Annotated in this window: 214 protein-coding genes, 2 tRNA genes, 2 rRNA genes, 5 pseudogenes, 7 riboswitches and 1 other annotated feature (1 of these 231 cut by a window edge); of the genes and pseudogenes, 71 read left to right on the top strand and 152 right to left on the bottom strand. The window is 38.7% G+C overall.

The features are described 5' to 3' along the window. The 5 genes from argS to ACTWPF_RS16195 all read right to left on the bottom strand — a co-directional run. Positions 1-1,593: the 5' portion of an arginine--tRNA ligase gene (argS, locus tag ACTWPF_RS16215; RefSeq protein ID WP_443149811.1), read on the bottom strand. 99 nt of this gene lie to the left of the window's left edge; the window shows 1,593 of its 1,692 coding nt (coding positions 1-1,593); its start codon is at positions 1,591-1,593; the stop codon falls past the left edge of the window. A 40-nt stretch (positions 1,594-1,633) separates the two neighbouring features. Next, positions 1,634-1,845 (bottom strand) — a binding site (T-box leader). A gap of 45 nt (positions 1,846-1,890) precedes the next feature. Further along, a complete protein-coding gene (locus ACTWPF_RS16210; RefSeq protein WP_443149810.1) occupies positions 1,891-2,352 on the bottom strand; it encodes a GNAT family N-acetyltransferase in 462 nt (153 codons plus the stop codon). A 96-nt stretch (positions 2,353-2,448) separates the two neighbouring features. Next, complete coding sequence (locus ACTWPF_RS16205; RefSeq protein WP_443149809.1) at positions 2,449-3,570, bottom strand: ABC transporter permease; 1,122 nt, start codon at positions 3,568-3,570, stop codon at positions 2,449-2,451. After that, entirely contained in the window at positions 3,567-4,451 is an 885-nt protein-coding gene (locus ACTWPF_RS16200) for an ABC transporter ATP-binding protein (RefSeq protein WP_443149808.1), read from the bottom strand. The genes ACTWPF_RS16205 and ACTWPF_RS16200 overlap by 4 nt, the downstream gene beginning before the upstream one ends. A 14-nt stretch (positions 4,452-4,465) precedes the next feature. Then, positions 4,466-5,722, bottom strand: a complete 1,257-nt coding sequence (locus tag ACTWPF_RS16195) for an ABC transporter permease subunit (protein ID WP_443149807.1) — start codon at positions 5,720-5,722, stop codon at positions 4,466-4,468. A 579-nt stretch (positions 5,723-6,301) separates the two neighbouring features. On the opposite strand from ACTWPF_RS16195, the gene ACTWPF_RS16190 reads away from it, so the two are divergent. Together ACTWPF_RS16190 and ACTWPF_RS16185 are read left to right on the top strand one after the other, a co-directional pair. Further along, entirely contained in the window at positions 6,302-6,502 is a 201-nt protein-coding gene (locus tag ACTWPF_RS16190) for a hypothetical protein (protein WP_443149806.1), read from the top strand. An 89-nt stretch (positions 6,503-6,591) separates the two neighbouring features. Next, positions 6,592-7,113: a hypothetical protein gene (locus tag ACTWPF_RS16185; protein ID WP_443149805.1), complete on the top strand. Its 522-nt coding sequence runs from the start codon at positions 6,592-6,594 to the stop codon at positions 7,111-7,113. A gap of 5 nt (positions 7,114-7,118) precedes the next feature. On the opposite strand, the gene ACTWPF_RS16180 is transcribed toward ACTWPF_RS16185, so the two are convergent. The 4 genes from ACTWPF_RS16180 to mmgD all read right to left on the bottom strand — a co-directional run bounded on the left by ACTWPF_RS16180 (position 7,119) and on the right by mmgD (position 12,518). Then, entirely contained in the window at positions 7,119-8,621 is a 1,503-nt protein-coding gene (locus ACTWPF_RS16180) for an alkaline phosphatase family protein (protein WP_443149804.1), read from the bottom strand. Positions 8,622-9,038: 417 nt separating this feature from the next. After that, entirely contained in the window at positions 9,039-9,941 is a 903-nt protein-coding gene (prpB, locus tag ACTWPF_RS16175) for a methylisocitrate lyase (RefSeq protein WP_443149803.1), read from the bottom strand. A 12-nt stretch (positions 9,942-9,953) separates the two neighbouring features. Beyond that, the gene (locus tag ACTWPF_RS16170; RefSeq protein WP_443149802.1) at positions 9,954-11,390 is read right to left on the bottom strand and encodes a 2-methylcitrate dehydratase; all 1,437 of its coding nucleotides are present in this window, start codon (positions 11,388-11,390) and stop codon (positions 9,954-9,956) included. A gap of 21 nt (positions 11,391-11,411) precedes the next feature. Beyond that, on the bottom strand, positions 11,412-12,518 hold the full coding sequence (gene mmgD / locus ACTWPF_RS16165) for a citrate synthase (RefSeq protein ID WP_443149801.1): 1,107 nt from the start codon (positions 12,516-12,518) through the stop codon (positions 11,412-11,414). Positions 12,519-12,676: 158 nt separating this feature from the next. On the opposite strand from mmgD, the gene ACTWPF_RS16160 reads away from it, so the two are divergent. The 3 genes from ACTWPF_RS16160 to ACTWPF_RS16150 all read left to right on the top strand — a co-directional run bounded on the left by ACTWPF_RS16160 (position 12,677) and on the right by ACTWPF_RS16150 (position 14,759). After that, positions 12,677-13,546, top strand: a complete 870-nt coding sequence (locus ACTWPF_RS16160; RefSeq protein WP_443149800.1) for a LysR family transcriptional regulator — start codon at positions 12,677-12,679, stop codon at positions 13,544-13,546. A gap of 117 nt (positions 13,547-13,663) precedes the next feature. Further along, positions 13,664-13,843: a YjzC family protein gene (locus ACTWPF_RS16155; protein ID WP_036577368.1), complete on the top strand. Its 180-nt coding sequence runs from the start codon at positions 13,664-13,666 to the stop codon at positions 13,841-13,843. 166 nt (positions 13,844-14,009) lie between these two features. Then, positions 14,010-14,759 (top strand): SDR family NAD(P)-dependent oxidoreductase, encoded by a 750-nt coding sequence (locus tag ACTWPF_RS16150; protein ID WP_443149799.1) that lies wholly within the window; start codon positions 14,010-14,012, stop codon positions 14,757-14,759. A gap of 282 nt (positions 14,760-15,041) precedes the next feature. On the opposite strand, the gene ACTWPF_RS16145 is transcribed toward ACTWPF_RS16150, so the two are convergent. The 8 genes and pseudogenes from ACTWPF_RS16145 to ACTWPF_RS16110 all read right to left on the bottom strand — a co-directional run bounded on the left by ACTWPF_RS16145 (position 15,042) and on the right by ACTWPF_RS16110 (position 24,789). Further along, the gene (locus ACTWPF_RS16145; protein ID WP_443149798.1) at positions 15,042-17,615 is read right to left on the bottom strand and encodes a heavy metal translocating P-type ATPase; all 2,574 of its coding nucleotides are present in this window, start codon (positions 17,613-17,615) and stop codon (positions 15,042-15,044) included. 14 nt (positions 17,616-17,629) lie between these two features. Continuing rightward, positions 17,630-17,950, bottom strand: coding sequence for an ArsR/SmtB family transcription factor (locus ACTWPF_RS16140; RefSeq protein ID WP_036577367.1), 321 nt, complete (start codon positions 17,948-17,950; stop codon positions 17,630-17,632). Between the two features lie 140 nt (positions 17,951-18,090). Further along, positions 18,091-18,972, bottom strand: a complete 882-nt coding sequence (locus ACTWPF_RS16135) for an aminoglycoside 6-adenylyltransferase (protein ID WP_443149797.1) — start codon at positions 18,970-18,972, stop codon at positions 18,091-18,093. Between the two features lie 52 nt (positions 18,973-19,024). Next, a complete protein-coding gene (locus tag ACTWPF_RS16130) occupies positions 19,025-19,894 on the bottom strand; it encodes a GNAT family N-acetyltransferase (RefSeq protein WP_443149796.1) in 870 nt (289 codons plus the stop codon). Positions 19,895-20,110: 216 nt separating this feature from the next. Next, positions 20,111-20,332, bottom strand: a complete 222-nt coding sequence (locus tag ACTWPF_RS16125) for a hypothetical protein (protein ID WP_443149795.1) — start codon at positions 20,330-20,332, stop codon at positions 20,111-20,113. An 18-nt stretch (positions 20,333-20,350) separates the two neighbouring features. After that, positions 20,351-20,666 (bottom strand): annotated as a pseudogene (locus tag ACTWPF_RS16120) (NUDIX hydrolase). 369 nt (positions 20,667-21,035) lie between these two features. After that, positions 21,036-22,841 carry a YhgE/Pip domain-containing protein gene (locus ACTWPF_RS16115; protein WP_443149794.1) on the bottom strand — a complete coding sequence of 602 codons (1,806 nt, stop codon included), beginning with the start codon at positions 22,839-22,841 and terminating at the stop codon, positions 21,036-21,038. 4 nt (positions 22,842-22,845) lie between these two features. After that, positions 22,846-24,789 carry an efflux RND transporter permease subunit gene (locus ACTWPF_RS16110; RefSeq protein WP_443149793.1) on the bottom strand — a complete coding sequence of 648 codons (1,944 nt, stop codon included), beginning with the start codon at positions 24,787-24,789 and terminating at the stop codon, positions 22,846-22,848. A gap of 267 nt (positions 24,790-25,056) precedes the next feature. Here ACTWPF_RS16110 and ACTWPF_RS16105 point away from each other — a divergent pair, with 267 nt between their 5' ends. From ACTWPF_RS16105 to ACTWPF_RS16060, 10 genes are all read left to right on the top strand, one after another. Then, positions 25,057-25,626 carry a TetR/AcrR family transcriptional regulator gene (locus ACTWPF_RS16105; RefSeq protein ID WP_443149792.1) on the top strand — a complete coding sequence of 190 codons (570 nt, stop codon included), beginning with the start codon at positions 25,057-25,059 and terminating at the stop codon, positions 25,624-25,626. 810 nt (positions 25,627-26,436) lie between these two features. Next, positions 26,437-27,651 (top strand): ROK family transcriptional regulator, encoded by a 1,215-nt coding sequence (locus tag ACTWPF_RS16100; protein ID WP_443149791.1) that lies wholly within the window; start codon positions 26,437-26,439, stop codon positions 27,649-27,651. 135 nt (positions 27,652-27,786) lie between these two features. Continuing rightward, positions 27,787-29,043 carry an ABC transporter substrate-binding protein gene (locus tag ACTWPF_RS16095; RefSeq protein WP_106895884.1) on the top strand — a complete coding sequence of 419 codons (1,257 nt, stop codon included), beginning with the start codon at positions 27,787-27,789 and terminating at the stop codon, positions 29,041-29,043. A gap of 113 nt (positions 29,044-29,156) precedes the next feature. Next, entirely contained in the window at positions 29,157-30,086 is a 930-nt protein-coding gene (locus ACTWPF_RS16090) for a carbohydrate ABC transporter permease (RefSeq protein ID WP_106895883.1), read from the top strand. 14 nt (positions 30,087-30,100) lie between these two features. After that, a complete protein-coding gene (locus ACTWPF_RS16085; protein WP_106895882.1) occupies positions 30,101-30,913 on the top strand; it encodes a carbohydrate ABC transporter permease in 813 nt (270 codons plus the stop codon). A gap of 128 nt (positions 30,914-31,041) precedes the next feature. Further along, positions 31,042-31,320 (top strand): ROK family protein, encoded by a 279-nt coding sequence (locus ACTWPF_RS16080; protein ID WP_443149790.1) that lies wholly within the window; start codon positions 31,042-31,044, stop codon positions 31,318-31,320. A gap of 452 nt (positions 31,321-31,772) precedes the next feature. Continuing rightward, positions 31,773-32,783 carry a Gfo/Idh/MocA family protein gene (locus ACTWPF_RS16075; protein ID WP_443149789.1) on the top strand — a complete coding sequence of 337 codons (1,011 nt, stop codon included), beginning with the start codon at positions 31,773-31,775 and terminating at the stop codon, positions 32,781-32,783. Further along, on the top strand, positions 32,780-33,751 hold the full coding sequence (locus ACTWPF_RS16070; protein WP_443149788.1) for a Gfo/Idh/MocA family protein: 972 nt from the start codon (positions 32,780-32,782) through the stop codon (positions 33,749-33,751). The genes ACTWPF_RS16075 and ACTWPF_RS16070 overlap by 4 nt, the downstream gene beginning before the upstream one ends. A gap of 95 nt (positions 33,752-33,846) precedes the next feature. Then, complete coding sequence (locus ACTWPF_RS16065; RefSeq protein WP_443149787.1) at positions 33,847-34,704, top strand: sugar phosphate isomerase/epimerase family protein; 858 nt, start codon at positions 33,847-33,849, stop codon at positions 34,702-34,704. Positions 34,705-34,875: 171 nt separating this feature from the next. Then, the gene (locus ACTWPF_RS16060; RefSeq protein WP_443149786.1) at positions 34,876-35,664 is read left to right on the top strand and encodes a Gfo/Idh/MocA family protein; all 789 of its coding nucleotides are present in this window, start codon (positions 34,876-34,878) and stop codon (positions 35,662-35,664) included. A 159-nt stretch (positions 35,665-35,823) separates the two neighbouring features. Here ACTWPF_RS16060 and ACTWPF_RS16055 read toward each other — a convergent pair whose 3' ends face one another. From ACTWPF_RS16055 to ACTWPF_RS15970, 18 genes are all read right to left on the bottom strand, one after another. Next, positions 35,824-36,024, bottom strand: a complete 201-nt coding sequence (locus ACTWPF_RS16055) for a cold-shock protein (RefSeq protein ID WP_106895877.1) — start codon at positions 36,022-36,024, stop codon at positions 35,824-35,826. A gap of 450 nt (positions 36,025-36,474) precedes the next feature. Then, a complete protein-coding gene (gene nhaC, locus ACTWPF_RS16050) occupies positions 36,475-37,860 on the bottom strand; it encodes a Na+/H+ antiporter NhaC (RefSeq protein WP_443149785.1) in 1,386 nt (461 codons plus the stop codon). 255 nt (positions 37,861-38,115) lie between these two features. Beyond that, positions 38,116-38,288: riboswitch (Lysine riboswitch) on the bottom strand. Positions 38,289-38,419: 131 nt separating this feature from the next. After that, positions 38,420-38,728 (bottom strand): hypothetical protein, encoded by a 309-nt coding sequence (locus tag ACTWPF_RS16045; protein ID WP_036577356.1) that lies wholly within the window; start codon positions 38,726-38,728, stop codon positions 38,420-38,422. Between the two features lie 63 nt (positions 38,729-38,791). After that, positions 38,792-39,160, bottom strand: a complete 369-nt coding sequence (locus ACTWPF_RS16040; RefSeq protein WP_106895876.1) for an iron chaperone — start codon at positions 39,158-39,160, stop codon at positions 38,792-38,794. 587 nt (positions 39,161-39,747) lie between these two features. Continuing rightward, the gene (locus ACTWPF_RS16035; RefSeq protein ID WP_161465396.1) at positions 39,748-40,497 is read right to left on the bottom strand and encodes a glucose 1-dehydrogenase; all 750 of its coding nucleotides are present in this window, start codon (positions 40,495-40,497) and stop codon (positions 39,748-39,750) included. A gap of 44 nt (positions 40,498-40,541) precedes the next feature. Beyond that, the gene (locus ACTWPF_RS16030) at positions 40,542-41,111 is read right to left on the bottom strand and encodes a DUF4256 domain-containing protein (RefSeq protein WP_443149784.1); all 570 of its coding nucleotides are present in this window, start codon (positions 41,109-41,111) and stop codon (positions 40,542-40,544) included. A gap of 13 nt (positions 41,112-41,124) precedes the next feature. After that, on the bottom strand, positions 41,125-41,619 hold the full coding sequence (locus ACTWPF_RS16025; protein WP_443149783.1) for a phosphoribosylanthranilate isomerase: 495 nt from the start codon (positions 41,617-41,619) through the stop codon (positions 41,125-41,127). A 132-nt stretch (positions 41,620-41,751) separates the two neighbouring features. Further along, a complete protein-coding gene (locus ACTWPF_RS16020; RefSeq protein ID WP_443149782.1) occupies positions 41,752-42,567 on the bottom strand; it encodes a nucleotidyltransferase domain-containing protein in 816 nt (271 codons plus the stop codon). Between the two features lie 119 nt (positions 42,568-42,686). Beyond that, entirely contained in the window at positions 42,687-43,433 is a 747-nt protein-coding gene (locus ACTWPF_RS16015) for a hypothetical protein (RefSeq protein ID WP_443149781.1), read from the bottom strand. After that, positions 43,433-44,110 (bottom strand): hypothetical protein, encoded by a 678-nt coding sequence (locus tag ACTWPF_RS16010; protein WP_443149780.1) that lies wholly within the window; start codon positions 44,108-44,110, stop codon positions 43,433-43,435. The genes ACTWPF_RS16015 and ACTWPF_RS16010 overlap by 1 nt, the downstream gene beginning before the upstream one ends. A 100-nt stretch (positions 44,111-44,210) precedes the next feature. Then, complete coding sequence (locus tag ACTWPF_RS16005) at positions 44,211-44,666, bottom strand: DinB family protein (RefSeq protein WP_443149882.1); 456 nt, start codon at positions 44,664-44,666, stop codon at positions 44,211-44,213. A gap of 287 nt (positions 44,667-44,953) precedes the next feature. Then, positions 44,954-45,922 (bottom strand): hypothetical protein, encoded by a 969-nt coding sequence (locus tag ACTWPF_RS16000; protein ID WP_443149779.1) that lies wholly within the window; start codon positions 45,920-45,922, stop codon positions 44,954-44,956. After that, a complete protein-coding gene (locus tag ACTWPF_RS15995; protein WP_443149778.1) occupies positions 45,889-46,413 on the bottom strand; it encodes a DinB family protein in 525 nt (174 codons plus the stop codon). Before ACTWPF_RS15995 ends, ACTWPF_RS16000 begins: the two co-directional genes overlap by 34 nt. A gap of 237 nt (positions 46,414-46,650) precedes the next feature. Then, on the bottom strand, positions 46,651-47,418 hold the full coding sequence (locus ACTWPF_RS15990; protein WP_443149881.1) for a DUF2087 domain-containing protein: 768 nt from the start codon (positions 47,416-47,418) through the stop codon (positions 46,651-46,653). 220 nt (positions 47,419-47,638) lie between these two features. Continuing rightward, on the bottom strand, positions 47,639-50,044 hold the full coding sequence (locus tag ACTWPF_RS15985; protein ID WP_443149777.1) for an ABC transporter permease: 2,406 nt from the start codon (positions 50,042-50,044) through the stop codon (positions 47,639-47,641). Next, positions 49,986-50,747: an ABC transporter ATP-binding protein gene (locus tag ACTWPF_RS15980; RefSeq protein WP_443149776.1), complete on the bottom strand. Its 762-nt coding sequence runs from the start codon at positions 50,745-50,747 to the stop codon at positions 49,986-49,988. The genes ACTWPF_RS15985 and ACTWPF_RS15980 overlap by 59 nt, the downstream gene beginning before the upstream one ends. Positions 50,748-50,879: 132 nt before the next feature. Continuing rightward, positions 50,880-52,145: a HAMP domain-containing sensor histidine kinase gene (locus ACTWPF_RS15975; protein WP_443149775.1), complete on the bottom strand. Its 1,266-nt coding sequence runs from the start codon at positions 52,143-52,145 to the stop codon at positions 50,880-50,882. Further along, positions 52,142-52,816, bottom strand: a complete 675-nt coding sequence (locus ACTWPF_RS15970) for a response regulator transcription factor (RefSeq protein WP_443149774.1) — start codon at positions 52,814-52,816, stop codon at positions 52,142-52,144. Before ACTWPF_RS15970 ends, ACTWPF_RS15975 begins: the two co-directional genes overlap by 4 nt. A 250-nt stretch (positions 52,817-53,066) precedes the next feature. On the opposite strand from ACTWPF_RS15970, the gene ACTWPF_RS15965 reads away from it, so the two are divergent. Continuing rightward, entirely contained in the window at positions 53,067-54,077 is a 1,011-nt protein-coding gene (locus ACTWPF_RS15965) for an ion channel (protein WP_443149773.1), read from the top strand. Between the two features lie 203 nt (positions 54,078-54,280). On the opposite strand, the gene ACTWPF_RS15960 is transcribed toward ACTWPF_RS15965, so the two are convergent. Continuing rightward, positions 54,281-54,799 carry a GNAT family N-acetyltransferase gene (locus ACTWPF_RS15960; protein ID WP_443149772.1) on the bottom strand — a complete coding sequence of 173 codons (519 nt, stop codon included), beginning with the start codon at positions 54,797-54,799 and terminating at the stop codon, positions 54,281-54,283. Between the two features lie 20 nt (positions 54,800-54,819). Further along, entirely contained in the window at positions 54,820-55,272 is a 453-nt protein-coding gene (locus tag ACTWPF_RS15955; protein WP_443149771.1) for a MarR family winged helix-turn-helix transcriptional regulator, read from the bottom strand. A gap of 237 nt (positions 55,273-55,509) precedes the next feature. On the opposite strand from ACTWPF_RS15955, the gene ACTWPF_RS15950 reads away from it, so the two are divergent. After that, positions 55,510-56,256 (top strand): SDR family oxidoreductase, encoded by a 747-nt coding sequence (locus tag ACTWPF_RS15950; RefSeq protein ID WP_443149770.1) that lies wholly within the window; start codon positions 55,510-55,512, stop codon positions 56,254-56,256. Between the two features lie 284 nt (positions 56,257-56,540). Next, entirely contained in the window at positions 56,541-56,951 is a 411-nt protein-coding gene (locus ACTWPF_RS15945) for a MerR family transcriptional regulator (RefSeq protein WP_443149769.1), read from the top strand. Between the two features lie 114 nt (positions 56,952-57,065). Here the strand turns inward: ACTWPF_RS15945 and ACTWPF_RS15940 are convergent, their stop codons facing one another. Both ACTWPF_RS15940 and ACTWPF_RS15935 read right to left on the bottom strand, forming a co-directional pair. Beyond that, the gene (locus tag ACTWPF_RS15940) at positions 57,066-57,644 is read right to left on the bottom strand and encodes a sugar O-acetyltransferase (RefSeq protein ID WP_443149768.1); all 579 of its coding nucleotides are present in this window, start codon (positions 57,642-57,644) and stop codon (positions 57,066-57,068) included. Between the two features lie 244 nt (positions 57,645-57,888). Continuing rightward, the gene (locus tag ACTWPF_RS15935) at positions 57,889-58,884 is read right to left on the bottom strand and encodes a tRNA dihydrouridine synthase (protein ID WP_443149767.1); all 996 of its coding nucleotides are present in this window, start codon (positions 58,882-58,884) and stop codon (positions 57,889-57,891) included. A gap of 183 nt (positions 58,885-59,067) precedes the next feature. Here ACTWPF_RS15935 and ACTWPF_RS15930 point away from each other — a divergent pair, with 183 nt between their 5' ends. The 4 genes from ACTWPF_RS15930 to ACTWPF_RS15915 all read left to right on the top strand — a co-directional run bounded on the left by ACTWPF_RS15930 (position 59,068) and on the right by ACTWPF_RS15915 (position 62,579). Beyond that, positions 59,068-59,382 (top strand): DUF4279 domain-containing protein, encoded by a 315-nt coding sequence (locus tag ACTWPF_RS15930; RefSeq protein WP_443149880.1) that lies wholly within the window; start codon positions 59,068-59,070, stop codon positions 59,380-59,382. Positions 59,383-59,632: 250 nt separating this feature from the next. Next, entirely contained in the window at positions 59,633-60,088 is a 456-nt protein-coding gene (locus ACTWPF_RS15925; RefSeq protein WP_443149766.1) for an 8-oxo-dGTP diphosphatase, read from the top strand. A 250-nt stretch (positions 60,089-60,338) separates the two neighbouring features. Next, positions 60,339-61,016 carry a carbonate dehydratase gene (locus tag ACTWPF_RS15920; RefSeq protein WP_443149765.1) on the top strand — a complete coding sequence of 226 codons (678 nt, stop codon included), beginning with the start codon at positions 60,339-60,341 and terminating at the stop codon, positions 61,014-61,016. Between the two features lie 183 nt (positions 61,017-61,199). Then, positions 61,200-62,579, top strand: coding sequence for an FAD-binding oxidoreductase (locus ACTWPF_RS15915; RefSeq protein WP_443149764.1), 1,380 nt, complete (start codon positions 61,200-61,202; stop codon positions 62,577-62,579). 54 nt (positions 62,580-62,633) lie between these two features. Here ACTWPF_RS15915 and ACTWPF_RS15910 read toward each other — a convergent pair. Further along, a pseudogene (locus ACTWPF_RS15910) lies at positions 62,634-62,816 on the bottom strand (AraC family transcriptional regulator); the annotation flags it as partial. Positions 62,817-63,729: 913 nt separating this feature from the next. Between ACTWPF_RS15910 and ACTWPF_RS15905 the strand changes: the two are divergent. After that, positions 63,730-65,184 carry an aldehyde dehydrogenase family protein gene (locus tag ACTWPF_RS15905; protein ID WP_443149763.1) on the top strand — a complete coding sequence of 485 codons (1,455 nt, stop codon included), beginning with the start codon at positions 63,730-63,732 and terminating at the stop codon, positions 65,182-65,184. Positions 65,185-65,199: 15 nt separating this feature from the next. Further along, positions 65,200-66,054, top strand: coding sequence for a methyl-accepting chemotaxis protein (locus ACTWPF_RS15900; protein ID WP_443149762.1), 855 nt, complete (start codon positions 65,200-65,202; stop codon positions 66,052-66,054). A 184-nt stretch (positions 66,055-66,238) separates the two neighbouring features. On the opposite strand, the gene ACTWPF_RS15895 is transcribed toward ACTWPF_RS15900, so the two are convergent. The 5 genes from ACTWPF_RS15895 to ACTWPF_RS15875 all read right to left on the bottom strand — a co-directional run bounded on the left by ACTWPF_RS15895 (position 66,239) and on the right by ACTWPF_RS15875 (position 70,395). Beyond that, complete coding sequence (locus ACTWPF_RS15895; protein ID WP_443149761.1) at positions 66,239-66,682, bottom strand: carboxymuconolactone decarboxylase family protein; 444 nt, start codon at positions 66,680-66,682, stop codon at positions 66,239-66,241. A gap of 156 nt (positions 66,683-66,838) precedes the next feature. Beyond that, positions 66,839-67,975, bottom strand: a complete 1,137-nt coding sequence (locus ACTWPF_RS15890; protein WP_443149760.1) for an MFS transporter — start codon at positions 67,973-67,975, stop codon at positions 66,839-66,841. Between the two features lie 108 nt (positions 67,976-68,083). Next, a complete protein-coding gene (locus ACTWPF_RS15885; RefSeq protein WP_443149759.1) occupies positions 68,084-68,638 on the bottom strand; it encodes a TetR/AcrR family transcriptional regulator in 555 nt (184 codons plus the stop codon). Positions 68,639-68,943: 305 nt separating this feature from the next. Continuing rightward, positions 68,944-69,366 carry a hypothetical protein gene (locus tag ACTWPF_RS15880; RefSeq protein ID WP_443149758.1) on the bottom strand — a complete coding sequence of 141 codons (423 nt, stop codon included), beginning with the start codon at positions 69,364-69,366 and terminating at the stop codon, positions 68,944-68,946. Positions 69,367-69,558: 192 nt separating this feature from the next. Beyond that, complete coding sequence (locus ACTWPF_RS15875; protein ID WP_443149757.1) at positions 69,559-70,395, bottom strand: HAD-IIB family hydrolase; 837 nt, start codon at positions 70,393-70,395, stop codon at positions 69,559-69,561. An 82-nt stretch (positions 70,396-70,477) separates the two neighbouring features. On the opposite strand from ACTWPF_RS15875, the gene ACTWPF_RS15870 reads away from it, so the two are divergent. The 3 genes from ACTWPF_RS15870 to ACTWPF_RS15860 all read left to right on the top strand — a co-directional run bounded on the left by ACTWPF_RS15870 (position 70,478) and on the right by ACTWPF_RS15860 (position 72,687). Beyond that, positions 70,478-71,464: a LacI family DNA-binding transcriptional regulator gene (locus ACTWPF_RS15870; RefSeq protein WP_443149756.1), complete on the top strand. Its 987-nt coding sequence runs from the start codon at positions 70,478-70,480 to the stop codon at positions 71,462-71,464. 99 nt (positions 71,465-71,563) lie between these two features. Further along, the gene (locus ACTWPF_RS15865) at positions 71,564-71,926 is read left to right on the top strand and encodes an SAR2788 family putative toxin (RefSeq protein WP_443149879.1); all 363 of its coding nucleotides are present in this window, start codon (positions 71,564-71,566) and stop codon (positions 71,924-71,926) included. A gap of 320 nt (positions 71,927-72,246) precedes the next feature. Then, a complete protein-coding gene (locus ACTWPF_RS15860) occupies positions 72,247-72,687 on the top strand; it encodes a DUF7878 domain-containing protein (RefSeq protein ID WP_443149755.1) in 441 nt (146 codons plus the stop codon). Positions 72,688-73,165: 478 nt separating this feature from the next. Here the strand turns inward: ACTWPF_RS15860 and rlmD are convergent, their stop codons facing one another. The 23 genes from rlmD to ACTWPF_RS15745 all read right to left on the bottom strand — a co-directional run bounded on the left by rlmD (position 73,166) and on the right by ACTWPF_RS15745 (position 100,729). Then, the gene (rlmD, locus tag ACTWPF_RS15855; RefSeq protein ID WP_443149754.1) at positions 73,166-74,557 is read right to left on the bottom strand and encodes a 23S rRNA (uracil(1939)-C(5))-methyltransferase RlmD; all 1,392 of its coding nucleotides are present in this window, start codon (positions 74,555-74,557) and stop codon (positions 73,166-73,168) included. Between the two features lie 358 nt (positions 74,558-74,915). Next, positions 74,916-75,815: a diacylglycerol kinase gene (locus ACTWPF_RS15850; RefSeq protein WP_443149753.1), complete on the bottom strand. Its 900-nt coding sequence runs from the start codon at positions 75,813-75,815 to the stop codon at positions 74,916-74,918. Between the two features lie 187 nt (positions 75,816-76,002). Next, positions 76,003-77,433 (bottom strand): Asp-tRNA(Asn)/Glu-tRNA(Gln) amidotransferase subunit GatB, encoded by a 1,431-nt coding sequence (gene gatB / locus ACTWPF_RS15845; protein WP_443149752.1) that lies wholly within the window; start codon positions 77,431-77,433, stop codon positions 76,003-76,005. Continuing rightward, positions 77,433-78,899 carry an Asp-tRNA(Asn)/Glu-tRNA(Gln) amidotransferase subunit GatA gene (gene gatA, locus ACTWPF_RS15840; RefSeq protein ID WP_161464238.1) on the bottom strand — a complete coding sequence of 489 codons (1,467 nt, stop codon included), beginning with the start codon at positions 78,897-78,899 and terminating at the stop codon, positions 77,433-77,435. The genes gatB and gatA overlap by 1 nt, the downstream gene beginning before the upstream one ends. Before the next feature lie 12 nt (positions 78,900-78,911). Further along, entirely contained in the window at positions 78,912-79,202 is a 291-nt protein-coding gene (gene gatC, locus ACTWPF_RS15835; RefSeq protein WP_036577287.1) for an Asp-tRNA(Asn)/Glu-tRNA(Gln) amidotransferase subunit GatC, read from the bottom strand. 463 nt (positions 79,203-79,665) lie between these two features. Then, positions 79,666-81,186, bottom strand: a complete 1,521-nt coding sequence (putP, locus tag ACTWPF_RS15830; protein ID WP_443149751.1) for a sodium/proline symporter PutP — start codon at positions 81,184-81,186, stop codon at positions 79,666-79,668. 649 nt (positions 81,187-81,835) lie between these two features. After that, positions 81,836-81,973, bottom strand: coding sequence for a hypothetical protein (locus ACTWPF_RS15825; protein ID WP_443149750.1), 138 nt, complete (start codon positions 81,971-81,973; stop codon positions 81,836-81,838). Between the two features lie 35 nt (positions 81,974-82,008). After that, positions 82,009-83,280, bottom strand: coding sequence for a helix-turn-helix domain-containing protein (locus ACTWPF_RS15820; protein ID WP_443149749.1), 1,272 nt, complete (start codon positions 83,278-83,280; stop codon positions 82,009-82,011). Between the two features lie 218 nt (positions 83,281-83,498). Further along, entirely contained in the window at positions 83,499-85,046 is a 1,548-nt protein-coding gene (gene pruA, locus ACTWPF_RS15815; RefSeq protein ID WP_106895853.1) for an L-glutamate gamma-semialdehyde dehydrogenase, read from the bottom strand. A gap of 147 nt (positions 85,047-85,193) precedes the next feature. After that, positions 85,194-86,408, bottom strand: a complete 1,215-nt coding sequence (locus ACTWPF_RS15810) for a CamS family sex pheromone protein (protein ID WP_443149748.1) — start codon at positions 86,406-86,408, stop codon at positions 85,194-85,196. A gap of 14 nt (positions 86,409-86,422) precedes the next feature. Next, positions 86,423-88,426, bottom strand: a complete 2,004-nt coding sequence (gene ligA / locus ACTWPF_RS15805) for an NAD-dependent DNA ligase LigA (RefSeq protein ID WP_443149747.1) — start codon at positions 88,424-88,426, stop codon at positions 86,423-86,425. 11 nt (positions 88,427-88,437) lie between these two features. Then, a complete protein-coding gene (gene pcrA, locus ACTWPF_RS15800) occupies positions 88,438-90,657 on the bottom strand; it encodes a DNA helicase PcrA (RefSeq protein ID WP_443149746.1) in 2,220 nt (739 codons plus the stop codon). A gap of 16 nt (positions 90,658-90,673) precedes the next feature. Then, positions 90,674-91,351 carry a heptaprenylglyceryl phosphate synthase gene (locus tag ACTWPF_RS15795; RefSeq protein ID WP_081779471.1) on the bottom strand — a complete coding sequence of 226 codons (678 nt, stop codon included), beginning with the start codon at positions 91,349-91,351 and terminating at the stop codon, positions 90,674-90,676. A 313-nt stretch (positions 91,352-91,664) separates the two neighbouring features. Next, a complete protein-coding gene (locus tag ACTWPF_RS15790; RefSeq protein WP_443149745.1) occupies positions 91,665-92,444 on the bottom strand; it encodes a TatD family hydrolase in 780 nt (259 codons plus the stop codon). Beyond that, on the bottom strand, positions 92,444-93,181 hold the full coding sequence (locus ACTWPF_RS15785; protein ID WP_443149744.1) for an ABC transporter ATP-binding protein: 738 nt from the start codon (positions 93,179-93,181) through the stop codon (positions 92,444-92,446). Before ACTWPF_RS15785 ends, ACTWPF_RS15790 begins: the two co-directional genes overlap by 1 nt. Beyond that, positions 93,178-93,945, bottom strand: coding sequence for an ABC transporter permease (locus ACTWPF_RS15780; protein WP_443149878.1), 768 nt, complete (start codon positions 93,943-93,945; stop codon positions 93,178-93,180). The genes ACTWPF_RS15785 and ACTWPF_RS15780 overlap by 4 nt, the downstream gene beginning before the upstream one ends. A gap of 44 nt (positions 93,946-93,989) precedes the next feature. Continuing rightward, positions 93,990-94,280, bottom strand: a complete 291-nt coding sequence (locus ACTWPF_RS15775; protein WP_443149743.1) for a thiamine-binding protein — start codon at positions 94,278-94,280, stop codon at positions 93,990-93,992. 24 nt (positions 94,281-94,304) lie between these two features. Then, a complete protein-coding gene (locus tag ACTWPF_RS15770; protein WP_443149742.1) occupies positions 94,305-95,300 on the bottom strand; it encodes an ABC transporter substrate-binding protein in 996 nt (331 codons plus the stop codon). 110 nt (positions 95,301-95,410) lie between these two features. Next, positions 95,411-95,520, bottom strand: a riboswitch (TPP riboswitch). Between the two features lie 89 nt (positions 95,521-95,609). Then, positions 95,610-96,947 (bottom strand): beta-N-acetylhexosaminidase, encoded by a 1,338-nt coding sequence (nagZ, locus tag ACTWPF_RS15765; protein WP_443149741.1) that lies wholly within the window; start codon positions 96,945-96,947, stop codon positions 95,610-95,612. 99 nt (positions 96,948-97,046) lie between these two features. After that, a complete protein-coding gene (locus ACTWPF_RS15760; protein ID WP_106895843.1) occupies positions 97,047-97,346 on the bottom strand; it encodes a YerC/YecD family TrpR-related protein in 300 nt (99 codons plus the stop codon). Positions 97,347-97,364: 18 nt separating this feature from the next. Then, a complete protein-coding gene (locus ACTWPF_RS15755) occupies positions 97,365-98,411 on the bottom strand; it encodes a DUF3048 domain-containing protein (RefSeq protein WP_443149740.1) in 1,047 nt (348 codons plus the stop codon). 44 nt (positions 98,412-98,455) lie between these two features. Further along, positions 98,456-100,198: an adenine deaminase C-terminal domain-containing protein gene (locus ACTWPF_RS15750; protein ID WP_443149739.1), complete on the bottom strand. Its 1,743-nt coding sequence runs from the start codon at positions 100,196-100,198 to the stop codon at positions 98,456-98,458. A gap of 69 nt (positions 100,199-100,267) precedes the next feature. After that, the gene (locus ACTWPF_RS15745; RefSeq protein WP_443149738.1) at positions 100,268-100,729 is read right to left on the bottom strand and encodes a hypothetical protein; all 462 of its coding nucleotides are present in this window, start codon (positions 100,727-100,729) and stop codon (positions 100,268-100,270) included. Between the two features lie 546 nt (positions 100,730-101,275). Here ACTWPF_RS15745 and ACTWPF_RS15740 point away from each other — a divergent pair. From ACTWPF_RS15740 to ACTWPF_RS15730, 3 genes are all read left to right on the top strand, one after another. After that, positions 101,276-101,497, top strand: a complete 222-nt coding sequence (locus ACTWPF_RS15740; RefSeq protein ID WP_443149737.1) for a hypothetical protein — start codon at positions 101,276-101,278, stop codon at positions 101,495-101,497. A 717-nt stretch (positions 101,498-102,214) separates the two neighbouring features. Next, positions 102,215-102,694, top strand: a complete 480-nt coding sequence (locus ACTWPF_RS15735) for a DUF4825 domain-containing protein (protein ID WP_443149736.1) — start codon at positions 102,215-102,217, stop codon at positions 102,692-102,694. A gap of 169 nt (positions 102,695-102,863) precedes the next feature. Continuing rightward, on the top strand, positions 102,864-103,319 hold the full coding sequence (locus ACTWPF_RS15730) for a DUF3888 domain-containing protein (RefSeq protein ID WP_443149735.1): 456 nt from the start codon (positions 102,864-102,866) through the stop codon (positions 103,317-103,319). Positions 103,320-103,368: 49 nt separating this feature from the next. Here the strand turns inward: ACTWPF_RS15730 and ACTWPF_RS15725 are convergent, their stop codons facing one another. Further along, complete coding sequence (locus tag ACTWPF_RS15725; protein ID WP_443149734.1) at positions 103,369-103,806, bottom strand: Lrp/AsnC family transcriptional regulator; 438 nt, start codon at positions 103,804-103,806, stop codon at positions 103,369-103,371. 125 nt (positions 103,807-103,931) lie between these two features. Between ACTWPF_RS15725 and ACTWPF_RS15720 the strand changes: the two genes are divergently transcribed. After that, positions 103,932-104,342 carry a carboxymuconolactone decarboxylase family protein gene (locus tag ACTWPF_RS15720; protein WP_443149733.1) on the top strand — a complete coding sequence of 137 codons (411 nt, stop codon included), beginning with the start codon at positions 103,932-103,934 and terminating at the stop codon, positions 104,340-104,342. 57 nt (positions 104,343-104,399) lie between these two features. Continuing rightward, positions 104,400-104,954 carry a cysteine hydrolase family protein gene (locus ACTWPF_RS15715; RefSeq protein ID WP_443149732.1) on the top strand — a complete coding sequence of 185 codons (555 nt, stop codon included), beginning with the start codon at positions 104,400-104,402 and terminating at the stop codon, positions 104,952-104,954. Between the two features lie 113 nt (positions 104,955-105,067). On the opposite strand, the gene ACTWPF_RS15710 is transcribed toward ACTWPF_RS15715, so the two are convergent. From ACTWPF_RS15710 to ACTWPF_RS15635, 16 genes are all read right to left on the bottom strand, one after another. Further along, the gene (locus ACTWPF_RS15710; RefSeq protein ID WP_106895829.1) at positions 105,068-105,517 is read right to left on the bottom strand and encodes a DUF1569 domain-containing protein; all 450 of its coding nucleotides are present in this window, start codon (positions 105,515-105,517) and stop codon (positions 105,068-105,070) included. Positions 105,518-105,754: 237 nt separating this feature from the next. Next, positions 105,755-106,993: a phosphoribosylamine--glycine ligase gene (purD, locus tag ACTWPF_RS15705; protein ID WP_443149731.1), complete on the bottom strand. Its 1,239-nt coding sequence runs from the start codon at positions 106,991-106,993 to the stop codon at positions 105,755-105,757. 17 nt (positions 106,994-107,010) lie between these two features. Beyond that, positions 107,011-108,543, bottom strand: a complete 1,533-nt coding sequence (gene purH, locus ACTWPF_RS15700) for a bifunctional phosphoribosylaminoimidazolecarboxamide formyltransferase/IMP cyclohydrolase (protein ID WP_443149730.1) — start codon at positions 108,541-108,543, stop codon at positions 107,011-107,013. 28 nt (positions 108,544-108,571) lie between these two features. After that, positions 108,572-109,141 carry a phosphoribosylglycinamide formyltransferase gene (purN, locus tag ACTWPF_RS15695; protein ID WP_443149729.1) on the bottom strand — a complete coding sequence of 190 codons (570 nt, stop codon included), beginning with the start codon at positions 109,139-109,141 and terminating at the stop codon, positions 108,572-108,574. Next, positions 109,138-110,154 carry a phosphoribosylformylglycinamidine cyclo-ligase gene (gene purM / locus ACTWPF_RS15690; RefSeq protein ID WP_443149728.1) on the bottom strand — a complete coding sequence of 339 codons (1,017 nt, stop codon included), beginning with the start codon at positions 110,152-110,154 and terminating at the stop codon, positions 109,138-109,140. Before purM ends, purN begins: the two co-directional genes overlap by 4 nt. 27 nt (positions 110,155-110,181) lie before the next feature. Then, complete coding sequence (gene purF, locus ACTWPF_RS15685; protein ID WP_238020236.1) at positions 110,182-111,591, bottom strand: amidophosphoribosyltransferase; 1,410 nt, start codon at positions 111,589-111,591, stop codon at positions 110,182-110,184. After that, positions 111,567-113,795 (bottom strand): phosphoribosylformylglycinamidine synthase subunit PurL, encoded by a 2,229-nt coding sequence (purL, locus tag ACTWPF_RS15680; protein WP_443149727.1) that lies wholly within the window; start codon positions 113,793-113,795, stop codon positions 111,567-111,569. The genes purF and purL overlap by 25 nt, the downstream gene beginning before the upstream one ends. Beyond that, positions 113,779-114,462 carry a phosphoribosylformylglycinamidine synthase subunit PurQ gene (purQ, locus tag ACTWPF_RS15675; protein ID WP_443149726.1) on the bottom strand — a complete coding sequence of 228 codons (684 nt, stop codon included), beginning with the start codon at positions 114,460-114,462 and terminating at the stop codon, positions 113,779-113,781. Before purQ ends, purL begins: the two co-directional genes overlap by 17 nt. Then, positions 114,459-114,710 (bottom strand): phosphoribosylformylglycinamidine synthase subunit PurS, encoded by a 252-nt coding sequence (gene purS / locus ACTWPF_RS15670; protein WP_119576948.1) that lies wholly within the window; start codon positions 114,708-114,710, stop codon positions 114,459-114,461. Before purS ends, purQ begins: the two co-directional genes overlap by 4 nt. Beyond that, positions 114,707-115,420: a phosphoribosylaminoimidazolesuccinocarboxamide synthase gene (purC, locus tag ACTWPF_RS15665; RefSeq protein WP_443149725.1), complete on the bottom strand. Its 714-nt coding sequence runs from the start codon at positions 115,418-115,420 to the stop codon at positions 114,707-114,709. Before purC ends, purS begins: the two co-directional genes overlap by 4 nt. 1 nt (position 115,421) lies before the next feature. Further along, positions 115,422-116,726 (bottom strand): adenylosuccinate lyase, encoded by a 1,305-nt coding sequence (gene purB / locus ACTWPF_RS15660; protein ID WP_443149724.1) that lies wholly within the window; start codon positions 116,724-116,726, stop codon positions 115,422-115,424. Next, positions 116,723-117,853 carry a 5-(carboxyamino)imidazole ribonucleotide synthase gene (gene purK / locus ACTWPF_RS15655; protein WP_420830825.1) on the bottom strand — a complete coding sequence of 377 codons (1,131 nt, stop codon included), beginning with the start codon at positions 117,851-117,853 and terminating at the stop codon, positions 116,723-116,725. Before purK ends, purB begins: the two co-directional genes overlap by 4 nt. Beyond that, on the bottom strand, positions 117,840-118,331 hold the full coding sequence (gene purE, locus ACTWPF_RS15650) for a 5-(carboxyamino)imidazole ribonucleotide mutase (protein WP_106895818.1): 492 nt from the start codon (positions 118,329-118,331) through the stop codon (positions 117,840-117,842). The genes purK and purE overlap by 14 nt, the downstream gene beginning before the upstream one ends. A gap of 118 nt (positions 118,332-118,449) precedes the next feature. Beyond that, a riboswitch (purine riboswitch) is annotated at positions 118,450-118,549 on the bottom strand. A 205-nt stretch (positions 118,550-118,754) separates the two neighbouring features. Continuing rightward, positions 118,755-119,654, bottom strand: a complete 900-nt coding sequence (locus tag ACTWPF_RS15645; RefSeq protein ID WP_443149723.1) for an SDR family oxidoreductase — start codon at positions 119,652-119,654, stop codon at positions 118,755-118,757. A 33-nt stretch (positions 119,655-119,687) separates the two neighbouring features. Continuing rightward, on the bottom strand, positions 119,688-120,278 hold the full coding sequence (locus ACTWPF_RS15640) for a hypothetical protein (RefSeq protein ID WP_443149722.1): 591 nt from the start codon (positions 120,276-120,278) through the stop codon (positions 119,688-119,690). A gap of 59 nt (positions 120,279-120,337) precedes the next feature. Beyond that, a complete protein-coding gene (locus ACTWPF_RS15635; protein ID WP_443149877.1) occupies positions 120,338-120,961 on the bottom strand; it encodes a DUF2179 domain-containing protein in 624 nt (207 codons plus the stop codon). A gap of 379 nt (positions 120,962-121,340) precedes the next feature. On the opposite strand from ACTWPF_RS15635, the gene ACTWPF_RS15630 reads away from it, so the two are divergent. After that, complete coding sequence (locus tag ACTWPF_RS15630; RefSeq protein WP_036577253.1) at positions 121,341-121,775, top strand: Hsp20/alpha crystallin family protein; 435 nt, start codon at positions 121,341-121,343, stop codon at positions 121,773-121,775. 80 nt (positions 121,776-121,855) lie between these two features. Here the strand turns inward: ACTWPF_RS15630 and ACTWPF_RS15625 are convergent, their stop codons facing one another. Next, the gene (locus ACTWPF_RS15625; RefSeq protein ID WP_106895815.1) at positions 121,856-122,443 is read right to left on the bottom strand and encodes an MOSC domain-containing protein; all 588 of its coding nucleotides are present in this window, start codon (positions 122,441-122,443) and stop codon (positions 121,856-121,858) included. Positions 122,444-122,538: 95 nt separating this feature from the next. Here ACTWPF_RS15625 and msrA point away from each other — a divergent pair, with 95 nt between their 5' ends. Together msrA and ACTWPF_RS15615 are read left to right on the top strand one after the other, a co-directional pair. Beyond that, positions 122,539-123,063, top strand: coding sequence for a peptide-methionine (S)-S-oxide reductase MsrA (msrA, locus tag ACTWPF_RS15620; protein ID WP_443149721.1), 525 nt, complete (start codon positions 122,539-122,541; stop codon positions 123,061-123,063). A 211-nt stretch (positions 123,064-123,274) separates the two neighbouring features. Continuing rightward, positions 123,275-124,450, top strand: a complete 1,176-nt coding sequence (locus ACTWPF_RS15615) for an MFS transporter (RefSeq protein ID WP_443149720.1) — start codon at positions 123,275-123,277, stop codon at positions 124,448-124,450. Between the two features lie 70 nt (positions 124,451-124,520). Here the strand turns inward: ACTWPF_RS15615 and ACTWPF_RS15610 are convergent, their stop codons facing one another. The 21 genes and pseudogenes from ACTWPF_RS15610 to ACTWPF_RS15510 all read right to left on the bottom strand — a co-directional run bounded on the left by ACTWPF_RS15610 (position 124,521) and on the right by ACTWPF_RS15510 (position 149,346). Next, positions 124,521-125,855 carry an NCS2 family permease gene (locus tag ACTWPF_RS15610; RefSeq protein WP_106895813.1) on the bottom strand — a complete coding sequence of 445 codons (1,335 nt, stop codon included), beginning with the start codon at positions 125,853-125,855 and terminating at the stop codon, positions 124,521-124,523. A gap of 120 nt (positions 125,856-125,975) precedes the next feature. After that, positions 125,976-126,075, bottom strand: a riboswitch (purine riboswitch). A gap of 204 nt (positions 126,076-126,279) precedes the next feature. After that, positions 126,280-127,125: a metal ABC transporter permease gene (locus tag ACTWPF_RS15605; protein ID WP_443149719.1), complete on the bottom strand. Its 846-nt coding sequence runs from the start codon at positions 127,123-127,125 to the stop codon at positions 126,280-126,282. Next, the gene (locus tag ACTWPF_RS15600; protein WP_443149718.1) at positions 127,071-127,778 is read right to left on the bottom strand and encodes a metal ABC transporter ATP-binding protein; all 708 of its coding nucleotides are present in this window, start codon (positions 127,776-127,778) and stop codon (positions 127,071-127,073) included. The genes ACTWPF_RS15605 and ACTWPF_RS15600 overlap by 55 nt, the downstream gene beginning before the upstream one ends. A gap of 214 nt (positions 127,779-127,992) precedes the next feature. After that, positions 127,993-129,585, bottom strand: coding sequence for a metal ABC transporter solute-binding protein, Zn/Mn family (locus ACTWPF_RS15595; RefSeq protein WP_443149717.1), 1,593 nt, complete (start codon positions 129,583-129,585; stop codon positions 127,993-127,995). 136 nt (positions 129,586-129,721) lie between these two features. Further along, complete coding sequence (locus ACTWPF_RS15590; protein WP_443149716.1) at positions 129,722-130,723, bottom strand: metal-binding protein ZinT; 1,002 nt, start codon at positions 130,721-130,723, stop codon at positions 129,722-129,724. A 320-nt stretch (positions 130,724-131,043) separates the two neighbouring features. Next, a complete protein-coding gene (locus ACTWPF_RS15585) occupies positions 131,044-131,871 on the bottom strand; it encodes a methyl-accepting chemotaxis protein (RefSeq protein WP_443149715.1) in 828 nt (275 codons plus the stop codon). Between the two features lie 14 nt (positions 131,872-131,885). Next, positions 131,886-132,218: pseudogene (locus ACTWPF_RS15580) on the bottom strand (methyl-accepting chemotaxis protein); the annotation flags it as partial. Positions 132,219-132,941: 723 nt separating this feature from the next. Then, positions 132,942-134,477 (bottom strand): glutamine-hydrolyzing GMP synthase, encoded by a 1,536-nt coding sequence (gene guaA / locus ACTWPF_RS15575; RefSeq protein ID WP_443149714.1) that lies wholly within the window; start codon positions 134,475-134,477, stop codon positions 132,942-132,944. A gap of 139 nt (positions 134,478-134,616) precedes the next feature. Further along, a riboswitch (purine riboswitch) is annotated at positions 134,617-134,718 on the bottom strand. A 43-nt stretch (positions 134,719-134,761) separates the two neighbouring features. Beyond that, complete coding sequence (locus ACTWPF_RS15570; protein WP_443149713.1) at positions 134,762-136,960, bottom strand: transglutaminase TgpA family protein; 2,199 nt, start codon at positions 136,958-136,960, stop codon at positions 134,762-134,764. Next, positions 136,957-138,225, bottom strand: coding sequence for a DUF58 domain-containing protein (locus ACTWPF_RS15565; protein ID WP_443149712.1), 1,269 nt, complete (start codon positions 138,223-138,225; stop codon positions 136,957-136,959). Before ACTWPF_RS15565 ends, ACTWPF_RS15570 begins: the two co-directional genes overlap by 4 nt. Next, entirely contained in the window at positions 138,225-139,184 is a 960-nt protein-coding gene (locus ACTWPF_RS15560; protein WP_202606524.1) for an AAA family ATPase, read from the bottom strand. Before ACTWPF_RS15560 ends, ACTWPF_RS15565 begins: the two co-directional genes overlap by 1 nt. Positions 139,185-139,477: 293 nt before the next feature. Next, complete coding sequence (locus ACTWPF_RS15555) at positions 139,478-139,897, bottom strand: KGG domain-containing protein (RefSeq protein ID WP_443149711.1); 420 nt, start codon at positions 139,895-139,897, stop codon at positions 139,478-139,480. Positions 139,898-140,005: 108 nt separating this feature from the next. Next, a pseudogene (locus ACTWPF_RS15550) lies at positions 140,006-140,266 on the bottom strand (KGG domain-containing protein); the annotation flags it as partial. A 127-nt stretch (positions 140,267-140,393) separates the two neighbouring features. Beyond that, complete coding sequence (locus ACTWPF_RS15545) at positions 140,394-140,549, bottom strand: hypothetical protein (RefSeq protein WP_443149710.1); 156 nt, start codon at positions 140,547-140,549, stop codon at positions 140,394-140,396. 42 nt (positions 140,550-140,591) lie between these two features. Next, complete coding sequence (locus ACTWPF_RS15540; RefSeq protein WP_443149709.1) at positions 140,592-141,848, bottom strand: hypothetical protein; 1,257 nt, start codon at positions 141,846-141,848, stop codon at positions 140,592-140,594. A 227-nt stretch (positions 141,849-142,075) separates the two neighbouring features. Further along, entirely contained in the window at positions 142,076-143,626 is a 1,551-nt protein-coding gene (locus tag ACTWPF_RS15535) for an AbgT family transporter (RefSeq protein ID WP_443149708.1), read from the bottom strand. Positions 143,627-143,794: 168 nt separating this feature from the next. After that, positions 143,795-145,291, bottom strand: coding sequence for an amidase family protein (locus ACTWPF_RS15530; protein WP_443149707.1), 1,497 nt, complete (start codon positions 145,289-145,291; stop codon positions 143,795-143,797). Between the two features lie 63 nt (positions 145,292-145,354). Then, positions 145,355-145,510, bottom strand: a complete 156-nt coding sequence (locus ACTWPF_RS15525) for a hypothetical protein (RefSeq protein WP_238022110.1) — start codon at positions 145,508-145,510, stop codon at positions 145,355-145,357. Positions 145,511-145,517: 7 nt separating this feature from the next. Then, positions 145,518-146,696 (bottom strand): Ger(x)C family spore germination protein, encoded by a 1,179-nt coding sequence (locus tag ACTWPF_RS15520; protein WP_443149706.1) that lies wholly within the window; start codon positions 146,694-146,696, stop codon positions 145,518-145,520. Further along, the gene (locus tag ACTWPF_RS15515; RefSeq protein ID WP_443149705.1) at positions 146,683-147,798 is read right to left on the bottom strand and encodes a GerAB/ArcD/ProY family transporter; all 1,116 of its coding nucleotides are present in this window, start codon (positions 147,796-147,798) and stop codon (positions 146,683-146,685) included. The genes ACTWPF_RS15520 and ACTWPF_RS15515 overlap by 14 nt, the downstream gene beginning before the upstream one ends. A 6-nt stretch (positions 147,799-147,804) precedes the next feature. After that, entirely contained in the window at positions 147,805-149,346 is a 1,542-nt protein-coding gene (locus ACTWPF_RS15510; protein ID WP_443149704.1) for a spore germination protein, read from the bottom strand. Positions 149,347-149,496: 150 nt separating this feature from the next. Between ACTWPF_RS15510 and ACTWPF_RS15505 the strand changes: the two genes are divergently transcribed. The 12 genes from ACTWPF_RS15505 to ACTWPF_RS15450 all read left to right on the top strand — a co-directional run bounded on the left by ACTWPF_RS15505 (position 149,497) and on the right by ACTWPF_RS15450 (position 162,828). After that, positions 149,497-150,507 (top strand): DUF3231 family protein, encoded by a 1,011-nt coding sequence (locus ACTWPF_RS15505; protein ID WP_443149703.1) that lies wholly within the window; start codon positions 149,497-149,499, stop codon positions 150,505-150,507. Position 150,508: 1 nt separating this feature from the next. After that, positions 150,509-151,516, top strand: coding sequence for a DUF3231 family protein (locus ACTWPF_RS15500; RefSeq protein WP_443149702.1), 1,008 nt, complete (start codon positions 150,509-150,511; stop codon positions 151,514-151,516). Positions 151,517-151,524: 8 nt separating this feature from the next. Next, the gene (locus tag ACTWPF_RS15495; RefSeq protein WP_443149701.1) at positions 151,525-152,022 is read left to right on the top strand and encodes a hypothetical protein; all 498 of its coding nucleotides are present in this window, start codon (positions 151,525-151,527) and stop codon (positions 152,020-152,022) included. A 185-nt stretch (positions 152,023-152,207) separates the two neighbouring features. Beyond that, entirely contained in the window at positions 152,208-153,194 is a 987-nt protein-coding gene (locus ACTWPF_RS15490; protein WP_443149700.1) for an ABC transporter ATP-binding protein, read from the top strand. Then, on the top strand, positions 153,191-154,189 hold the full coding sequence (locus tag ACTWPF_RS15485; RefSeq protein WP_443149699.1) for an ABC transporter ATP-binding protein: 999 nt from the start codon (positions 153,191-153,193) through the stop codon (positions 154,187-154,189). Before ACTWPF_RS15490 ends, ACTWPF_RS15485 begins: the two co-directional genes overlap by 4 nt. A 240-nt stretch (positions 154,190-154,429) precedes the next feature. Beyond that, on the top strand, positions 154,430-156,244 hold the full coding sequence (locus ACTWPF_RS15480) for a peptide-binding protein (protein ID WP_443149698.1): 1,815 nt from the start codon (positions 154,430-154,432) through the stop codon (positions 156,242-156,244). A gap of 96 nt (positions 156,245-156,340) precedes the next feature. After that, positions 156,341-157,306, top strand: a complete 966-nt coding sequence (locus ACTWPF_RS15475; RefSeq protein ID WP_106895787.1) for an ABC transporter permease — start codon at positions 156,341-156,343, stop codon at positions 157,304-157,306. Positions 157,307-157,317: 11 nt separating this feature from the next. Beyond that, positions 157,318-158,223, top strand: a complete 906-nt coding sequence (gene opp4C / locus ACTWPF_RS15470) for an oligopeptide ABC transporter permease (RefSeq protein ID WP_161464297.1) — start codon at positions 157,318-157,320, stop codon at positions 158,221-158,223. 160 nt (positions 158,224-158,383) lie between these two features. Beyond that, the gene (locus tag ACTWPF_RS15465; RefSeq protein ID WP_443149697.1) at positions 158,384-159,112 is read left to right on the top strand and encodes an ABC transporter ATP-binding protein; all 729 of its coding nucleotides are present in this window, start codon (positions 158,384-158,386) and stop codon (positions 159,110-159,112) included. Next, complete coding sequence (locus ACTWPF_RS15460) at positions 159,109-159,870, top strand: ABC transporter permease (protein ID WP_238022100.1); 762 nt, start codon at positions 159,109-159,111, stop codon at positions 159,868-159,870. Before ACTWPF_RS15465 ends, ACTWPF_RS15460 begins: the two co-directional genes overlap by 4 nt. A 156-nt stretch (positions 159,871-160,026) precedes the next feature. Then, complete coding sequence (locus ACTWPF_RS15455) at positions 160,027-161,469, top strand: collagen-like protein (protein ID WP_443149696.1); 1,443 nt, start codon at positions 160,027-160,029, stop codon at positions 161,467-161,469. Positions 161,470-161,613: 144 nt separating this feature from the next. Further along, the gene (locus ACTWPF_RS15450; RefSeq protein ID WP_443149695.1) at positions 161,614-162,828 is read left to right on the top strand and encodes an EAL-associated domain-containing protein; all 1,215 of its coding nucleotides are present in this window, start codon (positions 161,614-161,616) and stop codon (positions 162,826-162,828) included. A 60-nt stretch (positions 162,829-162,888) separates the two neighbouring features. Here ACTWPF_RS15450 and ACTWPF_RS15445 read toward each other — a convergent pair whose 3' ends face one another. The 6 genes from ACTWPF_RS15445 to ACTWPF_RS15420 all read right to left on the bottom strand — a co-directional run bounded on the left by ACTWPF_RS15445 (position 162,889) and on the right by ACTWPF_RS15420 (position 168,001). Next, the gene (locus ACTWPF_RS15445) at positions 162,889-163,953 is read right to left on the bottom strand and encodes a Ger(x)C family spore germination protein (RefSeq protein ID WP_443149694.1); all 1,065 of its coding nucleotides are present in this window, start codon (positions 163,951-163,953) and stop codon (positions 162,889-162,891) included. After that, on the bottom strand, positions 163,950-165,023 hold the full coding sequence (locus ACTWPF_RS15440; protein ID WP_443149693.1) for a GerAB/ArcD/ProY family transporter: 1,074 nt from the start codon (positions 165,021-165,023) through the stop codon (positions 163,950-163,952). The genes ACTWPF_RS15445 and ACTWPF_RS15440 overlap by 4 nt, the downstream gene beginning before the upstream one ends. Continuing rightward, positions 165,016-166,347 (bottom strand): spore germination protein, encoded by a 1,332-nt coding sequence (locus tag ACTWPF_RS15435; protein WP_161465206.1) that lies wholly within the window; start codon positions 166,345-166,347, stop codon positions 165,016-165,018. The genes ACTWPF_RS15440 and ACTWPF_RS15435 overlap by 8 nt, the downstream gene beginning before the upstream one ends. Positions 166,348-166,558: 211 nt before the next feature. Next, positions 166,559-167,224 carry a uracil-DNA glycosylase gene (locus tag ACTWPF_RS15430; RefSeq protein WP_443149692.1) on the bottom strand — a complete coding sequence of 222 codons (666 nt, stop codon included), beginning with the start codon at positions 167,222-167,224 and terminating at the stop codon, positions 166,559-166,561. Positions 167,225-167,267: 43 nt separating this feature from the next. Beyond that, entirely contained in the window at positions 167,268-167,618 is a 351-nt protein-coding gene (locus tag ACTWPF_RS15425) for a DMT family transporter (RefSeq protein WP_238022094.1), read from the bottom strand. A gap of 17 nt (positions 167,619-167,635) precedes the next feature. Next, a complete protein-coding gene (locus ACTWPF_RS15420; RefSeq protein ID WP_443149691.1) occupies positions 167,636-168,001 on the bottom strand; it encodes a DMT family transporter in 366 nt (121 codons plus the stop codon). Between the two features lie 174 nt (positions 168,002-168,175). On the opposite strand from ACTWPF_RS15420, the gene ACTWPF_RS15415 reads away from it, so the two are divergent. The 3 genes from ACTWPF_RS15415 to ACTWPF_RS15405 all read left to right on the top strand — a co-directional run bounded on the left by ACTWPF_RS15415 (position 168,176) and on the right by ACTWPF_RS15405 (position 169,820). Beyond that, positions 168,176-168,349 carry a hypothetical protein gene (locus tag ACTWPF_RS15415; RefSeq protein ID WP_036577212.1) on the top strand — a complete coding sequence of 58 codons (174 nt, stop codon included), beginning with the start codon at positions 168,176-168,178 and terminating at the stop codon, positions 168,347-168,349. A gap of 208 nt (positions 168,350-168,557) precedes the next feature. Further along, positions 168,558-169,391, top strand: coding sequence for a manganese catalase family protein (locus ACTWPF_RS15410; RefSeq protein ID WP_443149690.1), 834 nt, complete (start codon positions 168,558-168,560; stop codon positions 169,389-169,391). A 45-nt stretch (positions 169,392-169,436) separates the two neighbouring features. Next, a complete protein-coding gene (locus tag ACTWPF_RS15405) occupies positions 169,437-169,820 on the top strand; it encodes a DUF2512 family protein (protein ID WP_161465592.1) in 384 nt (127 codons plus the stop codon). 98 nt (positions 169,821-169,918) lie between these two features. Here ACTWPF_RS15405 and ACTWPF_RS15400 read toward each other — a convergent pair whose 3' ends face one another. Then, on the bottom strand, positions 169,919-170,608 hold the full coding sequence (locus ACTWPF_RS15400; RefSeq protein WP_443149689.1) for a FadR/GntR family transcriptional regulator: 690 nt from the start codon (positions 170,606-170,608) through the stop codon (positions 169,919-169,921). Positions 170,609-170,814: 206 nt separating this feature from the next. On the opposite strand from ACTWPF_RS15400, the gene ACTWPF_RS15395 reads away from it, so the two are divergent. Beyond that, positions 170,815-171,978, top strand: a complete 1,164-nt coding sequence (locus ACTWPF_RS15395) for a trans-sulfuration enzyme family protein (RefSeq protein WP_443149688.1) — start codon at positions 170,815-170,817, stop codon at positions 171,976-171,978. Between the two features lie 15 nt (positions 171,979-171,993). After that, a complete protein-coding gene (gene nhaC / locus ACTWPF_RS15390; RefSeq protein WP_443149687.1) occupies positions 171,994-173,451 on the top strand; it encodes a Na+/H+ antiporter NhaC in 1,458 nt (485 codons plus the stop codon). 109 nt (positions 173,452-173,560) lie between these two features. On the opposite strand, the gene hxlB is transcribed toward nhaC (ACTWPF_RS15390), so the two are convergent. Together hxlB and hxlA are read right to left on the bottom strand one after the other, a co-directional pair. Further along, complete coding sequence (hxlB, locus tag ACTWPF_RS15385) at positions 173,561-174,118, bottom strand: 6-phospho-3-hexuloisomerase (protein WP_443149686.1); 558 nt, start codon at positions 174,116-174,118, stop codon at positions 173,561-173,563. Positions 174,119-174,124: 6 nt separating this feature from the next. Next, complete coding sequence (gene hxlA / locus ACTWPF_RS15380) at positions 174,125-174,757, bottom strand: 3-hexulose-6-phosphate synthase (RefSeq protein WP_036577205.1); 633 nt, start codon at positions 174,755-174,757, stop codon at positions 174,125-174,127. A 195-nt stretch (positions 174,758-174,952) separates the two neighbouring features. On the opposite strand from hxlA, the gene ACTWPF_RS15375 reads away from it, so the two are divergent. Then, entirely contained in the window at positions 174,953-175,306 is a 354-nt protein-coding gene (locus ACTWPF_RS15375; RefSeq protein ID WP_036577204.1) for a winged helix-turn-helix transcriptional regulator, read from the top strand. Positions 175,307-175,370: 64 nt separating this feature from the next. Here ACTWPF_RS15375 and ACTWPF_RS15370 read toward each other — a convergent pair whose 3' ends face one another. Next, on the bottom strand, positions 175,371-176,273 hold the full coding sequence (locus ACTWPF_RS15370) for a hypothetical protein (protein ID WP_443149685.1): 903 nt from the start codon (positions 176,271-176,273) through the stop codon (positions 175,371-175,373). A gap of 219 nt (positions 176,274-176,492) precedes the next feature. On the opposite strand from ACTWPF_RS15370, the gene ACTWPF_RS15365 reads away from it, so the two are divergent. The 3 genes from ACTWPF_RS15365 (at position 176,493) to ACTWPF_RS15355 (ending at position 177,794) form a co-directional block, all read left to right on the top strand. Beyond that, positions 176,493-176,807 (top strand): ArsR/SmtB family transcription factor, encoded by a 315-nt coding sequence (locus ACTWPF_RS15365; RefSeq protein WP_058951154.1) that lies wholly within the window; start codon positions 176,493-176,495, stop codon positions 176,805-176,807. Positions 176,808-176,889: 82 nt separating this feature from the next. Further along, positions 176,890-177,318, top strand: a complete 429-nt coding sequence (locus tag ACTWPF_RS15360; protein WP_058951155.1) for a DMT family transporter — start codon at positions 176,890-176,892, stop codon at positions 177,316-177,318. 11 nt (positions 177,319-177,329) lie between these two features. Then, complete coding sequence (locus ACTWPF_RS15355) at positions 177,330-177,794, top strand: DMT family transporter (protein ID WP_443149684.1); 465 nt, start codon at positions 177,330-177,332, stop codon at positions 177,792-177,794. Positions 177,795-177,916: 122 nt separating this feature from the next. On the opposite strand, the gene ACTWPF_RS15350 is transcribed toward ACTWPF_RS15355, so the two are convergent. From ACTWPF_RS15350 to ACTWPF_RS15320, 7 genes are all read right to left on the bottom strand, one after another. Then, positions 177,917-180,976, bottom strand: a complete 3,060-nt coding sequence (locus ACTWPF_RS15350; RefSeq protein WP_443149683.1) for an efflux RND transporter permease subunit — start codon at positions 180,974-180,976, stop codon at positions 177,917-177,919. A gap of 548 nt (positions 180,977-181,524) precedes the next feature. Beyond that, positions 181,525-181,806: a hypothetical protein gene (locus tag ACTWPF_RS15345; protein ID WP_443149682.1), complete on the bottom strand. Its 282-nt coding sequence runs from the start codon at positions 181,804-181,806 to the stop codon at positions 181,525-181,527. Between the two features lie 209 nt (positions 181,807-182,015). Further along, the gene (locus ACTWPF_RS15340) at positions 182,016-183,452 is read right to left on the bottom strand and encodes an ATP-binding protein (protein WP_443149681.1); all 1,437 of its coding nucleotides are present in this window, start codon (positions 183,450-183,452) and stop codon (positions 182,016-182,018) included. Continuing rightward, positions 183,436-184,116 (bottom strand): response regulator transcription factor, encoded by a 681-nt coding sequence (locus tag ACTWPF_RS15335; RefSeq protein ID WP_443149680.1) that lies wholly within the window; start codon positions 184,114-184,116, stop codon positions 183,436-183,438. Before ACTWPF_RS15335 ends, ACTWPF_RS15340 begins: the two co-directional genes overlap by 17 nt. 171 nt (positions 184,117-184,287) lie before the next feature. Next, positions 184,288-186,360 carry a carbohydrate-binding domain-containing protein gene (locus ACTWPF_RS15330; RefSeq protein ID WP_443149679.1) on the bottom strand — a complete coding sequence of 691 codons (2,073 nt, stop codon included), beginning with the start codon at positions 186,358-186,360 and terminating at the stop codon, positions 184,288-184,290. Positions 186,361-186,375: 15 nt separating this feature from the next. After that, positions 186,376-187,071: a DUF4956 domain-containing protein gene (locus tag ACTWPF_RS15325; protein WP_443149678.1), complete on the bottom strand. Its 696-nt coding sequence runs from the start codon at positions 187,069-187,071 to the stop codon at positions 186,376-186,378. A 17-nt stretch (positions 187,072-187,088) separates the two neighbouring features. Then, positions 187,089-187,769, bottom strand: a complete 681-nt coding sequence (locus ACTWPF_RS15320) for a polyphosphate polymerase domain-containing protein (RefSeq protein WP_443149677.1) — start codon at positions 187,767-187,769, stop codon at positions 187,089-187,091. Between the two features lie 413 nt (positions 187,770-188,182). Here ACTWPF_RS15320 and ACTWPF_RS15315 point away from each other — a divergent pair, with 413 nt between their 5' ends. Beyond that, positions 188,183-189,133: a trypsin-like serine peptidase gene (locus ACTWPF_RS15315; protein ID WP_443149676.1), complete on the top strand. Its 951-nt coding sequence runs from the start codon at positions 188,183-188,185 to the stop codon at positions 189,131-189,133. Between the two features lie 27 nt (positions 189,134-189,160). Continuing rightward, complete coding sequence (locus tag ACTWPF_RS15310; protein WP_443149675.1) at positions 189,161-189,472, top strand: hypothetical protein; 312 nt, start codon at positions 189,161-189,163, stop codon at positions 189,470-189,472. 532 nt (positions 189,473-190,004) lie between these two features. Here ACTWPF_RS15310 and ACTWPF_RS15305 read toward each other — a convergent pair. The 3 genes from ACTWPF_RS15305 to ACTWPF_RS15295 all read right to left on the bottom strand — a co-directional run bounded on the left by ACTWPF_RS15305 (position 190,005) and on the right by ACTWPF_RS15295 (position 192,717). After that, positions 190,005-190,844, bottom strand: a complete 840-nt coding sequence (locus tag ACTWPF_RS15305) for a M15 family metallopeptidase (protein WP_443149674.1) — start codon at positions 190,842-190,844, stop codon at positions 190,005-190,007. Positions 190,845-190,934: 90 nt separating this feature from the next. Further along, positions 190,935-192,032, bottom strand: coding sequence for a sensor histidine kinase (locus ACTWPF_RS15300; RefSeq protein ID WP_443149673.1), 1,098 nt, complete (start codon positions 192,030-192,032; stop codon positions 190,935-190,937). After that, the gene (locus ACTWPF_RS15295) at positions 192,025-192,717 is read right to left on the bottom strand and encodes a response regulator transcription factor (protein ID WP_058951161.1); all 693 of its coding nucleotides are present in this window, start codon (positions 192,715-192,717) and stop codon (positions 192,025-192,027) included. The genes ACTWPF_RS15300 and ACTWPF_RS15295 overlap by 8 nt, the downstream gene beginning before the upstream one ends. 426 nt (positions 192,718-193,143) lie before the next feature. Between ACTWPF_RS15295 and ACTWPF_RS15290 the strand changes: the two genes are divergently transcribed. Beyond that, on the top strand, positions 193,144-193,932 hold the full coding sequence (locus tag ACTWPF_RS15290) for an Ltp family lipoprotein (RefSeq protein WP_443149672.1): 789 nt from the start codon (positions 193,144-193,146) through the stop codon (positions 193,930-193,932). Between the two features lie 234 nt (positions 193,933-194,166). Here ACTWPF_RS15290 and ACTWPF_RS15285 read toward each other — a convergent pair whose 3' ends face one another. Then, positions 194,167-195,024, bottom strand: coding sequence for a formate/nitrite transporter family protein (locus ACTWPF_RS15285; protein ID WP_443149671.1), 858 nt, complete (start codon positions 195,022-195,024; stop codon positions 194,167-194,169). 224 nt (positions 195,025-195,248) lie between these two features. Further along, positions 195,249-195,346, top strand: a riboswitch (SAM riboswitch). Between the two features lie 138 nt (positions 195,347-195,484). Here ACTWPF_RS15285 and ACTWPF_RS15280 point away from each other — a divergent pair. Together ACTWPF_RS15280 and ACTWPF_RS15275 are read left to right on the top strand one after the other, a co-directional pair. Beyond that, on the top strand, positions 195,485-196,591 hold the full coding sequence (locus ACTWPF_RS15280; protein WP_443149670.1) for a 5-methyltetrahydropteroyltriglutamate--homocysteine S-methyltransferase: 1,107 nt from the start codon (positions 195,485-195,487) through the stop codon (positions 196,589-196,591). Positions 196,592-196,734: 143 nt separating this feature from the next. Next, positions 196,735-197,853 carry a methionine biosynthesis PLP-dependent protein gene (locus ACTWPF_RS15275; protein ID WP_443149669.1) on the top strand — a complete coding sequence of 373 codons (1,119 nt, stop codon included), beginning with the start codon at positions 196,735-196,737 and terminating at the stop codon, positions 197,851-197,853. Between the two features lie 302 nt (positions 197,854-198,155). Here the strand turns inward: ACTWPF_RS15275 and ACTWPF_RS15270 are convergent, their stop codons facing one another. From ACTWPF_RS15270 to ACTWPF_RS15240, 7 genes are all read right to left on the bottom strand, one after another. Further along, positions 198,156-198,584: a hypothetical protein gene (locus ACTWPF_RS15270; RefSeq protein ID WP_238022158.1), complete on the bottom strand. Its 429-nt coding sequence runs from the start codon at positions 198,582-198,584 to the stop codon at positions 198,156-198,158. A gap of 173 nt (positions 198,585-198,757) precedes the next feature. Further along, on the bottom strand, positions 198,758-199,762 hold the full coding sequence (locus ACTWPF_RS15265) for an ABC transporter ATP-binding protein (RefSeq protein WP_443149668.1): 1,005 nt from the start codon (positions 199,760-199,762) through the stop codon (positions 198,758-198,760). Between the two features lies 1 nt (position 199,763). Next, complete coding sequence (locus ACTWPF_RS15260; protein ID WP_443149876.1) at positions 199,764-200,729, bottom strand: ABC transporter ATP-binding protein; 966 nt, start codon at positions 200,727-200,729, stop codon at positions 199,764-199,766. Positions 200,730-200,811: 82 nt separating this feature from the next. Beyond that, positions 200,812-201,666, bottom strand: a complete 855-nt coding sequence (locus tag ACTWPF_RS15255; protein ID WP_238022155.1) for an ABC transporter permease — start codon at positions 201,664-201,666, stop codon at positions 200,812-200,814. A 125-nt stretch (positions 201,667-201,791) separates the two neighbouring features. Beyond that, a complete protein-coding gene (locus ACTWPF_RS15250) occupies positions 201,792-202,736 on the bottom strand; it encodes an ABC transporter permease (protein ID WP_443149667.1) in 945 nt (314 codons plus the stop codon). 83 nt (positions 202,737-202,819) lie between these two features. Continuing rightward, positions 202,820-204,418 (bottom strand): ABC transporter substrate-binding protein, encoded by a 1,599-nt coding sequence (locus ACTWPF_RS15245; RefSeq protein WP_443149666.1) that lies wholly within the window; start codon positions 204,416-204,418, stop codon positions 202,820-202,822. A gap of 34 nt (positions 204,419-204,452) precedes the next feature. Next, positions 204,453-205,580: a M20 metallopeptidase family protein gene (locus ACTWPF_RS15240; RefSeq protein ID WP_443149875.1), complete on the bottom strand. Its 1,128-nt coding sequence runs from the start codon at positions 205,578-205,580 to the stop codon at positions 204,453-204,455. A 152-nt stretch (positions 205,581-205,732) separates the two neighbouring features. Beyond that, positions 205,733-205,840, bottom strand: a riboswitch (SAM riboswitch). 210 nt (positions 205,841-206,050) lie between these two features. On the opposite strand from ACTWPF_RS15240, the pseudogene ACTWPF_RS15235 reads away from it, so the two are divergent. Next, a pseudogene (locus ACTWPF_RS15235) lies at positions 206,051-206,301 on the top strand (PLP-dependent transferase); the annotation flags it as partial. Positions 206,302-206,766: 465 nt separating this feature from the next. Here ACTWPF_RS15235 and ACTWPF_RS15230 read toward each other — a convergent pair. Further along, positions 206,767-207,807 (bottom strand): DUF3231 family protein, encoded by a 1,041-nt coding sequence (locus ACTWPF_RS15230; protein WP_443149665.1) that lies wholly within the window; start codon positions 207,805-207,807, stop codon positions 206,767-206,769. Between the two features lie 587 nt (positions 207,808-208,394). On the opposite strand from ACTWPF_RS15230, the gene ACTWPF_RS15225 reads away from it, so the two are divergent. Together ACTWPF_RS15225 and ACTWPF_RS15220 are read left to right on the top strand one after the other, a co-directional pair. Then, entirely contained in the window at positions 208,395-208,973 is a 579-nt protein-coding gene (locus tag ACTWPF_RS15225) for an MFS transporter (protein ID WP_443149664.1), read from the top strand. 215 nt (positions 208,974-209,188) lie between these two features. Continuing rightward, positions 209,189-209,599 carry a hypothetical protein gene (locus ACTWPF_RS15220; protein ID WP_443149663.1) on the top strand — a complete coding sequence of 137 codons (411 nt, stop codon included), beginning with the start codon at positions 209,189-209,191 and terminating at the stop codon, positions 209,597-209,599. Positions 209,600-209,685: 86 nt separating this feature from the next. Here the strand turns inward: ACTWPF_RS15220 and ACTWPF_RS15215 are convergent, their stop codons facing one another. Then, positions 209,686-211,236: a BCCT family transporter gene (locus ACTWPF_RS15215; RefSeq protein WP_443149662.1), complete on the bottom strand. Its 1,551-nt coding sequence runs from the start codon at positions 211,234-211,236 to the stop codon at positions 209,686-209,688. Between the two features lie 559 nt (positions 211,237-211,795). On the opposite strand from ACTWPF_RS15215, the gene ACTWPF_RS15210 reads away from it, so the two are divergent. Next, complete coding sequence (locus ACTWPF_RS15210) at positions 211,796-212,164, top strand: thiol-disulfide oxidoreductase DCC family protein (RefSeq protein WP_443149661.1); 369 nt, start codon at positions 211,796-211,798, stop codon at positions 212,162-212,164. 273 nt (positions 212,165-212,437) lie between these two features. On the opposite strand, the gene ACTWPF_RS15205 is transcribed toward ACTWPF_RS15210, so the two are convergent. Further along, positions 212,438-213,922 carry a methyl-accepting chemotaxis protein gene (locus ACTWPF_RS15205; RefSeq protein WP_443149660.1) on the bottom strand — a complete coding sequence of 495 codons (1,485 nt, stop codon included), beginning with the start codon at positions 213,920-213,922 and terminating at the stop codon, positions 212,438-212,440. Between the two features lie 151 nt (positions 213,923-214,073). Between ACTWPF_RS15205 and ACTWPF_RS15200 the strand changes: the two genes are divergently transcribed. Both ACTWPF_RS15200 and ACTWPF_RS15195 read left to right on the top strand, forming a co-directional pair. Continuing rightward, complete coding sequence (locus tag ACTWPF_RS15200; RefSeq protein WP_443149659.1) at positions 214,074-215,099, top strand: ketopantoate reductase family protein; 1,026 nt, start codon at positions 214,074-214,076, stop codon at positions 215,097-215,099. A gap of 142 nt (positions 215,100-215,241) precedes the next feature. Beyond that, positions 215,242-216,717, top strand: coding sequence for a methyl-accepting chemotaxis protein (locus tag ACTWPF_RS15195; protein WP_443149658.1), 1,476 nt, complete (start codon positions 215,242-215,244; stop codon positions 216,715-216,717). A gap of 335 nt (positions 216,718-217,052) precedes the next feature. Here the strand turns inward: ACTWPF_RS15195 and groL are convergent, their stop codons facing one another. Then, complete coding sequence (gene groL / locus ACTWPF_RS15190; protein ID WP_443149657.1) at positions 217,053-218,690, bottom strand: chaperonin GroEL; 1,638 nt, start codon at positions 218,688-218,690, stop codon at positions 217,053-217,055. A gap of 72 nt (positions 218,691-218,762) precedes the next feature. Next, the gene (gene groES / locus ACTWPF_RS15185) at positions 218,763-219,047 is read right to left on the bottom strand and encodes a co-chaperone GroES (RefSeq protein ID WP_036577188.1); all 285 of its coding nucleotides are present in this window, start codon (positions 219,045-219,047) and stop codon (positions 218,763-218,765) included. 282 nt (positions 219,048-219,329) lie between these two features. On the opposite strand from groES, the gene ACTWPF_RS15180 reads away from it, so the two are divergent. Beyond that, positions 219,330-220,043 (top strand): lysostaphin resistance A-like protein, encoded by a 714-nt coding sequence (locus ACTWPF_RS15180; RefSeq protein WP_443149656.1) that lies wholly within the window; start codon positions 219,330-219,332, stop codon positions 220,041-220,043. A 30-nt stretch (positions 220,044-220,073) separates the two neighbouring features. Continuing rightward, positions 220,074-220,274 carry a YdiK family protein gene (locus ACTWPF_RS15175; protein ID WP_036577186.1) on the top strand — a complete coding sequence of 67 codons (201 nt, stop codon included), beginning with the start codon at positions 220,074-220,076 and terminating at the stop codon, positions 220,272-220,274. Between the two features lie 35 nt (positions 220,275-220,309). Here ACTWPF_RS15175 and ACTWPF_RS15170 read toward each other — a convergent pair whose 3' ends face one another. Continuing rightward, positions 220,310-221,305: a hypothetical protein gene (locus ACTWPF_RS15170; RefSeq protein ID WP_443149655.1), complete on the bottom strand. Its 996-nt coding sequence runs from the start codon at positions 221,303-221,305 to the stop codon at positions 220,310-220,312. Positions 221,306-221,526: 221 nt separating this feature from the next. On the opposite strand from ACTWPF_RS15170, the gene ACTWPF_RS15165 reads away from it, so the two are divergent. Continuing rightward, a complete protein-coding gene (locus ACTWPF_RS15165; RefSeq protein ID WP_443149654.1) occupies positions 221,527-221,769 on the top strand; it encodes a hypothetical protein in 243 nt (80 codons plus the stop codon). Between the two features lie 200 nt (positions 221,770-221,969). On the opposite strand, the gene ACTWPF_RS15160 is transcribed toward ACTWPF_RS15165, so the two are convergent. Further along, positions 221,970-222,626, bottom strand: coding sequence for a redox-sensing transcriptional repressor Rex (locus ACTWPF_RS15160; RefSeq protein ID WP_106895744.1), 657 nt, complete (start codon positions 222,624-222,626; stop codon positions 221,970-221,972). Between the two features lie 255 nt (positions 222,627-222,881). On the opposite strand from ACTWPF_RS15160, the gene abc-f reads away from it, so the two are divergent. Then, complete coding sequence (gene abc-f / locus ACTWPF_RS15155; protein WP_443149653.1) at positions 222,882-224,807, top strand: ribosomal protection-like ABC-F family protein; 1,926 nt, start codon at positions 222,882-222,884, stop codon at positions 224,805-224,807. 45 nt (positions 224,808-224,852) lie between these two features. Here the strand turns inward: abc-f and ACTWPF_RS15150 are convergent, their stop codons facing one another. The 10 genes from ACTWPF_RS15150 to ACTWPF_RS15105 all read right to left on the bottom strand — a co-directional run. Then, positions 224,853-226,025 (bottom strand): FtsW/RodA/SpoVE family cell cycle protein, encoded by a 1,173-nt coding sequence (locus ACTWPF_RS15150; RefSeq protein WP_036577181.1) that lies wholly within the window; start codon positions 226,023-226,025, stop codon positions 224,853-224,855. Between the two features lie 234 nt (positions 226,026-226,259). After that, positions 226,260-227,270 (bottom strand): tRNA (adenosine(37)-N6)-threonylcarbamoyltransferase complex transferase subunit TsaD, encoded by a 1,011-nt coding sequence (tsaD, locus tag ACTWPF_RS15145; protein WP_443149652.1) that lies wholly within the window; start codon positions 227,268-227,270, stop codon positions 226,260-226,262. After that, positions 227,267-227,719, bottom strand: a complete 453-nt coding sequence (gene rimI / locus ACTWPF_RS15140) for a ribosomal protein S18-alanine N-acetyltransferase (protein WP_234368485.1) — start codon at positions 227,717-227,719, stop codon at positions 227,267-227,269. The genes tsaD and rimI overlap by 4 nt, the downstream gene beginning before the upstream one ends. Next, positions 227,709-228,416 (bottom strand): tRNA (adenosine(37)-N6)-threonylcarbamoyltransferase complex dimerization subunit type 1 TsaB, encoded by a 708-nt coding sequence (gene tsaB / locus ACTWPF_RS15135; RefSeq protein WP_443149651.1) that lies wholly within the window; start codon positions 228,414-228,416, stop codon positions 227,709-227,711. The genes rimI and tsaB overlap by 11 nt, the downstream gene beginning before the upstream one ends. 49 nt (positions 228,417-228,465) lie before the next feature. Continuing rightward, positions 228,466-228,915: a tRNA (adenosine(37)-N6)-threonylcarbamoyltransferase complex ATPase subunit type 1 TsaE gene (tsaE, locus tag ACTWPF_RS15130; protein WP_443149650.1), complete on the bottom strand. Its 450-nt coding sequence runs from the start codon at positions 228,913-228,915 to the stop codon at positions 228,466-228,468. Positions 228,916-228,923: 8 nt separating this feature from the next. After that, complete coding sequence (gene thiL / locus ACTWPF_RS15125; RefSeq protein WP_443149649.1) at positions 228,924-229,889, bottom strand: thiamine-phosphate kinase; 966 nt, start codon at positions 229,887-229,889, stop codon at positions 228,924-228,926. A 187-nt stretch (positions 229,890-230,076) separates the two neighbouring features. Then, positions 230,077-230,153 (bottom strand) — tRNA-Asp (locus ACTWPF_RS15120). A gap of 36 nt (positions 230,154-230,189) precedes the next feature. Continuing rightward, positions 230,190-230,266: transfer RNA gene (locus ACTWPF_RS15115), tRNA-Met, on the bottom strand. Between the two features lie 63 nt (positions 230,267-230,329). Continuing rightward, positions 230,330-230,445 (bottom strand): 5S ribosomal RNA (gene rrf / locus ACTWPF_RS15110). A 114-nt stretch (positions 230,446-230,559) separates the two neighbouring features. Next, a 23S ribosomal RNA gene (locus ACTWPF_RS15105) occupies positions 230,560-230,686 on the bottom strand; the annotation flags it as partial.

Here is a 230,686-nt window from a genome sequence, read left to right as displayed (position 1 = left end):
ATCCTCTTGTAGAATTTTGCAGTGCGCATAGTATTTATTAAATTCTCGGCATAACGAGAGAAGGTAAGTTGCAATCTCAGAAGGGTTTGCCTGTTCATAGCTTTCTTGAACTTTGGTTGGAAAATCCATCAGCTTTTTCACTACAGACCAACTAAGGCCATCTGACAAACCGTCAATGCTTTCACTACCCTTATAACGATTCGATTTTCGTAGAATGGAACAGGCTCTTGCATGTGTATACTGCACATATGGACCGGTCGCACCTTCAAATCGCAGCATGTCCTTAAGGGAAAATTCAACAGAATGCTGGGGATCTGTTTTTAAGTCTTGAAAAATGATTGCCCCAATTCCAACATCGTGAGCGACTTTAGATTTGTTTTGCAAAGTAGGATTCTTTTCTTCGATGCTTTTCTCTGCCATCGCAATCGCTTCCCTTAATACATTCTCTAAGAGGACGACCTTTCCCTTTCTTGTTGACATCTTTTTACCGTTTTGCAAAATAAACCCGAAAGGAAGATGCTCTAGCTGACTTGCCCAATTAAATCCTAGCTTTTTTAATACCAAAAAAACTTGCTGAAAATGGAGACTTTGCTCCTGTCCAACAACATAGACTGATTTGGCAAACTGGTACTTTTTATGTCGGTAGATGGCCGCAGTCAAATCTCTTGTCGCATAGAGTGTTGCCCCATCCGACTTGCGAATTAGACAAGGAGGTAAATTATGCTCCTCCAAGGTAACAACTTCTGCACCCTGAGAAGTAGAAAGCAACCTCTCTCCCTTTAGTAACTGAATCGTTTCCTCCATTTTATCATTGTAAAAAGCTTCCCCATTGTATGAATCAAAGGTTACGTTTAAAAGCTTATAAATGCCTTTAAATTCTTCCAAGGAGACTTCTCGAAACCACTGCCATAATTCCAACGCTTTTTTATCCCCTTGTTCGAGTTTAAGAAACCAGAGACGTCCTTCCTCTTCCAGCCTTGAGTCCACTTCCGCTTCCTCATGAAAACGAACATAAAGCTTTAATAGTTCCTTAATAGGATCTTGGCGTACAACCTGCTCATTCCCCCAACGATAATAACCAGAAATGAGTTTTCCAAACTGTGTACCCCAATCCCCTAAATGATTAATACGTATTGCCTTGTAACCGCATTTTTCTAATATATTGGCATAAGCGTTTCCTATCACTGTGGAGCGTAGGTGGCCCATTGAAAAAGGCTTTGCAATATTGGGAGAAGAGAAGTCTATTGTTACCTTTTTTCCTTGCCCTATAGACAGTGACCCATATGCTTCTTTTTTCGTTTGAATCTCCACTAATACTTCCTTACTAACGTGTTTCTTATTTAAAAAACAATTTACATAGGGTCCTTCAGAGACTACTTTACTAAAATAAGAACTTTTTGTTTTAGTTGCTAATTCCGTTGCAATAGAAGCTGGATTCTTCTTGTATACCTTTGCCAGTTCAAAACACGGGAAAGCAAGATCTCCTTGTTCCTGATATTTTGGGAACTCAATTTTCTCTAAAACTTCATCCTCTGTTAATACCCCTATCGTTTCTTCTGCAATTTTCTTAGCAAATAGCTGTTTACCCTTCACCCCATCATCTCCTTTTCAATATAAAAAAATCCCGCCTCTATATAGAGACGAGATTACCCGCGGTACCACTCTTTTTGTTCAAATTGAACCAAGCTTGAAATGATTAACGTTCATCAACCGGCACACCCTACTAGCACTCGTTCAGGCTGCTTCTCAGAAGTCCGCTTCATTATCACTGTTCTGTTAGGCTCACACCAAATCCTAACTCGCTTAAGAATCTATGATAATTACTCTCTTCTTCACAGAATTCACTTATAATTTTTGTAATCATAGCTGAAATCACGCTCCATGTCAACTCTATAAATGATATTTCATGCCTTCATGAGAATCGATAAAGCCTAACTTTTTATAAAATCGAAGTGCGTCTGGCCGTTGTTTATCTGTAGTTAGCTGCACCACATGACATCCTTTTTCCTTTGCCCGTTGGATAGCCCACGTCATTAGCTGCTCCCCAATTCCGCTCCCACGTGCCCTTGAATGTACTCTAACACTCTCAATTAATGCTCTCCACCCACCTTTATAGGTTAAATACGGGATATAGGTTAGCTGGAGAACCCCGATAACTTTTTCACTTTTTACCGCGACAACTAATTCATTGTTATGATCCTGATCAATTGCCTGAAAAGCCTCCAAGTAGCATGTAGGAAGTGGCTGTTCATAACGCTCTCGCTTATTCCCAAGCTCATCATCTGCAAGCATTTGCACAATCTCACTAACATCCTCTTCCATAGCTATTCGAAAACGAATAGTAGTATTCATTCTCATCCCCACCTATTTTACTTTCATCATACGACGGCTATCTACTCTCTGCATAATACCGATTTGTAATCGAAGTCAATAAGTAAGGTTAATACATCATCCTTCTTGTTTACTAGATTTGAACATATACATGCTCCATCCAAGTAGGAGAACCGCCAGGAGAAAAACTGCTGGAAAACTTTGATACCATGGTGCCTCATTTTGTAAAAGAAGTATATTATCTGGGTAAACTTGGCGAAACGGATTGAGCCAGGCCATACTCCCAGAAGGTAAAAGCCACCATAAAGCAAATCCTCCTAACAGTGTAACGAGAACTGCAAATAGAGTAGCCAATGACTGCTTGATTAGGAGGCTAAACAGGAAGCAGAGAGTGATTACTAGAATAATAGTGGTAGAGATAAGGGCAAGCCCTTGAAGCATATACGTTTTGACAGTAAGGAATTGTATCCCCCCATTTTCCTCAAAGAGGACAGGGTAATTAAACGTTCCCTTATCTCCAAAGAAAAATCCTATTAAGAAGGTAAAGCCAAAGATCCCCACCATTGCTAGCAGATAAGTAATGATAGCACTTGCAAATTTGCTCGTTATAATTTGGTGTTTTTCTAATGGTTGAGTAAACAGTAGATTCACAGAACGATTTTCAAACTCCCCTGATAACGTGTCACCAATAATTAATAGCATGAGAATAATTGCCCCAGCATTTATAAAGAGGGTCAAAATTTGTTTTAAAAAGTTGGGTAGTGCTGTGCTATAACGGTCGTGCTGTGGCATGATATCTTCATCTACCAATTTTTGATTCATGGCCGTTCGGTAATTGATTTCCTTTATTGGAATGGTTGTTTCTCCCCCTGACTCCACATAGCTAGTCAGTTCATTATAGTATTGGTTTTCCAAGTTCAGTTGCTGTTTCCATTCGTCTGTATTGATGAGGTTTCTCACCTCATATAACTTATTTATCATCGAACTATTTATTCGCTGTAATTTTTGCTGCTCCTCATTTTCAGGATCTACTTCCAACTCCGCTACATGCAAAGCCGCATTATTGTAATTGGCCTGCAGCAATTCTTCCAGCTCTTTTTGTTCTTCTTTCACAATTTGCTCCTGAAAAACAAGGTTGCGAATAAATAAAAAGCTAATTCCTATGAAAACCAGTACGAGCAAGAAAAGGAATTTCCTACTAAAGATTATTTTTTTCAATTCAAAGGAGAGTAGCTTCATACGGAAGCTTCCCCTTCAAAAAGTTCCCTGTATCTCTTTTCTGCTCCAACCTTTTGATTTTCAATGGATAGTAGCTCAATTTGATTCTCATTCAAACAACCAATAAATTGTTGCAAGGATACGTCTGTTTCTTCAAACCGCAGTACACCCTTTTCTGCTAAACTATAAGGAATCCCTTTGGCATCCAGAACCTCTAATGCTTTATCCGCATTACTAACAGATACTTCATATTGATTAAGATGAAGGTCTGTGAGTGATTCCTTAAGCAATGCGCCGTCCTTCATAAAATAAATCGTGTTGGTGAGCCTGTCGATTTCATCTAAGTTATGGGAGGAGACGATAATCGTTGTCCCAATCTCAGCAAGCTCTAATAAAATATTACGCATGTTTATTGCACTTGTAGGATCCAGCCCATTTAATGGTTCATCCATCAGTAAAAGCTTCGGTTTATTAATAATAACCATCGCAAGTAATAGATGCTGTTTCATCCCAAGCGAATAATTTCGTACCCGTTTTTTTAAGTAGGATCCCATTCCTACACGCTCAACTACTTCTTTAATTTTACTTTGATCAATATGTTGCGCCTGACAAATAAACTTTAAATGGTCATAGCCTGTTAAATCGCCATACAAGATTCGATTATCTTGCAAATAGGACACATCATAAAATAGCGAACTATCCTTATGGTTTTTCCCTAAGAGTTCAATGCTCCCCTCATTCACTGTCAGCAGGTTTGTCATACAGTTTAATAACGTCGTTTTGCCCGAACCATTTGGACCGACTAGGGCAATAATCTGTGGCGATTCAATTTTAATATTGATTCCTTTAAGTACAAGCTGTTTTTTGTAACGTTTTTTAAGATTAGCTACATTTACAATCATGTTCTTCCCCTCTCTTATGAAAACCGCTTCTGAAAAATAGTAACCCCATAGGCCACCAGCCATAAAAGCAGACTAGAAACGGCGAGTACGATCATACCTTGGTTAAATGAAAAACTACTATTCTCTAACGTTAGCGCCAATTCATTTGTAATTACTTCTCTAACAGAAAAATAGTGGAATGGAATATAAGGAGCAATCATGGACATCACTGAATCCGCACTTAATCCTATCCCCGCAAACAATATGGCGATCGTTAAACCAATTGATACTAATGCTTTCTTCGTGATAATGGAAAACAAGAATAATATGGAATAGCAAAAGATCAACACCAAGAAAAAGAGACTAGCAGATTGAAGTAAGAATGTTACCATGTTCATAAAGCTAAAGGAATACTCCTCACCATAAATCAATACAGGGTAATCCCAATCACCGAACCGGTCAAATATTGTACCGAGTATGAATGAAAGCAGTACAGTACCCAATAGTAAAAGTAATGTTACCAAAAGCATTGTTAAAAATTTACCTATAAATAGCTTAGAACGGCGAATTGGTTGGGTACGCAATAGCTGGATTGATCCATTCTTACCTAGCCCTTCTTTTGTGACCATGTCACCAAAAAGAAAGAGAAAAAAACATGCACCTAAAATGTTAAATACGAATGTAAACACATGATGAGTGAAGTAAATGCCGGTAGAAGAATATTTCGTACTAAGTTTTTTTATTGACTCTTCAATGTCAGAAGGCTCATACACTTGATCATATAGTGTCACCCAAGACAAAAAATGTATCGGGTAAACAGGAGTAATTTCTTTATCTCTTAGCCACTTGTGATACTCCAATTTGCTTTCTTCTGTAAAAAGTGTAGGCCATGCAGCAGAGTAATACTCGTCACGGAAAATACGGTTTTCAACATGCTGTTCATATTGTTCTATTTCTTTATTTAATAATGGAGTCCATTCCCCCTTTTCAAAACGTTTTATTTCTTCTTGTTCAGCTCTTATGGTTCCTTTTAAGTCTTCAAGGCGGTCAGAAGTTTCTTTATCTTCTGCTTCCAATTCCCCTGCCTCGATGGAATCCTCAATACTATTAATCTCACTTTGCATCATAGAGATATCAGCTTCATTTTCTAAGATTAAATCATCTGTATGCATTGTATGTATGTGGACATATATATAATAACTAAGTATAAAGAGGAGGCAGCCAAATAACAGAAATCGGAAGAAATTTGACTTTGCCATTTTTTTTAATTCAAAACGGATAATTGTTAGCAATTAATCACCTGCTTATTTCATGATTTTTACCCCGGAACAACCGTCCGTAAGACTCCCACTTCAAAACATGAAGAGAGACAGTTAGTTTTTAGTGGGAGTAAACGGACGCTAACACCCCGATTCGTTCAACTAACAATCAGTGGGGGAAGAGCGAAAACCTCCACTGATTGAAGTTTCACTTTATGTATGATAATTTCTCTATTTACAATTTCGCTTTTTCTTCTTTAATCCCTTCCAAAGTATTAGAAAAATTCCAAATTTATGATATATTTGTAATGAAAGTCATAACAGGTGGGAAGATATGAGGGGCAGTATCAGTATATAGCAATCCTTTTTATAGACTGTTCAAATGAAACGGAAGAGATAGTTAAAAAAGAACCTCCCAAAACCACTCAAGAGGCAAATGCGCAACTCGGAAATCCAGCTACAATTGGGTTGGGAAATTCTTCTCGGTCCATTGATGGGACACTAGATACTTTTTGCTGGGAAGAAACTAGCACTTTTGAGCCTGAACCTCCGGACAAGTTGTTATGAGGGGTCCCTCCACTTGGGGTAAGCTCTGGAGAAAAGGTGGATATTTTGGTTTCCAGCGACCCTTCGTCATCTGAAGAAGTAGCTAATCCTGATAGCATTATCATTTCGCAAAGTAACAAAAATAGTGAGAAAACAACCGAAGTATTGGTCGAGAATGATAGTTTCCTCGCACCGAAAGACCCAGGAAATTATTATTACACGAGCACCGCAGAATGGGTTGGAAGAAATAAAGGTACCTCCGTTTAAGCCCATTCCTTGTTTGTTAAGGGAGACTAGCATTTCTTGCTGGAAGATAACCGCTAGTATCTCATAAAACTTTTTATAGGGGGAACATTATGAAATTACCATTTGCTTTCATACTTATTACCATTTCACTAATTTTCACAGGCTGTTCGAATGAGGAGGTAAAGCCTGCTAAAGAAGATACCTCTTCACCTTCTACGGGAGTGGGAAGTAAACAAGTCAGTCCTCCTTATATAGATATAAGTGCTGGTGCTAGTTCAACTGCGGCCATGCGAGATACTCATTGTTGGGAAGAAAACTGTTCGCTCACTCCTGATCCTCCAGATGAATTGTTGTTGGGTGAAACACCACTTCGCGTTAAACCTGGAGAGAAAGTTGAATTCACCTTCTCTACAAGCGAAGCCACAGCCCCTGATGAAATATACACCCCAACTGTCAGCATCGTTCAAATCGATACCAGTGGAGAAGAAGAAACAGACGTTAATGTAGAAAACAGTAGCATGACTGCACCCACTGAAGAAGGAAAATACTACTATAACATTATTACAGAATGGGATGGTGAACTGATTGGAACAGCAATATATGCATTTGCTATATTAGTACGTGAAGAATAATGTCCTCATAATTTTGGCTCTCCCTTTTCAGATTGGAATTGATCCATTACTAACTGAAAAATAAACGCTTTTAAATCTACAAATCGTGGATAAATGGGTTTGTCCGTTGAACCTGCAATAATTAACGGTACGAGCGACTCCTGTTTATGCAAGGAGCCGTGCGCTGCTCCCGCCAAATGAAATGGTGTCGACTGGGCCTTGAATTCACATCCTGGCTTGGCATTTACCACAATAAACCGACCCGATTGGGAATGAAGGGCACCGTACAACCTGGATAAAGCATCTGGAAACTTACCAAATGCAAGTCTGTCTCCATCGGTCCTTTTTAAATCAAGCACTTCAAGATCTCCTTCAATATGCCAGCTTTGACCATAAATATCTTGTGTGCTTCCACCTGGAGAAAAGGTTATACGTCCTTCTACTATTCCAGATTCTACATAAATGTGGTTTTGATCCTTCCATGCGATCACATCAATTCGCTTATCCGCTTTAAGGGGCTCTATTAATGGTGACAATGTTAGCTTCTCATCTAGCACGTAAATATAAGCCATACGTTGATTCACACTAAAAACGAGTTGATCTTTTTTGTGAACAGGCTGCTGAATTTTTGCAATCCGATAATTAAGAAGTGATTTCCGTAAATCTATTACAACTTGCTTGTAACTCATCCCAGAAGGAGCGTGGCCATTATCACCAATTACAAGCCAGATATTCTTTTTTAGCGCGTCTTCCCAGCTTGAGTATAGGTTTAATGTCTTTTGTATTTCACGGTCAATTTTTGTAATTCCTTTTATATCCATGGGTCCTCTAAAATGAATCCGAGCGTCCAAGTCCTGAAATATACAAAAGGTAAAGCCCGGAAGTTTATTCGTGCGAATTAAATGGCGCAGCTCCCGTGCCGTAAATTTGTGATTCCCTGCAGCTAGCTGTGTAGGAAAACCCCATCTCCTAATTTTCGAAAAGACACCCAAGGAAAAAACAGGCGTCGTCTGACTAATCCAAGTCCCTTTTTCAAAACGCGTTAATCTGCGCAGTAACAGAGGCGCCTTCAACTTTTTAGGCGTATTTCCCCGATAGACAAACGAATTAATAGACGCTGAGGACACCCCTTCTTTTGCAAGGTCTTCGTAAATGGTGGTTACTCCTGTACTCATATGCTCATTATTTAGTCGGTAAAGCATGTTATGTATAGATTTACGCATTCCAATTCGAAAAGTCTCTCTAACACCTGTTCCATAGTTAACAAATTGCCTTTTATTCGTATCAAACCAATTCAATCCCGGAATACGATGTTGATCAGGGTAGGTGCCAGTTAAAAGGCTACTATCAATGGTAACGGACATGGTCGGATACGAGCTGACCATCTCAGGAAAATAGGTACCATTTTCCATTAGGAACTTTAATGCTGGAGCACGTCCTGTTTGGACAGCTACCTCAAGTGGATAGGACATTAATGAATCTATGTTTAACAGTATTACTGGCTTTTCCGGCTTTTTGTATTGGGGCATTTTTCTATTCTTCCTCTCTATACAATGTTTAACTAGCCCTAGTTTAACCAGGCATGATGAAACAATCCGTATAGAGATTCACTTTGAGGTGTTTTGGTTTCACTTTGTAGTGCTCTGGTTTCACTTTGTGGTGCTCTGGTTTCACTTTGTGGTGCTCTTCTGGTTTCACTTTGCGGCTGTCTGGATCTGACGCGACTTCCTCCCTTTCTGAAGCGACTTCAACTCATTTCGACGCGACTTCAACTCTTTCCGACGCGACTCTACCTCTTTCCGACGCGACTTCCTCTCATTCTGACGCGACTTCACCTCTTTCTGACGCGGCTTCACCCAACGCTCCACTACAACAAAGCAGATTTCAACAAAACAAAACTCCCCTAGCAAGATACACTCACCTTGCTAAAGGAGTTTCAATTCCACCTATTTATCCAGCACCGTCTTGGCGATGTTCTGATCTAACTCTTCGAAATCATGATAGGAAATTGTTTCGTATAGCTCTTTTCTTGTTTGCATATCTGAGACACCTTCCTTTTGTGTCCCTTCCTCTTTTATTAATTGGAAAATCCGTTCATATGCCTTTGCCGCTACGCGTAATGAGGTAACTGGATAGATTACCATTTTAAAGCCCATATCCTGGAAGGCTTCCGCGGATATATATGGCGTCTTACCAAACTCGGTCATATTGGCTAATAATGGGACATCCACCTTCTCGGCAAAGAGGCGGAATTCTTCATCTGACTGCAAGGCCTCTGGGAATATCGCATCTGCTCCTGCCTCCACATACGCTAAGGCGCGCGCTATTGTAGCCTCCATGCCTTCATCGGCTCTGGCGTCCGTTCTAGCAACAATGACAAGAGAAGGTGCTGATTTTTTTATTGCCTGGATTTTCTGTGCCATCTCCTCTATTGTCACAAGTTGCTTTCCATTCAAATGCCCACATTTCTTTGGAAGCTGTTGGTCCTCAATTTGTACGGCAGCTACGTTTGCTTCTACCATTTCCCTTGCAGTACGTGCGACATTAAGTACCCCGCCAAATCCTGTGTCAATATCAACCAACACAGGAAGGTTCGTTGCACGAATGAGATCACGTGCCCTATCAGCCATTTCAGTTGATGTCACCATTCCTAGATCCGGCAGTCCTTTGCTTGCGGTATAAGCACCACCAGATAAATATAGGGCGGAAAATTCCGCCTTTTTGGCAACAAGTGCTGCCATGGCATCATGGGCACCTGGGATTTGCAAGATGGTTTCTTGTTGAATCAATTCCTTAAATTGCTCAGCTAGCTTCTGCTGTGGTACAGCTTCGTCTACAATCCACGCCATCGTACATTCCTCCTATTTAACAAAAAGCTCCATAAATTCATTCACGTTCATGTCAGCAAGTGTTTCGTACTTGTAGCTTACTGCTTCAATTTGCTCTAATTGTTTTCTTGAATATTGTGTCGCCAAGTTTGCTGCATATTTTTCTAATACTTTCGGTATCGCTTCTTCCCGGCGGAAACGGTGTCCAAGTGGATATTCACAAGCTACACTTTCTGTCGATGTTCCATCGGTAAAGTGAATCTGCACAGCATTCGCAATCGACCTTTTTTCTGGATCCAAATAGTCCTCGGTATAGGCTTTGTTTTCTGTCACAACCATCTTATCTCTTAGTTTATCAACCAGTGGATTTGCGGCAGCTTCATCTTCGTAATCCTCTGCCACAATATTTCCATTTAAAAGTCCGATTGCTGTAATGTATTGCAAGCAATGATCGCGATCTGCCGGGTTGTGCAAAGGTCCTTTTTTATCAATGATACGAATTGCAGATTCATGAGTAGAGATGGTAATTTGATCGATTTCGTCCCAACGACCCTTCACTTCCGGATAAAGCTGTACGGCCGACTCTGCAGCTGTCTGTGCATGGAACTCTGCAGGATAGGAAACTTTAAATAAAACATTTTCCATCACATAGCTATCAAGAGGCTGATTTATTTTTAGTTCCTGCTTATTGAACAATACATCCTGGAATCCCCAGCCTGGCGCACTAAGTGCGGTTTGATAGCCCATTTCACCTTTCATTGCCATCATCGCAAGACGTACTCCACGACTAGTCGCATCACCAGCAGCCCAGGATTTTCGAGAGCCTGTGTTTGGTGCATGGCGATACGTCCGCAAGCTTGAATTATCCAACCATGCATTCGATAATGCATTCACAATTTCGTTACGGCCACCACCAAGCATTTTTGTAACAACTGCTGTAGTAGCGATTTTCACATACAATACATGGTCAAGCCCCACACGATTCAGGCTATTTTCAAGCGCGAGTACACCTTGAATTTCATGTGCTTTAATCATCATCTCTAGTACGTCCTGAACTTTTAATGGCGCTTGGCCTTTTGCTAGTCTTTCCTGACTAACATAATCCGCGACTGCCAATATTCCACCCAGATTATCTGATGGATGGCCCCACTCAGCTGCCAGCCAGGTATCGTTATAATCAAGCCAGCGAATAATTGCGCCAATATTAAAGGCTCCTTGAACTGGATCTAACACATGAGAAGTGCCTGGTACTCTTACCCCTTTAGGCACGACAGTACCTGGAACAATTGGTCCGAGTAGCTTCGTACATTCTGGATAATTTAATGCAAGGACCCCACATCCTAGTGTATCCAATAGCACATAATGTGCCGTGTTGTATGCCTCAGTACTCGTAATATCTTTATTCAACACATAATCCGCAATTTCCTCTAGTAAAACGTCTGTTTTGTTCTGTTCACTCGTTGTTTGCAAAACACTTCTCCCCTTTTTCGATTAGTAGCTATTTCCAATATAATTCACACGCGGGCGGAACAAACGATTATGTTGATGTTGTTCGATCACGTGTGCGGATAAACCAGCAGTTCTGGCACTAAAGAAAATCGGTGTATACAAGCCGATTGGAATCCCTAACATCCAGTACACAGGAGCGGCATAGTAATCCAGATTTGGATAAAGTCCCTTTTCCTCACGCATCACCTTTTCCCCAGCCTCACACATTTCCAGTAATGTATGATCACCTTTCTTATCACATAACTCTTTTAAGGATTGTTTCATGACGAGCGCCCTTGGATCCATTTTCTTCATGTAGACCCGATGCCCAAAGCCCATTATTTTTTCTTTTTGACTAAGTTTCTTCATAAGTAATTCTTCAAAGGCTGCTGCCGACTTAACTTCGTTCAACATGTACATGACCGCTTCATTTGCTCCACCGTGCAGGTTTCCTTTCAAGGAAGCAACAGCTCCAGTTAAGGCGCCATATAGGTCAGCGTTTGTAGATGCAATAACTCTTGCCGTAAATGTTGAATTCGGCATCTCGTGCTCACTATATAAAAGAAGGGAACGATCAAATATTTCCGTTTGCCATGGCTCCGGCTTTTCCCCTGTTATCATGTAAAGGAAATTAGCGCTATAGGATAAATCCTGATCTGGCTGCACTGCCTTTTGCCCATTGATTAGCCGATAACTGTTTACAGTAATAGCAGGTAATTTCCCAAGCAGGCGGTATGCCCTTTCCTTATTTGCTTCCACCGAGCGGTTCTCTATATCGTCATCATATCCTGAAAGCGCTGACAAACCTGTCCGCAAAGCATCCATTGGATGGGTGTTTTCTGGTAAGAGATCAAGAACTTTCAATACATTTTGCGGGATATCATAATGAGTCATAAGTTTTCCTTTTAGGTCGCTTCTCACTGCTTCATCTGGCAGGCTTCCTTCTAAAAGGAGATACACCATATCGAGGTAATCATTTTTTTGCGAAAGGTCAATGAGTTCATGTCCTCTTATAATAATTTTTTCCTGTTCCGTGTCTAAAAAAGAAATCTCTGTTTCTGCAGCAACCACCCCTGCAAGACCAGGAACATACTTTTCTTTCGTATCCATATTTTTAACCTCCTAATTTAGTGTGCAGTTTCCGTAGAATTTTCATAAACTTGCTATCTTAGTATAATTTTATTATAAAATTGATTGAAAGATAAGAAAAATATATAATTTTAATAACTAGCCATAGATTTTTTCAATGGCAAGGAGGAGGCAGTGTTATGAAATTTCAGGATTGGGAAATGCTCGCGACCTTGCATGAGACAGAAAACATTACGCAGGCAGCAGAACGACTATTTCTCTCCCAGCCGACTTTAACATCCCGGCTTAAAAATATGGAGAACTATTATGGCGTGCAACTAATGAACCGAAAACAACGAGGAATAACGTTTACCCCTGAAGGTGAGCAACTGGCACACCATGCAGTTAAAATGCTTTATGAGCAACGAAAGATAGAGGAAAAATTACATAACATGAAAAACAAAGTTGCAGGGACACTTCGAGTTGGCGTTTCAAATTTTTTTGCGTTAAATAAAATGCCAAAGCTCCTTCGCTTGTTTAAACAAAGCTATCCAGACGTAGAATTCCAAGTTGTAACAGGATGGAGCAGTGAGATGCATCGTCTGATTTCCAATCATGATGTACATATTAGTTTTATTAAAGGGGACTATGCTTGGAATGAACAAAAAGATCTTCTTTATGAAGAAGAGATCTGTATTGCCTCACCGTGGGAGTTTCAAATGGAAGACCTTCCAACCTTACCGAGGATTGATTACTATACAGATGAAAAAATGCGGTCTCTTGTGGAACATTGGTGGTATAACAATTACAAGCAACAACCAAATATTAATATTCAGGTGAACCAAGTCGAGACCTGTAAGGAAATGGTCATAAACGGATTAGGCTATGCGATTTTAGCTAATTTAGTAGTGCGTCCACATTCAGAGCTTTTCATTAAACCACTATACCTGCCTGACGGGAAGCCAATTACACGAAAAACCTGGATGTATTATCATGAAGATACCCTTGAATTAAATATTGTAAAAGCCTTTGTGCAATTCATTCAAACGATTGATGTAAAAGCATTATAAACTCCCCTTTTTATAAAGCACCGGCCTTAAAGTATATGTTTAATAAGGTAAAATCCCGGTAACAGGAGAGTAGAATCATAAAGGATTCTTTTAAAAAAACTAACGGAGGTGGATAAGATGGCTACAAACGAAAAATATAAAACAGGAGAAAATGCACCTGAGAGCGGTAAGTACAAAGTTGATAGTCTAGTAAATGGCGGATCAAGCAGCAATGATACGACCATTGACATCGAAAAAGGAGAACAATTCCCTCCTTCCCCTTCAGATAATGATGCAGCGTATTGGGTAAAAGCATAAAAATGAACGCCCTCCTGGTAATAAATCAGGAGGGTGTTTTCTGCGTTTATAAAAAAAATTTAGTGTATTCCGCGTATTTTATTTTAGAGCAACTCTTTTTAATTTATATTATTGAAAGAGGTATACTAAATAACGTTGAAGGTTATAGAAAACGGAGGTTATTAACATGAGTAAAGTTGCAATTGTAACAGGTGGCGGCAGTGGACTAGGACAAGCTACAGCTGTTCGTCTAGCAGAAGAAGGAGTTAACATTGCGGTAGTTGATGTTAGTGAAAAAGGCGGGAATGAAACTGTAGAAAAGGTAAAGAATGCTGGAGCTGATGCCATTTTCATCAAGGCGGATGTCTCCAAAGCAGAAGAAGTAAAACAATATGTCGATAAAACAGTAGAAAAATACGGCCAAATAGATTATTTCTTTAATAATGCAGGAATTTCCGGAAGTGGTGAATACTTCTTAAATACAAAAATAGAAGAAATTGAACAAATCGTAGGTATTAACTTATTAGGTGCACTTTATGGCGTTCGCTATGTAGCAGATGTAATGCTGAAAAACGGCGGTGGAGCGATCGTGAATACTGCTTCTAGTGCAGGTGTAATCGGACAGGATTCTGTGGTAACATACTCTGCTACGAAGCATGGTATCGTCGGCTTAACTAAAAGCATGGTTGCAGAATACGCGAAAGACGGTCTACGTTTAAATGCTATTGCACCTGGTCCAACTGAAACACCTATGGTTAAAGCTTTCTATGAAGCGAATCCAGAAATGAAAGAGAATGCGGAAAGTGGCATCCCGCAAAAGCGTTTAGGAACACCAGAGGAAGTAGCAGAGCTTGTAACCTTCCTATTGACTTCAAAAGCAGAATATATCAATGGGGAAGTAATCCGCATTGATGGTGGTTTTACGAACACCAAATAAGATTTATCAAAAAACATGCAGGCAACCCTTTGTGGGTTGCCTGCACGTTTTAGATATTGTTACTGAAATTAAAATCAGGAATCTGCTTTTCCCGGCTTCCCCAAATAATAAAAAAACGCTGCGGACGATAAGACTGTGAGTATTGCTAGCATTAGTTCCATGGAAATCTACCTTTCGATTGATAATATTCATCCATTAAACGGAGCAAAGACAACTTACCTTTTCATTTACTTAGTCCTTCAAGTTTAACAAGCTTTGATTACCTTGCAACATGCAGCCTATTTAATCCCTAACTTTCAAAAGTCGTAGAGCATTTAATATGACAATAATAGCAGCTCCTGTATCACTCAATACGGCTAACCAAAGTGTGAGCCAGCCTGGGAAAACCAAAATAAATGCGATAAGCTTAACAATTACCGAAAACCAGATATTTTGTTTAATAATGGCTAATGCTTTTCTGCTTAGCTTAATGGTATGTGGCAATTTTTCCAGGTTATCTGCCATTAACACGATATCCGCTGTTTCCATTGCAGTATCAGTTCCTGCCCCACCCATAGCAATTCCTAAGTCAGATGTCGCAAGTGCTGGAGCATCGTTAATTCCGTCCCCTACCATTGCAACTTTATGGCCTTCACTTTGTAACTGTTTAATTGCCTTAACCTTATCTTCCGGTAATAGTTCAGCAAAATAACGCGTTACGTTCGCTTCTTTTGAGATCATTTTTGCAGTGCCTTCATTATCGCCTGTTAGCATGACGACTTGGTTTATCCCAACTTGTTTCAAGCCATCTAATGCCTTCACAGTCGTTGGGCGAATCATATCCGAAACAGCAATAACACCAAGTATTTCTTTTTGTGTACCTATGATAACAACTGTCTTTCCCTGACCCTGTATTTCGGTTAGTTCAGGTTTAATTTCACTAAGCGGGATACTCATCTCTTCAAATAATTTTAGATTTCCAGCAAAATAAATCTCTCCATTTATGGTTGCTTGGACGCCTTTACCAGCAATACTTTTATATAATTCTCCATCCTTCGCTTGAAAGCCTTTGTCTTTCGCATACCCAACAATCGTTTTCGCTATTGGGTGTGTAGAGTACTCTTCTAAGGTCAAAGCGACAGAAAGTAGCTCACCTTCTGATATGGTTAGTGACGAAATATCAGAAACTTTTGGTTTCCCCTCTGTCAATGTTCCTGTTTTATCAAACGCGATAGTCTTAATAGCGCCAGCGCTCTCTAAGAATGTCCCGCCTTTAATAAGCACACCATTTTTCGCAGCATTTCCGATTGCAGATACAATAGCTACAGGTGTGGAGATGACTAGTGCGCAAGGGCAAGCAACAACTAATAATGCAAGTCCTTTGTACGTCCATTCTCCCCATGGTCCCAACCCAAGAAGTGGAGGAATAACGATCACAGCTAGAGCCAGCAGAAACACAATAGGGGTATAAATGCTAGCAAACTTATCTATAAATGCTTGTGTTGGTGCTTTCTGCTCCTGTGCTTCTTCTACTAAATGGATGATTTTTGAGATAGTTGTATCTTCAACTAATTTCGTAACTTTCACTTCAAGTGAGCCACTTTCATTAATCGTACCTGCATAGACAGTATCACCATTCATCTTATCTACTGGAATAGATTCTCCTGTGATTGGTGCCTGGTTAACACTTGTTTCACCTCGGATAATTTCACCGTCGAGTGGGATTCTATCTCCAGGCTTGATGACAATGACCTCTCCAATTCTAACTTCATCTACTGGCTTTTTAACTAATTCTGAGCCAGCCTTAATCCAAGCCTCTGATGGCGCCAAGTCCATTAAATTACGAATGGATTTCCTTGTCTGTTCAATAGACCTATTTTGCAGTGCAGTACCGATTGCAAATAACCACACTACCGTTGCCCCTTCAAACCATTCACCTATAATTGCGGCTCCGATCGCAGCTGCTGACATCAAAACATTCATGTCCAACGAACCACTTTTTATAGCAAAATATGCGCTCTTCACTGGTTTAGCGCCACTTATCACAATTGCGATAGCATAAAGAATCGTCGATATAATTGGAGCAAGCCCACTAAAAGAACCAATAAAGCCAAATGCTATTAATAAACCAGAAAGAGTAGTCTTACCGCCATACGTGCGCCTCTGTTTCGTTGTTTCCACAGGTTGGCCTTTGTTTGAAAGCAATGTAGCACGGTAACCGAGCTTTGATACTTCTGAAACGATATCTTCAACCGAATTTTCGTGTTCGAGTTTCATTTTACCAGTCGAAAAATGGACATTTACACTTTTAACAGCAGGATGATGATTGAAGTGGTTTTCAATACTTTTAGCACAACTTCCACAGTCCATACCTTCTACATCATACGTTTTAATCTTCTTATTTTGGTTCACTGGATCTATCTTGTAACCTAGCTTTTCCACCGTATTTTCTACTTGGTCGAGGGAACCATTCCCGCTTGCTACTACTTTTAATTTCGCAGTATTATAATTTACCTTAGCTTCTTGAATGTTATCCAGGCTACGCACCCCTTTTTCAATGGTTAAAGCACAGGATGGACAATCCATTCCTTGTACGCTGTATTCCATTGCCTCACCTGTTAAAGACGATTTGGGATTATGTTCCATTGGAGAAACGGAGCTAGCGCAACAACTGGATTCCTCTTTCTTTGGTGTATGAGATTCTGGTTTATCCTTTTCATTACTACAGCAAGATGTTATTTCTTCCTGATTATTGGATGCCCCACTACTACAGCAACCGCTTGCTTCTATGGGTGCAGCTTTAGGTTGACTACTGCAGCACTCTTGTTGATCTTGAACAACTTCACTATTAGTTGGTCCACAGCATTTGTCTGCCATTTATTTTCAACTCCTTAATCTATATGACTGTCACAGCAAGCAACATCCTTTTCCACATCTTCTAGAACCACATCAATCATTGTTAATAGATCTCGAACTAGTTGGTTACGCACACGGTAATAAACGTATTTTCCATCTTGTCTCCCTACAACTAGCCCACAGCCTTTTAAACATGTTAGATGCTGGGATATATTTGATTGATTGCCATTAAGGTCTTGAACTATTTGAGAAACGGTCTTTTCATCTTCTTTTATACTCTCAAGAATTTGTACTCTTGTTTTATTAGAAAGTCCATGTAAAAACTTCATTTTTGTATCGATATCAACCTGCAACATTCCATTATCCCCCTCGTTACATTAGCTAATACTAATATGTTTGTTAGCATCATATTACCGGTTCCTAATATGTGTGTCAAATAAATACTTGTCCTTAAGACAAATAAAAAAAGAAGCATCTAGGTAAATGCTTCATCAGTCTATAATATATCCTTTGCTTCTGCTGGTAGCTTACGAACCTGCTTTAAATAAGCCGTCATATTTCGGTCATCTTCCATTGGATATGAGAAATTAAAATGTGCCGCAACTTCTTTTGCAAGGACTCTAAATAATTCGCATGTAACAAATATGGACTCCCACATATTTTCATAATCTGCATCCGAATATGTCTTTTCATACATTTTCCAATACGAATCAGGTAGATAGTTTTTAAAATATTTTCCTAACTTTCCTGGCGAAACTTGAAAATCTGTTTGTATTCCAATCCACCAGCTAACCATGTTGTCTAGTGCATCTCTCATTGTTAGCTCAAACATCTGTTTTGCGTAAGGTAGTTCATCACGCCATATACCTTTTGCAACATTTTGCGAACACCACCAAAAGTTATTTGTATAACCGTCATACATAGCTTCTGATGGCTTTTGCACATGATAATCCACATCAGTCGGCTGCGCAATTGATGGCAAGATATTATCTTTGTCTAACAAGGGGATGGTGAGCTTATCTTTTTCATACTCCTCCAGCATTTTCTCTTTTGTTAAGAGTCGTAGGTCGATTCGGTTGCCGTCTGTAAAAAGCATTAAAAATCCATAGGAGCTAACAGAGTTATTCTCCGCTTCTCTACCAAAGTCGTTCTTATCAGGTTCTTGCATCATACATAATTCACCAAAATCACGAAGCCACGTCTTATCTTTGATAAATGGGTTTGTCTCCGTCACAACATACACAATATCATAGTCTTGAAAGATATCCTTTGGGGCATTCGAATTTGTTCTAGACCCATTCATATACACTGCTCGAATTCGTGCATCATTCTTAGCTGTATGTAATATAATCTCCATCATTACTTGTTCATTCCGCAATGAGTTCCCTCCATTCTTCTAATTTAAAATTAATTCAATTTTGTGTAATTCCTCACCGTTTTAACACATAACTTATTAACCTATCTTGCTGTTTAAACCCTGTTTTAAAATAGATATGATTTGCTGGACCATTGGAATACTGTACAACCAATTTAATCTCTTTAATAGTTGGAAAGGAAAACATCTCTGTCACTGCTTCTTTTAACATCTTTGTTCCCAGCCCACTATTCCGGCACGCTTTTGCTACCCCTACATATTCTAAGGAAGCTTCTGCTATATCTGGATTCATTTCAAAATAGGCATAAGCTTGAATTTCTTTCTCCTCTTTTTTGAGCACCCTTAAACTATTTACCGCGCTTAACCTTTCCTTAATTGCATCAGCACTATAATATGTAAAAGGAAAAATTTGGTTGTGTAACTTTTTAAATGAAAGAAAGTCATTTTCTTTAAACAAGGTACTTTCCATCTGGGTTACTTTTTCAAACTCTTCCTTTTTCAATTCCAAAAGAAGGTGTTCTCCTGTTATTTCCGCTTTTATCTCATCCATAAAAATCTGCTGTTGCATATTCTCCTTATTAATAAAAAAATGGAACACGTTAAGATTAGGATTTTCCTGAAGTAGTTTTCCCCACAGCAGATGTTGTAGTTGGATAGAAGAAGTCTGGTTGAACGGGCCCCATACTTCTGCAGTGTCCCCGTCGATATCCACTCCAATTGCTGCTTCAATTTCTCCTGTATTACTCCGTGCTACTAGAAACCTTACATCCCCATTATCACCGGTGCAGTCACCCTTTAATGTGTAATAGATTTCCTTTGCCTCATCACCACAATAGCCAATGTGTGAGCTTTTTTGATTGTTCAACCTGGTTAGGAATAAGGACAACTCTTCTAAATTACTTGCTTTTTCTATAAAGCTCTTCATTGATTGCCCCCTACTCATGTAATATCTAGGAATCTCCCTAGTCCCTTAACTAGCCAAAAAATGATCCTAAAAGGTAAGATAATTAATTCCGGAACCCATATAAGGATATCCACTAAAACATCCCACTTCGTATAGTGCTGGTAATCCTTACTGGCCCTTCTCGTCTTGGCTTTCTTCCTCTTCCACCATTCTTTCAATCTAGTTCACCTCTAAAAGTTATTTATCTTTCTTCACAAAAACAACATAGGAAAGAAACACGAGATAAAAGAGCCCTAATTGTGCGCTAAAAACATATGAAAAGTATGTGACATAGTAATCTGTTGTCAGCATCACACTTTCTTGTCCTACACGCATATAACGTGTAACGATCTCTGGAACGAGGATGGTTGCAAGAATGATAGCAACCATACATAGCACAAATTTTCCTTTATTCGACAACGAAATCACCAACTTCTTTTAAAATTCAATACAAAAGGGCTGCAGCTTCTCATCTAAACAGTATTCAATCCTTTGCCTGAAATTTGCCCATTTCACCATTTCTAACGCCTGCTCAATAGGAAAAAATCCTACCTCCAAGCTCTCAGGACTTGTCGTTGGTTTTCCACCTATCGGCTTTGCCAAAAATAACGTATTACAAATCGATCTTTCTACGTTTTGGAACATCCCACAAAATCTTGTTATTTCGACTTCTAGGCCCTTTTATTAGAAGGATCTCTTGGTTTTCATTAAGTACGATTGTTGCCGCAGAAACAATATGTTTTGGTGGTTGCACTTGTATAGCCTCCTTTTGAATTGATTCAATACCAAAGCAAATTATGTATTTCGCAAAGTAGTTTGTTTGCTAGAAAATCCTTGGCCCTTACTTTAGTACAATTTTTTTAATTAACTGTTGTCTTAATATCTTACGTATTAACTAATGTTGGGTATTCATCTAAGTACAAAAGATTTACCTATAATTTTACCATTTATTCTAATAAATTGTTTCAAAAATCAATTTATTAGAAGCTATTTATATCTTTTCTAAGAACTTCAAATGCAGAAAATACGTTCATATCGATTTGGAAATAAAATAAAAACCTCCTTATTTTATTAACAAGGAGGTTTTTATCATTGATCTGAGCGCTAAAAAGCTTTTATTAATTTACCGAAAAAGGTCTAAGAATTTTTCCCAGATTCCTTTTTCTTCTTCTTTCGGTTCTTCTTTTGTTTCCGGTTCAGGAATTTCAATCCCTTCCGTTTTTAGGACAAATTGAACTACTTCCACGTTTTCATTTTTATCGGAAATAAAGGAGCTAGGTTCATAATCCGAGTTAGCAAACTCTTCCATCATTTCATCTGTTTCCTCTTCAATTTGACCAGGAAGATCACTAGTAGCTTCATGCAATTCTTTCGTACCGTCATGTAGCTCACTTACACCATCACGAGTTGCAGAAGTTCCGTTTCCCAACTCCTGAATTCCCGCATCTAACTCTTGGTAGGATGAAGTCAATTGACCTACTCCATCTGTGTAACCTACTAACCCGTTATGGAATGTCTGATACTGCGAGGATAGAGCGGAAAATCCTTCTTGCATTTGAGCAATGGAGTCTAAGCCTCCTGTAGAAGCCATGGCATTCTCAATCTCTGTTGCCATTGTTTCTAAGTTGGAAGCCATCTCTTGCGTAGCACCCGACGATTGTTCTATTGCTCCTGACACCCCGTTAAATGCTTCCTTCACGGCATTGTACGTTTGTTTGGCTGTATTTGCAGCCTGGTACGTTTCGACTAGTTTCCCAACCACTTCTTCATCTGCGTTGCTTTCTTTCAGTGCCTTTATCTGCGCTTCACTAATTTCATAGGAAGGAATAGCAGCCATTGCTTTTTCAAGTTGCTGATTAGCTTCGCTGTATCCTTTTTCCAATTCCCCTAGTGCCTGTGCAGATTCTTTTAAGCCATTTGCAACATCACGTAGGTGGGAAGGAAATTCCATAAGTGCACTTACATCTAAATTTCCTGTACTGTCTTGAACCGTTTGGTTGATAGTGGCTAATGCGTTCTTTATCTCTGCAGATCCGTTAACCAATTCACTGGAGGAAGAATTTAGTTCTTCCATCCCATTCCGGTATTCAGTGGACCCATCCCCTAATTCTTGTACACCTTGATCAAGTTCAGACACACCATTTTTCAGGTCACCAACACCTGAATGAATTTCACTTATAGCATCAGCCAAATCTTGCATTTCACCTGTGACTCCACCAAGATCAGGGCTTTCAATCGACATGGAGTATGGCGCAGCATTTATTTCGATCGGATCCATTTCAAAATTGGTAACATCTGAGGAAATAATATACGTTTCTTCCTTATCAGGCATGACAGAGAACGTAATTTGTTTATTCTGCCCCGCATTGGCCTTTGTTCCTTCTGGTGCCTGTATATTATCAAAATTCGCTGGATCTAGGGTAACCGCAATTTGTAACAAATAGTTTTCAAAGAACTCAGGATCCACCTCTTCATTTGCAGATGTAGAAATCTGTATCTCTAATGTCCCGCTCTGTCCAGCTAGATCCTGTGGCTTCACTTCCTCTCCATCCAGTATATACGTGATCGAGATGTCCCACGGCAGTGCCTTATTCTCCATATTTCCCTGGTAATAAAATTCCTTATCTTCAGCTTTAAATTCAACTGTATCTTCGCTTTTTACAATGTCAGTCAGATTGCTTAAATTACGAACAGAGGTATATTCCCCATAATCCACAATCTCTCCTGGGTCTGTCACACGAAACGTATTTACAACATACATATCTTGCAATTGGCCGCTGGCAGCCATATTTCCATATATCACTTCATCTTTTGACGTATAATCGCCCGCTTTTTCTTCCTTCACTTCATCAGCAAAAGCAGTTGTTGAGAAGGAGGAAAATACGAGCATTGTGCCCAATAGTACTGGAACAGTTTTTTTATTGCGCAATGGATCATTCCCCCTTGTAAAAGTTTGGTTTCCATGTTGTTTTTTCGATAATACGATCAAGTACAATTAGCATAGCAGGAAGTACGAGGACTACCATAATGAATGCAAGTAATGCTCCACGTCCTAATAATAATCCAATTGAGCCAACAATCTGATTGGAAGATGTCAGCCATAAAATAAATCCGACACTTGATAGAATGGATGCAGATACTCCAATAGAGAATATCTTTTCATCAATGGTTTTCCTTACAGCAGGTAACACACGCATTTCTTTGCGATTTTCTTTATAGGCTTCCGTTAACAAAATTGCATAATCAACAGTTGCTGCCAATTGCACTGTACTTATAATCAAATACCCTACGTAAACCAGTGATATATTCGTAAAGTAAGGGATAGATAAATTAATCCATACCGCAGACTGTATAGTCACCAGTAGTACGACTGGGAAGGAAAGAGAGCGGAATGTTATAAGTAGCACGATTGCGATTGCAACTACTGTTAAGACATTAACAACCGTATTATCCTCTTCCACCACATTCTTCATGTCATACAGGGTGACACTTTCTCCTAATAGATAATAGTCATCATTATAATACTGTGAAGCTTTCTTTTTTAATTGTTCAATGAAGGCAAAGGTCTCCTCCCCTTCATTATCCACAGCTGAGTTTATGATAATCCGACTGTAATTATCTGAAAAGAATTGTTCCGTAACCGATTCATCGAGATATTCAGCTGGTATCGCCGGACTAATTGCATCTACATACGATACAGTACTTTTTACTTCGGAAAAATCTTTTATTTCTTGAACCAATTCTTCTTCTTTTGCAATGTCTCCCTTTGGAACTAACAGAACCATCGGGGTATGTTTATCATACACTTGTTCTATCGCAATAGAATCACTTCCAGACCTTGTTGAATCTGGTTGTTCCCCCATTCCATACATAAAGTCGGTTTTACCCTGTCCTAAGTATGCAGGTACAATCAATAATAATAGAATGAGCAATGCTGGTATACGAAACTTAATTAAGGTTTTCCCAACATCGCGGATGCTCGGCAGCAATTGTTTGTGCTTCGTTTTATCGATCCAGTGGTAGCACATCAAAGTTAAGGCTGGCAAGAATACCATGACACTAATAAAGCTAAGTGCAATACCCTTCACCAGATTCACACCTAAATCTGCTCCAATTTCGAAATCCATAAATGTCAGTGCAATAAAACCAAAAAAGGTAGTAGAGGCACTTGCCACGATTGCTGGAAAAGATCGCTTCATAGCCATTTGCATAGCTTTGGCTGGTGTCTTTTCTGTCTTGCGATAATCTGCAAAACTATGCAGTAGAAATATAGCATAATCAAGCGATACTGCTAGCTGCAAAATTGGCGCCACCGATTGTGTTATGAAAGAGATCTCACCAAGAAAGATATTTGTACCTAAATTAATCAACACAGAAATTCCGATAGCTGTTAGGAAAAGGGCTGGTTCTGCCCAAGAATTGGTTGATAGGACCAAAATTAAAATAATAATTGGTATGAGCAATGCTGCTGCATACATGGACTCTTTCCCTGTCATCTTCTGTGAAGTTGCGGTATCTAATGCTTCCCCAGACATCGCATTGTCTTCTCCGATTAATTGATAAATGGCATCCGTTGTTTCCACTTCCTTGCCTTCCTCAATATGAAAAGAGAACAAGGCATTTCCATCCTTATAATAGGATTCAACGGTATCCGGATCGGCCATTTCAATTGGTGTTTTCACATCAAGGGCGTCATCCAGCCATGTTACTTCAGACACGCCCTCTATTCCTTTAAGTTCTTCTTTAAAAGCCAACGCTTCTTGAATACTGACATCCCGCATCATCACACGGGTATTTGCAACAGCCCCATCGAATTCCTCTTCCATGACGTCCATTGCTGTTGTAGACGGCGTATCCTTTGGTAAATAATCCACCATATTATAATTAACAGATACTGCAAATTGCGCAAATACACTAAGTATAGCTACTATAATAAATGTAATAACAATCGATTTTTTTCGTTTAATAATCTGTGATGTCCAGCCGATTGAAGCTCACCCTCTCTTGCGTCCTTTATTGAAATCCTATATATTATAATATACACTGTGTTGGATTAACAACAACCAGTATATTAATTTACGTACAATATCCGACGGAAATAGCAATAGTGTTGGATAAATATGTGAAGAAAGTGTGAATTTTTTATGACTGAAAAACTGGACAGACGAAAAAAATATACTCGAATGGTCTTAAAGGATAGTTTGATCGCACTATTGAAGTCTAAGCCTCTCTCCGCAATCACTGTAAAAGAGATATGTAGTCACGCAGATATTAATCGCTCTACCTTTTATACACATTACAAGGACCACTACGATCTGCTAAATAAAATTGAAGAAGAAATTATAGCTGATATGAATGTTTATTTAAATGAACATAACTTTGGGCAAAAAGAGAAGTCGTTACAAACTACCAAAAAGTTATTGGAATACATTGTGTCAAAGCATGATATTTGCTACACCCTTCTCATCAAAAATAAAGACACGTCATTCGAAGAACGTGTTATGGAGGTAGCACGGGGTTTCTTAATAGATAATTGGATGGACGATCATGAGATGGACTCTTCTGATTCAAACTATATCAGTACATTTATCATTAGTGGAAGTATCCATGTCATCAAGTATTGGCTTTCTCATAATATGGACAAGACCCCTCAACAAATTGCAGAAATTATTAATACAATTGCTACTAATGGTTTGGGAAATGGGAATTGTTGAGAGATGGAAGGGACTTTTCGAATTAATATAATATTCCATTTTTAAAATCTGTACAAGTTAAAGTTAGTAATGATTTTTTAATCATACTCTAGGGAATATAACCAACTTTAAAACTCCTCGAATCAATCGACCGCCCCCTTACTTTTTACAAAAGCCCATAATGTATTTATTCCTCCACATTTGCCTACTAACTCCTTGTATACTCTCAAGGAGTATTCCAATATTTGTTAGAACTTTTACTTTTTCCTTTTGAATATGTCTCGATTCCCTTTACTCAGTGTTTTATTATATCTGATCAAGTCTTTTATTCAACTAAAAAAAGAAACCGAATTACATTTAATGAAATATTAGTTAGTCGTTTCCTCATTTGGATATTCTCTATAAGTTATATTGAAAAGTTATTTTTTCTGTTTAGCGGTTATTCTCACGATTGGTATATTTATAGAGTTATCAAGTTTACTTCCATATAAAAACGATAACCTGTAGATGAAAATTTTGAGTTACTTAAGTTTTCCTGCCTTTACTTTTGTCTTTTCTCTTTCTCTTAACCTTCCAATTTTATCTAACTACTTCCTTTTTAAGAAAAATTATTGCAGAATTATATTAAGAAAGGGTTTACAAAACAGAATTATTAAACTATTATGCTTATTAAGAACTATAGAAAAAGTTAAACAAAAAAACCGAACATTATACTAGCCCTACACAACAATCCTCACTAAATAGCCTTTTTATTAGCTTTAAGAGTGTTTTTATACAAACTTAATAAAGTCACTGGAGAAAGAAAGTTCGACAATTAAAGAGAGGTACATTATGCAAAAACGAAGAACTGGAGATTTAAAGTTGATTCAGGAATTAAATCGTTCCATTATTTTAGACTCTATACGGAAGAACGGACCTATTTCCAGAAGTGAAATAGCAAAATTAATAAATATAAGTCCTACCACAGTTACTTCTGCTGTTTCTGATTTAATCAACGAAGGACTTGTTTATGAGAAAGGTGTAGGAAACTCAAGCGGTGGTAGAAAGCCTGTTTTGCTCCGTTTCAATCCAGATACTCATTCTATTATTGGGGTATCTGTTACAAACTCTTATGTCAAAATAGCTGATATGAATTTAGAAGGAAAAATTCTGAGGAAGGAAGTTCATCCGACCAACCAGCTAAAAGGTCAAAATATTATTCACTTCATTCTTAATGTTTTAGATGAATTTCTAGTAAAGAAACCAGACATTGAATTTTGCCAAGGAATTTCCGTTATTTCACCAGGTATAGTGGATGCGGATAAAGGAGTGATTTCATATAACACTAAGCTAAATTTGTACGGAGTTCCTTTAAAGGAATTAATAGAAAAAAGAACAAATCTTCCAGTATTCCTAGACAATGATGCGAACGCATTTGTTTTAGCAGAAAATTATTTTGGCTTATTTAGTAAATATAAAGATCTCCTTTATATAACGATTGGCGAAGGTGTAGGTTCCGGTATGATGGTGAATGGCTCAATATATCGAGGATTCCTTGGAAGTTCTGGAGAGTTGGGCCATACAACTATTGTCGATGGAGGGTTAAAATGCAGCTGCGGAAACAGGGGATGTTTGGAAAATTATGTGAACTGGCCAGCAATTTACTCCAAAATTGTAACCGCTTTAATGACAAGAAATCGTTACACTGTTATAAAAGAAATGGTGTCAGGAGATTTGACTAAAATTAATCCTGGAATTTTCGTGGCCGCAGTGAACCAGCAGGATGAATTAGCTATTGAAATCATGGAAGACATTTCGAATTATTTATCCATTGCTATTACTAATACCATTCACTTTTTTAATCCCGAAGTAATTATAATAAGTGGTGAAATTATCCAAGATAACCCATTATTATTGGAAAGCATTAATAAACTAGTAGCAGCTAAAGTGGTCCCCACCCTCAAGGATCTTGTTAATATCCAGAGTACATCACTTGGTGCTGAATTTGAATTGCTTGGAGCTGCCGCAGTAATACTCCATGGTAAGTTCAAGTTTCAAATGTTATAGCACAAACAACTGAAAACATTAAATGAGGAGGTGATGTAGTCAATTAATAAGGAAATTTTAATGACTTTAGAAGAAGATGTAAACACACCACAGAATCTTTTTTGAAGAAAACTATTAAATTATCTGGAGGTAATTATGAAAAAATTAATATCAAGTTTTTTTATAATAGTGCTTGTAGTTTTTCTATCAGCGTGTAGCAGTAGCAGCTCAGGTTCTGATAAAGAAGTGCTAGAAGTAGCGCTATGGGATGAAAATGTAAGTGACGCAGTCGACGCTTCTATTAAATCATTCAACGAAGAACATCCAGATGTGAAAGTAAATGTAACATATACTCCTTACGCTAACTATTGGACAAAATTAAAAACAAGTCTTGGCGGTGGAAGTGGTCCAGATGTATTTTGGATGAATGGCCCGAATTTTTACAAATACTCTACTGATGGTTTAATCAAAAATTTAGAACCATTCATAAAAGAAGAAGATAAGTTTAAGAAAGATGAATATGTTCCAGCTGTAGTAGATCTTTATTCCATGGAAGGCGAACTATATGCAGCACCTTATTTCACAGATTCTGTTGGACTTTATTACAACAAACAGCTATTTGATGATGCAGGTGTAGATTATCCTGATGACTCATGGACCTGGGAAGATATTGAAACCGCGGGTGAGAAACTGACTAACCCAGATGAAGGTATTTTCGGATATGCTGCTCATACAACGGTAAACCAGCAAGGTTATTATAACTTGATCCATCAAGCTGGCGGATACGTAATTAGTGAAGATAAAACGAAATCTGGGTTTGATTCACCTGAATCCAAAGAAGCGTTTTCTTTTATTAAAAACTTGATTGATAAAGGAATATCTCCCTCTACACAAAAACAAATAGAAACAGAATCAAAACAGCTCTTTATGTCTAACAAGCTTGCGATGCTACCAGCAATTTCTGTTAACACTCCGGAGTTATATGAATCATTAGGAGAAAACTTAGCTGTGGCTCCATTGCCAAAAGGCAAGCAAGAAGCATCTATCGTACATGGAATTGGCTGGTCAATGAACGATAAGGTGGAAAATGAAGACCTGGCCTGGGACCTGATTAAGAGTCTAACAAGTGAACAAGCAAATAAGGATATTGCAGAGTCAGGATTCTCCATTCCTGCCATGCAATCAACAGGTGAAATCTGGCTTAATTCAGTTCCCTCTTTAGACTTACAAGTGTTTCTTGATGCGCAAAAAAATGGTGTAGCCTACCCGATCTCTAAACGTACTTCTGAATGGCAGGATATTGAATCGAAAGAAATTCAAAGCGCATTTTTAGAGGGAACTTCAATTGATGATGCTTTAGATCGAGTTGCTGAAGAATCAAACAGAATTTTAGAAGAAGAGAACAGTGAATAAAAAAATCTCCCTGGACGCAATGGGATGAATGACACCTAATAGAAGTTTCAGTTTAAGAGTTTATTCTTTTTGAGGAATAAATCTACCATACTTTTACGAAAGGAGAAGTAAACTTGAGTACTGCATCCTTTTCAAAGAAAAACAATGCAATAAATAAAAAGAAAAAAATTAGCCGTGAAGCAGTTTGGGCCTACTTATTTATCGCACCGACACTATTAGGTCTTGCTGTATTTTATATCTTTCCTGCAGTCGCTTCCTTTCTGTTGTCATTTACAAGATGGGACGGATTAACTGCCCCTGCATATATCGGTTTAGAAAATCTTATCTCATTGCTTCATGATTCATCATTTATACGTTCCATAATCAATACTCTTATATTTACCGCTATATCTGTACCTTTATCAGCGGGTTTTGCAACGATAATAGCTGTAATGTTAAACCAGAAAATCAAAGGAATGGTGTTTTACAGAACGTTATATTTTTTACCTGTTGTAACTATGCCGGTTGCTGTCGGTATGGTTTGGAAATGGCTTTATAATACAGATTACGGCTTGATCAATTATTTATTAGGGATTTTCAACCTCCCTCAGCCTTCCTGGCTGTTTGACCCCAACATAGCACTGTTATCTGTAATTTTGGTATATGTTTGGATGACTGTAGGAAATAATGTCATTCTGATTCTTGCAGGCCTTCAAGGTGTTTCAAAGACATATTATGAAGCCGCTCAAATTGACGGTGCTTCAAAGGTACGGCAGTTTTTCAGCATTACCTTGCCATTGATAACACCAACTCTATTTTTTGTTTTTATCACTGGCATGATCAGCTCCCTTCAAGTGTTTGACCTTATTTTCATTATGATTGGTGACAGTAGTGCGCTATTGGAACCGTTAAGAACTGTTGTATACGCCGTTTACGAGTATGGATTTGAATATTCGCAAATGGGGAGGGCATCTGCCCAAGCTTTCCTATTGTTCCTAGCAATATTAGCGGTCACTATAGTCCAGTTTGTCTTTCAAAAAAAGTGGGTTCATTATGATGGCTAAAGGGAGTGATAAAAATGAAAATTAAGTTAGCTAACCATATATTACTGATTATTGGTGCTTTTATCATGATCATCCCATTTTTATGGATGATCATGACATCACTAAAAACATTCTCGGAAAGCATGCAAGTACCTCCAACAATCTTTCCGAACAATCTGATGTTTGAAAACTATTTCAATGTGTTTGAAAGTGTAGACTTCCTTAAATATTATGCTAATACTATATTTTTAACCTTAGGTCGAACTTTAGCTCAATTGTTTTTATGTTCCCTAGCAGCATTTGCTTTCGCGCGAATGGAATTTCCGGGAAAAAATACCCTGTTCATCTTAATTCTATCTGTTTTGATGGTCCCTATGCAGGTCATCTTGATCCCAAACTACGGAATTCTAACACATCTAGGTTGGATCGATACTTTCTTTGCATTGATCGTTCCGGGTATGTTCAGTGCATTTGGTGTTTTTTTGCTGAGACAGTTCTTTATGGGTATTCCGAAAGAGCTGGACGAGGCTGCCACAATGGATGGATGTTCTTTTTTCGGCATCTACTGGAGAGTAATCCTACCAAATGCAACCCCAGCATTGATTGCACTAGGGATCTTCACTATCCTTGCATCGTGGAACGACTTTTTATGGCCCCTTATCATGACAAGCTCAGAGGATATGCGCGTATTGTCTGTTGGAATTGCTGCATTTCAGGGCCAATACTCCACTGACTACCCATTACTTATGGCTGGTGCAGTAATGTCTACGATCCCAATGCTAATCATGTTTGTCTTACTACAGAAATATCTTGTTACTGGTATAGCTTTGCAGGGTGTCAGAAGGTAAGAATGTAAATTATACTCATATGTTACTATGAGAAAATTTAATAGTTGAGGCGAGAGATTTAGCTATTGGTCTAGACTTGGTAGGTACAAAAATCCTTGCAGCTCTGATTTCCAGAAGCGGAGAAATACTTGGTAAATTTGAATGACGAGTCTTTAGCAAAAGGACAAAGCGGAACAACTGTTAACATCCTTTTTTTCATAAATATCCTGCTCACAGAAAATAAAGTCGAGCAAGGTAGGATAAAAGGAATTGGGGGAGCAACTGCAGGGATTATTGATTCTGAAGAAAAAATCATCAATTATACAAATAATCTAGGATTAAAAAGCTTCTCCATCGGCTCTATGTTCCAAGAAAATTTTCAATTGCCAGTGAAGCTATCCAATGATGCTAATGCCACAGCAATTTGAGAATGAATATGGGGCCGGGAATAAAAAGTACAATATGATTTATATAACTGTTAGTACTGGTATAGGTTCAGGTATTGTCAGTAATTGACAATAGATAACAGGTTACTGAATAAAGAGAGTAGCAAGAAGGGGACTCACTCTCCCTTAAATTGTTTAGAGAAGCTGGAGAGTACTAGGACTGAAGTCGTCAGTCTGATCCATTTATTTAATACCGAAGTGGTATTTTTGGTGGTGGTGTCATGGACATGTCTGAGTTCATTTTACCTACCATAAAAGAAAAAGTTTTAAGATATGGGATTGAGCAATTGGTTAGTTATGTGGAAATTAAAAGATCTGCACTTAGTTCAATGCAGGAGTAATGGGCGCTTCAGGTTTATTCTTCTGGGAAGAAATTACAAGTAAACATGATCAGCAAGTTACATTGGAATAATAACTAATAAGGAGAGAATAACATGTTAACTACACTCGTTCTCGGAGCAGGAACAATGGGCAGCACTCATGCAGCTGCTTTTACAAAAATGGAAAACGTGGCTTTAGTAGGAATTGTTGATATCAATTTGGCTAAAGCTCAAGTGCTGGCAAAGAAGCTGGGCACAGAAGCATTTCAAACATATGACGAAGCAGTGAGTAGTATTAATGACATTGATGTAGTATCTGTTTGTGTACCTACACCAGTCCATAAACATTATGTCATGAAGATAGCAGATGACAATAGACATGTAATTTGTGAAAAACCTTTAGCACGGTCGCTATCAGATGCAAGAAGTATGATCAATTATTGCATAGAGAAAGGGGTAAAATTATTTGTCGGCCATGTTGTCAGGTTTTTCCCTGAATATGTAAGAGCTAAACAAATAGTTGATGAAGGAAAAATTGGAGACCCGGCAATTATCCGTACTACAAGAGGGGGAGTTTTTCCAGTTGCCTCCAATGATTGGTACTCAAATTTTATAAGTAGTGGCGGGTTGGTTTTAGATATGATTATTCATGACTTTGATTATTTAAGGTGGTGTTTTGGTGAAGTGGACCGTGTCTATGCAAAAAGCAGTAGAGCAAGAGTTTTTGAAAAAATTGAATATGCATTAGTCACATTACGCTTCAAGAGTGGGGTTATTGCCCACGTAGAAGGAACCTGGGCACACCAAGGATTTTCTACTAAATTTGAAATTGCAGGTAAGAAGGGCCTTGTTGAATATGATAGTGCCAAAACAACTCCAGTGGTAGCAAGTCAAAAAGAAACTGCATCAAATGAAGGGGTTGCTGTTCCTGAAAGTCCCATGAAAGACAGTCCGTATTTCACAGAACTTCAGCATTTTATTAATTGTATCCATACTAATGATGAACCAGTAGTATCTGCAGAGGATGCATATAAAGCAATGGAAATTTCAATAGCTGCACTGGAATCTATTGAATCAGGAAAAGCAGTTGTTCTAAATAATAAAGAAAAGGAGGTTGTTTTATGAAGGTCGGAATCATAAGTTTTGCTCACAGTCATGCATTCAGCTATGCGGAAGCACTGACTCAATTAGATGGAATAGATTTACTTGGAATTGCGGATAAAAATGAAACCCGCGGCAAAAAAGTTGCTAATCAATTTGATACAGTTCATTTTTTAGATTATGAAGATTTATTGAACCAGCCTATTGAAGCGGTAATTGTTACATCCGAAAACTGCAATCATTATGAACATGTTACTGCAGCAGCAAGAAAAGGAAAACACATCTTATGCGAGAAACCATTAGCCCATACCCTTAAAGATGCCCAAGCCATCATTGATGTATGTAAAGAAAATAATGTGCAATTACAGACAGCATTTCCTGTTAGATACAATACACCTGTCTTGAAGGGAAAGAAGATAATTGATAGCGGCCAGTTGGGAAATATCGTTGCAATCAAAGGTACTAACCGCGGCACAAATCCAGGTGGCTGGTTTGTCGACCCACAAAAGGCTGGTGGTGGAGCAGTTATCGATCATACGGTCCATATAGTTGATATCATTCGTTGGTATACTGGTGCTGAAGTAAAAGAAGTATACGCAGAAGTCGGGAACCTGATTTCGGATTATAATATTGATGACTGCGGACTGCTAACTATGGAATTCGATAATAATATGTTTGCCACCCTAGACTGTAGTTGGTCAAAAAATAAAAGTTATCCTACATGGGGAGATGTAACACTGGAGGTAGTGGGAACCAGAGGTACACTCACTGTGGATGCATTCGGACAAAAAACAAATGTATACAACAACGATGGTGTACATTGGGATTTTTGGGGTGACAATATGGACAGGGATTTGGTGGAAGATTTTATCTCAAGTGTTCGTAATGGAAGAGATCCTTCCATTACCGGAGAAGACGGTATCAAAGCCTTATCTGTAGCTATTGCTGCCTATAATTCATCTAAGAAACAGGAACCTATAAAAGTAAAATAAATAATAATGAAGCATTTGACAGTTTTCTTATTTAGACTTATTTAGATAAGAGCATTATTGTACTGAAAACATATATTTTAAGGAGAGGATAGTTTATGTTAAAAGGGATTAATCAATGGTGTTTTCCTACAGGGACTCCTCTTGAAACAGTATTTGAATACAGCCGAGAAGCAGGATTTGATTCAGTGGAGTTAAATTTGAATTCTTATGGGGATGTTGGACTAACCATGGATACAACAATTGAAGAGGCAAAAAATATCGTTGAACTTGCATCATCCTATAATTTGAAATTGAGAAGTAATTCTACCTCTTTGTTATGGAAAACACCTCTTTCCGATCCTAGGGAAGAGGTGCGGGAGCAAGGAAGGGAAGTAGTGAAGAAACAAATTAGATTAGCAAATGTGATGCAGATGGACACAATTCTTGTTGTTCCTGGTGTAGTTGATGAAAGCACTTCTTATATTGACTGTTATATACGTAGTCAAGAAGAATTGAGAAAAATTATACCTTTTGCAGAAAAAAATAGTGTGGTAATTGGAATAGAAAATGTTTGGAATAAATTTTTATTATCACCTCTCGAAATGGCACGCTACATTGATGAGCTAGAATCTGATAATGTGGGCGCATATTTCGATGTCGGAAATGTGCTACAGTTTGGATATCCTGATCAATGGATTCAAATTTTAGGTAAGCGTATTAAAAAAGTACATGTCAAAGACTTTAGCACTGCTGTTGGTAACATTACTGGATTTGTTCCGTTGTTGTCAGGAGATGTAAATTGGAAGACAGTATATAAAGCTTTGCTGGAAATTGGGTATGATGACACAATCACAGCTGAATTGGCACCTCATCACATCGACCCAGGTTCGTTGGCGGTTGATACATCAAATCATTTGGATAGAATTATAAAGTTTGGCAATAAATATATTGCTAGAGTTGGGAATGTGAAGTGATGGGAAAGATAAACGTAGGATTTGTAGGTGTAGGGGGATCGCTACCGTCCATTTAAAAAATATCGCAGCAAATAAAAACGCGAATATTGTTGCGGTTTGCGACATAATTGAAAAAATGCAAAACTTGCAGGTGAAAAATACGGAGCCGCCTATTATACAGATGAAGATATTATGCTTAAGGAGGAGAAACTGGATGCACTTTACATCTGCATCCCTCCCTTTGCACACGGTAATCTAGAAGAAAAAGCAGCACAGCTTGGCATACATTTGATGGTGGAGAAGCCAATTGGTCTTGATGTGTCCACTACCGAAAATAAGCATGAGATTATTCAGGAAGCAGGAGTTCTATGTGCAACCGGCTATTGTTTAAGATATCTAGACACTATTGTAAAGGCAAAAGAATATCTTCGGGATAAGCAGATTTCTATGGTCCGAGGTCATTATCTTACTTCCTTTGTAAATACTCCATGGTACAGAGAGATGAAAAAATCAGGAGGGCAATTAGTAGAGCAAGCCACACATATCGTCGACATCATAAGATACCTAGCCGGTGACATTATAACAGTGCATGCAGATATGAGCCTGATTACACCTTTAGGTATTCCTAATATTGATATCCCGGATGTAACCTCTGTTAACTTTTTAATGAAATCAGGTGCAGTAGGACATTTGGATGCATCCTTTATCCAGCCAGATCACCGTATAGGATTAGAATTGCTGGGCAATAATTTTCGCTTATCCTTCGACGGATCTAATTTAACCATCGTAGAGGAAGACCTTACTATAACACACCATACAAAAGTAAATTTCTATGAAGAACAAGATAAAGCTTTCATAGAAGCAGTTAGAACGAAAAATAAAAAGTATATTCTGTCAGACTATGAAAATGGACTGAACACTCTTAGAGTTACACTCGCAGCCAATGAATCCCAGAAAAAACAAAAAGTTATTAGTATTTAAAGGATAGAAGTTCATTAATCAAGTAGTAAATGGATGATCTTTTAACTATTTTAAAAGTTAAAACTCATGTTTTATTTAGCTCAACTTCTATGTACACCAGCCTAGTTTAAGCATAAAAAGCATAAAAAAAAGGACTCTAATTAAAGAGTCCTTTTATCATTATGCTTTAGTAACGTTAGTCGCTTGAGGTCCGCGTTGACCTTCTTCAATTTCAAAAGAAACAGCTTGACCTTCGTCTAAAGTTTTGAAGCCTTCTCCTTGGATAGCTGAGAAATGTACGAATACATCATCTCCACCTTCAACTTCGATGAAACCGAAGCCTTTATCTGCGTTAAACCATTTTACTGTACCTTGTTGCATGTTTGTTTCCTCCTGCGTGGTATTCCCACAATTTATTACTATTAATGCTCAATTTAGATAAAAGGTGAAGCGTGTCTTGCGATACTTTCCTCTCAGATCGAGACCGAACAAAAATAATTCTTCTTTAGAATAACAGATAAAATTTAGATTGGCAAGTCTTATTCGAAATTATTTATTGAAGAAAGAATTTAAAAGCTAGAAAACCTTAGTTTGTAGTCAATTTTAATCATCGAAGATACTCTACATTTAATGCAATTATGGCTACTTGAAATCGATGGGATTCAGCAGCAGTATATTTATCTCCATTGATTTTTGCCGTTCTAACATGTAATCTGATCTATTTTAAAAAGCTGTTAGCTAAAGGGGGAATGAGATTGTCTATGAATGAATAAACAAATCCAGAGGGTAGCCTGCTTAAGCTACCCTTTGTATTGTTGCTGTAAATTGACGTTATGCAGCATTTGCTTTATTTACTTTGGTTTTTGAAATCCCAATGCCACTAAATATATAAATAAGCGCGAAGATAATTCCAAGGTATGTCATGGGTGCATAGAGGAAGAACTCTCCTGTTGATACTTGCAGAGTATCTGCAACAAATGCACCTGTTACACCCCACGGTATGATTGGAGATAGAGCGGTTCCGGTATCCTCCATCGTTCTGGACCAATTTTTTCTTTGCAGACCAAATTTATCGTATAACGGACTAATGATAGGACCAATAACGGCGTATGTTACATAATAACTACCTGTTATGGTAAATAGAATGCCATGTAAAGTTAAACTAGAGGTCATCATTGCTTTCCCACTCTTAGCAAACTCGACAATCTTATCAAGTAAAACTTGTATTACTCCTGCTGATTTTAAGGGAGATCCGAAAATAGCAGCACTAATCAACAAAGCGACTGTGCCTAACATACTCGACATACCGCCACGTTGAAGTATCTCATCTACAATTGGCACGTTTGTGGAAGCAGTATAGCCTCCATCTAAGGCAGTGAACACTTCAAACAGCTCTCTCCCCTGAAATATTACCGCCAACAGACATCCCGCAATAATCCCTACTCCGAATACGGGAAGTGTCGGTTTTCTAAAATAAATTAACACCAATACTAAGAGAGGTGGAAGAATTAAAATCGGATTTAAAGTAAAATTATTGCTCAATGTTGATAATATGAGTTCCACACTCTCATTGTTTTCAATTTGACCATTAAATTGAAATCCTAAAATAAAATATAGGATTAGTGAAATAATATAGCCTGGAATCGTGGTCCACAGCATATGTTTAATATGGTCCACGATTGGCACGCCGGCCATAGCAGGCGCCATAATGGTTGTGTCAGATAATGGAGATAGCTTATCCCCAAAAAACGCTCCGACTACAATTGCTCCTGCCGTGTAATGTAAAGGAATACCGAGGCCAATGGAAACGCCCATAAGCGCAACACCCACTGTACCAATCGTTCCCCAAGAGGTTCCCGCCATAATGGACATAACCGAACAAATAATTGCCGTGATAATTAGGAATAAGGATGGGTCAATACTTTTCAGTCCATAAAACACAATTAATGGAATGGTTCCAGACAACATCCAAACACCAATTAGCATTCCAACAGCTAACAAAATTAATATCGCTGGAAGCATTGATTTTAATGTTTCTACAAGATCCTCTTCAATTTCACTCCATTTAATCCCCCAAATGAGAGATAAAATAATAACAAGTACCCCAGCAGAAATTAATACAATCGTGGTGGGTGCGTCAAGATATAAAATTCCGCCTAAAACTACGGAAAATGATAAGACGAGTAGTAATATGGCTTTCCAGGTTGATAGTTTCATATGTAGTTTCCCCTCGTATAGTATATTTAGGCATTCATTTTTTGCCTATCTTCTCTTCCAATAAATTCATAATTAAAATAGCGGTTGAATTTAAACGCAAGACGTTTGTCTGGTTATGCCGGGATAAATATCTTCTTCATTAAGTTTACCTCCATCCTAAATTCGTTTTCTGTCGTCAATGGAGGTTAAAAAAACACACAAAAAAACAATGATAGAAAAATAACCTATCATTGTTAACAATATGGTATCTTCCATTCGATCAGTAGTCCTCCATGCAGACGTGCATGACAGTATGCCTCTTGTTAAAAGACATCCCAGCAATAATAAGCTTGACCCTTATTACACTTCGGCGAGCATCCCTTTCATCAATCATCTCTGATGTCATACTCCAATTGATTACTGATAATGTTCGCGCCTCTACCTCACCGAGTTGGTAAGGTAACTATTAAATTTTTCAGTATAACTATACATGTCTACTTTTATAATTGCAAGAATATTGTTTTTTGTTGATTGGTTTTGTTATATATTTCTTTCACACCGAAATTCCAGTTGATTCTTTCTATAAGAAAAGATTCCTGTCTACCTCATTCATTGCTTCACTTAACCCCATCGCTAATAACAATAGAAATCCAAACCCCATCACAACACCATTCCCTAGCAATCCAACAATTAAAAAGGTAAGTCGTTTAGACTTAATCCAAGAAAAGATAGCTAATACAATTCCAATGGCTGATAAAACAATAAAAATGGTAGCGTCTATATGAATATTAGGATTCGGTCCCCTAAAGAGGAATATAATGAAGCAAATAAACACCATTAGTAGGGAAGCAATACCTAATATCATACCTGTTTTCTTCTTACTATTCATCGAAACTTCTCCTTAATTAGAAAATTATATAGAAAGATTTCCTGTTTATGGTCATCTTTCCCCTTACTTCCGCCAAAACGTGGAACACTCTGCCTTGTCCATCATATTAAAACGAATCATCTTGTCGAGTAATGTGTAATCAACAGAACTTTCCCAAGGGATGCGGACAAGCTGCTTTGTATAATCATAACCAGCCTCTACAATATCATGGGCGAAATGGTTAATTCCTACCGCCTCTGGGGCCACAGCTAAATGTTTTTTGGAAACACTAAATCCAATAATATAGGTGCCATGGTCCGTGAACATAGGCTGGTTCCAAGCTATTCTGGACTTTAGATTAGGAAAGGTTTCCTTTACCCAACTCAAAACCTCTATCATTCTCTCTTTATGTTGTGGGTCAATTTGCGCTACATATTCTTCCAACGTTTCCATCGTGTTCCCTCCTATTTTTACTGATAAAAAAATACTTATTAACCAAAGTTCCTGTCCAAGAATAGAAGGAAATAACTCCCTGCGCATAGAAATGCAGCAACTTGAGTAATCAGATAGACAGAAAGCTCAGTTGCGGTTAATTTCCTTTCTCTCTTAATCTTTTTAAAATGTCGGTAAAAATAGAAGGAGCATAAGAGTAGTACAATAGCCGATAATTGAAATACGTTTTCCAATATATTTACCAAAATATCACCTCATTGAATACCGAATTTTAAAATCACTTATTTACCCTAAATCTGACCGACAAGACCGGCAGCAAGTAGTAAAAAAATATGTAGGAGAATATTAAAGAATTAAAATATCCATTTAAAAGAGTATGCACCCAAGTATATCGTAACATTGATGCGGAGCACTTTAATAGATGAATTTTCGAAATTGTTTCATCACCCTCACGAATGATCCCATGCTGGGGAAGGAAATGATCTAGTTTTACTTCTCGCTCTTTACTCCTCCTTTCTTACATTGAACTTTAAGGAAAAGGAGAGCTCCATTAGATTATGAGCTCTCCAAGTTTGTACACTATTTAATCATTCATCATTACCATTTCCCAGCGTCATTCCGCCATCAACAATCAACTCCGCTCCCGTACAATAGGAACTCTCATCAGAAGCAAAAAAGGCGACAGCTTTGGCAATTTCAATTGGTTCCCCAATCCGCCCTAATGGGACAGTTTGATAATATGCAGGAACCTCTTCCCCATTTTTCGCCATGTCGGTATTAACCCCACCTGGGTGTATCATGTTCACCCGAATACCTTTTGGACCTAGCTCAATAGCTGCTGATTTTGACATCGCCACTACAGCCGCTTTACTTGCAGCATAAGCGGAAGAATGCGCTATAGGAGAAAAAGCAGATATCGAAACATTATTTACAATTGCACCTTTTCCTTGCTTCTCCATATAAGGAATCACCGATTGCATTCCAAGGAATACCCCAACTTGATTGACGTTAATTAACTCCAGGTACTCTTCCGCCGAGATCTCCGTAAAAGGCTTACGTTTTAAAATACCAGCATTATTTACTAATACATCAATTCTCCCAAATTCATCGACAATATCCTTAATCGCTGTTCTCCAACTACTTTCCTTGGTAACATCCAATTGCACTGGATAAGCACGTTCATTCCCTATTTCTTCTACTACTTCTATTGCACTTTCGTAATTTCGAGCACCAACGATTACCTTTCCACCTAAATCTGCTAGATGTTCTGCAATTGCTTTCCCTTGTCCCCGATTCGCTCCTGTTACGAGAATGACAAGATCTTTTAAATTAGGCATAAAAACTCTCCTGACTAGATTTTGTTTTTCCATATATATATCAATTAAATCCTTAACGAGCCACGAAACCCTCTAGAACCATAATAGGATTCCGCTCCATTATGATACAGGAAGACGTGCCCAAAGCGACGATCACAAAAAAGAGCTCCGCCAAGCTCTCTAATATCAGCCGGAGTTGCCACCCAAGTTGATGTTTTCTTGTCAAATTCCTCTAGTTCTTGTAATGCTCTATATTGTGTTTCCGTTAGCATTTCAATACCCATATCTTCAGCCATATCTATCGCGTTATTCTCTGGCTTATGTTTTTTTCTTGACTCTAAGGCTCTCCGGTCAAAGCAAACACTTCTGCGACCTTTAGGGCTTTCCTTTGAACAATCGTAAAAAACATACTCGTCCTTCTCGCCATCATAATCGACAACATCCGGCTCTCCTTCTGTTCTTTCCATTTCATTCAACGACCAAAGTTTTTCAGGATGCACTTCAAGCTTTGCTTGTACCTTTTCCCATTGCAGCTCTTCATGACGGTGCATGTTTTTTTCAAAACGTGCTTTCAATGTATTTAATAATGTTTCACGTAGTTCTTGCGATAGTTCATTCTTATTACTCTGAGTCATATTTATTCCCTCCTTATTTATCTATCACATCTTTTAAAAAATCAATCTTTCTAAGGTCTTTATTATTATTCTGTTCTGCCCGGTAACTATCCAGGGAGGAAGCCTCATAAACGGCTAAGTATTGTCTTTTAGTTAATAAATAATACTTAGTATCCCCTTCTTGATGGATCTCTAAATCCTCTAAAGGCACCCCTGCAAACTCTGGTAATGTGTCCATAATACCAAATTCAACAGACAGCTCTCCATTTGAGAATTCATGCTCATGTAAGTCAACTAAGGTGTAGCCTATTGAACTCATTACCTCAACAATCTTTTCCCAATTATGTATTGATAATTCAGGCGGTACCTCCCACCCTCTTTTGTCTCCCGGAACATGTATATCTAAGTCTTGAGCCTGCCAACTCTTACCTGTTACAAATTCTAAACCCACTGACCCCATCAACAGTGGAATAATATCCATATCATTTAGTTTTTTGGTGATGCGAATAAACTCGGCAACCTTATCCATTAAGTCCTGGTCCTCCAGTGTTTTTAACTTAATATTACCATAAGAGTATCTTAAACGTTTTTACAATTACAGAAAAGGCAAACCATATAACAGCCTACCTTTTAAAATTAAATTAGAGGCAATGAATAATTACTACTCTTTAGAATAAGAAGATTTTATTACTTCCTTTGCAAAATTATCACGGGCCCACTCTCCCTCTTTCTTGAACAACGCATATACATATTTACGATTAGTTGGTGGTTCACTTACCCAATTCAATAGTGTCTGAACAATAGGTTCCTTATCTGGGAAGTATTGGAGGAAAACTTGAGCTTGTTGTTGAAGTCTAGTAGTCCAGATTTGAGAACGAACCATTACCATCGAATAATATGTTCGGATTAGTTTTCGTGCGAAACCTTGTGAAGTTATGTTGAAGTCTTGGTTCGATGGTGCTTCTAATTTATTTAACGCCCGTTTTAAGGAATCACCAATATCCCCGTTGAAGGAGATGGGAATTTCGGCTGTAAGCTTGTAGGGCCCAAAATGATCTCCTACATCCTCCCCATAAACGCAAACACTTATTTTCTTAAGAAAGGCATTTTCAAAGTAACTTGAAGGATCCATCGTATAGTCATAATCGGCAATAGCGATGCCCACCTCACGAACCAGATCTTGATACTTCTGAGAAAGTACTTCTGTAAGTTTCTTTAACTCAACCAACTCATCAGAGTTTAACTTTTTAACAAACATAGCAATAAGATCCAAATCTGACTCTATTAGAATTGCTTCCCCCCTGGCTACACTGCCGTAAACATAGACACTGTGTAGCTTTTGAGGAAACATTCTTCTAAGACGCTCTACTGATTCTTGGATGGATGGCATATAAACGGTATCAATCTTGTCTGTACTCACATCACTTATAATAAAACCATTAGCATCTATACCGTATCCAGTTCTAAGAGTCTCCAATTAATGTTCTCCCCTTTACAGTTAAATGATAAAAGTTTTTTACTCCTTTATATAACTTTGGTTTTTAATATCTTATTCACCGGAGTGCCTTTATGATGTATGTATTTATAAAATTAGAATTACTCCACAGTTTCAATCTCGCTTTCATCCAATATCCTTAAGTAGTCTAAATACACATTTTCATTTGAAAATCCGCTCCCATTTACAGAACGCTCTGGATATGCTTCGTGATTCTGTTGATCATATGGAATCCATCCAATAGATATTAACTGTTCGGGAAAAAAACGATGAAAAAATGAACCCTCTTGTTTAGCTGCTACAAATTCTGAAAGTGAACCCATAAAGGCCGCCCATTCCTCTGGTAATTGCAATGTGCCGTATGATTTCTCTTCAAAGGAGACTTCCTTCATCATTTGTACTCCTGCTTCGTAATGTTCTATCCCTTTAATAATATGGTATCCTCTATCCTTCCGTAAATAAAACGCTGCATAGCTCAATTGATCTTCGGGATGGATATTCCATACTACCCTATAGGAAGAAGGGTGATTTCTGTCGACTTTCCAAAGCATTGGTGTTCCTTTCGTATCAATGGAGGCAATTCTCCATTTATGTCTTTTCCACACCCAATAGCTCAAACTGTAGTCATCGTTTTTGGAAATAAAAGGTACAAGCACATTGTTGTCATCAACAGAAATCGTGTCTTGGATCTCGCTTGCTGCCGCACTAGGAAAACTGTTATTCATTTCTTCAATTAGTCGTTCATTCGTTGGAAAAGAAGTGGGCTTAGAAAAATAAAACCAATATATAATTGCAAGCACTACAAGAGTTAGAATACCAATTACGATAAGCCAAAGTCTTTTTTTCATTACTTTTGCTCCACCTCCTCTATAACCGATTTTTCGGCGCTAAAATAAAGTTGTTCATTCGTTGTTGAAAGTAATATGCCTTTTCCGTCCGCTTCAATATAGATCATAGAAAGAAGACCACTGCCCCATTTAGGTGAAGTTCCAATGAGCTGATAAGGAAAACGTTCATTTATTTCATTTAAATCAATATCTATGACTGTATCCTCGTACCATTGGATACTATCAACGTCTTCTTGACCTAAGGTTGGGAGTTGATTCAATAGAGTTTCTTTATCTATTGAAGCCTCCTTCCCTGATGGGTGGATCGTTATCAGAGACGCGTCATCAAAGTTTGCTATATATGTAGTTGGATCATCTTTTGGATAAATAACTTCATGGATTGGTAATGCAAGTAGAGTAGATGCCAAGAATAGATAATTCGCAAAAAATCCTAACCAGGCATAAGGACGATAAACCTGCCACCGCCCATTCTTTCTTCTCAGAAATAAATACAATATCCATACACCGAGTGGCAGGACCGCAAACTCTATTAATGCGTTAAACATCTTCCAGTTAATAGAGAATGAGAAAAGCCCAACCACGATAACAATTAAAATCTTCCATGTCTTTGGTTTTACCATTTGCTTCTTATAAATACGATATGTAAAAAAGGCAATGACGCTCCATGCTAAAACCACCGTTATAATCGTTATTATATTAAAAGTATAATTTATATTAATTCCAGACACCTTCTAACCAATTTTATTTCGTTCTATCATTATTAAATTATATTTACCATTAAAGTTTAGAAGGTAGCGTGTTCCTTAATATCCGAATCTGGCCCCTATGATTTAATTCATCTTCAAAGGTATGAAACCATATAAAATAATTATTGGCAGACACACCGCCCCAAGGTGCCTCTTCATATAACCACTCATCTTGTTTGCTTTTAAACTCTTCCAACGTTCTACTACGAACATCTTCCAATTTTTTAATATAGAATTTTAAGAGGTTACCTTTAATCTGCTCTCTGCCTAATTTACCAAGTTCATAAGCAGCTCCCCATTCTTCCGTCTCTCGCTCATTTGGCTTTCTATTTTCAAAGAACTCAACTTGAAATCCAAATTCAACCGCAGCCATATGTAGTAATAACGCACCAATTGAATTGCCACTCTTTTGTGGCAAATAATCCAACTGTTCAACAGTTAATCCTTCAACCGCTTTTAATGTTGTATACCTTGTATAATTCATCATAGATACCAAATGACCTATTTGAGGCGAGTACCCTTGTATATCTTCAACTTTAAACGTTTTATATTTCTCAAAAATGCTAACTGCAATCACTCCTTCTTGTCCTTTTAACAACTGTATTTTTACCAACTACATTTTACCATATATTCAAAATAATCTATTAAAGTTTTTCACCTTTAGATGCAGTTGAAAATGTTATAGACAGAAATAAAAAACCGGATCCTATTTGAATCCAGCATAAAATTAGTGAGTTATTCTGAATGATCTTCTTTGTGAATAATAGTCAGCAACTATTCAAACCTAAAGTTCAACATACTTTTTCCAACAATCTCGTTTCCTTCTTTCCACAAAAATTCTATAGCATACTGTGCATTGCTATTCTCTTCCCCCACTTCAATTTCTAAAGAAGCAGTGTTCGTATCTATTTCACCCTTTTCTATTGCATTATAATTATCGGTATTTATTTGATGAAAATATATTTCAGTAGGATGGGGTTCCATTTCGCTCCATTCAATTAATAACTTATCGCCTAGTTCCACATCGCCAGAATGGATCTCCGAGTATTTATATGTGCTATCGTCACTACAATTATTCCAACATACTTCGTCATAACTATTATCAAATAACAGACCATCTGAATTGATTTTTTTAATAGTAGGCATTGCCATAAATGTAAACTTCGGAAGCTTTCCTCCAGTTACTTCAGTCTGCTGGCTTGTTTTATCAATGATAATATTCCCTATGTATTGAGCCTTGTTAGCAGAATCAATAAAGTTAATCTCTAATACATAATTCCCTTCACTTGTTGGGAAATGAAATTCTCTATTATCTTTTAAATTAATGTTCGTTTGCTTTCCATTTTTCCACAAGGAAGCTGTTATCGTTGGGTCCGTCCAAATATCTCCACCATTTTCTTCATTCTCTTTAAATTCCAAGGAGGCTTTTTGATTTGGAGAAACCCTTATTTCATTTTGCTCTAATGCAAATTCTTCGATATTATCGATTGTTTCATCTACTTCTCCGCTCGATGAACGCCAACTAACATTTGCTTCTGTTAATTGTGTTTGGAGACTTTGTAAACCAACTTGTAAATGAGCAGCTGGAACACCAACATCATAATCTTCGCCAAAGCACCCTGTCAGTAAAAATATAAACAGAATCCCTGCAAAAATTGTACGCTTCGTGTTTTTTATCTTTTCAACTGCTTTGGAAGGACGAATAACCTTCAGCCTTTGAGCACACTTAAATATTCTACCCAAGGCCCGACATCCTCTCTATACCTTTCTGACATCACTCTTATTATCTGAGATACATGTGTTAAATCATGAACCACCCATGTGGAGAGTAATTCTCTCAGTTTCACTTTTCCAAATGAGGGATGTTCTCCTGTTAACTCAAACTGGGAATCACCGGTAATTTCTGCCCTAACAAACGCAATATTTTGTCCTCGCAGACGTTTAAACTCCTCCAGCTTTTCACTGATAGAGCTCTGCGACAGATTGGTTAGATGTGCATCTCGATCAAATGGTGGGAATACTCTATTTCCCCTCTCCTCCAGAATAGTTTTTATTCTTGGGATCCAGTTGCTTTTCTCGCACTCAATTAAATGATCAACCACCTGGTTTGAATTCCATGTTCCTTCTCCTTCGTTGGATTGCAACCAATCGTCTGATAAGCCAACCAATAAGCTTTCTAATGTCTTTGGCGTTCTTTCTAAAACCTCAATTGCTTCTTTGAGATTAAAATTCATATATAGCCCTCCTTCAACCTTTCCTATAAATAAACAAGGCAGAGACGATCATCTTCGGTATTGCTTGATGTGAAATTATGCTGATTAAAAGATAGATACTCCAACACAAGCTTAGCACTTCTATTATTCTTTTCTACAGCTATGCAGGAATATCCTTTGCAATATAAAAAGAAGGCCAATCCACTGGATCAACCTTCTCAACAAACTCAATATTATTGCATTCTTATAGAATGGAATTTATCCCTTCACCCAGTACTCCGTACAATCCCTACTCCGATTCATAAACCCATACTCGATAAGGTATCTCCTTATTGTTACATAGTCACTGTATATGGATTTTAATATTTCATTTATTTCTTTTTCAGTATATACTTTATCCACTTCAAAACGAGTTATAATGTTTTGAAGTACAATGACCTTTCGTTTTTCCTTACTAGGGAATGTATCTAATTGGCCATCTAAGCCTTGTTTAAAATAGGTTGATAAAACTTTATTTTTCTCTTCCTCTGTGATTGCATAACGATCATCCACCATTTTTGCCCCCTTGTAAAAATGAATAAACTTATCATCAATCTTTTTGTCCGAGCTCTTATGCAGTAAATTCATTAGCGTAAGAAAAACTTTTGCTTGCTTTTCCTTTTCTTTCAGTTTAAATCTGTGATTACGAATGGTTGAAGGACTACCCCCACCTTGCGCTTCTACGATTTCTTTATCACTAAAGCCTTTCATAAAATAATCAAGAATTTCTTTTTGATGCTCGGATAATCCTGTGTACTTTTTATCCAAGCGTATTAAGTAATTAAATACTGAAGTATGGGCATTCTCTATGTGTCGTTTAACGGCTTTTTTGGCTTCATACAAAGTGCCATCAATTGGATAAATAACTCCATCTTCAAAACCTTTGTTACAAAGAAGACAAACATACGCATCATTCAAGTCATCGTAAACATACCCGTTAGTCAGTTCATCTACCGTCGCATTCCAAAAACGTTCTTCCGCATTAATTTGTAAACACCACCCATAAAAATCTTTTATATAATAGATATTTTAGATTATTGTTTACTTTATTTCAACATCCCATAAACGAACTTGTTAACTTGAAATTAACCATAAAAAAACTCGGAAATCGCTAAAGATTGTTTTAACGAAAACCGAGCCTGCATTTAGTTGGGCATTTCCTTTTCCAATTTTTTATTTGTTGCTTTAGACAAAGAAATTAATTCTATCATTCTGTAATTAGTTCATAAGCAGAGATCTTCTTAATTTTTAGAGCTACAATCATGGAAACGATATAGGCTAGGATTAAAATACCTAAACAAATCATTACAGTTAGCGGTAGATGAATGTAAAAGTCTAAACGTTTTACCCCTGCACTTGATAATAATAGGGAGAGCATAGGATTAGTAAAATAGTAGCCAAGGACACCTCCAATTGTAACAGCTGCAATAATTACAGGGAGAAAACTAATAGCTATCTGATGCATTAGTTGAATTGTAGAATACCCTAATGCTTTCATTACTCCAAACTCTTTCTTACGCTTTATAAGCATCGTTTTGATAACTAAATATAAAATCATTACAACGACTATAACAGTAATGATTAACACCATCATCAATATTGCAAACACAGCTGTTGTATACATACCTGTTTGACTTTCTATATTCTCATCAATATCCAATGTTTCTAGTATTTGAGCACTGGACTGCTCTTGAACATTTTTGATAAAGTCTTTGTTTGATATTCCATCAAGGTATACATATAGGGACGTACCTCTATAGTCTGAATTTAATTGCTGAATGCCTCCCATTGTGATAGCTGCTACCTGACCTAAATTCCCTATCGATTGACTGATTCCAGTTACCAAATAGTTACTTGTTTCATTCCCATACTTGACTTCAACCGTATCGCCAATACCTTTATTGATTTCATTAGAAATAACCCAGGAGATGGATATTTCATTTTCATGTTCCGGCTGTCGCCCTTCATAAACAATGTTATTTTCTAATTCATCAAAACGATCCGTAATGGATGTATATACCGTTTGATCATCAATTTTGTTTTCAATTAAATCGAATATATTTACTTTCCTAACACTATTCATGTTTTCAATGTCGCTCAAAAGCTCCCTAGTATCAGCATCTGGCTTAACAGTAACCATTACATTTGCTGGTTCTGCTCCAAATATGTTAACAAATGCAGTTTTATCTGAAGCAATATTGTAATAAAGAACTGCTGAAAAGATTGTAGCAAAAGTCAGAGCGATAACGATGAGGAGAATCATGATATTTTGTTTCGCATTCGAAATCATTGACTTAATAGCAAGTAGGAAATGAAGTCCACCTTTTGTTTTTTCCAAAGGAAAGTAATTCTTTTTAAAACTATGTGTTTGAATTCCTTCGCGTAGTGCAGTAACAGGTAGAATCCTTCGGACACGATAAGCAGATAGTAGTGTTACAGTGACAACACAGAAGATAACAAGAATGGTACTGATTAGATTTATTAAAACATCAAAGCTTTGGACCCATATTAGGCCAGAGAGGGTTGAAATAATACCTCCGATAAATGGCATGAGTATATAGGATAATGTAATTCCTGCCATGCCCGCACTAAGAGCAATAAATACAAATTGAAGATTAATCGATGAGAGTATTTGCCAACTTGTATAGCCAATTGCTTTGAGTACTCCTATATTTACCATCCCATCTTCTATGCTATTGGAAACACGAAATTTAATGACAATCAGGGATACAAGTACAATGAGGGCGGCAAAAGCTACTAATATCATTGCAATAATATTAATGGTTAACGTATTCACATATTTAACTAATTCAACATCTAATCCAAGAATATAAGAAGTGGGATCACCTTCTTGAGATTGGTGAACTTTCTGTACAAAATCATTATTAACCTTTGAAGATTGTGTTTTATCTTCAATCAGAGCAGATAACAATAAAGCTTCTGATCGAGTGCCTAGTTCGACTGTTAATTTCTGATAAGCTTTCTCTGGCAACATAAATTTCATAACATCTATGTTATTTGTACCCATTACGGTTGTTTCAAAGAATCCAGAAATTCGGTATTCATAGTCTTTGTTTTGATAGGTGATAGTAAATAAATCGCCTAGTTCATACCCTCCATTTGCAATGAAACTGTAAGGAACATAAATATCATCAGTACTTGATGTTTCTAACTGTTCAACCAACTCTAAAGGTCCAATATTGCGGCTTGCCTCTGCATTTAAAATGACAGCGCTATTTGTTAACTCACCATTCCCAAATTGAAATTTAGCAGTGTCCATATAGAGAATATCTTCTTTTTCCGTCTCTGTTACACCTGGATAATTTGCCAAGAAATCCCCATATTCCGGTTGATAACCTGCCTCATCCATTACAAAGGTGACATGCGGATCTTTTAATTCATCGATTTTATTATTAAAAAAAGGATTTAACTGCGTGATGACCATTAGTCCTATATTAAGTAGTAGGGAAGCAACCATTATAAATACAAAGAGGGAAGCTGTAGCGGATTTACTCTTTCTAATGTTTGCCATAGCTAGTTTCATAACTTTCACCTTACCACCCCATTTCTGCAAGGAAGTGCTTAAGCTTTTCATGGCGCTCATGACTCTCATTTTCCCTATATCCACCTAGCTGTAGATCGCCACAAATCGCCCCATCTTTCAAATATATTACTCGATTTCCTCGTAGGGCTGTTTTTAGATCATGTGTAACCAAGACAATACTCTGGCCACTTCTGTTTACATTTGTGAATACATCTAAAACATTATCACTAGATTTGGAGTTTAGGGCGCCGGTTGGTTCGTCTGCGAATAATACTTTTGGTCTGTTAATGGTTGCTCGAACAATTCCAACTCGTTGAGCTTCACCACCTGAAAGCTGAGAGGGAAATTTCGACCAAGCGTGTTCATCAATACCTACCTGTTGTAATAACTTTTTCGCCTTGTTAATGAGTTCTCTCTTATTTTTATTTACTAGAAGACCACTTGTCAGTACATTATCTAGTACGCTCATATTGTCCAACAAATAAATTTGTTGGAATACAAAGCCACAATTTTCCCTTCTAAATATTGCTAGTTGATCGTTACTCAATTCCATTAGGTTACTGCCAGCAAAATGGATCTCACCTAAGGTCGGTTTATCCATACCACTTACTGCATAAAGTAAAGTGGATTTTCCGGATCCTGAACTACCCATTATGATCGTGTAATCACCTTCCACTAAGTGCATATCTAGGTTTTTTAACACATGTTGTTGGATTCCACCACTAGAGAAAGTTTTACACAACTTCTCCGTTTTAATAATTGTTTTCGTCATGATTAATGACCTCTTCCTTAAATATTGTGTATTTTTCCGATCTATAGAAAAAGACTGTAAAAGGTTACAGTCTTATCATACAAGGTGAATTGTTATTAAATCTTTGTGTAACCCTTAATTGATTCTTAATTATTATGCAAGCTTCATTTTCAAAATAACGGTAAAACCATCATCATGACTGTACCCACTAATTTGACCTAACATATTCTCCATAAAGTACTTTGATATGTATAGGCCAAGTCCTGAACCATTTTTGCCTTTCACATTTCTACCCCGATAATATTTATTAAACAGGAGAGGTACTTCTTCTTCACTAACTCCTGGGCCAAAATCTTTAATGTGAAGTTCTAGATATCCCTGATAAACTTGAGATTTAACCATAATTTCTGTACCTGCATATTTATAAGAATTACTTATAACATTGTCTAGTACCTGTTGCAAACGTAGGGGGTCTATCAAGATCATACAGGGGGGAATTGGTTCATAGATAATTTGTTGATCGTAATTGACGTTTTCAATCATATCAATAAGTACTTTGCTCGGCTCTTCCGTTACCGTTAATTTTAATTGTTGAAGTTCTTCTAAAGTTGCGTGAAACATGTCGGTAACGAGCAAGTCAATTTGCTCAGCCTTTGAATAGATCGTATCTATTTGCTTTCTCGTCTTATTATCCTTTGATTGCATAAGCATTAACTCACTAATCGCTTTGATGGAAGCAACAGGGGTCTTAATATCATGACTTAGTGTGGCCACCAATTCCTTCTTACTACGATTGGATTCATACTCTCTCTGGCGGGCAGCGTAGAGCTCTTCACGCAATATATCAAAACTATCCGTAAAAGCACCAAAATAATTGTCCTTTGTCCTATTTAAAGGTATATCAAGATTGCCTCTAGCCACATTCGCTGCAAAATATTGTAGCTGCTGAAACGGTTTCAGTAATGTTTTGTTAAGGTAAACAATATAAAGAATACTGATAACCATTAATGTGCCAAACGTTAAAATGGTGTATGTGGCCAGTTCACTTTTCATTTCCGCCACTAAAGATCGTGCGTTATTATGGATAACTATCTTTCCTATAATCTCGTTATTCTGCTTCAGATCCACAATAGAATCTCTGTTTTTTATAGAATCATATAGATCAATAAAATGATCGCCCGAGGTTTCATACACTACATTTCCTACGTTATCTACAATAGTAAAAGGTTGTTTTATGTCAATGTTATGATAAATTTCCTCAGTTACTTGTCCCCAATTTTCTTCTGTTGTTTTGGCTACGTCATTTATGGCTACAAGATCGACTTCGGAAATAGTTTTATTTTGAATAACTATTACGGAAAGAGCCATACCTATACTAAAAACAATAAGTAAAATTGCAATTAAAAATCTCCCCCTCATTGCTTGCTATCCTCTAAGACATACCCTGTCCCCCATACAGTTTTTATAAATTGTGGTTCCTTAGGATTCTTTTCAATTTTCTCGCGTAAATGCCGAATATGTACATTTAGGGTCCCGTCTCCTACAAAAGAATCTCCCCAAACATTTTGAAACAATTCATCTTTTGTGACGATCCGATTTTTATTTTTCGCCAAATAAGACAGAAGTTTATATTCCATTGTCTTTAGTTGAATCGTAACGCCATTTACACGTACCCGATGCAGATTTGGATCAATTTGTATCTGTTCAACAAGTTTGCTAGAACCCCTGCCAGATCTATTAAGGACAGCCTTTACCTTTGCTAGTAAGATGCTTAGTGTATAAGGCTTTTGTATATAATCATCTCCACCTATATTTAAAGCAATTAGTACATCATCATCACTAGAACGTGCACTAATAAATAAAATAGGAATCTCCGTAGTTTGTCGCAGTTTTTTACATAAATCAAACCCGGAAGAATCCCCTAAATTTATATCAAGAAGTATTAATGAAGGGTCATTTTCATCCATAAAACGTTCACACGCTTTTGCACTCGTTACGTATGCAGATTTGACTTCAAACATATTAAAATATTCACAAGTCGTTTCAGCTAATGCAATCTCATCATCAACAATTAAACAGTCTAATTTCATCATAAGTCTCCTAAGTAAAATGTATGTTAACAGGATATTTATAGTATACATTAGATTTGTTTAGATTAGCGTGAATTATTTGTATCTATTGATACTATATTTCTTCATGTTTACTTTTAATCAAGAGGGGTAAAAAATTCACTGATTGATTTATGTAGAGAGGCCTTTCTATATGTAATTGGTTACTCTCGAAATTGCACAGCCAGTCATGCTAATTGCAGTTTGTTTTCAAATGGGAGGGATAAATTCGTTGAATACAATTTTTCTTATTATAGGAACTATTATTCTGATCGTAACCTTCATTGATATCTTTTGGACAGCACTCTGGGTGGATGGCGCAGCAGGTCCTCTTTCCAAAACGCTAACCACAATTTGCTGGAAGGGCCTGCACATAATAAGTGGAGAGAAGTCAAAGCTTTTGAGTCTATCTGGCCCGCTCATTCTGACAATGACATTACTTATGTGGGTTTTATTAATTTGGACGGGATGGACATTGTTTTTTGCAGCGGAAGAAGCATCTCTCATAGATACACAGAATAGGGGGCCTATATCCTGGTCAGATAGAATTTACTTTACTGGGTTTACACTGTTTACATTGGGAATAGGAGATTTCATTCCTAAAGAAGGTTTCTGGCAAATTGCTACATCGATTGCAACTGGGAGTGGAATGCTATTTGTTACCTTTGGGGTATCTTATGTCCTGTCTGTTGTTGGAGCCGTAACACAGAAACGCTCCTTTGCAGATAGTGTAACTGGACAAGCTGAAAATGCAGAGACTCTCGTTATACAAGGATGGAATGGAACGGACTTTCATAATATCGATTTATTCTTAAAAGAACATGCATCACAGCTAACTACACTAACCCAGCAACATAAAGCATATCCAATCCTTCACTATTTTCACAGCGAAAAGGACGAACAAGCTTCTTCCGTGGCAGTGGCTATATTCGACGAAGCCTTAACCTTATACACTTTCGGGGTGCCGAAGCAGTATCAGCCTAATAAAGTTTGGATTAAAGAAGCACGCTCAAGTGTTCAGAGCTATTTGGGTACGCTTCATGCAGCGTTTATCAATCCAGCAGACAATGTTCCACCATCCCCTGATATAAATATGCTTCGAGCCGAAAATTTACCTACAGTCACTGATGAGGAGTTTCAAAGTTGCTTAGCTCAACTTAAGAACAGAAGAAAAAAGTTACGAGGTATGGTTCAAGCAGATGCTAGGAGTTGGCCAGCGGAATGTGCGCAATTTTTCAAGTGATAAACCATCTATTAGTTTGACTGAAAAAAATAGATGGTTTATTATTCTTCCCTTTTATTAACTGGGTTTCTGAAAAGGACGTTCCCTTCAAATATTATTAGAATGTTTTACCCCTTAATTTTATAAGCGATAAACTTATATATCAGGTATAAACCAAAGTAGGATAACTTTTAAGAATTATGGGAGAGCATTTAACATAGAAATTAAATAAAAGTTTTGACCATTATAATGTCTGTTTGCTCTTCATCACCCATATAAAAAGAGTGCGATCCAGTTTGAACAAACCCCATTTTCTTATAGAAAGCAATAGCATTTTCGTTCTTTTCCCATACCCCTAACCAAATTTCCTTTTTACTACGCTCTATTGCAATTTCTATGGATTTATTTATCAGATATTTACCCAGACCATGTTTTTGATATTTGTTCTTTATATAAATTCTTTCAATTTCAAGTGAAGTATCACCCATCTCTTCAGACTGAGCATCGTTTGTATTGATTTTTAGGTAACCGACAACTTCATTATTGTAATAAACAAAGAAGAATTCTGAATAGATATTGGCCAATTCCATTTCCAACTGTTGAGGATTAAACGCTTTTTCCTGATAAGCTTTCATATTTTCAGGTGAATTTTGGGCTTCGAATGTGTTTTTAAATGTTTCAATACTTATTTCTTGGAGTATTTTTAAATCTTCAAGGTTGCATTTAGTTAATTTCACAGTCATTTAAATATGTCACTCCTTTATTAATAACTTCTCTTGTTTCCTTTTTTTACAGATTCCCAGTCTTTTTCTATATTTTTTCTCATTCTTTGAAGAAGATGGAACATGGTTTCCTCCTCGTCCTCCGAAAATCCACCTAATGCTACGTTATTCGAATAATCATTCTCTCTTTTTATATAAGGGTAAACGCTTTGTCCTTTATCCGTAGGGAAAAGTTTTTTGTTTTTTTTATTATGGTAATCAATTTTCTTTTCAATAAAACCATTAATTTCAAGTTTTTTTATAGCCCGCGCTGCTGTAGTTCGATCCACTTTTATCAGTTCCGCTAACTTCTCTTGAATGATTCCTGGATTTTCACAAATGCGGACAATATACAAATACTGCCCTTTGGTAAGATCATATTCTTTAAACTCTATATTACTTATAGAATCTAATGCCCTTGCTATCATGCCAATTTCGCGTAGAATCTCTTTCATAAAAAACTCCTTCAAGATTTTTTTGTTGCATATACAATAAAATATTTACAATTTAAATCTACCCTATTCATGTTGCATTTGCAACATAAATCAATTTAACAGCAATAGATAAAGCAGAATTTTTTTACCTAAAAACACCAAACAAGTTGATTAAAGTTTCTACTCCAAATGCTTGCCTTATAGTTAACTCTAGGATTTAAAATAAATTTGTAATTTTATAAAGGAGGGGAAAATGAAATGACAATTAAAAACAAAGTAGTTGTTATTACAGGCGCTAGTTCAGGTATTGGAGAAGCTACAGCAAAGCTGTTAGCTGATAAAGGTGCAAAAATCGTACTTGGGGCAAGACGAGAGGAACGTCTAAAAGAATTAGCTGATGAAATAAAGTCAAATGGTGGTCAGGTTGTCTATCACGTCACAGACGTTGTTAAACCTGAAGATAGTAAGCAACTTGTTCATCTAGCTAAAGATACTTTCGGTAGTGTAGATGCGATCTTCTTAAATGCGGGGATTATGCCCAATTCTTCACTTTCAGAATTGAAAACTGACGAGTGGAACAGTATGGTGGACGTTAATATTAAGGGAGTACTGAATGGCATCGCCGCAGTATTGCCCACTTTCACATCCCAAAAGTCTGGGCATATCATCACTACTTCATCAGTAGCTGGTCTTAAAGCTTACCCAGGCGGCGCGGTGTATGGTGCAACAAAGTGGGCTGTTCGTGATTTAATGGAAGTTTTGCGTATTGAATCTGCCCAAGAAGGGACCAATATTCGCACTGCAACGATTTACCCAGCAGCGATTAACACGGAATTATTGGAAACAATAACTGATACGAATATGGCAGAAGGTATGACTGCCATGTACGAGCAATATGGTATTACACCTGACCGAGTTGCAAATGTTGTGGCGTTTGCTCTTGATCAACCAGAAGATACAAACATTAACGAATTTACAATCGGCCCGACAAGTCAACCGTGGTAATATTGATTCCTTCCAAAGGTATATAAACTAAATACTATCATCTTTGGCAAAAAAACAGTAAACAAAATATATACATGCTTTAGGTATTAATTGTTTTAATAATAATCCCTCAAGTTATCACATCATTTATCAATCTAGTCTCAGACTAATTATAATTACTTTAAAAATAATTAAGCGAGCTAATTTACGTTATGGGGAAATTATAACGAATAACTACTTGATAAAATCCTCTCACCCCACTAGAGTTAACTTAATGTCTTTTTATTAAGAAAGGAAGATAAATAGTGAAGACATATTCTATCAGCGAAGTTGCAAGAGAGTTAAATCTCACAGTATATACCCTGCGTTACTACGACAAAGAGGGACTTATGCCTTTTATAAAACGAACTGAAAGTGGAACACGATTGTTTAAAGAATCAGATATCGACGCTTTAAGGATAATTGAATGTCTTAAATCCACCGGGATGCCTATTAAAGAAATTAAAGATTTCATTGATTGGTGTTCTGATGGGGATTCCACGTTGCAAAAAAGATACGATATGTTTATGGAAAGAAAGGCTAGTGTAGAAGCACAGATAGAAGAACTCAAAAAAACAATGGAACTCATCGAGCATAAATGCTGGTACTACAAAACTTCTTTAGATGCTGGAACGGAAGACATCCATAAAGACGATAAAATAGAAATTAATTACTAATAGGGACCGCCCGATTCATGCATGTGTTTATGAATCAGGTGGTCCTTAGTATCATTTATCTCCTTAATTATTAAGAAGACTCTCCTTACAAGGTTAGGTTGGAAACAACAGGCATTATTCCTGACTTGTTTCAATCTCCTTTAAAAATTTCGCAGGTACACCTCCGACAATTACATTGGGAGGCACATCCTTGTTCACAACCGCTCCAGCAGCAATAATTGCACCATCACCAATGGTCACGCCTGGCACAACTGTGACATTTGCTCCTATCCAGACATTTTTACCGATGTTGATCGGTGCTGGATGCATAGTGCTACGCTTTCTTGGATCAATGTCGTGATTAAGCGTAGCCAAAACAACATTGTGACCAATGAGAACTCCATTGCCAATTGTAATACCTCCTTGATCTTGAAAACGACATCCTGAGTTAATAAAGACATCTTTGCCCACACTAATGTTTTTCCCACAATCCGTATAAAAAGGAGGAAACATGGCAAATGTATTGTCTAACGGTTTACCAATTAACTTGGAAAAAAGTTTTTGAATTTCTTCAGGAGTATGATAATGTCCGTTCAGCTCAGCGGTTATTTTCAATGCTTGCTGTGATAAAGTGTGCATCATTTGGTGCATCTCCGATCCGCCCTCAATTGAGTCTCCCCGGTTCAAGTGTGCTAAAAAATCGTTAACATTCATTAGGATTCTCCTTTCATGAAGTAGTTGTTATTCAGTTGCAAAATGCATGTACATAAAGTTTATCAAACCATTATGTAGTCTGCCTCTCTCCCTCTTAAATATAGAGAATATTTATTATATATGGTAGAGTCAACTCTAAGTCAAATTAGCCTCATAAATAAAACAAAAAAGGCTGGTATGAACACGGTTCATGCCAGCCAATTAACTACTTCAATTAATTTTAAAACTCATGGTTCCAAGATCTTTAATTAACGCTTCCCTGTTCCACCGCTTCCTCAGCACTCTGCTCTCTGAAGCTATCTAGCAATGCTCGTACTTCATCCGTTGACTTTGTACTCATCAATTGATTTCTTAATTCACTTGCCCCTCTGAATCCTCGTACATAAATCTTAAAGAAGCGACGCAAAGGCTTCATCGGCCGTGGTTCTATTTTGGCATATTTATCATGAAGATCCAGCTGCATTCTTAAGAGATCAAGGTACTCTTCACTGCTATGCTCTTTCGGCTCTTTTTCAAAGGCAAATGGATTTGTGAAGACACCGCGTCCAATCATGACCCCGTCAACACCATATTTCTCAACAAGCTCCATACCAGTTTGACGATCTGGGATATCCCCATTAATTGTCAACAGTGTATCTGGTGCTACCTCATCACGAAGTTTTTTAATCTCGGGAATTAACTCCCAATGAGCATCTACCTTACTCATTTCTTTTCTTGTTCGCAGGTGAATGGATAGGTTCACAATGTCTTGTTCTAGGAGATGTCTCAACCAATCATGCCATTCATCTACCTGTGTGTAACCTAGTCGTGTTTTTACACTTACAGGTAATCCACCAGCTTTGGCGGCTTGGATCAGCTCTGCTGCCAATTCCGGGCGACGGATAAGGCCACTTCCCTTTCCGTTCCCAGCAACATTCGCTACTGGACAGCCCATATTGATGTCCAGACCTTTAAACCCTAGATCTGCCATCCCAATACTCATTTGGCGAAAGTATTCGGGTTTATCTCCCCAGATGTGCGCAACAATCGGCTGCTCATCCTCTGTAAAGGTCAAACGCCCACGAACACTTTGCTTTCCTTCTGGATGACAATAGCTCTCAGAATTAGTGAACTCAGTAAAAAACACATCAGGTCTACCTGCTTCACTTATTACATGACGAAAAACTACATCTGTCACATCTTCCATTGGTGCTAATATAAAAAACGGCCGTGGTAAATCACGCCAGAAATTTTCTTTCATATATATTCAAATCCTCTCATTGCAAAATAACAGGTCACTTCTTTTCACAAAACAAAAAAGCAGAAAATGTCTCTGCTCCTTCTATATTTATACCATGATTAGGTACTTTTTATCAATCTGGTTGTAATGTTTATTCTTTCTACGGAATATTATTTAAGTTAGAATATAGTATGATTATTATAAATACTTACAAGAAAAGGAGGAGTATATCTGAGTAAAAATACAATAGTCGAAGTTTATTTAGATTTCACAAAAGAAATTTATTTAGATTCTGTAAAAAATGAACCCGATTGGGACTTTTCATTACAAACTGTAACAAATACGTTAGGAATTTCTCCAACAGACACTCAGAAAGTCGGAGAATGGGCTAATTCAAAAAGACAATATGGCCATACGCAATGGAAATATAGTACAGGGAAAATTGAAACATTAGATTTCGATATGGCTTTAAATAAAGTAGTAGATACTTTTCAAGATAAAGTGGACATTATTAATTAGTTGAAAAAAGAACTAGGAATTAGGACTTCCTTTCGTGCGGTGACCCATGTATATGATGGGATGTCTCTCCTGGCTATTCCTTCCCATTAAATGTAATGAAGTTTTTGATTAGTATAGACACAGAGCCAGAAATCGATGAATATGTGTATGGATTTGTAGAAGAAAATATTGATGATTAGTTAAAGAAGTAGTTTTAAACAGAGTGAAACGCTTCTACTAATACATATTCATTTTACGAAGGAGATCAATAATGAGTAAGAGTGAAAAAGCAGTTTTCACAAATATGTGTATGGTTTATGATGATAATGGAAGAATTCTTGTACAAGATCGTTTGAACCCTAATTGGGCAGGGGTTACATTTCCTGGAGGTCACGTTAATAAGGAAGAGTCATTCTCCTATTCAGTTATTCGTGAAGTTTATGAAGAAACAGGTTTAACTATAAAATCACCAGAATTATGTGGAATCAAACAATTTCTGACCATGGAAGATGAACGTTACATTGTGTTGCTTTATAAAACAAAAGCGTTCGAAGGTGAACTACAATCCTCTCAAGAAGGTAATGTTTTTTGGGTTCAAAGGAAGGATCTATTCAATTATAAACTGGCTAAAGACTTTGAAAAAATGCTTGAAATATTTGAATCAGAAAATATCAGTGAGTTATATTATCACAAAGAAGAGGGGCTTTTAGAGTCAAAGCTGCTCTAAAATCCCCCAACACTACTCCCCATTTTTAAAACTGGTGTAGTAGTTAACGAAGGCGATCATTCATTTGATCGTCTTTTTTTATAGTTAAAACTATGTAACTCCTACTGAATAGCGGAAAATCAAACCTTATCAATTGTGTTTAATTAGAAATCACTGCCTATCTTTCCTTTTAATGATTGATAGCTCACTCGAAATGTAATCTACTTGAATAAAATAATTATATACCAACAGGTTGTAAGGAGGTGATTACTTGTCAAAGATAGAAGGAAAAAATTACTCTTCTCGTCACCATTCTAACTCGTTTAAACCATTTATTAGTCCCAGTCCTATAACGTCATTCAATCCTGTTCAACGCTTCCCTAAAATTGACAAAACAGCATTTATAAGTCAATTTTCCAGTGTTATAGGTGGTGTCACCATTAAAGACAATGTTTATGTAGCTCCCAATGTAAGTATACGAGCGGATGAAGGGACCCCTTTTTATATAGGTTCTGATACAAATATCCAGGATGGGGTCATTCTACATGGTTTATTAAATAGAATGATTTCAGTTGGAAGAAAAGAATTCTCTATATTCCTTGGAAAACAAGTGACGATTGCTCATGGAGCACTTGTTCATGGCCCATGTTTTATTGGAGACAAAGTATTTGTGGGTTTTAATGCTATTGTTTACGATGCGATCGTTGGAAAAGGATCCTTTATATCTTATAATGCAGTCGTAACAAATGGTGTTCGAATTCCTCCCAATAGATTCATCCCACCTGGAGCAAATATTGATTCTCAAGAGAAAGCAAACGCACTTCCCCGAGTACCAGAGGATAGTAGGGAATTTGCACGTGACGTTCAAAGCGTAAATCAGGAATTACCCGCATCCTATCATTTGCTATTTGGAGAAAACCGATGCTCCTGTGGTATTTCCTATGACTAGTATTCGAAACTATTAAGTACAGAAGAGGATCGTCATATTATTGGCGATTCTCTCGCTCGTTATTGGACTTGTACAGTTAATCGACCAGACACTTCTTTCCTCCCCTCTATGCCTCTACCCATACGTTTTCACAACTTTTACATACTATATTTTGATCATTTTTTTATAGAACTAAAGTTTATTATGGAGGTGTTCATTATCGCATCAAAAACAAAGTTGACTGGTCGAGTTATCTTCAGAGGTGATCCTGGTTATGAAGAAGCGCGGCTAAATTGGAATCCATACACTAACACGTATCCACTTGTTATAGTGTTCGCACAAAAACATGATGATGTGGTCCATGCAGTAAAATGGGCGCGAGAAAACGATGTCCCTATTCGGGCGCGGGGCGGGCGCCACGCATTGGAAAGAAATATGTCTGTTGTAAAAGACGGCATCATCATCGATGTCAGCGACATGACTAGAGTTCGACTAAATAGTAAGAAAGAAATAGCTTTTATTGAAACTGGTATTGATGTAGGGCCGCTTGTCGGTACCTTGGCAGATAGAGGATTCATGTCTCCATTTGGTGATAGCCCTACCGTAGGAATTGCTGGTCTTACACTAGGGGGAGGAATTGGGCCGCTTCAACGTACAATCGGTCTTGCTAGTGATAATCTCATTGGAGTAAAAATGGTAGATGCTGAGGGAAGAACAATAATAGCTGATGAAAATCATAATTCTGACCTCTTGTGGGCTTCACGTGGCGGAGGAGGAGGGAATTTCGGCATAGCTACAGAATATAAGTTCACAGTCCATCGTGCTCCTAAAAAAGCAACCGTGTTCGACATTAATTGGCCGTGGGAGCAAATTGAAGAGGTTGTGAAGGCCTGGCAAAGGTGGTCTCCTTTTGTTGATGATAGATTAGGCACTAGTTTAGAGGTTCTCACGAAATCAAGTGGAGTGCTCCATGCAACAGGACTATTTCTCGGTTCAAAAGCAGAGTTAATTGATTTGTTACAACCATTGTTATCTACTGGTACGCCATCAGAGGTGAACATTCAAACATTAGCTTGGCCTGCTGTCGTGGAAAATCGACTTCCACCTGATCAAATACCAACAGATGAGGCGAACAAATTTTCATCTACCTTTGGTTTTCAGCCATTTCCTGATGCGGCAATCAAAGCTATGCGCTATTTTCTAGAAAACGCAACCGGAGCTGATTCCAATTTCTTCTTCCTAAACTGGGGAGGAAAAGTAAGTAGAATTTCTCCGGAAGCCACAGCATTCTTTTGGCGCGACCCAAAATTCTATTTTGAATGGAGTGCCACCTGGACAGATCCTTCCGACGAGCAGAGGAACGTTGCTTTAGTAGAGAGAACTCGCCAGATGTTGAAGCCATACTCCAAAGGATCTTATGTCAACGTTCCGGATTTTAATATAAGAGACTTTGGAAGAGCTTATTATGGAACAAACTTTGATAGACTCCGGAAAGTAAAAACGAAGTATGATCCAAATAATGTATTCCGTTACCCACAAAGTATACCTCCATTTAATGAAAGATCTGGTTTCAGATTGTTCTAGATAGTGTCACGGCTATCGTTCTAAAGAATGAGTGCTGGCTTTTTAAAGTTGATGCTAGCTTTCCTTTAAATTCTTATCTTCTTCATATGCTGGAATTCCATATAGTCTTTTAAAGTGTTTGTTTAAAAGGGTTAAATCGACAAAATCACATTCAGTTACTGTTGCATAAATATCTCGACTTTTGTCTATTAATTGCTTAGCAGTTCAATCATACAATTAAAAGTATTGGTATGGCGTACAGGAACAACCGCCCTTATTAAGCTAAACAAAAAAGCCCTGTGAGACCTAGAGCCACATAGTGTTCTAGGTTTTTCTGTTCTACATTGGATCTTTATTCTTAGAAGTATATAGGTACTCGGTTAAAATAGGTGTGTATCCCCTCCGCTTTTCTACGTGGATACACACCTATAATTATTAACAGGGTCGTCCCTCCTAATGATAAAGAGATTTCACACTCTTATAAAGAAAACAAGGGCACGAACGTAGTGAGTGACCTGTGCACCTTGCACCGTAACGGAGCGGAAGACAAGTGCACCACATATAAACGACTGCTCCCAACTTGATACATTAAATAAATATTTTGATAACCTTAAAAATTCCTTTTTGATAGGTAAGAAAAACGCTAGAAGAGTAGAGGTGGGACCAAAAAGAACTTACAAATACCACCTACTATTCTCAATGTGGGAATAGTAGGTGGTATTGTGCAAATTGGTGGAAATTTGCTAGACATGTTAATAAGGTTGCAGTTAAGGAACCAGAACTAAATGAAACAATCCATGATGACTCAATACACCAACCCCAAATTGCATTCCACGGTCCAGTTAAAATAAAGTTAATCTATAGGACCCTATGTTTCTGCTTATCTCCTTCCCCTAAATTAAGTAATTTAAATAGATTATTTTTACATGTCTTTATGACTGAACAGTAATAGTATTTGAAAAGAAAATGTAATGGGATAATTATCTCAGAGGAGAATGATTCAGCTACTAAGAAAATATAGAGTATTGATTTTTAAAGAGCAATTATAATCATATAATTAATAGATTCCTAAAAAGACAGCCATTATTTCGATTCGGATAAAGTACTTAATTTTTTTAAAGTTATACCGATATAAAAGTGAGTAGTTTCTAAACACAATTAGGAGGATAACATGAATTACAAACAATTAGGAAAGCAATTTATTGGAGGACAATGGCTAGACGGAAAAAGCAGCAATCTACTAACAAACATCAATCCATATAATGATGAGGTTATTAACACTTATCAGCTTGCTAATCTTACCGATATTAGCGATGCATATGAAGCGGCATCGACAGCGAAGGAAGAATGGGATAAAGTTAATCCTTATAAGAAAAGAGACATACTAGAAAGAGCGGTTACCTACATCGAGGCTCACGAGGAAGATATCACTACAGCTATTATGGAAGAGCTTGGTGGTACACGACTAAAGGCGGCTTTTGAGATCGGTTTGGTTAAAAACATCATTAAAGAGGCGGCTACCTATCCTTTAAGAATGGAAGGAAAGATACTGCCTTCTATAGAGGACGGAAAAGAAAATCGATTGTATCGTATCCCAGCAGGAGTAGTGGGAGTAATTAGCCCGTTTAACTTTCCCTTCTTTTTATCCATGAAATCTGTTGCTCCAGCGCTAGGTGCTGGGAACGGGGTGGTTCTAAAGCCTCATGAAGATTCGCCAATCACTGGTGGAGCGTTAATCGGCAAAATCTTTGAGGAGGCAGGAATCCCCAAAGGATTATTAAATGTAGTCGTTGCCGACATTAAAGAAATTGGAGATGCTTTTGTGACGCACCCTATCCCAAGAATAATCTCCTTTACTGGATCTACCAAGGTAGGGAGCTACATCGGACAAGTGGCTGTTAAAAACTTTAAAAAACCGCTCCTTGAGTTAGGTGGAAATAGTGCCTTTATTATTATGGATGACGCTGACGTTGATTATGCTGTTGAGGCCGCTACGTTCAGTCGTTTTACACATCAAGGGCAAATCTGCATGTCTGCAAATCGAATTCTTGTTCAAAAAACAATCTATAAAGAATTCATCGAGAAATATGCTCAAAAAGTCTCAAGCCTAAAAGTAGGGGATCCAAGGGACCCCGAAACGATTATTGGTCCAGTAATTAATCACCGTCAGGCAGAAGCACTAGAGAGACTAATTAACCGAGGCATAGAACAAGGAGCTGTTCCGCTAATCCAAGGCAAAATTGCTGGAAGAATGGTGGAGCCAACTATTCTTATAGATGTAGAACCACAAATGGATGTAGCGCAAGAAGAACTCTTTGGTCCAGTGATTTCTGTGATTCCTTTTGAAACAGAAGAAGATGCCATTCGAATTGCAAACGATACTCGATTCGGGCTAAGTGGAGCCATTCATACTTCCAACCTTGAACGAGGAGTGGAAATGGCAAAAAAGGTACATACAGGTATGATCCATGTGAATGATATAACGATTAACGACGAACCTATAGTCGCCTTTGGTGGCGAAAATCAATCAGGATTAGGGCGAATGAATGGTGAATGGAGTCTAGATGAGTTTACGACCCTAAAATGGATATCAGTAAACTACGGACAACGTACTTTTCCATACTAAGGGAGGTAAAGATATATGCATGAAGTAAAGGTAGAAAATGACTTAATAAATGCTTTTGTAAAAATTGCTCCATATTTAAACCATTTAGTACATGATGATATTACAGTAGGAATCTATGATACTGAAAAACTAATTATCAATATTCCAGGAAAAACATTTTCGCTAAATGTAAATACAGGAGATCCTTTGACTGAAGGGGATATCATAACCGACGCCATACGCAAAAATGAACCAATGTCAGCGGTCATTCCAAAGGAGATCTTTGGATTCCCTCTTATTGCCCGTGCTATTCCACTTCATGACGAGAGTGGACAAGTCATTGGAGGAGTCGGACTTGGAACGAGTCTTGAAAAAGCAAACAAGTTATTTGAGATGGCTGAAAGTTTTTCTGCAATCGTAGAGCAAACCGCCTCATCAATAGAGAGTATAAATGGTTCTATTTCCCAGTTAGCTAGTCGCGTGACTGAAATGACTGATCAAATGAAGGGTGTAAGTTCCAGTGCAGAAGAAATAGACAAAATTTCTTCGGTAGTAAAAAAAATATCTGATCAAAGTAATTTACTAGGACTAAATGCGTCTATTGAAGCAGCACGTGCTGGAGAAGCAGGAAAAGGGTTTTCTGTAGTAGCTGATGAAATCCGTAAATTGGCAACAAACTCGAATGAGAATGTAAATTATATTAACGACATCACAAACAATATACAACAACTCTTATCTAAATTAGATCTTTCTTTTATAGAAATTCATTCCCTGACTGATACTCAAGCAGGGGCTTTACAGGAATTCTCAGCAACCATCCAAGAGATTAGCAAAAACTCACAGGACTTAGCACTTTTAGCTGAAGCTTCTTTAAAAGCCGATAATGATTAATAGCCATTAAGTAAAGGTTTCCATTCGCTAATATGAGATTGGAAACCTTTTTTTATTCGAGTGAGACATCTCAGAATCTGAAAATGAGAAAGTAAGAATAAACAGTAGCTTTTTCGTAAAGCATCCCCATATTGATAGGAAATGAGAAGTAAAACGAACATCATATGATGCTCATTGAGATTAATTATTTTTTAGTTGGTGTATTTCCCATAGCTATAGAAATTCTATTCAAACTATTTATTTGATTAATAATCAGAACAAGGTCAGTATATTGTTTCTCATCATATTGCTCACGTACCCGTTTATAAAGTTCTTCAGGAACCCTTTTAGTAGGGATTAAAGTAATATGCTCAGATAGTTCTAGAGCAACTCTCTCTTCAGGTGTATAAAAAGTACATTCATTCCAAGCATTTAAACAATAGAGTCGTTGTTCGGTTTCCCCCATCTTACGCGCATCAGATGTATGCGTATCTATGCAAAAGGCACAACCATTGATTTGGGAAACTCTGATTTTAATAAGTTCTCTTGTAGTACGATTAATTGAAGACTTTTTAGTGTACTTCTCCATTTCCATCACAATCTTCATACCCTCGGGCGCCACATCATAATAGGAAACTCTTTGACTCATACAGCATAACTCCTTTTACTTTAAGATTACATAATTATAACTTTATGAGAATATTTGTTCCAATATTCTGTTTGCACGGAGGAAATATCTACCCCCACGTGAAACAGTAAGAATTTTATTCACTTAATTAATATAACTTATACTACAGACACAGGATTAAGACATAATTTTTTTGTTTTTATGTCTAAATATTAAGGATACATAACCTATGATAGAAGCTCCTATAAAAAGAGCATGATACCCCATTATTCCTGCAATTATTCCGGATAAAACGGCCCCTATTGCTTGACCAAGTGCTAGTATTAAGAAAGGTACTCCTAGACCAAATGATGGATTGGACTTAAACAGGGAAATCCCCCACACAATTAAAACACCTGTCATAAAAATATACGAGCTACCAAAAAGAGTTGGCGATAAAAATCCTATTACAATGTGATCTGCAAAAGCCCCGAGTAGCAGAGACGAGGTTGAAAGTGCTATTACAGAAATCTTATATGCAGGCATTAAACCAAACTTATTTATAAATGCCCCAGCAGCTCCTCCTACTAAACCTGCAAGTCCTATAATTACCCACAGCCACTCTCCAAGATATCCAGGTACACTTTCGTTGTTTAACATGAAATCTCTTGAAAACGTCCAATAGGCCGAACAGGATATTCCTAATAATAAAGAGGCCAGGATTAAAGGTGTGGCTCTTTTCCACTCTTCTTTTATAAAACCAACTGCTCCATTTCCTACTAAAGGTTGATTTTTTGGAAGCATTTTGTAATTAGAGATCAATACAAATATAGCAATGATCATAAATATAAAATACGTTTCTCTCCAACTATCTGCCATTATAATAGCAATTAGCCCTGTAAAAGCAGTACCTATACTCGTACCAGAGTTAATCCAAGAATTAGTCTGATTCTGTAATCTTGGTTCTACATTTTGATCAATAATATTAGCGTATGGTGGCGATGAGAAACCCGTACTTAATCCTGCCAAAAATATACCTAGGCCTAGTACGCCTGCATTAGGCGAACTAGAGATAATCGCCAAACCAATAATCGATGTTAACCCAGCTGTGACCACTATAACTTTGGAGGTAACCTTATTAGAAAATACCATTGCTAATACGATTGCGATACAGTAAGCGATGTATGATAAAGACGAAATGACACCACTGGTATATTGATCCATTTTAAGTGTATTGTTAATGTATGGAAGCATTAGACCATAACTAAATCGAGACAAGCCATATGTCACGGCAATCATTGGTAACCCCACTACTATGAGTTTCTTTTCATACATATTGTTCACTCCTTTTATATATAACGATCATTATAATAAATGCCCAAAAAAATAGGGAACAAAGTAAAATATAATTTACAACACTTGTCTCCCAATAAATATTAAAGTTTATTTTTCAGAAATCCTTATACTTTTCCTCAAATTCATTGCAGCTTCTTTTACTTCCTCTAAATCCTGAATTTGGGCTATTGATGTTAATCCCTCTAATATAATAGATAACTGGACACCTAGTGATCCTGGAACACGAAATAGCTTTAAATCATTTTCAATCCTGTTTAGCAGTGTTTTTTTATGTTCTCTAGTTATCGAGGTAATTTCCTCATTTACACCTTCATACTCTTGCTTTGCTCTTAAAAACAAACAACCATTAGTGCCTTCTGCTTCTATCCAATCCAAATGAGCGTGAATTAAGGACTCTATATAAGAATGAATATCAGCACCTTTATTGGTTTTATCCGCCAATAATTCAAAGTATTGATTTTCCCTACGGACCAATATCTCTTTAATTACTTCTTCCTTTGAAGTGAAATGATAGTACATCGTCATTGGTGCAACTCCAGCTTGTGCCAATATAGATTTCACCCCAATAGCATGAAAACCATGTTGATAAAATAATTTCTCTGCCTCATTCAATATAGCTTCTCTTTTTTGTGACTTTTTCAAGTATAACCACTCCCTTTTATATTGAACGATCATTATAAATTTAACATGCGACTTCTCTTTTAGCAAGGAATGATTGATTTGCATATGGTGATTTTAATTTACTACATAAAGGAGAAGAGAATATAGTTTTCACCATTCATCCGCTATATAACCCCCTTTTGTGGATGCTTACATCTACTCAGAGTTAATAATTAAAAGGTGCTTCTCCTTATTTCAGGAGCGCACCCTTTAGTGAAAAATTTGTTGTGAGTAAAATAGGTATCTTTAACTTTAATTATTCGTTTTATAGGATATTATTAGTCAAGTTAAGGCGAAAAAGTTTCTCCATTTTTCTCTAAAGAACTGGAGGTTTTAATAAAAGTATCCGATCCATTCGATAACTCCAAAGATTCCACATCAAATTGGTGTCCTTCATAAAATTCATAGTTACCAAAATTAAGTCTAGATAAAATATCAAATTGTTCATTCTCTGTTAAGGAATTAAAATCACTTGTTAATTTACCTTCTAGATAATATGTATATTCACGCCTATCTAAAATTGCAGGAGTATCTTCAAATACCTCCACATCTTGTATATTGAAATTTCCCCCATCCAAATACTTTATTAAACCATTTTCAGTAAAATGATCGTACATAAAATCTAAATATCTCTGTTCTAGCTCTTTAAAATAATCACTTGTTTCCTTATCATCTATTATTTCTTGATTATCAGACGCTTGTTGTCCCATTTTTCGATTTTTATTCTTTTTATACCTCTCACCACAGACCCTTTATCATCATTCAGATGAAAAAATATCAATCTATCACAGAAAAACAATGACTTAGTTCGTGTTGTGGAATTTAATGCAAGTGTTAAATCTAATACCTAAGTTGCCTCCCAAAATATGATCACATAAACATAGTGTTCCTGGATTTCTCCATTAAAAAATATTCTTAAGAACTTCCAGTATCCCACTAGAATAATGAGATGTTGTTAATTTATTATGTAATCTCTTGGCTTCTTCGGTGGCGTTTCCTAATAAATAACCGTGTTTTACTGTCTTTAACATCTCTACATCATTACCACTATCACCAAAAGCGATTGTGTTAGCTAAAGAGACTTGATAATAGTTCATCATAAACCTTACTATTTCTTTTTTTCCTGTATAAAGAGGAATTAAGTCAACATCAAATGCACCTTTAGGGTCTCCTGCTTTTGGATTGCATCGGTTTATATTAATTCCTATACCATTTATTTTAGCTAAGTGCCTAATTATTTTTAAATCATATTGACTTTGTGACTTGGATTTTTCAAAATAGTAGTAGTTATACTTATAACGTTTTTGTCCAAACTGAGTTTGCTCTACAAGTCTTATTCTATATACATTGTACAGCTCCCTAATAAGTTCTTTTACTAATTCATTTGAGAAATTAGCTTCAATTAATCTATTTTCCCAAATCTTATTAATTTGCAGTTCTCCATTTTCGCTTACATGATAAATTTCAGTACCTAAGTTACTTGCTATAAAATGAGGACTATATGTAATATTTGCCCGCTCCATTTTATGAATAATGTTATTTAGATCACTTCCAGTTACCCAACCGATTTTGACACATCTTTTCTGAACGAGATTATTAAGGTACTCCTCCATTTCGTATAATTTACCCAACAATTCCTCTGTACAATCGTGAGGGAAATAAGTCTCATCAAAATCAAAAAAGATAAGATAGTTTACATCACGAGAAGTTGAAAAAGGTTTATTTATTTTATAATTCACTATTAACCCCCCCATCGTTTTACTTTGTTATACTATAATTCCTGGGATTGATCCCATGTCAATACTTTTTTAGGGGTGCAAAATGGTAACTATATATGATATTGCTCGACTAAGTGGTGTATCTAAATCAACAGTTTCTCGGGTTATTTCAAATCAGTCTTATGTATCAGCTGAAACAAAACACAAAGTATTAAAAGTTATGCAAGAGCATAATTATGTGCCAAATTCTCTTGCTAAACAATTTCGTCAAAAGAAAACAAAGTGTATCGCTATTCTTATCCCTGATCTACATCATCCTTATTTTAGTGAATTGATTAGATACATATCTGCTGAATCTTATAAAAATGGATTTAAAACTGTCGTTCACCAAACTTTTTCAGACAAAACTGTAGAGCGAGAGGTATACACACAGCTTCAGAAAAAGGAATTTGATGCCCTTATTTTAACTTCCTCTGCATTATCAGAGAAGGAAATCGTTGAATGTACCGGAGATAATTTAGTTGTTGCTTGCAATGAGAATTATGATGGAGACTATTTTGATGTCTTTTGTTTAAATGAAGAAGAGGTAACGATGGAAGCAACATCGCACCTCCTAAGTAAAGGATTTACGAAATTAGGCTTTTGTTCAGACAACATTTCTTCTCCTTTACAACAAGCAAGATTAAAGGGATTTATTTTAGCTCACAATAAAAAAGGATTAAATTATAATATAGACTTTCTCTTTAACGAGATATCAACTATAGAAGATGGAATCATATTAGGTGAGAAGCTCTTTAAGGATAATTTAGAACTAGATGGTATTCTTGCTGGAAGTGACTTCGTTGCCGCTGGATTAATAAGATCGGCTGTTAGAAATAACATTCAAATACCACAACAGTTATCAATAGTTGGTTTTGATAATCATCCAATCTCATTAGTTACTAATCCACAAATTTCTACCATTTGTAATCGTCTTCATGATATGTCTAATGACTTAGTGAATCACATAGTAAATAAGGTCAATGGAGTAAAACAAACTCCTATTAAAAAGGTATATACCGGAGAATTTATTACTAGAAATTCTAGTTAGTGTTATCAGCAAGAATGCTAATGCTCAGGTGAACTATAATAATTACATATTTAGTAATAAAACTGAAAAGATTGGGCAAGAAGTGGATCCCCACTATGAATTGAAAACCAGCGTTTTAATGAAGGTGCTGCTGTAAAAGTAGAAAATACTATTCAAAAAAATGGAGAAATTATAAATTACACAATAGACAACAATAATGTATCTATAGAAAATAATCTGGAATTAAATTTAGAAGACGAGGAACTTGTTTTTGACGTGGAAATAGACAACGGGATTAATGGAAGAAAAGAATCATTTGATGTTATTATCACAGAAATAAATGGTGAAGACTTTAAAGCTGCTTTTGTTGACCAAAATAACGGTACTTCGTATCACTATGACTCAACCGAAATGAGTGCTTCAGTAGCCCCACTTGTGGCAGTATTAATAAGTTTTGCAGGTGAATTTGGTATAAAAAACTAGTAAAAAAATACAGGAAAAAACTTATCCTAAAAACATTTAAGGGATATGCAACAAAACAAGCCGTTAAAAAATTGGTAGTTTTACAGTGAAATCCAAACATTTGACCTCTATTGGTGGAAGATGGGCAAAATTTAATACGAGTAGTCAAAGTACTGTTAAAAGATGGATGAAAGAGGCATTAAACTCCAAAGCTTCTCTTTACCCTGAATCCTGAATGATAATTACAAATTATCTTTTGTTGTAACTAAAAATCTTGGAAAGAAAATTGTAACAAAAGGGCAAACAAAAATTAAGATGGTAATAGGGGCGAACGGAAAAATATGGACAACACATCCAGTCAAATAAATATAAGTTTTAAATTAACTAGTGATATTTCTAATATCGACTATAAGAAAAAGAAAGATTATTCTAATGTCTACAACATTCAAGGAATGTTGAATATTAGGATAAATAATGAATTATTTTTTTCAGAAGAAATAGCTCTACTTGAATTCTATATTCAAGTGAAGAAATGGTTTAGAAATAAATTAGATGGAAGTTTTTATTATAATACTATTGAGGTTGAAGATGAAGATAATCCTTTAATAAAGTTTGTTGCTTCTGATAACAAGTATTTTATTTCCTCGCCATGGGGTCAAAGTCAAATAATTGCGACAGCGAAAACTGACTCTCTTATAGAGTCGATTAAATTATTTACAGAGAGTTTCGAAGGGGAATTATACAGCAAATACAAATTAAATCCTAAATGGTATATAAAATGAAAGGAATTACAGGCCTCCGATATTTCGAGGCCTTTTTTGTCTTATATCCAAAATTATTACCAGAGGCTTTACCTTTAGCAACTACCTAAAAACTTATAATCCTTACACGAAGTGTTTATTTTGACAAAATCGGCTGCGGAATCGGAAATGCTATTTTAACTGAGAGATGTTATTTTTAATTAGACAACTTCTGTGACGTTAAAATAAACTCCTTCTAAACCCCACTCCTCCAACCCACATTCCACCGTTTCCGTGATAATAGAAATTTACAACAGATCCCGCTTTTTCTCACCTTTTGATTCACGTTTTTCTCTAAGGTTTTATTATTTGATGATAATCAAGTTTTACAACTCACACCTTTTTCAGCCCAATACAAAAGGGATTCTTTCGAATCCCCCTACTTTTTCTCACGCTTTTTTCACGTTTTTATTCTTATTTTTTGGCTGATTTGTAAGTTTCTATTGTTAGTTGTAGGTTTTTATTGTTTGGTTACAACTTTCTTCTCTAACACCGTCACACACTCCACATGATTTGTCTGAGGGAACATATCAACAGGTTGAACTTCTTTTGTTTCATAACCGCCATCTTCCAAGATTCTCAAGTCCCTCGCTAACGTAGATGGGTTACATGAAACATAGACAATCCGCTTTGGTTCCATTTCAATTATGGTTTGTAGGAAGTCTACTTCACAGCCTTTACGCGGTGGGTCGACGACGATAACGTCTGGGCGTAATCCTTGTGCTTTCCACCAAGGCATAACCTTTTCCGCTTCTCCTACAACGAATTCTGCATTGGTAATGCCATTTAGCTTCGCGTTCATTTTGGCATCACTAATCGCTTCTGGCACTACTTCAACGCCGTACACTTTCTTGGCTTGCTGTGCGAGGAATAGGGAGATCGTTCCAATTCCACAATAGGCATCCACCACTGTATCGTTTGCACCAATCTGAGCATATTCTAACGCTTTTTCATAGAGCACCTTTGTTTGAGGGGGGTTAACTTGATAGAACGATTTTGCTGAAATGGCGAATTTAATTTCGCCAATTGTATCGTAAATATATTCCTCTCCCCAAATAACCTTTGTTTTTCTCCCAAGGATCACATTCGTACGTTTATTGTTGACGTTATGAACGATGGATTTAACATGAGGGAACGTTTCCGTTAGCTCACGAATTAGCTCCTCTTGATGTGGAAGTTTGTCGGTTCGAGTGATGAGTACGATCATCGTTTCATTGGTTTCTCTACCAGTTCGGACCATAATATGGCGCAGAACACCACGGTCTGCTTTTTCATCATATGCTTTGATGCCTAACCGATTTGCTATTCTTCTTACGGCATGGACAGAACGATCATTTAACTCGTCCTGAATGACACAGGTTTCCATCTCTGAAATAATGTCATGGCTTCGCTTGCGATAAAATCCAGTAATTAATTCACCATCATGCTCGCCAACTGGCATTTGTACTTTGTTACGGTAGCGCCAAGGGTCTTCCATTCCGAGGGTTGGATGAACTGGCACATGGTCAAGATGAGCAATTTTACGCATGACGCTTTTTACTTGATTTTGCTTCATTTGCAATTGAAGGTCATAGCTCATATGCTGTAGCTGACAGCCACCACATTGATAATAAACATTACACGGCGGCTCTACTCGCTGATCACTTGATTGTTTTACTTCTAATAACTTGCCGAATCCGAAGTTCTTATTTGCTTTAACAACCTTGACTGTCGCTTCTTCACCCGGTAGGCCATATGGTACAAACAAGGGATAGCCGTCCACCTTGCCTACACCATTACCTTCATGTGTAAGGTCCTCAAAGGTTAGGGTTATTGTTTCATTCTTCTTTACGGGTACTGCCTGTTTTCCCATTTCTATCTTCCTTTACGTTCATAGTATGTGGTTCTTATCTTATCATATCTTCTACCGGATTCACATTTTCAATCCAAAAGCGGAAGCGACCGTTAAGAGACGTACGGACTGGACTGAACCGTAGGAGATAAAGGAAACATGCCCTTGCAAAAGGGGTATGTCGACGTTGGCCGGCAAGGCCGGTTTTAGTCGACCTTCTTTTACCTTGGGAGATGATGTTGACTTATTGTACGGAGGTGAGGGAAGTCGCGCTAGTCTCTGGGCGCTGGAGCTGGACGTGGCTGTTTTCTGTCAAAGAATTATCTTTTTAATCCTTTAAAAAGAAGACTACCCATTAAGTAATCTTCTCTCTACATAATCACTCAGTTGTAAAATCTTCTGGCACGTAGAATTCGATGTGCTGCTGCAGATTGAGGAATTCTCCTGGAAGTAATCCACCAAACTCGCCATCAATGTTCAGCTGCATTTTTTCTTCTGTACTTACCTTAATATGCTTTGCTTTTGTATAAATGACATGCTTATCTTCTAGATGTGCTCCACGAAGTGCAAGTGTTGCAATCCGGATAAATTCTGCAAGGTTTGCTTTTTTTAATATAAGAAGGTCGAAATAACCGTCATCCATGCTAGCGACTGGTGCTAGCTTTTCAAAGCCACCGACGGAGTTTGTATTGGCTACGAGGAAGAGCATAATGTCCTCATCAATAACGGTGCCGTCATACTCAATTTTTACCCTTGTAGGCTTAAGGGATGGCAGCATTTCAATACCCTTCATATAATATGCTAGTTGGCCGAGCATCGTTTTTAGTTTGCTTGGTACTTCATATGTTAATTCTGTCAGCTTCCCGCCACCGGCAATGTTCATAAAGAAATAATCATTTACTTTTCCAATATCCAAGAACTTGGTTCTGCCGTTCACGATAATATCAGCTGCTTTTTTTATATCCCGAGGAATATTTAGGGCTCTAGCAAAGTCATTTGTCGTACCAACTGGTATGATTCCCAGCTTCGGACGATGATCTTCTTCTGCTATACCATTGATCACTTCGTTAATTGTGCCATCACCACCGGCTGCCACAACTAATTCATATCCCCGCTCAACAGCTGCCCTTGCTGCCTCAATCGCATCACCTTCACACGTTGTTGCATGTGCAGATGTTTCATAACCGGCCGTCTCCAGCTTCTCTAGGACATAAGGCAATTCTTTTTTGAAGGCCTCTCTTCCGGAAGTTGGATTGTAAATGATTCTTGCTTTCTTCATTTCTTTTCCCCCCATTGCTACATATGTGCAGGGCCATTGCTATATATAATGGTCACTATTTTTTTGTTTTTAAGTCCAACCAATATCATAGACCTTTTCTCACGATTTGAAAAGGGGTCTTGATAAAAATCTGGACTACCATCAAGAAATGTAAAATGCTTGGTGGCAGTCCAATAGTTGTTCGGATCTATTTTTTGTCTAGTTCTTCTTGCAAAATTTTATTTACCATTGGTGGGTTTGCCTGTCCTTTAGTTGCTTTCATAACCTGACCGACAAGGAATTTAACTGCTTTATCTTTCCCATTTTTGTAATCGATAATCGATTGTTCGTTATCTGCAAGCACACTGGAAATAATTTCACGTAATTGTCCTTCATCAGAAATTTGCACAAGCCCTTTATCTTTTACAACTTGCTCCGGATCCCCACCATTTTCAACTAATTCAGCAAACACTTTCTTCGCAATTTTAGATGAAATGGTGCCATCTTCGATTAAGTTAATCATTTTAGCTAATGCCTCTGGCGTTATAGCCAAATCGCCTAATTCCTTATAGTGCTTATTCATATAGGCAGATACTTCGCCCATCAACCAGTTAGACACTTGCTTCATATCTGCGCCACTGTTAACCGCTTCTTCAAAGAAGTCTGCCATTTGCTTGGAACTAGTTAAGACAGAAGCATCGTATTCTGAGAGTCCCAATTGCGCTATATAACGTGCTTTTCTCGCGTCTGGTAGCTCAGGGATTTCGTTACGGATGCGTTCTTTCCATGCCTCATCAATGTAAAGAGGTACAAGGTCTGGCTCTGGGAAGTAACGATAGTCATCAGAACCTTCTTTTACACGCATAAGAATAGTTTCTTTTGTTTTTTCGTCATAACGTCGTGTTTCCTGCAGGATTTCCCCTCCAGTAAGAAGTTCCTTCTCCTGGCGTTTCTCTTCAAACTCTAGCCCTTTTTGTACATAGCTGAAGGAGTTTAAGTTTTTCAATTCTGCTTTTGTTCCGAATTGCTCTTGCCCAATTGGACGTAATGAAATGTTGGCATCACAACGAAGGGAGCCTTCTTCCATTTTCACATCAGATACACCTGTGTATTGAATGATGCTTTTAAGTTTCTCAAGATAAGCATACGCTTCTTCAGGTGAACGCATGTCAGGTTCTGATACGATCTCGACAAGCGGTGTTCCTTGACGGTTAAAGTCCACATAGGAATAGCCATCATCGCCGTGCGTTAGTTTTCCAGCATCTTCTTCTAAATGCAAACGAGTAATTCCGATACGTTTTTTCTTGCCGTTTACTTCAATTTCAATCCAACCATTTTCGCCAATTGGCTTATCAAATTGAGAGATCTGATATGCTTTTGGATTATCTGGATAGAAGTAGTTTTTTCGGTCAAATTTCGTATCTGTGGCAATCTCACAGTTTAGCGCCATTGCAGCCTTCATCGCGAAGTTTACTGCCTGTTCGTTTAGAACCGGAAGAACACCAGGATAACCGAGGTCAATCGGGTTCACGTTCGTATTTGGATTTGTTCCAAACTCATTAGTACTTGGGCTGAAAATTTTTGAATCTGTTTTTAGTTCAACGTGCACCTCTAAGCCAATTATCGTTTCAAAGTTCATTATTTGGCACCTCCCAGCTGAGGTCGCTTCGTATGATGATCTGTTGCTTTTTCAAATGCATGGGCAGCACGGAAGACCGTGCTTTCATCGAAATGCTTCCCAATGATTTGCAGGCCAATCGGTAAGCCCTGTTCAGAGAAACCACATGGCACAGAGATACCCGGTACGCCAGCAAGGTTTACTGGGATGGTTAAGATATCATTCGCATACATTGTTAAAGGATCGTCCACTTTTTCGCCGACTTTAAATGCCGGTGTCGGGGTAGTTGGGCCAATAACAACATCGTAATCTTCAAAGATTTTATCAAAATCATTTTTAATTAACGTACGTACTTTTTGAGCCTTTTTATAATACGCATCATAATAACCAGAGCTAAGTGCAAACGTTCCAAGCATGATACGGCGTTTTACTTCATCCCCAAATCCTTCACTACGGGATTTTTTGAACATATCAATCATGTTGTCCGCATTCTCTGAACGTACACCATAACGAACTCCGTCAAAGCGAGCAAGGTTAGCAGAAGCCTCAGAAGACGAAATCAGATAATAGGTAGCTACCGCATACTTGGAATGTGGCAAGGAAACCTTTTCCCATGTAGCGCCTAAGCTTTCATATACTTTCAGTGCCTCCATGACAGAATCGCGTACTTCGGGTGTTACACCTTCACTTAGATATTCTTCTGGAACCGCAATTTTTAAGCCTTTTACGTCATTCGTAAGTGCCTCTGTATATGCTGGCACTTCAACATTCGCACTTGTAGAATCCATTGGATCATGACCAGCAATGACTTCTAGCACGCGTGCACTGTCTTCTACTGTTCGAGTGATTGGTCCAATTTGATCAAGTGATGAAGCAAATGCAACCAATCCAAAACGAGATACACGGCCATAAGTTGGTTTTAATCCAACCACACCACAGAATGCTGCAGGCTGTCGAATAGAACCACCAGTATCAGAACCAAGTGAAAATAATACTTCCCCTGCTGCTACTGACGCGGCTGATCCACCACTAGAACCACCTGGTACGTAATCCGTGTTCCAAGGGTTTCGTGTAGGGTCATAGCTGGAATTCTCATTGGATGAACCCATCGCAAACTCATCCATATTCAGTTTTCCAATTGTAATAGTCTTTTCGTTATTTAGCTTTTCAACGACCGTTGCGTTGTATAAAGGGTCGTCAAAATTGTCGAGGAATTGGCTTGCACACGTAGTGCGTAATGCCTTTGTGACGATATTGTCCTTAATTCCGCTTGGCATACCGAATAGAGCTGCAGACTTGTCCTCTGCTTTATCTAGTTCTTTCGCCTGTTTGCGGGCTGCCTCTTCATTTAATGTTAAAAAGGCATGTACTTCATTGTCTACCTCATTAATTCGTTTATACGACGTATCAACAAGCTCTTCAATGGTTATTTCCTTATTATGTAGCTTTTGTTCTAACTCTTTTATTGTGTAATCAAATAATGACATGTATTTCCCTCCCTACTCCAAGATTGATGGTACACGATAATGGCCATCTTTTTTATCAGGAGCGTTCTTCAATGCTTCTTCCTGTGTAATCCATTCCTTTGGCTCATCCTTACGCAATACATTTTTCAAGTCTAATACGTGCGTCGTTGGTTCTACCCCGTCTGTATCCAATTCATTTAATTGTTCAGCATACGTGATAATAGAGCTTAACTGTTCCGTAAACTTGTCCACTTCTTCATCTGTTACGGCAAGCCTTGCCAAATGCGCAACATGTTTTACTTGATCTTTAGAGATATCTGCCATGAACTAGCCCTCCCTCTTCCTATTTATAATGTTATTCATTATTTACATCTTCGTGTAAAACCTGTAAGTACATACCTGTCTTAATTCTAAGTATAACACTATTGATAATAGCAGAACCAACCACCCATAATCAAATATTGACATCAAAAGCGCAGAGCACCGTTAAAAAACGTAGCGGCTAGAGTGAATCAACTGAGATAAAGGAATCACGGTGAGGAACGAACCGATGATGACTTATTGTAGGGCGATTCGCGAAGCTGCCTAGTTTTTGGTGCTCGGAGCTAGATGACATCAAAAGCGCAGAGCACCTATTTAGGAACACCGACTAAAAACGACCCGTCCTGGGTCAACGTCGGCATGACCCGGATCCTCCGGGCCCACGTAGCGGCTGGAGTGAATCAACTGTTAATCAAATTTAAAAGGGCCATCTCTTCATTATAGAAAAGAGACGGCCCTTTTAAACTTATTCCTTCATTAATATAGCTGTTTTATCAAATTCCTCAACAACTTCTGGTTTGTTGGAACCAAATAGGCTGACTATGACAGTTACGATTACGTTTAGGATAAACCCTGGCACGATTTCGTATAGATCGAATAATCCTCCTGAGAGAAACTCTCCCCATACAATAACCGTTATGGCACCTACTAAAATACCAGCAAGCGCACCATTTCGCGTAATTCCCTTCCACAATAAGGATAAGAGAATAATCGGTCCAAAGGCTGCTCCAAAACCTGCCCAAGCATAACTTACAAGTTCTAGTACAGAACTTTCCGGATTCATGGCAATGAGTGCAGCAATCAGCGCGATGATTACAGTTGCAACTCTACCAATCCATACGAGTTCTTTTCCACTTGCTTTCTTGCGGAAGATAGCCTTATAAAAGTCTTCTGCCACAGCAGATGATGAAACAAGCAACTGCGAGTCAATTGTACTCATAATCGCTGATAGTATTGCCGCAAGGAGAACACCAGCCACTACAGGATGGAAAAGAATTTGTGAAAAGGCGATGAAGATTTTTTCTGGATCTGCAAGCACCTGTAACCCATTTTCCGTTGTGACGTGAATCCCCAAGTTGCTTAGTACAGATACGTCTTGGGTACTAATAAATGCAAGTCCGACAAAGCCGGTGAAGATCGAACCATATAACCCAAGAATCATCCATGTTGTTCCAATAAACTTTGCTTTTGGAACGTCTTTTGGTGAGCGTAATGCCATAAAACGAACAATAATATGTGGTTGACCAAAATATCCTAAGCCCCATGCTAGTGAGGAAATTATCGCCATTATGCCGACACCTTGAACCATATTTAGATGACTTGGATCAATTTCGCCCACAGCTTGAACTGCATCTGACCAACCACCCATTTGATTCAGTGCTACGATCGGCACTACGATTAATGCTAAGAACATGAGAATCCCTTGGAAGAAATCCGTCCATGCTACTGCTAGAAAGCCTCCAAGCAATGTATAGGAGACTACCACAATTGTCCCTATCCAAAGTGCAGAATCATAGCTAAGACCAAATGAGGCCTCAAAAAGCTTCGCACCTGCCACCATACCTGAAGATGTATAGAATGTGAAAAATAGTAGTATTACCAATGCGGAGATAACACGAAGAATATGTGACTTATCTTTAAAACGATTTTCTAAAAAGTCCGGTATTGTAATAGAGTTATTTGCTACCTCTGTATAAATGCGTAAACGTTTGGCGACAAATTGCCAGTTTAAATACGCTCCGACAGCAAGTCCGATTGCCATCCATGCCTCTGACATTCCAGATGCATAAATAGCTCCTGGTAAACCAAGTAACAACCAACCACTCATATCTGAAGCACCTGCACTTAAGGCAGCGACCCCAGGCCCAAGATTACGACCGCCCAATACATAATCAGATAGATTATTTGTCATGCGGTACATGATTAGTCCAATTACAAGCATTCCTAGTAGATATACGATAAATGTTATTAGTGTTGTTAGACCCACGTTTTACTTTCCCCTCTCTGTAAACATTGTGATAACGGATGCCAAAAGTACAACTGGCATTGGCACAAACAACCAAAACCATGTTGCACCAGTTATTGCGTATTCCATGTATTGCTCCCCTTTCGTTTCCGTACTTTATACCATCTGTTCTTCGATGAAACAAAACACAATGACTATGGTTTCATATATTTTTAATCATTTCAAGCGCACCAGTACTCAGTTACAGCTTGTCCATACACTTTCATAGAGGACCAAACATCGTATACATTCATATAATCGTTTTAATCTTTATTTACTATGGTTTGAATGAATTAATAAAGGTTTAGTTAGTTATTTAGGCTTTACCGACTGTATTCTTTAGTATGCGCGCTATTTATTGTAACCAAATTTTTTTAGTTTTTTTGTTATAAACAGGAATTCAACAGGTAAATTTCGCTAATTTTATAAGTTATTAACTTTTGAGGTGGGGTTGTAAGGGTTGGCATTTTTGCTTGGAAAATTGCATCTGCATCTGACTTCGATTGTTCCCACACAGAAATAAATGAAAAAAAAGCCCAGCATAGTTTCCACACTATCCCGGGCAAATCATCATATATATAATAGGGTATTAGTAAATACTGCTAAACGCTTAAAAACTTACTAGAACTAATTAAAATAGGTTGGTCTTTTGGATTGATAAGATACCTGGCTCTCTATCCATAGATAGATCAGATGGGCTATCTTGTGTAAAAGTAAATCCTGCAACTAAAACTGCTCCTAATGATAATGCTACCAATAGTTTTTTCATGAAATCCCCTCCTTTATAGAATAAATAAAAATTCATTAAATATTTGTAATTTGCTGGTAGGCAAAATTAACCTCTTTATAATATTTCGAAGACTCTTTGTATCTATTAATATTTTCATAATGGCCAGCTAATAATTCCGCATATATTATTAAGTTAGCATAATCTTTATGTTTATTAAGATAGGGTATGAAATTTTTTACTAGTAATTGTTCAAAATTACGATAGTCTTCACTTAGTAAGCGATCATAAATATGAATTACATAATAAAATATTTTGTAATCTTCATTATCTCTAAGTTGTTTTAGAAGGTCTAATCCATGATTTACATATTCTCTTGCATCTTCAAACCTATCTAGTAAGTATAACTCTCTAATTAAAGATGATACAGCTGCTAATCTTTCTATAATATAAACTTCTTCATCCTGTATAACTTCATTATAATGTTTAATAGCTTCTTTAGGGTTACCCTTAGAAGAGTAAAGATGTCCTAAGTTTTGGTTTGTTAGCTGTATTAATTGTTTATTATTATTTAATTTCCCTAGATGGAGGGCTAAATTAAAGTTTTTAATTGCTTTATCATACATCTTGATCCTTCTAAAAGAAATCCCTAATACATTATGACACTGAGCACAACGTATAAAGTTATATTGTTTCATATAAACGTCGAGAGCTCTTTCAGAATAGTCAATTGCTTCAAGTGTGTTTCTAAGTTTACTATGAGTTACAGAAATTACATAGTGTAAATCTGCAATTTCTTCCTCTGGTATCTCAATTTGATTTAGTTTATCTTCGGCAAGTTTATATAACCTCATACTTTGGTTAAATTCGCCGTCTTTTACTGTACAATAATTCCCTTTAAACTTATACCAATAAAACAAATGCAAGTTATCAAATGTGCCTGAGATTTGGTTTAGCTCATTAATCTTTATAAGTGCTTCATCATAATCCCCTAAAATTAAATAATACCTAATCTTGTGGATTTCGAATAGAAGTAGGCTTTCGGTAAGGTTGGTATCCATTAAATTCTGTATCTCGTTGTATGTAGCAATGATATCCTTCTTATCATTCACTTCAAAAAGCATGCTGTACCATTTCTTACATTTTTCCTGGATCGTGGCATCGAGTGAGTTATCAATTTGAATACCCAGACGCGTACAGAGCATTTGAATGATTTCAGGACTTGCCTCTGTTTTTAAGTTCTCAATTTTTGATAAATAGGATAATGATACGATACCTTTAGCCAAATCTCCCTGTGTCATCTCTTGTTTGGTTCGTTGCAGCTTGATAAAGGATCCTATTTCTATCAATTCACCCCACCCTATCCTCTACTAATATTTAATGTCTTCTGTAGTCTAATTATAACATAATTTCAGATAATTCATATTGGGAAAATATATAGGTGTTTATAGCGATTATCAACCTAAAAACTTTCCTATTTTCCTGAGAGAGGAAAATTAGCCCCCTTTCCGAGCATTTTTTTGCTAGAAAGGGGGCTAATCGAGTTCATGTGACTATTTTCTTATAATTAAAACATTTCGGATGTAGTTTTTCCTTGCATGTGGTGAATTAGGTAATCTGGCCCACCTGCTTTGGAGTCTGTACCGGACATGTTAAAGCCACCAAATGGCTGATAACCAACAATTGCTGCCGTACATCCACGGTTAAAGTAAAGGTTTCCTACATGGAAATCCTGACGGGCTTGTTCTTGATGCTCACGGTTATTTGTAATAACAGCACCTGTTAAGCCATAATCTGTATTGTTAGCAATTTCGATTGCTTCATCAAAATCTTTTGCCTTTGTTAAGCCAACTACAGGACCAAAGATTTCTTCCTGCATGATGCGTGCATCTGGTTTAAGATCTGCGAATACAGTAGGATTAACGAACCATCCCTTGCTATCATCGCCAGTTCCCCCGACAAGTAGTTCACCTTCTTTTTTACCAATTTCGATATAATCTAGAATCTTATCATATGCTCCCTGATCGATAACAGGCCCCATAAAGTGTGAGTTATCATATGGATCTCCAGCAGAAAGTTCTTTAGTTAGAGAAGCGACACGATCTTTTACCTCATCGTAGACATCCTGATGAATAACGGCGCGAGAACATGCAGAACATTTTTGACCAGAGAAGCCAAATGCAGATTGCACGATAGATTGTGCGGCAAGCTCAAGGTCTGCCTCTTTATCTACCACAATCGTATCTTTTCCACCCATTTCAATAATGGTACGTTTTAGCCATTTTTGGCCATCTTGTACTTTCGCAGCACGTTCAAAAATACGTGTACCAACATCACGTGAGCCCGTGAAGCTGACAAAACGTGTACGTGGGTGATCAACAAGATAGTCACCGACTTCACTTCCTGGACCAGGAATAAAGTTAATGACACCAGCTGGCAAGCCAGCCTCTTCTAGTACTTCCATTAATTTATAAGCGATTACTGGTGTAGCACTTGCCGGTTTTAATAATACCGTGTTTCCAGTTACCATCGCAGCAACTGTAGTACCTGCCATGATAGCGAATAGGAAGTTCCACGGTGAAATTACGACACCCACACCAAGTGGAATGTAATTATATTGGTTAAATTCTATTGGACGGCTATTAATTTTAACGCCATCTTTTAATTCTAGCATTTGACGTCCATAATATTCCATGAAGTCAATAGCTTCTGCAGTATCAGCGTCAGCTTCTTTCCATGGTTTTCCGCCTTCTTTTACTAGATGTGCAGTAAATTCATGCTTGCGACGGCGAACTATAGCCGCTGCACGGAAAAGAATATCTGCACGGAATTTAGGATCAGATTTTCTCCATGTTTCAAATGTTTTATCAGCAGTTTGCATTGCTTTTTCAGCAAGCTCTTTATTTGCTTTGGACACATATCCAATTACTTCTTCTCTGTTGGCTGGATTAACAGATACAATCTTGTCATCTGTTGTAATACGCTCTCCGCCAATTACTAGTGGATATTCTTTACCTAGATCGGCTTCCACCTTTTTTAAAGCCTCAAGCATCTGCTGTCTGTTTTCTTCTACGGTGAAATCTGTAAAAGGTTCATGTTTGTAAGGTACTACCATATTAAAACCTCCTAAAAATTATCCTATTCTCCTTATTGATTGCGTTTTCACAAAAAATCCATTAAAAAAAACATAAAAATAAGGAGCGGCGCATGTCCACCCCTTATTTTACCCGATTTATTGTCAGACTTCAACGAATCTTTTTTCTTAATGGAAAATACGAACGGTTGGTGTATCGGATCCAGCCTCACGAAAGATTGTACTTTCTACTTTATCGCTTGAGGTGATCATCAATTCGAGATCATAATAATCCTCAAACATATCCTGTACAAGTCCATACGCATATTGGCTAAACCCTATTACCTCGGCTTTTCCGTAAAACTCAATAGGAATCTCAATTGTCAACTTCTTTAATTCATCATTTATATAGAAGCCTTCTCCTATAATACCTACATAATTAGGAAAGTAATTGGCAATCTCATTACCAAAGCTGGTTACTAATTCATGATCATCAAAGTATTCTTTCTTACCTTCATCTGATGGGAATAAAACATGTTGCTCATTTATGTTATCCCAATCGCTCAATGATGTTTCTCCACCGGCTACATTCATTTTTGCTACATAATTCCCTGGAATTGGGGAGCTACGTTCCTGCTCTCTATATACTGCAATCATGATCGGAACATTTTCAAGCCCTTCCATATTGCGAATACGATTTACCACTTTCTCTGCAATGACTGTGGCCTGTTCCATCATCTCACTTTGAGAGATATCTAGATAGCTATAAGGTCCATCTTTTTTAGTCTGGAAACGGTAAACTGATTTCATTGCAAGACCAATTGAAATTCCTTCTAGCTTAACTGTGTTATCTTCATTCTTTGATAAAAAGTTATGTTCTAGAATATGGGAAAGATATTTTGGATTAGCTTCCTGCTCCTCTTGATTGAATTCATCTTCAATTGGTGGGTTTAATCCCAGTTGGAATTCACGGCGGATATTCTCCTCATTTACCGTCATTTTATTTTCCTCTAAATAGTCTATTCTATCTGCTACAGCTTCTTCTAATTGGCTTTCGGTCAATTCCCGGCCTAACCAATCATAAACTGTATCTTCATCTAAATACTGTCCTTCTTGAAAGAAGTACTTGCTCGGGTCATACACTTCTTTGGAGTGCCTCCGCAATCCTTCTTCCATTTCATCAATATCCATACGGTTTGCTACCTGGTTTACAATAACGCCCCTTGCCTTGCTAGGCTCATATGGAAGTATCATTTTATAGTTTTCATCTGAAAGCTGGTAGCTCGGTACAATCGATGTTTCTTGTTGCGTATCCTCTTCTTGCACGACTTCTTCATTGGTATCCGGTGAACATGCCGTAATAAGTAGAAGTGCGCCCAGCAGACATATGCTCCATTTCTTCATTTCATTACACTCCCCTATTTCTCAAGAGCAGTCTCTAATTCCTGCTCATCCCATATCGTGATGCCAAGCTTCTGTGCTTTGTCATACTTCGACCCAGCATCTTCACCGGCGATCAGAATATCTGTTTTTTTACTAACACTTCCTGTCACAGATCCGCCTTTTGCCTCAATCCGTTCTTTTGCTTCCGTCCGTGTGAATTTTTCCATTTTCCCAGTAAGAACGATCGTTTTTCCTGCAAATATCGAATCTTCATCTGCCTCTGGACGTTTCGGCCCGTTATACTCCATATTAATACCAAGCTCTCGAAGCTCGTCGACTAGAATAATTACCTTTTCCTCTTGGAAATATTGAACGATCGAATCAGCCATTTTATCGCCGATTTCGTCAACAGCAATCAAATCTTCATAGCTTGCTTGTTGAATATTCTTCATTGTTTCAAATTCTGTAGCAAGCGTTTTGGCTGCTTTAGAACCAACAAATCGTATCCCAAGACCAAATAATAGCTTTTCAAGTGAATTATCCTTTGATACCTCAATTGCCTGAAGCAAATTGTCAGCAGACTTCTCGCCCATTCGTTCGAGTTCAAGCAATGCTTCACGTTTTAAGCGGTAGATATCCGCGATGGTTTTTACTAAGTTTTCTTGGAAAAGCTGGATGATTACCTTTTCTCCAAGTCCATCAATGTTCATCGCATTGCGAGAAACAAAATGAATGAGCCCTTCCTTCAGTTGAGCCGGGCAATTTGGGTTAATGCAGCGCAAGGCCACTTCCTCTTCCAGTCGCACTAACTCACTTCCACATGCTGGACATTCTGTTGGCATGTGAAATTCTTCTTCATCACCTGTACGTTTTTCAGTAAGTACACGCACTACTTTGGGAATAATATCGCCAGCTTTTTTAATAACCACCGTATCTCCTATACGAATATCCTGTTCACGGATCAGGTCTTCGTTATGCAAGGAAGCTCTTTTCACAGTAGTACCAGCTACTTTTACAGCCTCCAGGATGGCAGTAGGTGTTACCACACCTGTTCGTCCTACACTCAATTCTATGTCTGTTAATCTCGTTACAGCTTCTTCTGCCGGGAATTTATATGCAATGGCCCATCGAGGGCTTTTTGCTGTATAACCAAGCTCTTCTTGCTGATCAAGATTATCAACCTTCACGACAATCCCGTCTATTTCATAACTCAAATTGGGACGTTCGTTTGTCCAGTATTCAACATACTCGAGCACTTCTTCGATGGTTTCGCATTTTCTCCATTCAGGATTTGTTTTAAATCCAAGTTTGCTTAGCGCTTCGAGTCTATCACTATGACTTGTCAGGTTACTGTTATTCCACTCCCCAACACCATACAAAAAGATATCAAGGTTACGCTTAGCAGCAATTTTGGGGTCTAATTGTCTTAGTGATCCTGCTGCCGCATTGCGTGGGTTGGCGAATGGCTCTTCCTCTTTCTCTTCCCTTGCTTCATTCAATGCTAGGAATGATTTATGGGGCATATAGGCTTCTCCACGTACTTCCAGATTTTCTTTTTCCTTTATCGTTAAAGGAATGCTCCGGATCGTTCTTAAATTGCTGGTGATATTTTCACCTATTGACCCATCTCCGCGCGTAGAGCCAAGGATGAATTTTCCATTCTCATAAGTAAGGGAAATGGCGAGCCCATCAATTTTCAGTTCACAGACAAAGCTAACAGGCTCATCTGTTCCTTGCGCTGCTCTCTTAGCAAAATCGCGCAAATCCTGTTCATTAAATGCATTTCCTAGGCTGAGCATCGGCACTTTATGTTCTACCTTTTGAAAAGCTTCCAGTGGTTCTCCGCCTACCCTTTGAGTAGGCGAATCCTGGGTAACAAATTCAGGAAATTCTTCTTCTAGTTTGCGTAATTCCTGGAGTTTTTGATCATACTCCACATCTGGAACACTCGGTTTATCTAACACATAATACTCATAACCATATTGATTTAATACTTCTCGTAATGCTTCGATTTCTTTCTGTGCTTGCTGTTGATCCATCCAAGCACCTCCTATTGTTTCGTGATTGGGGCAAATTTAGCTAGAACTCGCTTAATTCCAGTTGGTGCAGGAAAAGCAATATCCAGTTCCATTGCTTCTCCTTCACCTTGAACTTTAACGACAGTCCCAGTCCCCCATTTTTTGTGATTTGCTTTGTCTCCTGGTCCCCATGTTTCGCTTTCTGCACCCGTTGTTTTCTGCATGCGCTCTGCTTTCCGTTTTAATGGTGCAGGTTTATCTTTTGGTTGGCCGAGAGGGCTACCAAACATAGACGACTTCGCTTGTTCAATGCCTTCAATTAATTCTTCCGGTATTTCACCAATGAAACGGCTAATCGGGTTCATGTTCGTACGACCATATAAGGTACGCATTTTTGCATGTGTCAGATAAAGCTGCTGTTCAGCTCTCGTAATCCCTACATAGGCGAGTCTGCGCTCTTCTTCCATCTCATCGTTATCAAACATGGAACGACTATGTGGGAAGACATTTTCCTCCATCCCTATCAAGAAGACGACAGGGAATTCTAATCCTTTGGCCGCATGCAAGGTCATTAAGGTTATCTTTTCCTCATTATCCGGATCTTCCTCATCAACACGATCAATATCTGCAATTAGAGCAAGATCTGTAAGAAACGCGACCAATGTTTTATCTTCTGCGGTTGCTTCAAAATCTTTTGTTACTGTCATAAATTCTTCTAAGTTTTCCAGACGGCTTTGTGACTCGATGGTACGCTCGTTTTTCAGCATTTCTTCATAGCCTGTCCGTTCGAGGACTGCTTCAACCATATCTGTAGCCGTTAGAAACTCCTGTTGTTGGGAAAGCGATTGGATGAGCTGGCCAAACTGCGCTAAAGCATTGGCTGCCTTCTTTGAAACACCGGTGAAATCTACCTCTTTTACCGCTTCGTTAAAGGAGATATCATGCGTAGCAGCGTGCTCACGCAAACGGTCGATAGATGTTTTTCCAATACCCCGCTTCGGTACATTTACTACCCGCTCAAAGCTCAAATCATCATCAGGATTTGTAATAAGGCGCAAATAGGCGACCATATCTTTAATTTCTTTTCGCTCGTAGAACTTTGTTCCCCCGACCATTTGATAGGAAATATTGGATTTCATTAACGTATCCTCGACCGCACGAGACTGTGCATTAGTACGATATAAAATTGCCACATCTCCCGGAGAGAAACCTTCACGGCGGGTCAGCTCTTGAATTTTATCAGTAATAAATAGTGCTTCTTCCTGCTCTGTTGCCCCTTGGAAGTAGTGTATGTTTTTCCCGTCTGGATTTTCCGTCCAAAGATTCTTTGGTTTTCGGCCAGAGTTGTTTTCAATCACTTTATTAGCAGCAGATAAAATTGATTTAGTCGAACGGTAATTTTGCTCTAAGAAAATGGTCCGTGATGTTGGATAGTCTTTTTCAAAGGATAAAATGTTCGAAATATCTGCACCACGCCAGCGATAAATTGACTGATCGGAATCCCCCACTACACACAGGTTTTGGAAACGACTCGCAAGTTGTTTAACAAGAAAATATTGGGCATGGTTTGTATCCTGGTACTCATCGACATGAATGTATTGAAATCTGCGTTGATAATATTCCAAGACTTCAGGCACACGTTTGAATAAATGAATCGTCTGCATGATCAAGTCATCAAAATCTAGAGATTGATTCTTTTTCAATATTTTTTCATATGATTCATAAATTTGTCCGACTTGTCGATCAAAGAAATTACCGACATTCTTATTGTATTCAGCTGCAGTTATTAGTTCGTTCTTAGCTGCACTAATTTGTCCCAGCATCGCGCGAGGGTCAAATTTCTTTGGATCAATGTTCAGGTTTTTTAGAATCTGTTTGATTACAGATAGCTGGTCCCCACTGTCCAAAATACTAAAATTACGGTTATAGCCGATCCGATCGATGTCTCTGCGAAGAATACGTACACACATAGAGTGGAATGTGGATACCCACATATACTCACTTTCCGGGCCAACTAGTTTGCGGACACGATCCTTCATCTCTCTTGAAGCTTTGTTCGTAAAGGTAATCGCAAGCACATTGCGAGCTGCTACTTCTTTCTCACCAAGTAGGTAAGCAATTCGATGTGTAAGCACGCGGGTTTTACCACTCCCCGCACCTGCCATGATTAGCAAGGGACCTTCTGTATGTTTCACTGCCTCTTGCTGTTCTTTATTTAATCCTTTTAATAAGTCATCCATCGTCTGACTCATACTTCCACCGCCTAACTCAATTATCTTTTATCGCTTTTACTGTTTTTATTGCTTTTTTAATGTCTGTATATATAATATTGCCGACAATAATCACATCAGCATTCTCTTTCATATCTCGTGCCTGTTGCACCGTCTCAATTCCTCCACCGTAAAAAAGCTTTGTTTCATCAAGCTGTTGCTTCACTTTTTTCACAAGCTCGGGGTCACCATATTTGCCGCTGTACTCCATATAAAAAACCGGTAAGTGGAAGACTTTTTCCGCCATATATGCATATGCAATGACATCTTCTTCATCCGGCAAGTAACTGTTTGTATGGGTGAAAGCCTTGGCTTCCTCATTCAAAATGCAATATCCTTCAAACAAAATCTCACTATATTCCATCATGTCGACAAACTCTTTAATCGCCTGATGCTGGATATCCATCATCCACTTCTTCTCTTTTGAATTCAGAACCATAGGGATATAGTAATAATCAAATCCTGGGGTGATCGCGTCCATTGAGGATATTTCTAAAATACATGGGACAGTATATCTGCGGACACGGGCAAGCAAATCAAGTACCCCGTCCAATGTGATGTCATCTGTTCCACCAACAATCACAGCGTCCGTTCCTGATTCACAAATCATTTCTAAATGTTCATCCGAGATTTCCTTGGCAGGGTCGAGTTTAAATATATGTTTCCATTCGTTCATTGTAGTATACAAATTGTTAATCCTCCATTAACTTAATCCATTACTTTATTATACCAAAAAAACCTAGCGGAATTTAGGGATAAGGGTGAAATTTTTTAGAAGGTGTCGTGGGTGGCGATGGAGCTGGGTTTTGGATGGGTGTTGCGTCTGTTTTGGTGGGAGCTGCGTCTCTTTGCTGGATTGGTGCGTCTGTTTTGATGGGAGCTGCGCCTCTTTACGAAGGCGACACGCGACTTCACAAGAGCAGAACGCGACTTTGCGAGAGCGACACGCGACTTTATGAAAACGCCACGCGTGGCCCTCACACTTCACTCTAATCTATGAGGTTATAAAATTCTTTTGTATTCCTATATAACTGGCTATAAACTTGCCCTTCATCGATCTTTTTTAAATAGGCTATTTTTTCAACGATGCGATGCAGCATGTGAGGATGTGTAGGCCTGCCTTGAAATTCTCCTTCAAACGGCCATGGCCCGTCCGTCTCCACCATTATTTGCTCTAATGGATAAGCAGAAATCAATTGCTGGATTTCCGATTCATACATGCAATCAGGCGTTATGGAAATATAATAGCCATTTTTAATCATTCGCTCTACTGTCTGCTTATCTCCTTTAAACCAGTGAAAGTTCGCCTTTTTCACCTGATATTTTTCTAGTAGATCACAAACAACAGGTGCATCCTCATACACAGCGTGCAGCACAATAGGCTTATTAAGTTGGGCGGCTTTTCTGATAAACCGCTCCAAAAGATCAACGTACGCGCTCAGGTCTAATGCAGGATTCTCTTTTCGCATATAATACGGTAAGCCAACCTCGCCGATTGCCATGAATCTATGTTGTTCTTGATCGATTAATTCCCATAGTGCGGCCTGTTCTTCCTCCGTTGGCAGTTCTTGCTCGGGATGGTAACCTATGGCCGGCTTTACCCGCACGTCCTCTTTCCCTATCTCTAATAGCCTTTGAGCAGACTGCAAGTGGTTCGACACACAAATCAGCGCCTCCACATTCGCATCATCTAAATCTTGCAATATCCTTTGCTGCTCTTGTTTGGTATACATGTCCAAATGAATATGAGCATCGATAACAGCTCGCATTATGCTTCACTCCGCAACTCATGGTAAATTTGTTTTTTCCAATTCAAAAATTCTTCCGTCAGAACGAGCTCTTCTCGACGGGGGCGCTCGAAAGGAATTGTAAACTCCCGCTTCACTGTGGCGGGATTGCTGGATAACACTAATACTCGATCAGATAAGTAAATGGCTTCCTCTATATTGTGTGTAACAAATAAAACAGATTTACGGTTTTCTTCCCAAATGGACAGCAGCCATTTTTGCATGTCGAGTCTTGTAAATTCATCTAAGGCAGAAAATGGTTCGTCCAGACAAATGAAAGGCTGCGGACTGAGCAAGGATCTTACAAAAGCAGCGCGCTGTCGCATCCCACCTGACAACTGATGGGGGTAGGCATTCACATAATCTGCAAGACCTGCCCTCTCCAGCATGGCGCTTGCTCTTTCTTTATTAGGCTTTGCATGTAACTCTTCACCGAGAACGACATTATCGAGCACTGTACGCCATGGAAACAAAGAAGAGCTTTGTGGTGTATAACTGATTTTCCCACGCTTTCCGTTAATTTTTTCTCCACCTAAATAAAAGTCGCCTTCATCTGGTGTATATAAGCCGCCAATTAAATGAAACAGCGTACTTTTCCCACTACCAGAAGGCCCGAGCAAGGAAACAAATTCACCTTCTTTTACAGAAAAGGAAACAGACTGAAGAACTTTTTTCTCCCCAAATGACTTGGATACCTCGCTTACCTTAAGTTCACTCATGATTTCGCCTCCTGTCCGGCTCGTCCTTTAATGCAAAACCTTTCCAATGCAATAATGAAACTAAAAAATAGCAAACATAACAACATGATGAAAAATATCGCTACAAATACCCGGTCTGTTCTAAAAGAGGCCTGTGCCAATGTCATATATACTCCGATGCCCTGGTTGGCACCTAACCATTCGGAAATGACCGCTCCCATCACACTGTATGTAGCAGATATTTTTAAACCAGAAAATACAGTTGGCAACGCATGTGGCAATTCTAGCTTCGAAAAAACCTGCCGTTTTGATGCGCCTGCCATGTACATATAATGCTTCATCTCAGCATTCGTTTGGCGGAATCCATCCAAGGCCGCTACCGCAACCGGGAAGAAACAAACAAGGGTAATGATAAATAATTTTGGTAGGACGCCAAACCCAAACCATATAATTAACAATGGCGCTAGCACAATGATCGGGATATTCTGGGATAGGATAAGCAATGGATAAAACGCCTGCCGTACACGAGGCATCAAATGTAATAAGACAGCAATAAGCAATCCTATACTTGTACCAATTACAAATCCTACTATTGATAGCTTTGTGGTTGAGACAAGATGATGTGCATAATTAGACCAGCTGCTTAACCCTTCTTCCATAATGGTCAATGGTGATGGCAGTAACCAAGCAGGAATAGCAAACAAACGACTGCTAGCTTCCCACAAAATAAGTAAAAGGATAACGACCAACACAGGACGCCATCCTTGTTCCACAATTTTTTTCATAATCATCAGGGTACTGCCAGAAGCAGTACCCTCCACCTCCATTCTTAACGGTATTTTTCCGTTAACACGTCCATTGATGCTCCATCCGGCTTGTAATAAACCTTCACTTGAGAAATTATGCTCGGACATCCAAGGCTGGCCATTTTTTCATTCATTTTTTCGATGATGGAAAATAACGCTGTCAGTTCCCCTTCCATTGTGGTCTCTAGCGGATTCACCTGATACTTAACTCCTGACTGTTCAATTACATCAATAGCCGCATCAACATATGGAATACTATCTTCACCGTTTTTAGTTTTTGGGACAATTTGTATACTTACTAACGCATTTGCCATTATTCCTCACACTCCAATTCAATTCTATTTTTCTGGTAAAAATTCATTTGTATATGCACTGCTGGCATCTAGTTCTTTTTCCAATAGTCCATTCTCATACATCCAATCTCCGTAATTCTGCCAAACCTTCTCGTCCTGCTCTCCCCACTGGTTAGCATCATCTTGATATTTCGGGGAGATCCATTCCTGACTTGCTTTTACCAATTCTGGGTCTAAGTCAGGCACTGCCTCTATTAAAATATCAGCTGCTTTATCAGGGTTGTCGATTGCATACTCATACCCCTTCGTCACTGCTTTCATAAATGCTTGGATTGTTTCTGGATCGGATTCTATCAGACTTTCATTCGTGGTGATAACAGGAGTATAGTAATCTAGCTTGTCACTATAATCGGTTAAATATTGCATATTCAAATCAACATCGCGTAACTCTGCTTCCACTCCAGTCCATCCATAATAGATCCAGGCAAAATCAACATCTCTTTCGACAGCCGTGAAAAAGTCGGTATTTCCCATGTTTATAATATTGACATCCTCTACGCTGGCATCTTCCTGCTTCATTAATGAATCAATTACTGCCTTCTCTACAGGTGCACCCCAGCCACCATATGTTTTTCCGGCGTAATCAGCAGGCGACGTAATTTCTTTATCCGCAGGGGAAGCAAAACCCGATGTATTATGCTGAATAATTGCAGCAAGTGAAACAATTGGGATGTCCTGGATACGCGCTTCGGTCACAGCTTCTTGTGCTCCTATCCCAAATTCAGCCTTTCCGGATGCCACCACCTGGTCTGCCCCTGATTCACCTGGCAAGGTGATCTCTACATCCAACCCTTCTTCTTCAAAATACCCTTCTGCTTGGGCAACATATAATCCTGTGTGGTTCGTATTCGGTGTCCAATCGAGCACCATTGTCACTTTCTTTAAACTGCTGTCCTCTTGATCATTACCTGTTGCCTCTTGATTACAACCTGCAATGATCAAGTTGAACAAAACAACCATACTAAGTAAAAGCTTTTTCATTCTTCTTTCCTCCTTTTTTGTTATGACACATAATGCTGTTGTTTGGAGGAACATATTGTTTTCATGCACAAAAAATGCGCTCAGGGCTCACCCAGGCGCATATATCGTCACATTCACTTCTATATGTTCCCTACGCTGGTTTAAGCCAGATCAGGTTCCAAGGGTCTATATCTTACGGATATGATCTCAACCAGCAACACTGGTCCCCCTACATCGAAACGTACTATTCAATTAACAACATTACATTCTTACTCTGCCATAGATTGCCACAAAATACAAGTTAAGTCTAGATGGTTTTACCTTAAAATACTATTCATTTTCTTCAAGCTTACGAATTATTTTTTCTGATGACTGATTGATTTTATCCAGCTCTATATTGCTTGGAGAAGTACTGGAAAGGTTGTATTTTTCTTTTAGGTGTAAAATTCTCTTCACACTCTCATCGATTCTTTCTTCCTTAATAGCTCCACTTTCCACAGCCTTGGTTAAGCTATGAACAGCTTTCAATTTATTTTCATCACCATGGCATACTAAAACAATATCATTTCCCGCTTGAACCGCTTTTACGGTAGCATCACCTATATCATAGTTTTCTAAAATGGCCCCCATTGTCAAATCATCGGTTATGGTTACTCCGTCAAATCCCAATTCTTCTCTTAACATAGTGGTGACCACATTTTTAGATAAAGAAGCGGGATCTTCATTATCTATCTCGGGTAACAGTATATGTGCAACCATCGTCATATCAGCTTGGTGATCAATAGCTTTTTGGAATGGCACCAATTCCATTTCTCGGATGCTTTCCAAACTATTATGCACTACAGGTAAGCCCAAGTGGGAATCCACATCTGTATCCCCGTGGCCTGGAAAATGTTTGATGACAGGAATGATGCCTTTTGATTGGATACCTTTCATCTCTTCAACGCCCATCTTCGAAACAATCTCCTTGTTATCACCAAATGCTCTCTTTCCGATAATAGGGTTATCTGGGTTACTATTAACATCCATTACAGGGGCCATTGTTACATTAAACCCGAATGCGTTTACCCTTTCTCCAATCGCTTCCCCAACTTGGTATGCAAGCTCTGTATTATTAAGATCACCAATCTTCTTACTGTCTGGTAAATTTACTATTTTGGGAGGCATTCTTGATACGACCCCACCTTCTTCATCTACAGAAATAAAAAGAGGGATATCCTGAGAATCGGCGTTCAATTCCTTTAGTTCCCTGTTCAAATTTAATAATTGTTTTGAGTCGGTTATATTCCTTTCAAACAAAATGACTCCACCGATATGATTTTCTTGTATGAAATTCCTCGTTTGATCATTCACTTGGGTACCTTCAAACCCAATCATAAGCATCTGGCCAACTTTTTCTTTAATTGTCATAGAAGAAATCTTTTCTTGAACTGCTTCTTTCATATCTACAGAGGATTCTTCGGAGTCCTTTTCGTCTTCTTCTGTAGGATTATCTTGGGCACTGCTTTTGCCTTCGTCTTCATTCCCATCACCTTTATTGTCTTGCCTTTGTTGTATTTCTTGCTCCACGCTGTTGTCTGTATTCTGGGAACACCCCACCAACGCGGTGAAGAAAATCAGAGCTAAACAAACTCCTATCGCTTTCCATTTAATATTTTTTATTCCCATGATGTCCTCCCATGTATAGCGATATGTTGCCTTCTTGTTTTTATATTCTTTAGTATAAGCAAAGAGATGCCGGGCTATGACCCAGCATCTCTTTGTTTACTACTTCTCTTCATCTGTAAGTCGGCCTAAGACCATCTTGTATCCTTCGCTACCATAATTAATACATCTACGCACACGCGATATGGTTGCAGTTGAAGCATTGGTTTCCTGTTCAATCACCGTGTAGGTACGGCCTTCACTTAGCATTTTTGCCACTTGTAGCCGTTGGGAGATGGCATGGATCTCTGACATTGTCGCAATATCATCAAAAAAGCGGTAGCATTCTTCCCGGTCCTTTAGTGTAAGAATTGCATCGAACAATTGATCGAGCTGTTCTCCTCGTAGTTTATCTATTTGCACAAACAAGCCCTCCTGCTTCTAATTAGTTATGTTGACGGACTCGGTTAATCCAGGACTGGTAGGAATAACATTGATCCAAGTTTTCCCTGGGACAAAGCCCACTATTTCTCCATCCTTTACAGGAACAATTCTTCCTTCTCTATTCTCCCATTGCAATTGTTGTACTTTCCCTTTTTGCAAAAGGTATGCATTTCCGCCCGATTCCATGTCGACGGCCCTCCGTCCAGCATCATCAATCACTTCATGTGGGGTTTCCACTATAAATACATTTGCTACCTGTATAGGCTCTTCTGTGTTCAGTTCTACTGTTTGTTCACGGTCATTATAGCGCGTGTACACTTCATCGCTTGCACTATAGTCATATTCGACAATTTCCATTGGTTGATCGGAATAAACAATTTCTGCATGCTGAGCTGGATCACCAGAAATCTCCTTATCGCTTTTCACAAAAGTAAGCGGCTCAATATCAGCAGTTGTCTCATAGCCTTTACTTTTGGCAACGTCATATACAGCCCCAAGCTGCAAATAGGAATTATGTGGCGCCTTACGGAATGATTCTCGCTTGAACAAGTTTCCATCATTATCATATAGGGATCCATTTAAATGTTCAATTCCTCTGTTCATAATCATATCATTAACAAAATTTGCTGCCCCGTGATAAACATAAAGTGCGTTATAATCATTGGCCAAATTGAAATAAAATTCCCGTGCACTTCTTACAGGGCCAACAACATCCGGCATTTCACTTTGAAACATAGCAAGAAAACGAGTGATTTTCCCTTCAGCTAATATTTCAAACACAAGATCTGCTCTAGACAACCCGGTTTGCGGCCTTGCTTTGGAATGATTATTCACCATCACACCGACAATGCGGTTATTAGTGGGTTCGTCTATTGCCACTCCTGTCAAAGGAGCTACAATTTCATTGGCAACTTCAGGTTGACTTGTTTTCTCTTGCACATCGTTATCCTTCGTTTCATTGTTGTCCGCTTCCTGTTTCTCTTTATCGGAGCAACCTACAAGTAAGATGAATGCTAGTACTAGCACCCATACGATTTTCTTCATTTTCTACAACACCCTTGTTAACATAGATTTTACTCCATTATACGCTAACACATGGTCGCTGGGAATAGTACTGCTTTTTTCTTCACGTCCACAATCCCCTGCTGTGTTATCCGAATGTGAGGGAGGTGTGTTGAAGATAAGAAAAATATCGAGTAAACCGGGTCTGAAAAAGGATAACCATATTCTTTTAATATCGTTTTAAGCTGCTTTTCCTTCTCAATTAAGTCCCGCATGTTTCCATCATACATGGTGCCCGAGAGTGTGAGTGGGATCTCCAGTAAAATTTCTCCTTCATGGACGATCACAATTCCTCCGCCTAATTCCTTTAATCGATTGCCTGCTAAGATAATATCGGCTTTATTTTTTCCAATAAAGATGAAGTCACCTGTCGTAGAATAAGAACTTGCCATACCGCCAAGACGATCTGTGAAACCACGTATGGTCGTATTCACACGCCACTTCCCTTTTCGATCTAGTAGGAGAAGGAAAGCATCCTTCTTCGTTTCTGGTAACCGTTCTGTTGCAATGTCTGTATCAATCGCATACGGTTTTATAATGACATCATTCACCATATCAAGTCCGATAGGCACAGAAAACTGCAATTCATTTTCTGTAAGTTCCCAATCATAGGTTAGTTTTCCTATCCCATATTCATCCCAATTCACTACATTGGAAATCTCTTGTGGGCTATGATCTTTTACAATCCACTGTCCTTTGGCCAAAACACTTTCAGGGTGCGGATTATCCTTATTTGAAAGAATATTGATATTGGCAATTCGACCTGGTGCGATGCTTCCAAGTTGCTCCTCCAAGCTAAGGTGTTTTGCTGCATTATAGCTTGCCATCATATAGGCTTCTTCAATTGGTACGCCTTTTTCTATCGCAATCTCAATACAAACGTTCATCAAGCCATCTTCATAGAATCCTGGAGTAGCTCCATCCGTGGTCATTGTAAGATTATCATAGCTTTTTAGATTCATAGCCAACAGTTCCTCAAGCAGCTGCGGCAAATCTGGTCGAATAGAAGAATAGCGAAGCCCTACCTGATAACCAAGACGCAACCTACGAATAACATCCTCGCCCGTCATGGATTCATGATCTGCATTTACACCCAATAGCTTCATCTTTGTTAATGTTTTTTCAGAAGCTCCAGGCAAATGGCCTTCTATCGGCTTGCCTTGACGTTTTGTCTCCTGTATCCAATGCAGAAGCCGATCATCTCCTGCTAGCAAATCAGGCCATGAAGTCAGCTCTCCCCCCTGAACGACAGCTGGGTGCTTTATCCATGAAAGGATCTCCTGCGTATTAAAAAGTTGTGTGTCATCCTTCAATTCCGTTTGCGCATCAAAGCGCGCCCACCAATACATGGAGACAGGATGCTTTTGTAGTTCATTTATTAAAGAAAACGCTTTCTTTTTCTTTAATAACAATAACCATAAAATGTTATCATTTACTAGTGTTGTAGTTCCTGTTTGTGCTACATGATTCGCGAGCTGTTCAGGATTATATAATTGGAACGGGTGGGCATGTGGCTCGATATACCCTGGAACAAGATACTTCCCTGCACAATCCATTGTTTCTACTTCCTCAGTATTAGCAGGAAGCTTTTCCCCTACATAGACAATGCGATCATCAACAATCCAAATGTTTGCCGATATCCACTCTTTCGTATACGCATTTAAATAAACAGCATTCGTTAAAAGCAGGTCAGGCTTATCCAATCCATCAATCACGCTGACATGCTTTCTCAGTTCACGGTTTCTCCAGTAATAACCATTCTCTAACATAGACAACGCTCCAATACTTCTTTTTCTTTATTTTACCATACATAACACTTTAACACTGTAAAGTTACCATTAAATTGGTATGTCCATTTTGTGAATGGATTTGGTGTGGTGCGTCGGTTGGGGCTGTGGTTTCACTTTGTGGTGCTGTAGTTTCACTTTTGGGTGCTGTGGTTTCACTTTGGGTGCTGTGGTTTCACTTTGCGGTGTTTTGGTTTCACTTTGCGGTGTTTTGGTTTCACTTTTGGGTGCTGTGGTTTCACTTTGCGGTGCTGTGGTTTCACTTTGCGGTGTTTTGGTTTCACTTTGTGGTGTTATGGATTCACTTTTGGGTGCTGTGGTTTCACTTTTGGGTGCTGTGGTTTCACTTTTGGGTGCTGTGGTTTCACTTTTGGGTGCTGTGGTTTCACTTTTGGGTGTTGTGGTTTCACTAGCACTATTTAAATGGATCCATGCCATCGTCGTAATCTTATAATTATATTGAGAAAAATCTAAAAGTGGTAATACAATATGGTAAAATATAGTTAAAAACATCTAATAATATGCTCTTCATCTAACAACTTAGTAATTTGATTAATGGGTATGTGCTTAGAAACTTAAGGTGGCTATTCAAAATGGTATTTGATTTTGGAAATTCTGCTATTGTTTTACCTCCTTTCCACATTACGGTTATTGCTATCATCGTCATTTTCTTATTAGTAAGGTGGGGTAAACAATTAGAATCCAAACGTTCTAGAGTGTTTTTTTACTTTCTAATTAGCACTTACATTACTCCAATTTATTCCCAAAGTACTGAGGAGGGTATATTTGAATTATGGTTCCCCTTGGGTTTTATAGCCGTTATCCTATACTTGTTTCTTAACAAAAGAAACCACCCTTCAAAATTGAAAGCAAGTATTTTAGGATTTTGCATAGCAATTTATCAGTTAATCCTCCAATATGTCGGTTAGTTTATATTTGTTGGTTTGTATCTCTGATTTTTAAAGAGGTTAATAAATTAGGAAAATGAATCTCCTTGAAGGAATGCACCTACAATGAAGACAAACGAAGCAATCTAGTCTAACCTAGGAGATGTTATAAATGAATACTTTTATTGTTATCCTAATCATACTTTGGTTGGTAGCAATTATTTTCAGGTTTGTTAATAGAAAGCATGGTGAAGAAAAGAAAACAAATAAAAAAGGAAAAAGGGATTATAACATTTTCAGAAGACTTAAATTGCTAAGTCTCCCACAAAAGATATTTATCGTTACAATAGCATTAGTTGATTTACTAGTTATTTTATTATCCAATCAAAATTAAAAATTATTATTTTATTTTTCTTAAGCCAACAAGCTTTATTTTCCCAACATTCCTTGCATTAATTGCTATTTTTGTTTTGTTAAAAGGGTTAAAACTAGTAAAGTTCTGGGGACCTATTATCGCAGTTTTAGTATTACTTCTTTTAGTTCCATTTACTTTCATATATTTGATAGTGGATTTGAGTAATTCTTATGAAACTGTAGAGTCACCCAGAGGCGAAAACATCGTAATTATAGAGCATAGAGACGCAACCCTCGGGGACACACACCACTTTTATAATTTTTATATTAAAACTAATTTTCTTGGATTAATGAAGCAATTAAATAGTGAACAATTACAGATTATAACCAATAGGACTCAAGCCGACAATTTAGAAGTAGTAGGAGTGGATAATGCTAAATGGATTGATAGTGAATATGTTATTTTTCGCTCTCCTTATGCAGTAACTAAGCTAAAATTAAATTATTGAATACTAATTGGCACTAAAATGATTTTTCTTTCACCAACTGATTAAGAGTTCCACAGAGGTAAGTCTTTAAACGAACCTAAAATGGCTCGTATATATACAACTTGTAACTAAAAGGGCAACAGATCATCCTTAAGCTTGAAAAAAGTTTGGATTCCTTGTGAATTTGTTAGCTGGCGGGATTTATTCCTATAGTATTTTGGACCGGGAAAAAGCAATATACCGCTTGGTTCAAGAAGGGAGGTAAATAAATGAGAAAAGTAATTGCGTTTTTGTACATATCCCTATCAGTAGTGTTTTTATTGAGTGGTTGTAATTCAAATGATGCAAACGCAAATGAAAATATTCTTGAATTTAAAGATTCATTTGTTGGTGATAATAGCGCAGTAGGAAACATTGCCAATCAATTACCAGGTTCTGAGCATTTAAACGGTTTTGAACTTAAAACAAATGAAGAACCGTATGGAATTATCCTCAACTACGATTGGATAGGCTCTAAGCAAGAGTACAGAGAAACAGTAATATACAATGCTACATTTTTATTTACATTAGTACAAAACGTTGAGTGGATAACCTTTAATTCAGTTATAAGTGAATCTACTATCACGAAAGATAATCTACAAGAGTGGTATGGCAAAGAATTTAGTTATGCCCAAAACGAAGATGAACTAAGAGAAATAATACTAGAATTTTCGGAAGACGAAAATAAAGTTAAGCAGTTATTAAAATAAAATTATATAGTAGAAGTTCATTTAAACAATGAGCCCATTAGGAAATGCTTATATCTAATATTATGGTAGAATCTGCAGGGTAGTTAAATAAAGATGTCATAATTTGCTTCTTATTATAAACCTCCACAAGAGAAAACTATGCAATAACCTTAATTGTGGAGGGGAAATAATGATGAAATATATAATTCCTTTACTTATTGTTTTTACAGTTGTCTTTTCTTGGAACGCACCTGTTTCTGCCCAGCTAATGCATTTGGATCCTCCAAAAGATTCAAAGGAGCTAAAGATCCAAGATATTTTAATACTTTTGTTAGGTGAAGAAATAGAAAAAGCAGTAAACAATTATTACTCTAACTATTTAACTGAATTGCCATCGGTCTATCCTTACCAAGTTGATATTGTTAATGTAGAAAGAGTTGAGGGATTCCATAGCTTTCATTTCTTACTAACATTAGAGCTTTCACCAGTTATCGGCCCCCACATAGCAGTTGGAAAAGATAGGCTCACATTTGAAATAACCCCTCTCACTCCTGGTGATGTTAAATTAATTAAATTTGGGCACCTTGAAACATACGAGCTTCCTCCACATTGGAAAGATATAGTAAAACGAAATAAAGCACCTTAGCTCCATACGTTACTACAAATACCTCCTCCATATTTTATGTAGGGCAGGGTTATGCATTAATTTGTGTAGCTGTAGGAACTTTTGAAAAGATAAAATGTGTTACCGTCTGTGCATATGGGTTTACTTCTTCTATAAATTGTTCCGCTTCTGAAAAGGCTTCAAAGTGCATTTTTAGCATATAACACGCATTTCCGGCTATACGATAACAAAACTGTACGTTTGGAAGTTTCTGAATTAAATTTTTGAATGAATTATAATTGCCGTTTTTGATCGTTGCTTCGATAATACATTGGATAGGTAGGCCTAACTTTTCAAAGTCAATTTCTAATGTATAGCCTTTTATAATACCCAATGATTCCATCTGCCTAACCCGTTCTGTTACAGAAGGGGAAGACAAATTAACTCTTCTTCCAAGTTCACTCATAGATAAACGACTATTATTAAGTAGTTCATCTAATATCCTCCTATCAATATCATCAGTTTTCACTTTTAAACCAATCCCTCTCTCATACGTTAATTTTAAAAGTAATTATTCAATAATACATTAGTAATTTAATGTAATTTAAGCTTCACACCCTCTATAATTAATAATATAACAAAGGGGGATTTTAAATGGCAAGAATCAAAGAATCAAGTTTTGGAGAAACACCATTTCAACGACTTTTGGGACATAACATAGAAGTAATGCAAGGGTGGACTCAACTGGGAAATGTATTAGAAAAAGAAGGGTTTCTATCTGTCGAATTAAAAGAACAAGTAAGGAGAACATTAGCTCAAAGTAATGGATGTGAGTATTGTAAAGCGAAAGGTAAACCAAATTTTGATAAGTTTGATGAAAAAATTTCACTTGCGGTTGGATTTGCAGAAGTGTTTTTAAAACAAAAGGGTGATATACCAAATTCAACTTTTGAAATCATGCATGGAGACTTTACTGAGGAAGAAATAAGTGAGCTTTGTGCATTTATTTCTTTTACTTCTGCTTCACAATATTTTGGAGCAATGTTGAAATTAGATCCACAATGACCAACACAAAAGTGAAGTCAGTATTTAAAGTGAAAGGATATTTTCGGGGGGAACAGTATGGAAAAGAAAGCTTTAATCATAGTAGATGTACAAAAAGCATTTGATGATAAAAAATGGGGAGATCGAAATAATCCAAATGCCGAAGAGAACATTAGCAAGATATTGAAATTATGGAGAGAAAAAGATTGGAAGGTTATATACATACAACATATGTCTGATGATCCTACGTCGGTATTTCACCCTAACAATGAGGGATATGCTATAAAGGAAATAGTTGAGCCTGAAAGTAATGACTTAATAATAACAAAGAAAGTTAATAGTAGCTTTATTGGTACGAATTTAGAAATGTTTTTAAAAACAAACAAATTTACAACTGTTGTAATAACTGGTCTGACCACGCCACATTGTATATCTACAACCACAAGGATGAGTGGTAATTTAGGATTCAATACTTACTTAATTTCAGATGCCACAGCCTCTTTTGGAATGCAGGATCAAAATAATAATTATTATGATGCAAAATCCATACATGATATTTCATTAGCTACATTGCATGATGAATTTGCTACAATTCTTACAACAAAACAACTAATTAGTAAATTTATTAAATGAGCTTAATAAGCTAACGGGGCGTTAATCGAAGATGGATTAACGCTCTTCTTGTGGACGTTACTGCAATAACGAAGCAGTACTTTAAGACGGTGCTGCCTAATTAACTCCTACCGCTAAACACCAAATTGTTTTAAATGGTGGTCAAGATGTTTGTAGACTCCTTTTCCCCATTGTTCAGAAGTCAGATTTCCGAAAAAAGGATGTGGGTGACTTGTACAAGCGTCAGATCCATTCTTTTGAAATGTTATAATTTTTTGCTTCAGTTTGTCTCTTTCTATTTCAAAATCTTTTTTACTTGTAATTAGTATAGATGGAATAGTAGACATATTGTGGGCTAAAGGTTTGTCATTATAAAAAATGGGTTTTGCAAATCTACCCACTAATACCCCTAGCCAACCTCGTGTGGGTAAAGAATATCCCATTGCAATATCTTGGAAAGAAGAGCAATGAGCTAACATTTGAGAGACATCCATTTTTCCCCATTGTGGTTCTGAATTTATATTTAAGTTTTCGATACGCGCTAATATTTCATCTGTATATGTGATATCAAAAATATTATTCATTAGAATGCTCCTTTAGTTTTTGATCTTAATCAATTATTGCTTTTGATATTTAATATATAATTCAACGTTAACGTTATTTTCTCCTTCTTTACTTATGGTTTCTATACTTTACTAAGTTCTATAAACTACAGTCCATATAAAGTAATGATATTGCTATTTCCATTCACATATGGCCTTGCTAAATTTAAGCTGGGATACAAAAAGCTTGAGGACACATAAATGCCCTCAAGCTTTTTCCTATTTCCCTATATCCGTTCTATAAAAAAAGACCTTACCATTTTCGACTGGGTCGAGGGCTTGATACACTTTCTCACGAGCCGACTCGAAAGTATTGTCCTTTGCCCCAACTAGTAGAACACGACCACCGTCAGATACAAGGTTGCCGTTCACCTGCTTGGTTCCGGCGTGTACGGTATACGTCTCCGATTCACTTAAATCCGGAATCTCTACTCCCTTGCCATAGGAGCCAGGGTATCCTTGAGAAGCCAAAACCACTCCAACACATGCGGCGTCCTCCCACTGCAATTCAGGATCTTTGCCATCCATTACATCAAGGATCACTTGGTCTAAGTCATTTTTCAGCAGTGGTAAAACAATCTGCGTTTCCGGGTCACCGAATCGGGTATTAAATTCAATGACCTTGGGTCCGTCTTCTGTCATCATCAGCCCAGCATAAAGAATGCCTGTAAATGCCCTTCCTTCCTTCATCATGCCGTCAGCCGTTTTTTGCAGGATTTCTTTCATAGCAAAATCAAGATGATCATCGGTAACATCAGGAACTGGGGAAAATGCACCCATGCCGCCTGTATTAGGCCCTGCATCGTTATCAAAAGCACGCTTGTGATCGCGAGCCGGTACCATTGGATAAACATTATGCTCGTGAACGAAAGCCATCAGAGAAAATTCCTTCCCGGATAAAAACTCTTCAACCACGATCTTGGCTCCGGCATCCGCAAAGGCTTTCTCCACTAGGATTTCATCAACCGCAGCCAATGCTTGCTCTTTCGTTTCGGCCACGATAACCCCTTTACCAGCTGCCAATCCGTCCGCTTTAATCACGATGGGGGCGCCTTGTTTTTCAATATACTGCTTCGCCTCGTCAGCTGAAGTGAACGTTGCATAAGCAGCTGTTGGTACAGCATATTTTTTCATAAATTCTTTGGCAAAGCTTTTACTACCCTCAAGTAGGGCTGCAGCCTTTTGTGGGGCAAAAACCTGGAGGCCAGCCTCGATAAAACGGTCGGCAATCCCTTCATTAAGTGGATTTTCCGGTCCGACTATCGTTAGATCGATCTGCTCTTCTTTAGCGAACGCAACAAGCGCCTCGATGTCCATTTCATCAATTCCGATACACTCCGCCTGCTGCATTCCAACATTGCCGGGAGCAGCATAGATTGTAGAGACACGCTCACTTTCCGCAAGTTTCATAACAATGCTATGCTCGCGTCCTCCGCGGCCGATTACGAGAATATTCATTCCTTCGCATCCCTTCCTTAATGTTTGAAATGGCGCATTCCTGTATAAACCATGGCAATACCATGCTCATCACATACATCAATTGAGTCTTGATCGCGCTTTGACCCACCTGGTTGAATAATTGCCGTTACGCCTGCTACTGCGGCTGCTTCTACGGTATCAGGCATTGGGAAAAATGCATCTGATGCGAGCACTGCTCCGTTAGTCTTTTCACCCGCTTGTGTGATTGCAATTTGAGCGGAACCGATTCGATTCATCTGGCCAGCACCAACCCCAACTGTCTGGTTATCTTTTGCTAAAACAATCGCGTTTGATTTCACATGCTTAACAGCTTTCCATGCAAACAATAAATCTGTAAGCTCTTTGTCGCTCGGCTGACGTTTTGTAGGGAATGTTAATGCGTCTTTTGCCACTTCTCCAGCATCATTGTCCTGTACAAGCATTCCACCTTTTACTGTTGTCAGCTTGTGGTAGCCGCTATCCCCATCTTGCATCGGTAGATCAAGCAAGCGGATATTTTTTTTCTGTGTCAATATTTCCATTGCTTCATCCGTAAAGCCTGGTGCAATGACAATCTCAAGGAAAATTTCACTCAGCTGTTTAGCGGTCTCCGCATCCACTTCGCTATTTACTGCGACAATGCCACCAAAAATAGAAATAGGATCTGCTTCATATGCTTTTGCGAATGCAGACGACAGGTTATCTGAAACGCCAATTCCACATGGATTCATATGTTTTACTGCAACAGCAGTAGGCTCTTTGTATTCAGACAGGATTTCAAGTGCTGCATTGGCATCCTGAATATTGTTAAAGGAAAGTTCCTTGCCATGTAATTGTGTTGCAGCAGCAAGGCTCCACCCTTTGTGAAGCGGGTTTTGATAAAATGCCGCCTGCTGGTGCGGGTTTTCTCCATAACGAAGGGATTGTACCTTCTCGTATGTAACGGTATATGTTTCCGGAAAGGCTTCTTCCGTTTCTTCAGAAAAATAACGCGCGATCATAGCATCATAATTTGCTGTGTGCTGGAAAACTTTAGCTGCCAGTTTTTTGCGTTCTGCCTTCCCAAAGGAATCTGCACGCAATCCTGCAATTACTGTTTCATAGTCAGAAGGATTTACAACCACTGCAACGTCTGCAAAATTCTTAGCGGCTGCCCGTAGCATTGTCGGACCACCAATATCAATGTTCTCAATAATTTCGTCACCTGATACCCCTTCTTTTTGTAACGTTTGTTTGAAAGGATATAGGTTTACAACGACCATATCGATTGGCGCAATGTTGTTTTCTTCTAACTGATTCATATGATCGGCATCAGAACGTTTTGCCAGAAGTCCTCCATGAATAAAGGGATGTAATGTTTTCACACGCCCACCCAAAATTTCTGGAAATCCAGTTACTTCGTCCACTGCTTTCGCAGGAATGCCTGCTTCTTTTAATGCTTTTAACGTTCCTCCAGTTGATAGGATGTCGTAATCAAGGTCAACGAGCCCTTGAGAAAATGTGGTGATGTTTGTTTTATCGGAAACACTGATTAAAGCTTGCTTCTTCATTTTTTCCCCTCATTTCATTTTCGTTATGTTATGTATTTTGGTCTAAAAGCTGGCGGATGACCTTAGGGTAAAGATTATGTTCTACTTGTTGGATACGTTTCTTTAGCATCTCTTCCGTATCCTCCGGGAAAAGTTCAACGGATTCCTGGGCAATAATTGGCCCCGTGTCAATGCCTTCATCGATAAAATGGACCGTTACCCCTGTCGTATCGACTCCTGCCTGATAAGCCTGTCCGATCGCATCTTTTCCCGGAAATGCTGGGAGTAATGACGGATGGATGTTGACTATTCTTCCTTCAAAAGCTCCAAGAAGATCTGGTCCCACAATGCGCATATAGCCTGCCAGGAAAATCCACTCGACACCAGCCTTTTCTAACTCCTCAATTAGCTTTTGCTCATAGATAGCTTTCGACGCATAGGCGCTTGGTTCAAAATCAAGGACCGGTACATTAAATTGCATTGCCTTTTTTATTACTGTGGCACCAGGCTTATCACAAACGAGTAAGGCAACTTCAATTGGCAGATCATCGGCTTCCATTATCGCCTGAAAGTTGCTCCCAGTTCCTGATGCAAATACAGCGGCTTTGGTTTTCTTCATGAGCTAAAGTGCACTCCTTCATTTGGCACAACGGTTCCGATTATCGAAGCTTCTTCGCCATTTTGGAGAAGTTCTGCTATAACCCTCTGGGCATCTTCACGATTCACAACAAGCGCCATTCCTATTCCCATATTAAAGACGCCGTACATTTCCGCTTCTGCAATATTTCCATGTTTTTGCAAAAAAGGGAAAATTTCAGGTACATCCCAACTATTGGAGTCAATCTGGACGCCGAGTCCGTTTGGCAACATGCGTGGAAGATTTTCATAAAAACCGCCACCCGTTATATGGGAAATTCCTTTGACCGTATACTTTTCAACTACCTCTGTAACAGTTTTGGCGTAAATCTTTGTCGGTGTTAACAGCACCTCACCAAGTGGTTTCTGCAAATTGTAGTTTTCCTCTAAATCCAGATCAGCTACGATTTGGCGAACAAGCGAATACCCATTTGAGTGAATGCCGCTTGATGGGAGACCGATAACGACATCCCCTTCCGCAATGTCTTCACCTGTAACCAGCTTTTCCTTTTCCGCAATCCCTACCACAAACCCTGCAAGATCGTATTCCGATGGATCATACATGCCAGGCATCTCCGCAGTTTCACCACCAATTAGTGCTGCACCTGCATCCACACAACCTTGGGAGATCCCTGCGACGATTTGCTCAATCATTTCTGGGTCGTTTTTGCCACAAGCAATGTAATCTAAAAAGAAAAGCGGCTGAGCACCTTGTGCGACAATATCATTCACGCACATCGCAACAAGATCTATTCCAACAGAATCATGTATGTTTAGGTCAAAGGCAAGCTTAAGTTTCGTGCCAACACCATCTGTGCCGGAGACCATTACTGGTTCTTTAAATTGAAAAGATGTTAATTCAAACAAACCAGCGAATGAACCAATTCCCCCAAGTACTTCTGGTCTGGTTGTTTTTGCTATATGCTTTTTCATTCTTTCTACTGCCTCATATCCCTTTTCCACATCTACTCCGGCATTTTTGTATACTTCTGACATGGTTTGGCCACTCCTTTTTTGTCTTCCTTAACAGCTTGTAAACACAATCTCTTTTTGTCCATCTTCTTTCACTGGATATTTACCAGTCATGCAGGCAGTACAAATCCCTTGGTTTAATGTTTTGTCTTTCACGATTGCCTTTTCGAGACCTGCCTCAGACAAATAAGCTATACTGTCAGCACCGATCTGCTCACAAATTCCCTCAAGCGTATAATTAGCAGCGATCAATTCTTTTCGTGTCGACATATCAATCCCGTAATAGCATGGATGCTGAATCGATGGGGAAGCAATGCGCACATGAACCTCTTTTGCTCCAGCTTTCTTGAGCATTTGCACAATTCTTCGGCTTGTCGTGCCTCTCACAATCGAATCATCAATCATGACAATCCGTTTCCCTTCCACAATTCCACGGACAGGAGAAAGCTTCATCTTCACACCAAGTTCGCGTAGTTCCTGTGAGGGCTGAATAAAGGTACGGCCAACATAGCGATTTTTAATAATTCCCATTTCGTAAGGTAAGCCACTTTGTTCGGCATAGCCGATTGCTGCTGAAATGCTGGAGTCTGGTACCCCAATTACCATGTCTGCATCTGATGGTGCTTCTTTAGCGAGTTCAATACCCATCCTTTTCCGAGAGGCATGGATATTAACTAAATTCACATCACTATCTGGTCTGGAGAGATAAACATACTCCATTGCACACATCTTGCGTTGCTCGCGCATGGCAAATCGGGTGGAGCTTAATCCTTCATCACTAATAGTAATAAGCTCACCTGGTAACACTTCCCGTTCAAAGGTTGCACCTATTTGGTCAAACGCACAGGTTTCCGAAGCAACTACATAGGCCTCCCCTAACTTTCCAATGGATAATGGGCGAATCCCGCTCGGGTCAAGTGCTACAAACATTTTATCTTCCTTTAAAATAATGTAGGCATAAGCACCGACGACCTTATTAAGGGCATTTGCGATCGTTTTTTCGGAAATTTCGTTACCACTGCGTTTAATTAAATGTGCAAGTACTTCTGTATCAGAAGACGTTTGAAAAATGCTACCTTCTTCCTCTAGTTCACCGCGCAATTTATGAGCGTTCATAATGTTTCCGTTATGAGCAAGTGCCATGCTACCGGCTTGAGCGCGGAATAATAATGGTTGTACGTTTTCAATTACTTTTCCGCCTTGTGTAGAATAGCGTACATGGCCAACTGCCACTTTTCCGGATAGCTCATCGAAATCTGCATGTTTGAATACATCATTAACTAATCCCATCCCTTTGTATGGCTTTAGTTCGACACCATCACTGGATACAATACCTGCGCCTTCCTGGCCACGATGCTGCATGGAATGCAATCCATAATAAGTAAGCTCCGCTGCCTTTTCATGACCCCAAATTCCAAATACGCCACATTCCTCGTTTATGCCTTTGATTTCAGCAAGCATGGAATAGCTCCCTTCCAAAGTTGGTGTAGCTCTTCTGTTTTTTCCTCAATGACTTGCGCACCATTAATCTGAATCCGGAAAGTTGCATCCTCTGTTACGATTCCAACCTGTGTTGCATCTTCGACTGTTTTTTCGAATTGTGCTTTCTTATCTTCTTTTACCGATATAATAAAACGTGATTGAGTTTCACTGAAAAGGATGGCCGTTGCATCGCCAGAAAATGTTGCGTCCACTCCAAGTCCCGCTCCATTAAATACACTCTCAGCCAAACCTACTGATAGACCGCCTTCTGACACGTCATGTGCAGATTCTACTAAGCCAGCTTGTATTGCTTGAAGAATTTGTTGCTGCCTCTTGGCTTCTACCTCTAGGTCAATTTCTGGCGCTATTCCTTCGTATTTACCGTGCACGACATTCTGCAACTCACTGCCGCCAAATTCCGGAGCCGTTTCGCCAATAACATAAATGGCATCGCCAGCTGATTGAAAGTGGCTTGGTGTAATATGTTCTAACGACTCATGCAATCCAACCATACCAACGATAGGCGTTGGGAAAATTGACTTTCCTTGTGATTGGTTGTATAAGGAGACATTGCCACTTATGACAGGTGTACGAAGGGCCGTACATGCTTCACTCATTCCATCCACACTTTTTTCCATTTGCCAGAAGGTTTGCGGGTTCGTTGGGTTACCAAAGTTCAAACCATCGGTTAAGCCGAGTGGCCTTGCTCCAGAGCAAACAATATTACGTGCCGCTTCTGCGACGGCAATTTTTCCGCCAACTTCTGGATCCAAATAAATATAGCGTGAATTACAGTCTGTCGTGATAGCTAAAGCCTTATTCGTCCCTTTGATACGAACAACTGCTGAGTCAGACCCAGGTGTGACCACTGTATTCGTCTGGACCATGGAATCATATTGGTCATAGACCCATTCCTTGCTCGCTATCGTAGGCTGCTGCAACAGCTGTTTCAGCATGCCGGCATGGTCTTCTACAACCACCTCAGGCGTGCCACTATTCTGAAAATCCTTGTAATAATCCGCTTCCTCTGATGGCATATGGTAGACAGGTGCTTCATCAGCTAAAGCGTCTACAGGGATGTCTGCCATTACTTCTCCGTGCTGTTTAATACGGAAAACTTTTTCTTCAATTACTTGGCCTACTGCGACAGCTTGGAGACCGTATTTTTCAAACACATCAATGATTTCCTGCTCTCGGCCTTTTTTAACAACCATGAGCATTCTTTCCTGTGATTCAGAAAGCATCATCTCATACGCATTCATATGCTGCTCACGCTGAGGTACGTTGTCTAAATCCATTTCCATTCCCGTTCCTGCTTTACTCGCCATTTCACTAGCAGATGAAGTAAGCCCTGCAGCTCCCATATCCTGCATGCCAACAAGCGCATCAGAATGAATAACTTCGAGACATGCCTCAATTAATAATTTTTCCATAAATGGATCGCCAACCTGTACTGCTGGTCGATCCTTGGCAGCATCTTCACCAAGATCGTCAGAGGCAAATGTTGCCCCGTGAATTCCATCACGACCTGTAGGTGCGCCAGCATAGAGCACCGTATTGCCAATTCCAGCTGCAATCCCTTTTTGGATCTCATCATGATTGATTAATCCTACACACATGGCATTTACTAGTGGATTGCCTTCATAGCTTTCGTCAAATTGGACTTCTCCGCCTACTGTCGGAACCCCTACACAGTTTCCGTAACCGGCGATTCCATTCACTACCTCTGTAAATAGGTATTTCACACGATCTGTTGTTAAGTTTCCAAATCTAAGAGAGTTCATTATCGCAATAGGACGTGCGCCCATGGAAAATACATCACGAATAATCCCGCCGACACCTGTAGCCGCTCCTTGATATGGCTCTACTGCAGATGGGTGATTATGGCTCTCGATTTTAAATACAACAGCCTGATTGTCCCCAATATCAATAATTCCAGCACCTTCGCCAGGTCCTTGTATTACATGAGGCCCTTTAACAGGAAACTTCTTTAACAATGGCTTGGAGGTTTTATAGCTACAATGCTCAGACCACATTACCGAGAATATCCCTGTTTCGGTAAAATTAGGGCGACGCTTTAAGATATCTTTCACGAGGTCGTATTCCTTGTCACTTAAACCCATTTCTTGATACAGCTTGTCGCGTTCGATTTGCTCTGGATGTATATCATGTGTTTGCAACATAGGATTCCCTCCAATTTTTTACTACGGATTGAAATAACTTCACGCCATCGGCACTGCCTAATAATGCTTCAACAGCACGCTCAGGATGTGGCATCATGCCAAGGACATTGCCTTCCTCATTCCTAATCCCAGCGATATCTGCTACAGAGCCGTTAGGATTGTTTCGATATGTAAAAACGATTTGCTTATTTGCCTTTAACTTTTCTAACGTCTCTTCATCGCAGAAGTAATTCCCTTCCCCATGGGCAATTGGGAATCGCACAATCTCCCCTTGCTCATAAAGGGACGTGAATAGTGTCTCGTTGTTTTCGACTACTAACGGCTCCTGATGGCACATGAAGGCAAGATTTTTATTACGCTGCATAGCGCCTGGTAAAAGGCCTGCCTCCAATAGGATTTGAAATCCATTGCATACCCCAAGTACAGGCTTTCCCTTTGAGGCATGCGCTTTAATTTGTTGCATAATCTCAGAGGTTGCAGCAACGGCCCCTGAACGAAGGTAGTCTCCATATGAGAACCCGCCAGGCAAAAGAATAGCCTCATAGTCTTCGAGATTAGCAGATTGATACCAAACCAAATCTGCCTCCTCTTTGAGTACATCCTTTACAGCATGGTACATATCACGATCACAATTGGAACCAGGAAAAACAATTACCGCGAATTTCACGAGCGAACGGCCTCCTCCACCACAAAGCTGTATTCTTCGATTACCGGGTTTGCCAATAACTTGTCACACATCTCTTTGACACGCTCTTCTAAATCAGGACCTTCCTCAACTTGCAGTTCAATTGATTTACCTACCCTCGCCTGCTGAACTTCCTTGTAGCCAAGCGAATTTAGTGATTCTTGAATTGCTTTCCCTTGTGGATCTAACACACCTGATTTTAAGGTTACATTCACGATAACTTTTTTCATTGATTTGCCTCCAGTCGTTTTAAAATCTCTTCATAGACTTCCAGTAAATCCCCTGTACCTTGACGGAAAACATCTTTATCTAGTTTTTCCTCTGTTGTGATATCCCACAGCCTACACGTGTCTGGAGAAATCTCGTCAGCAAGGATGATACATCCACTTGCTAATCTACCAAACTCGAGTTTGAAATCTACCAATGTAATACCAATTGCTGCGAATAGCTTTGTTAGCTGCTTGTTAATCTCTAATGCTTTGCTTTTAATTTCTTGTAATTCAGATAGGGTGACGTCACTTAGAAACAGGGCATGTTCTTCATTAATAAGTGGGTCACCAAGGTCATCGTCTTTATAGAACAGTTCCAAGATCGGTGGATCAAACATTGTCTTTTCCTTAATCCCAAGTCTTTTTGTAATACTTCCTGTTGCTAGATTTCGTACCACTACCTCTAGCGGGATAATCTCTGTTTGCTGTACAAGTTGCTCCGTCTCATTTAGGCGTTCAATAAAATGCGTTTCTATTCCCTGATCATGTAGAAAAGGAAAGATCCGGGCAGAAATTTCATTGTTTAATCTGCCCTTCCCAGTAAAGGTAGCTTTCTTTTCCCCGTTAAATGCAGTCGCGTCATTTTTATAGGACAGCACGAGCTGCCCATTCTTTCCTTCGGCTTGATAAATCTTTTTTGCCTTTCCTTCATACAGCAAGGAGCTTTTCATTCTATTCACCTCTTGTTAAGCCAATTTTGGTAAAGATGTGATCTACATTTTTCAAGTGATACGTGTAGTCGAAGCATTCATCGATTTCTTCATTACTTAATCTACTTGTAATCTGCTCATCTTGCTCAATTAGCTGTCTAAATGGTGTCGCAGTCTCCCATGCTTGCATCGCCTTTGGTTGCACAATATCATAGGCAGCTTCTCTGGCCATACCTTTATCGATTAGGGTTAATAACACACGCTGCGAGAAAATAACGCCATACGTACGATCTATATTCCGCTTCATGTTCTCTGGGAATACTGTTAAGTTCTTTACAATCCTGGAAAAACGATTCAGCATGTAATTAAGTGCAATTGTTGCATCTGGCAAAATGACACGCTCTGCTGAGGAATGCGAGATATCACGCTCATGCCATAGTGATACATTTTCATAAGCTGTCATCATATAGCCACGGATAACGCGTGCCATTCCTGTCATATTCTCTGATCCAATTGGGTTTCGTTTATGAGGCATAGCAGATGAACCTTTTTGTCCTTTGGCAAAGAACTCCTCCACTTCACGGGTTTCCGTTTTTTGTAAGCCACGGATTTCAGTAGCGAATTTTTCAATGGACGTTGCCACAAGTGCTAGTGCCGATACATATGCGGCATGACGGTCCCTTTGCAATGTTTGGGTTGAAACAGGAGCTGGAGAAAGGCCCAGTTTTTCGCATACATATGTTTCCACAAAAGGATCAATGTTGGCGTATGTTCCAACTGCTCCAGAGAGCTTTCCAAACTCGACTCCTTTAGCAGCTGCTTCAAAACGTTCTAGGTTACGTTTCATCTCCTCATACCATAGGGCTAGCTTCAATCCGAATGTCGTAGGTTCAGCATGTACACCATGTGTGCGCCCCATCATAACGGTATGCTTGTGCTCCAATGCTTTGTTTTTCAAAATATCCACAAACGCTGTTAAATCTTTACGAAGAATTTCATTCGCTTGTTTAATTAAATAGGAAAGTGCCGTATCTACCACATCTGTAGAAGTTAGGCCATAATGGACCCATTTCCGTTCCTCGCCAAGTGTTTCCGATACAGCTCTTGTAAAGGCAACCACATCATGCCTTGTCTCCTGTTCAATTTCATAAATACGCTCCATGTCGAAAGAGGCATTTTCGCGCAGCTTCTTCACATCCTCAGCTGGAATAACACCTAGTTCACTCCATGCTTCACATGCAAGGATCTCTACTTCAAGCCATGCCTTAAATTTATTTTCCTCTGTCCAAATGGAACCCATTTCTTCTCTGGTGTAACGTTCAATCATCGTTTTGCCTCCTCAAATTGTTGTAAGGTTTCTTCTATTTCTGCGATTGTTTCTGCAATGAAGGTGACATGCCCCATTTTTCGCTTCGTTTTGGCTTCGTCTTTTCCATATAAATGAACAAAGCCAGCCCCACTTCGTGTCATCGCCTGCTGGATCTGATCCAGTTCCTCACCAAGAATATTAACCATCACTGCCGGCTGGTGCAAGCTAACCGGTGCAAGTGGCAATCCACAAATTGCTCGAATATGCTGGCCAAACTGGGATATCGTGCATGCTTCAATCGTATAATGCCCTGAGTTATGCGGGCGTGGCGCCATCTCATTTAAATAAATGGCATTTTCCTTAACAAACATCTCAACTGCAAAGGTACCAACAATCTCCATTTTTTCTGCCAATGCGGTTACTGCGTCGTACGCCTTTTTTTCGACTGTCTCATTAACCCTTGCTGGAACAGTTGTTTTATATAAAATATGGTCACGATGTTCATTTTCAGCAATCGGGAATGTCGTCATTTCTCCAGATTGAGACCTAGTAAACACAACAGAAATTTCCTTATCAAATGTTATCCATTGTTCGATAATACAATGCCCATGTTTTGTAGCAAAGTCAGCAGCTTGGTCGATATCCTCAGCTGTATTAATTTTTAGCTGTCCTTTTCCATCATAGCCACCACTGCATGTTTTTATCACGGCTGGTAAGGAAATGTTCTTTAAAGCCGCTTTACAAGTGGCACCGTCCGTTACGATGGCAAATGGTGGTACATTCAAGTCTGCTGCTCTCATCATTTGTTTTTCTTTTTCGCGGTTTTGAGTAATTTCCAGTGCCAAGGAACCCTGTGGAAGCTTCCCATGCTCTTGTAAATAAACTGCCGCTTCTAAATCTACATTTTCAAATTCATATGTAATCACATCTGCTTTTTCAGCAAGTAGCTTTACTGCATCCATATCATCATAAGCCGCTGTAATCTGTTCATCTGCCACCTGAGCAGTAGGACAATTTGGTTTGGGATCAAGGACGATAATTTGGTATCCCATATAGCGTGCCGCAATGGCCATCATTCTGCCCAGCTGTCCGCCGCCGATTATTCCAATGGTTTGGGGTGGAAGGATCTGTTTAATATTTTGCAAGTTCATCCCTCATTTCCAATACTTTATCATGCATTTTTTCTCGGTAGGTATCCAGCTTTGCAGCTACATAGTCATCAACAGTTCCAATAATTTGCGCGGCCAAAATACCTGCATTCGTCGCACCAGCTTTCCCAATCGCTACTGTTGCAGTTGGGACACCACCGGGCATTTGGACAATAGAAAGTAAGGAATCCAATCCGTTCAAGGCCTTCGATTCAACAGGGATTCCGATTACTGGAAGTGTCGTTTGCGATGCAACCATTCCTGGAAGATGAGCAGCTCCTCCAGCTCCTGCAATAATAACCTTTAACCCTTTATTCCGTGCCTCTTTTGCATAACGAAACATTTCATCAGGCGAACGATGTGCAGATATGACGTCCTTTTCGTAAGGAATCTGTAGCTCCTCCAACACGTCACATGTATGCTGTAATGTTTCCCAATCTGATATACTTCCCATAATTACGCCAACCATTGCCATATAAAAACCCTCTTTCTCTGACTTATATGAAATAAAAAAAGTCCATTCTTATCCCTCGATTTGAGAGAAGATGAATAGACTTACCCCTTTGATACATGAAAACAGATCATTACGCTTGTAACGATTCATCTCCCCTCATAGTCCAGCATTTACGGCGCCGGGTAGAGACTTCCAAACCATATCTTCAGAAATATATGAGGTTCCGTATTTAATTGTTGCATTTAGCATAACAAAATCCTACGTGATGTGTCAATATAGTTTTCGAACATTAGTTTGTTAATTTTAGTTAACGTTCGGTTTTTGGTTAAGATTGAAGCTATCAAGTAGATTGGTATTCATAGAAAAATGCATAGAAGCAACTAAGCGTAATTATTGAACGTTACGGAAATTATTATTTTAATACGATTTATTTCGCCACAATTTCTAGGAACTTACTGGTGCGCCGCCATTTACGTGGATCACCTGGCCAGTTACATAGGAAGAATCATCAGACGCTAAGTACACATACGCAGGTGCAAGCTCGAATGGCTGACCGGCACGTTTCATTGGAACATCCTTGCCAAATTTAGTTGCGATATATTCAGCAGAGAAGCTCGCTGGAATGAGTGGCGTCCAAATCGGCCCTGGTGCGACGGCGTTTACGCGGATCCCTTTCCCTACAACATTCTGGGAAAGCGAACGGGTAAAGGCTATAATTGCCCCTTTCGTCGCAGAGTAATCGATCAGTTGCTCTTGCCCCTCATATGAGGTGATGGAGGAGGTATTAACTATCGCGCTGCCACTTTCAAGAAAAGGAAGAGCTGCTTTTGTTAAATAAAAAAAGGCATAAATGTTCGTTTCAAAGGTTGCTTTCAACTGTTCCTGTGTTATATCTTCCAATCCTGGTTGAGGAAATTGGACTCCATGATTGTTCACAAGGATGTTTATCTTGCCGAAGTACCGCAGTGTCTCTTCCACAACATGCTTGCAGTGATCCTCTTCTCGCAAATCACCGACGATAAGTATACAGCTCCTGCCCAACTCCTCGATTCGTTGTTTCGTACGGTAGGCATCCCCATCTTCATAAGCATAATAATATGCAATAACAATATCTGCCCCCTCTTTGGCAAAAGCGATAGCAGTTGCTGCACCAATTCCACTGTCCCCACCTGTAATAATTGCTACCTTATTCTCTAATTTTCCAGACCCTCTGTACCCTGGGTTTTCTATAATCGGTCTAGGTGTCATCAACGATTCAATCCCAGGCTGTTGTGGTTGATGCTGTGGTGGAAATTGTGATGGCAATTCCTCAGGATTAATGCATTGGTTCGGATAATAAGTCATGTTCATCCTCCTTCAACTTTTCCATGCATGCAATCAGCCTATTCTGCGAGCTGGGCTTTTGTTCATCATGATGGTTGGGCTAAGGGAAAGTAGTGGGGGCAGGCTTCGTATCAGCAGGAGGGCGAAGTTTCTATCAACTAGTTTCGCTCTTTTATCAATCAGTTTGGCCCTTCTATCAACCAGTTCGGCTCTTCTATCAACCAGTTTGGCCCTTCTATCAATCAGTTTCGCTCTCCTATCAATCAGTTTCGCTCTCCTATCAATCAGTTCGGCTCTCCTATCAATCAGTTTGGCCCTTCTATCAATCAGTTTGGCTCTCCTATCAATCAGTTTCGCTCTCCTATCAATCAGTTCGGCTCTCCTATCAATCAGTTTGGCCCTTCTATCAATCAGTTCGGCTCTCCTATCAATCAGTTTGGCCCTACTATCAATCAGTTTGGCTCTCCTATCAACCAGTTCGGCTCTCCTATCAACCACTTCGGCTCTCCTATCAACCAGTTCGGCTCTCCTATCAACCACTTCGGCTCTCCTATCAACCACTTCGGCTCTCCTATCAACCACTTCGGCTCTCCTATCAACCACTTCGGCTCTCCTATCAACCACTTCGGCTCTCCTATCAACCACTTCGGCTCTCCTATCAACTCACTACGTTAGATCACAAAAAAAGTGAGCCTATATTAGGCTCACTCGTTGTTGTTTGGTGTATTTTTAGGTGCGGTTGGTTTGGCCTGTACTGGTGGTACGATAGGCCCGCCAGTTCTTGCTGCTTCGGCGGCTTTTTTAGGGTTGGCCAGCCGACTTTTACGTACTTGCTTCACCCAGAAACCACCATGAATTTGCTTTGGTTCATAAGCAATAATAAATGCTTTTGGATCAATTTCTTTAATGGTCTCATACAAACGTAATTCGTACTTCCTTGGTGTTAGGATTTGCATGGATAGTCGGTCGCCATCCATCCCATAGGCAAACCAGCTCGTGACACCGTATCCTTTGTCCCGTAGTTTCCTGGTAAATTCAATATCTGGGTTTGAGGAAATAACATTGACGGTGATGTAACCAAGTGCAAGTTTTTCTTCGATTTTTGATCCGACCACCACCCCGATTCCAAAACCAATTGCATAGGCAATTAAATTCTGGATTGCATCTAGGTTATCAAGTACTAGACCGAGACCAAGTACATAAATAACAATTTCAAACATGCTTACAAAAGCAGCAATATATCTTCTTCCCTTTAGCGTAAGTATCATCCTGATCGTGGATAACGAGACATATACAATATTGATCACTAAAATAATAGCGACCATCATAAGTGCACTATTTGACAATATAAAAACCTCCTAAATCTAAGTTCCTATTAGAAAAACTCGCATTCGCTGGTCCTTTAGCGAATGTGTACGTTGTTCTTATACTTGGCACCTTAAAATTTCAACTACTTCAACTTTGCTTCCTTGCTGAAATTTTAAACTTCCCTAATGTACAACGAAATTATACCTATTTCAATATCTCCCTCCTAGAATACATGATTTCTAGATGATATGAAATGATCAGGTTAGTTCAGTACCATTTTTTACCGATTCGTTCAACTAACAATCAGTGGGGCACCCCACTAGTTGAAGTTTCACTTTATCTGCACCCCATTTTCTTCTGGGCATATGATACAGAAAAAGTGTATGTGGAGGTGAAATAATGGACCCTTTTAAACAGATGGGTGATTGGAAAAAAAATATGGATCAATTTTTTGGTGATAATTTTTGGGACGAATTTGAAGGTATCATTAAACCTAACATTCCACAAATTAACCTTTATCAAACAGAGCATGAGCTTTTCTGTGTTTTAAATATTCCTGGGTTACATGATTTGGAGAAGATTGATATTTATGCTGACATGGCTACGCTAGAACTAAGAGGTGTCATTGACCTTGAGTTTGGTGGCGGTCAAGTTATAAAGGAAGAAATTCTGCAGGGTGCCTTTGAACGGCAAATTTCACTGCCTTTTCCAGTACGTTCCGATAAAATAACTGCGACCTATCGTAATGGACTTGTATATATCCGGTTACACCGACTCATTTCTGAAACAAGCAATAAACGAAGAGTAAATGTCAGGTTATTGGAGGATGAATAAGAAGACCCCTGGAGGATGAACACCCTGTTGTGGGTGTTCATTTAGTGAACATCGATAAGCATGCTATATTTTTTTGCGATTTAGACAATGTGACCAACACGTTTACTTAATATATTTTTCCAGCTGTTTCCTAAGGCTTGGCATGCCACTAAATCTGCCGCAAGCCGCAAGTCCCCCTTCTGTAAATGCATTACTTCATTACACGCAGCAATTGTCCAATTCGGATAAGGACGTTCCAACAATGTTAAATCAGAGCCAGCTTGCATATTTCCTTCTTTTAAAACTCGGAAATACCACCCTGTTTTTCCGGTTTTCAGCATTTTCATAGCCATTTCTTTATCCAGGAAGCGCGTGTCCGACTTAGGCTGGGAAACTTGAAGCACCGTGTCGCCAACAGCATAGGTATCACCGATGCAAACAGATTGTTCTCCCATTTCCAATACAGCCATATCTTCTCCCAATTCTCCAAAGTCAGAGAATGGCGGATCTAATATGTCATTCCAATAGGTGTAATGCTGGATTGGATAGCAAAAAATAGCTTTGTCTGGATTATCTGTTACTTTATTTCCATCCAACCCTGTTTTCCCAACAAATGTCTTTATCTCAGGATGTGGCGCAAACCTGTGCTTATCTCTGATAAATATTTTATGTACATAAGGTTCCTCCATTATGTCACCCGCTTTATCTATGGTATAGTATCTTTATTCTACGAGGAAATAATAATTTATTAGAGTATAACATAGACGAACTGGAGGAATGTAACGTGACTCAATACAAGAAAGCTATTTTTGCAGGTGGATGTTTTTGGTGTATGGTGAAGCCCTTCGCCCAGTGGGATGGCGTAAAGCAAGTGATCTCAGGCTATACAGGTGGCCATGTCGAGAATCCAACTTACGAACAGGTTAAAGCTGGCGACACAGGTCACTATGAAGCAGTAGAAATCACCTACAATCCTGATGTGATCTCCTACAGCGAGATACTAGAATTATATTGGCGCCAGATTGATCCTACCGATGATGGTGGACAGTTCCAGGATCGTGGAGATTCCTATCGTGCTGCCATCTTTTACAGTGATGAAGAGCAGCAAAAAGAAGCAACGCTATCCAAAGAAGAACTTGCCCAGAGCGGTCGCTTTAAAAAACCGATTGTAACCGAGATCCTACCTGTCGCAACATTTTACCCTGCTGAGGAATATCATCAGGATTTTTACAAAAAGAATGAGCAAGAATATAAGGTAGACCGCGCAAAATCCGGAAGAGATGAATTCATTGAAAAGACCTGGGATTAATCGAGCTTAGCTATTCTAGGTACAGGTATTCGAAAATCCGTAGATGGGACAAGCTTATTCCCTAAATACTCTACCGCTCTTCACATGATAATAGTATAATAGCCTTTATCTCGGTACAACCTTCCGCAAGACTAACAATCAGTGAGGGAAGAACAAAACCCCCACTGATTGAAGTTTCACTTTATATATTCATAGATTAGGAGCGGATTTTTTGTTCAGTCGCGATTCTTTAACACCTTTAAAAATGCTTTTGTTTAGTTTTCATGCTACAAATACGATTATTCTGAGTTACTTGCCCTTGTATTTAAAATATAAAGGGCTAAATGGTACTGAAATTGGTTGGGTGCTCGCAGTGGGGCCACTAGCATCTATCTTCGCGCAGCCCTTTTGGGGGTATATGAGTGATAAATACAAAACAGTCAAACGGATTATTCAGATTTGTATCGTGGGGCTGCTTGTAACTAGCGTTATCTTTTTCCAGATGAACACATTACTCGCAATTATTCTTATGGGGGCCATTTTCTATTTCTTTGTTACCCCGATTGGAGCTTTAGGAGACAGCCTAGCTCAACGTCGTGCAGAGCATTTTGGCGTTTCTTTCGGTGCAATTCGCTGGTGGGGTTCAGTTGGTTTTGCTACTTCTTCTCTGATTATTGGCGAAGTACTTACAAGAGTGGGAATAGAATACATGATCATCCCATTTCTATGCTTCGGAGTGCTTGCTTTAGTCGTGTCCTTTGGGTTGACGGATGTAAAAGTTGATTCCGATCCGGTTCAGTTAAGAGACGTTAGTGCCATTATTAAAAACAAGTCCTTTGTTATTTTCTTGTTACTTATTATGTTTCTAACGATTACACACCGTGCGAATGATAGTTATATCGGCCTTTATATTTCACAGCTTGGCGGAAGCGAAGGGCTCGTTGGGTTTGCCTGGTTTACTGGAGTTCTTACAGAGGCTCTTGTCTTTGCAACAGCGGGCATTTGGTTCCGTAAATACCATCCGCTTGTGTTTATCATTATTGCGGGTGCCATTTACAGTGTAAGATGGTTTATCTATGCTACCGTTGATAACCCAATCCATATTATTGGGCTACAATTCATGCATGGTTTAACCTTTGGTGTTTTCTATTTGGCAGCATTCAATTATGTTTCCCGATTGATTCCAAAACTACTGCAATCAACAGGACACCTTGTGTTTTTTGCCACTTTCTTTGGGGTATCAGGGATTATCGGTTCACTGGTGGGAGGATCTATTATCGATTCCCTTGGCGGTGAAACCTTATACTATGGAATGGGTATCCTTGCCACAATGGGAACAATACTCATTACACTCTATCACCTACTTCCTTTCGGTAAAGAAGCATATGTGCATCAACGTGATCAATAAGAAGACGTAAAAAAATCACATTCGCTAGTGTATAGCGAATGTGATTTTTTCTTATGCAGCTATTTCGTATCTAATTCAAGAAAATAAAGTACAGGATGAAAATGACGAACAGTAAATACATAATAGGGTGTATCTCTTTAGCGCGTCCCTTTAATAGCATGGTTATCGGATAGAAGATAAATCCAATCGCAATCCCTGTCGCAATGCTGTATGTTAACGGCATTGTCACGACCGTTAAAAAGGCAGGTACAGCAATTTCAAACTGATCCCATTCAATACTCTTTAAGGAAGATGCCATTAATACACCAACAATGATTAAAGCAGGTGCGGTTACTTCAGAAGTTACAATACTTAATAGCGGTGAAAAGAACAATGCCAAGAGGAAGAACCCAGCCGCTACTACAGCAGTAAATCCAGATCGTCCGCCAGCTCCTACCCCTGCAGTGGATTCTACATAGGATGTAGTCGTTGATGTACCAAGTGAAGCACCGACAACCGTTGCAGCTGAATCAGCAAACAATGCTTTACCAGCACGAGGCAGCTTATTGTCCTTCATCAATCCGGCCTGGGTCGCTACTGCAACAAGGGTACCCGCTGTATCAAAGAAATCAACAAATAGAAAAGTTAGAATAACTACAAGCATTTCAATGGTAAAGATCTCCCCAAAATGCGAAAAGGCTTGTCCAAAAGTCGGCGCAAGACTCGGTACTTCGCCAACTACTCCTCCTAACCCTTGTGGTGGTGAGATTAATCCAAAGATCATACCGACAATGGCAGTAATCACCATTCCATAAAAAATACCGCCTTTAAATCCTAAAGTTAAAAAAATCACGGAAATAATAACACCGAACACAGCAAGCATCACGGTTGGAGAAGTCATGTCTCCAAGTGCTAACAGCGTCGCATCATCGCCGACAATAATGTTGGCATTTTGGAAACCAACAAACGCGATAAATAATCCAATCCCTGCTCCCACAGCCATTTTTAAATTTGCTGGGATGGCATTAATGATTTTCTCTCTTATTCCTGTCAAAGTTAGTACAATAAAAATTAGTCCTGAAGCTAAAACCCCTGCAAGAGCTGTTTCCCAAGGGATTCCATATCCTAATACAACCGTGTACGCGAAAAATGCATTTAAGCCCATTCCTGGCGCTAAAACGATAGGATATCTCGCTATGATCCCCATAAACAATGTACCAACTGCAGCCGCAATTGCTGTTGCTGCAAAAATAGCACCTTGGTCCATTCTTGTTACCCCATCCGGTAACTGATCGACTCCTTCTAATGATAAAGTCGATGGATTTACAAATAAGATATAAGCCATAGCTAGGAAAGTGGTTAATCCAGCCATAAACTCTGTTCTATAATTTGTTCCTAATTCTTCAAAGCGAAAATACTTTTTCACGCCTCTTCCTCCCCTTTACATCATTCATATTTACGAATAGAAAAACGCACATGATCCGTGATCAGGCGCGTTTTCACTAGCAGAAAAGACGTATAAAAATGCGAGGTAATCTCGCAAAACAAGACGAATACTTCTCTGCGTAGTCAGATCATTTACGGCGATCTGTAGATACTTTGGGCCATATTCCCGAAATTATACGCATCTCTATTAAATTCAATTCTTATCATACTAGGTCATTTGCTCTAAGTCAATCAAAAGCGAACAATAACTTTAATTAAAAGTCCATTGTTCGCTTTCACGAGCCTTATTTTACGTATCACTCTTCATTTACAGTTTACACTCAACTAGTGTGATCGCCTCTTTTTTACATCTTCCACTCATTTGGCAAAAAACATCATTTTTTAGAACGCTAATTAGTTAATGCTTATAAAATATCGTTTCTTTTAAATAGCCTCTCTATTTTTATGTAGTATGAAATTTTTTTCACGAGTGTAGTTAAAACAAAAACGATAAGTAGGATTAATGTAATAGAAGCTCCTGGCGGTGTACCTACTTTATAAGAAACGACTAGACCACTAAACATCCCTATTAAAGCAAGCACTATTCCGATTAAGATTACCCCATTAAAACGATTACTTAAACGCATCGAGATAGCTGCAGGTAGAACAATAATTGCTGAAACCAGTAAAGCTCCCACGATAGGCATCGTCACCGCAATCGTGATCCCTGTTAAGATATTAAACAACACAGACATCGTTTTAATCGGTAAACCGGCTGTGAAGGCGGTTTCTTCATCAAATGTTAAGATATACAATGGTTTCCGAAAAATTAAATATAAGAGACCAATCATAATCGTAAGGACAAATAACATCCATACTTGCTGTTCACTAATGGTGACAATGGAGCCAAATAAAAATTGGTTCATACTTAAAGTTGCCCCGCCGTCATTTAATCCCATCAGAACTAATGCTAGCGCCATCCCGGCCGACATTAGAATTGCTATAGAAATCTCCGAATACGTGCGATAAACTACACGCAAATATTCTAGCACAATGGCAATCACCGACACCAGTATAATATTGGCCAACGTCGGATTGACACCAATTAACAAGCCTAGTGCCACACCCGCTAAGGAAACATGTGATAAGGTATCTGCCATCAAAGACTGTCTACGTAAAATTAAAAACAACCCTAACATAGGTGCAATTAATGATATTAGGAAAGAGGCTTGGAAAGCTCTTTGCATGAATCCATGGAAAAACATCTCCAAGGTGAGTCCTCCTTCCTCACTAGCTCAATATGCTTGTCAGCGTAATGTCGAATCTCTTCATGGTCGTGGGTAACCATTAAAATTCCCTTCCCATGTTCTCTACTATTGTGCTTTAGTAATTTATAAAATTCTTCACGCGAATTTGTATCCATCCCTGTTGTAGGTTCATCCAATACGAACAAATCAGGGTCTGTTGCAAACACACGCGCAAGAGAAATCTTTTGCTTTTGTCCACCAGATAACTCCCCTATTTTTCTATGACGCATCTCCCACATTCCAACTGAATCAAGGGAGCGTCGAACATGCTCCCTGTCATCTTTATCTAGTTTTTTAAACCATTTACCTCTTTGATAACGACCAGATTGGACGAGTTCCAGTACTGTACTCGGAAATCCAGCGTTAAAAGATGCAACTTGCTGGGAAACATATCCGATAACTAATTTTTCCCCAATACGGTTTATAGGTGAAATTTGGACACTTCCTTTTGATGGTTTAAGTAAGCCTAGAATATTGCGCAGTAGTGTCGTCTTTGCTGCGCCATTTTCTCCCGTTAACATCACAAAGTCTGACGCATCCACTTCAAATGAAATATTCTCTAATATTGGTTCTTCTTCATACTGAAAGGCAAGATTTTTCACTTCAATATAATGCACTAGTAAGCGACCTTTCTTTACATATTTTCTTTTTATCCCGGGGCAACCGTCCGTAAGACTCCCACTTCAAAACTGAAGTGAAGCCGTGATGTTTAAGTAGGAGTAAACGGACGCTAACACCCCGATTCGTTCAACTAACAATCAGTAGGGGAAGAACGAACCCCCCCACTGATTGAAGTTTCACTTTATCTACAATAAGATTTTAGTTTTTCAGTTATTTAATACTTAACTGTAAAGATTTTAAGTTCTGACGCATTGCTTCCACATACCCTAAATCCTCATCTTGTAATTCTTGCGACAATACTTCTAAGTCATATAATGCTGCGGTCTCTGTCCCTGTTTCAGTAGCGACAGTTTCGGCAATTGCTGAATTGGCTCCCTGTTGATAATAAATTACTGGAACATTATGTTCCTTCACTAGGTCTGCGATTTCGCCAATTCGCGATGGACTTGGCTCTACTTCTGTGGATAAGCCACCAATTGCGATTTGCTCTAAATTATACCGCTGTGCAAGGTATCCAAACGCTTGGTGTTGCACTACAAAAGCACGATTTTCAACATCCTTAAGCACATCCTGATATTCTTGATCTAATGTTTGCAGCTCTTCATTAAAAGCTTCTGCATTTTTTTCATACATTTCTTTTCCTTCTGGATCTGCTTCAATTAATGCATCACGAACGATATTAACTTGCTCTTGTGCCAATACTGGATCTAACCAAATATGTGGATCGTGAGACTCATGATCATCAATAATAATGGACACTGGCTCCGATTCCGCATACGTATTATGATCTTCATCAAAAAGGAGCGCTCGGACTTCAAAGCTTTCTCCTGTTGTTTTGTACTCAAAGTGACTCGTTCCTTGATCAGATAATGTTTCCCATTCCTCAGTGTCATTTTCACGTATATACCAATGCCAATGGTCATAGTTCACATCTTCAGGAAGCTCTGCTTCAAGTGTCACAACATCGCCTGTATGATAGTGATCCGCCAATCCAACGATTTCAACCGATTGAACACTTTCATGTTCATTACCTTGACTAGATTCTTCACCATCAGCTTGATCGTGATCATGTTCGCCTTCTTCGTCATCTCCGTGATGATGTCCATTATGATCATCAATCACAATTTCTATTGATTCTGATGCTGCATATTCATTATGGGAGTCATCGAAAAGAGCTGCTCGGAGCTCAAAACTTTCTCCTGAAGCCTCATATTCGAATTCAGCTTCCCCCTGATTTGGTACAGTTTCCCATTCCGCATCAGTATGTTCCTTTCTATACCAGTGCCAGTGATCATATTCTGCCTCCTCATCAAGTTCGGCTGTTAATTCGATCATGTCACCAGTATGATAATGGTCCGCAACACCTTGAATGGTCATATTTGCATTCGATTCTTGATTTTGCTCTCCCGCATGTGCATGATCTGAACTTTCCGTATCAACTAAATCCACACCATCAGCAGTACGTGCGATCACAAGGTTATCATTTTCTACTGTGTTTAATAAACTCTCCACCCAATGTTCCATTTCTTCGCTGCTATATACAAAGACATCTGCTTTACTAACACCTGCTACGTCTTGTGCACTTGGTTCATAATGATGGGCATCTTCTCCCGCAGAAACCATTAGTGATACATCTGCTCGATCCCCTGCTACTTGTTGCGTAAATTCATACATTGGATAAAATGAAGTTACAACAGATAACTCGCCATTCGTAGTACTTGCATTCTCATTTTGATTACATCCCAAAAGAGTGACACTCAAGATTAAACTAAATAAAATGATAACTAGCCAATTTCTCTTCATTACTCATTCTCCTAATATTGCTTTATGCGTAATCATTACGATTTATAAGCAAAAAAAATATTGTCTTCTTTAAATTCAGTTGTTTTCTAAACCTTCAATTAGAGGTTTGCTGTGGAATATCACACCAATTAAATAATTAATGTGCTAGCATTTCACGAACAATCCCATCCTTGTCTAATTCAGAAGGATAATACGTCGGCCAATTCGTAACTTCCTCTAGAAGTGCTCCACGATCATCTCCCCAATATAAATGAAAATGATGTGAATCTACTGGGAATATATCATGGTCACTAAATTGAATGTACTGCGGCATTTCATCTGACCCATCAACTAATTCAAATATAAATCGAACACCTCTATTACCTGCTTCATAGGTAAGAATTTCGTACCCATCTGATTTGTATTCACCTGAATATTCATCCCCGTTTTCGAAAAATGTAACATGGCCATCCTCAATAATGATTCGCTCCACATCGGTTTCATATCCAATGGTGTAGTACTCCTTGTATTCTTCCTCTGTCATATCTCCATCCTCTGCTTTATGTTCAAACACTTCGTCTAAATCTCCAGACAGAAGATATGGGTAAACTGATTGCCAGTCTCCTTCCCAATCAGATAATTCACGATCTTCTACTTGACTATCTTCAAAGTAACCTTTATATATTTGTTGACTTGCTTCATCATGTCCATGATGATCATCAATGACAACTTCAACTGGTTCGGATTGAACACTAGGTTCGTGGTCATCATTGTATAAAACAGCTTTAATTTCTAAACCATTCACTGTTGCTTCACCTGTAAAGGTTTCCGATTCTTGCCCTGAAATAACTTCCCATTCACCTTCGCTTTCTTTACTGAACCAGTGCCAGTGATCCAAATCCGAAGCTTCTTCCAATACTGCAGTTAGCTCAATTGTATCTCCCGTATGGTAGTGGTCAGCAACTCCTTCGATTTCAATACCTACTGGTGCTTCCATATTTTCTTCTTCCTCTTTCTCATGATCATGTTTCTCATCTGTATGTACTTCTTGTTCTTCTTCCTCTGTTGCACCCACTTCCGCATCTTCCGTACCTTGACATGCTGTTAAGTAGATACTAATAAACAATAAGATTGATAAACTAGTAAGTAATTTTTTCATTTTCCCTCTCCCATTCTCTTTTTTAAATCGTAATGATTACGTTTTGAATAGTATCACTTTCTTAACTACTCTGTCAAGAACTTAACGGATTAAATTTTATTAAAATCAGAATTTTATAATGCACCTATTCATACAACAACTAAACCTCCATATTAGTCACGCAGTTTGAAATTTCAGGGTACAGCCAACTGTGTAAACTGCACGAAAACCTAAAAAAAGATTCCAGTTATCATTTTTAATTGATAACTGGAATCTCTTTTTTCTTTACCAATAGTTTTTCAGCACTTGAGTCATTTATTTCAGTTAACCTAGAAACACGACTATTGCATAATTTCTTTTACATACTGCGTAATTTCTTCACTTTGTTTATCAAGTTTGCTAATATCCTCGGTGAATTCGGTCATCACAGTGGACTGCTCATCCGTAGAAATTGAAATCTCTTCAATGCTGTGTTTAAGGTTACTGATGCTGTCCTGTATTTCGGATAAAGATTTCCCTATTGTACCGACGGCTTCTTTCGTACCATCTGAAAGTTTACGTATCTCATCTGCTACAACACCGAAGCCAAGGCCTGCTTCCCCCGAGCGAGCAGCTTCGATAGATGCATTCAAACCTAACAGATTTGTTTCTGCGGAAATATTTTCAATCAATTGGACAACTTTACTAATTTCCTCTGAATTTGCTGTAGCAATAGTGGCTTGATTGTTAATATCTGCGCTTGTCGCTGACAACTTTTCAGCCTGTGTAGCTACATGTTCTACTTTTCCTTGCAAACTATTAATGATCCCGCGAAGCTCCAGTAATTCATTTCCTACCTCTTCCTCTTCTTCTAAGGTCGTACTAATCATTAGTGCTCCGATAATTTCACCATGTTCATCTGTTAGTGGAGAGGAAGAGCTTTGTATAGCGACACCAACATATTCTTTTGGGATATATTCATTTGTTTTTTCTCCAGCTATCGCCTTTATAAGCGCCTGATTTTCTTCTTTCATAGCAAAATCTCCGACCTTAACTCCTATGTCATAGCTTTTAGAAGGAGAAAAGTATACATAATTTTCTTTATCTGTTACTGCAATAATCGTATTTTCTCCGAGTATTTCCTTTAATAAAGGAGCAGTAATTACCATCGCTTTAAGTGTTGGATGCATGTGTTTCATTCTCCTTAATTTTGGTTTGTAATCTTTTTCATTGAGCTCACAATTCTTTTACTTTTATTATCAAGCTTTTGAATATCATCCATGAATTCGACCATAATTTTAGACTGTTCTTCTGAGGATGAAGATACCTCATTAATACTTAAGGTAAGATTTTCAATGCTAGTGCGGATCTCACTTAATGATTTGCCGATCGTTTTGACAGCTCCTTTTGTGTTGTCAGATAGCTTACGAATTTCATCAGCAACCACCCCGAATCCTTTTCCTGCTTCTCCTGAACGTGCCGCTTCAATTGCGGCATTTAAACCAAGCAAGTTTGTCTGATTGGAAATTTGTTCAATCAGTTGTACTACTTCACCTATATGTTTTGAATTATCGTTTGCTTTGGTTGCCTGTTCACTAATATCATTGCTGGTTGCAGATAATTCTTCTGCTTGTGCCGCAACGTTCTGGACTTTTCCTTGAAGACTGTCAATTACCTGGCTAATGCGTTCTATTTCTTTATCTAGACGGACTTGATGCTCTAGAGTTCGGCTTATGGATAATATTCCAACGATCTCTCCATCATCCTCTTTGATTGGAAGAATATCCGTCACAACAGGAACACCAAAAATTGCCGGATCCATCGTGGCATCACTAATTTTTTCTCCTTTTATAGCACGAGCATATTGCTCAATCTCAGGAATTGCGGGTGTTCCAACTGCTACATCAAGTTTAATCATAGTTGATGGTTCAAAGTATACAAATTTTTCTGTATCTATGATGCCCATTGCGGCGGTTGGCCCTAACGTTTCTTTAATTATCGGGGCAATGTTAACGACTGCCTGTAAACTGCTGTTCATAGTCAAACTCCTTTTTTACTTTTACATGATTTAACTTATATAATATCGGCTTTTGACAAAGAAAAGTGAAGAAAATTGTCGAATTTTGGCAGTCGATTTAGATTTTTTACACAAAAAGTAGGGGATTTAGAATTTTAACTACACAAAAAAACCCCTTTCTTCACAATTAATGTAAAGAAAGAGGTCCTTTTTTTGCAAAGACAAATCATTCTATTAAAAAGTCTACTCCCACTCAATCGTTGCAGGTGGCTTGCTCGTTACGTCATACACTACACGGTTAATGTGCTCTACATCATTGACCAGGCGTGTTGAAACTCTTTCAAGCACATCCCACGGAATTCTTGCCCAATCGGAGGTCATGCCATCGATTGAAGTCACCGCACGAATACCTATGGTGTGATCATACGTCCGGGCATCGCCCATGACGCCAACACTCATAATGTTAGGAAGTACTGTGAAATACTGCCAAATATCACGGTCTAGGCCAGCAGCGGCAATTTCTTCACGAAGGATTGCGTCAGATTCACGGACAATTTTCAGTTTATCCTCTGTTACTTCGCCTAAAACTCGAATAGCAAGTCCCGGCCCTGGGAATGGCTGGCGCCAAACAATGCGGTCAGGGATCCCCAACTGGGAACCTAATTCGCGTACTTCATCCTTAAATAGTGTATTCAACGGCTCAATTAGTTCAAATTGCATGTTTTCAGGCAATCCGCCAACATTATGATGGGACTTAATGGTTTGAGCAGTTTCTGTACCACTTTCAATAATATCTGTATAAAGGGTTCCTTGTGCAAGGAAATCCATATTTTCTAATTTCGCTGCTTCATCATCAAACACATAGATGAATTCGTTGCCGATGATTTTCCGTTTTTTCTCTGGATCATCTACACCTTTTAGCTTAGATAAGAATCTACCTTTCGCATCCACTTTAATAATATTCATATTGAAATCATCCGCGAATACTTTCATCACATCATCCGCTTCGTTTTTGCGAAGTAGACCATGGTCAACGAAAATACAAGTAAGCTGATCACCAATTGCTTTATGAATTAATGCTGCAACAACGGAAGAATCCACTCCGCCGCTCAATGCACATAAAACATTGCTGTCTCCGACTTTTTCCTGGATTTTCTCTATCTCCATTTCAATGAAGTTTTCTATCGACCAGTCTCCCTCACTCTCACATACTTCATAGACGAACTGTTTTAATAAATGATTACCGTACTCTGAGTTACGCACTTCTGGATGGTATTGTACACCATAGCGTTTCTTAGATGGTTGGCTCATCGCAGCAATAGGAGTTGACGGGCTCGTTGCATCCGTCTGGAAGTTTTCTGGTACTTCGATTACTTTATCACCATGACTCATCCAAACTGTTTGCTTCTCTGGTGTATCCTGAAAAAGAACTGGCTGATCTTTTATATCTATAAGCGCTTTTCCGTATTCACGATTTTTAGCTTTCTCGACTTTTCCTCCGTAATGCAATGCCATCAATTGCATTCCATAACAAATACCGAGGATTGGAATATCGAGATCAAAAATCCCTTGGTCACAGCGGAAGCTATTTTCATCATAGACACTGTGCGGTCCACCGGATAGGATAATTCCTTTCGGGTTCATGCGTTTAATTGCTTCTGCGGTCAGCTTATGAGAATGCAGTTCACTATAAACGCCAAGCTCCCGAATTCTTCTCGTAATTAGTTGGTTGTACTGGCTCCCAAAATCAAGAACTAGAATCATTTCATTGTTTTCCATTTGCTTTCTCCTATCTGTAGCAATATTTTAGAACTCGGTAATAGAGGCATTCATTAATAGAAAAAGCCCAGACCTCCAGCTTCCCACAGCTAAAAAAAGCTGCAAAAAGGCAGAAATCCCAGGCTTTTTGTACACGTACCTATAGAAATTCTGCCTTCATAGTCAGAGCATTTACGGTGCTCCGGTAGAAACTTTCGATCCATATTATCGAGGATATACGAAAGGCATATATTTATTCAAATTCGTTTAATACTCCCTTATTCTACTAACCTTCAACAGACAGGTCAACCTAATATTCGTTTTATTAAATCTTTCCATAATTGTGTTAAATCACGTCCTTGAACATGACTGTACTCTTTTTGGTACAGCATTTGCTCATAACGGGAGGTTAACTTTTTCATGTCGTCTGTATGATAGGCATTATCTACCTGTTGTGCATACTCTCTTAACGTCTGATCTGGTTGTTTTTGTACGCCGTGATGGTTTAATAGTTTAATTAGAAAATGATAAGCATCCTGGAATCCTTGTGGTCCATCTGTTCTATCTAATTTTGTCGCGACTAGCTTTGCTTGCCAACGAAATCTCTTTCGGTAGCCAAGGATTAACAGTACGCCAAGTACAACGGCCAGCACAGTGAAAAATATCCAATTGAATTGGAAGAAAGAATTATCGTTGTCATTCGCCGCACTTGCTGCTGTTTCGTCCTCTTCTTCTACATCCTGTTCTGGCTGTTCTTGTTCTTCTTGTTGTTCAGGAGTTTCAGGTGCAGTTTCTTGATCAAGTTCATCATTGTTATTCATTTCTGCCTGAAAGTCAGTAGGATTGGAAAAACCTTGTGTTGGTTCAAAAGGAACCCATCCGATTTCAGGGAAGTAAACCTCTACCCAAGAGTGGGCATTTGCATTTGTTACTTCGTATAGGTCTTGGTCACCGTTTCGACCAATGTTGAAATTCTTCACTTCACCACTAGTGAATCCTTTTGCCCATCTTGCTGGTATGTCCAGGGAACGCAATAAAACGACCATAGAAGTCGAGTAATTATCACAGTAACCAACCTTTGATTCAAATAGAAATTGATCTACATAATCCTCGTCTTCCTCAGGGACAGGAACGTCCGTTGTTTGATAGACATAACCATTTGTACCGAAATACTGTTCAACCGCTTTTACTTTCTCATACCTTGTATCAAAAGCATCCGTTATTTCTTCTGCTAACTCCCCTACCCTGTCAGGAAGGTCGGGGAGTTGCGTATATTTATCATCAAGGAAAGGGTCATTATTACCAGCTTCCCTTAAATCCGTTAACGAAAATGTTGGCTGTTCATAAGTAATCGTATAGTTGTCAAGGCTAACTACCTCATTATTAATTCTTGTTTGAATGGAATTACTCACCACATCATAAAAGAAATCAGCTTCTGAGAGTGTGCTTGCGCTGTAAATTCCATATGGATGAACTAACTTATTAATGGAGGTATCGCCCATGAACTCCACCTGGGCCTCCCGTGCTTCTGTTTCCACACTCGGCAGGAAGGTACGTGTTAGCTCCCAATTGAAATCATCGAGCTGATTATAATCGGGAGGTGTGGAAGTCTCCCAGCCTTTCCCTGTATAAACATCCTTGCTCTCAATATGCCAATAATGGTCATCCTCGGCAACCGCTTCGAAAACCGGTGTATAATCCTGCACAAATGATCCACCTAGTTGTGAGTCATCTTCTCCGTATCCAACCTTTTGGACCCCGCCTTCAAAATTCCCAGCATTTTCTGCTGTACTTTTAATAAAAGGCACCGGATCTGGCCATTGCGGGGAAAACTTTGGTGCAGCAAATCCAACTAATGTGGATAAAAGGACCATGGAAATCAAAGGAAGTATCCAAATAGGATTTTTCCTCATCTTTTGAAGCCGTAGTGACTCGCTGTTTAGTTCTTTCATAAGATTCGCCATCCCTAAAGCGATAAACGATAGGAAAAATATGCGAACAATAGCCATACCACCATTATAAATGGTAAACGTATCGAGTACGGTTAAATATATAAAGGTTAATAGCACAAATAAAAGGACGCGCTTCATTACAACAAACCAATAATGCAACAAGTAGCTCATCAGCCAAATTAACAGGAGAAAAAGACCGCTACGAAATAAGGGGGTAAGTGCATACCATTCACGTCCGAAAAGTGCTGTTAGGTTATGTGCGACATCCTGTAACACGAGGGTAAACCACTCTGGTGACAGGAAGCCTGGACCTGCAAACAACAAATTTAACGCAACTAGCATGCCAAGCCCTTTTAATAGAAAGGAAACCCACCATCTAATCTGGAATATAGAGATCAAGAAGCAAAATACAGCATAAAAAACAAATATGCTTAGCCCAGTTGTATCTGTAATATCACCAAGTGGATAGAGCCATTCTAAAAATAGAAAGAAACCACAAAGATACAGAAGTAAGATGTAGAAAGATGATTTTTGCTCTGTAGTATTTCTCATATATGGTTCACCTCTAGAGAATTCGTTGCTAGTGCAGACGCAGATAACACACAGAAAGAGATCCCTTCAAAACGATACCTTTCTATTGCATGCCGCTCTGTTTCTGAAATATTTCCAGTGGTTGGTACATATAAAACAACGACGCGCTTCATTCGTTGCTTCATTTTTTTAACCGTATCACCAAAATCCTCATCAATATGACTTGTAAGCAATATAACAATACTTCCGCTGCCCAGCTTAATTAGCTCTTCCTTTAATTTTAGAGGAAAAGGCTTACTTCCCCCTGGTTGAAGTCTGGTCAAGTGTTGACGAACTAACTCTTTCTTTGTTGGTTCATTGTGCACAGGAACGTGTACAGTTTCTTCTCCAATGGTAAGTAAGCCTACTTCTGTCCCTTGTTTATACAATTCATCCATAAGTGAAATCGCCAATTCCAACAGAGCTTCATAGCTGATATGGTTTTCGTCAGCGTAAAAACAGCTATCTAGTACGAGTAAAATCTCCGTACTTTTTTCCTGTTCAAACTCCTTGGTGATCATCGTATTTTTCTTAGCAGTCTGTTTCCAGTCAATCCAGGAAAATTTATCACCAGGCATGTATTCTCTAACCCCTGTTGCCACATTTGTATTTTTCAAATGTAAGGATTGGGAAGAGACAGACCCTTGACCATAACTACTAATTTGTTTTTCCATCTTCACAGGTCTTGCGTTTGGGTATGCTATTAACTGTTCTTCAACCGTAAAGATGACTTCTTTTTTTACCATTCCAAACACATCACCTGTTCGAATTCGGATATCGCGGAGCTGATGTTCCCCGCGCGGGATTTGTTTCATAGAATAGGTCAATTCAAATTCTCTTTTAAAATATGGAAACACAATCCTCTTAATCTCTCGTTTACTTAATAGCTTCTCAGGGTTCTTCATGAAATGGTACTTTTCTTTGCGGCTATCAATTCGATGAAGCGAGGCGGGAAAAACTTCCTCGCAAATGCAATAATACAGCGGAAAAGGAAAGCGACGTTTCACATGTATGGTGACGTCTACCCCATCCCCTGCTTGTATGACATGACGGGATAAGCTTCTCGACACCTTCCAGTTTCGCATCGGGTAAAGGAGCAGGCCGATATGGTAAATGCCAAATGGCAAAAAAGCATAAAACAAAAACCAGCTCACAAACCCGCCCTGAAACATTGCATATGCAAAAAGCGAAACCACTAGAAAAAGTATAAAAGCAAAATTTCCGATGAACTTAAGGTTTTCCTTCATTAAGTAAATTCCTTCCGAATCGGGATATGCACGTTTCTCACGATAGATTCCAATATTTGCTCACTTGTTGTGCCATCGTATTTAGCTTCTGATGTTAAAATAACGCGATGGGCAAGTACGTACGGGGCAAGATATTTCACATCATCAGGAATAACGTAACTTCTTCCGTGGATATAGGCATACGCCTTAGAAGCACGCATCAATGCAATCGAGCCACGTGGGCTTACACCTAGGTATATTGCTGCATTTGCCCTTGTACTTGAAACAAGGTTAAGAATATAGTGCTGTACATTTTTATCTATATAAACTTGTTTAACCTCTTCCTGAATATGAACTAACTCTTCACGAGACATGACTGCGCCTATAGAATCAATAGGATGGTCTCCGGCAGTTCGTTCCAGCATTTCTAGTTCTTCTGCGAAGGTCGGGTAACCCATTTTAAGCTTTAAAATAAAGCGGTCTAACTGGGCTTCAGGTAAAGGATAGGTTCCTTCATATTCGATAGGGTTCTGTGTTGCCATAACAAAGAAAGGCTGTTGCAGAGCAATGGTATTCCCATCAACAGTAACGTTTTTTTCTTCCATTGCTTCAAGGAGTGATGACTGTGTCTTTGGAGAGGTACGGTTTATTTCATCTGCTAAAATAATGTTGCCAAGTATTGGACCACCACGAAACTCAAATTCAAGTTCCTTTGGGTTATAAATAGAGATGCCTGTTACATCGGAAGGTAGTAGGTCTGGAGTAAACTGGATTCTACGAAAATCACAATCCAGGGATTTTGCCAAGGTACGCACTAACATCGTTTTGCCCACGCCCGGCACATCCTCTAGTAGAACATGGCCTTGTGCTAATAAGGCTACTAGACTTAACGTTGCTGCTTCCTCTTTCCCTATCATAACCCTTCTTATATTATCGAGTACATCTCCTATTCGTTGGTTATAAACATATGTTTCCTGCATCAATTATGAACCCCTCTCTGACTCATCCGTAATATGATAATGTACATAACGTAATAATCAATACGATATATACTATAACTATACTAAAAAAGACCTATGAAGAAAAGATATCTTCCGTGATAGTACATTCCTATTATATACCTTTTCATAGATTCACATACACGGGAATAGAAGTTTTCTGATGGTGTGTCATACCTACTACGGCCTCTTTTCTTCTACCTTTTTATCCTATGTATAAACACAAAAAGAGAGAGAAGCACGATGCTTCCCTCTCTTCTACTTATCTATTGACATTAAGAATTGTTGTTGTTATTGTTGCGTTGTTGATTATTGTTGTTGGCGCGAGAGTTTCCACCTTTTTGACCAATTTCTTCATAGAATTCTTGGTCATGATTTTTAGAGGTTGTCTCTCCGCCTTTTTGTCCAATATCCTGGTAGAATTCTTTATCATGATTTTTGGAAGTTGTTTCTCCGCCTTTTTCTCCGATATCTTGATAGAATTCTTTGTCATGATTTTTAGAAGTTGTTTCTCCGCCTTTTTGTCCAATATCTTGATAGAATTCTTTGTCATGATTTTGGGAAGTTGCTTTTCCGCCTTTTTCTCCGATATCTTGATAGAATTCTTTGTCATGATTTCTTGCTGTTTTGTTTCCACCTTTTTGTCCTGCTTGTTCTAGAGACATTTTTTCATTGTTGTTATTGTTCTTAGCCATTATGAACATCTCCTCTCAATTTTAGATAAAAAGTGTAATCATTTTAGCTTTTCTTCTCATGCGCTATTTTAAAGACTTGTCCAATTCTAGCTGTTAGCTATTGTTGTTATCATTCTGGCGTGCTCTTTCTTTTCCGCCCTTTGAACCAATTTCTTCATAGAATTCTTGGTCATGGTTACGAGATGTTGCTTTTCCACCTTTTTGACCAATTTCTTCATAAAATTCTTGATCGTGATTCTTAGCTGTAGTCTTTCCGCCTTTTTGTCCGATCTCTTCGTAAAATTCTTGATCGTGATTACTTGCTGTTTTATTTCCGCCTTTTTGTCCTGCTTGTTCGCGAGACAGTTTTCCATTATTGTTCTTAGCCATGATTAACATCTCCTCTCAAGTATTTTTGGCTTTTGTCTTCGCCTACAGTTGTTGTAATTCCACGTATGCTGTTAATTAAACATCTTTATTATATTTTTTTCTGTTGTGTAATTTTACCCCTGCCATATCAGGCTTTCTCAATTTTTTTCTTGATTTTTTCTAAAGCTTTCTCTGCTGCATTGTTCTTCTCTTCCTTCTCTTTATCTTCCAGTTGGAAATCCTGTCGATCACTCTGCGGGATGTTAAAATATCCTTCGTTATCCGATTTACTACGCAGGGTCATGGCCTCTACAACTCCTTCCTTAGATATTAACTGCACATTGCCCTAGTTATTTAAGACAGGATCGATATAATTCTTCCGTTTTACCCAGACAAAACCGTCTCCCTTTGTAATGACTGCCACGTCCACTGGTGGACCTACTGACTCAGTTGCTCTGGAAACTCGCCGTTTGAATGACGTTAAGTTAACCAAAGCCTCTGCCATGTCAGCTAGTTCCTCCTTAGGAAGGGAACGAACAATCCCTAATAAAGGGGTAATATAATTGGATTGTCTGTATTCATCCACAGCGTCTTCTATGGACTCATATACGTCATTACCCATCTTTTCCATTTTGCTAACTTGTTCTTTTGTTAGGGAAAGTTGCAAGTGATTTTCTAGTTGCTGATGATAGGTTGAGAGAACTTTATGCACAATTCCCATTATGGCATCCTCCATGTTTGGTTCAATTCCACCCATAAAGGAATCAACCATTTCTCTTTGTGCAAATGGAGTAATTGCAGCAGTCCCACTATCCTTACTATTTGAGTAACTAATTTTTTTCTCCAGTATTTTCTTATATTTTAATTGACCAAATACAAAGCCTTCTAATCGATAATTTAATAACTGTGGGAAAATCTCTTCTTCCCCAAATCCTGCGATAACCAGTCCAGTACTCCCTAAACTAAAGTAATCTTTTTGTATGACATCAAAAGCTAGCATGGATAGTTTTTCTTTAATGTGCTCTGGGAGGTTGTATGAGATGAATTCCTCGTTAATCTCTTGAATCACCTCATGAAATTCTTGCTTAAATAAAGCAAGTTCCATTTCTATAAAGACTTCTTCTTTTTCTTCAAATTCTTTGCGTACTTTGTCAATTTGATTGTTCAATAACCTTGTGGCATCCTTATCCGTAACCTTTTTGTCTTGCTGCCTTTCTTCTTCCAGCTCTTCTTCTACTTTTTTTATTAACCGCTTAAGCGTATCAGAGTAAGAACGATATATGATGACTTCTTCCATTTCTTTTACATTAAACCTTTCATCTTGCTTAATGAATGCGATAAAGTCTTCCATGTAGGAAGATAAGTAACGAAGCTTCTCATCTCCCACATAATCACGGTATGATTTGATAATGACATCCCATGGGACCTCCATAAAAGATGCTGCCCCATACACCATAATTCCAACAGAATGATCGCTTGAAATAGAGAACAGTTTATTAGCTGAATTATAAACCTTTTGCACACCATCTCTCCCACTCGTAATTGCACTGTCAGCCGCTAGAGACATCCCTAACTTATTCATAATTGCTACCTCTGCCGTCATGCAAGTTCCTCCTTTCACCTTCTCCTTTCCATTTATCCTCGTATGGAATAAATCAAACAAAATAGAAAAGCGAAGAGCGCCAATTTATGGAACGCCGACTAAACACAACCCGTCCTGGGTCAACGTCGGCATGACCGGATCCTCCGGGCCCAACACATAGAAAAAGCCGAACACAATATGGTGAATTTCCCCATAAGCGTTCGGCTTTTTTAAGTCATTCTATTTAATTAGTTAGGATATTCAAGTGGTCCACCTGGTCCTAGTGGGATACCAAATAACATCCAAATGATAAGCATGATTGTCCACCCGACGAGGAAGAAAATAGAGTACGGAATCATGGTAGAAATTAATGTACCGATACCCATTTTTTTATCATACTTCTGGGCGAATGCAATGATAATTGCGAAGTAAGTCATTAAAGGTGAAATAATATTTGTTGTGGAATCAGCTACACGATAAGCCATTTGAGTCAGTTCAGGAGAATAACCCAATTGCATCATGATCGGTACGAATACCGGTGCCATCATGGCCCATTTTGCTGAAGCACTCCCTATAAATAGGTTGATAAAGGCGGTAATTAAAATGAATATTAAGATGAGTGGAATTCCTGTCAGATTAACGCTGTCTAGAAATTCTGCCCCGTATACACCAAGCACAAGCCCCATATTGGATTCATTAAAATATGCGACAAATTGACCTGCTGTAAAGGCCAGTACAATAAACATCCCCATTGATGCCATTGTGTCAGACATTTGCCCTGCCACATCTTTATCATTACGAATCACTTTTGTTACTATTCCATATACAAGTCCTGGGATTAAGAAAAGGATCGCTATAATTGGAACAAGCGAGCTCATAAACGGTGACTGAACGATCTGATCCATCGTTGAACCTTCTGTCCCCCGCATTGGAGCATTTTCTGGAAGGATAAGCAATGCGGTCAGACCCAAGCCAATCACTAGGGATACCCCTGCCCAGATTAAGCCTTTTTTCTCAACCGGTTTTAATCCATCAAGGTTTTCATCTGTTTCTTCGTTACCTTCTTGCTTGTAGCTTCCAAGACGTGGTTCCACAATCTTCTCTGTTACCCATGTACCAATCAATGTAAGCACAAAAACAGAAACAGCAATAAAGGCATAGTTCATCGCGATATTCATCGTTTCAGCATAAGCAGGATCAACCATCGATGCCGCTGCAATCGTTAGCTCACCTAGCATAACATCAGTACCAGAAAGCAATAGATTTGCACTGAAACCTGCTGAAACACCAGCAAACGCAGCGGCAAGTCCAGCTAATGGATGTCTCCCTAGCGCAGCAAAGATTAAGGCACCTAGTGGCGGCAATACTACATATCCTGCATCAGAAGCCACACTGGACATAATCCCTGCGAACACAAGTCCTAGCGTAATAAAACGGTTCGGTACAGATAGTACAAAACCACGTAGCATTGCACTGATTAAGCCTGTACGTTCTGCCACTCCAATTCCGAGCATTGTAACGAGCACAACACCTAGTGGCGCAAAGCCGATGAAGTTATCTGTCATACTTGAGAAAATGTACTGAATACCTTCCGCATTAAGCAGGTTAGTTATTTCAACCATTTCACCTTTTTCTCCGGGATGTTCTACACTAATTCCCAACTGAGAAAGCGCCGCAGATAGCACTAATACTAGCAGTGCTAATATTGCGAATAATGTGACGGGATGTGGGAGTTTATTACCAAGAAACTCTATCCCGTCTAGTGACTTTTGGAATAAGCCTTTTTTTGTCTTCCCCATATATTCCTCTCCCTTTTTCCATATGAGTAATATTCTGAAAATAACACCGAGTCTTCGGTGCGCAGGTAACATTATAAAGGCTAAGTCACTAATTTGAAACCGTTAATAAAATAAAAGTAATACTAGCATTATTCACAAGATTAACACTTGAAAAAATACTATTAAATACTAGTTAAAGTATGGGTTATGCTCCATCCCTTGCCACAGTGAGGAAGCGTTTTCTAGTAAGCTTGCAAGTTGTAATAAACGGTGTTCTTCCCCTTTACCAGCCATAACTTGTACACCAAGTGGCAGTTCATTCTCTGTAAAATGAACAGGGACAGACATTGCTGGTTGACCTGTAAGATTAGCCAGCTGTGTATAAGGACTATACGTTAAGCTTGGTAGAAACATCTCATAAATGAGCTCCAACCGTTTTGCCCGCTCAGCTTGCTTCATTTTATCTCGCATTACTTCTGCATCATTTTCCGTTGCAGTTAACTCTCCTACACGAGGTGCAGCAAACGCTGTTGTTGGGGTTATATAGAAATCAAATGTTTCGTGAAAAATTGCAGCCTCTGCTGCAGCAACATCCCATGAAGCTATACTTGTGGCATACTCTGCTGCAGTCACATGCTTTCCTGCTTGATAAAGCATCCATGCCTCTAATTCCATGTCTAACTCTGTCAGCTCCCTCTGCTGTATTTTCTTCAGTTGGTCCATAACAGAAGCCATTTCACCAGCATTCATCACATAATAATTTTGCATCAGTTGAACACCATCAATATCTGGAGTCTGTTCTTCTACAATATGCCCTTCCGCCTCAAGCCACCTTACTGTTTGTAATACAGCCTGCTCTGCTTCTGTTGAAACGGGAGTGCCTACAGGTGACACTGTAGAAAAGGCGATTCGTAGCTTTTTGTCCAAAGGCTTTTCCAGTACGTCTTTGTATTTTTTAGGATACAACGGTGTTTGAAAGGCAGCTTCTGGTTGCACTGTTTGTAAAACATCAAGCATTACTGCGCTGTCTCTTACACTTCGAGTGAGAACAAAATCAATCGCCGCGCCCTGCCATTGTCTCCCTACTCCTGGTCCTACTGGCGTACGGCCTCTTGTTGGCTTGAGACCAAATAAACCTGTAAACGAAGCAGGAATCCTGATGGAGCCACCTCCGTCACTTGCACCGGCAATTGGCACAATTCCTGAAGCTACAGCCGCTGCCGCTCCGCCACTTGAGCCTCCAGGTGAATGCTCGAGATTCCAAGGATTCTTAACAGGTCCATGCACGGAAGACTCTGTAATGTTTTTCAACGCGAACTCCGGTATATTTGTATGACCAACAAATTGGAAGCCCGCATTACGAAATTCGCTTACAAAGTTAGCGTCTTCTTTCGCTACACTGTCTTTTAGAAGCCTGGAAGCAGAGGTAGATCTCTCCCCAGCTAACCGTTGCGTTTCTTTAAGTAAAACAGGGACCCCTGCGAAAGGTTGTGCCGCCGAATAGAAACGATCCGTCTCTGAAAAAGCCTTTTCCTTTCTGGAAGAAATAACGGCGTTTAAATCAGGGTTTACCTTTTCTAATTGATTAAAACTATGTTCTAATAGTTCACTTGGTTTTATTTCTTTCCGCTGAATTCTTTCAGCCATTTCCACGCCATCCATTTTCTTAAATTCGTCAATATTCAATCTCTATCTCTCCTCCAAAAACAAACTTCTTACTTCATTGTATCATTACCCCATCGAAGTCTACTATCTACCTTTTTTATCATTTGTTTTTTTCCATTCAGGATCACCAATGTCATGTAGTTTTTTGTTTATAAGATAAATGAAGAAGGGGATAACAAAAGCCAATAAAGCGTTAAAAAACACTACCCACCCAGGGATCCAGTCCAACAATGTTTTCACCTATGCTTCACTCCTCCTTCATTTTTATTCGATCCGCCGAGCCTACTCTGTCTATTTTAACTTCGGAGTTGATCTTAATATCAGCGCTTGAAAAGTAGTTCTCCCCGTTTTCCCAGTCTTCTTTTACTTCCTGCCAGAAATCATAGTGGAATTGATATAGGTTTTTACTAACTCCTAGGACGTCTGTGTTAAGCTCCTGCTGCACTTTTTTAATCGTTTTTGCAGTCAATTCTTTTACTTTTTTTTCTGTTGATGCTTCAGCCTTCTCTAAAAACTTTTCATCCAATACACTTTCCACACCAAAATATTCCGCAATATTTCCGTCAATTAAAATGGAAATTTCCACTTCTACATTATTCCGTTGCGTATTGGTAATTTTCATTTTTTGTTTTATTTTTGTAATTTCAACTGCTAATGGGCTTTCATCAACCTGTACCTCCAAGACGCCACCTTCAGTGTGGCCATTTATAAATCCTAAACCACTTGTTTCGTCCTCATTAAGTGAACCGACCATTTGGTTACTTCCCCCATCCATAACCACTACGTTTCCATATTCAGCCATAGAGCCCACCTTTCTTACGACTGGAAGTACATAACTCTGCTGGTTTAAGATTAGTTCCTGAATTTCCCCAATATGTATAGGTTTGATGGTGTTCGTATTCCTATCTACGTTTTCCATCAAATCGTCAAGATACATGGCTGGAACATCGGTGTTTTCAGGTGTCGAGTTCAATATTTCCTTTGCATCTTCGTGGGCTACCAATAGTCGAATGGATCTCCGCAACGCATGATCACGAATAAAGAAATCCATCATATTGGAGAACAAATGAGGTTGTTTAAGGATTTCTTCGGATACAACAAGGACTTTTAAATGTTGATAGAATGGTACTTGGCTATTTATTCTGGAAAATTTCCGGTTCGTTCTAAATACGCTTGTACCTTTTTCCGAAACATTCATAAACGCCTGTTGCCCCCCGCCTCCTTGCATTAATGTCCCTATACCCGACGGGATAACAACCTGATTTGTCATCATCACTTCATATTCATTTTCCTTTTCCTGATTAACCAGGTCGATGGCCGTCCCAACAATAAACCCACGTTCTTCAATGTCTACTCTATCCCAGCAACCAGTAAGAAAAATAGTAGAAGAAATGAGGCAAACAAGCACTTTTTTATTTAGCTGCATGCTCTTTTTTCCTCCCTCGTCTGAATTTGGAGATTGTGAACAGTATTAACGTAATGACTGAAGAAGAGATAATTCCAAAATAACCGATGAATGTACCTAATTTCGCAACTTCTATAGATCCTTCTGGCACCATTCCGATAATGTAAATGAGGGGGGCCATGCAAAAGAGTAATGTTTGTTTTTTTAGCTTGATGAAAGGCTGTAAGGCATAAATACTAACATCAACCGACATAGCGGTTGTATTAAAAATAGACATTATCCAAATAACAAAAAAGAAGGAATCGAACCGTTCAAAAAATCCTCCTGGTATTTCTATTTCTTTTGCCAGTTCAATTAATGGATATACCAAATTTCCCGTAACTGCGTTTCCAAACACACCTAAATTAATGAAAAAAATAAGCAGGTACAACCCAATAACCATAAGCATTCCATATACTGATGCCTTCGGTACCTTTTTTGTGTCTTTCACAAGGGTTATATAAAAGAAAAGGATGTTAAAACCAACAAATGCCAAACCACTTATCTCCGTTGCCTTTATTTGATCCCTTACGCCTGTTTCAAAAATTGGAAATAAGTTATCCATTTCAAACCAGCCAAAAGAAAACAGTGACAATATGAACGTAATAAGCACGATAATCGGGAAAAATAACATATTTAAACGGAACAAACCTGCCCTGGAACCAGACACGGCATACACGATGACAAGAAGAAAGGTGAGTGAAATAACTTCCAAAGGAGTACGATCAAATAAGTACGCTTTTGCAATCTCTGCAATGACCCTGATTACATAGGCACTCAAAAGTAAACTTTGCATAACGAGAATAAGGCTAAACAAAACGGAAACAGGCTTTGTAACAAGCTTAGAAGAATACGATAAAAATGTCTCTCCTGGATAACTGGCTGCTAGCTTAGAGGTCATCCATGCAATAAGTGTAATCATGATACCGGCTATCAAGAGAGCGATCCACCCATCAGCACCAACTGTGAGAAGAGCTATTTCACGTGGTAACGTGAGAATACCGACCCCAACCGTTACAGCGGGCAATGCAATCATAATCTCTCTCGAACTAATTGTTTCATCGCCATACTTAAAATCATTCACCCAAGTTTACCTCCTTAAATTCCCTGACGTTGTATCCTTTGGTTTAAGATTTCTAGGTCGTTCATTCATCATCGGAAGAGGTCCACGCAATACCAGGTCCTTCCAATCCTTGATAAAGCTTGGGGCGAATGGCGTCGAATAGGGGACACCCATGCTTTTTAAGTTTACGATGTGTATATTTATCATGATGTAAACAAGCACGATTCCATACAACCCTAGAACAGCTGCTGCAAACATAAATCCAAAACGGAGGAGGCGAAATGAGATTGCCACACTATATATAGGTATCGTAAACGATGCCACAGCTGTAAGAGCAACGACGATGACCATAATCGGACTTACAATCCCAGCACTAACTGCCGCTTCCCCGATAACAAGTCCACCAACGATGCCAATTGTTTGCCCAATCGTCCTTGGGAGCCTTGCCCCTGCTTCACGCAAAAGTTCCATTGTTACCCCCATAATAATGGCCTCCACAAACGCCGGAAATGGTACTCCTTCTCGTGTTGCAGCAATCGAAAATGCTAGTTGCGAGGGAATCATCCCCTGATGATAGGAAACAAGAGCAATATAGAGTGCAGGAAGAAACATCGTAATAAATGCTCCTATATAGCGAATAACTCTTAAGAATGTACCAATTAACCAGCGGTCATAATAATCCTCTGGTGACTTAAATGCATTGGCAATCGTAATCGGGGCAATTAAAGCAAATGGACTACCATCTAAAAGAATACCTACCTTTCCTTGTAGTACAGCGGACGCCACTTTATCAGGACGCTCTGTATTATCCATTTGAGGAAAGGGAGACAAATAACTATCCTCTATCCACTGCTCTATATATCCTGATTCCATTGCACTGTCCATATCAATAGAAGAGAGACGCCGGTCTACTTCTTTGACCATATCAGGGTTTACAATACCATCCACATAGCAGACAACAAGCTTTTTCTTCGACCTTCTTCCCACTTCACTTGTATCAAAACGAAGGTTCGGATCACGGATATGCCTGCGTATCAGCATCATATTTGTCTGTAGATTTTCTACGAAGCCTTCCCTTGGCCCCCTAATAAGAGATTCTGAGATGGGCTCATCAATTGATCGGGTTTCCCACTTTTCTGTTCCCATCAGAAGGGCCTCTGCTGTTCCGTCTACATAGACGACCGATTTGCCTGACAATAAGTCAATTGTTAATTTATCTAAGGAATTCGTTTGCTCGACACTGCCAATACTAATCAAGTCAAGCTTTAGCTGTTTGATCAGTTCATCTGGCGTGTCACTACCCGCTTCCTTCTCTCTATTTCGCAGCAAATTTTTAATTAAGTCATTATGTATGGCTTCCTTGTTACTTAACCCACTGATAAAAACTACTGCAGCCTTCACATTAAACCCCAGTTTTAACCTGCGTATCACCAGGTCCTCGGGACTCCCAATCATGATCTGTAGGTCTTGCAAATTCTTTTCAAGTTCTAATCCGATTTCTGCTGAAAAGTCTTCTCCTTCAGCAGACTCTTGTTTTAGCTTGCGTCTTCTAAAAAAATTCCGCCCCATAACACCACCCCCTTATCCAGCATGACCATTCCTTTTTTTTCCCGTAAAGGTAGGTTTTTATACAGAACATATTTCTCTTATTTCAAGACACGTATAAAACGATTGTTGAATGCCAAACTATACTCACCGGAATAAAGGAGGGTTATTGCAATGGATAAACATACAAAGGCTACCGCTTCAGAAATTGCAAATTTGTGGGGAACGTATATGAATGCCTCTTCCACAAAGGCAATGCTTTCTTACTTTAAAGAGAAGGCAAAGGATGCGGAGATTCGCGATTTATTGGAAAAAGTTTATGGGGTCTCAACATTTGAATTAGAAAATGCTGCCCAATTACTAACAAAGAATGCTTGTCCTATACCTAAAGGCTTCTCAGAAGAGGACGTTGATGTGGAAGCACCTCGTTTATACTCAGACACCTATATGCTTCACTACACGATCCAGCTGTTCATCCTCGCGATGACAAATACTGCTAATGGTGTTTCGCAGAGTTCCAATGCTGACATTTACCAGTTCTATACAGAATCATTAGGTAATGCTAATTCCATGCATATGCAAGCTGTTACAATTGCTCAGAAAAAAGGAGTATATGTTTCTCCTCCAACCATCCCTACACCTGAAAATGTAAACTTTGTTACAAAAGATAGCTTTTTAAATGGATGGTTTGGTGATAAGCGTCCTTTGCTTGCACTGGAAATTGCTCAGCTTTACGCAAATATGGAGAGGAATACATTAGGTGCAGCGACCATATTAGGTTTTGCTCAGGTTGCCAAATCAGATGAAGTGAAATCCTATTTATTAAAGGGGAATAACATAGCAAAAAAACATGTATCTACTTTTTCGAACCACTTAGCGAAAAGTAATATCCCAACACCGATGGGTTCGGATAGCTATGTGACCGAATCTGCTAGTATCAGCCCCTTTTCTGACAAGCTTCTGTTGTTTTATACAATAGGTATGATCTCACAGGGGATTGGTTTTTATGGATTAAGTATCGCAACGAATACAAGGCGTGATATCGCAGCACTTTACGCAAGGTTAAGTGGTGAAATTGCCCTTTATGCAGAAGAAGGTACAAAGTTAATGATTCATAACCACTGGTTGGAGGAGCCACCAAGAATGGTAGATAGAAACGATTTAATTCAGAATGGGAGAGAGTAACGTGGAAGAAAAACACACAAACAGTCGCCTTACAGCCTCAGAAGTGTCCCACTTATGGACTGCCTTTCAAAGCAATACACTTGCAATATGTGGGTTAACACATTTCCTAACACATATTGATGACCAAGACATTAAGGGAATACTGGAAGAATCAAAGTCACTCGCCGAACAAAAAAATAATGAGGTTATTGCTCTTTTTAAAGCAGAAGATTACCCTATTCCACAGGGTTTTACAAACGAAGACGTTAAACCAGATGCACCTCGGTTATTCTCCGATGCATTATATCTTGAATATGTTCTAAATATGTCCATCATGACCTTAAGCATGTACAGCATGGCCTTGTCTGTGTCGAACAGAGAAGATGTCATTCAATTTTTTTCTGGCTGCTTAGATTCAACAAAGGAAACTCATATAAAGGCGAAAGCGCTCTCTAAGATAAAAGGACTTAGTTCAAAAAATCCCACTCTTCCAACGCCTCGACAAGTGGAATTTGTTAAAAAGGATAGCTTCCTGTCGGGCTGGTTTGGCGAACGGAGGCCGTTGCTTGGCATCGAAATAAGTAACCTTCTTTTTCATTCTCAAAGAAATGCACTTGGTCATGCACTGATCACTGGATTTAGTCAGGTTTCCCCCTCCAAAGAACTAAGGCGCTTCTTTGAAAGAGGAAGGGACATTTCCGAAAAGCACCTATCTGTCTTTACTAAATTACTGCATGTAGATAATCTTCCCCAAGGGTCGCCATTATTGACGTCAGAGGTCACGACTTCTACCACCGCGCCATTCTCTGATAAGTTAATGATGTATGTGGTTTCAACACTCATTAATTCAAGTATTGGGGAATATGGTATATCTTTATCAACTAGTCCACGACATGATTTAGCCGTACAATATACCCGACTAATTGCCGAAATTTCTAAGTATGCAAATGACTCTGCTACTATTTTTATCGAAAAAGGTTGGATGGAACAGCCCCCTATTGCAGCTGACAGAAAAGAACTAGCGAAATAGGTGTGTCTATGGAGACAAATCTCAAGGAAAAAAGCAAAAAATTAGAGGCCGTTTTATGGAGTATTGCCTTACCGGGTTTCGGGCAGCTGTTAAATAAAAAGTACGTGAAAGGTCTTACCCTTGTTGGGTTGGAATTTCTCATTAATGTCATGGGGAACTTTAACCGAATTATAATCTTAAGCTTTCATTTTAAAATCGATGAGGCTATTGAACAGACAAATTATCTTTGGCTGATGTTTTATCCCTGTCTCTACTTCTTCGGTATATGGGACGCTTATAAAGATGCCGGTGGTGGTAAAAAAGCCTTTGCCTATTTACCGCTCGTGTTTTCCGCATACTTTGTAACACTTGGTCTTATATTTTCACCGGTGCTAAAAATTTCCGGCTATTTAATCGGCCCCATGTGGCTGCCAATGCTTTCTCTACCAGTTGGACTAGCTGTAGGGGGATTGATCAGATGGGTTTTATTGAAAGTTATTTACCATAATCGAACAGATTCTACCTAACAAACTCTTGAGGATAAATTAGCTCGGGAGTTTGTTTTTTATCGTAACTCTTTTGTCCCACCCTCATACTTTTCTCTCATAAAAAAAGAATATTATACAAGTTCACCTCATATTTTATACGAATCATTCTATTTTAAAAAAGCTATCATATTTTTCTTCTATTAATTGAAGAGTGGGGTGTTAACATGACACAGCAAGCCGTGCTGCAAGTGGATAATTTAAAGACATATTTTCATCTAGAAGAAGGAAAGACCGCTAAGGCAGTGGATGATATATCTTTCAAAATTTCCCCTGGGGAGACTGTCGCGTTAGTTGGTGAATCTGGAAGTGGCAAAAGCATAAGTGCTCTTTCTATTATGCAATTAATTAATAAACCAGGTCGTATTGAAGGTGGAAAAATCACGCTTAACGGAAAGGACATTACCAATTATAACGCCAAGCAGATGACAAAAATCCGTGGTAATGATATAGCGATGATCTTTCAAGAGCCAATGACGGCACTTAATCCCGTGTTTACGATTGGAAACCAAATCACGGAAATTGTTCGGAAGCATAAAAAAATGAGTCGACAAGAAGCTCACCAGCATGCAGTCCATTTATTAAAGCTAGTTGGTCTATCAAGAGCAGAAGAAATAATGAAGGAGTATCCTCACCAGCTCTCAGGTGGAATGCGCCAGCGGGTGATGATTGCGATGGCCATTTCTTGCGACCCTATGTTATTAATAGCCGATGAGCCAACCACTGCCCTCGACGTTACGATTCAGGCACAAATCCTTGATTTAATGAACGAAATGAAAGAAAGATTTCAAATGGCGCTTCTCTTAATCACCCACGATGTTGGCGTGGTTTCCCAATATGCTGATCGGGTGATGGTGATGTATGGTGGTCAGATTGTAGAGGAAGCTACTGTTGATGTATTACTAGAATCACCAAAACATCCATATACACAAGGTTTATTGGATAGCCTTCCCATGGTGGATAAAGACGTAAACCGACTTGGTACGATCAAAGGAACCGTTCCGCCAGCTTATGATTTTCCATCGGGCTGTCGCTTTTCTACACGTTGTCCACATGTAATGGAAAAATGCCATTTACAAAACCCAAGCTTGTATACAAGTGATTCGGAACACCATGTTCGTTGTCATCTTTATCCCTCGGAGGTGAAGGAATGACTGTAAAAAATGAAAGAAAAGTAGAAAAACCCGTCCTTAATATTCAGAATATTAAAAAATGCTTTCCGATTAAGGGTGGCGTTTTTAAACGAACGGTTGGCCAGTTGAAAGCAGTAGATGACATATCATTATCCATCAATCAAGGCGAAACCCTTGGTATTGTAGGGGAATCAGGATCTGGTAAATCAACCCTTGGCAGGGTTATTCTCAAGCTGCTCGATGCTACGGAAGGAACCATACTTTATAAAGATGCAAATATCACAAGCATGAAAAGAAATCAATTCCGTCCCTATCGACGCAATATGCAAATGGTCTTCCAGGATCCATTTGGCTCTCTAAATTCCAAGATGAGTGTAGCTGAATTGGTAGAAGAACCATTACTTGTTCAAACTTCTTTATCAAAGAAGGAAAGGCAAGCAAAGGCGATAGAATTTATAGAAAAAGTTGGGCTGCGTGCTGAAGATCGCTTAAAGTATCCCCATGAATTTTCCGGTGGTCAAAGACAACGAATTAGCATTGCGAGGGCACTTATTACAAATCCCGAATTTGTTGTTTGCGATGAACCAGTCTCCGCCTTGGATATATCCATTCAGGCACAAGTACTAAATCTTATGAAGGATTTACAGGAAGAGCTTGGGCTTACGTATTTGTTTATCGCCCATGACCTTAGTGTTGTGAAGCATATTAGTGACCGCGTTGCCGTGATGTACTTAGGAAAAATTGTCGAGATAGCACCAACCTCTAAACTATTTCAGGAACCTGCCCATCCTTATACACAGGCATTACTGTCTTCTATTCCAACCCTTACTAAGAAGAAAACAGATGAACACACCATAAGGTTAAAAGGAGACATACCGAGTCCAGCTAATCCCCCTTCCGGATGTGCTTTCCGGACGAGATGTCCATTTGCACATGAGCGGTGTGAAAAGGAAGTACCATCATTAACTGCTGTTGGCACAGAACACGAGGTATCCTGCCATTTACACCATGGATAACATGGTGGATTAGGTAATGTTCATCAAAGTTAGAAACAAAGTAATGCAAGATTATACATCGCACGTCTTTAGAGCAAGGAATTTGGTGAGAACCTCTTCTGATAATATCTCAAGCTATCCTCACGTGTAAAAAAGGCCATTATTTCCTTTATGTTGCCTTTTTTCATATAAAACTATCGAAAAGGAGGGTGTGGATGATTAATGGTTTAATCATTTCTTTGAATAAAGGGGGATTTTAGGATGAATAGAGCGTTTAGGAAATTATTGATTCTGCTAGTCTTTTTATGCATGATGGGTTTCTTATTAGTTGCTTGTAATGACGATGGCGATGAAGAAGGCGCAGAGACTGAGGATACAACAGAAAATACAGATGATGGTGAAGAAGATAAGGAAGAAAAAGCCGACAGTGGCCCGCAAGCAGGCGGAACATTGACTGGGGCAATGTATTCTGCACCAGCAGGTATGTTCAATCCTATTTTTTACGAAGAAGCATATGAAGCTAACATATTAAGTTTTACACATGATAGTCTTGTATCACAAAATGAGAGTCTTGAATTTATTCCAAGCTTAGCAAAAGAATGGGAAACAAACGAGGATCAAACCTCCCTGACTTTAAAGCTTGAAGAAGGTGTGAAATGGCATGACGGCGAAGATTTCACTGCTGAAGATGTTGTTTTCACATACAAATCCATGTCCGATCCTGATTATGTTTCAGCAGGCGGGATAAGAACTGCCTACGTCCTTCCACTACTTGGCTATACTGCATACAGTTCAGGTGAGACAGATACGTTTGAAGGCGTAGTAGCAGAGGATGATTATACTGTAACATTTCATTTTGAAGAGCCAAATATTAACCCACTGTATTATGCGAGCTTCCCAATTATCCCAGAGCATATTTTCAAAGATATTCCAGTAGCTGAAATGCCGGAAGCTGCGGAGTCTCGTGATGCTGGCGCGGTTATTGGTACGGGAGCATTTAAATTTACAGAAATGGTAGAACGAGAACAGTATATTCTGGAGAGACATGAAGATTATTGGCAAGGAACTCCATACTTAGAGAGCATTGTATGGAAAGTAGTCGCACAATCAGTTATGACCGGCTTACTTGAATCGGGCGAGGTAGACTTCATTGCCGATCCAAATGGCATACCGCCAGCTGACTTTGAAACCGTACAAGGTTTTGGAAATATTGAAATCATTGAACAACCGGATTTTGGGTATCAGCTCCTTGGCTTTAAGCATAATCATCGTACAGGTGAGGATGTAGAATCAGGTGCACTCGAGCCAGACAATTGGGTACCTAACGAAAAATTAGCTGATCCAAAAGTAAGGCAGGCCATTTCCTATGCCGTAAATCGTCAAGGTCTTGTAGAAGGTCTTCTATACGGACGTGGGCAGCCAATTAATTCTCCAATCGCCACACAATTCTGGGCTTATGATGATGCTGCTGCAACCAATTACACGTATGATCCTGACAAGGCTGGATCAATGTTAGATGAACTTGGCTATGTGGACGCAGATGGAGATGGGTTCAGAGAAGACCCTGATGGCAACGAATGGGTACTCAATATGGACTACCCGACAGGAAACGAACTTCGTGAAAAATCAGCACCATTAATTGAACAACAGCTTGAGGAAGCTGGAATTAATGTCAATTTGCGTCAGCCTAAAGAAATGACCGCTTATGTAGAGGAATTAACAAATGACAACACCGATTGGGATTTATATTTATTGGGCTGGAGTCTTGGAAGTGCTGATCCTGACCCATCTGGTCTATGGGCAACGAAGGCAGCTTACAACTTCTCAAGATGGAATAATTCAGAATCAGAAGAACTTATGCAAAAGGCATTAAAAGCACCAGAAGCTTTTGAACAGGATTATCGTGCAGAAGTATATTCTGAATGGCAGACAGTCTTTTCTGAAGACCTTCCTGCACTGCTATTGTACGCACAAAATAGTCTATGGGCTTACAATAAACGATTGCAAGGTGTAGAGCCATTACCATACACCATGTATCAAGATGCTCATCTATGGTGGGTTAATGACGCGAACTAACAAGTCACGCTAGTCTCTGGGCGCAAGAGCTAGACTAAAATAAAGTAGAGAGTATGCTCAGGAGCATACTCTCCTCCTTCATAGGGGGGGATTTTTATGCATAAATACATCATTAGAAGAATACTTGTTTTTATACCGATGCTTATCATGCTGTCCATCATTGTGTTTGCCCTAGCCAAAGCAGCGCCGGGTGATCCTTTTACCGGTAAGATTCTTGATCCAACTGTTGATCCTGAAGTATTTAATGAGCAGCGAGAAGCACTCGGATTAAACGACCCTATTCCTGTCCAATACTTCCGCTGGGCGACATCCATGGCAAAAGGGGATTTTGGGGAATCAATGTACTATAAAGGTCGTGATGTTCAAAGTCTTATTAGTGAAAGAATTGTCAATACCGTTTACTTAGGTTTATTTGCTCTTGTCATCACGTTAGTTGTGGCAATACCAATTGGGATCTATTCGGCAAAAAACCCCTATTCCCCTCTTGATTATAGTGCTACCACTTTTGGGTTTCTAGGGTTGGCTATTCCTAACTTTTTCTTTGGTCTAATTGCCATTTATGTATTTGCTATTAAATTGGGTTGGTTTCCAGCACAAGGAACCATCTCTAACATACACATTACAGGCTTTTCTGAGTTCCTAAACCGTATCCATCACATGGTGCTCCCAGGAATAACGCTTGGGCTTGCAGGGACCGCAACCTATATGCGATATATGCGATCAGAAGTACTTGATGTACTTGGCAGTGATTATATTCGAACAGCAAAAGCTAAAGGAATGAATGATCGTAATGTGTTGTACAAGCACACCTTACGAAATGCTATTATTCCAATCATCACGTTAATGGGGTTTGAATTTGGTGCATTACTAAGTGGTGCCATTATAACAGAACAAGTTTTCAGCTACCCTGGACTCGGAACCTTGTTTATAAACTCTATTACAAATAGAGACTATCCTGTTATTATGTCGATCACACTCCTATTAGGTGTAGCCATTCTTATTGGTAACCTGCTGGCAGATATTTTTTACAGTATTGTCGATCCTAGGATCCGCTATGATTGAGGTGATATGATGTGAAAGCAAACTCTACGGAAGACATACAAGTTTCATCCACCCAGAAATACAATCAGAGTCCCTTTACATTGGCAAGGAAACGATTTTTAAAAAACAAATTGGCCCTTGCAGGTATTGTGGTCTTAGTTATTTTTATTTTGGCAGCTTTATTTGCCCCTCTCTTAACAGAACATGACCCTACAAAAGGGGATCTTATGCTTATTGAGAAGCCACCTTCTGCAGATCATATACTCGGCACAGATGGCTCTGGTAGAGATAATTTTGCACGCCTAATTTACGGTGCTAGAATTTCACTTACAGTTGGGTTTTCTGCTATGTTATTCACCCTTATAATCGGTGTCGTTACAGGAGCAGTAGCAGGTTACTACGGTGGAAAAGTAGATAATATGATAATGCGTGCCGCTGACCTGGTATTAGCATTACCATTTCTCGTTTTAGCTCTTACTATTATTGCCATTCTTGAAAAAGTAACGGTGGGCATTTTCGTAACAGTTATTGCTATAACGGCCTGGCCGACCTTAACGAGAATTGTGCGGGGGACCTTCCTATCGTTACGTGAGCAGGAATTCATTCTTGGTGCCAGGGCAATTGGGGCGAATGACCTGCGGATTATTTTTAAGCATTTTATTCCAAATGCCATTGGGCCAATTATTGTAAATGCAACGCTTTTAATGGCGACGATGATTATAGTAGAATCAGGGTTAAGCTTTATTGGAATGGGCATCCCGCAACCTACTCCTACTTGGGGAAATATGATTTCAGAAGCACAGAACATACGTATTTTACGCGATCATCCAGAAGCTTGGATTCCACCTGGGTTAGCTATCCTTTTAACCGTGCTTGCCATTAACTTTATTGGAGATGGGCTTAGAGATGCATTCGACCCTAAAAGCAACAGGAGATAAGGGCCGGTGAAACGTTTTGTAAGAACTAATATAGGGGATATAAGAACTTCCGCTACTTTAATAGTGGAAGTTTTTTCTTTTATCCATACATGTTACGCTATGGATATTCTCATAATAGGAAAAGTGCAGCACATTTGCGCACTAAAAGGAAGTGAAAAAAATGCCATCATTAAATGCAGCAGTTCAATGGAATAATGTCACCTTTTCTGTTAGAGGAAAAACCATCATACAGAACCTTTCCGGGACTTTTTATGAAGGGAAAATCACCACGCTTGTAGGGCCATCAGGAGCTGGTAAGTCCACCTTATTCAAATTATGCAATGGCCTACATTCAGCCGATACAGGTGACATACTAATCGCGGGAAAAGAAGTTGCTTCCTATCCACCTGTTGAGTTAAGAAGAATGGTTGGTTTTGCCTTGCAAGATGCAACCATGATTGACGGAACAGTATATGAAAACCTTGCTATGCCCCTAACTTTACAGGGCAAGGATCTTTCAGAGGAAAAGGCACAAGAATTACTGCAGCTCGTAGGTCTGCCGATTACTATTTCTACCCAGAGCACAAACGACCTATCAGGTGGCCAAAGGCAAAAGCTATCGATTGCTAGAACACTCGTAAACCGCCCTTCTATATTACTTCTAGATGAAATTACTTCTTCTCTAGATAGAGTTTCCCAACAAGATATTGAAGCGTTAATTGTAAGGATTAATAAACATTATGGCACGACAATTGTGTGGATTACACACAATCTTCAACAAGCGCGAACAATCGGGGATTATACATGGGTGTTAATAGATGGACAACTCATTGAATCTGGAGAAAGCTCTCTTTTAGACGAGCCTGAAAACAATGAAGTCAGGCTTTTTGTGAAAGGAGACAATTCATGAGTTATCTATCACTGGCTATTACACTAATCTTTGTTATTATTCCTCTTGTATTATCTAAGACATTAAATTTGGGACTTGAAAAAGATACACTGATTGCTACAGTACGATCTATTATTCAGCTTCTCGCTGTAGGATATGTTCTGCAAATTGTTTTCGAGTCGGAACATCTTATCTATATCCTACTTATGATTATTCTTATGATAGCTGCAGCAACACAAAACGCTAGAAAAAAAGGCGTACAAATTAAAGGGATTACACGGAAGCTTGTCCTCACCTTTATTACAGTTGAGATACTAACACAAGGAATTCTACTAGGCCTAGGCATAACACCTGCCACTGCCCAGTACATTATTCCGATTAGTGGTATGGTTATCGGAAACTCCATGGTGCTTTCCATATTGTTTCTAAATCGTTTTATATCAGAGGTAGAGTCAAAATCAAAAGAGACCGAGCTTATTCTTTCCCTTGGTGGAACGCCGAAGCAAGCAGTCCATAAACAATTAATAACATCGATTCAGGCAAGCACCATCCCGACAATTGAGAGTCAGAAAACAATTGGACTTGTGCAGCTTCCAGGAATGATGAGCGGGCAAATTATAGCTGGAGCAGACCCAGTACAGGCAGTTTTATTTCAATTACTGATCCTTTTTCTCCTTCTAACGACAGCCGTTGTGACAAGTATTATGCTAGGATATTTATCCTATCCCACCCTTTTTAATGAGCGCATGCAATTTTTAAAACTAGAAGCTAAGAAATAAGGCTAGAAGTCTTCTGTAAAAGGGAGACTCCTATCCTTTTTTATATGCTCTTTCCCCTATTAAGTCATTTCTGTTATTCCACCCCAACCAATACTTGGCCAATCAAAATATACTATTTAGATTACTACTATGAAATAGTAGGGAGTGAGAAACAATATGCAGCACGATGATTTTAAACGCTCTTTGAAAAGAGAAAATGGGAGGAAGTCTAATGATGCTTATAAAAACAAATATTTTAGCGATTCAAACGTGAATAATAGTTCTAATAACAACCATTCTTGCAATGTATGCAATAAAGTATATGTAAATCAGTCAGATCCTTCTTCTTGTTGTAAATGTTCAAGCGGACATAATCATTACCCTGGTCCCCCTGGACCTCCAGGGCCAGCGGGGCCACCGGGGCCTTATGGACCTCCAGGACCTTATGGGCCACCCGGTCCAGCCGGGGATCCAGGGAGAACAGGGACTACGGGACCAGCGGGACCTAGAGGGCCGACCGGCGTTGTAGTGGTCAGAGGGATCACTGGCGCACCAGGGCCGACGGGTGTTACCGGACCTATCGGAGTTATTGGACCAACTGGCGTTACAGGCTCTACTGGGATTACCGGACCGACGGGTGTCACCGGCGCTGATGGCATTACTGGACCTACGGGGATTACTGGACCAACTGGCGTCACTGGCGCTACGGGCATCACAGGCGCTACGGGCATCACAGGCGCTACGGGCATCACAGGACCGACCGGTGTCACGGGTGCTACGGGCATCACAGGGCCTACTGGCGTCACAGGCGCTGATGGGATTACCGGGCCGACTGGCGTCACAGGGGCTACGGGCATTACTGGCCCGACTGGTATTACGGGACCTACTGGTGTCACGGGTGCTACGGGCATCACGGGGCCGACTGGCGTTACCGGCGCTACGGGCATCACGGGACCTACAGGCATTACCGGGCCGACCGGTGTCACAGGGGCTACTGGGATCACCGGACCAACAGGCATTACCGGGCCGACCGGTGTTACCGGCATCACGGGACCTACTGGTGTCACGGGGGCTACCGGCGTTACGGGACCTACTGGCGTTATAGGTCCAACTGGAGTAGCAGGACCAACATTAGCTGCAACTGGTTTTTCCGCTAGGAGAACGTCCGCTACTTCAGTTACCGCTTCTACACAACTTGGTGACTGGCTCGTAACTGCACCTAACTATTCCAGCGCCAACTTCAACCCTACGACTGGAAGCTATACAGTACCAGCTACTGGAAGATATTCTCTTAAGGCAACAGTCAGCTACCAAACTTTAGCAACTATTTCTGCCCAAATCGGTGCAGACGTCAATCCAGCTTTCTCGATTCGCCGGATTACTCCAGTTGCCACAGAGTTAGTTTCAGGCTTGTTCCCTGTTCTAAACGTAAATATAGCACTGTTACTAAACCTCCGTGTAATACTAGGTAATGGCACCGTTACACTAACAGGAGATGTAACACTCAATGCTGGCGATGTTATTGGACTATTCTATGAAGCAAGCGGATTAACAATTGGAATCAATATTGGTAGTTCCTCTCCATCGGGAACAGTATTTTCCGTCTACAGAATCACGTAAAATTAACCTAATCACTATAAAGCAAACCGGCATTAAAAAAATGCTGGTTTGTTTATTCATTTCTAAAACTATACCAATTGAAATTAAAGAAATCCTACTTCGCTCATGCTATAATACATATAACCAGAGATGGAGGTGATCGATTTGGACCCTTTAGATATCATGATGAATCAAGAGCAAGTTGTTCCATATTTTTCGCCGATTATTAGTGCCGAAAATCAATTAATTATTGGCTACGAGTTAAAACCCTACTACGAAGATTCTGAAAAACTCAGTCTAGATTGGTTCTTTAAGGATGATTCCATTCCGAGCGAATTTCGACTGGAATTGAACACGATTATTCAACAAAAAGCCTTAGACCTCTTTTTCCATACTGAACAATCAACGCTTTTATTTATTAATTATAATGCAAAATTATTATTAAATGATAATGGAGAAACATTACTAAATCTATTACAATCATACGCAGAACGAGGCTTAAACTTAAACAGGCTCGTTCTAGAGCTATCTGCAGACTATGTGATCAAACACATTGACTCTTACAAACACCTACTAGCCTATATCCAAACACTTGGTATACGTCTGGCAATTGATGATGCAGGGAACCAAAATGGAAACTTGGAACGATTAGCAATGATTAAACCAAATATCTTAAAAGTAGATACCTCTTTTCTAGAAAATGATGCATTACCACACCTTTATCAAGACGTGCACCATTTACTCTCTATGTTCTCAAGAAAAATTGGTGCTACGCTGCTGTTTAAAGGCATAGAAACATTCCAACAATTAAATTATGCTTGGCGAAATGGTGGGCGTTACTACCAAGGGATTTACTTCGCAAAAGAGCTGCCTGAATTTGTAGCGACAGATTGTTGTAAGGAGAAAATAAAAAAAGATTTTCACCATTTCATCACATTTGAACAGAAAAAGATGAAAGCTCAGCTTGATTTGACCGAATCAATAAACAATCAACTAAGTAAAAGCCTGAAAAAATTAAACACAGAAGACCATTATGATAAGACAATACTCACCATTGCTAATGACTGTGATCCTATTACATTCCGTGTTTACATATGTAATCAAGCTGGATACCAACTTTCCTCCAACGCAGAGAAAAATAGTGATGGCGAGTGGAAACTACATTATGAAGGAAGGCAAAAGAACTGGAGCTGGCGCCCTTACTTTTTTGAAAACATTGTCCGCATGAACATAGAGAAAAAAGGCATACTCTCCGATCTATATACAGATATTGAACGAGATGAACGTATAAGAACATACTCTTTCCCTATGTCAGAGGATGTATTTATTTTTATTGATATCCCATATGACTTTTTATATGAACAAGAAGGTCTTCTATAATTTATTAATTTCTGCTAAATCGAGTCCAAGCCAAATTTTCATTTGGCTTGTGGGACTCCATTATTTAGAAGGTATTTTCAAATTTCCGGCATTCTGAATATCTACCTCCACATTAAGGTCCAGTTTTAAAGCTAAATAATAGTTTGATCGCCAATTCTTCAGTTTGTCTCGCGGGATCTCCTTTCTAAAGTATTGACCCATCCCAAAAATATCAGCTTTATTCTTTTGAGACTTTTCTAATAACCCTTCTAGACGACCCATGAGAAGTTTATCCAACTCTTTCTTTATTTTTTCTGCTGATGGATTGTTTTTCGTTTCGAGTATCATTACTTTAAACGAAATATTTGTAGTGAGGTAAGGTTTGTCGTTTTCAAACTTATTCTTGGTCATTAATTGATTACCAAGGATCATCACACTGGCATCATCCAACACTTCTATTTTCCCATTCGTACTGTGTCCACTAAAGGCGTTATATAGCAAAGTCTCATCAGAACTAATTCTACCTACCATTTTCCCGTTTTTTATAACAGCGGAACCCGTATGATTTAAAAAAGTAGTGTCTCCCATTCCTACCAATGGTATGGCAACATCTCTTGTGTAGGAATGAATACTTCTATAAACTTGCCAAATTCTTGTAAGTGCAATCTGTGGTTCCCAGCCTGCGTTTTTTTCAAAGTAATCCAATAATATTGAGCCCTCTGGTGCTTTATAATGCGATATCTTCGAAAACAAATCGTCTAAATTACTTTCACTAACAGCCATTAGGGCCTTTGAAGAAATATCCCTAGACCGCATAAAACCAGTAATAAGGTCAGATAGTCCTTTCTCTGCAAGTTCTTTATCTACAATAATTACCTTGATATGCAATAAATCAATGCTACTTTCCATATTCACACTAATTTTATTTACAATTTGGTTAATAGTGTGCCCTTCCTCTATAATAACTTGTGACCCCATTTCGTCACTTTCAGGCCTAGGCACTTGCAGGTAAGCTTTATATTGGTCACCTTCTCCTGTAATGCCTAGGACCACTGGCATTAAACGGTGATTAATATCCTTATTGTCCCAGCAACCACTTAATAATATGAGTAAGCAGCAAATAAAAGTTACTTTTCTGATTATCATGGCGTTGTTTCTCCCTTTGTTCGTCTTAATCCCAGTATAAGAACGGAGATGGGCACACCAAATACAACATAAAATCGTAGAGGTGTATTCCAACCAAAGATCTTTTCAATTTCTTTCCAATCTGAAATAAACAACGCACAACTAAAGATAAAAATTGCCAATAGAATCACAAGCAGTCCTTGGTTTCGTAAAGGTAAAAAAGCATGCATAATTCTAGCAGTTTTCCATAATACAAGCGCCATAAATAATGTAATGAAAATGACCAAACCTAAGAGAAAGAATAAAGTTACTCGGTTAAGCATAAGCCATGATAAATTGATTGCATCTACCGTCATTACGTAGGGAAATAAAAAGTTAGAAGAGGTAGCTTGTCCGAAAGTCATAATAGGAACGTATACAGAAATTAAAAAGAGTGGAAGAATAGCTATCACGCTAAGTAAGACCATTTTAGGACGATAAGGTAAAACAGGGTGCACGAATCCAAGGAATAAAAAGGAACCACCAATAGCGAAAAAGCTCTTATAATAGACGGATTTATTAAAGAAGGAGAAATCATCATTCCATATGGGGTAGATATAGCGCCAATCTACATTCTGAAAAGAAACAACAATGGTGAACAGAATGAGAGGTAGAACTAGTATTGCCAATATTAAACCAGTCTGAAAGATAGCTTTTAACCCTTTATACGCAAGATACGTTGCACTAAATAACAGTAACCCCATAATTGCCCACAGAGGTGTCTTCGATAAGAAAATAATCATAATAATCTCGGAATAAGCTCGAACTGTAATAATATTTATCATCAAAAAGTACACACCTACCGGAAGGAGAAATAGAAATGTCATGGTGACCCCTGAAGCGGTATAGATAGATACAAGATCTTTGTGAGGAAAGAATTGAAGGCCCTTTAAATAAATGATAACAATTAAGATATGCACGAAAAGACCTATACAAATAGGAATCCAGTGTGCTGTTGTTGTACTTTCTATTATATTTGCCGGGTACAAAAAGAAAATTAATCCCATATGCGTAAGAATATAAAAAACGGTTATTTGAATACTTTTATCCAATTTTTGCTCCCTCCTTCTTCAAGTTGTTTGATAGATAAGAGATCCCGAAAACCTGGATGCTTGCAAGGTGAGCACCAATAAGAAAGATGCCAGCAAGAACTCCCAGTACTCCATAGATTGCAGCTAAAATTAAGATAATATATTTGAATAGCCTGATAGAGGCAGCATTTTGAAAACCAATGATGGTGGAATTAGCAATAGTCGCAGCAGCCAAAAAAATGATTAGAATATTACTTACTAATTTTGCTTCCACGACTGCCTGACCTATAATAATTCCGCCTACCATTGTTATTGTGGGACCAATACTTTTAGGAAGCCTAATACTTCCTTCGATAATAAATTCCATAATAATAAGCATAAACAACATTTCCACAAAAGCCGGGTAAGGAATACCCTCCCGGCTTTGTGCAATAGAGAGGGCTAACTCTATTCGAAGAACTTCTGGATTTACTGCTACCAGGGCTACATACAACCCAGGTACGATTAGCGACACAATAATAGCGACGATCCGAAGCAACCTTATGGCAAGCATCAGTGGATAGGTAAAATTTCGATCATTTTCAAGAATAAATAGATCCCAAATAACACCCGGTAAAACTAAGGCAAATGGGAAATTATCCAAGAATAACGCAACCTTACCTTTGAGTAAGGACTGCGCTGCTTCTTCTGGCAATTCCGTTATTTTAAAGGGGGCAACCACACTATGGGAACGCATCCCCAGCACCTTGATTAAATCCTGAATATTATTGATTTCTTTATCCTGGGAAGTTTCTATTTTATCCATTATGGCGCGTATCAATTTTTGACTTGCTTTTCCTTTACAATAAAGGAGAGACAACTTCCTATTAATATCCCTACCCATCGTATAATTTTTCACAAGAAGATTTGCTGTAGGTAATTGCTTTCTTAAAATCCCGATACTTGTATCTAGTTCTTCTGTAAAAGCTACTAAGGGACCTTGTAAAACCTGTTCATTTTCTGATGATTCAACAGATCTGGATAGTTTTTTTCCTATTGGTTTTAAAGTAATAACAGTTGCTTTAGACTTAACCAGGACAAGGAGCTTTCCTTCGATGACGGAAGAACTTATTTCTTCTATATTCGTTTTTTTCTCTCCACTGTTATTTAATTGCATTAGGATTTCTTTTTTTGTTAAGTTTTTCTCCACTAGCTTCTCTTCCAAAGCTTCAATGGATTTTGAGATATCAATAAGGCTTGTCAATCCCATTAAAACAATATCGATGCCTTGTATATTTTGTGGAAGCAAGAAAAAGTCATCATTATCTTTAAAAGTTGCTTCAATTTCAGAAAGTAAAGAACTCATAAAAGCAACCCCTTCGTCTTTTCTAATATAGTTCCCCAGCTGCACTCTCATTATTTATGAACAAAAAAGTCTTTGACCAGACTCTATGAGTTGATCAAAGACTTTTTCAGAAACTACATTTATACAAGCCTGTTAATACCATAGGAATTGATTGTAACCCCATTAACAAAAGAGTGAAAATAACTTTGAAGTTAATTACAGTTTTACATTGTTACCAATCAATCCCTTTTAATCCTTGCTTCTCTAGTATCTCGTTTGTACGAGAAAAGGGTTTACTTCCAAAGAAACCACGATAAGCAGATAATGGACTTGGGTGTGGCCCTTTTATTATATAATGCTTATTTGTATCAATTAGCGCCTCTTTTTTCTGAGCCGCTGATCCCCACAGGATGTATACTACTGGGGTCTCTTTATCATTCAACGTCTCGATCACCCGATTTGTAAACCGCTCCCAGCCCATACCTCTATGTGAATGTGCTTGTCCCTTTCGAACCGTTAAGACATTATTTAGGAGCAATACTCCCTGTTCTGCCCAATTGATCAAATACCCATGATTTGGTATGGGGACATCTAAATCATCCTGCTGCTCTTTAAAGATGTTTCGCAAAGATGGTGGAATACTTACCTGTGGATTCACGGAAAAACTTAAGCCATGTGCCTGGTTAGGGCCATGATATGGATCCTGTCCTAGAATGACTACTTTTACTTTTTCATACGGAGTGAAATGAAGTGCATTAAAAATGTCTTCCTTCTTTGGATAAATCGTGTGCTTTGCATACTCCTCTTTCAAAAATGTTCGCAGCTCTTGGTAATAATCTTTTGAGAATTCGTCTTGGAGCAATGGAGCCCAGTCATTTTCTAGAATATCTTTTCCCAATTTAACTTCTCCCCTTTGTAGTGTTTTATATTTTCGCCAAGTATTAGTGAGAAGGTTCTGTTTCTTGTTCTTTCCCTGTTGAAGCGTTCATTAAAACGACTCCCCCAACAATTAGGAGCAGCCCTACAAACGTAATTGCATTAAAAGGATCCTGCCAAATTGCAATACCAAGTATAGCTGTTAATGCTGTACCTACTCCGGACCAAATGGCGTAAGCTAAACTAAGAGGGAGTTCTTTAAGAGAGACTGATAAAAAGTAAAATGCTGAACCAAACCCTACCACAACTCCAAATAGGGGAAGCATTTCTGTAAATCCGTTAGATAATTTAATCATCGTCGTACCGAATACCTCACTAATAATCGCAATGGATAACGCAATATAACCCTTTTTCATTATTTATCTCCTCTATTCTAATGGCCCGGATTAGCAAGCCTAAGTAAGACAACGCCTGTAATGATACATATAAGTCCCGCAACCTTTTTTAAATTCAACTTCTCTCTCCAAAAAACAACTCCTACCAAGGTAATTAAAGCCGTGCCAAGCCCAGCCCATATAGCATAGGCGTTACCCAGAGGGAGTGTTTTTAAGGCAATGGATAAACAATAAAAAGCGAATCCCATTCCGACAATAACCCCTATCGCTGGAACTAACCTCTTAAATCCATTGGAAACTTTAAGCATGGAACTCCCAAAAACTTCAAATAAAATAGCCATTGTTAACCAAATATACGCGTTCATCTTTACACCACTTTCTTTTCCCTTAAACTTTGATTGCAAAAAACTGCTAAATAAATGGCCTATTATTACTTCCGGTCAGCCGTTTTATTTTCTATCAACATCTTTCTAATCATAACGGTTGGGCTGTTTTATTAGCAAGCATCCTATTTGTTTAAATGGTGATACTACTTACTGGTACGGCATGTGCCATAACTCGATGTAGGGGGAGATTGAATGGAAATTCGCGAAGGCTTTATTCCAACCACACTAGGAACAGCCGTCACAACGACAGGCTATATTCTAAAAAAGCAAAAGAACGCCAATGACATGCTAGCAAACACCATTTTCGGCTTCGGATTAGCCCATGTGGTCTTAGGGACAATTGACCTCATACAACATCGACGTTAACTAAGTGGAGGAGAACTTCTCTAAGGTTCTCCTCTTTTTTTATACTCAGAAATTATATGGAACTTCCTCCCTTTTCTTGATCATAGAAAGGGATTTTTCATTTCTATGGATTATCCTTCAATGTTGATCTGAACTTTATATTATTTGGTTTATTTTTTTTAGAAAGAGGAAAGAAACTACTGAACAATAAAGGAGAGGAGAATATTTCATGTTTTACCATAAGAAGGAACTTCAATTTGATGCCAAACCAGACCGCCCAGATCCGGTATTTGCTAAAAAACTGCAGGAAGTTATAGGCGGTCAGTATGGTGAAATGTCAGTAGCCATGCAATACCTCTTCCAAGGATGGAATACTAGAGGAAACGAACAATATAAGGATTTAATTTTGGATACTGGTACGGAAGAAATTGGACATGTTGAAATGTTAGCAACGATGGTTGCAAGGCTTTTAGACAAAGCACCAGTTCAAGCACAGGAGGAAGCAGCGAAAGATCCAGTTATCGGTGCAGTTATGGGTGATATGAATCCACACCACGCAATCGTATCTGGAATCGGAGCAGCGCCCGAAAATAGTGTAGGTGTACCTTGGAATGCAGGATATATTGTGTCTAGCGGAAATTTACTTGCAGACATGCGCGCAAACTTAAATGCAGAATCACAGGGTAGACTTCAGGTTGCTAGACTTTATGAAATGACAGATGATCGTGGTGTTAAAGAATTACTTTCTTTCCTTTTAGCACGCGATACAATGCACCAAAATCAGTGGATTGCAGCCATTAAAGAACCAGAAGCAAAAGAAGGGGTTATCGTCCCTAGTACTGTACCAGCAGATTGGGAAGCAACAGAATTTTCTCATCAGCTAATTAACTTCTCTGAAGGAAATGACAGTGAAAAATTAGACTTTGTTGGTAAACAAGCTCCAGACGGTGCAGCAAACTTTGAATATGTAAGCAAGCCAGTTTCACATGGTGAGAAGCCGGTGCTTAATCCAGCACCATCTTATATGCACAACACTCCTCCAAACGAGGATAAAATGTCATAGAACGTAACCACTTTGAAAAACCAACTAAACGAAGGAGGAATTATGATGCAACATGGTAAAGCACTAGCAATAAAAGGTGTAATGTCTCTCGTTGTCCTCTATTTAGTTTTAGGAGTTGGGTTTGGAATTACGTTTGGTAATGTACTACTTATTACCCTAATTCTTGGCGTACTTTCCTATCTACTAGGAGACGTGTTTATCCTACCTAAGACAACAAATATGATGGCAACAATGGCAGACCTTGGCATGGCCTTTGTAATAATTTGGCTTTTAGGAATGGCTTTTACAAGTCTTTCTGTAGGTTCAATGGCATTAGCAGCTGTTATCGCAGCCATCGTTATGGCTTTAGGTGAATACTTCTTCCATATCTACATTCTTAAAAAAGATATCGGATTTGGTAATAGGTACCGCACATCTCATAATTATTAAAGTAGAAAGACTATCCAATTCAATTTGGATAGTCTTCCTCTATCACCATTGTCCATTACACTAATAGAATATGTTCTTAGACTAAACTGAAGCATTGTTTAAGCACGAATCTCCAAAATCGAGTCTCTTACTGATTTCATGATTTTCTCAAACGCACTTCCTGCTTTATTTGTATCCCGCTCTTTAATTGCTTGAAGTAACGTTTCGTGGTGGGGGTAGCTTTCGTCAAAAATATCCTCTTTTCCAAAAGGTCTATTCCAAAACCTATGAAAGGTTTCCCAGACTGAGTCGATCATGCTTTCCAGCATGGTGTTTTTAGATGCACGATAAATGGCTTGATGAAAGCTTGCATCAGCATGGTTTGCTTCGTCTCTTTTCTCTTCATTGATAAATTGAACATAGCTTTTTAAATGGGCCTGCATTTTTTTAATATCTTCTTCATTCGCTGCGTGTACAGCTAATTGGACAGCCTTTCCTTCCAATGCCTCTCGTACCTCAAGCACTTCCAGCAGAAAACTCTTTTCATCCTCTACTTCAAAGGATAGTTGAATTTGGAAAGGCTTCATATCTTTAATAAAAGTTCCTTTACCGTTTAAAACCTCAATAGCTCCTTGGGTTTCCAATAGTTGTAGAGCTTCTCTTAACGACGATCTGCCAATTTGGAGAATTCCCACCAATTCAGCTATGGACGGTAGTTTATCCCCACTTTTAAGTTTCTCTCTTTTTATATACCTTTTAATTTCTTTTGCCCCAATTTCCGATAATCGTTTCTTTTTAATTGCTTCCATTTTTCACCTCAACGCCGCTCATTGTATAGCTATTATACTCTTCCTCTACTTTATCATAAAAAACTTCTCAATTATTAATTATCCGAAAAATACGACCTTTCATACAGGTTGAAAGTATGATACGATAAAGTGAAACTTCAATCAGTGGGAGTTTTACGACGTTGCACCAGAATAACTTCATTAACTTAGGAAGGGGTTCATACAACTTGTCATACACAGATGAACAAATATGTACACACTCTTTTGACACACCTGAAAAGCACCACGGGGCGGTCTCCCCTCCCATTTATCAAACCAGCTTATTTGCGTTCGAAACTTTTGAAGCGTTTACAAAAGCACAATCTGCTGAAAGAGAAAATTACGTATACACACGCGGAGTCAATCCGACAACCGAAATTCTCGAGAGAAAACTAGCCATGCTTGAGCGTGGGGATAGGTGTAAATGCTTCGGTTCGGGGATGGGGGCCATCAGCTCGGTATTCCTCTCTCTCCTTCAAAAAGGTGATCATGTGTTATTCGTGAACACGATCTACGGACCGACACAGGAACTAGTAGAGCATCTTAACCGTTTTGGAATTGAACATAGTTTCGCAGGGGAAGAAGTAGAAGCCGACATTCAACCAAATACCAAGTTAATTTACGTTGAGAGCCCAGGCACGATGACCATGAAAGTAGTCGATCTGAAAAGTATTTCTACTATTGCAAAGCAGCATGGGATTATTACAGCAATTGATAACACATGGTCCACTCCCATTTTCCAAAAACCGTTAACGTTAGGTTTTAACCTTTCTATCCATTCCCTAACGAAATACATTGGCGGACACAGTGACGTAGTAGGTGGAGCTGTGATAGGGGACGAAGAATTAATCGATCAAATCTCTAAATATGGATTTCAACTCAATGGATCGGTTATGTCTCCACATGATGCCTCTTTAATTCTAAGAGGCTTACGGACCTTACCTATAAGAATGAAACAACATGAATATAACACGCTGCAAATGATTAACTATTTAAAGACAAAGGAGGAGATCACTTCTATACACCACCCGAGTTTACAAACAGACAATCCTATCGTAAAAGAGCAAATGGCCGGTTTTTCTGGACTATTAAGCTTTGAATTGAAAGAAGGGGCTTTTGAGAAAGTTACCTTATTCATCAATCAAATGAAGGTTTTCAAAATTGGCGTTAGCTGGGGAGGGTACGAGAGTTTAATTAATGCACCAATAAAACGTGATAACGCTTCTAATCTCGAAGCACAAGGAATAAGCCCCGGACTGGTTCGGCTTTCGATCGGACTAGAAGGGCCTGATTTATTAATCGCTGACTTAGAAAAAGGATTTCAAGCCGTGCAAACGATTAAATCTTACTAAAGGGAGAGATTTAAAATGAGTCAAAATGAAGTGAGACGGCCTACCGTCGGGATGGCCATGGTTCCTATTGTCCTCGCACTCGCAATTTTTATTATTGGGATTGGTGTGCTGAAATTTCAAGCTGAGTTGATGCTTATTTTCGCAGGTGTCGTATTCGCAATATTTGCTGGGTTATACGGTCATAAATGGGAAAAAATCATTACCGTGATGGGAGAAAAAATCAAGACTGCTTTGCCAGCTATTTTAATTTTATTCAGTATTGGTCTGCTTATTGGAACCTGGATGATTTCAGGAACTATCCCGTTCTTCGTTTATTACGGGCTGGAAATCATTGATCCTGCTTATTTATATGTACTAGCATTTTTGGTTACGGCCATCGTCTCCACATGTACGGGAACCTCCTGGGGTGCTGCCGGGACCATTGGTGTTGCGCTTATGAGTATTGCCCAGACAATGGATCTTTCATTAGCGGTTACTGCAGGTGCTGTCGTTTCCGGTGCGTATTTCGGAGATAAGCTTTCTCCTTTATCGGATACAACCAATATGAGTTCACTTGCTGCAGGTTCCAACTTGTATGAACACATTAAACATATGCTATACACCTCTGTTCCCTCATCTATTGTTGCTATCATTGTTTTTTATTTTGTTGGACTTCAAATAGACTCATCACCTGGTCAGTTAAACAGTATAGATGAAATGCTGACAGGAATTAATGAGCTATTCATCCTTAATCCCGTCGTCTTGCTTCCAGCAGTCATCGTGATTACGGGATCACTTATGAAAAAAAATCCATTGATCGTTCTATTTTGTTCGGCTATAACAGCTATGCTCATCGCACTTTTTTTCCAAAGTGCCAGTGTTGCTAATTTGTTCACTGCAGCTGTTGAAGGATTCAATATAGAAATGCTCGCAGTTTCTCCAGACCTTATTTCAGAAGATATTCAGGAACTACTAAACCGTGGTGGACTCTACTCGATGTATAATGCGACGTTCTTCGTTTTCTGTGCCTTCTTTTTCGCATCTGCATTGGAAGTCTCACAAACACTTAACGTTATCCTTGAAAAAGTTATTACGTACCTAAAATCCATTGGAAGCGTGATTTTCGCCTCCCTCATAACTGGATTTGCGGTTATTAACTGTACGTCAAACGCCCTTGTGACGTATTTCTTGATCAACGACATTTATGGCGACGTATATAAAAAACGAAACCTTCACCCGACAAACCTATCTAGAAGCATGGAGGATTCAGTTACCATTACGGAAGCTCTCATGCCATGGACAGTTTCAGGTGTATTCATGGCTACAACACTTGGTGTAGGAAACTTTGAATTTCTCCCATGGGCTATTTTCAACTTAGGTGGCATTGTGTTTTCTGCTTTATATGGTTTTCTAGCCCCTTACACGAATGGCTTTGGCATTCGTAAATTAGATGAAGATGTTAAAAAAGGTGAAACAAGCAAGGAAGCAATGTAATGGTACAACGATAACAGGGCCTTGCTGATTTTGATTTAGTCGACAAAACTTTAAAAGTTGTCTTCAAAAAGCTGCACCCAACATTCAGGGTGCAGCTTCTTTTTAATTTCTATTCTAAATTAGCATGCTTGCCATACATTTGTTTTGAGTTAAGTTCTTTTTTCTCCATAAAACGTAAAATTACAGCATCATAAAAGAGTAAGGAGGTTTGTTCAAAGAGAGATCCCATCGGTTGGATCGTTTCATATTGGCCTTCTTCCTGATCTTTCGGCGCACCTGGTAGAACAACAGTAAGATCAGCAAGCCGTCCAATCGTTGACTGTGGTGATAACGTTACGGCTGCTACTTTACCACCTAAGCTTTTGGCTTTTTCCACAATTGGTACCAATGTTTTTGTTTCACCAGATCCCGTTCCTACAATTAGCAAGTCACCTTCTTGCAGATTCGCGGTAACCGTTTCTCCAACTGCATAGGCATCAATTCTCATGTGCATCATGCGCATGACAAATGATTTACCCATAAAACCAGAACGTCCTGCACCAGCTACAAATACTTTATTAGCTGCAACGATAGCCTCGACTAATTTCTCAGACTCTTCTTCTGAGATAGATTGCGTTGTACTTTCTAGTTCACGGATAATCTCTTCAAAGTATTGCGTCGTTTTCATCTTCCATTACCCTTTGTTAATTAGTTCTTTAATTTCGGCTGCCGCCGCTTTTTTATCTTCTTTTGAAGTGATACCGCCACCTACAATAACAAGGTCTGGCTGAGCTTTAACTACTTCCGGAAGTGTCTCAAGCTTAATCCCACCAGCAATCGCTGTTTTCGCATTTTTAACAACACCTTTAATCGTACGTAGATCCTCAAAAGAATCCTTGCCTTCAGCTTGCAGGTCATAACCAGTGTGAACACAGATATAATCTGCACCAAGCTGGTCAAGCTCTTTAGCACGCGTTTCGATATCTTTCACTGCAATCATGTCTACAAGAATTTCTTTTCCTGCTTCTTTTGCTGCTTCCACCGCTCCACGAATAGAGCTATCTTCTGCTGCACCAAGGATCGTAACAATATCGGCACCCGCGTTTGAAGCTTGCTCTACTTCATAACCAGCTGCATCCATAATTTTCACATCAGCAAGCACTGTTAAGCTTGGATAAGCTTCTTTTATTTTACGAACAGCCTCATGACCAAATTTGTTAATAATAGGTGTCCCAATTTCTACAATATCAATAGAGTCTTGAACTTCAGATACAAGTTCAATCGCTTCTGGTATATTTACTAGATCTAACGCTAACTGTAATTTCATCTTTTTATAATCCCCTTTACATCATAATATTTCACAGCAAGAATAGAATGCTCAAAAACGAATTGATTTACTCAGCTGCTTAAAAAGGATTATACTTTCTATAAAATGAATTGAGAAGTACGCACTTTCATTACAGATAGTGCAAAAAAGTATACTGTCCAACTCCATTAAATAAAAAGAAAGGGATTGATAAACTTGCCTAATTTCGCTGAAAAAACCTTTAACTGTGAAAAGGAATTAACTCTTTCTGTCATAGGTGGTAAATGGAAAATGCTAATCATTTGGCATTTAGGAAAAAAAGGAACGAAACGCTTTGGTGAGTTAAAAACCCTTATGCCTGGGATCACCCAACGAATGTTGACGAATCAACTACGCGAACTTGAAGCGCATTATATTATACACCGTGAAGTCTATCCTGTTGTTCCACCAAAAGTAGAATACTCGCTAACAGAGTATGGAACCAGACTAATGCCTATTTTGGATGCAATGTATGAATGGGGAAAAGATTACATGGAAGAAGTGTTACACGAAGACAAAATGATTAAATAAAAACACAAAACCACTACTTGTCTTGAAGTGTAGTGGTTTTGCTTCTTAAAATTACTCCTACTTTTTAAAGCGAAACATCAACCGACGTTCCAGTCCCAACGCTTTTTTCTGTTTCTATATTTTTAGGAGATGAGGTTATATCAATTGTTACATTGCTGATTTCTTCTGAAGGTGGGTGGTCTCCATTTAACATGTATACCAATGTGGCATTCTTTGGTGTGGTACTGCTATAATCTCCGTCTGTCCGGCCACTGAACATATCATGAGCGGTTAACTGGTGGCCATTCATACCAATTGTAGTGCTTGCAAAAAAGAAGCGAATGGGAAGATCACTTGTGTTCTGCAAAACGGCGTCCACTTGCAAGAACCTCACCTCATCACCCGAAATACCGGCTATCGACTCTTCTGTTACTTCTCCACTGACAAGACTGACATTTTTAATTTGTATGTTTATAGGACCTACCTTCACATTGCCTGCTTCTGTTGCTTTTTCAATTGTAAAAACACCAGTCGCATTTTCCACTGTCTGACCCGGATTGCCATCCACCGCAAATTGCCCTCGTGGATAGTGATTAAACGTATCAGCTGGCTTTTCCGTTTCTTTCTCTGTAGCTACTGCCCCCTCTGCCTCCGTCTCTTCAGGAGCCGTTTCACTTTTCGACTCCTCTTCACTTTTAGTCTCTTCCTCAGCTTCAGGTCCAGGTTCTTCGGTTTCTGGTTCGCTCGCTCTCTCTGTATTTTCTGCCTTTTCTTTGGCATTTTGGTCTTTGTTCTCATAGTCAGAACTGGCGGATTCTGCTTTATCGCTTACTTCATCTTTATCGAGAACTATTTCTTCTTTCTTCAATTCTTCCTGCTGGCTAAGCTCAGCCATTGAAACCTCTTTTATGTTTTCCTGCTGATTTAAGTCACAACCTACTAACGTTATAGTAGCCATAATCCCTATAGCTACAAAAGATTTGTACAACCTATTTCCCCCTAATATCTTATGTATCTTTCTACTAGCATATCAAACTAGTATGACGGGAAACAAGGGTCCTCCACGTTCAATCTTATTCCACTGTATAGAATTGTTAGTATAAGAACGAGCTACTACAGAGCTATACCAAGACACGGATAATACATTTAACTTCATTTAACTTCTACTAATTGACATATCGAATAAAGCCGATATATAATATGGCCTATGGAAACAATCGATGTGTTTAAGGCGCTATCAAACAAAACGAGACTTAACATTTTACAGTGGTTGAAGGAACCAGAGAAGCATTTTCCTAAACAAGGGGCTCACCTGCCAAAGGAGGTAAGTTACAAAGGGGGAGTATGTGTAGGAGACATTCAAGAAAAAGCCGAAGCTTCTCAATCTACGGTCTCTCACTACTTAAATATGATGCAGAAAGCTGGTCTTCTTGAATCTGTTCGATATGGTCAGTGGACGTACTATCGAAGAAACGAAGAAGCCATTCATCAGTTTACTGAATTTCTTAAAACAGAAATCTAAGTTGGTTGATTTTTGTTTTTTACCATTATATATCGATTATTCTAGATATCTAAATATAAAGAACTTAGGAGGAAATGATTTAATGCGTTACATTTCGTATATATTAGCATTATTAGCAGGGACTGCGCTCAGTTTTGAAGGGGCTATCTATGGTGAATTAGGGAAAACGATAGGAAAGCTGGAAACTAGCTTTTATAACTTTTTTGTTGGTTCCATCATCCTAGGTTTACTTTGGCTATTCTTTGGAAAAGGTAAACTTTCGTATGTCGTAGAAGCACCTAAATGGACATTACTTGGTGGTGTCTTGGGCGTTGTTTATTTAACGTCAATTGTAATTAGTGTTCCATTTGTTGGCGTTGGAATAACGATGGTTGCAGTAATTATTGGTCAATTAGTTATGAGTATTGTGATTGAACATTATGGTTGGCTTGGAAGCAAGAAATCTAGAATCAATAAAGAAAAAATATTAGCTGTTATTTCAATGGTGATAGCTCTTATTTTAGTTTACTAGGAGGTCTGAAATTGGGTATATTAATGATCCTATTCACCTTTATAGGTGGTCTTACATTAAGCGCACAATCCGCTGTTAATGGCACATTCGGTCATAAAGCGGGAACAATTGAAACGACACTGTTAACTTTTATAACTGGAACAATGTTTCTAGCAATTTTAATATTATTTTTTGGGCATGGAAATCTTCTTGCCATTCTGGAAGTACCTAAATGGCAATTAACTGCTGTATTTTTAGGTGTGTTGTTTTTACTTTTTATTATAGCTGCTGTTCCTAAAATTGGGGTTATTGCAACAAATATTACCGTTATTATTGGTCAGCTTGTTATCGGTATTCTTATTGACAATTTCGGCTGGTTCAATAGTTTAGTAGTTCCTTTAGATAGTAAACGTTATGTTGCATTACTATTTATGATCATTGCTCTTTATTTTATCTATAAAGGAAATAAACGTGCCAACGAAGAAAACGCCTCGTAACATATAAAAAAGGACTATCAAATTAATTTACAATTTGATAGTCCTTTTTAATGCCTACGATAGATAACAAAATTTGTTATTTATTGATCCTTAAGCCTATTTTATATTCATTTTGAAAGTCATTATATCGTTTCGCTGTCTGTTTTCTTTCTTCTAAAACGATAGAACACGAGGTAAAGCATTGGTACCATAATCAAGGTTAAGATTGCCGAGAAGAGAATACCAGATATAATTGTTACGGCAAGTGGTGTAAAGAGAGCATCTCCACTTACAGCTACTGGAATTAAGGCAACAATTGACGTAATGGCGGTTAACAGAATTGGTCGTAATCGTACACGTCCAGACTCAATCACTGCTTCTTTTACATCCATTCCTTTTTTCAAGGATTGTTCAATAAATTCGATTAACACAATCGAGTTTCTCACCACAATACCTGTTAGAGAGACCATTCCCATCACACCTAAGAAACTAATTGGTGTTTGGGTAACAAATAGGCCCAGGATGGCGCCCGATATTGCCAGGTATACTGCAACAAGAACAAGAAACGGTAACGAAAGGGAATTAAATTGAAACGCAATTAATAGGTACACTAGGAAAAGCACGATAATAAAGAGTACAGTAATTTCCATAAAGAAATCACTTTGCGCTTCGTTTTCTCCACCTAATGTAATACTATAATTAGAATCATCAAGCTGCTCCCTTTGTTTTTCTACAATTTCACTCACGTTTGCTTCATAATTCTCCTCATCTTCTGGAAAGGCCCGAAGCGTAATGGAACGTTCGCCATCAATGTGCGGAATGATCTGCAGTTTTTCTCCCTCTTTTGGGGTCACAAGCTCATCCAGCGAAATAAGTTCTGGTGGGCCATTTGTCGAGGCAGCAGGAACTTCTAGTTTAGAAAGATCAATCGTATCCTCGCCTTCAAGCAAAATTTTCATATCTCGTTTAACCACACCATCATCAAATGAGCTAAGTGGAATTCCCTCTGTTGCTAGTCGTATTTGCTGACTAATTTGGTTAATGCTAATGCCATTCTCTTCAAGCGCTTCGCGGTTCGGAACATATTCTATTGATGGTTCAAATTCACCTACATTATCAACAACAATATCAGTCTCTAATCCTTCAATATCTTTCGTTAGTTCATCTCTCAGTTCAATTAATTGCTCTATCTCAGGACCGCTCACTGTAACGGTAACAGGAGCTCCAACTGGTGGGCCCTGCTGAATGGTATCCATAAATATCTCAGCGTCAGGGTATTCACTACGAAGTTTGTCTGTCCAGTCATCAATTAGCCCTTGCGTTGTTTGATTTTCCCGGTCTACTCTGGCTACAATCTGACCAGTATTCTCACCAGTCCTCGATAGTGAACTATTAAAGAGTCCAGGAGTTCCTGTGCCTGTAAAGACACTTGTTTCATATACACCATCATCTGTTTGTAATCTTTCTTCCATGTCTTGAAGCACATCGTGCGTCTCTTCAAGAGGTGTGCCGATTGGTAGTGTAATGTCTACCGTTACTTCTTCCTTATCTGCTGGTGGGAAGAATTCAAATGGCGTTAAGAAGACTAACCCGAAGATTGCGGTTGTAAAAATAAGCCCAATAATAGAAACAATAAGTGGCTTTTTAGAAAACTTATTTAAAAGCTTATCGGCATACAAGTCTGCAAGCTTGTTTAAAGGCTTGCCAGCAATACCTGGTGCGTCTGGCATAGGTTTTTTCGATCGACGGTTAAATAAATAGCGAAAAATCGGAACAAAGACAAATGCTACCAACGTTGATGCAACAATGGTTGATATCAACACTGTTGGTAAGGCGCGGATAAATGCACCGTTTCCTCCGGATAGAAAAATAAGTGGCAGGAAAGTAAATACAATGGCAAGAGAAGAAGTTACGATGGAGACCCAAATCTCTTTCACACCATTGACTGCTCCCATTAATCCTTTGTCCCCAAGTTTGTACCTGCGTTGGATATTATCATTAATAACAATGGAATCATCCACGATAATACCAAGTGCGATAATAATTCCGATAACAGAAATTTGATTAAGATCAACGCTTGTGAATTGTAATGGAATTAATCCAGTCAGAACAGATATTGGTACAGCAAGTGCTACTACCAATGCACCAGAAGCAGATAGTCCTAGAGCTGCTGCAACAATAACGGCTAATACTGAAATGGCAAGTGATTGGAATAATCCATCAAAAATATTCGTTACAATGGATGCCTGCGAATAATATGACTCAAGTTGTACAGTAGAAGGAAGACCTACTGCAAGCTCATCCACTTTGGTAGCTACTCGTTCATCAACAGTGGGGATATCCTCGCCTTTTTTCACGTAAGCTGTGAAAGATATAGAAGGCTTCCCTTCAAAGGTGATAAGATCTTCAAGCTCTTTTGAACTAACCTCCACATCTGCAATGTCTTTTAAGTAAACAGAATCGCCCTCTGGATTTTTCCCAACGTAGACTTCTTCCATCTGCTCCAGGGAATCATAGTTATCTACCGAAAGCTGAACCACTTCCTCCTCCATATCTTGCTTACCTAAAGGTGTTGGAGAATACTCATTATTAATGGCAGTTTGCAAGTCACCCGGATTAAGCCCTGCTTCTTTCAACTCCTCCTGCTTTACGCTAATCAGGATTTGTTCCTCAGGTAATCCTTTGATGGTTACACCTGCAACCCCGGGTAATGCTTCTACTTCATCTTTCCAATTGTTCAATTCATTTCCTAAGGAAAGCAAGTTGTCACGTGTATCACTCGTGAGATGGTAGGAGACAATAGGTGATTGTGACATCGATTCGTTAACTTCTGGTTCAAGTACCTCATCCGGAAAGGACGTTGATGTACTGGAAACAGCTTGGTTTATGTCTGCAAATACGTCATCTCTACTCGCTCCCTCTTCTACTTCTACCACTACATTAGAAAATCCGGCTGAAGAAGTCGAGTTTAATTCGGCAATACCATCTACTGATCGTAGTGCATCTTCAATTGGGTTTGTAATCGACCGCTCTACAGTGTTTACCGTAGCACCAGGGTAGACGGTGTTAATTGTACCCACATTCGCTGTCGTTTCAGGGATTTCCCGCTGTGGTAGTTGAAAGAAAGTAAACACGCCTACTATGACAAACAATACAATAAAAAGTATAAAGAGCTTAGACCGCTTTAAAATCCAATCCAACATATTAGAGTCTCCTTTTTTCGTTTTGACTATTATTTTATAACACAATATCCCTTCACTTATCAATTGATAAGTACGGAATATCTTCTTTCTTTTCTTATGCTTGTTCACAAGTAATTGGGATGCAAAAGGGATTTATGTATGATAATAGAGTGGCTATTAGTCATGTCATTCACATATCTATAAAAAACCGAACGGCTTCGAATAGTTTTAGATTCGAATGCTCGTTCGGTTTTTTGTTAAATACAATGCTTTGGTTACAGAACTAATATGCAGGTTGTTTGTCATCAGCTAGCTTTACTTAGTATCCCTCTTACGAACTCAATTTCACTTCGAATTTGCTTCGCCCTCTTACTTTCATTGCTTTTTAGCAATAAATAGGTCAGATATGTTAGGTCCCTTCGAAAGTAAAATGTTTCATATTCATTTAACAACATATACCTCCTTTCATTCTATGTGACTCTCTTCTTATTTTTCCTGCACAGAAAAAAATAAACGGTTTATTTTTTTGAACGCTAAAAATAGAAGGCTTCCGAGCAGTTTATCTAGATTTATACCAGTCCATATAATTCAAGGGACAAATTTTCTGTTGCTTGAACAACCGCTTGTGAAATTGTGTCGTTAAATTGTTCTGGATCTTCTATCTCTTCCCCATCCATTTTCACATTTACCACTCTCATATCTTTCTTTTTAAAACCAATTCTTTCTTTTGTTTTATTACTCTCAAGAGTGATAATATCACGGCCAATTTTCTTAAGTTCTAATTTCAACTCATTTTCAAAGGCATAATCGTTATATGTATCGTCTTCAAAAATAGTAATCATTACATCCATGCTACCACTCCCTTATTACGTTTAATATTATTACTAATTGTATTCGCTATAGGGTGAAAAGCTCCTGTTAATTACATAATTCCCGTACGTCTCTCCTTGACTATCGATTAAATATTGAAGTTATACCTCATAAAAAAACTACTCCCCTCTAACTCGGAAGTAGTTCTCACTAAAAACAGACCCGCTCATATGAAGACCCCACTAGCCTATTAGTCAATAGTGTCTTGATTTGAAATCGGTAATTCAATTCGAAAAGTAGTCCCGGAATGATCACTTTCAACTAGCGTAAGATTCCCGTTCAATACGTTTGCTATCATCTTACTAAAAGGTAGCCCTAGTCCTAATCCGCCAACTTTATATTTTTTATTTTCCCCTCGATAAAATCGCTCAAATATAAAGGACTGTTCCTCTTCTGGAATTCCCACACCAGTATCATTCACATCGATCATTACCTTATCATGTCTTGTCTGAAGCTTCACCGTTATCGTACCTTCTTCTCCTATTGCTTGGTATGCATTATTTAGTAGGTTCATCATAATTTGCTGAATACGTATCGGATCCACATCCACCATTTGATCATCTTTTAGTAATGAAACATCCAGCTGCAGCCCTTCTTGCTTGTTCGTCTTTTCCCATAAATTTAGAGCATCCATAATCAGTTCATTAATTAAATAGGTGTCGAGTGTTACAGGTACTGCATTTGCAGCGAATTTATTAAAAGCTAACAGATCTTCGACCATTTTTTTCATCTTTTCAGATTCCCCAATGGAAAGCTGCAAGAATTCTTTTGCTTCATCTCCATCAACCACACCATCATCAATTGCCCGTAACAGTCCACTAATGGAAGTGACAGGTGTTTTCAATTCATGAGACACTCCTGCTAAAAGTTCTGTTCTCAGAGCTTCCAGATGTTCTAACTTTCCTGACATTTGTTGAAAGGAGGTTATTAACTCATGAACTTCTTCCTCTTTCGGACGGGATGAAAAATGAACATCGTAATTTCCTTCTTCTATTTGCTTTGCAGCTGCTGCTACTTCTTTTATCGGTTTGGCTAACCGGCCAGTGATAAAATAAATCGCAATCCAACCTATTACAAGAAGACTTCCTATCAAGATCATTAATTGTCCATACTCTTGATGTACTTTCAGTAGATTTGACTTTGATTCCACATAGAAGACATAACCAAATGTCTCTTCGTCTATTTCAATCGCTTTTTTTATAACATAAAATTCGGTTTGTTCATCATCATTAGAAGTGATCGTTTGAATGGTCTCTTCATTTTCCAAAATAGATGAATTGATTTCTTGGTCATCGGACTTTGGAGGTAAATTACTACTAATAATCATCCCATCAGGATCTGTTACATAGATAATCGGATTGCTTTCTATATTCATAAATTTACCTTGATCTGTTAAAAGACGATGTATCTCAAATTCAGGTGGTATCGTATCATCTGTCATATGGACTATCCGGTTAGCTGTTTCTTCTGCCATGAATTCCATCATATTCAGGCGATTATCCAATGTGGTATGACGGATCCACATTGCCGATATAATCGCAATAATTGCAAGTCCTGCTACGAGTGTAATGAGGTAGCGCGTTGTCCAATACCGTTGCAATGGTACTTTTTTATTTTTCGTGAACACGGAACTGATACCCCACCCCTCTAAGCGTTTTTATTTCTCCTTCTTCTAAAGGCCAATTTTTAAGTGATTTCCTTAAACGTTTAATCGACAAATCAACAGCCCGATCGCTTCCTTCATAATCCCATCCCCATACTTGTTCGATCAACTGATCTCTAGTAAACGTTTTGTTAGGGTGTTCGGATAAAAATAATATTAAGGCTAAATCACGTGGTGTCAATTCCATTTCTTCCTGATAAAGAAGTACACGATGTGCCTCATGATCAATCTGCAGTGCACCAAATGTTCTCAATTGCTGATTCTCGCTTTGAGATCTACGTAACACTGCATTTACTCTAGCAATAACTTCATCTCCAATAAACGGTTTTGTAATATAATCGTCTGCCCCGCCATTAAGTCCGTCTAACCGATAGTTAACGTCACTTAAGGCAGTTAACATGATAACAGGGCATTTACTTTTCTCTCTTATTTCCTTTAAAATTTGCCATCCATCTATTCCTGGGAGCATAACATCTAATAACACTAAGTCCGGATTCCACTCTTGAAAAGCAGGAAGAGCTTGATTACCTTCTATGGTAACCTTTGTGTCAAAATCCGCTTTTTGTAAATAGACATTTAGCACTTTACTGATGGCAATTTCATCCTCTACGATTAACACTCTACTCATTTTTCCATCTCTCCTAAGGCTATTTTACCATAGAAAGTCAGCCTTACATCACCTACATTATAATGATCAATCCCGCATAGTAAATTAAGGTATTATCTTACTTATTCATTCAGAAGAAGCGCCCCCCTTGTCTAGAGAAGCGCTTCTTCTTTACTAAAATGGCGACTGTATTTAGCTTCCACCTTGCCCTTGTTGTCCACGTCCACCACCAAACATACCACTAGAATGTTCCGTTTCACCTGATTCATTCAAATACATCATTGTACTCGTTAAAGAGAATTCAAGTACTTTTGTTCCACCTTCAGTGGTTACATTTTGATAAAACCCATCTACTTCATCACCAGAGAACTCCCCATTGGTATAAATCGTATAGGATTCATCCTGCTTTAGATCTGGTGAACTGATTACAATTGATTGGAAAGCTTTTTCTGGTGCAACAGCAACGACTGCCTCTCCATTACTACCTTCAACGTAAACAGTAGTTCCGGCTCCCAGCGTCTCAGGGAAAGTCATCATAAATGTTGATTGCTTAGAGCTCTCGGAAACACCTTCTGCCATTCCGCTGCTCCCAGCAGCAATCAGTGTTCCCCCTTCTATTTCAAAGGATTGATCATAATCCAATGCCCCGTTTCCACTATTCGCCGGACCATATACGAGTACAGTGCCGCCTGTCATGACAGCGGAAGTATTCGAATCCAAACCATCTCCATTTGCATCGATATAAATAGAGCCACCTTCTATAAGCAATTTCCCTTCATCCGACTCTTGTTCCTCGCCACTTTCCTCTGCATTCTCTGTTTGGCTTTCCCCAAACCTTTGCATTGCCATTTGGTCTGTTCCACCATTTACATTTATACCATCATCTTCTGCGGTAACGTGGATGTCTCCACCTGATACGGTTATCGATTTCCCTTCGATTCCTTCATAACTCTTATCAACTTGAATGGAACCATCGCTTATGGTCATCTCATTATCTGCATGAAGCGCATCATCACCGGTAGACAACGTGATTTCACCACCTGCAACTACCATGTTGTTATTACTGTGCAATGCGTCGTCATTTGTATCTATTGTAAGGCTTCCCCCAACAATATCTAGTTTGTTCTCAGCCTTAATCCCTTTTGTGCTTGTTGTCTCGTCTTCTTCTGTTTCCTCTGTTTCTTCTGTGTTATTTGGCGCTTGTTCCGTTTCTTGTGCTTGCTCAGGAGGTTGTCTGTTTTCGAATCCGTCCATCTCTCCTTGTTCTGGCGGCTCTTCTCCTTCAGCGACATCTGGTTTTCCCTGCGGCATGTTTCCTTCTGAAAACTCTTGGCCATTAGGCATTGTTCCTTGCCCCTGACCACCAAATCCTCCTCCAAACTCGGTAGTAGCCTCTATCGTTTCTGGGCTGCCTCCTCCGGCAGTAATAGTATATTCACCATCCACAATGGTTACAGTATTTTCCGATTGTATACCATCGCTTCCAGCATCAATGGTTAAGGAGCCACTTTCCAGTACTATATTGGCTTTATTTTCATCTGTATCATTAGAACTTTTCACTCCATCCCCACCAGCATCAATCGTAATGAATGCATCATTCATTGCAAACAAATCACGCCCTACGATACCATCATCCTCTGCTGTAACCTCGATGGTAGCTTCTATTATTTTCAAGTCGTCTTTCCCTGTAATACCATCCTTATAATTACCATTCACAATTAAAGTTCCTGTCCCATTAATTGTTAAGTCATCCTTACTGTATATAGCCGCTTTTGGTTCATCTGCCTCTTCTTCATATACATATTCGGTTGGATCTGTAATCGTGTTGCTCGTCCCTTCCTCAGCAGTAATCACCGCTTTATCAGCCTGTTTGACAAAGATCGGAGCAGTTGATGTAGATTCTAATGAAACACCGTTAAGTACTAAACGAACGGTCCCTTCATCTTCAGCATCCACGATAACTTGGCTGTCTCTCGAACTTCCTTCTAAAACATAGGTTCCAGAGGTGTGAATTTCTACCGTATTGTCATTAATTACGACACTATTATTATCTTCTATATCAATGGATTGGTCATTAAAAGTTATAGTTGTGGCATCCTGCTCATTCCATTCGGTATACGTATCCTCTTTATCATAACTAACTAGTGATTGCGCCGACTCTACTATTGCTACACTTTCATTCGATTTGCTACAGCCTGTAATCATAATAGCCATTCCTATAAGAAAAGGAAGGATAACCCTTCCTTTAATTAATCCTCTTCTCATGAGATCCCTCCTCTATTACGCAGTGAAATTTCCATCATAGCTCAGCATCACTGCTGAACGGACACCATCAATTTTGGAAATAGTCGATGTTATCTGTGCATCGTTTTCTTTTACACGTATTTCATAGGTTATTTCTACTTCATCACCTTGCATGATTGATTTTGATTTCAGCACATATTTCTTCACTTTACTACTAATAATCTGCTCTACTTTCTCGCCAATATTATCTTTATCGAACTTCACAACTAATAAGTATGGATTTTCGACTCTAATCTTATTTGAGAATAATAAAATTACTAATCCTATGGATACCGTGCCTATTGCTGCTAATAAAATAAAACCTGCTCCACTTAGGATCCCGGCAATAACGGACCAGAATAAAAACACTAAATCCATTGGATCTTTGATTGGTGTTCGGAAACGCACAATGGATAAGGCACCAACCATACCGAGTGATAACAGGACATTTTGACTTATCCCCATAATCACAAGTGCTGTCGCCATCGTCATTATCACGAGCGATATATTAAAGGTGTGTGAATATATTACTCCTTTAAATGTTTTCTTGTAGATTGCGTAAATAAATAAACCGATTATGAACGCCATACCTAACCCTAATAATGAATCGATAATAGAGAAAGATGCGGTATTCTCTATAAAACTAGATTTAAAAATATCTGAAAAATTGGTTGAAGCTACTGTAAATAACATTTTTTTCTCTCCTCTTCTTAGCCATACATTCTGCTTAATTGGTATTTTGAATATGCTTCTTGTCTTGTATCTGATAACTGAAGCAAGTGTTTAATTACATCTGGTAAATAGTTATCATACTTCACTTCGAGAATGACGATATCTGCTTCTAATACATCCACCATCGGTAAATTACTAGCGAACATGTTGGTGTTTTGCATGCTTGTCTGTATTTTCAAATCGAATGTGACCCGGACATTCCCATATGGGTATACATATGGCTCACGGATATAATCAACAACTGTCCTAGGCTTTAATTGATAGTATTGCATTTCAAAAAACAAATCTCTTATTAATGAGCGATCGTCTTCTTCCATCCAGGAAATTTCTGACTTTCTAATTTTCTCGAATTCACGCTTTGTAATCTGGCATTTTGATTTAAAGGTAAGATTATTCCTTTTACTTTTTCTTTCCAGATTAATGACCTCTTCACACTTGCCATATATCCTCACGCGATATTTATCCCGATTTAAATAACCTTCCTTTTTTTCCTGCAGAACTTTATTGTCAAAGTTATCAAAGTAAGTAGAGCGAATCATATACTTTCCATTTGACCCGGCATGTGGATCGCTCCTCATAAAGTGAGCCAATTTTTTTCTTAACACCTGGTATTCTGCAAGCGAAATAGCATGTTTTAACTCCTGTCTTCCTACTAACATCTTCCTGACTCCTTCCTGGTACATTTGCAATGTTAAATCAGTTATATGTCAGCAAGATGTCAAGTAAATTTTTTATTAAATGAACGATGGGTGAATAAGCAAACAAACCATAATTATAGTTCTGATAAGTCGAAACTATTTTGTTCATTGTTTATTAAATCTATGTTCTCTATAAAAATTCTGTCGTATCTTTGAACAAATTGATAACTTTGCATCTACTTTTTTACTTAATTTAGTAGTATTTTAATCTCTTTTTTCTAATTTGAGGAAATGTTTTGAAAAACATAGATTTCTAGTTTCCAATATGTTACAAACAATGTATACCCATACTTAGCAAATAGGAGGTGGATATTGTTATAGCAATTACATCATGAATCGCTAAATAAAATAATTAATTAGAGAGGATTGATCGTATGAGTGGTAAAAACGGTAAAAATATTTTTTCTATCTTTATAGCGTTCATCACCTTCTTCATTATTACACCCACTGTGTTTGCTGGTGAGGCAGAGATAGTAGAAGAAAAAGCACAATTTCAAATACAAAATGAAATAAAGGAATATTGGACCAAGGAACAAATGGAAAATGCTATTCCCATGGATAATATCCATACTAATAAAAATTCTAATTCTTTAAATACTAATGATAAATCAGCTGATTTAAAGCCCTCCGACACAGAACCTGCAGCACCATCATTAAACATAACTCCAAATGCTGTGGTTCCAAAAACAACAGGAAAACTATTCTTCACAAACCCAAATGATGGAAGAAATTACGTATGTTCAGCTTCTGCAGTTAACAATCCTAATAAAAACCTTGTAACTACTGCTGGCCATTGTATGCACGAAGGCAACGGTGGAGATTTTTATACTAATATAATTTTTGTTCCAGCATATTATGAAGGTAATGCACCATACGGAAGATGGAATGTTAACTGGAAAGTAACATTCCAAGGTTGGACGGAAAATGGGAATTATGATTACGACCAAGCATTTCTAACTGTTTTCCCTGAAAATGGTCGAGATCTAGTGAATGTGGTGGGGGGAAATGGATTAAGCTTTAATTATAGTCAAAACCAAACGGATGTTAGAGTAACCGGTTATCCAGCAGCAGATCCTTATCCTGGAGACATCCCATATTCTTGTTATGGAGATACAACAAAAAGATTCTTAAGCAACGACGCCCAAATCTCCTGTGGTTTTACTGGGGGAGCAAGTGGTGGAGCTTGGTTTAGAACCATGTCAAGCGACCATCTAGGACAAATCTTCGCGGTAACTTCACGAAGGTCCGAGCCTCGGGGCACATTGTATGCACGACCTTTCACTTCTGATTATCGAGATCTATTCGATAGTATGGAGGACAGATAAGATTTACTTATGGAGAGGATTTTAAAAATGGAAATTCTAAATAAAAGAATCAATCTTGCTTTGGCTAGTTTTCTTCTCTTAACCGTACTAGTTGGTTGTGGGAGTAATGATGTAGAGTTACCAGCTGAAGATAATTCATCAGATCATAAAGGCAACTCAACTAATGAAGACGAGAGCACACCTAAGAGCGAAGAAGATAACCCGCCTGAAAAAGAGAGTGAATTACCTAAAGATCCAATTCCAAAAGATGAAGTTGATCAAAAAGGCACTACTAATAACTCTTCTGGTGATTCTTATGAAGAAAAAGACTCTCCAGTTGATGAAGAAAGCGATAATTAATAGAGTAGTAAAGTGGCTGGGACATAACGTCCCAGCCTTTTTAAAACACGAACAATAATAAACTAACTGCTTAATTACCGCTCTGGAAAATACTCCGCTTTCCGTGGGCACGGCCTTAGTCTCCTCAGAAGCAAAAATCGCTTCTTGCGGGGCTTTCGGACTCGTGCTGTTCCCACTGGAGTCTCCGCATTTTTCCTTCGCTAAAGTGTGATTCAGATATCGAAATATTAGGGGCTATCCGGATGTATTCGAACTTTTTCTGCAATACTCCGTTTGAACATCAGGTTTTTTCTTGTTTAATTTTCTTATGTCCCAGCCTCTTTGTTTTTCTACCTTTAAATTACTAACTTCAAAATATTCTAAAAGAATAGGTTTACATCCATACAAGCTCGATTATATTGCTTTAAAATGGACGGATTCTAGCCATTGTTGGGTTATTTCAACCCCACTAATCTAACTAGTAAGTTTGGTATTAAAATAAAAAAATACTCCTTATTAGTTAATTTAACTTATGAGAAGTATTCTTGTATTTCTACATAGTCACCGTTACGATTATCCCATTCATATTATCTCCCGTAATCATATACTCATGATCCACGGGTAACTCAATCTGCTGATTTTCTCCATATGGATAATATGTAATAAAGTACTCTTTCCCTTCAAAACTAGCATAAAGTTCTTTTTGATCTTTTACATAATCGAGATATTCTTCAAGTACGAAATCATGCTCGTACATTAAAGCACTATGAGGAAGCCCGACGTATCGGATGTGCCAGGGCTCATATTCGATGCCGGTAATGTTGGTTTTGTTCTCAGGATAACGTAAAATAAATCCGTGTTTCCATGCATTGTCTTCTATCCACTTTCCCTCAGAAGCATTCGCCATTAGCCCTTCGGTGGAACCCACATCCATGGCCAGCCCAGAATTATGTTCACTGTATCCACCGGGAAGTGCATAATCTTCTCCCATTTCTTTAAAAAGAAGGGTTTGTGCTTCAATCCCTCGGTAGCCACTGGTAATTGTAAAGCTGTCCACACCGTCATGTTGACCATCTTCTACCATATCCATAAATTTTTGGCTGATGGATTGAGACAGTTGGATCTCCTGATCGAGCAGCTGCACACCCTTAAAGTCTTCTGGATGGAAGGTTTGAATATCGTTTTTCACACCTTCCTTTTCCACCGGGTAATTCTCATTGATTAGGACAAGGTTACCTTTATGGATGTCGTCCTCTTGAATTGTTTTTACATCTGTATCTCCCGGAAAACCGCTTTTATCTTCTTCTATGACTATTTCGTTACTCATGAATGTAATCATAAATGCAGTGACTATACCCACTACTAATAGTATAATCAAACCTACCTTTTTCATTGGAATTCCTCCTTATCTTTCCTTCAATAAAAGAATAGGAGAAACTGTTTAAAAAAACTGTGGGTTAAAAATAAAGTTTTTCTTAAGTTTTTAATCGTTTTTAAAAGGCAGGCGGACTTCGAATTGCGTGCGGATTACACTACTGTTAACAGAAATCGTACCATTGTGCTGTTCCACAATATTTTTAGCGATGAATAGGCCTAAGCCTGTGCTGTTTTCTTTATGGGTTCGTGAGGGATCACCTTTATAAAACATTTCAAAAAGGTAAGGAATCTCCGTTTCAGGGATATGGTTCCCATAATTGATGATTTGGATGACGACATCACTTTCTTCTTGAAAGCCTTTTATATCTACATAGAGACCATCGGCTCCATAGCGATTGGCATTAATGAGAAGGTTCTCAAACACTCTAGCCAATTGCTCACCGTCCCCTTTAATAAACAGATCGGGCTTCACGTCCAAGCGGACTTCCAATTGTTTTTTTTCAAAAATAGGATACATTTCTTCGTTTATTTGAAGCAAGAGTTCGCTCATATTAATGGCTTTCTTATTAAGTGGCAACATACCGTAATTCATTCGGGTGGTTTCAAACAACTCATCAATTAGTCGCTCCAGCCGCTGTGCCTTCGTATTGGAGATCCTTAAATAATGGTCTCTCTGCTCTGCTGTTAGCTGGGGATCCTTCAAAATTAAATCCAGGTACCCAAGTACAGAAGTAAGCGGTGTGCGTAAATCATGCGCTAAATTGACGATTAGCTGATCCTTACTACTTTCAGAAAAGTCACCCCGTTCTATAGCCTCTTCTAATTTTTGTCCGGCCATATTAATGTCCTTGGCGATTTCTTTGAATTCATCATTTGAAGAAATATCAATCCGGTGATTGAAGTCCCCGCGTGCAAGTTGGCGAATACCGGAGGAGATTTCCTTAAAATAAACAGAATAAGGCTTGGTCAGGATAAAGAAAAAGAGTACAGCTAGGGGAATAAAGAAAATCAAGAAAAAGTTAATGTCCCCAATCCGATTGATCCAAAACCTTAGGTCCATAAGCGGATCTTCGTAATCGACAAAATTGTAGTAGTACCACCGTAGTGATAAAAAAATGAGGTAGGTAATAATGCCAGCAAACAGCATGCTTAGCCCAAACAGGAAAATCATTTTTGAACGAAAACTGTAAATAAATTTAACCATTGAATGAATACCCCACTCCCCAAACGGTTTTGATCCATTTATAGTTGTTCCTCTCTTCAGAAAGCTTCTTCCTTAGTGTGCGGATATGTACCATGACTGTATTTGTTCCTTCAAAGTAATCCTGTGCCCACACATGCTTGAAAATATTTTCAACGCTAAACACTTTGTTTGGGTGGCTTGCTAGCAAATAAAGAATCTCAAATTCCTTCGGGGTTAAATCAATGTCTTGATCGAATAAGCAAACTCTTCGTTGATCAGGAAGAATAATAAGTCCGCCAAAATCTAGCTTTTCTGATTCATTATTTGGCTGGTTAAGCTTCTTGTAGCGTCGCAGTTGCGCGTTGACACGAGCTGCTAATTCAATAGGATTAAAGGGCTTGGTCATGTAATCATCTGCACCAATCACAAGTCCTTGCACCTTATCAAAGTCTGAGGTTTTTGCGCTTAAAAATATAATCGGCATATTATGTTTCTCACGAATGGAGCGTGTAACTTCATACCCGTCCATTTTCGGCATCATGATATCTAGAATCACAAGATCTATGGAATAGGAATCGATAGCGTCAAGCGCCTCTTGCCCATCTAAAGCTTTTAAGACACGATAGTTTTCTTTCTCCAGATGGATCGCAATTAAATCGGCAATTTCTATTTCATCGTCTGCGATAAGAATGGTCGCCTTCTCCATTTCGATGCCTCCCTGCATTTAACTTATTTATTATCACGTATAAACTATAGCATATATTTAAAAACTCCCTAAGAAGAAGTCAAAGCTTTTTAATTAATCAAGCTGTTTCGGAAAAACTTCTAAACGGACTACTTTTTCTTTTAGAGATGTCGTAACCCATTTCCTGAATCTCTGTGATAGAAATAACAAGTATCCTGCCTATTTTAAAGTTTTTTTGTAATATATTTCAAAATATATATGTGGTACAATTTAACTATAAGTTGTTCACTAATGAGTCAATAGTCTAATTTTAGTAAAATGGACAGGAAACTTCTGAGATACAATTTTTAAAGGAGAGTGTTTTAAGTTAAAAAATTGTCTAAATGCAATTTGTCTTGTACAACTTATAAATTGTAACTGTAAAACTAAATATAAAAGGAGAAAAGAATGGATACTTTATTTTTTATTTTATTTTTTATATCTATTTTAGCACTACTTATAGGACTAATTAAACCTAATATTGTTTTAAAGTGGATGCCTGTAGCCAAAAGAAACAGGAAACATGTGACTATGTACTTTGGTATCGCAACAATAGTGTTTCTCATTTTATTCGGAGTAACAACCCCGCCCACAAGTGATATCGCTGATAATAACAGTCAAACAGAGCAGGTGAAAGCCGAAGAGGCAGAGGCCGAGAAGCAAGAGGAGGAAGAAAAGGTTAAAGCAGAAGCTGAAAAGCAAGAGGAGGAAGAAAAGGCTAAAGCAGAAGCTGAAAAGCAAGAGGAAGAAGAAAAGGCTAAAGCAGAAGCTGAAAAGCAAGAGGAAGAAGAAAAGGCTAAAGCAGAGGCTGAAAAGCAAGAGGAAGAAGAAAGGGCTAAAGCAGAGGCTGAAAAGCAAGAGGAAGAAGAAAAGGCTAAAGCAGAAGCCGAAAAGCAAGAAAATAAAGAAACGATGTCACAGCAACAGGCTGTAAAAATGGCGGAAGATTACGTAGCATATACGGCATTTGCAAAAAGTGGCTTAATAGAACAGTTAGAATATGAAGGCTTTAATAATAAGGATGCTACTTATGCAGTAGAAAAAATTAATGTAAATTGGAAAGAACAAGCAGTAAAAATGGCGGAAGACTACTTGGATTATACTGCATTCTCAAAAAGTGGGTTAATAGAACAGCTAGAGTATGAAGGTTTCAGTAATGAAATTGCTACCTATGCAGCGAATGAAGTAGGTCTATAAACAAATCGCTTCATTAGATTTCCCAATAGAATTTGCCTCCAATTCAAAATGCATTTATGGAGTTCGGTTAAGAATTATTATTATCAACTCAAAACCCCTTTTGGTAATCATAACCATAAAGGGGTTTTCTTCTCAAATTTTATTCACTTTTACTGGCCAGTTCCTTCTCAGGTAAAGTTTATCGCACTATGATGAATTATATTTTACCTTCTTTAACACAATTCTCTACTAACCTCATGAACTTCGCATCTCTTTTCGGAATGCGTATGAAAAGAGCAAGGAAATAAAAATGGCTCCTCCGATGATATTGCCAATACTTGCGGGGATTAGGTTTTGTAAGACATATTCCTGCCATACATACTTATCAGATGTAAAGAGGCCTAAACTGAAATACCCCATATTTGCTGCGCTATGCTGAAAATTCCCAGCCACAAAAAGTATGACAGGTAAAGCTGTGCCCAAAATTTTACCGACCATATCCCTAGCCGCTGTGGTTAGAAAGGCAGCCATTCCTATAAGCCAATTTGCGAGAATACCAGACACAACTACTTGAAACCAGCCAATCCATCCATTCTCAGCAAATTTCATTTTATGAGATAGAAGGGTTTCTATCTCTTTCGTGAATTCAGGTGTCATGGAGTTTGAACTGATTACTAATAAAGCCACAAACAACGCACCAACAATGTTTCCGATATAGGCTACGACCCAGAATTTGACGTATTTATTTTTCTTCCAATAAGACTTTTGTAAATAAGATGTTGGCAAAAGTACATTTACTTCAGTAAACAAAACAGAACCTGATACAAATACCATTAGATACCCTGCTGTAAATCCAAGTCCCTGCAAAAGATAGGTAAGCCCTTTAGCATCAATACCGATAGCAAGCAACACTGAAAAAAGAGCTCCAAAGGTCATAAACGAACCAGCCTTTAAAGAAAGAATGAACTGGGAAGGCATATTTGTATCAAGGTGCTCTTTCCCTTTTTCGCTAAACGTCTCCATTACCTGAGACGGGAATAAATATTGCCTTTCTGGTTTCTCTTGCACCCTACTGGACTGGTTTGACGATTTATGATCACTATTATCACCCATACTATTCCTACTCCCCCTATTTGTTTTATTTCTATGTTGCGATTGGGTTAATTTTTTCAACCATTCCTTTACTAGATACCCTAATGGCGATATGTTCATACCACTTTTCACACCATGGCCCATGTCATTCGCCACCTCTTATAATAACAATCTTCTAATATCCCCTTGACATTTTGATCCGACAACTGTAGTATATTGACTAATCAAAAAATTTCATATGATTTTTCTTATCCAGAGAGGTGGAGGGACTGGCCCATTGAAACCTCAGCAACAGACATTTGTACTGTGCTAATTCCAGAAGCGTTAAGCTTGGAGATAAGAAGAGAAAATTTTTACGTATCCAACCCTCTTCTTATTTGTTAAGAAGGGGGTTTTTTGTTGGTTACATAAAATAGATACGTTTATTACTAGTTTAGTTGAATTGCGTTTATAAAAAATAAAACGAAAGTAGGGATTTAACATGTCAATTACCTTAACGAAAGCACCTTTTAAAGCGGATCAAGTAGGAAGTTTATTACGACCGGAAAGCATTCATCAAGCAAGAAAGGAATTTAAAGAAGGAATAATTTCTGCTACACAATTGCGTGAGATCGAAACAAAGGAAATTAAGCGTATTGTTGATAAGCAGATTGAAATTGGCTTGAATGCGGTGACGGATGGCGAGTTTAGACGTAGATTCTGGCACACTGATTTCTTAGAGCATCTAAACGGGATAGAAGGATATGTTCCAGACGTAGGCTATGTTTTTAATGGAAATGAGGAGACTGAAAGATATAATGTCCGAAATATAGGGAAGGTTTCCTTTAATCCCGATCACCCTTTCATTAAAGATTTCATTGAATTCAATGATATCGTTGCTGGGCGTGCAGTTGCCAAACAAACAATCCCTAGCCCTAATCAACTCTTCAATCAAGGAATAATTAATGAAGAAATTTACCCTGACATTGATGAATATGCCAATGATGTTATTCAAACATACCGTGATGCATTACACGCTTTTTATGAAGCTGGGGTTCGCTATCTACAATTCGATGATGTTTATATTGCTGGTCTTTCTTCACCAGATATTCCGTTTAACGAAGGGAAATATTCAAGGGAAAAACTAATAAACCTGGCATTACGCGTTGTTAATGAGGTACTGGAAGGAAAACCAGACGATTTAGTTGTGACGACACACTTATGTCGTGGAAACTATCGATCCAATTGGGCATTTGAAGGGAGTTATGACTTAATCGCATCCACTTTGTTTGCCAAAGAGAAAGTAGATGGATTCTTCTTGGAATATGATGATGAGCGTTCTGGTGATTTCAAACCGCTAAAACATATCCCTGCTGGCGGAGCTCAGGTTATTCTTGGTGTAATCACATCAAAAAATGGGGAGCTAGAGGACAAAGAATCTATTAAAGCACGAATTAAAGAGGCATCTCAATATGTTCCGCTAGATCAACTATGCTTGAGCACACAATGTGGATTTGCATCAACCCACCACGGAAATAAATTAACGGAAGAAGATCAGTGGAATAAATTAAAATTTATAGTTGAGATTGGGAAAGAGATTTGGGGATAAAAACTTCAAGAAGAGGAATGTAACAATTCCTCTTCCTTTTTACATTTAGGCTAAGTCCAGTATGCGCAAAGCGTAAACGCGTTATTAAGGATCTTTTTCCCTTGCTAAAAGTCCTTTATTTATTTGCTGAAAGGATCGATTACATGACAAAAAGACACATCGAGACACAACTGGTGCAGCTGGGTAATCATAGCGACCAAAAAACCGGTGCAGTAAACCCGCCAATTTATTTATCAACAGCTTACCAGCACCAAGGACTTAACTTGAGCACTGGATACGACTACACAAGGACAAAAAATCCAACTCGATCCATTCTTGAGGAAGGGATTGCAAACTTGGAAGCAGGAGATAGAGGGTATGCCTGCAGTTCGGGAATGGCTGCCATTCAACTAGTCTTATCCCTTTTCCGCTCAGGAGATGAGATTATTGCGCCAGAGGATCTATATGGAGGAACCTATCGTTTACTTCAGCATTATGCCGATACCTATAATATCCAAACTACTTACACGGCGTTTAACGACGTTAAAGAAACAGAACAAGTCATTACAGGAAATACTAAAGCCTTGTTTATCGAAACTCCAACAAATCCGTTAATGCAAAAAATTGATATTCAAGAATACGCGACTCTTGCCAAGAAACACAACCTATTATTAATAGTAGATAATACGTTCTTAACTCCTTATCTCCAGCGTCCACTGGAATTGGGTGCTGACATTGTTATCCACAGTGCAACCAAATACATTGGCGGGCACAACGATGTACTAGCTGGCTTAGTTGTCGCAAACGGAAATACGATTTGTGAAAAATTGTCCGAGTTACATAATGCCTCTGGCGCTGTCTTGTCTCCATTTGATTCATGGTTATTGATCAGGGGTTTAAAAACCCTTGCGTTAAGAATGAGACAACATGAGGAAAATGCAAAGAAAGTTGCTGCGTATTTAGCAAATGAACCGATGGTAACGGATGTACTTTACCCTGGCTATGGGGGGATGCTTTCTTTTCGCCTAAAAGAAAGTAAATGGATTGGAGCATTTTTGGAAAATCTGCAGTTAATCACCTTCGCCGAAAGTCTAGGCGGAATCGAAAGCTTTATAACCTATCCGGCTACACAAACTCACGCTGACATTCCAGTTGCAGAACGAACACGTCGTGGTATTTGTGATCGGCTATTACGATTTTCAGTTGGCATTGAAGAAGCGGAGGATATTATTGGAGATATGAAGCAGGTGTTTTCGAGTCTAGAAAAAAGAAGATTAAATTAGAAACATAGAAGAAAAGACCTCTCAACAGTTCAGTGAACTAATGAGAGGTTTTCTTTAATAGTTTATTTTATGGGGTATCAAAAAGTGGAAGATAGTAAAATGTTAAACGAAAAAGTTGGAATAAATTAACCAAGCCACTTTGAAAGATTAGGCAGTGTAAGTGGGAGAATAATCCCTTCACCACGCAGTTCAGTTTACTCCTAGTTGTAGCAATTTATATCTTTCTGATGGACTAAGGAGATAATAAATTTTCGTTCCGTTGTTTAGATGTACAATATAAGTTTCTCAAGCTCAAACTTCATTTACGACCGCTCAATATTCACCACCAAATTATTAGTATCGTCCAGCTCTTCAACCACCCAATTCCCGGACAGCACCTGCTTTAAATCCACTAATTGCTCACTATTTAAATTTAGATTCCGAATTCCTGTTTCCGTCAATTCATAGTCCGTTTCTCTCTCTTTTCCAAATCGGAGCCGTAATAAATTTTTCAATCCATTAAACGTAACAAATTTCACCCGATAACCTTGTGAAAGGATCCTCTTAAATCCTTCCATATCTTTCTCAGCAAATTTAACCAGTTCCTGAAAATCAAAATTCCTATTGAGCTCCTGCCAGGCTTCGGTCTTTCCCTGCTCTATTTGGGTAAGAATTTCCTTATCGGATATGCCGTTACTTCTCAATGTTTCAATCATATAAGCATCCATTAATGAAATCTTATGTAACTCCAATCGTATTCCTCCTCTATTGATTGTTTTCTATAAAGTGAAACTACAATTAGTGGGGGATTCATTCATCCAGCCCTGATTGTTAGTTGATCGAATCGGGGTGTTAGCTTCCGTTTTCCTCCCACTTAAACATCATGGTTTCACTTCATGGTTGGAAGTGGGAGTCTTACGGACGGTTACTCGGAGATAAGTTGTTTCTTTTCAATATTTATTGGATAAAAACAAGAGACAAGATGACCATCGTTTCCATCCTTTGCTTCCAATATTGGAGTGTTTGTTTTACAATATTCTTGCGCGAATGGACATCTAGTGTGAAATACACAACCTGTTGGTGGGTTGGCTGGTGAGGGTAACTCACCACTTAACACAATTCGTTCGCGCATTTTTTCTTTTTTCGGATCTGGCAACGGAATAGCCGACAGTAACGCATTGGTATACGGATGTCGTGCATCATTGTAAAAAGATTCACTATCGGAGATTTCCATTACTTTCCCTAAATACATAACCCCAACTATGTCTGCAGTATGCTTGATAACCGATAAATCATGGGCTATAAACACATACGTCAAATTAAGCTCTTTTTGCAGATCTTCCAGCAAATTAATAACCTGTGCCTGTACGGAGACATCCAATGCACTAACTGGTTCATCCAAGATTAATAATTTCGGATTCAAAGCAATTGCACGAGCTATCCCAATTCGCTGCCGCTGTCCACCAGAAAACTGGTGAGGTAATTTATGATAATCATCAGCTTTTAATCCGACAAGATCCATTAATTCCTTAACTCGACGCTCCAAATTATTGGTCATACGATAGGCTTTTAATGGCGCGCCTATAATATCGCCTGCTTTCATTCTTGGGTTGAGACTTGTATATGGATCCTGATATACCATTTGAATATTCCGTCTGAGCTGATGCATCTCTTTATGAGAGTAATGAAGTATACTTTTACCTTCAAATAAAATATCTCCAGATGTGGGCTTTTGCAGTCCAACGATTGTTCGAGCAAGTGTACTCTTTCCACAACCTGACTCCCCCACGATTCCAAGGGTTTCCCCTTTATTAACTGTTAAATTAACACCATTAACAGCCTTTACGTGTTTTTTCGTTTTTTGGAATACTCCACCTTTAATTGGAAAATGCATGTTCAAATCACGAATCTCAAGCAAGGCTTCTGACATCTTAGAGCACCCCTTTCCTATCTGCAGATTCAAGTCGCTCTTTCTCTGTCTCAAATTCCTGTTCTGTCAAGATACAAGCCACCCAATGCCCTTCTTTCCTTGGCATTAATTCGGGATCTATCTCCAGACATGTTTCTGTCGCAAAGGGACATCTTGGATGAAAGTTACACCCTTTTGGTGGGGACACGAGATTTGGTGGCTGTCCTTCAATATTAATCAGTCGCTGTGCTAATCCGTCCAAACGTGGCAAGGAACGCAGCAGTGACCAGGTGTAAGGCATCGACGTACGATAGAATATATCGTTTACAGATCCTTTCTCTACAATTCGTCCAGAATACATAACTAAAACCTTTTCAGCCATTTGTGAAATGACACCTAAGTCGTGACTAATGATTATAATTGCTGTACCGTACTTCTCTTGAATTCCTTTCATTAATTCTAATATTTGTGCTTGAATCGTTACATCTAGTGCAGTTGTAGGTTCATCTGCAATTAATAGTTTCGGATTACCAGCCAAGGCGATCGCAATTAACACCCGTTGCCTCATCCCGCCAGAGAAGTGGTGTGGATAATCATCCATTCGCCTTTCAGCATCAGGAATTCCCACATCTTTTAACAATTCAATAGCCAGGGCTTTTGCATCCTTACGCGACATTTTTTGATGGGTCAAAATGGCCTCTACCAGCTGTGCACCAACTTTAAAAACTGGATTTAGGCTGGACATCGGGTCCTGAAATATCATCCCAATTTCATTTCCGCGAATCTTACGGAGCTGCTTTTCTGAAAGCTTTAGAAGATTGCTTCCTTCAAACAAAATTTCACCTTCAGGGTAAAAAGTAGGTGGATTTGGGTTCAGCTGCATGATGGAATTTGCTAACACACTTTTTCCGCTTCCAGATTCACCAACGATTCCGAGGGTTTCGCCAGCCCTCACCGTAAAGGAAACTCCATCTACCGCTTGGACAATTCCCTCGTTGGTGTCAATCTGTGTTTTAAGGTTTTTTACCTCCAGCACTGTCTACTCCTCCTTTTATTTAAAAATAAAATCTTTATGCTACATTTATTTGTTTTTTTAACCGTCCTTTTTTCCTATTTACCTTACCTTTTGCATGAGGATCAAAGGAATCACGTAAACCATCTCCAAGAATATTTAGGGTAAGCACCGTTATAACAATCGCAATACCTGGAAAAATAGAAAACCAAGGTGCAATGGAGATATAGATCTGCGCTTCTTGAAGCATATTGCCCCATGTCGGTGTTGATGGTTCCACCCCAACTCCTAAAAAGCTTAATGCCGCTTCTGCCAAAATAGCTTTGGCAAAAATAAAGGTTCCCTGTACAATAATTGGGGATAGTACATTTGGTAAAACATACCGGAATAATATAACTAGATCGCCGATACCCGAGGTTTTCGCAGCTTCAACGTACTGAATTGAATTAATTTGCAGAACAGCCGAACGGACAATCCTCGTCATAACTGGCCAAAAAGAGAAAGACAGTGCAATGATAATATTTGTTACACTGCCACCCAGCGCGGCCACTAAAGCTAGTGCTAGCAGTAAAGATGGAAAAGCCAGCATTCCATCAATAATTCGCATAATAACGAAATCAGCTCTTTTATAATATCCTGCAATTAAGCCGGTAATCGTTCCTAATACAGTGGAAATCAGTGCAACCGATAAACCGACTACTAAAGAAACACGTGCAGCAACCACCGTTTGTGCTAAAATATCTCTACCAAAATGATCCGTACCAAACCAATGATCAGCAGAGGGTCCAATCAACCTTTTTGCCGAATCCATTTCGGATGGTAAAACCGGCAACCACCATGATGCCGTTATAGTCGCAACAGTAAACAATAGTAATAGACTTGCTGAAATTAGATTTCGTTTTTTCTTAAACATATAGAGCCCCCCTTTTTCAATAGAAAGAAAGTATATACATCAGCAGCGACATTTCTTGAAAGGCAGAGCCATGAACGTCTCCAGCGCCCAGCAAGCTTCCTGCACATCCGTACACTAAAAAAGGATCAGTCGTACCTGATTCTAGGGTCCAGAAATGCATATAACAGGTCGATTAGCAGATTCACAAAGACATAGACTACAGCGATGAAAAGAACAACACCTTGAATCACCGGATAATCTCTTCGGTGGATGGAGTCAATCAATAGCTGCCCTATGCCCGGGATGGTGAATATAGTTTCTATAATAACCGTACCACCAAGTAATCCTGCAATCATTACACCGATAACCGTAGTGGTTGGGATAAGTGCATTGGAAAGTACATGCTTCATCAGAACTACGCTTTCCCTTACACCCTTTGCACGGGCCGTTTTTGTATAATCTTGATTCACTGACTCTAGCATCCCGTCTCGAAGCATCCTAGCAATAAGGCCAATTTCCACACTGGCTAGGACAAATGCTGGTAAGATCAAATGATAGATCCAGTCACCTAATCCAACATCAATTGCAACATATCCTGCTACAGGGAATATTGGAACAGCTACACCTAATCCCAAGACAAGCAGCATGGCAAACCAAAATTCCGGAATCGACGCTCCCAAAAGCGAAGCAGAAGTAAACAGAGGATCCAGTATGGTATTTCTGCGCCAAACGATAAAAACTGCAGTTGGGATAGCAATAATTAATGTTAAGCTCATTGCTGTAATCATCAAACTGAATGTAGGACCAACCCGCTCCATAATCACTTGTATAACAGTCTCAGAGGAATAAATGGATTGGCCAAGGTCCCCCATTAATATATTTTTGATCCAGTCAACAAACTGTACAGCCATTGATTTATCCAATCCTAATTGTTTCTCAAGCTGCGCAATCGCTTCTGGTGAACTGTCTTCTCCAAGAATGAGATAGGCGGGATTGCCTGGTGTCAAATGGACAATTAGAAAGACAATGACACTTACAATTAGCATAACTGGTATGATTGAAAACAATCTGCGTATCGTGTATTGTAGCAACGTATTTCCTCCTTACCTCAATATATATGTAAAGGGAAGTCACGTCATTTTCACTTCTTGACATGACTTCCCACCAATAAAAATTATTCACTCTTCCATGTATTCCAGAATCGCTGACCAACCCAACTATCATATGCTTGGATTTTCTCACTCTTAATATCCAATTTAGTCTCATTTGCAATCTTCAAGAAAGGAAGTTCATCATTTACCGTTTGGTTCATGTCAGCTAGGATTTCTTCTCTTTCCTCTGGGGACTCTGCAACACTCCATGCATCTAGAAGACTTCCCCACTTCTCACTGTTATACCAACCACTGCTTGAGGTGTCTTGAATCAGCATTCCTAATTCACTAGGCGAGAATCGGGTAGACCATCCTACAACAACTAAATCCCAGTTCGCAGGGTCGCTCCATTTTTCCAGGTAGGTCGCCCATTCATATGGCACCAGTTCCACTAGAAAACCTACCTCTTCCATTTGTTGTTTCATAATTTGTGAGATTCGTTTATATGTTTCTGAGTCATTGGAGTACATAATCTTGATTGGTTTTCCGTTATAATCAGATTCTTCCAGCAGTTGTTTTGCTTTTTCTTTATCATATGCTAAATAATCTTCTGTTCCTTTATCGCTGTATAGTACTTTCTGTTCTGGATCAAACAGCGCTCCGTCCATACTGTAAAAATCTTTGTTACCATACGTTGACTCAGCAATAACTTCTTTATTCAGTGCATAATTCAATGCTTGTCGAACTTTTAGGTCATCAAAAGGTGCTTCCGTTTTATCTGGTGTAGTAACGGAATATCCGTTAATATAGGTTACTGGATCTATGCTTGGTTCACTTTCCACGACTTCATACAGATCCGGTGGAATAGACTGTGCATAATCATAGATTCCTGTTTTCAGACCATTAATCATTACCTGGGGATCCTTTACAATAAGGAACTTGATTTCATCAAAGTATGCAATTTTTTCACCTGTTAAACCACCCCAGTCTTCTTCCTTACGTGCTGAATAATCTTCAAAGCGAGTTAGTACAATTTCATTACCTCGTTCCCAATTTTCAAACTTAAATGGCCCTGTACCAATGTACTGTTCTGCTGTCAATGGTCTTTCACCAGCAGCTTCAGAAATTTCTTTTGGTATAATCATTAATGCAGATTTTGGAGCCGCCATATCTGACATTAATGAGTTGTATACTTCGTTTAATGTAATTTCTACAGTTAACTCATCGACTGCTTCGACTGCTTCAATGTAATCATTTGCTATTGTTCCAACAGACGAAACTTTGCGCCAGCGCTCAATTGATGCTACAACATCTTCAGCGGTAACCGCAGATTTATCATGGAACTTAACACCTTCACGAATTGTAATGGAATATACCTTTTGGTCATCACTTACCTTATAATCTTCTGCAATCATTGGTTTTATTTGATAATCCTTATCTAAAGTAAACAATGTTTCAAAAATATGCCATCCGACATCTCTAGTTGCCGTTGCGCCAGTAGACATCCAGTCAAGTGTATCTGGGTCAGAGGAAAATGCGACATTCAGCGCGCCACCTTCAATTGGTTCCCCAGTAGCTTGTTCTCCTGAATTAGATTCACCATCTGAATCATCCTGACTTGTACAGCCGAATAAAACGAATATAAATAACAATGCTATTATTAGCAGATGACTTCTTTTCATTTAACTATTTCCTCCTTCGTTTACTTCATTCATCCTAGAAAAGGTAGTGTGACACTATCTTCGCAAAGGATTTACTGATATTTACCAAAGCCCTTTCATCAAAATCAAATTTCGGATGATGATGTGGATAATGGGTAGCTTCATCTTCGTTCTGTGAGCCAACTTTAAAATACGTTCCTGGTTTTTGTTCTAAGAAATAAGCAAAATCCTCTGCCCCCATCGTTGGTTCTAGCTCGACAATATCTTCTTCCGTAAAAGTTTCTGATAATAGTTCATGTACTATCTTGGTGTCTTCTTTATGGTTGTATAATGCTGGGTAACCCCGGAGATAATCAATTTCATAGTCAGCATGAAAGCCGCTCGTAATCCCTTTCACAATAGCGTTTATTTCCGATTCGACCTGGTTACGAACTTCTCCATCAAACGTTCTGACTGTCCCTTCAATTTTCGCCGTGTCTGGAATGACATTAAAAGCATTTCCTGCATGGAAGACACCAATGGACACAACCGCAGATTTCAGCGGATCGACACTACGACTGACAATTTTTTGCAATCCTTCCACTACACTGGTTCCAATAACTAGCGAATCTATGGTGTGATGTGGTCTTGCTCCATGTCCACCACGTCCTTGAATAGTAATCTCGAATTTATCAACAGCTGCCATCTGATAACCTTCTCCGACCCCTATTTTCCCTAATGGAATATCAGAAGCCAAATGGGCACCAAATACATAATCTACGCCTTCCAGAATTCCTTCTTCTATCATAAACTTCGCACCACCAGGCGGCTTCTCTTCTGCAGGTTGGAAAACAAAAAGAATGCTTCCTTTTAATTTTTCCCGATACTTACTAAGTGTACGTGCGGTACCCAACAAAGCAGAGGTATGACCGTCATGGCCACAAGCATGCATGACTCCCGGATTGGTGGATTTATACGGAACATCTTTCTCATCCTTAATTGGGAGAGCATCAAAATCAGCTCTCAATACGATCGTTTTCCCGTTTTTTTCCCCCTTAAGCACTCCAATTAACCCATTTCCTCCAATTTGCTTCTTTACTTCTAATCCAAATTCGGTTAGTTTTTCTTCTATATACTTTGCTGTATGTACTTCTTCAAACGAAAGTTCCGGATGTTGGTGCATGTACCTTCTCCAGTTCTTCATATCTTCCAAACTATTATCTAATTCAACAAAAATGGATGCTAGGTTCTCCTTCTGTTGTACTTTACTCACCTTAATCCCCCTTTTTTCTCAATAAAAAAATGACCACTTTTCTTATTAGAGGTCATTTACTTAAATTCAAACTTAAGCACTGCCTCTTATCTTTCAGACGTAAAGTCTGCTGGAATTAGCACCTTATGATTGTTAATCAACGGTTGCCGAGGTTTCAGCGGGCCAGTTCCCTCAACCTCTCTAAATAAGAGTTTCATATTAAATTGATGAATCTTATTCTATCCCGATAATTCCTAGTTGTCAACTAGGTTTAGTTATATTTTTAGATTATTCTTTTTTCTCTGAACGAACTACTAACTTTTATTAGAGTATATGGGCTTATTTAAAAAGAGATTATTAAAAGAGGATATCAGTATGATCCCAATAAATAGCTACTTTTAATTATCAAGTAATGAATTTGGGTAACGGATGTAATAAACCCAGGTAATGGGGGGATGCTCTCATTTTCCTAAAAGAAAGTAACTGGATTGGTGCATTTTTTTGGAAAATCTGCAGTTAATTACTTTCGCCGAAAATCGGAGGAATTAAAAGCTTTATAACTTATCCAGCTACCCAAACCCATGCTGACATTTTCGGTTGAAGAACGGACCCGTCCATTTGTGATCTGCTATTACGCTATTCAGTAGATATCGAAGAAACGGAAACGACCTGAAGCAAGTTTTTCAACTTTAGAAAAAGAGGAGGTCAAAATATGAGGAAGCTTAGTTATACACAAAAGAGTTAATTTTACACAATCATACAGTAAAATAAGTTGGCTTGATATTGAGGCCTCTGTGAGCGCGATTTCCACGCCAGGTAGCCAGCAAAATTTTTTAGGACATACTGTCAAACCAAGTGAGGCTATCTGCTCACTTCTACATGCAAAGCTGAGTCTCTACTGGATTATACTGCTATCTGCGTTTTTTAAGCTCTTGCGATTTTTTAAAACTATACCACTGTGTATTCTTTTACGGTTGCGCCAACCTTCTATATATATAAATAACCCTATGTTTGCAGCCCTAAAATCTGAGTATTTATCCATATATACTGTTCGGGATTTCTCCGTGTCCAGTAGTTGGCTTCACACTAGCAAATAAAGTCGCGTATTTAGCTTAGCGTTAGCCCATTCGTTCAGAGGCTATTTCATTTTTTTGACAAGTGCTTTATGATCAACCGCCTTTGGTGGTTCTTCTAGCCAAGCATGTTTAATCATTAGGTTAGCACCATCTTCCGCATACAAAGCAATCTCTGCTGAAAGTCTTGTATATGTTGCACTTAAATCCATTCTTTGGCAAGTTCCTGCGGCAGTACCGTAATTCCCAATTCCTACTGCAATTAACGTAGTTGTATGAAACATCATTAACTTATCGGAAAAAGGTGCAACCGTACTATCCATAACGTGAGAATCCCAACTCATTGCTGCGGGGAGATCTTCATCAGTTAAAGTTGAACTAAATTTCTTCAAATGCTTATTAGATATCCCCCTGCCTTCTACAAGGAATTGTTTGACATCTTTATCTTTACAAACTTGTGCAAATGCCAACATCATTGCTTTACCCATTGCGTTTGTTTGAATGTTGATAAAAAGATGAGTAATTTCAATAAATGTTAATGGTCGTTTATGAGAACCTAAAAAATCAAATAGAAAACCTTGTTTATCCACAAAATCAACTTTTTTAGGGCTTGCTATTTGCGGTGGTCGGACATATACACCTTTTGATATTAAAACTTTTCTTGACTTATCATGTAATTCAGAAACAGAAATAAGTAAATTTCTAAAGAAGTTACTTACATCAGACCGTGCTGAAACTCCAATTGCTACTCCAATACTCGCCATTGCTATTACTTCCAATTTTTGTATATACATAAGGATAAATACGTCGGAAAATAACCTTGGTGCATTCACATTTACATCTTTATTCGTAAAGCCGACTGGTATCGGATGGTTTTCTTTAGTAAAAATCTCCGTAATAATCTTAATGTCCTTTTCTGCTATACTTAATGAATTTTCTATTAAGGGAAGGATTTCTTTATCTTCACATATGCTTTTAAAGTATTTCATTACACAAACAGCTAAGCTATCGTTTATATATTGTGTCCAAAGAAAACCCATTTCTGAAGCAGTAAGCGGAATGTTATGTTGAGTCAATACTTTTTCATCATCATTTGTATTTGTCATTCTAACACTTTCCTCCTCAATATTGCCAAATCCTTTTCCTAATATTTTATGATGGTATTTAAACCCAAACATTATTCATTATCACACTAAATTCTCTTTACTTTTTTAACTGTGTATATATTAGTATCGCCATAACGTCCTTTTCCCCAAAAAGGACGTTATGCATTTCCATCCTTATTGATTACTTCAAGAGTAGAATCGGTGATTGATATATTTGTATTGCACAGAAACCCATTATCGCTTAAAAAATCACCACAAACTTAGAATTATTTCAGTTAACTCTTTGAGGATCGGCTTCATTTGATTCTGAACTTATGGACCTTTACTCTTTAATTTTAAACTTTGACCATTTCAATTTTGCTCTTTACTAAATTAAATTTAAATCTCAACCTTTTTAGAAATATAATAGCTATACTTCTCTTTTTCACTTTAATCCGTTAAGAATTTTATATTAGTACCCATTGTTTCTTCCATCACTCTCCCAAGGTCCGTCCCCATGTAAAACTCTATGTTTACAAGGTTTTGAAAGTCAAGTAAAGATAACTATACTTATAAGGTGAATAATCGCAAAAGAGGGTGAATCCCAGATGAAATTAAGAGAGCACAGAAGCTTTGTTGGTTTTTGGTTTGCATCGACAACTTCAAGCTTTGGCACATATATTACAACTCTTGCGCTTCAGATATTAGTGGTTGGTAATATGGGGGGCAGTGCTGTTCATGTTGGCTGGGGTTCAGCATCTAGATTGCTTACGTATGTACTTTTAGGATTAATAGCAGGGGTTTTAGTTGATCGTTTTCACCGAAAGACTGTATTGGTGGTAACAGATATAGGGCGCAGCATTATACTTACCTTCATTTGCTTATTGTCTATCACAGGCGTAATCAGTATGGGCTGGCTAATGTTACTGCTAGCGCTCTTTGGTGCTTTGTCTCTTTTTAATGATTCTGCCTACCAGTCCTTTGTTAGAACAAAGTTCAGCCATGGCGGAAACGAGTGGTCCAGCTATTGGAGGCGGACTTATTTCTTTAATCGTTGCACCTTCGCCCTTCTTTTTGATGCCTTATCGTATTTGTTTTTAGGTGTATTAACGGCAACGATTCAACACCAACCTTTAAATAAAGTGAAGACTCGACCACTTAGTCAGCAGATCAAGGAAGGTTTGTGATGGGTCTACCAACACCAATACCTTCGCACACTCGCTTTAAACACGCACGCCTGGTTTCTCTTTCATAGCAAGACCATGACGATCTTAGTACAATTGTTTTGATTGAGATTGGCTACGATGCTTCCCTTCTTGGGTATATCCTCGCCGCTGCAGGTGTTGGTGCTGTCGCAGGAACCTCACTATCTCCTCGATCAGGGGTGCGGTGTAGGAGTTCTATGGCTTTTTCTCGAATTCTCTATGGTCCAGCAGTTATCTTGATGGCTTTAGCTCCAGCAGTTAACAACTCTGACTCACAGTACATAGCTCTCCTATTTGTGGTCGTAGGGCAGCTCTTTTACGGCTTCGCCATGGGAATAGAGGGTCCTCTTGAGATAGGATATCGCCAGTATGTCATGCCATCTCACCTGCAAGGTAGTATGAATGCCACACGTTCCATCAACCGTAGTGCAGTTGTTATCGGTGCTCCACTAGGAGGTGCCCTTGCTGACGGACTACGGTTTATAACGGCTATGGGGATTTCGATAGCTGGACTAACTTTATGTGGAATATGGTTTCAGTCTATCACCGTTGCGAATAGCTCAATTAGAGTAATAAGAGTGACTAATAAAAAACACCGGTTAATATAATGTTATCTTTTAAACTGACAACACTAGTGACATTTCAAGTGTAAAAACAAAAAGGTGCAGACTTGGGTGTCAGCACCTTTAATATATTACTTCGTATATTGTTGCTTTTCATCAATCTTTTGTTCTCTAGCTAGTTCACGGCTTACTATTGGCGCTGTCCAAAATGTGGTTAACATGAGTAAAGAAACCGGAACGGCAGTAACCACAATGAATGATTGTAATGACCCAACACTATCTTCTCCAAGCGTAATAAGTACCGTAGCGACAACCCCCATGAGAATTGCCCAAACTACACGTAAATATTTTGCTGGATCTCCATGACCAGTAATTGCCATCGAAATGGTTAATGACATGGAATCTGTTGTCGTTAGCACAAAGACAATAGTTGCCAGGAGAAACAAGAAACCGAAAATTGTACCGAAGGGCAGTTGTTCTGCAATTGCAATCATTGCTGCTGGAGGTCCAGCACTATTTAAAGCATCAGAGACAGAGCCAGGTTTTTTCATTTCCGAAAAGATTCCTGTTCCCCCAACAACGGTAAACCAAAATGTTGTGACCACTGGAGCGATTACTGCAACAGCAGTTACTAGCTCACGAATTGTTCGGCCACGAGATATACGACTTACAAACATAGCCATCATCGGTCCATATCCGATAAACCAAGCAAAGAAAAAAATGGTCCATATTCCAAGCCAAGCTCCATCACTTCGGAAAGTGTTTAACCTGATAAATTCCTGTACGTACAAACCAAATGATTGTACATATGAATCGAAAATAAATAATGCTGGTCCTAGAATAAGAACACCGATCATTAAAACAACTGCAAGAATAATATTATAGCTACTTAAAATTTGAATACCCTTATGAATCCCTGTAGCAGCGGAAATGCCAGCTGCAAGAACAATTACTGCAACAATAAGACACTGCATGAGTAAATTATTTGGTATACCAAACAAAGCATTTAATCCATAACCAGCTTGCAAACCGAGAAACCCAATCGGACCAATCGTACCGGCTGCTACAGATACAATCGAAAAGGCATCAACAAATGTTCCAAGTGCACTTTTCTTCATAATTTTATCCCCAAAAATCGGATAAAGTAGTGACCGAGGCTTTAATGGTGCATTTCTATGATAATGGGAGTACATGAGCACAATCGTGCCTAATGTACCCAGGATTGCCCAGGAAACAAAGCCCCAATCGACAAAACTTGTTGTAAGTGCTGGTACTACTGCCTCGCTCGTTCCTGGCTCAATCCCAGAGAAATGAGGAGGAACAGTTAAAAAGTGACTTAATGGCTCGGCTGCTGCCCAGAAAACCCCACCCGCTGCGAGTAGCGTACACATAATAATGGAAATCCATTTAAAAGTTCCAATCTCTGGCTTTTCTAACTTACCTAAACGTATCTTACCAAACTTGGAGAAACCAAGAATTAAGGCAATTAATACAGTTCCAACCATTAGTACTTGATAAATGGATCCAAAATAAGTTACTGACCAATTAAACATTGTATTAACTACATCCGTAACCATTTCTTTATTTATTAATGCTAAAATAACAAAGGCAAGTAATGCCCCTCCACTCAGAAATAGCACTGGTTTATCTATACTTTGATTTTGTTTCTCTATATTTTTCAAAATCTGCTCCTTTCAATTCCATAAAAAAATACATACCCGACCTTTAATCCGTTGTATGCATGAATTAATTGATATCTAAAATTTAACCACAGCGTAAAATAATACATTTTAGGTTAGTGTGTGTCAAGTTCTAGTTATTATAAACTAATCGGATGGTGTGTCATGACTTACATCATGGCGCCCGCCATGAGAAATGATAAGAAACAGTTTAGAAGTTTGTAACCAGTTATTACACCTCCTAACTCCTAAATAAGTTTTAAAAAAACGGAGGAATTGGGGAGACCTAACTGAATAGAACAGAGGAAAAACGTTTACTCAGGAAAAGTGAAACGTAATTAATAAGGAGTTATCAGGGGAATATACAAATTGACAGATCGTAATAAACCACAAGCAGACAGCACTTTATTTACTCTAGTAAAAAGAGGGTTATGATATGATGGGCATTAAAGCAAAGGTATTATTAATGAGAGATAGATTCAGTGAAACGAGGTTTTTTTATAATCTCTGTACTAAAATTTAAACTATAAAAAACATATAAAACAGAAGGGGGAAAAAAAGTTTGAATAAACATATTGTATTTTTCGATGCTGAATGCCCTTTATGCCGGACAGTGAAGGCGGTGCTGAAAAGACTAGACTGGAATGACAGCATTTTCTGGTACCCTGTTCAGGAAGTAAGTGAATCAATAAAAGAGAGAGTCAATAACTATAAAAATATGTATGACGAAATCTATATGTATACAAAAGACAAACGGGTTCTGACAGGTTTTAATACCGTCCGCAAAATTCTTTCTTTACTTCCAGCCACTACCCCTTTCGCTTTATTACTCTATCTACCGTTCGCCCAAAATATTGGGGATCCTGCGTACCGTTTTATTTCAACTCGCCGTTATAAATGGTTTGGGAGAGTGCCGTATAATAAGCTGTGATTGGTAATCGGAGTAAAACGGGGTAGGGTTAGAATACGTGAAAAGATACTGTTAAGGATTGGGTATTCTTTGAATAGGATTTCTTCCACTTATCTATAAATGCTTTTAACGGTTCCATAGCCTACGCTTTATCTTCTGCTCGATAAGGCGTCTTCAGGCCTTCATGCTAATTGCTGGTAGATCATTAAAAGTCCCCGATCTATATGTTTCCACATATACAAAGGGACAGCTTTGCTTTTTAAAATAAGAGCATGCCGTCCCCCTGTTTTTTATTTAATTCGTCGTAATTATTTTCTTTAGTTCACTACTTAGTTTATTGATTTCTGCAATTGCTGTATTGATATCTGAAATTAATTGATGTTCACTTTCAAGTGTTGCAGATATTTCTTGTGTAGAAGAAGTATTCTCTTCTGCAATGTTTGCTACTGTTTCAATTTGCAATTGTATGTCTTTGAAATTGTTCGTTGATGATTGAATTTCATTCATTCCCATCGATAGCTCATCATTTGTGTATTGGAAGGAATCTTTTATTTCTTTGAAATAAGAAGCAATCTCATCTAATACTTTCTGTCCTTCCGTAAAAGCTGTTTCCCCTTTGTTCGACTTCTCTTGGGCATTTTTTGATTTATGGAATAAATCTTGTGTTACATTTTCAATATCTAATGTTATATTTGCGCTTTGTTCTGCTAACTTACGCACCTCATCTGCTACGACTGCAAATCCTTTTCCATGCTCACCAGCACGCGCAGATTCAATAGCAGCATTTAATGCTAATAGATTCGTTTGCTCTGCGATATCCTTAATTCCTTGTAAGAGGGAATTAACTGTTTCTAAGCTCGTTTGTAAATCATTTACTGTAGTAGCAGTGGTACTTATGGCAGTATTTACAGTCGACATGTAACTGTTTACTTGATTAAATTTCTCCCAGCCTTCTTGAACCTTTTTATTCATAGTATCCGATTTGTCCACAATAGCTTGTGATATGGAAATGGATTTATTCGCTCGATCTACCGAATCCCCCATTGATTCACTAACTGAACTAATGCTATTAGCCTCTTCTTGTATTCCAGTCGCCATTTGCTCAACTGATTCTTTAATCAGATGGCTAGAATCATAGATTGTTGTAATATTGTTATTTAAATGATCGATGTTATCATCTAGTGTATTCGTATTTTTTTCGATTTTCTGTAGCGTTTCTTTTAATTGCTTTGTTAAATGCTGTGCTTCCATTTCCTTCTGATACGATGCATCAATTAATTCTCTTCCCCATTTGGTTAACAAGTACAAAGCAACCAGTATCCCATTAATTAAAGCAATTACCGTAATAAAACCTTTAAAGTTATGATCGATGCCGAATATTTCTTCGGGTACCATCAAGTACGTGGCAATTATCGCTACATTAACAAAAACAGCAAAGATAAGTATAAGTTTTTCTTTAAAATAAAGAGCAATCATTGCAATAGACAATAATATAATATAATGCTTATTTAATGCAAAACCATCCGAATAAAATAGAGCGATTGTAACTAAAAACGGTAATAAAGCGAAGACTAAACCTTTTACATATGGAGGTAGTGGTACGTAATAATTAATTACAGAGAGAATAACAACCAATGTTCCCGCAACCACGATACCTACACTATCACTAAAACCTCTGGAAAATACAATCGGTATAACTAAAAGTAACACTATTGAAGTCAATAAAAATAAATTAACCTTATGAACCCTTTGTGTATTATAAGTATCTTGTTGTCCCATCCCAATCTCCTTACTAGCATATTTGCAATCTCTTCTACTATCTTATATCGGCTAGAAAATGGAAATGTTTAGTTGATATTCAATATATATGCATTAAATTTGGATATAGAGTATACTTTATATTGCTATTACAGCTTAGAGGAGGGATTTAATGAGAATAGCAATTATGGGAGCTGGTTCCCTAGGCACCATTATCGGAGCCTATCTTTCAAAAAGGAACGAAACTGTTGAACTTATTGATGTCAACAAAGAACATGTTGACGCTTTAAATCAATCTGGTGCAACAATTACAGGAACCGTTACGGAAACAATTGCAGTCAAAGCAATTACGCCGGAACAAATGGAAGGAACTTATGATTTAGTCCTTTTATTAACGAAGCAACTATATAATGGGGAAGTTCTATCTAATCTTCAACCTTATTTAAGTGAGGATAGTACCATTCTTTCCTTACAGAACGGTGTTCCGGAAGAGTCGCTTGCTTCTATTTTAGGCAAGGATAAAGTGGTCGGTGGATCCGTTGAGTTTGGAGCAACATGGGTTAAACCTGGTGTATCCGAATTAACAACGGCTGTTGATGCATTCAAAGCAAACGCTTTTCAAATCGGTGAATTAGATGGAACCACTACGGAGCGCATTAACAAAATAAAAGAAGTCCTTGATTTAGTAGGTAATACAACTATCTCTACTAATCTTGTAGGAACGAAGTGGGCAAAACTCTTAGTAAATGTTGCTATGAGTGGGTTATCTACGGCTTTAGGTTGTACATATGGAGACGTTCTTAATAATGAAGATGCTGTAACAAGCGCAGTAATGTTAGCAGATGAAACACTTAAAGTTGGGATCGCATCAGGTGTTGAATTTGAAGAACTTGCTGGATTTAATTTAGCTATCTTTAAACTAGAGGAAAACAAGATCAATCTAGCCCAAGCAATCGAATTTGCAAAAAAAGCATTTGGACCACAAGCCCTACTCAAAGCAAGTATGTTACAGGACCTCGAAAAGAAGCGAAAAACCGAGATAGACTATATTAATGGGGTCGTCTCATCCAAAGGAAAAGAAACCGGTATTGACACGCCATTTAACGATCTACTAGTACGTTTAGTGAAGAAAGCTGAAACCGAAAAGGTTATTCCAAACTTTGAAGAAAACCTTTCCTATTTCAAAGAGTTGCTGTAAAAAGATATAACTCTACAAGCAGAACACTAGTCTATGCTAGTGTTCTATTTTTTTCTCTTGGTTAAGGAATCATATATTTATATTTTTCATTACTATTCCGATATAAAAAATGGAATTTTACAGACTGAAGGAGTGAATGTTCATGACGATTGATGAATTACAACTGAAAACATTACAAAGAAAAAATAGAATTATTTTAATCATGTTGATCATAACAGTAGTTTTAGGTGTAGTAGTAGAAATAGGCATGAATAAACCGCTTGAACTCATTCTAGCGATCGCAATTGGTGGGCTTATTTTATGTGGTACAATTGCCTATTTGCTCAAAACAAATAAATTCACGGAACAAATCGGGTATATTGCGATCATCGGATTAGCTGCTATATTAGGGAGTATTATTTTTATCAGCCCATCTGAAAATAACCTTTCTCTTCTCTATTTCCTACTCATTAGTTCCGCCTTTTATATGAACCTAACGATTTTTATTATCGGAACTGCTTTAGCGGTTAGTTTATTACTTTTCGCCTTTTCTATAAATGGAGCTATTTATTCTTCGGATCTCACCACCTATCTATTCTTATTTTCTCTATCTGTTCTCGTTCTTGTCTTCCAAACGAAAGTTATGGGCAGATTGGAGAAAGATCTTGGTAGTATGAAGGCTGAGGCTGAAGAACAGTTACACAAAGAAACGCAGCAACGGATTGTTATTGAAGATAATTCACGGGTTATTGCAGACAACATGGAACAAGTAAAGTCACAGTCCGAATTGGAAAAACAAACAATCGAAGAAGTAAATATTTCGATACAAGAAATTGTTGCTGGAACCCAATCACAAGGAAATTCGATCAATGATATTATGACTGCAATGGAAAGTACTGCAAAGCAAGTTGTCTCCATGAATAAACGGGTACAAGAAACGAATCGTTTTACGAGTAACATAACTGGACGAATTGACGAGGGTAGTTCCCAGTCAGCAGTGTTAAATAATAATATGCAGGACTTCAAGGAATTCATTGAAATCTTGAAGAAAGATATGAATCAATTAAGTAAAAACATTGAGTCCTCGTTAACAGCAATTGAGGCCATACAAGGAATTTCCGATCAAACAAACCTCCTTGCTCTAAATGCCTCTATCGAAGCAGCTAGAGCCGGAGAAGCAGGTAGAGGCTTTTCCGTTGTTGCGGATGAAATTCGCAAACTAGCAGAAGGGTCCAAACAAACTACAGAGCAAATTTCTACCATGTTAAATCAAGTACACGAAAACAATCAGGAAACGCAAAAACAAATGAATGTTGTATCAAGTAGAATGGATGAAAATATTGAAGAAACCGTACGGAATAGATCTATTTTCCAATCGATCCAAGACTCCATTAATCAACTTCAACAAGAAATTCAAAGTTTCACATCCGTAACGGGAAATATTGATCAAGATACTCGAAACATTGAAGCATCCGTAAACGAATTTGCTTCTGTATTAGAACAAACCTCCGCTTCTCTGGAAGAGATTTCCGCAAGTATTCAGTTGCAAACAGAAAATAAGGAACAACTCACGCATCTAGTGCAAGAAACAAATAATGCTACCAAAAATCTTTCTGATCTTTTTAATAGAGAGAAGTAGGAGTGAAAGTGACAGGGCAGTATTTCTAAGAGTTAGAAACCGGACGGAAATGTCCGGTTTTTTTCTGTAGTTAGAATTAGGACGTTTCTTTAACAATATAAAGAGATTATTATGGAGATATTCGGCAATGAGGATATGAAAATACAATGAAGGGATTTCTACGCATGCATAATTAACATGAAAAAGGGCGCTTCCGACAAAGTAAGAATACTCTGTACGGAAACGCCTTCTAGCTATAAATATAAATTAAATGTGACTTTGTTATGATTTTTTCGAGTTTTGGGTGGTGTATAAGTCTCTTAAATCCTCTTGTAACAAGGACTATAAGATAAAACTTACATCATGCCGCCCATTCCACCCATGCCGCCCATGTCAGGCATTCCGCCGCCAGCAGCGCCGCCTTCTTCTGGTTTGTCAGCGACTACTGCTTCGGTAGTTAGGAACATTGCTGCTACAGATGCTGCGTTTTGTAGTGCAGAACGAGTTACTTTAGTAGGATCCACGATACCTTCCTCTACCATGTTTACCCATTCGCCAGTTGCTGCATTGTAGCCAATTCCAACTTTTTCGCCTTTAAGACGTTCTACGATGATAGAACCTTCTAGTCCAGCGTTATGAGCGATTTGACGAACTGGCTCTTCCATAGCACGACGTACGATGTTAGCACCAGTAGCTTCGTCTCCTTCAAGGCTTAACTCACTTACTTTATTGTAGATATTTACAAGTGCAGTACCACCACCGGCAACAATACCTTCTTCAACTGCTGCGCGTGTAGAGTTTAAAGCATCTTCAATGCGTAGTTTGCGCTCTTTTAATTCTGTTTCAGTTGCAGCACCAACTTTGATTACTGCTACACCGCCAGCTAATTTAGCTAGACGTTCTTGTAATTTTTCTTTATCGAACTCAGAAGTAGACTCTTCAGCTTGTGCACGGATTTGTGCTACGCGGGAAGAGATTGCTTCAGGGTTACCTGAACCTTCTACCACTGTAGTATTTTCTTTTGTTACAACAACTTTAGAAGCGCGACCTAATTGTTCAATTGTAGCACTCTTAAGGTCTAGGCCTAGATCTTCTGTGATCACTTCTGCGCCAGTAAGTGTTGCGATGTCTTCAAGCATTGCTTTACGACGGTCACCGAATCCTGGAGCTTTAACCGCTACAGCATTGAATGTTCCACGTAGTTTGTTTACTACTAATGTAGCAAGTGCTTCGCCTTCAACATCTTCAGCAATCAATAGAAGTGGCTTACCTTGTTGAACAACTTGCTCAAGTACTGGTAATACTTCTTGGATGTTGCCGATTTTCTTATCTGTGATTAAGATATATGGATCTTCAAGAACTGCTTCCATTTTATCTTGGTCTGTAACCATGTATGGAGAAGCATATCCGCGATCAAATTGCATACCTTCTACTACTTCAAGCTCTGTGTTGAATCCTTTAGATTCTTCAATTGTGATAACACCATCGTTACCAACGCGCTCCATAGCTTCTGCAATTAGGTTTCCTACTTCTTCGTTTCCAGAAGAAATAGCAGCAACCTGTGCAATGGATTCTTTGCTTTCGATTGGATTAGAGATAGCTTTTAGTTCGTTAACAGCTACTTCTACTGCTTTTTCAATACCGCGACGAACGCCTACTGGGTTAGCACCAGATGCTACGTTTTTAAGTCCTTCACGAATCATTGCTTGTGCAAGAACTGTTGCAGTAGTTGTACCGTCACCAGCAACGTCATTTGTTTTAGAAGCTACTTCAGATACAAGCTGTGCACCCATGTTTTCGAAGTGATCTTCTAATTCAATTTCTTTTGCAATCGTTACACCATCATTTGTGATGAGTGGAGAACCAAATTTTTTATCTAGAACGACGTTACGCCCTTTTGGTCCTAAAGTAACTTTTACAGCATCTGCTAATGTATCAACACCACGAAGCATTGCACGACGTGCGTCTTCACTAAATTTAATTTCTTTAGCCATTGATAAAGCCCTCCTTGATTATTATCTATTTTCAATACATATGAATTATGTGAATGTACTTATTCGGCCTGACTAGCTAACTACAGCTAAAATGTCGTTTTCGCGAAGAATTAAGTATTCTGTGCCTTCATATTTAACTTCTGTACCGGCAAATTTTGAGAAAATAATGCGATCGCCTTCTGCTACTTCTAGCGCGACTTTTTCTCCATTTTCTGTTACGCGACCAGAACCTACAGCAACAACCTTACCTTCTTGTGGTTTTTCTTTTGCAGAATCTGGAAGTACGATACCGCTTGCAGTTTTTTCTTCCTGTTCAACAAGCTCGATGACAACACGATCTCCTAGTGGTTTAATCATGTAGAAAGCCTCCTTAATTCTAGATATGTTTTTTAGTGTTAGCACTCTACATAACCGAGTGCTAATTCCAATTAATATGATAAATAAATTGTTAAAAAAATGCAAGCATTGCACTCACGAATTTAATATTTTTTGTTTATGTTGGGAGAAGTGCTTCTGTTATAACCTCGTACTAATTTATGATAGAATACTTAATGAATGCAAATAATATTCTACTAGTCCATTAAATACGCACATATATTATAAATAACACTACATGTTCGCTAAAGGAGTCGTTGTATTTTGCCAAAACGTTATTGGTGGGTCATTATCTCTTACATCATTATGCAGTTCTCAGGGATCCTGATGGCCCCACTTTTGCTTGTTACATTTGAAATTACGAGGTATCAGGCAGTCACCTACTGGGCAATCACTAGCTTTATACTAGGTTTAATCGTTGTACTGCTACTTTTAAGAAAAGACATGCAAATGACACGAAGCCACGAAGCGTCCCGTGTTGGAGTTGCGGTGGCCTGGTCAATAATTGGTGTGTTCATGGCCTACTTCTCCCAAGGAATTGCAGCAATGCTGGAAATGCAAATCTTTGGAATCGACCCAGGATCCGAGAACACGCAAAATATTATGAATATCGCTCGGGCTACTCCTTTATTTCTCCTAGTCCCAGCAATTATCGCACCAGTACTCGAAGAAATAATCTTTCGAAAGATTATTTTTGGACAACTTTACATGAGAACAAACTTTTTTATCGCAGCATTAATTTCCGCCTTCATTTTCGGTGTCATCCACGGAGAACCACAGCATATTCTGGTGTACGGTTCAATGGGTCTTGTGTTTGCTTTTCTTTATGTAAAGACGAAGCGCATATTAGTTCCTATCTTTGTACATGCAGCAATGAACTCAATTGTTGTCCTGCTGCAATACAATCTGACACCAGAAGATATCGAGAGAATGCAAAAGCAATTACAGGACTTGCAAGCGATTATCTTTGGATTCTAGGTGAAAGATTACCACGTTGGAGGTTTACCCATGAAAATTTCACCAAAAACAATGGCCGCCATTTACTTTGTAATGGGAGTGTTTTTTATCTACATTGCCATTCTTAGCGCACAGGACACGATCTGGAATATCACCACAATGGTTCTGGCGCTGTTTGCCACCCTTGAATTTGGTGTAAGTATACGATTAATTAGTTTACATTTTCGTATTAAAAAGAATAAAAAGGAGTAGCATGTAGAATGCTGCTCCTTTTGTATGGTTGCGATTTATTTTACGTCCTTTAGTTTATCTAACCAATCCTCTTTATTCTCAATCATTTTTTCCATCGTCGTGTAACGAACGACATAAAGGTGGTCATCTTTGCTAAAGGCACGCGCTACTTCTTCCTGATCATACTGTGTGCTATCGTCCGTTACACTAAACTCGTAGATAACCTCCTGATCCGTTTCTTCCAGCCGATTAAATTCCAGTTCTCCGTCTATCATACTCGTTAAATTCGTTTCCATCGCTTCAACAAATGTGGTAATACCGCCATTCGCCGCTGCATCTGGGAAAACGTGAACCGTTAATAGCTCTGTATAATTCTCAAACGTTTCACCATTAATAAGAAATTCTGCAATTCCTTCTCCTTGGGCTTCATTATAATTACCAAGCACCCATTTATCGCTATTAAAAGGCATTTCTAATGAAGTGATCAAATCAGCATACTGCCCTTCCATCGCAACATCTTCAGCTGCTCCTTCTTCTATCTCTTCACCGTTTTCATCGAGTGGAGTGGTTTCTTTTACTTCTGAGCCATATATCTTCCATATCCCGTCCTCAGGTTTCAATGTATGAATACCCTTCGTAAGGTTATTCTGGTATTCTGGTCCATCTACTTTCATGGAAGTCTGTGTATAAGCGACTCGTGCTTCTTCTTCCGATTTCTCTTCAACAGCTAGATCAGATAACTTCATATCCAATGTGTAAGCAGATACTTGGTCTAATAAGTCTTTGGTACTGTTGTAGGCAGGTGATTCGCTATGTATGGTTTCCATATGGGCATCTATGTCTTGATCCATCATAGACTGAATATTCACCTCTAGCACCTCAAACAATTCATCATCTTCCGGAACAGCCTCTTCCTCTGGCTCTTCCGCCGCTTCTGTTTCTTCTTCTTTTTCTTTCTCATCACTGGGTTCTTCACTGCTCGTTGACTCAGAGCACGCACTAAGGAATAAAGCGATAATAAGTACTGTTATGAGAACTATAAATTTTTTCATATTTACCTTACCTCCTAAAGTTTAGTTATCCTGCAACAGCAAACCAGTCATAATCATACCTCATTACTAAGTGAATAGACAGATGTCTTATTCCCTAAATAATTTTCAGACAAAACAGTTATTTTTGACTATTTTTAAATGTAGTTTGTTTAATAAGGACTGTGGGTGTGGTGGAGTTTATTCTGGATTGGAAGCGGGGTTTGGTTGATTGGGAGGCTTCTATGATTGATTGCGGCGATCCTGTGATTGATTGGATCGCTCTTCTAGTTGATTGCAACGATCATGTGATTGATTGGATCGCTCTTCTAGTTGATTGCGACGCTCATGTGATTGATTGGGTCGCTCTTCTGATTGATTGCAACGCTCATGTCATCGATTGGATCGCTCTTCTGATTGATTGCAACGATCATGTCATCGATTGGATCGCTCTTCTGATTGATTGCGACGATCATGTGATTGATTGAATCGCTCTTCTAGTTGATTGCGACGCTCCTGTCATCGATTGGATCGCTCTTCTGATTGATTGCAACGATCATGTCATCGATTGGATCGCTCTTCCGGTTGATTAAAACAGACCTGATCTTCTCTTTTTTTATTCATCTGCCAAACTCCTTCTAAACAAAATAAAAGCCCTTCAAAAACGAAGGGCTTTGCCAACACGACTTTATTCTTCTATTTCTTCTATCTCTTCTGATACAAGTGGATAATGTTTTAAGAAATACACTAATGCTTGCAGTTCTACTGCGAGATCAATGTGGTGCACACGAATATGGCTGGGTACCGATATTCTGGCTGGGGTGAAGTTGAGTATACCCGTGATGCCATGCTCAACAAGCCGATCTGTGATCCCGTCTGCTTCACTCGCTGGAATGGTCAAAATGGCAACCTTGATCCCATTAAGCTTTTCTTCCATATCCTTAATGTGATAAATAGGAACCCCGCCAATAGTAGAGCCAACCTTTTTTTCATCTGCATCAAATGCCATTTGGATCTTTATGTTATTGTTTTTCATAAAGTTATAATGTAAGAATGCGGTACCAAGATTACCAACACCAATTAAGGCCACATCGGTTAACTCATCTTGGTCCAGGGTTTTCCTGAAGAAACCAAGCAAATATTCAACATTGTATCCATACCCCTTCTTACCGAGCGCGCCAAAGTAGGAGAAGTCTCTGCGTATCGTGGCGGAATCTACTTTTACAGCTTCACTTAATTCCTTGGAAGAGACACGTTTTTTACCTTGGTGATTTAAATTATTAAGAAAGCGGTAATATAATGGCAATCGTTTAGCAGTCGCTTGTGGTATTTTATTTTGATCCATCGTTATTCCTTCTTTCGGTACAGTAATTATGTATTAAAATTATCTTTCACAGAGCAGCGCGTTGCCCACTCTGCTGAAAATACTATGTAATCTGGTAAAATTGGTCTATTTTTCATTTCTCTCTCCCTCTATTTTAGCAGAAACTTAATAATAAGTCGTGATTCTTTTCACAATTCATTATGAAATTTTTTACAGCATCTTGTATTTTACTGATGTGTCTAGGTAAGGTAAACTAAGAGAGATGAGGTGACACGTATGATACTTATGCAGGTTAATGGCATTTCAAAAGCTTTTGGAGCGGATGAAATACTATCAAATATAAAATTAGAAGTAAAAGAGAACGACAGAATCGCGCTAGTAGGTAGAAATGGTGCTGGTAAATCCACGCTTTTAAAGATCATGGCCGGAGAATTAACATATGATAGCGGGGAACTTTTCAAACCAAAGGATTTGACCATTGGTTATCTTTCACAGCATACTGCTCTCGACTCCAACCTAACTATATGGGATGAGATGCTAGGTGTGTTTTCTGAACTAGTAAGCAAGGAAGAAGAAATTCGCAAGCTTGAAAACCAAATGGCGGATACAGCAAGTTTATCTGAAACCGCTTATCAAAAATTACTACATGATTATGATCAATTACAGCAGGTATATCAACAAAGTGGTGGATATACCTATGAAGCGGATATTAAAGCAGTTCTGACAGGGCTACATTTTCAAGATTATGATTATAGCACACCAATTACAGAGCTGAGTGGTGGCCAAAAAACACGCCTTGCCTTAGGGAAGCTATTGCTCACCAAACCACAACTACTTATTCTAGATGAGCCGACAAACCATTTAGATATTGATACACTTGGTTGGCTTGAAAACTATTTAGTCAGCTACCCAGGAGCAGTTGTAATTGTTTCCCATGATAGATACTTCTTGGACAAAACAGTATCGATTGTTTACGAAATCTCTCGACACAGAACAAAGAAGTACCATGGAAGCTATAGTAAATTCCTTGATCAAAAGGCCTTGGATTATGAGAAGGATTTAAAGGAATTTGAGAAACAACAGTCTGAAATCAAAAAGCTTGAAGACTTCGTGCAGCGAAATATTGTAAGAGCTTCTACTACGAAACGAGCACAAAGCAGAAGAAAGCAACTGGAGAAGATAGAAAGATTGGACAGGCCTCAAGGCGATGAATCCTCCGCTTCGTTTTCTTTCCAAATTAACCGACGCAGTGGGAATGATGTATTAAAAATAGATCAGCTTGCTTTTGGTTATGGTGATGCAACCGAAAACATTTTTGAAGACGTTAAACTTCATGTGAATAGGGGCGAAAGAATTGCCTTGGTAGGACCAAACGGGGTCGGTAAAACGACGTTACTAAAGGCCATCATGGGCAAACTCACACCTAACAGTGGCAACATTCAAATCGGAACAAATGTGCAAATTGGTTATTATGATCAGGAACAGGCCAATCTTACTTCTTCCAAGACTGTACTATTAGAATTGTGGGATGAATATCCGACCGAAAATGAAAAGGATATCCGCACGATTCTTGGAAATTTCCTATTTTCTGGGGATGATGTATTGAAGCCTGTAAGTGCTCTTAGTGGTGGAGAAAAGGCACGCCTTGCCCTAGCTAAGCTTATGATGCAGAAAGCTAATTTGCTCATCCTAGATGAACCGACAAACCATCTCGATATAGACAGTAAAGAGGTACTTGAGGCAGCTCTTCTCGATTTTCCGGGCACGATTGTTTTTGTATCGCATGACCGTTATTTTATAAATAAAATTACGGATCAGGTAGCCGAAATGGAGCGGGACGGCATCACCATATATTTGGGCGATTATGACTATTATATTGAGAAAAAAGAAGAAGAAGCCGAGCTCAAAAGACTACAGCAAACAGAAGAAGTAGTTCAAAAAGCCGACCAGCGTAAACGTGACTTCAAAATGGAGAAACAGCTTCAAAGTCAGCGACGAAAGAAAGAACGACGGATTCAAGAATTAGAAACAATAATTGAAGAGTATGAATTGGAGATTGAAAAGCTAGAAGAAAAAATGACAGAGCCTGAAGTATATCAAGACCATGAGAAGGCACTCGCTCTAACAGAAGAAACAAGCAATCTCAAACAAAAAGTAGAAGGTTTTATGGAAGAATGGACAGCTTTACAAGAAGAAGCGTAACAGCTAAATAAAACAAAACCCGCATGCAATCATGCGGGTTTTGTTTTATTTGAAAAGATAATCATTTTGTATGGAATGCTCTACAGCCACTCTGTACACAAGCCCTAATCCGATCATTGTGGATAACACAGAACTACCACCATAACTTATCAACAGGAGCGGGATCCCAGTGATAGGCATTATCCCCAAATTCATTCCAACATTTTGGAAGACGTGGACAAGTAGAATGCTCATAAATCCAAAACAAACATATGAACCAAAAGGAGAATGTTTAAACATACTTAACCCAAGCGTAACTAGTTTATATAGCAACATAAAGTAAAGAAAAATGACCAATGCACTACCAATAAACCCAAAGCTTTCCCCTATGACTGAAAAGATGAAATCCGTTTGAGCCTCTGGTGTGGCAACCTGCAAACTACCAATTCCTTTACCAAATAACTGTCCAGAACCAAGTGCCATATGAGCCCGGTCAAAGTTGAAGGTCGCATCTGGTGATTGCTGATCTGGATTAAACCACGTCATAATTCGGTCAATCTGATATGCATTACTACTTCCGACTATTTCCTTTGCTATATCCGGAAATCTTACGATAAATCCAAGCACAACCCCGATTAAAGAAGATATCCCCAAAATAAGAGAACCGATAATTTTCCAGCTAATACCTGACAAAATGATCAACATTCCACAGACAAATAAATATACCATTGCTGTTCCAAAGTCAGGTTGCAGCATAATCAGCATGACTGGAAGTGCGGTTAAACCAAGGATTTTAAACAACAATAAGAAATCACTTTTGAGATTGCTCGCAGCGTACTTTTCTTTGTGCTTACTAATAACTGCGGCTGTGTATAACACAGTTGTCATTTTAGCAAATTCCCCTGGTTGTAAGGATAAACCAGGCAGGGTAAACCAACTTTTTGCCCCATTTACGGGTTTGGCAATACTTTCAGGACTAACAAGGAGGATCGCAAGTACTAAAAGGCCAGTTAGGTATATGAAAATACTTGCCTTATACAATTGATCCAGATCAAAATACTGTATTGCTGCAATAATACAAATACCAATCGTGAACCAGACTATTTGTTTCAATACAAAGTTTTCATCGTATTGCTCCAATTGCTGTGCATTGTATACTGCAAGCAGACTCACCGAGACAAATAAGATAAACAAAGTAATAAGGTCATTCTGTATATAAAAGGATTGTTTTTTGGACATCTTCCATTCACCAAATTTCCATTTTGCTTAATCAAACGATTGATTTAAATCTTTTTAACATATCCACAGTTTCTATTTCCTCATAAGTGCGAAAACAAAGGTTGTCAACAAATTTATGCACATTATCCACAAACAAGTTATAAGTTATCCACTATTTTTATCCCCAGATAACACCTTTGTAAACCGTTTTCTTCGTAGGTTACCCACAGGCTTGTGTATAACTGTGGATACTTTTTATTCTAAAATAAGAGATGGGTTAGCATTTAAATCCCAAGAAGCCCTTTTCCCTTGTTCATAAGCGATTGTGCCTGCTGCCGCAATCATGGCTGCATTATCGGTACAAAGCTTTAAAGGAGGAATGAGTAGCGGGACTTCCGTATCCGCAAAGGCATCTTTCAACGCATTACGTAAACCACTATTCGCTGCCACACCACCTGCAACGATTACTTGTTTTACTTTATATTCTTTTGCAGCACGCAATGTCTTGGAAACAAGTACGTCTACTACACTTGATTGAAAGCTAGCAGCAATATCTTGACTCTTTAATTCCTCTCCACGCTGGCTTGCATTGTGAACCGTGTTAATCACTGATGACTTCAAGCCACTGAAGCTAAAGTCATAGCTACCTTCTTCAAGCCAAGCTCGAGGGAAATTAATGTTTGCTTCCCCTTCTGCTGCAAGTCGATCTATTTGTGGTCCGCCAGGGTACGGTAAACTTAACATTCTAGCAACCTTATCATAAGCTTCTCCTGCCGCATCGTCCCTCGTTTCACCGATGACTTCATAGCTACCATGTTCTTTCATCAGTACTAGCTCCGTGTGGCCCCCTGAAACGATAAGAGCTAATAGCGGAAATTGGAATTCCGTTTCCAGACGATTTGCATAAATATGACCAGCAATATGGTGAACACCGACGAGTGGCTTTTGTTTTGCAAAAGCTAAAGCCTTTGCCGTGTTTACTCCGATCAGTAAGGCACCAACAAGGCCAGGCCCTTCTGTCACGGCAATTGCATCTATTTCATCCCATGTGAGCTCCGCTTTTGCAAAGGCCTCTTCAAGCACGAGTGTCATTTGTTCCACATGGTGTCTTGAAGCGATTTCTGGAACCACCCCGCCAAAACGTTTATGGCTTTCAATTTGTGATGCTACCACATTGGAGACAATCGTCGTTCCATTTTTCACGATAGCAACTGCTGTTTCATCACAGCTGGTTTCTATTCCTAATATAATCGTATCATTTTTCATAATATATTCACCCACATAACGATGGCGTCTTCCTGATTGTCTGTATAATAATTTTTTCTTATTCCACCAGGTACCAATCCAAATTTGCGATATAATTTTTGTGCGGGAATATTCGATTCACGTACTTCAAGCGAAAGACGTGTCGCCCCTATTAGCTTAATTTGTAAAAGCATATATTGAAATAGCTTTTCCCCAAGTTTGTTACCTCTTAATTCTGGCATAATCGCAATATTCGTTACTTGAGCATCCTCTAAGACAACCCAAGTACCCACATACCCGACAATCCTTCCATTCCATTCTATCACATAATAATAAGCATATTGATTATCAACAATTTCTTGGTAAAAGATATCCGTAGTCCATGGCGTGGTAAAAGATACTCTTTCAACTTCCATGACTTGATCGACGTCAGCTATCTCCATTTTTCGAATCGTTATCTCACTCATTATTCTGCTGTTCCTTCTGTTGCTTTAACCACTTTGCCTCCGCTTCAGCAAGACGAAGATAATTTGGAGTCAGTGCATGAGTAGGCTCTGCCTGTTTCCTTGTTCCAGCTAGCACTAAATGGCTGGCGTCTGCTACATGGAAGGCTAACTCTGGTATCACAGCCTGCTTCCCAAGCTGTGTGTTGATTGCATCCATGTAAATATTGATATCAGGACTTAAAAATAATACGGGTTTATCTTCTTGAGCAAGATTTTCAAGCAAATCCGCCATTAAGAGATTTTCTTCCTTATATACGACTTCAGGCTGTCCATTTTTCCATTCATAGACTGCTGAATAGACTAACCCACGGCGCGCATCAAAGAAGGGACAGATATAACCATTAAAGAATCTGCCTTGATATGCCAAGACTTCCAAGCTAGAAACACCTATTACTGGAATTTCTAATGCCCAAGCCATAGATTTCGCTGTTGCGAGTCCAATGCGTACACCAGTATACGAACCAGGCCCCTTAGCCACAACGATTTGATCAAGCTCATCAGGCGTTATGGAGACATCCCTCATAAGCTGATCTATAGCAGGCATTAAGCGCACGGAATGATTCTTGGCTAAATTCGTTTTCATTTCTCCAATAGGTTTATTATCCTTTACGATGGCGATCCCCAACACTTGATTAGAAGTATCAATTGCAAGTATATTCATTCACGTTACTCCTCATGTTTTCAGTACTCGAAGGTTCTTTAGATGCTAATTACAGATCTCGTAATATCCCTTCGAAGTGCGTACCATATGCTTTAAATTGTATCGTTCTACTTTCCTCACCTGCGTATTGAATTTCAATTTCCAATCTCTCTTCAGGTAAGAATTCATTGATAAATTGCGCCCATTCTACCACACAGATCCCATCACCGTTAAAATATTCATCAAACCCAATATCTTCTTCCGAGTTTTCCAGTCGATATACGTCCATATGATATAGGGGAAGTTCACCCTGATATTCTTTAATAATGGTGAATGTTGGGCTACTTACATGCCGCTTAACACCAAGCCCATTTGCTAGGCCTTTCGTAAACGACGTTTTTCCAGCACCTAATTCGCCTTCTAATGTAACCACATCTCCTGGTTTTAATAGGACGGCTAATTGTGCTGCAACCTGTCTTGTTTCTACTTCTGTATGAACCTTTACTTGGTGTGTTTCCATTGATTCACCTACTTTAGATGTGTATAACCGTTTTTATCTAAACGCGTTTTTCTATTATCTTTTATTACGTAAACAGAAGGCTCTTTTTCCGCTTCTGATACAAAACCTATTTTAGTTAACTGGGTACCTGTATCATTCGCTATTCTTGCAAGAGCATCCCAGTTTTCTTCAGCTACTGTTCCTAAAAGCTCAAAGTCTTCCCCACCAAAGTACTTCCATTCTTGCTGAAAGGATGGAGGAAACTGTTGGAAGTCGTCGCTTACAGGAATGTTCTCATCATATAACGTAATCGTAACATCGGAGGCTTCGGCAATTTCATTTGCCTCATTTCCTATTCCGTCACTTACATCATTTAACGTGATCCGGTCAATTCCTGCTAAAGAAACAGCAAAAGTTGATCGGGGGGATGGCATTTGGTGCCTTTTTACAAAGTAAGATGAATTGATATAAGAACTGGTTTTATCCGTTAAAATATGCAATCCAGCTCGTGCATCTCCTAGTGTTCCTGTTACAAAAACATGGTCTCCTGGTTGAGCTGTGTGACGAAATCGAGCCATGCCCTTCTCTACTAAGCCAATAACAGTAATAGAAATAGACAGCTCTGAACCAGATACTGTATCCCCACCAATAAGGTCCATATGATCATATCTTGCTAATTCTTTCATTCCGGAAAAGATTTCTTCTACTTCTTTTAAAGTCCATGTTTTAGGAATTACTACAGAAACAAGATAAAATGCTGGCATTGCTCCCATTGCAGCTAAATCACTAATATTTGCAGCAAGTGCTCTATAACCTGTTTGAAATGGAGACATAGTCTCTCTACTGAAGTGTATTCCTTCTACAAAAGTATCGACTGCCGTTACGATATCCTTTTCACTTCTAAATACAGCAGCATCGTCGCCAATTCCTTTTACTAAGGATGGTTGTTTATAACTAATCTGTTTAATTGAATTTATAAAAGAGAATTCATCCAACTTTTATCACCATTTCCCAACTAATATACAATCCTAATGATAGCAAAAAAAGAGGGAATTGAAAAAGAATAGTTAGTATTTTTATTTGAATCTCTATCTAGCGTTAACAATATATTTATTTATTATTTAAACATTAAAAAACACATGATGCTCTTAATGAGTTCATGTGTACGAAGTTTTATAAGTATGGCGGTCCGGACGGGACTCGAACCCGCGACCTCCTGCGTGACAGGCAGGCATTCTAACCAACTGAACTACCGGACCAAAATGTTTATATTTGTTTCACTTTAATAATAAATTTGGTTGCGGGGGCAGGATTTGAACCTACGACCTTTGGGTTATGAGCCCAACGAGCTACCAGACTGCTCCACCCCGCGATGTGAGTAAAATATTCAATTTTAATGGTTACCCTCTATTGAATAGTAGAAATATATCTTAGGGCCTGGCGGCGTCCTACTCTTGCAGGGGCAAAGCCCCAACTACCATCGGCGCTGGAGAACTTAACTTCTGTGTTCGGCATGAGAACAGGTGTGACCTCTCCGCTATTGCTACCAGACCTTCTTAAAAACAAGGACAAGATATATTATACGCATTTTTTATAGAAAATGCAAGGGAATTTTACTTATACCCTAAAAACTAAATAAGAGTAAACAACGAATCAAGAAAAATATTAGTTAAGTCCTCGATCTATTAGTATCCGTCAGCTCCACGTGTCACCACGCTTCCACCTCGGACCTATCAACCTCATCGTCTCTGAGGGATCTTACTCACTCGAAGTGATGGGAAGTCTCATCTTG

Source organism: Oceanobacillus sp. M65 (genome assembly GCF_052246275.1).
Lineage (GTDB): Bacteria > Bacillota > Bacilli > Bacillales > Amphibacillaceae > Oceanobacillus_B > Oceanobacillus_B jordanicus.
Note: the sequence above shows the minus strand (reverse complement) of the source record. Positions and strands in the feature narration are given on the sequence as shown.

Excerpts from the sequence above, each read along its gene's own strand:
- ACTWPF_RS15360 (WP_058951155.1), top strand. The coding sequence starts at position 176,890 with ATGCGTTACATTTCGTATATATTAGCATTATTAGCAGGGACTGCGCTC.
- ACTWPF_RS15590 (WP_443149716.1), bottom strand. The coding sequence starts at position 130,723 with ATGAAAAAATTACTTACTAGTTTATCAATCTTATTGTTTATTAGTATC.
- ACTWPF_RS16065 (WP_443149787.1), top strand. The coding sequence starts at position 33,847 with ATGTTAAAAGGGATTAATCAATGGTGTTTTCCTACAGGGACTCCTCTT.
- ACTWPF_RS15790 (WP_443149745.1), bottom strand. The coding sequence starts at position 92,444 with ATGCGAGCTGTTATCGATGCTCATATTCATTTGGACATGTATACCAAA.
- ACTWPF_RS15890 (WP_443149760.1), bottom strand. The coding sequence starts at position 67,975 with ATGTATGAAAAGAAACTCATAGTAGTGGGGTTACCAATGATTGCCGTG.
- ACTWPF_RS16015 (WP_443149781.1), bottom strand. The coding sequence starts at position 43,433 with ATGAAAAAAAGACTTTGGCTTATCGTAATTGGTATTCTAACTCTTGTA.
- ACTWPF_RS15755 (WP_443149740.1), bottom strand. The coding sequence starts at position 98,411 with ATGAAGAAAATCGTATGGGTGCTAGTACTAGCATTCATCTTACTTGTA.
- ACTWPF_RS15230 (WP_443149665.1), bottom strand. The coding sequence starts at position 207,807 with ATGACAAATACAAATGATGATGAAAAAGTATTGACTCAACATAACATT.
- ACTWPF_RS15325 (WP_443149678.1), bottom strand. The coding sequence starts at position 187,071 with ATGTTATTTACAGTAGCTTCAACCAATTTTTCAGATATTTTTAAATCT.
- ACTWPF_RS15960 (WP_443149772.1), bottom strand. The coding sequence starts at position 54,799 with ATGACTGTGAAATTAACTAAATGCAACCTTGAAGATTTAAAAATACTC.
- ACTWPF_RS15995 (WP_443149778.1), bottom strand. The coding sequence starts at position 46,413 with ATGAATTTTAATCTCAAAGAAGCAATTGAGGTTTTAGAAAGAACGCCA.
- ACTWPF_RS15160 (WP_106895744.1), bottom strand. The coding sequence starts at position 222,626 with ATGGATCAAAATAAAATACCACAAGCGACTGCTAAACGATTGCCATTA.
- ACTWPF_RS15955 (WP_443149771.1), bottom strand. The coding sequence starts at position 55,272 with ATGAAAGAGATTCTACGCGAAATTGGCATGATAGCAAGGGCATTAGAT.
- ACTWPF_RS15415 (WP_036577212.1), top strand. The coding sequence starts at position 168,176 with ATGGAAATTCGCGAAGGCTTTATTCCAACCACACTAGGAACAGCCGTC.
- ACTWPF_RS15980 (WP_443149776.1), bottom strand. The coding sequence starts at position 50,747 with ATGACGAAAACAATTATTAAAACGGAGAAGTTGTGTAAAACTTTCTCT.
- ACTWPF_RS15810 (WP_443149748.1), bottom strand. The coding sequence starts at position 86,408 with ATGAAGAAATGGAGCATATGTCTGCTGGGCGCACTTCTACTTATTACG.
- ACTWPF_RS15780 (WP_443149878.1), bottom strand. The coding sequence starts at position 93,945 with ATGAAAAAAATTGTGGAACAAGGATGGCGTCCTGTGTTGGTCGTTATC.
- ACTWPF_RS16055 (WP_106895877.1), bottom strand. The coding sequence starts at position 36,024 with ATGCAACAAGGTACAGTAAAATGGTTTAACGCAGATAAAGGCTTCGGT.
- ACTWPF_RS15785 (WP_443149744.1), bottom strand. The coding sequence starts at position 93,181 with ATGAGTGAACTTAAGGTAAGCGAGGTATCCAAGTCATTTGGGGAGAAA.
- ACTWPF_RS15795 (WP_081779471.1), bottom strand. The coding sequence starts at position 91,351 with ATGAACGAATGGAAACATATATTTAAACTCGACCCTGCCAAGGAAATC.
- rlmD (WP_443149754.1), bottom strand. The coding sequence starts at position 74,557 with ATGGGAAAACAGGCAGTACCCGTAAAGAAGAATGAAACAATAACCCTA.
- ACTWPF_RS16045 (WP_036577356.1), bottom strand. The coding sequence starts at position 38,728 with ATGAATAGTAAGAAGAAAACAGGTATGATATTAGGTATTGCTTCCCTA.
- ACTWPF_RS15255 (WP_238022155.1), bottom strand. The coding sequence starts at position 201,666 with ATGTTTAAGAAAAAACGAAATCTAATTTCAGCAAGTCTATTACTATTG.
- ACTWPF_RS15465 (WP_443149697.1), top strand. The coding sequence starts at position 158,384 with ATGCCATCATTAAATGCAGCAGTTCAATGGAATAATGTCACCTTTTCT.
- ACTWPF_RS15570 (WP_443149713.1), bottom strand. The coding sequence starts at position 136,960 with ATGAGAAATACTACAGAGCAAAAATCATCTTTCTACATCTTACTTCTG.
- hxlB (WP_443149686.1), bottom strand. The coding sequence starts at position 174,118 with ATGAAAACGACGCAATACTTTGAAGAGATTATCCGTGAACTAGAAAGT.
- ACTWPF_RS15635 (WP_443149877.1), bottom strand. The coding sequence starts at position 120,961 with ATGATGGTCGCTATTATTTTAGTGATCAATATTGTATATGTCTCGTTA.
- ACTWPF_RS16205 (WP_443149809.1), bottom strand. The coding sequence starts at position 3,570 with ATGAAGCTACTCTCCTTTGAATTGAAAAAAATAATCTTTAGTAGGAAA.
- ACTWPF_RS16085 (WP_106895882.1), top strand. The coding sequence starts at position 30,101 with ATGAAAATTAAGTTAGCTAACCATATATTACTGATTATTGGTGCTTTT.
- ACTWPF_RS15435 (WP_161465206.1), bottom strand. The coding sequence starts at position 166,347 with ATGAGTTCTTTACTTTCTGAAATTGAAGCAACTTTTAAAGATAATGAT.
- abc-f (WP_443149653.1), top strand. The coding sequence starts at position 222,882 with ATGATACTTATGCAGGTTAATGGCATTTCAAAAGCTTTTGGAGCGGAT.
- ACTWPF_RS16130 (WP_443149796.1), bottom strand. The coding sequence starts at position 19,894 with ATGAAGAGCTTTATAGAAAAAGCAAGTAATTTAGAAGAGTTGTCCTTA.
- ACTWPF_RS16030 (WP_443149784.1), bottom strand. The coding sequence starts at position 41,111 with ATGACTCAGAGTAATAAGAATGAACTATCGCAAGAACTACGTGAAACA.
- ACTWPF_RS15300 (WP_443149673.1), bottom strand. The coding sequence starts at position 192,032 with ATGGTTAAATTTATTTACAGTTTTCGTTCAAAAATGATTTTCCTGTTT.
- nagZ (WP_443149741.1), bottom strand. The coding sequence starts at position 96,947 with ATGGGAATAAAAAATATTAAATGGAAAGCGATAGGAGTTTGTTTAGCT.
- ACTWPF_RS15495 (WP_443149701.1), top strand. The coding sequence starts at position 151,525 with ATGGAGACAAATCTCAAGGAAAAAAGCAAAAAATTAGAGGCCGTTTTA.
- tsaE (WP_443149650.1), bottom strand. The coding sequence starts at position 228,915 with ATGGAAACACACCAAGTAAAGGTTCATACAGAAGTAGAAACAAGACAG.
- ACTWPF_RS15545 (WP_443149710.1), bottom strand. The coding sequence starts at position 140,549 with ATGACCCTGCGTAGTAAATCGGATAACGAAGGATATTTTAACATCCCG.
- pruA (WP_106895853.1), bottom strand. The coding sequence starts at position 85,046 with ATGGTAGTACCTTACAAACATGAACCTTTTACAGATTTCACCGTAGAA.
- prpB (WP_443149803.1), bottom strand. The coding sequence starts at position 9,941 with ATGGCGTGGATTGTAGACGAAGCTGTACCACAGCAGAAGCTAGCTGAG.
- ACTWPF_RS15510 (WP_443149704.1), bottom strand. The coding sequence starts at position 149,346 with ATGGGGCGGAATTTTTTTAGAAGACGCAAGCTAAAACAAGAGTCTGCT.
- ACTWPF_RS15710 (WP_106895829.1), bottom strand. The coding sequence starts at position 105,517 with ATGAATAATATTTTTGATATCACATATACAGATGAAATATTAGCGCGT.
- ACTWPF_RS15895 (WP_443149761.1), bottom strand. The coding sequence starts at position 66,682 with ATGAGTCAAAGAGTTTCCTATTATGATGTGGCGCCCGAGGGTATGAAG.
- ACTWPF_RS16185 (WP_443149805.1), top strand. The coding sequence starts at position 6,592 with ATGAAATTACCATTTGCTTTCATACTTATTACCATTTCACTAATTTTC.
- ACTWPF_RS15265 (WP_443149668.1), bottom strand. The coding sequence starts at position 199,762 with ATGTCAGAAGCCTTGCTTGAGATTCGTGATTTGAACATGCATTTTCCA.
- groES (WP_036577188.1), bottom strand. The coding sequence starts at position 219,047 with ATGATTAAACCACTAGGAGATCGTGTTGTCATCGAGCTTGTTGAACAG.
- ACTWPF_RS15365 (WP_058951154.1), top strand. The coding sequence starts at position 176,493 with ATGGAAACAATCGATGTGTTTAAGGCGCTATCAAACAAAACGAGACTT.
- ACTWPF_RS15240 (WP_443149875.1), bottom strand. The coding sequence starts at position 205,580 with ATGAAGAACTGGAGAAGGTACATGCACCAACATCCGGAACTTTCGTTT.
- ACTWPF_RS15715 (WP_443149732.1), top strand. The coding sequence starts at position 104,400 with ATGGAAAAGAAAGCTTTAATCATAGTAGATGTACAAAAAGCATTTGAT.
- ACTWPF_RS15770 (WP_443149742.1), bottom strand. The coding sequence starts at position 95,300 with ATGAAAAAGCTTTTACTTAGTATGGTTGTTTTGTTCAACTTGATCATT.
- ACTWPF_RS15410 (WP_443149690.1), top strand. The coding sequence starts at position 168,558 with ATGTTTTACCATAAGAAGGAACTTCAATTTGATGCCAAACCAGACCGC.
- ACTWPF_RS15735 (WP_443149736.1), top strand. The coding sequence starts at position 102,215 with ATGAGAAAAGTAATTGCGTTTTTGTACATATCCCTATCAGTAGTGTTT.
- ACTWPF_RS15915 (WP_443149764.1), top strand. The coding sequence starts at position 61,200 with ATGGAGGTGTTCATTATCGCATCAAAAACAAAGTTGACTGGTCGAGTT.
- ACTWPF_RS15315 (WP_443149676.1), top strand. The coding sequence starts at position 188,183 with ATGAGTGGTAAAAACGGTAAAAATATTTTTTCTATCTTTATAGCGTTC.
- ACTWPF_RS15165 (WP_443149654.1), top strand. The coding sequence starts at position 221,527 with ATGATTGATTGCGGCGATCCTGTGATTGATTGGATCGCTCTTCTAGTT.
- ACTWPF_RS16105 (WP_443149792.1), top strand. The coding sequence starts at position 25,057 with ATGACTGAAAAACTGGACAGACGAAAAAAATATACTCGAATGGTCTTA.
- ACTWPF_RS15405 (WP_161465592.1), top strand. The coding sequence starts at position 169,437 with ATGCAACATGGTAAAGCACTAGCAATAAAAGGTGTAATGTCTCTCGTT.
- ACTWPF_RS15750 (WP_443149739.1), bottom strand. The coding sequence starts at position 100,198 with ATGTTAGAGAATGGTTATTACTGGAGAAACCGTGAACTGAGAAAGCAT.
- ACTWPF_RS16075 (WP_443149789.1), top strand. The coding sequence starts at position 31,773 with ATGTTAACTACACTCGTTCTCGGAGCAGGAACAATGGGCAGCACTCAT.
- ACTWPF_RS15505 (WP_443149703.1), top strand. The coding sequence starts at position 149,497 with ATGGATAAACATACAAAGGCTACCGCTTCAGAAATTGCAAATTTGTGG.
- nhaC (WP_443149687.1), top strand. The coding sequence starts at position 171,994 with ATGAGTCAAAATGAAGTGAGACGGCCTACCGTCGGGATGGCCATGGTT.
- ACTWPF_RS15555 (WP_443149711.1), bottom strand. The coding sequence starts at position 139,897 with ATGGCTAAGAACAATAACAACAATGAAAAAATGTCTCTAGAACAAGCA.
- ACTWPF_RS15900 (WP_443149762.1), top strand. The coding sequence starts at position 65,200 with ATGCATGAAGTAAAGGTAGAAAATGACTTAATAAATGCTTTTGTAAAA.
- ACTWPF_RS16095 (WP_106895884.1), top strand. The coding sequence starts at position 27,787 with ATGAAAAAATTAATATCAAGTTTTTTTATAATAGTGCTTGTAGTTTTT.
- ACTWPF_RS15225 (WP_443149664.1), top strand. The coding sequence starts at position 208,395 with ATGAAATTAAGAGAGCACAGAAGCTTTGTTGGTTTTTGGTTTGCATCG.
- ACTWPF_RS16005 (WP_443149882.1), bottom strand. The coding sequence starts at position 44,666 with ATGATGAATTATACAAGGTATACAACATTAAAAGCGGTTGAAGGATTA.
- ACTWPF_RS15175 (WP_036577186.1), top strand. The coding sequence starts at position 220,074 with ATGAAAATTTCACCAAAAACAATGGCCGCCATTTACTTTGTAATGGGA.
- ACTWPF_RS15275 (WP_443149669.1), top strand. The coding sequence starts at position 196,735 with ATGACAAAAAGACACATCGAGACACAACTGGTGCAGCTGGGTAATCAT.
- ACTWPF_RS15350 (WP_443149683.1), bottom strand. The coding sequence starts at position 180,976 with ATGTTGGATTGGATTTTAAAGCGGTCTAAGCTCTTTATACTTTTTATT.
- ACTWPF_RS15475 (WP_106895787.1), top strand. The coding sequence starts at position 156,341 with ATGCATAAATACATCATTAGAAGAATACTTGTTTTTATACCGATGCTT.
- ACTWPF_RS15335 (WP_443149680.1), bottom strand. The coding sequence starts at position 184,116 with ATGAGTAGAGTGTTAATCGTAGAGGATGAAATTGCCATCAGTAAAGTG.
- ACTWPF_RS15985 (WP_443149777.1), bottom strand. The coding sequence starts at position 50,044 with ATGAGAGTCATGAGCGCCATGAAAAGCTTAAGCACTTCCTTGCAGAAA.
- ACTWPF_RS15850 (WP_443149753.1), bottom strand. The coding sequence starts at position 75,815 with ATGAAGAAAGCAAGAATCATTTACAATCCAACTTCCGGAAGAGAGGCC.
- ACTWPF_RS15565 (WP_443149712.1), bottom strand. The coding sequence starts at position 138,225 with ATGAAGGAAAACCTTAAGTTCATCGGAAATTTTGCTTTTATACTTTTT.
- ACTWPF_RS15400 (WP_443149689.1), bottom strand. The coding sequence starts at position 170,608 with ATGGAAGCAATTAAAAAGAAACGATTATCGGAAATTGGGGCAAAAGAA.
- ACTWPF_RS15200 (WP_443149659.1), top strand. The coding sequence starts at position 214,074 with ATGAGAATAGCAATTATGGGAGCTGGTTCCCTAGGCACCATTATCGGA.
- ACTWPF_RS16150 (WP_443149799.1), top strand. The coding sequence starts at position 14,010 with ATGAGTAAAGTTGCAATTGTAACAGGTGGCGGCAGTGGACTAGGACAA.
- ACTWPF_RS15535 (WP_443149708.1), bottom strand. The coding sequence starts at position 143,626 with ATGGGGAAGACAAAAAAAGGCTTATTCCAAAAGTCACTAGACGGGATA.
- ACTWPF_RS15630 (WP_036577253.1), top strand. The coding sequence starts at position 121,341 with ATGGACCCTTTTAAACAGATGGGTGATTGGAAAAAAAATATGGATCAA.
- purN (WP_443149729.1), bottom strand. The coding sequence starts at position 109,141 with ATGAAGAAAACCAAAGCCGCTGTATTTGCATCAGGAACTGGGAGCAAC.
- ACTWPF_RS15290 (WP_443149672.1), top strand. The coding sequence starts at position 193,144 with ATGGATACTTTATTTTTTATTTTATTTTTTATATCTATTTTAGCACTA.
- ACTWPF_RS15970 (WP_443149774.1), bottom strand. The coding sequence starts at position 52,816 with ATGAAATTAGACTGTTTAATTGTTGATGATGAGATTGCATTAGCTGAA.
- ACTWPF_RS15625 (WP_106895815.1), bottom strand. The coding sequence starts at position 122,443 with ATGGAGGAACCTTATGTACATAAAATATTTATCAGAGATAAGCACAGG.
- ACTWPF_RS15540 (WP_443149709.1), bottom strand. The coding sequence starts at position 141,848 with ATGACGGCAGAGGTAGCAATTATGAATAAGTTAGGGATGTCTCTAGCG.
- ACTWPF_RS15150 (WP_036577181.1), bottom strand. The coding sequence starts at position 226,025 with ATGTCCAAAAAACAATCCTTTTATATACAGAATGACCTTATTACTTTG.
- ACTWPF_RS15730 (WP_443149735.1), top strand. The coding sequence starts at position 102,864 with ATGATGAAATATATAATTCCTTTACTTATTGTTTTTACAGTTGTCTTT.
- ACTWPF_RS15925 (WP_443149766.1), top strand. The coding sequence starts at position 59,633 with ATGAGTAAGAGTGAAAAAGCAGTTTTCACAAATATGTGTATGGTTTAT.
- ACTWPF_RS16180 (WP_443149804.1), bottom strand. The coding sequence starts at position 8,621 with ATGCCCCAATACAAAAAGCCGGAAAAGCCAGTAATACTGTTAAACATA.
- ACTWPF_RS16160 (WP_443149800.1), top strand. The coding sequence starts at position 12,677 with ATGAAATTTCAGGATTGGGAAATGCTCGCGACCTTGCATGAGACAGAA.
- ACTWPF_RS15205 (WP_443149660.1), bottom strand. The coding sequence starts at position 213,922 with ATGGGACAACAAGATACTTATAATACACAAAGGGTTCATAAGGTTAAT.
- ACTWPF_RS15480 (WP_443149698.1), top strand. The coding sequence starts at position 154,430 with ATGAATAGAGCGTTTAGGAAATTATTGATTCTGCTAGTCTTTTTATGC.
- ACTWPF_RS16070 (WP_443149788.1), top strand. The coding sequence starts at position 32,780 with ATGAAGGTCGGAATCATAAGTTTTGCTCACAGTCATGCATTCAGCTAT.
- purF (WP_238020236.1), bottom strand. The coding sequence starts at position 111,591 with ATGCTTGCTGAAATCAAAGGCATAAACGAGGAATGTGGCGTATTTGGA.
- ACTWPF_RS15880 (WP_443149758.1), bottom strand. The coding sequence starts at position 69,366 with ATGGGACAACAAGCGTCTGATAATCAAGAAATAATAGATGATAAGGAA.
- ACTWPF_RS15460 (WP_238022100.1), top strand. The coding sequence starts at position 159,109 with ATGAGTTATCTATCACTGGCTATTACACTAATCTTTGTTATTATTCCT.
- ACTWPF_RS15720 (WP_443149733.1), top strand. The coding sequence starts at position 103,932 with ATGGCAAGAATCAAAGAATCAAGTTTTGGAGAAACACCATTTCAACGA.
- purD (WP_443149731.1), bottom strand. The coding sequence starts at position 106,993 with ATGAATATTCTCGTAATCGGCCGCGGAGGACGCGAGCATAGCATTGTT.
- purC (WP_443149725.1), bottom strand. The coding sequence starts at position 115,420 with ATGAAAAGCTCCTTGCTGTATGAAGGAAAGGCAAAAAAGATTTATCAA.
- tsaB (WP_443149651.1), bottom strand. The coding sequence starts at position 228,416 with ATGAATATACTTGCAATTGATACTTCTAATCAAGTGTTGGGGATCGCC.
- ACTWPF_RS15560 (WP_202606524.1), bottom strand. The coding sequence starts at position 139,184 with ATGCAGGAAACATATGTTTATAACCAACGAATAGGAGATGTACTCGAT.
- gatC (WP_036577287.1), bottom strand. The coding sequence starts at position 79,202 with ATGGCAGATATCTCTAAAGATCAAGTAAAACATGTTGCGCATTTGGCA.
- ACTWPF_RS15330 (WP_443149679.1), bottom strand. The coding sequence starts at position 186,360 with ATGAGAAGAGGATTAATTAAAGGAAGGGTTATCCTTCCTTTTCTTATA.
- ACTWPF_RS15520 (WP_443149706.1), bottom strand. The coding sequence starts at position 146,696 with ATGCAGCTAAATAAAAAAGTGCTTGTTTGCCTCATTTCTTCTACTATT.
- ACTWPF_RS15320 (WP_443149677.1), bottom strand. The coding sequence starts at position 187,769 with ATGTTAGTAGGAAGACAGGAGTTAAAACATGCTATTTCGCTTGCAGAA.
- ACTWPF_RS15740 (WP_443149737.1), top strand. The coding sequence starts at position 101,276 with ATGAATACTTTTATTGTTATCCTAATCATACTTTGGTTGGTAGCAATT.
- guaA (WP_443149714.1), bottom strand. The coding sequence starts at position 134,477 with ATGGAAAACAATGAAATGATTCTAGTTCTTGATTTTGGGAGCCAGTAC.
- ACTWPF_RS15940 (WP_443149768.1), bottom strand. The coding sequence starts at position 57,644 with ATGAATGTTAACGATTTTTTAGCACACTTGAACCGGGGAGACTCAATT.
- ACTWPF_RS15295 (WP_058951161.1), bottom strand. The coding sequence starts at position 192,717 with ATGGAGAAGGCGACCATTCTTATCGCAGACGATGAAATAGAAATTGCC.
- ACTWPF_RS15975 (WP_443149775.1), bottom strand. The coding sequence starts at position 52,145 with ATGAGGGGGAGATTTTTAATTGCAATTTTACTTATTGTTTTTAGTATA.
- ACTWPF_RS16035 (WP_161465396.1), bottom strand. The coding sequence starts at position 40,497 with ATGCCTAATTTAAAAGATCTTGTCATTCTCGTAACAGGAGCGAATCGG.
- ligA (WP_443149747.1), bottom strand. The coding sequence starts at position 88,426 with ATGGATCAACAGCAAGCACAGAAAGAAATCGAAGCATTACGAGAAGTA.
- ACTWPF_RS15775 (WP_443149743.1), bottom strand. The coding sequence starts at position 94,280 with ATGGCAAATGCGTTAGTAAGTATACAAATTGTCCCAAAAACTAAAAAC.
- ACTWPF_RS15485 (WP_443149699.1), top strand. The coding sequence starts at position 153,191 with ATGACTGTAAAAAATGAAAGAAAAGTAGAAAAACCCGTCCTTAATATT.
- ACTWPF_RS15825 (WP_443149750.1), bottom strand. The coding sequence starts at position 81,973 with ATGAAAAAACTATTGGTAGCATTATCATTAGGAGCAGTTTTAGTTGCA.
- ACTWPF_RS16155 (WP_036577368.1), top strand. The coding sequence starts at position 13,664 with ATGGCTACAAACGAAAAATATAAAACAGGAGAAAATGCACCTGAGAGC.
- ACTWPF_RS15220 (WP_443149663.1), top strand. The coding sequence starts at position 209,189 with ATGGCTTTTTCTCGAATTCTCTATGGTCCAGCAGTTATCTTGATGGCT.
- ACTWPF_RS15425 (WP_238022094.1), bottom strand. The coding sequence starts at position 167,618 with ATGAAAAAGGGTTATATTGCGTTATCCATTGCGATTATTAGTGAGGTA.
- ACTWPF_RS15455 (WP_443149696.1), top strand. The coding sequence starts at position 160,027 with ATGCAGCACGATGATTTTAAACGCTCTTTGAAAAGAGAAAATGGGAGG.
- ACTWPF_RS16060 (WP_443149786.1), top strand. The coding sequence starts at position 34,876 with ATGCTTAAGGAGGAGAAACTGGATGCACTTTACATCTGCATCCCTCCC.
- purE (WP_106895818.1), bottom strand. The coding sequence starts at position 118,331 with ATGGCAATGGTTGGCGTAATTATGGGAAGTATATCAGATTGGGAAACA.
- ACTWPF_RS15285 (WP_443149671.1), bottom strand. The coding sequence starts at position 195,024 with ATGGGTGATAATAGTGATCATAAATCGTCAAACCAGTCCAGTAGGGTG.
- gatB (WP_443149752.1), bottom strand. The coding sequence starts at position 77,433 with ATGAACTTTGAAACGATAATTGGCTTAGAGGTGCACGTTGAACTAAAA.
- ACTWPF_RS15585 (WP_443149715.1), bottom strand. The coding sequence starts at position 131,871 with ATGCATCCAACACTTAAAGCGATGGTAATTACTGCTCCTTTATTAAAG.
- ACTWPF_RS15950 (WP_443149770.1), top strand. The coding sequence starts at position 55,510 with ATGACAATTAAAAACAAAGTAGTTGTTATTACAGGCGCTAGTTCAGGT.
- ACTWPF_RS16110 (WP_443149793.1), bottom strand. The coding sequence starts at position 24,789 with ATGGTGGATTATTTACCAAAGGATACGCCGTCTACAACAGCAATGGAC.
- hxlA (WP_036577205.1), bottom strand. The coding sequence starts at position 174,757 with ATGAAATTACAGTTAGCGTTAGATCTAGTAAATATACCAGAAGCGATT.
- purS (WP_119576948.1), bottom strand. The coding sequence starts at position 114,710 with ATGAAAAAAGTTATCGTGAATGTAACCTTAAAATCAGGTGTGTTAGAT.
- ACTWPF_RS15305 (WP_443149674.1), bottom strand. The coding sequence starts at position 190,844 with ATGAAAAAGGTAGGTTTGATTATACTATTAGTAGTGGGTATAGTCACT.
- ACTWPF_RS16040 (WP_106895876.1), bottom strand. The coding sequence starts at position 39,160 with ATGGAAACGTTGGAAGAATATGTAGCGCAAATTGACCCACAACATAAA.
- ACTWPF_RS15445 (WP_443149694.1), bottom strand. The coding sequence starts at position 163,953 with ATGATAATCAGAAAAGTAACTTTTATTTGCTGCTTACTCATATTATTA.
- ACTWPF_RS16025 (WP_443149783.1), bottom strand. The coding sequence starts at position 41,619 with ATGGATAAGGTTGCCGAGTTTATTCGCATCACCAAAAAACTAAATGAT.
- ACTWPF_RS15595 (WP_443149717.1), bottom strand. The coding sequence starts at position 129,585 with ATGAAGAGAAATTGGCTAGTTATCATTTTATTTAGTTTAATCTTGAGT.
- ACTWPF_RS16200 (WP_443149808.1), bottom strand. The coding sequence starts at position 4,451 with ATGATTGTAAATGTAGCTAATCTTAAAAAACGTTACAAAAAACAGCTT.
- ACTWPF_RS15245 (WP_443149666.1), bottom strand. The coding sequence starts at position 204,418 with ATGAAAAGAAGTCATCTGCTAATAATAGCATTGTTATTTATATTCGTT.
- ACTWPF_RS16210 (WP_443149810.1), bottom strand. The coding sequence starts at position 2,352 with ATGAATACTACTATTCGTTTTCGAATAGCTATGGAAGAGGATGTTAGT.
- purB (WP_443149724.1), bottom strand. The coding sequence starts at position 116,726 with ATGATTGAACGTTACACCAGAGAAGAAATGGGTTCCATTTGGACAGAG.
- ACTWPF_RS15280 (WP_443149670.1), top strand. The coding sequence starts at position 195,485 with ATGTCAATTACCTTAACGAAAGCACCTTTTAAAGCGGATCAAGTAGGA.
- ACTWPF_RS15645 (WP_443149723.1), bottom strand. The coding sequence starts at position 119,654 with ATGACTTATTATCCGAACCAATGCATTAATCCTGAGGAATTGCCATCA.
- ACTWPF_RS15490 (WP_443149700.1), top strand. The coding sequence starts at position 152,208 with ATGACACAGCAAGCCGTGCTGCAAGTGGATAATTTAAAGACATATTTT.
- tsaD (WP_443149652.1), bottom strand. The coding sequence starts at position 227,270 with ATGAAAAATGATACGATTATATTAGGAATAGAAACCAGCTGTGATGAA.
- nhaC (WP_443149785.1), bottom strand. The coding sequence starts at position 37,860 with ATGAAACTATCAACCTGGAAAGCCATATTACTACTCGTCTTATCATTT.
- purM (WP_443149728.1), bottom strand. The coding sequence starts at position 110,154 with ATGTCAGAAGTATACAAAAATGCCGGAGTAGATGTGGAAAAGGGATAT.
- groL (WP_443149657.1), bottom strand. The coding sequence starts at position 218,690 with ATGGCTAAAGAAATTAAATTTAGTGAAGACGCACGTCGTGCAATGCTT.
- gatA (WP_161464238.1), bottom strand. The coding sequence starts at position 78,899 with ATGTCATTATTTGATTACACAATAAAAGAGTTAGAACAAAAGCTACAT.
- purL (WP_443149727.1), bottom strand. The coding sequence starts at position 113,795 with ATGTTGCAAACACATGATATACATCCAGAGCAAATCGAACGCGACAAG.
- ACTWPF_RS15860 (WP_443149755.1), top strand. The coding sequence starts at position 72,247 with ATGGACAACACATCCAGTCAAATAAATATAAGTTTTAAATTAACTAGT.
- ACTWPF_RS16100 (WP_443149791.1), top strand. The coding sequence starts at position 26,437 with ATGCAAAAACGAAGAACTGGAGATTTAAAGTTGATTCAGGAATTAAAT.
- ACTWPF_RS15905 (WP_443149763.1), top strand. The coding sequence starts at position 63,730 with ATGAATTACAAACAATTAGGAAAGCAATTTATTGGAGGACAATGGCTA.
- ACTWPF_RS15195 (WP_443149658.1), top strand. The coding sequence starts at position 215,242 with ATGACGATTGATGAATTACAACTGAAAACATTACAAAGAAAAAATAGA.
- ACTWPF_RS16140 (WP_036577367.1), bottom strand. The coding sequence starts at position 17,950 with ATGTTGCAGGTTGATATCGATACAAAAATGAAGTTTTTACATGGACTT.
- mmgD (WP_443149801.1), bottom strand. The coding sequence starts at position 12,518 with ATGGATACGAAAGAAAAGTATGTTCCTGGTCTTGCAGGGGTGGTTGCT.
- ACTWPF_RS16145 (WP_443149798.1), bottom strand. The coding sequence starts at position 17,615 with ATGGCAGACAAATGCTGTGGACCAACTAATAGTGAAGTTGTTCAAGAT.
- pcrA (WP_443149746.1), bottom strand. The coding sequence starts at position 90,657 with ATGAGTCAGACGATGGATGACTTATTAAAAGGATTAAATAAAGAACAG.
- purH (WP_443149730.1), bottom strand. The coding sequence starts at position 108,543 with ATGAAGAAGCAAGCTTTAATCAGTGTTTCCGATAAAACAAACATCACC.
- ACTWPF_RS15310 (WP_443149675.1), top strand. The coding sequence starts at position 189,161 with ATGGAAATTCTAAATAAAAGAATCAATCTTGCTTTGGCTAGTTTTCTT.
- ACTWPF_RS15745 (WP_443149738.1), bottom strand. The coding sequence starts at position 100,729 with ATGTTTTTAACTATATTTTACCATATTGTATTACCACTTTTAGATTTT.
- ACTWPF_RS15935 (WP_443149767.1), bottom strand. The coding sequence starts at position 58,884 with ATGAAAGAAAATTTCTGGCGTGATTTACCACGGCCGTTTTTTATATTA.
- ACTWPF_RS15170 (WP_443149655.1), bottom strand. The coding sequence starts at position 221,305 with ATGAAAAAATTTATAGTTCTCATAACAGTACTTATTATCGCTTTATTC.
- ACTWPF_RS15345 (WP_443149682.1), bottom strand. The coding sequence starts at position 181,806 with ATGGATGTAATGATTACTATTTTTGAAGACGATACATATAACGATTAT.
- ACTWPF_RS15870 (WP_443149756.1), top strand. The coding sequence starts at position 70,478 with ATGGTAACTATATATGATATTGCTCGACTAAGTGGTGTATCTAAATCA.